173 protein-coding genes, 3 rRNA genes and 7 pseudogenes are annotated in these 225,166 nt (G+C 55.4%); 72 read left to right on the forward strand and 111 right to left on the reverse strand.

Features of this window, described 5'->3' with window-relative positions; genetic code table 11:
* The 7 genes and pseudogenes from BPSY_RS12050 to BPSY_RS12060 form a co-directional block, all read right to left on the reverse strand.
* Positions 1-648, reverse strand: a pseudogene (locus BPSY_RS12050) (bifunctional acetaldehyde-CoA/alcohol dehydrogenase); the annotation flags it as partial.
* Between the two features lie 3 nt (positions 649-651).
* Positions 652-1,551, reverse strand: coding sequence for an aldehyde dehydrogenase family protein (locus BPSY_RS12055; protein ID WP_394854693.1), 900 nt, complete (start codon positions 1,549-1,551; stop codon positions 652-654).
* Positions 1,552-2,761: 1,210 nt separating this feature from the next.
* Positions 2,762-2,992, reverse strand: a complete 231-nt coding sequence (locus tag BPSY_RS01570; protein WP_152596786.1) for a hypothetical protein — start codon at positions 2,990-2,992, stop codon at positions 2,762-2,764.
* A 248-nt stretch (positions 2,993-3,240) separates the two neighbouring features.
* Positions 3,241-3,486 carry a hypothetical protein gene (locus BPSY_RS01575; protein WP_152596787.1) on the reverse strand — a complete coding sequence of 82 codons (246 nt, stop codon included), beginning with the start codon at positions 3,484-3,486 and terminating at the stop codon, positions 3,241-3,243.
* A complete protein-coding gene (locus BPSY_RS11545) occupies positions 3,483-4,082 on the reverse strand; it encodes a hypothetical protein (protein ID WP_152596788.1) in 600 nt (199 codons plus the stop codon). The genes BPSY_RS01575 and BPSY_RS11545 overlap by 4 nt, the downstream gene beginning before the upstream one ends.
* Positions 4,083-4,363: 281 nt before the next feature.
* A complete protein-coding gene (locus tag BPSY_RS11550; protein ID WP_152596789.1) occupies positions 4,364-4,774 on the reverse strand; it encodes a hypothetical protein in 411 nt (136 codons plus the stop codon).
* Positions 4,775-4,819: 45 nt separating this feature from the next.
* Positions 4,820-5,101, reverse strand: a complete 282-nt coding sequence (locus BPSY_RS12060; RefSeq protein WP_369342896.1) for a P-loop NTPase fold protein — start codon at positions 5,099-5,101, stop codon at positions 4,820-4,822.
* 1,124 nt (positions 5,102-6,225) lie between these two features.
* On the opposite strand from BPSY_RS12060, the gene BPSY_RS11555 reads away from it, so the two are divergent.
* Positions 6,226-6,462, forward strand: coding sequence for a hypothetical protein (locus tag BPSY_RS11555; RefSeq protein WP_152596790.1), 237 nt, complete (start codon positions 6,226-6,228; stop codon positions 6,460-6,462).
* A 556-nt stretch (positions 6,463-7,018) separates the two neighbouring features.
* Here BPSY_RS11555 and BPSY_RS11680 read toward each other — a convergent pair.
* The gene (locus BPSY_RS11680) at positions 7,019-7,264 is read right to left on the reverse strand and encodes a hypothetical protein (RefSeq protein WP_033495546.1); all 246 of its coding nucleotides are present in this window, start codon (positions 7,262-7,264) and stop codon (positions 7,019-7,021) included.
* A 16-nt stretch (positions 7,265-7,280) separates the two neighbouring features.
* Here BPSY_RS11680 and BPSY_RS11880 point away from each other — a divergent pair.
* Together BPSY_RS11880 and BPSY_RS11280 are read left to right on the forward strand one after the other, a co-directional pair.
* A pseudogene (locus tag BPSY_RS11880) lies at positions 7,281-7,484 on the forward strand (PLP-dependent transferase); the annotation flags it as partial.
* Between the two features lie 361 nt (positions 7,485-7,845).
* Positions 7,846-8,121: a substrate-binding domain-containing protein gene (locus BPSY_RS11280; protein ID WP_081884078.1), complete on the forward strand. Its 276-nt coding sequence runs from the start codon at positions 7,846-7,848 to the stop codon at positions 8,119-8,121.
* A 309-nt stretch (positions 8,122-8,430) separates the two neighbouring features.
* Here BPSY_RS11280 and BPSY_RS11990 read toward each other — a convergent pair whose 3' ends face one another.
* From BPSY_RS11990 to BPSY_RS11560, 12 genes and pseudogenes are all read right to left on the reverse strand, one after another.
* Positions 8,431-9,102 carry a M20 metallopeptidase family protein gene (locus BPSY_RS11990; protein ID WP_274518454.1) on the reverse strand — a complete coding sequence of 224 codons (672 nt, stop codon included), beginning with the start codon at positions 9,100-9,102 and terminating at the stop codon, positions 8,431-8,433.
* Positions 9,038-9,664 (reverse strand): amidohydrolase, encoded by a 627-nt coding sequence (locus tag BPSY_RS11995; RefSeq protein ID WP_274518455.1) that lies wholly within the window; start codon positions 9,662-9,664, stop codon positions 9,038-9,040. Before BPSY_RS11995 ends, BPSY_RS11990 begins: the two co-directional genes overlap by 65 nt.
* Before the next feature lie 182 nt (positions 9,665-9,846).
* On the reverse strand, positions 9,847-11,163 hold the full coding sequence (locus BPSY_RS01625) for a type II restriction endonuclease (protein ID WP_274518456.1): 1,317 nt from the start codon (positions 11,161-11,163) through the stop codon (positions 9,847-9,849).
* A gap of 102 nt (positions 11,164-11,265) precedes the next feature.
* A complete protein-coding gene (locus tag BPSY_RS11285; protein ID WP_081884079.1) occupies positions 11,266-12,717 on the reverse strand; it encodes a GNAT family N-acetyltransferase in 1,452 nt (483 codons plus the stop codon).
* 254 nt (positions 12,718-12,971) lie between these two features.
* Positions 12,972-14,003, reverse strand: coding sequence for a glutathione S-transferase family protein (locus BPSY_RS01640; protein ID WP_202961756.1), 1,032 nt, complete (start codon positions 14,001-14,003; stop codon positions 12,972-12,974).
* A gap of 102 nt (positions 14,004-14,105) precedes the next feature.
* Positions 14,106-15,401: an amidohydrolase family protein gene (locus BPSY_RS01645; RefSeq protein ID WP_081884080.1), complete on the reverse strand. Its 1,296-nt coding sequence runs from the start codon at positions 15,399-15,401 to the stop codon at positions 14,106-14,108.
* Between the two features lie 4 nt (positions 15,402-15,405).
* Positions 15,406-17,067, reverse strand: a pseudogene (locus BPSY_RS12065) (ABC transporter substrate-binding protein).
* Between the two features lie 13 nt (positions 17,068-17,080).
* Positions 17,081-18,043: an ABC transporter ATP-binding protein gene (locus BPSY_RS12000; RefSeq protein WP_274518457.1), complete on the reverse strand. Its 963-nt coding sequence runs from the start codon at positions 18,041-18,043 to the stop codon at positions 17,081-17,083.
* Between the two features lie 39 nt (positions 18,044-18,082).
* A pseudogene (locus tag BPSY_RS11895) lies at positions 18,083-18,817 on the reverse strand (ATP-binding cassette domain-containing protein); the annotation flags it as partial.
* A complete protein-coding gene (locus tag BPSY_RS11290; protein WP_100841066.1) occupies positions 18,814-19,851 on the reverse strand; it encodes an ABC transporter permease in 1,038 nt (345 codons plus the stop codon). The pseudogene BPSY_RS11895 and the gene BPSY_RS11290, both read right to left, overlap by 4 nt.
* Positions 19,851-20,912 carry an ABC transporter permease gene (locus tag BPSY_RS01665; protein ID WP_157809763.1) on the reverse strand — a complete coding sequence of 354 codons (1,062 nt, stop codon included), beginning with the start codon at positions 20,910-20,912 and terminating at the stop codon, positions 19,851-19,853. The genes BPSY_RS11290 and BPSY_RS01665 overlap by 1 nt, the downstream gene beginning before the upstream one ends.
* A gap of 457 nt (positions 20,913-21,369) precedes the next feature.
* Complete coding sequence (locus BPSY_RS11560; protein ID WP_033495734.1) at positions 21,370-22,893, reverse strand: S10 family peptidase; 1,524 nt, start codon at positions 22,891-22,893, stop codon at positions 21,370-21,372.
* 781 nt (positions 22,894-23,674) lie between these two features.
* Here BPSY_RS11560 and BPSY_RS01675 point away from each other — a divergent pair.
* A complete protein-coding gene (locus BPSY_RS01675; RefSeq protein WP_123645364.1) occupies positions 23,675-23,959 on the forward strand; it encodes a DUF2933 domain-containing protein in 285 nt (94 codons plus the stop codon).
* Between the two features lie 568 nt (positions 23,960-24,527).
* Here BPSY_RS01675 and BPSY_RS01680 read toward each other — a convergent pair.
* The 3 genes from BPSY_RS01680 to BPSY_RS11565 all read right to left on the reverse strand — a co-directional run bounded on the left by BPSY_RS01680 (position 24,528) and on the right by BPSY_RS11565 (position 26,585).
* Positions 24,528-25,067 carry a peroxiredoxin family protein gene (locus BPSY_RS01680; RefSeq protein ID WP_238556782.1) on the reverse strand — a complete coding sequence of 180 codons (540 nt, stop codon included), beginning with the start codon at positions 25,065-25,067 and terminating at the stop codon, positions 24,528-24,530.
* A 142-nt stretch (positions 25,068-25,209) separates the two neighbouring features.
* Positions 25,210-26,214: a cytochrome c biogenesis CcdA family protein gene (locus tag BPSY_RS01685; RefSeq protein ID WP_157809764.1), complete on the reverse strand. Its 1,005-nt coding sequence runs from the start codon at positions 26,212-26,214 to the stop codon at positions 25,210-25,212.
* A 29-nt stretch (positions 26,215-26,243) separates the two neighbouring features.
* Positions 26,244-26,585, reverse strand: a complete 342-nt coding sequence (locus BPSY_RS11565; RefSeq protein WP_152596792.1) for a thioredoxin domain-containing protein — start codon at positions 26,583-26,585, stop codon at positions 26,244-26,246.
* A 118-nt stretch (positions 26,586-26,703) separates the two neighbouring features.
* Between BPSY_RS11565 and BPSY_RS01695 the strand changes: the two genes are divergently transcribed.
* Positions 26,704-27,534, forward strand: a complete 831-nt coding sequence (locus tag BPSY_RS01695) for a response regulator transcription factor (RefSeq protein ID WP_238556772.1) — start codon at positions 26,704-26,706, stop codon at positions 27,532-27,534.
* A gap of 24 nt (positions 27,535-27,558) precedes the next feature.
* Positions 27,559-28,899: a sensor histidine kinase gene (locus BPSY_RS01700; RefSeq protein WP_152596793.1), complete on the forward strand. Its 1,341-nt coding sequence runs from the start codon at positions 27,559-27,561 to the stop codon at positions 28,897-28,899.
* Here BPSY_RS01700 and BPSY_RS11295 read toward each other — a convergent pair.
* Both BPSY_RS11295 and BPSY_RS12070 read right to left on the reverse strand, forming a co-directional pair.
* Complete coding sequence (locus tag BPSY_RS11295) at positions 28,855-29,241, reverse strand: hypothetical protein (RefSeq protein WP_152596794.1); 387 nt, start codon at positions 29,239-29,241, stop codon at positions 28,855-28,857. The two genes, BPSY_RS01700 and BPSY_RS11295, sit on opposite strands and share 45 nt — an antisense overlap.
* Positions 29,242-29,306: 65 nt before the next feature.
* Positions 29,307-29,405 carry a helix-turn-helix domain-containing protein gene (locus tag BPSY_RS12070; RefSeq protein ID WP_100841068.1) on the reverse strand — a complete coding sequence of 33 codons (99 nt, stop codon included), beginning with the start codon at positions 29,403-29,405 and terminating at the stop codon, positions 29,307-29,309.
* A 1,647-nt stretch (positions 29,406-31,052) separates the two neighbouring features.
* On the opposite strand from BPSY_RS12070, the pseudogene BPSY_RS11300 reads away from it, so the two are divergent.
* Positions 31,053-31,347, forward strand: a pseudogene (locus tag BPSY_RS11300) (IS30 family transposase); the annotation flags it as partial.
* Positions 31,348-31,351: 4 nt separating this feature from the next.
* On the opposite strand, the gene BPSY_RS11575 reads toward BPSY_RS11300, so the two are convergent.
* Together BPSY_RS11575 and BPSY_RS01720 are read right to left on the reverse strand one after the other, a co-directional pair.
* The gene (locus BPSY_RS11575) at positions 31,352-31,663 is read right to left on the reverse strand and encodes a hypothetical protein (protein ID WP_152596795.1); all 312 of its coding nucleotides are present in this window, start codon (positions 31,661-31,663) and stop codon (positions 31,352-31,354) included.
* 1,701 nt (positions 31,664-33,364) lie between these two features.
* Positions 33,365-34,408, reverse strand: a complete 1,044-nt coding sequence (locus BPSY_RS01720; protein WP_081884085.1) for a helix-turn-helix domain-containing protein — start codon at positions 34,406-34,408, stop codon at positions 33,365-33,367.
* 51 nt (positions 34,409-34,459) lie between these two features.
* Between BPSY_RS01720 and BPSY_RS01725 the strand changes: the two genes are divergently transcribed.
* From BPSY_RS01725 to BPSY_RS01735, 3 genes are read left to right on the forward strand one after another with little or no spacing between them, the layout of a single operon-like run.
* The gene (locus tag BPSY_RS01725; RefSeq protein ID WP_033495562.1) at positions 34,460-35,062 is read left to right on the forward strand and encodes a sugar O-acetyltransferase; all 603 of its coding nucleotides are present in this window, start codon (positions 34,460-34,462) and stop codon (positions 35,060-35,062) included.
* Positions 35,055-36,509, forward strand: a complete 1,455-nt coding sequence (locus BPSY_RS01730; RefSeq protein ID WP_081884086.1) for an MATE family efflux transporter — start codon at positions 35,055-35,057, stop codon at positions 36,507-36,509. Before BPSY_RS01725 ends, BPSY_RS01730 begins: the two co-directional genes overlap by 8 nt.
* Positions 36,510-36,547: 38 nt before the next feature.
* Complete coding sequence (locus tag BPSY_RS01735; RefSeq protein ID WP_033495564.1) at positions 36,548-37,207, forward strand: sugar O-acetyltransferase; 660 nt, start codon at positions 36,548-36,550, stop codon at positions 37,205-37,207.
* 838 nt (positions 37,208-38,045) lie between these two features.
* On the opposite strand, the gene BPSY_RS01740 is transcribed toward BPSY_RS01735, so the two are convergent.
* The 4 genes and pseudogenes from BPSY_RS01740 to BPSY_RS01755 all read right to left on the reverse strand — a co-directional run.
* Positions 38,046-38,348 carry a hypothetical protein gene (locus BPSY_RS01740; RefSeq protein ID WP_202961760.1) on the reverse strand — a complete coding sequence of 101 codons (303 nt, stop codon included), beginning with the start codon at positions 38,346-38,348 and terminating at the stop codon, positions 38,046-38,048.
* Between the two features lie 152 nt (positions 38,349-38,500).
* Positions 38,501-38,875 carry a hypothetical protein gene (locus BPSY_RS01745; RefSeq protein WP_033495566.1) on the reverse strand — a complete coding sequence of 125 codons (375 nt, stop codon included), beginning with the start codon at positions 38,873-38,875 and terminating at the stop codon, positions 38,501-38,503.
* A 307-nt stretch (positions 38,876-39,182) separates the two neighbouring features.
* Positions 39,183-39,608, reverse strand: a complete 426-nt coding sequence (locus tag BPSY_RS01750) for a hypothetical protein (protein ID WP_033495568.1) — start codon at positions 39,606-39,608, stop codon at positions 39,183-39,185.
* A 142-nt stretch (positions 39,609-39,750) separates the two neighbouring features.
* Positions 39,751-40,071: pseudogene (locus BPSY_RS01755) on the reverse strand (DUF6609 family protein); the annotation flags it as partial.
* Positions 40,072-40,214: 143 nt separating this feature from the next.
* On the opposite strand from BPSY_RS01755, the gene BPSY_RS01760 reads away from it, so the two are divergent.
* Complete coding sequence (locus tag BPSY_RS01760) at positions 40,215-41,066, forward strand: MBL fold metallo-hydrolase (RefSeq protein ID WP_033495570.1); 852 nt, start codon at positions 40,215-40,217, stop codon at positions 41,064-41,066.
* Positions 41,067-41,113: 47 nt separating this feature from the next.
* Here the strand turns inward: BPSY_RS01760 and BPSY_RS01765 are convergent, their stop codons facing one another.
* Positions 41,114-41,695 (reverse strand): GNAT family N-acetyltransferase, encoded by a 582-nt coding sequence (locus tag BPSY_RS01765; RefSeq protein ID WP_033495572.1) that lies wholly within the window; start codon positions 41,693-41,695, stop codon positions 41,114-41,116.
* Positions 41,696-42,073: 378 nt separating this feature from the next.
* On the opposite strand from BPSY_RS01765, the gene BPSY_RS01770 reads away from it, so the two are divergent.
* Positions 42,074-42,760, forward strand: coding sequence for a hypothetical protein (locus BPSY_RS01770; RefSeq protein WP_033495574.1), 687 nt, complete (start codon positions 42,074-42,076; stop codon positions 42,758-42,760).
* Between the two features lie 9 nt (positions 42,761-42,769).
* Here BPSY_RS01770 and BPSY_RS01775 read toward each other — a convergent pair whose 3' ends face one another.
* The gene (locus BPSY_RS01775; RefSeq protein WP_051921460.1) at positions 42,770-43,705 is read right to left on the reverse strand and encodes a glycosyltransferase family 2 protein; all 936 of its coding nucleotides are present in this window, start codon (positions 43,703-43,705) and stop codon (positions 42,770-42,772) included.
* 420 nt (positions 43,706-44,125) lie between these two features.
* Between BPSY_RS01775 and BPSY_RS01780 the strand changes: the two genes are divergently transcribed.
* The 3 genes from BPSY_RS01780 (at position 44,126) to BPSY_RS01785 (ending at position 47,099) form a co-directional block, all read left to right on the forward strand.
* Complete coding sequence (locus BPSY_RS01780; RefSeq protein ID WP_152596796.1) at positions 44,126-44,596, forward strand: hypothetical protein; 471 nt, start codon at positions 44,126-44,128, stop codon at positions 44,594-44,596.
* 182 nt (positions 44,597-44,778) lie between these two features.
* Positions 44,779-45,162 carry a Cd(II)/Pb(II)-sensing metalloregulatory transcriptional regulator CmtR gene (gene cmtR / locus BPSY_RS11305; protein ID WP_081884087.1) on the forward strand — a complete coding sequence of 128 codons (384 nt, stop codon included), beginning with the start codon at positions 44,779-44,781 and terminating at the stop codon, positions 45,160-45,162.
* Entirely contained in the window at positions 45,159-47,099 is a 1,941-nt protein-coding gene (locus BPSY_RS01785; protein ID WP_081884088.1) for a heavy metal translocating P-type ATPase, read from the forward strand. Before cmtR ends, BPSY_RS01785 begins: the two co-directional genes overlap by 4 nt.
* 290 nt (positions 47,100-47,389) lie before the next feature.
* Here the strand turns inward: BPSY_RS01785 and BPSY_RS01790 are convergent, their stop codons facing one another.
* Together BPSY_RS01790 and BPSY_RS01795 are read right to left on the reverse strand one after the other, a co-directional pair.
* Positions 47,390-48,772 carry a DHA2 family efflux MFS transporter permease subunit gene (locus BPSY_RS01790; RefSeq protein ID WP_051921462.1) on the reverse strand — a complete coding sequence of 461 codons (1,383 nt, stop codon included), beginning with the start codon at positions 48,770-48,772 and terminating at the stop codon, positions 47,390-47,392.
* Between the two features lie 85 nt (positions 48,773-48,857).
* Positions 48,858-49,151 (reverse strand): ArsR/SmtB family transcription factor, encoded by a 294-nt coding sequence (locus BPSY_RS01795; RefSeq protein WP_033495578.1) that lies wholly within the window; start codon positions 49,149-49,151, stop codon positions 48,858-48,860.
* 344 nt (positions 49,152-49,495) lie between these two features.
* Here BPSY_RS01795 and BPSY_RS01805 point away from each other — a divergent pair, with 344 nt between their 5' ends.
* Positions 49,496-49,693: a hypothetical protein gene (locus tag BPSY_RS01805; RefSeq protein ID WP_033495582.1), complete on the forward strand. Its 198-nt coding sequence runs from the start codon at positions 49,496-49,498 to the stop codon at positions 49,691-49,693.
* Between the two features lie 67 nt (positions 49,694-49,760).
* Here BPSY_RS01805 and BPSY_RS01810 read toward each other — a convergent pair whose 3' ends face one another.
* Both BPSY_RS01810 and BPSY_RS01815 read right to left on the reverse strand, forming a co-directional pair.
* Positions 49,761-50,723, reverse strand: a complete 963-nt coding sequence (locus BPSY_RS01810; protein ID WP_034886603.1) for an NAD-dependent epimerase/dehydratase family protein — start codon at positions 50,721-50,723, stop codon at positions 49,761-49,763.
* Between the two features lie 228 nt (positions 50,724-50,951).
* Positions 50,952-51,623 (reverse strand): DsbA family oxidoreductase, encoded by a 672-nt coding sequence (locus tag BPSY_RS01815; protein ID WP_033495587.1) that lies wholly within the window; start codon positions 51,621-51,623, stop codon positions 50,952-50,954.
* Positions 51,624-51,717: 94 nt separating this feature from the next.
* Here BPSY_RS01815 and BPSY_RS01820 point away from each other — a divergent pair, with 94 nt between their 5' ends.
* Positions 51,718-52,293: a TetR/AcrR family transcriptional regulator gene (locus BPSY_RS01820; protein ID WP_033495589.1), complete on the forward strand. Its 576-nt coding sequence runs from the start codon at positions 51,718-51,720 to the stop codon at positions 52,291-52,293.
* A 290-nt stretch (positions 52,294-52,583) separates the two neighbouring features.
* On the opposite strand, the gene BPSY_RS01825 is transcribed toward BPSY_RS01820, so the two are convergent.
* From BPSY_RS01825 to BPSY_RS01840, 4 genes are all read right to left on the reverse strand, one after another.
* Entirely contained in the window at positions 52,584-54,392 is a 1,809-nt protein-coding gene (locus tag BPSY_RS01825; protein WP_033495591.1) for an ABC transporter ATP-binding protein, read from the reverse strand.
* Positions 54,389-56,137 (reverse strand): ABC transporter ATP-binding protein, encoded by a 1,749-nt coding sequence (locus BPSY_RS01830; RefSeq protein WP_033495594.1) that lies wholly within the window; start codon positions 56,135-56,137, stop codon positions 54,389-54,391. The genes BPSY_RS01825 and BPSY_RS01830 overlap by 4 nt, the downstream gene beginning before the upstream one ends.
* A 19-nt stretch (positions 56,138-56,156) precedes the next feature.
* Positions 56,157-56,582: a MarR family winged helix-turn-helix transcriptional regulator gene (locus tag BPSY_RS01835; protein WP_051921464.1), complete on the reverse strand. Its 426-nt coding sequence runs from the start codon at positions 56,580-56,582 to the stop codon at positions 56,157-56,159.
* A gap of 307 nt (positions 56,583-56,889) precedes the next feature.
* Positions 56,890-57,462: a TetR/AcrR family transcriptional regulator gene (locus BPSY_RS01840; RefSeq protein ID WP_051921465.1), complete on the reverse strand. Its 573-nt coding sequence runs from the start codon at positions 57,460-57,462 to the stop codon at positions 56,890-56,892.
* A gap of 187 nt (positions 57,463-57,649) precedes the next feature.
* Between BPSY_RS01840 and BPSY_RS01845 the strand changes: the two genes are divergently transcribed.
* The 5 genes from BPSY_RS01845 to BPSY_RS01865 all read left to right on the forward strand — a co-directional run bounded on the left by BPSY_RS01845 (position 57,650) and on the right by BPSY_RS01865 (position 62,631).
* On the forward strand, positions 57,650-58,234 hold the full coding sequence (locus BPSY_RS01845; protein WP_033495763.1) for a DUF1349 domain-containing protein: 585 nt from the start codon (positions 57,650-57,652) through the stop codon (positions 58,232-58,234).
* Between the two features lie 433 nt (positions 58,235-58,667).
* Positions 58,668-59,435 (forward strand): ABC transporter ATP-binding protein, encoded by a 768-nt coding sequence (locus BPSY_RS01850; protein ID WP_033495765.1) that lies wholly within the window; start codon positions 58,668-58,670, stop codon positions 59,433-59,435.
* Positions 59,428-60,633, forward strand: a complete 1,206-nt coding sequence (locus tag BPSY_RS01855; RefSeq protein ID WP_202961761.1) for an ABC transporter permease — start codon at positions 59,428-59,430, stop codon at positions 60,631-60,633. Before BPSY_RS01850 ends, BPSY_RS01855 begins: the two co-directional genes overlap by 8 nt.
* Before the next feature lie 23 nt (positions 60,634-60,656).
* The gene (locus BPSY_RS01860; protein WP_033495596.1) at positions 60,657-61,328 is read left to right on the forward strand and encodes a TetR/AcrR family transcriptional regulator; all 672 of its coding nucleotides are present in this window, start codon (positions 60,657-60,659) and stop codon (positions 61,326-61,328) included.
* Positions 61,329-61,572: 244 nt separating this feature from the next.
* Positions 61,573-62,631, forward strand: coding sequence for a 2,3-butanediol dehydrogenase (locus tag BPSY_RS01865; protein WP_033495598.1), 1,059 nt, complete (start codon positions 61,573-61,575; stop codon positions 62,629-62,631).
* Positions 62,632-62,776: 145 nt separating this feature from the next.
* Here BPSY_RS01865 and BPSY_RS01870 read toward each other — a convergent pair whose 3' ends face one another.
* On the reverse strand, positions 62,777-63,208 hold the full coding sequence (locus BPSY_RS01870) for a hypothetical protein (RefSeq protein WP_152596797.1): 432 nt from the start codon (positions 63,206-63,208) through the stop codon (positions 62,777-62,779).
* A 184-nt stretch (positions 63,209-63,392) separates the two neighbouring features.
* Here BPSY_RS01870 and BPSY_RS01875 point away from each other — a divergent pair, with 184 nt between their 5' ends.
* Positions 63,393-63,815 carry a winged helix-turn-helix transcriptional regulator gene (locus BPSY_RS01875; RefSeq protein ID WP_081884089.1) on the forward strand — a complete coding sequence of 141 codons (423 nt, stop codon included), beginning with the start codon at positions 63,393-63,395 and terminating at the stop codon, positions 63,813-63,815.
* Between the two features lie 20 nt (positions 63,816-63,835).
* On the opposite strand, the gene BPSY_RS01880 is transcribed toward BPSY_RS01875, so the two are convergent.
* On the reverse strand, positions 63,836-64,774 hold the full coding sequence (locus BPSY_RS01880) for an NmrA family NAD(P)-binding protein (protein WP_033495602.1): 939 nt from the start codon (positions 64,772-64,774) through the stop codon (positions 63,836-63,838).
* 272 nt (positions 64,775-65,046) lie between these two features.
* Here BPSY_RS01880 and BPSY_RS01885 point away from each other — a divergent pair, with 272 nt between their 5' ends.
* Entirely contained in the window at positions 65,047-65,448 is a 402-nt protein-coding gene (locus tag BPSY_RS01885; protein ID WP_033495605.1) for a nuclear transport factor 2 family protein, read from the forward strand.
* 187 nt (positions 65,449-65,635) lie between these two features.
* Here BPSY_RS01885 and BPSY_RS01890 read toward each other — a convergent pair whose 3' ends face one another.
* Together BPSY_RS01890 and BPSY_RS01895 are read right to left on the reverse strand one after the other, a co-directional pair.
* A complete protein-coding gene (locus tag BPSY_RS01890) occupies positions 65,636-67,186 on the reverse strand; it encodes an alpha-L-arabinofuranosidase C-terminal domain-containing protein (RefSeq protein WP_033495607.1) in 1,551 nt (516 codons plus the stop codon).
* A 134-nt stretch (positions 67,187-67,320) separates the two neighbouring features.
* Positions 67,321-68,577 carry an MFS transporter gene (locus BPSY_RS01895; RefSeq protein ID WP_081884091.1) on the reverse strand — a complete coding sequence of 419 codons (1,257 nt, stop codon included), beginning with the start codon at positions 68,575-68,577 and terminating at the stop codon, positions 67,321-67,323.
* A 282-nt stretch (positions 68,578-68,859) separates the two neighbouring features.
* On the opposite strand from BPSY_RS01895, the gene BPSY_RS01900 reads away from it, so the two are divergent.
* The 6 genes from BPSY_RS01900 to BPSY_RS01925 all read left to right on the forward strand — a co-directional run bounded on the left by BPSY_RS01900 (position 68,860) and on the right by BPSY_RS01925 (position 77,062).
* On the forward strand, positions 68,860-69,510 hold the full coding sequence (locus tag BPSY_RS01900; RefSeq protein WP_100841070.1) for a TetR/AcrR family transcriptional regulator: 651 nt from the start codon (positions 68,860-68,862) through the stop codon (positions 69,508-69,510).
* A 240-nt stretch (positions 69,511-69,750) separates the two neighbouring features.
* On the forward strand, positions 69,751-70,398 hold the full coding sequence (locus BPSY_RS01905) for a TetR/AcrR family transcriptional regulator (protein ID WP_051921466.1): 648 nt from the start codon (positions 69,751-69,753) through the stop codon (positions 70,396-70,398).
* Between the two features lie 200 nt (positions 70,399-70,598).
* Entirely contained in the window at positions 70,599-72,800 is a 2,202-nt protein-coding gene (locus BPSY_RS01910; protein ID WP_051921467.1) for a glycoside hydrolase family 3 protein, read from the forward strand.
* Positions 72,797-74,074, forward strand: coding sequence for an MFS transporter (locus BPSY_RS01915; RefSeq protein ID WP_033495609.1), 1,278 nt, complete (start codon positions 72,797-72,799; stop codon positions 74,072-74,074). The genes BPSY_RS01910 and BPSY_RS01915 overlap by 4 nt, the downstream gene beginning before the upstream one ends.
* Positions 74,075-74,545: 471 nt before the next feature.
* A complete protein-coding gene (locus tag BPSY_RS01920) occupies positions 74,546-76,414 on the forward strand; it encodes a DUF4012 domain-containing protein (RefSeq protein WP_051921468.1) in 1,869 nt (622 codons plus the stop codon).
* 72 nt (positions 76,415-76,486) lie between these two features.
* The gene (locus BPSY_RS01925) at positions 76,487-77,062 is read left to right on the forward strand and encodes an arsenate reductase/protein-tyrosine-phosphatase family protein (RefSeq protein ID WP_033495611.1); all 576 of its coding nucleotides are present in this window, start codon (positions 76,487-76,489) and stop codon (positions 77,060-77,062) included.
* 24 nt (positions 77,063-77,086) lie between these two features.
* Here BPSY_RS01925 and BPSY_RS01930 read toward each other — a convergent pair whose 3' ends face one another.
* Both BPSY_RS01930 and BPSY_RS01935 read right to left on the reverse strand, forming a co-directional pair.
* Positions 77,087-77,710, reverse strand: coding sequence for a hypothetical protein (locus BPSY_RS01930; protein ID WP_033495613.1), 624 nt, complete (start codon positions 77,708-77,710; stop codon positions 77,087-77,089).
* A gap of 23 nt (positions 77,711-77,733) precedes the next feature.
* Positions 77,734-79,200: a tyrosine-protein kinase domain-containing protein gene (locus BPSY_RS01935; protein ID WP_051921469.1), complete on the reverse strand. Its 1,467-nt coding sequence runs from the start codon at positions 79,198-79,200 to the stop codon at positions 77,734-77,736.
* Positions 79,201-79,642: 442 nt separating this feature from the next.
* On the opposite strand from BPSY_RS01935, the gene BPSY_RS11310 reads away from it, so the two are divergent.
* The 7 genes from BPSY_RS11310 to BPSY_RS01970 all read left to right on the forward strand — a co-directional run bounded on the left by BPSY_RS11310 (position 79,643) and on the right by BPSY_RS01970 (position 86,830).
* Positions 79,643-80,548, forward strand: coding sequence for a glycosyltransferase (locus BPSY_RS11310; protein WP_157809766.1), 906 nt, complete (start codon positions 79,643-79,645; stop codon positions 80,546-80,548).
* Complete coding sequence (locus BPSY_RS01940) at positions 80,484-81,869, forward strand: O-antigen polymerase (protein ID WP_152596798.1); 1,386 nt, start codon at positions 80,484-80,486, stop codon at positions 81,867-81,869. The genes BPSY_RS11310 and BPSY_RS01940 overlap by 65 nt, the downstream gene beginning before the upstream one ends.
* Before the next feature lie 6 nt (positions 81,870-81,875).
* Positions 81,876-82,751: a glycosyltransferase gene (locus tag BPSY_RS01945; RefSeq protein WP_033495619.1), complete on the forward strand. Its 876-nt coding sequence runs from the start codon at positions 81,876-81,878 to the stop codon at positions 82,749-82,751.
* Between the two features lie 2 nt (positions 82,752-82,753).
* On the forward strand, positions 82,754-84,190 hold the full coding sequence (locus BPSY_RS01950) for a lipopolysaccharide biosynthesis protein (RefSeq protein ID WP_033495621.1): 1,437 nt from the start codon (positions 82,754-82,756) through the stop codon (positions 84,188-84,190).
* 84 nt (positions 84,191-84,274) lie between these two features.
* Complete coding sequence (locus BPSY_RS11315; RefSeq protein WP_081884097.1) at positions 84,275-85,504, forward strand: glycosyltransferase; 1,230 nt, start codon at positions 84,275-84,277, stop codon at positions 85,502-85,504.
* A 9-nt stretch (positions 85,505-85,513) separates the two neighbouring features.
* Complete coding sequence (locus BPSY_RS01965; RefSeq protein WP_033495625.1) at positions 85,514-86,395, forward strand: glycosyltransferase family 2 protein; 882 nt, start codon at positions 85,514-85,516, stop codon at positions 86,393-86,395.
* 75 nt (positions 86,396-86,470) lie between these two features.
* Positions 86,471-86,830, forward strand: coding sequence for an endonuclease/exonuclease/phosphatase family protein (locus BPSY_RS01970; RefSeq protein WP_338010508.1), 360 nt, complete (start codon positions 86,471-86,473; stop codon positions 86,828-86,830).
* A 25-nt stretch (positions 86,831-86,855) separates the two neighbouring features.
* Here BPSY_RS01970 and BPSY_RS01975 read toward each other — a convergent pair whose 3' ends face one another.
* Positions 86,856-88,514 (reverse strand): sugar transferase, encoded by a 1,659-nt coding sequence (locus BPSY_RS01975; protein WP_162178430.1) that lies wholly within the window; start codon positions 88,512-88,514, stop codon positions 86,856-86,858.
* Positions 88,515-88,755: 241 nt separating this feature from the next.
* On the opposite strand from BPSY_RS01975, the gene BPSY_RS01980 reads away from it, so the two are divergent.
* The 3 genes from BPSY_RS01980 to BPSY_RS01990 all read left to right on the forward strand — a co-directional run bounded on the left by BPSY_RS01980 (position 88,756) and on the right by BPSY_RS01990 (position 93,560).
* Positions 88,756-89,871 carry an ROK family protein gene (locus tag BPSY_RS01980; protein ID WP_033495631.1) on the forward strand — a complete coding sequence of 372 codons (1,116 nt, stop codon included), beginning with the start codon at positions 88,756-88,758 and terminating at the stop codon, positions 89,869-89,871.
* 267 nt (positions 89,872-90,138) lie between these two features.
* Positions 90,139-92,364, forward strand: coding sequence for an alpha-galactosidase (locus BPSY_RS01985; RefSeq protein ID WP_033495777.1), 2,226 nt, complete (start codon positions 90,139-90,141; stop codon positions 92,362-92,364).
* A gap of 8 nt (positions 92,365-92,372) precedes the next feature.
* A complete protein-coding gene (locus BPSY_RS01990) occupies positions 92,373-93,560 on the forward strand; it encodes an MFS transporter (RefSeq protein WP_051921470.1) in 1,188 nt (395 codons plus the stop codon).
* 128 nt (positions 93,561-93,688) lie between these two features.
* Here the strand turns inward: BPSY_RS01990 and BPSY_RS01995 are convergent, their stop codons facing one another.
* On the reverse strand, positions 93,689-95,119 hold the full coding sequence (locus tag BPSY_RS01995) for a glycoside-pentoside-hexuronide (GPH):cation symporter (RefSeq protein WP_034886615.1): 1,431 nt from the start codon (positions 95,117-95,119) through the stop codon (positions 93,689-93,691).
* A gap of 120 nt (positions 95,120-95,239) precedes the next feature.
* Positions 95,240-97,231, reverse strand: a complete 1,992-nt coding sequence (locus BPSY_RS02000; protein ID WP_033495632.1) for a glycoside hydrolase family 127 protein — start codon at positions 97,229-97,231, stop codon at positions 95,240-95,242.
* A 176-nt stretch (positions 97,232-97,407) separates the two neighbouring features.
* Between BPSY_RS02000 and BPSY_RS02005 the strand changes: the two genes are divergently transcribed.
* From BPSY_RS02005 to BPSY_RS12005, 7 genes are all read left to right on the forward strand, one after another.
* Positions 97,408-98,472: a LacI family DNA-binding transcriptional regulator gene (locus BPSY_RS02005; protein ID WP_051921471.1), complete on the forward strand. Its 1,065-nt coding sequence runs from the start codon at positions 97,408-97,410 to the stop codon at positions 98,470-98,472.
* 1,074 nt (positions 98,473-99,546) lie between these two features.
* Positions 99,547-101,220 carry an InlB B-repeat-containing protein gene (locus BPSY_RS02015; protein WP_162178431.1) on the forward strand — a complete coding sequence of 558 codons (1,674 nt, stop codon included), beginning with the start codon at positions 99,547-99,549 and terminating at the stop codon, positions 101,218-101,220.
* A 473-nt stretch (positions 101,221-101,693) separates the two neighbouring features.
* Complete coding sequence (locus BPSY_RS02020; RefSeq protein WP_033495639.1) at positions 101,694-103,844, forward strand: glucose PTS transporter subunit IIA; 2,151 nt, start codon at positions 101,694-101,696, stop codon at positions 103,842-103,844.
* Positions 103,845-103,897: 53 nt separating this feature from the next.
* Positions 103,898-104,761 carry a PRD domain-containing protein gene (locus BPSY_RS02025; protein ID WP_051921472.1) on the forward strand — a complete coding sequence of 288 codons (864 nt, stop codon included), beginning with the start codon at positions 103,898-103,900 and terminating at the stop codon, positions 104,759-104,761.
* A 144-nt stretch (positions 104,762-104,905) separates the two neighbouring features.
* Complete coding sequence (locus tag BPSY_RS02030; protein WP_033495640.1) at positions 104,906-105,172, forward strand: HPr family phosphocarrier protein; 267 nt, start codon at positions 104,906-104,908, stop codon at positions 105,170-105,172.
* Positions 105,162-106,868, forward strand: coding sequence for a phosphoenolpyruvate--protein phosphotransferase (gene ptsP, locus BPSY_RS02035; RefSeq protein WP_033495642.1), 1,707 nt, complete (start codon positions 105,162-105,164; stop codon positions 106,866-106,868). Before BPSY_RS02030 ends, ptsP begins: the two co-directional genes overlap by 11 nt.
* Positions 106,757-107,371, forward strand: coding sequence for an ABC transporter permease (locus BPSY_RS12005; RefSeq protein WP_081884102.1), 615 nt, complete (start codon positions 106,757-106,759; stop codon positions 107,369-107,371). The genes ptsP and BPSY_RS12005 overlap by 112 nt, the downstream gene beginning before the upstream one ends.
* 34 nt (positions 107,372-107,405) lie before the next feature.
* Here BPSY_RS12005 and BPSY_RS02045 read toward each other — a convergent pair whose 3' ends face one another.
* The 5 genes from BPSY_RS02045 to BPSY_RS02070 form a co-directional block, all read right to left on the reverse strand.
* Entirely contained in the window at positions 107,406-108,056 is a 651-nt protein-coding gene (locus tag BPSY_RS02045; protein WP_033495644.1) for a hypothetical protein, read from the reverse strand.
* Positions 108,057-108,287: 231 nt separating this feature from the next.
* Positions 108,288-109,175, reverse strand: coding sequence for an ABC transporter permease (locus tag BPSY_RS02055; RefSeq protein ID WP_033495648.1), 888 nt, complete (start codon positions 109,173-109,175; stop codon positions 108,288-108,290).
* 2 nt (positions 109,176-109,177) lie between these two features.
* A complete protein-coding gene (locus BPSY_RS02060) occupies positions 109,178-110,080 on the reverse strand; it encodes an ATP-binding cassette domain-containing protein (protein WP_033495649.1) in 903 nt (300 codons plus the stop codon).
* Positions 110,081-110,184: 104 nt separating this feature from the next.
* Entirely contained in the window at positions 110,185-110,853 is a 669-nt protein-coding gene (locus BPSY_RS02065) for a response regulator (protein WP_033495650.1), read from the reverse strand.
* 3 nt (positions 110,854-110,856) lie between these two features.
* Entirely contained in the window at positions 110,857-111,996 is a 1,140-nt protein-coding gene (locus tag BPSY_RS02070) for a sensor histidine kinase (protein ID WP_033495651.1), read from the reverse strand.
* Positions 111,997-112,216: 220 nt separating this feature from the next.
* Between BPSY_RS02070 and BPSY_RS02075 the strand changes: the two genes are divergently transcribed.
* From BPSY_RS02075 to BPSY_RS02090, 3 genes are all read left to right on the forward strand, one after another.
* Positions 112,217-112,783 (forward strand): hypothetical protein, encoded by a 567-nt coding sequence (locus BPSY_RS02075; protein WP_033495653.1) that lies wholly within the window; start codon positions 112,217-112,219, stop codon positions 112,781-112,783.
* 321 nt (positions 112,784-113,104) lie between these two features.
* The gene (locus BPSY_RS11730; protein WP_193346418.1) at positions 113,105-113,884 is read left to right on the forward strand and encodes a hypothetical protein; all 780 of its coding nucleotides are present in this window, start codon (positions 113,105-113,107) and stop codon (positions 113,882-113,884) included.
* Positions 113,881-115,299: a DHA2 family efflux MFS transporter permease subunit gene (locus BPSY_RS02090; protein WP_033495655.1), complete on the forward strand. Its 1,419-nt coding sequence runs from the start codon at positions 113,881-113,883 to the stop codon at positions 115,297-115,299. Before BPSY_RS11730 ends, BPSY_RS02090 begins: the two co-directional genes overlap by 4 nt.
* 96 nt (positions 115,300-115,395) lie before the next feature.
* Here the strand turns inward: BPSY_RS02090 and BPSY_RS02095 are convergent, their stop codons facing one another.
* The 9 genes from BPSY_RS02095 to BPSY_RS10925 all read right to left on the reverse strand — a co-directional run bounded on the left by BPSY_RS02095 (position 115,396) and on the right by BPSY_RS10925 (position 128,941).
* Positions 115,396-116,490 carry a LacI family DNA-binding transcriptional regulator gene (locus BPSY_RS02095; RefSeq protein ID WP_033495657.1) on the reverse strand — a complete coding sequence of 365 codons (1,095 nt, stop codon included), beginning with the start codon at positions 116,488-116,490 and terminating at the stop codon, positions 115,396-115,398.
* A gap of 220 nt (positions 116,491-116,710) precedes the next feature.
* Positions 116,711-119,179: an RICIN domain-containing protein gene (locus tag BPSY_RS02100; RefSeq protein WP_081884104.1), complete on the reverse strand. Its 2,469-nt coding sequence runs from the start codon at positions 119,177-119,179 to the stop codon at positions 116,711-116,713.
* Between the two features lie 83 nt (positions 119,180-119,262).
* Positions 119,263-121,341, reverse strand: a complete 2,079-nt coding sequence (locus tag BPSY_RS02105) for a beta-galactosidase (RefSeq protein WP_033495659.1) — start codon at positions 121,339-121,341, stop codon at positions 119,263-119,265.
* 130 nt (positions 121,342-121,471) lie between these two features.
* A complete protein-coding gene (locus BPSY_RS02110; protein WP_033495662.1) occupies positions 121,472-122,782 on the reverse strand; it encodes an ABC transporter substrate-binding protein in 1,311 nt (436 codons plus the stop codon).
* Between the two features lie 84 nt (positions 122,783-122,866).
* Positions 122,867-123,781, reverse strand: a complete 915-nt coding sequence (locus BPSY_RS02115; protein WP_100841115.1) for a carbohydrate ABC transporter permease — start codon at positions 123,779-123,781, stop codon at positions 122,867-122,869.
* A gap of 65 nt (positions 123,782-123,846) precedes the next feature.
* Positions 123,847-124,788 carry a carbohydrate ABC transporter permease gene (locus tag BPSY_RS02120; RefSeq protein WP_033495665.1) on the reverse strand — a complete coding sequence of 314 codons (942 nt, stop codon included), beginning with the start codon at positions 124,786-124,788 and terminating at the stop codon, positions 123,847-123,849.
* Positions 124,789-125,198: 410 nt separating this feature from the next.
* Positions 125,199-125,852, reverse strand: coding sequence for an NAD(P)-dependent oxidoreductase (locus BPSY_RS02125; protein ID WP_033495667.1), 654 nt, complete (start codon positions 125,850-125,852; stop codon positions 125,199-125,201).
* 22 nt (positions 125,853-125,874) lie between these two features.
* A complete protein-coding gene (locus tag BPSY_RS02130) occupies positions 125,875-128,442 on the reverse strand; it encodes a YhgE/Pip family protein (protein WP_033495669.1) in 2,568 nt (855 codons plus the stop codon).
* Positions 128,429-128,941, reverse strand: coding sequence for an RrF2 family transcriptional regulator (locus tag BPSY_RS10925; RefSeq protein ID WP_051921475.1), 513 nt, complete (start codon positions 128,939-128,941; stop codon positions 128,429-128,431). The genes BPSY_RS02130 and BPSY_RS10925 overlap by 14 nt, the downstream gene beginning before the upstream one ends.
* 287 nt (positions 128,942-129,228) lie before the next feature.
* On the opposite strand from BPSY_RS10925, the gene BPSY_RS02140 reads away from it, so the two are divergent.
* The 5 genes from BPSY_RS02140 to BPSY_RS02160 all read left to right on the forward strand — a co-directional run bounded on the left by BPSY_RS02140 (position 129,229) and on the right by BPSY_RS02160 (position 137,267).
* Positions 129,229-131,775 (forward strand): excinuclease ABC subunit UvrA, encoded by a 2,547-nt coding sequence (locus BPSY_RS02140; protein ID WP_033495795.1) that lies wholly within the window; start codon positions 129,229-129,231, stop codon positions 131,773-131,775.
* Positions 131,776-131,940: 165 nt separating this feature from the next.
* A complete protein-coding gene (locus BPSY_RS02145) occupies positions 131,941-132,201 on the forward strand; it encodes a hypothetical protein (RefSeq protein ID WP_156099237.1) in 261 nt (86 codons plus the stop codon).
* 229 nt (positions 132,202-132,430) lie between these two features.
* A complete protein-coding gene (locus tag BPSY_RS02150) occupies positions 132,431-133,714 on the forward strand; it encodes a hypothetical protein (protein ID WP_033495673.1) in 1,284 nt (427 codons plus the stop codon).
* Positions 133,715-133,932: 218 nt separating this feature from the next.
* Positions 133,933-134,922, forward strand: coding sequence for a dolichyl-phosphate beta-glucosyltransferase (locus BPSY_RS02155; RefSeq protein ID WP_051921477.1), 990 nt, complete (start codon positions 133,933-133,935; stop codon positions 134,920-134,922).
* Entirely contained in the window at positions 134,922-137,267 is a 2,346-nt protein-coding gene (locus BPSY_RS02160) for an ArnT family glycosyltransferase (RefSeq protein ID WP_081884105.1), read from the forward strand. The genes BPSY_RS02155 and BPSY_RS02160 overlap by 1 nt, the downstream gene beginning before the upstream one ends.
* Positions 137,268-137,409: 142 nt before the next feature.
* On the opposite strand, the gene BPSY_RS02165 is transcribed toward BPSY_RS02160, so the two are convergent.
* The 5 genes from BPSY_RS02165 to BPSY_RS02185 form a co-directional block, all read right to left on the reverse strand.
* Complete coding sequence (locus tag BPSY_RS02165) at positions 137,410-138,525, reverse strand: LacI family DNA-binding transcriptional regulator (protein WP_081884107.1); 1,116 nt, start codon at positions 138,523-138,525, stop codon at positions 137,410-137,412.
* 121 nt (positions 138,526-138,646) lie between these two features.
* The gene (locus BPSY_RS02170; RefSeq protein ID WP_238556775.1) at positions 138,647-140,767 is read right to left on the reverse strand and encodes a beta-galactosidase; all 2,121 of its coding nucleotides are present in this window, start codon (positions 140,765-140,767) and stop codon (positions 138,647-138,649) included.
* A gap of 43 nt (positions 140,768-140,810) precedes the next feature.
* The gene (locus tag BPSY_RS02175) at positions 140,811-141,797 is read right to left on the reverse strand and encodes a carbohydrate ABC transporter permease (RefSeq protein ID WP_051921480.1); all 987 of its coding nucleotides are present in this window, start codon (positions 141,795-141,797) and stop codon (positions 140,811-140,813) included.
* A gap of 5 nt (positions 141,798-141,802) precedes the next feature.
* The gene (locus BPSY_RS02180) at positions 141,803-142,750 is read right to left on the reverse strand and encodes a carbohydrate ABC transporter permease (protein ID WP_033495675.1); all 948 of its coding nucleotides are present in this window, start codon (positions 142,748-142,750) and stop codon (positions 141,803-141,805) included.
* Positions 142,751-142,877: 127 nt separating this feature from the next.
* Positions 142,878-144,227 carry an ABC transporter substrate-binding protein gene (locus tag BPSY_RS02185; RefSeq protein WP_033495677.1) on the reverse strand — a complete coding sequence of 450 codons (1,350 nt, stop codon included), beginning with the start codon at positions 144,225-144,227 and terminating at the stop codon, positions 142,878-142,880.
* Positions 144,228-144,742: 515 nt separating this feature from the next.
* Here BPSY_RS02185 and nhaA point away from each other — a divergent pair.
* Positions 144,743-145,951, forward strand: a complete 1,209-nt coding sequence (gene nhaA / locus BPSY_RS02190) for a Na+/H+ antiporter NhaA (RefSeq protein ID WP_157809769.1) — start codon at positions 144,743-144,745, stop codon at positions 145,949-145,951.
* On the opposite strand, the gene BPSY_RS02195 is transcribed toward nhaA, so the two are convergent.
* Both BPSY_RS02195 and BPSY_RS02200 read right to left on the reverse strand, forming a co-directional pair.
* The gene (locus BPSY_RS02195; protein WP_081884110.1) at positions 145,875-147,395 is read right to left on the reverse strand and encodes an APC family permease; all 1,521 of its coding nucleotides are present in this window, start codon (positions 147,393-147,395) and stop codon (positions 145,875-145,877) included. The two genes, nhaA and BPSY_RS02195, sit on opposite strands and share 77 nt — an antisense overlap.
* A gap of 20 nt (positions 147,396-147,415) precedes the next feature.
* Positions 147,416-148,075 (reverse strand): DNA-3-methyladenine glycosylase, encoded by a 660-nt coding sequence (locus BPSY_RS02200; RefSeq protein WP_081884136.1) that lies wholly within the window; start codon positions 148,073-148,075, stop codon positions 147,416-147,418.
* Between the two features lie 262 nt (positions 148,076-148,337).
* Here BPSY_RS02200 and BPSY_RS02205 point away from each other — a divergent pair, with 262 nt between their 5' ends.
* A complete protein-coding gene (locus BPSY_RS02205) occupies positions 148,338-149,633 on the forward strand; it encodes an MFS transporter (protein ID WP_051921484.1) in 1,296 nt (431 codons plus the stop codon).
* An 89-nt stretch (positions 149,634-149,722) separates the two neighbouring features.
* Here the strand turns inward: BPSY_RS02205 and BPSY_RS02210 are convergent, their stop codons facing one another.
* The 3 genes from BPSY_RS02210 to BPSY_RS02220 are packed head-to-tail and all read right to left on the reverse strand — an operon-like array spanning position 149,723 to position 153,102.
* Positions 149,723-151,801 (reverse strand): hypothetical protein, encoded by a 2,079-nt coding sequence (locus BPSY_RS02210; protein WP_033495679.1) that lies wholly within the window; start codon positions 151,799-151,801, stop codon positions 149,723-149,725.
* Positions 151,785-152,690, reverse strand: a complete 906-nt coding sequence (locus tag BPSY_RS02215) for an ABC transporter ATP-binding protein (protein WP_033495681.1) — start codon at positions 152,688-152,690, stop codon at positions 151,785-151,787. The genes BPSY_RS02210 and BPSY_RS02215 overlap by 17 nt, the downstream gene beginning before the upstream one ends.
* Positions 152,683-153,102, reverse strand: a complete 420-nt coding sequence (locus BPSY_RS02220) for a GntR family transcriptional regulator (RefSeq protein WP_033495683.1) — start codon at positions 153,100-153,102, stop codon at positions 152,683-152,685. Before BPSY_RS02220 ends, BPSY_RS02215 begins: the two co-directional genes overlap by 8 nt.
* A gap of 290 nt (positions 153,103-153,392) precedes the next feature.
* On the opposite strand from BPSY_RS02220, the gene BPSY_RS02225 reads away from it, so the two are divergent.
* Positions 153,393-154,133, forward strand: coding sequence for a VIT1/CCC1 transporter family protein (locus tag BPSY_RS02225; protein WP_051921486.1), 741 nt, complete (start codon positions 153,393-153,395; stop codon positions 154,131-154,133).
* A 98-nt stretch (positions 154,134-154,231) separates the two neighbouring features.
* Here the strand turns inward: BPSY_RS02225 and BPSY_RS02230 are convergent, their stop codons facing one another.
* Positions 154,232-155,542: an MFS transporter gene (locus BPSY_RS02230; protein ID WP_081884114.1), complete on the reverse strand. Its 1,311-nt coding sequence runs from the start codon at positions 155,540-155,542 to the stop codon at positions 154,232-154,234.
* A gap of 158 nt (positions 155,543-155,700) precedes the next feature.
* Here BPSY_RS02230 and BPSY_RS02235 point away from each other — a divergent pair, with 158 nt between their 5' ends.
* Positions 155,701-156,312, forward strand: a complete 612-nt coding sequence (locus BPSY_RS02235; RefSeq protein ID WP_033495687.1) for a DJ-1/PfpI family protein — start codon at positions 155,701-155,703, stop codon at positions 156,310-156,312.
* 25 nt (positions 156,313-156,337) lie between these two features.
* Here BPSY_RS02235 and BPSY_RS02240 read toward each other — a convergent pair whose 3' ends face one another.
* The 7 genes from BPSY_RS02240 to BPSY_RS02270 form a co-directional block, all read right to left on the reverse strand.
* Entirely contained in the window at positions 156,338-157,867 is a 1,530-nt protein-coding gene (locus BPSY_RS02240; RefSeq protein ID WP_051921488.1) for a glycoside hydrolase family 32 protein, read from the reverse strand.
* 29 nt (positions 157,868-157,896) lie between these two features.
* Positions 157,897-158,970, reverse strand: a complete 1,074-nt coding sequence (locus BPSY_RS02245; RefSeq protein WP_238556776.1) for a LacI family DNA-binding transcriptional regulator — start codon at positions 158,968-158,970, stop codon at positions 157,897-157,899.
* A 154-nt stretch (positions 158,971-159,124) separates the two neighbouring features.
* Positions 159,125-160,066 carry a carbohydrate ABC transporter permease gene (locus BPSY_RS02250; protein ID WP_081884116.1) on the reverse strand — a complete coding sequence of 314 codons (942 nt, stop codon included), beginning with the start codon at positions 160,064-160,066 and terminating at the stop codon, positions 159,125-159,127.
* Positions 160,067-160,097: 31 nt separating this feature from the next.
* Positions 160,098-161,084, reverse strand: a complete 987-nt coding sequence (locus BPSY_RS02255) for a carbohydrate ABC transporter permease (protein ID WP_238556777.1) — start codon at positions 161,082-161,084, stop codon at positions 160,098-160,100.
* Positions 161,081-162,439: a sugar ABC transporter substrate-binding protein gene (locus tag BPSY_RS02260; RefSeq protein ID WP_081884118.1), complete on the reverse strand. Its 1,359-nt coding sequence runs from the start codon at positions 162,437-162,439 to the stop codon at positions 161,081-161,083. The genes BPSY_RS02255 and BPSY_RS02260 overlap by 4 nt, the downstream gene beginning before the upstream one ends.
* A 70-nt stretch (positions 162,440-162,509) precedes the next feature.
* Positions 162,510-163,514 carry an ADP-ribosylglycohydrolase family protein gene (locus tag BPSY_RS02265; RefSeq protein WP_033495689.1) on the reverse strand — a complete coding sequence of 335 codons (1,005 nt, stop codon included), beginning with the start codon at positions 163,512-163,514 and terminating at the stop codon, positions 162,510-162,512.
* Positions 163,511-164,464, reverse strand: a complete 954-nt coding sequence (locus BPSY_RS02270; protein WP_033495692.1) for a carbohydrate kinase family protein — start codon at positions 164,462-164,464, stop codon at positions 163,511-163,513. The genes BPSY_RS02265 and BPSY_RS02270 overlap by 4 nt, the downstream gene beginning before the upstream one ends.
* 236 nt (positions 164,465-164,700) lie before the next feature.
* Between BPSY_RS02270 and BPSY_RS02275 the strand changes: the two genes are divergently transcribed.
* The 4 genes from BPSY_RS02275 to BPSY_RS02290 all read left to right on the forward strand — a co-directional run bounded on the left by BPSY_RS02275 (position 164,701) and on the right by BPSY_RS02290 (position 170,616).
* Entirely contained in the window at positions 164,701-166,098 is a 1,398-nt protein-coding gene (locus BPSY_RS02275; protein ID WP_033495694.1) for an MFS transporter, read from the forward strand.
* 9 nt (positions 166,099-166,107) lie between these two features.
* Positions 166,108-167,010, forward strand: coding sequence for an alpha/beta fold hydrolase (locus tag BPSY_RS02280; RefSeq protein WP_051921489.1), 903 nt, complete (start codon positions 166,108-166,110; stop codon positions 167,008-167,010).
* 67 nt (positions 167,011-167,077) lie between these two features.
* Entirely contained in the window at positions 167,078-168,307 is a 1,230-nt protein-coding gene (locus BPSY_RS02285; RefSeq protein ID WP_033495696.1) for a glycoside hydrolase family 1 protein, read from the forward strand.
* Between the two features lie 77 nt (positions 168,308-168,384).
* Entirely contained in the window at positions 168,385-170,616 is a 2,232-nt protein-coding gene (locus BPSY_RS02290) for a glycoside hydrolase family 3 C-terminal domain-containing protein (protein WP_033495829.1), read from the forward strand.
* 44 nt (positions 170,617-170,660) lie between these two features.
* On the opposite strand, the gene BPSY_RS10930 is transcribed toward BPSY_RS02290, so the two are convergent.
* A complete protein-coding gene (locus tag BPSY_RS10930) occupies positions 170,661-171,791 on the reverse strand; it encodes a GDSL-type esterase/lipase family protein (protein ID WP_157809772.1) in 1,131 nt (376 codons plus the stop codon).
* Between the two features lie 140 nt (positions 171,792-171,931).
* Between BPSY_RS10930 and BPSY_RS02300 the strand changes: the two genes are divergently transcribed.
* A complete protein-coding gene (locus BPSY_RS02300; RefSeq protein WP_033495698.1) occupies positions 171,932-173,494 on the forward strand; it encodes a family 20 glycosylhydrolase in 1,563 nt (520 codons plus the stop codon).
* Positions 173,495-173,562: 68 nt separating this feature from the next.
* On the opposite strand, the gene BPSY_RS02305 is transcribed toward BPSY_RS02300, so the two are convergent.
* The 7 genes from BPSY_RS02305 to BPSY_RS02335 form a co-directional block, all read right to left on the reverse strand.
* Positions 173,563-174,273 (reverse strand): TetR/AcrR family transcriptional regulator, encoded by a 711-nt coding sequence (locus BPSY_RS02305; protein ID WP_033495700.1) that lies wholly within the window; start codon positions 174,271-174,273, stop codon positions 173,563-173,565.
* Positions 174,274-174,442: 169 nt separating this feature from the next.
* Entirely contained in the window at positions 174,443-178,108 is a 3,666-nt protein-coding gene (locus BPSY_RS02310) for a DEAD/DEAH box helicase (protein ID WP_033495833.1), read from the reverse strand.
* A 159-nt stretch (positions 178,109-178,267) separates the two neighbouring features.
* Positions 178,268-179,452, reverse strand: coding sequence for a cation:proton antiporter (locus tag BPSY_RS02315; RefSeq protein ID WP_051921495.1), 1,185 nt, complete (start codon positions 179,450-179,452; stop codon positions 178,268-178,270).
* A complete protein-coding gene (locus BPSY_RS02320; RefSeq protein WP_202961763.1) occupies positions 179,449-179,853 on the reverse strand; it encodes a hypothetical protein in 405 nt (134 codons plus the stop codon). Before BPSY_RS02320 ends, BPSY_RS02315 begins: the two co-directional genes overlap by 4 nt.
* 136 nt (positions 179,854-179,989) lie before the next feature.
* Positions 179,990-185,581 carry a glycoside hydrolase domain-containing protein gene (locus BPSY_RS10935; protein WP_160247975.1) on the reverse strand — a complete coding sequence of 1,864 codons (5,592 nt, stop codon included), beginning with the start codon at positions 185,579-185,581 and terminating at the stop codon, positions 179,990-179,992.
* Between the two features lie 115 nt (positions 185,582-185,696).
* The gene (locus BPSY_RS10940) at positions 185,697-186,392 is read right to left on the reverse strand and encodes a class F sortase (RefSeq protein ID WP_051921499.1); all 696 of its coding nucleotides are present in this window, start codon (positions 186,390-186,392) and stop codon (positions 185,697-185,699) included.
* A gap of 19 nt (positions 186,393-186,411) precedes the next feature.
* Complete coding sequence (locus BPSY_RS02335; protein ID WP_033495702.1) at positions 186,412-189,090, reverse strand: acid phosphatase; 2,679 nt, start codon at positions 189,088-189,090, stop codon at positions 186,412-186,414.
* Positions 189,091-189,563: 473 nt separating this feature from the next.
* Between BPSY_RS02335 and BPSY_RS02340 the strand changes: the two genes are divergently transcribed.
* A complete protein-coding gene (locus tag BPSY_RS02340) occupies positions 189,564-190,160 on the forward strand; it encodes a DNA-3-methyladenine glycosylase I (protein ID WP_081884128.1) in 597 nt (198 codons plus the stop codon).
* A gap of 10 nt (positions 190,161-190,170) precedes the next feature.
* On the opposite strand, the gene BPSY_RS02345 is transcribed toward BPSY_RS02340, so the two are convergent.
* On the reverse strand, positions 190,171-190,716 hold the full coding sequence (locus BPSY_RS02345) for a pyrimidine dimer DNA glycosylase/endonuclease V (RefSeq protein WP_238556779.1): 546 nt from the start codon (positions 190,714-190,716) through the stop codon (positions 190,171-190,173).
* 326 nt (positions 190,717-191,042) lie between these two features.
* Between BPSY_RS02345 and BPSY_RS02350 the strand changes: the two genes are divergently transcribed.
* Both BPSY_RS02350 and BPSY_RS10945 read left to right on the forward strand, forming a co-directional pair.
* Positions 191,043-191,279, forward strand: coding sequence for a hypothetical protein (locus BPSY_RS02350; protein WP_033495704.1), 237 nt, complete (start codon positions 191,043-191,045; stop codon positions 191,277-191,279).
* Between the two features lie 259 nt (positions 191,280-191,538).
* On the forward strand, positions 191,539-194,109 hold the full coding sequence (locus BPSY_RS10945; RefSeq protein WP_051921501.1) for a bifunctional diguanylate cyclase/phosphodiesterase: 2,571 nt from the start codon (positions 191,539-191,541) through the stop codon (positions 194,107-194,109).
* On the opposite strand, the gene BPSY_RS02360 is transcribed toward BPSY_RS10945, so the two are convergent.
* The 10 genes and pseudogenes from BPSY_RS02360 to dnaK all read right to left on the reverse strand — a co-directional run bounded on the left by BPSY_RS02360 (position 194,049) and on the right by dnaK (position 207,251).
* Positions 194,049-195,947 (reverse strand): hypothetical protein, encoded by a 1,899-nt coding sequence (locus BPSY_RS02360; protein ID WP_033495706.1) that lies wholly within the window; start codon positions 195,945-195,947, stop codon positions 194,049-194,051. The two genes, BPSY_RS10945 and BPSY_RS02360, sit on opposite strands and share 61 nt — an antisense overlap.
* Positions 195,944-196,939, reverse strand: coding sequence for a PilZ domain-containing protein (locus tag BPSY_RS10950; RefSeq protein ID WP_051921503.1), 996 nt, complete (start codon positions 196,937-196,939; stop codon positions 195,944-195,946). The genes BPSY_RS02360 and BPSY_RS10950 overlap by 4 nt, the downstream gene beginning before the upstream one ends.
* Entirely contained in the window at positions 196,932-198,287 is a 1,356-nt protein-coding gene (locus BPSY_RS02365; protein WP_051921504.1) for a glycosyltransferase family 2 protein, read from the reverse strand. Before BPSY_RS02365 ends, BPSY_RS10950 begins: the two co-directional genes overlap by 8 nt.
* On the reverse strand, positions 198,284-199,387 hold the full coding sequence (locus BPSY_RS02370; RefSeq protein WP_052118882.1) for a bifunctional glycosyltransferase family 2/GtrA family protein: 1,104 nt from the start codon (positions 199,385-199,387) through the stop codon (positions 198,284-198,286). Before BPSY_RS02370 ends, BPSY_RS02365 begins: the two co-directional genes overlap by 4 nt.
* A 689-nt stretch (positions 199,388-200,076) precedes the next feature.
* Complete coding sequence (locus BPSY_RS02375) at positions 200,077-200,757, reverse strand: HAD family hydrolase (RefSeq protein WP_081884140.1); 681 nt, start codon at positions 200,755-200,757, stop codon at positions 200,077-200,079.
* Between the two features lie 279 nt (positions 200,758-201,036).
* A pseudogene (locus BPSY_RS02380) lies at positions 201,037-202,485 on the reverse strand (DEAD/DEAH box helicase); the annotation flags it as partial.
* 398 nt (positions 202,486-202,883) lie between these two features.
* Positions 202,884-203,492 (reverse strand): heat shock protein transcriptional repressor HspR, encoded by a 609-nt coding sequence (locus BPSY_RS02385; RefSeq protein ID WP_033495710.1) that lies wholly within the window; start codon positions 203,490-203,492, stop codon positions 202,884-202,886.
* A gap of 73 nt (positions 203,493-203,565) precedes the next feature.
* Positions 203,566-204,582, reverse strand: a complete 1,017-nt coding sequence (locus tag BPSY_RS02390; protein WP_033495712.1) for a DnaJ C-terminal domain-containing protein — start codon at positions 204,580-204,582, stop codon at positions 203,566-203,568.
* Between the two features lie 69 nt (positions 204,583-204,651).
* Positions 204,652-205,371, reverse strand: a complete 720-nt coding sequence (gene grpE / locus BPSY_RS02395) for a nucleotide exchange factor GrpE (RefSeq protein ID WP_033495714.1) — start codon at positions 205,369-205,371, stop codon at positions 204,652-204,654.
* Positions 205,371-207,251, reverse strand: a complete 1,881-nt coding sequence (gene dnaK / locus BPSY_RS02400; RefSeq protein WP_033495716.1) for a molecular chaperone DnaK — start codon at positions 207,249-207,251, stop codon at positions 205,371-205,373. Before dnaK ends, grpE begins: the two co-directional genes overlap by 1 nt.
* A gap of 239 nt (positions 207,252-207,490) precedes the next feature.
* Here dnaK and BPSY_RS02405 point away from each other — a divergent pair, with 239 nt between their 5' ends.
* The 3 genes from BPSY_RS02405 to BPSY_RS02415 all read left to right on the forward strand — a co-directional run bounded on the left by BPSY_RS02405 (position 207,491) and on the right by BPSY_RS02415 (position 211,881).
* Complete coding sequence (locus BPSY_RS02405) at positions 207,491-208,501, forward strand: LacI family DNA-binding transcriptional regulator (RefSeq protein ID WP_033495718.1); 1,011 nt, start codon at positions 207,491-207,493, stop codon at positions 208,499-208,501.
* A gap of 157 nt (positions 208,502-208,658) precedes the next feature.
* On the forward strand, positions 208,659-210,035 hold the full coding sequence (locus BPSY_RS02410; protein WP_051921510.1) for an ABC transporter substrate-binding protein: 1,377 nt from the start codon (positions 208,659-208,661) through the stop codon (positions 210,033-210,035).
* A gap of 103 nt (positions 210,036-210,138) precedes the next feature.
* On the forward strand, positions 210,139-211,881 hold the full coding sequence (locus tag BPSY_RS02415; protein ID WP_100841116.1) for a glycoside hydrolase family 13 protein: 1,743 nt from the start codon (positions 210,139-210,141) through the stop codon (positions 211,879-211,881).
* A gap of 114 nt (positions 211,882-211,995) precedes the next feature.
* Here the strand turns inward: BPSY_RS02415 and BPSY_RS02420 are convergent, their stop codons facing one another.
* The 4 genes from BPSY_RS02420 to BPSY_RS02435 all read right to left on the reverse strand — a co-directional run bounded on the left by BPSY_RS02420 (position 211,996) and on the right by BPSY_RS02435 (position 215,230).
* Positions 211,996-212,607, reverse strand: a complete 612-nt coding sequence (locus BPSY_RS02420) for a DUF624 domain-containing protein (protein WP_051921511.1) — start codon at positions 212,605-212,607, stop codon at positions 211,996-211,998.
* Between the two features lie 20 nt (positions 212,608-212,627).
* Complete coding sequence (locus BPSY_RS02425) at positions 212,628-213,464, reverse strand: carbohydrate ABC transporter permease (protein WP_033498357.1); 837 nt, start codon at positions 213,462-213,464, stop codon at positions 212,628-212,630.
* A complete protein-coding gene (locus BPSY_RS02430) occupies positions 213,461-214,315 on the reverse strand; it encodes a carbohydrate ABC transporter permease (RefSeq protein ID WP_033498355.1) in 855 nt (284 codons plus the stop codon). Before BPSY_RS02430 ends, BPSY_RS02425 begins: the two co-directional genes overlap by 4 nt.
* Positions 214,316-214,528: 213 nt before the next feature.
* Positions 214,529-215,230: a histidine phosphatase family protein gene (locus BPSY_RS02435; protein WP_033498353.1), complete on the reverse strand. Its 702-nt coding sequence runs from the start codon at positions 215,228-215,230 to the stop codon at positions 214,529-214,531.
* A gap of 155 nt (positions 215,231-215,385) precedes the next feature.
* On the opposite strand from BPSY_RS02435, the gene BPSY_RS02440 reads away from it, so the two are divergent.
* Both BPSY_RS02440 and BPSY_RS02445 read left to right on the forward strand, forming a co-directional pair.
* On the forward strand, positions 215,386-215,787 hold the full coding sequence (locus BPSY_RS02440) for a DUF4235 domain-containing protein (RefSeq protein WP_051921513.1): 402 nt from the start codon (positions 215,386-215,388) through the stop codon (positions 215,785-215,787).
* 89 nt (positions 215,788-215,876) lie between these two features.
* Complete coding sequence (locus tag BPSY_RS02445; protein WP_415926599.1) at positions 215,877-216,710, forward strand: nitroreductase family protein; 834 nt, start codon at positions 215,877-215,879, stop codon at positions 216,708-216,710.
* A 33-nt stretch (positions 216,711-216,743) separates the two neighbouring features.
* Here BPSY_RS02445 and BPSY_RS11685 read toward each other — a convergent pair whose 3' ends face one another.
* From BPSY_RS11685 to BPSY_RS02475, 6 genes are all read right to left on the reverse strand, one after another.
* Positions 216,744-216,992, reverse strand: a complete 249-nt coding sequence (locus BPSY_RS11685) for a hypothetical protein (RefSeq protein WP_033498351.1) — start codon at positions 216,990-216,992, stop codon at positions 216,744-216,746.
* Positions 216,993-217,007: 15 nt separating this feature from the next.
* Positions 217,008-217,946, reverse strand: coding sequence for an aldo/keto reductase (locus BPSY_RS02455; protein ID WP_033498361.1), 939 nt, complete (start codon positions 217,944-217,946; stop codon positions 217,008-217,010).
* A 246-nt stretch (positions 217,947-218,192) separates the two neighbouring features.
* Positions 218,193-219,707, reverse strand: a complete 1,515-nt coding sequence (locus tag BPSY_RS02460) for an MFS transporter (RefSeq protein WP_051921515.1) — start codon at positions 219,705-219,707, stop codon at positions 218,193-218,195.
* A 228-nt stretch (positions 219,708-219,935) separates the two neighbouring features.
* Positions 219,936-220,052: ribosomal RNA gene (gene rrf / locus BPSY_RS02465) — 5S ribosomal RNA — on the reverse strand.
* A 161-nt stretch (positions 220,053-220,213) separates the two neighbouring features.
* Positions 220,214-223,272, reverse strand: a 23S ribosomal RNA gene (locus BPSY_RS02470).
* 379 nt (positions 223,273-223,651) lie between these two features.
* Positions 223,652-225,166, reverse strand: a 16S ribosomal RNA gene (locus BPSY_RS02475); the annotation flags it as partial.

Below are 225,166 nucleotides of genomic sequence, written 5' to 3' on the forward strand. Positions count from 1 at the left end.
CTGGTCGATGACCTTGTCGACGATGCCGAGCTGCTCCATGACCTTGTCACACACAATCACGGCCTTACGAATACCGTACATATCACGCAAATACCTGACTGCATTCGCTTCGAAGTAGGTCTTCGAGGGAATCTTGAACCACTGCATATTATTATTCCTCCGAGCGATACGCTTCACGTTAATCAGGTTCACGGCCTGCACGTTGCCCGAGACCGAGTTGCCACCGTACGAGCCGCAACCCAAGGTCAGGGACGGGGCGATCGCGTTGTAGATGTCGCCAATGCCACCCAGCGAACTCGGCTGGTTCCAGATGATGCGGCAGGCATGCATACGCAGACCATACTCGCGCACCAGCTCCTCGTCGTCGGTGTGGATCGCGGCGGTGTGCCCTGCGCCGTGCACCAGCATTTCCTCGCACATGATGAAGGCGTGATCCTTGTCCTTGGCCTTGAGCACGGCCTGCACCGGAGCAAGCTTCTCCATTGTCAGCGGTTCCATCTCGCCGACTTCCTGGCATTCGGCCGCCAGGATCGTGGCATCCTCGGGAATCGTGAACCCGGCCTGCTTCGCGATGTACTGTGGGGACTTGCCCGGCACCACCGAGTTCAGCTTCGGCTTTTCCCCGGAATATGAGGTGCAGCCAAACATGTACTACTCAAGCTTCGCCTTCTCGTCGCTAGTCACAAAATAGGCCTTGCGACGCTTCATCTCGGCAATCAGACGATCATAAATATCCGTGTGCGCGATGATGGCCTGCTCGGTCGCGCAGATCATACCGTAATCAAAATGCTTCGACAGAATCAGATCATTGACCGCACGCTTCACGTTGACATTCTTGTCGACATACGCCGGAGCATTGCCCGCGCCCACACCCAAGGCCGGCTTGCCAGAGGAATACGCCGCCTTGACCATGCCCGGACCGCCCGTCGCGAGGATCGTGGCGATACCCGGGTGCTTCATCAACGCGCTCGTCGCGTCAATCGAGGGGTGCTCAATCCACTGGATGCAATCCTCAGGAGCCCCAGCCGCGATGGCTGCATCACGCACGATGCGCGCAGCCTCGACCGAACACTTCTGCACGAAGGGGTGGAAACCGAACACGATCGGGCAGCGCGTCTTCAACGCGATCAAGGACTTAAAAATCGCCGTGGACGTCGGGTTCGTCACCGGAGTCACACCCGCGACCACACCAACCGGCTCCGCGATCTCAACGATGCCGTTGATGTCGTCCTCACTGATCACACCCACCGTGCGCTGCTTGACCAGATGGTTCGTCACATGCTCACACACGAAAATGTTCTTCGTGGCCTTGTCCTCCACCAGACCACGGCCAGTCTCCTCGACCGCCAGCTTCGCCAGCACCAGATGCTGGTTCAACGCCGCAATCGAAGCCTTCGCCACAATGCGATCAACCTGCTCCTGATTCAAACGCTCGAACTTCTTCAACGCCACCAGACCCCTGGAAACCAGAGCATCAACCTCGTTCTCGGCATCGATACTGACTTCAGCCGTCGTTTTCTTCTGTGCCTGTTGTTTTTTTGTTTCCGTCACTGAGTTCCTCCTCATAATCAAAACTGGATACCTTGGGTATGGTGCCTTCAATGTTCAAGGGGTTAAGGACACTCCGTTGTATGTCTCCCCAAGCTTTGCGACTCTCCCTCTTCAGGGTTGTTGACATTTCAATTTTCGTTGAGGAAACGGGCGAATTATGTTGTTTCTTTGACGTAAAAACATACTTTTCTGATTTCGCCAAAGTGCCATTGGAGATGCACGGAATTCTAAGAAAAATACGCACTCCACAGCTCTGAATTGCAATGGCTCTTGTTCTGCTTTTAGGAGGACGGGATTATGCCACGTGCGTATCAGCCAAAGTTCCTGCACAGAGCTGTCCAGATGCTTGGTAAGGCCAGCCCGGCCTCTGAGACTGAATTTGAGGCAATTCGTCACGTCGCTTCGAATCCTGGCGTGAGTCAGAAGACGTTACGCACATGACAACGTCGTACCGAGATCGACGCTGGTAATCGTCCTGGCACGAGCGGTGAAGATCACGCCAACGTAAAACGATTTAAGCGCGAGAACGCTGAGCCACGCTAGGCGAACGAGATTCTGCGGGGCGCGTCGGCGTTTGCTGGCGCACAATTGACCGTCCCGCGCCGAAATGATCAGGTTCGTTGACATGAACTGGGATCATTTCGGGGTCGAGTCCATCTGTTGGGTGTTTGGCCAAACAGATTGCGGGTTCGTCACCAATGTCTGTTCGCGCAGAATTGTCGGCTGAAGCGTCTCGAACAGCTTAAAGACAGAGTTGATCTACAGACCGGGCCATGGCGAGGCTTCGAAACCGTTGAACTGACAACACTGGAACGGGTGTCCTGACGAAACACCCAGCGATTGCACACGGAACTCAGCTACGGCACCCCGATAGAAATCGAGACCGAACATCAATCAAACAACCAAGACCTCATGACAGCAACCGCCAACCACGAAACCTAACAGGAACAGAACCCAGAACAATTCAGTTCCAGAAAGTAAATACCACACTAGAGAACAAATCTGGTTCTGCGAACCGCAAAGATCCTTGCAGCGAAGCACAGACCGACTGTTACACAATTCTTCACCAAAAGCACCGATCTATCCATCCACCTCGAATAATAGCTTGATATCTTGGCAGAAAACCTACTTCCATCCGATTGCCACATCCGCAAATCAGCTCTCTTCAGTGAAGTGGTAAAGGTGTGGTAAATTGCACGAAATCAATAACCTACGCATTGTTTTCATTGATTTTCAGACACCCTATACGCTCTCCCCCTGGCTCTGCACCTGACTGCGCGAGATCAATTTTGCCAAGTCTTACGAGTAAACGAAAAATAAGAGAATTCAAATGAGCCCGGAAGATGGAACCCCAAGGCTCCCTCATGATTGAGTTACCGAATTCAACTGCAGCATCAGGAATTTCTTCAAACTGTTTCTGGGCATCTTCCTCATTCGACATTTGAACCTCCTGGCTAAAGTGAGCAATCTTTCTGCAGCCGTAGTACAAGTACAAAGGAAACAGGCAATCTGTGGTTTTCAACATAATAATGTAAAACTTAGGACCACAGTTACTCATCGTAGCCTGGCTCAAGGGGAAAAAACGAATCAAATCAGCCTTATTGAACTGGTTGAGTGTACTGACAACATCAATGTTCTTATGCCGAGTTGTTGTTTACCTTGAATATACATAATGGCCCGCCGACGAAATCAGTGGGATCCAAGTCTTCCGATTTCAATCAATCTTGCAAGAACCCCGTCACGGAAATCCCTATCAAAATCCAGCATTGTCCCACCTTGAAGTTTGACATTATGGTTTTCTTCATAAGAACGTATTCCGTAATAGTTCCAGAAACATTGAAATTCAGCATCTGACAGTTTCAGAATCCGGTCTTTGAGCTCTTGCAACTTGTCTTTGTCGAGTTCATCGTATTCAAACCCGAGTTTTGCAATCAATATTTGCTCCGGGAAGTGCTGCTCCGAGTACGAATCGTCTTTGAGCAGTCGTTCGACCTCCACTGATTTTCTCTTGATGATCTCTTGTTCATTAATTCTTGGGATTGATAGGGCCGCGATCCCTTGGGAGCTGTTGGCCACTCTACTGCAAATGTGTAAAACTCATGGTAGAAATAAATCTGTTGCGAAAGATCAATGCGCTGTTCGTTGAAGAGTTCATCCAGTTTACTGAATATGTATGGCGCTCCAAGTTCCTCCACATCAGTCCGTCCGCCAACTGGGCGCGAGGGGATATCTGCTCTTGGTTCGACGCCACGCGTTTTCGCAAAGTGGACAAAACCGTTGGCTTCGCCGAATCGCACATCGATATACCTTCTGCCATCATTAATATCCTGTTCAAGTAAATTCAATTTCTGTTGAAACACATATTTTGTCAATGAATTCGGATGACCTCTATACTCGAGTTGTTGAATGGCAAAAGATTCAATCCGATCAGCAGACCCTTGCCAAGCATCGAGCGGTATGCCCTCAATATAGTAGACGAACTCCTTATAGGCATCAATGCTCTCATCCGACAGCGCCAGCATCTTTTGCAACTCATCATCGTCCTCGAAAACGGCTGACAATTCACCAACGCTAAGGTTTGTGGCATGTTCAAAGAGTAAATATGCTTGTGGATTCGAACGAAAATCCTTGACCTTCCCATGATTTGTTGCCAGACCGCGTAAGAGAACTTCATGAATGTTCTCTGATTCACCATCAGATGTCCCATACCGGTTCCACCTTGAGAGTACTGCGTATCTCTGTCAGCCGCATCCACAACGGAATCTGGTCGCCATCCAGTCTCTATATAGTTATAGAAGTGAGGATGAAAGAGTTACAAGCAGATAATTAAGAGTTGCTGCTCATACTGCACTTGGCCAAATTTTTCGGCCAACTGCTCAGTTGCAATAGTAAGGAAATGTTCCAACTCCCTAATCACACGGTGCTCAGACTCGAACAGATCTTTGATTGATTGAGGTAAATCAACATTCTTGGCTATTTCCGAAGAATGGAGAACATAAGGCAAGACTACTTTCTGATCAATGATTTTCTGGAGATAATTATCTTCATTCCTCGCCAGCTTGTCATAATCACCAACAAACACAATTGGAAGAGACCGATTCGGGATATTGAAAACCTTGTATGCTTCCTCCTGTCTCTCCGGCTTTACCCTATCGAAATCATCGAAAACCAATATTCTGCCGCCCGTATGACGCTTAAGCAAGTGTTGATACAGGTCATCCAATTTGCGTCCTAGAAACTGAAACCACGCGACGGAAGCAGTAAGCGTCTAGATGAATATTCTCGCTATGATATCAAGAAGCTGATGGCCGAACGTCCAGCCCAGATTGACCTTGCCCGAACAAAGAATCGACAGAGCAATTAACAGGAAAATACCATACCTGATAAAGAAATAAGAGACCCTGTGCATCCGTGAAAAAGCGAGCTCAATCACCGACCTGTTATCTGTCATTCTCCACAAACCAACAGTGACTATTCTTTTATCCACAAACTGCTCTGCCTGTTTGATAAACTCAGTCTTTCCACTCCCCCATTTACATCCAAAAAGAATGTGTTATTCGATTGGATCAGCTTTGCAAATCTTTCTGCACTTTGTGCAGTGTCGATTCGGATGAGTTCGATCATTTCGAATTTTCCAGACATTTGTCGACCTAACTGTACCATCAGCTGTTTCATCACTTCGAACGGGACTTCTTAAGTTTTATCAGGTCCGACCTATTGTAGTTTAGCTTGAGGCTTCGTGGAAATCTCTTTACAAATATCAGAAGCTACAACAGGCAGTACACTGTTACGGCAGTCATCCTTTCCAAACCGACAAGACCCTGGAGGAAAATACGTAATCGACAGGTGCACGGATACGATGAATCCATTGGTAGTAGTCCTTCTCTACCCGCATCATCAGATATATGCATACAACAAAACTGGAGGGATTAAATTGGAATTATGACATAAAAAATATTTCCGATCAGGCGCAAAGCTTTTACTCAACGGACTGGTGATATATAAAATTGTCAGTTTCCAGAGTTGATAAGTTCACGTCAAGTTATGATTGCTCAGCATCATTTTTCGTTCAGGGCGATTGTAAAAACATGTGAACACTCAGCGTAAAGACAATTTGACAACACTTCACAGCTCAACTCACAACATATCATCAGCGGGATCGTTGATTTGGCCAACATATGTGCCCGATAAGTTTCATCAGAGCATTTTACCTGACTGTGTCTGCAACACTGAAATTTCTCGATTCACCAAGCTCCCTCTCCGAATCACGTGGTATTCATGCCGTTTTCAACGACCGAGAACCGTTACGTCAACGCACAATATCATCCATCAACACCGTGCCGAGAGCACGCGCAAAATAATCCAGCCATTGATCTCTTTCCCGTTATATGCATGGTTCTGCCTCGGTACAGTCAGCAACATCATGAACACTTTGTGTCCGTGACGCCGCTTCTACCCGCTACATTGCCTCTGGATTCTCCTACCACTGTTCACCAACTGAACATTACGATTGATTACCTCAGTTACAACTTCAGGCGAGCAGCAGCCAGGCGTTGTTCCCTTCGATACTGCCCATTTCCAAAACGATGCTTCGAGATCAAACCATGCGCCCCCTCACCAACATGCGCCGCTGAGTCTCCTTCACAAAACACCTGGTTATCAGAATATGGTCATTTGCCCAATGATCTAAGATTGCCGATAGCGCCTACAAGAAAGAATCAATACCTATACGCCTACGATGACGGTATCACCGTTCAAGAGATATGCCAGCAGTTTTACCAGCAAGACCCTGATGAGCTGCAGGAGGACGAGAATACCAACGATCAGCACCAGGATCCAAGGCTTTCCGTTTTGAAAGATGTTTTGTTTATTCAGGAGAACAATAAAGAAACCGATGGTAAGGATGATTGACAGAATTCCACATAGAATCCTGTACGGGGTATAAATCACCTTCACTATTGCGTACAGCAGGGTTTTCATACCGGACCTCTTATCTTCTCGAATTCAACTCATTGAATACAGTCCTTCGAGTCGAATATATCTCTTCATAAGTATTTACCAATTGTGCATGATCGACTGGGAAGACATCGCATATTATCTGAGACTACTCCAGTATTATTCAGAGACTTTTCAGTCACTGGTAGCGGCCCTGAAGATGTGATAACGGTATCGAACATAATCACGTCGGAACTAAGTGGTCTCAGTATTGGCCTCTTATACGTTCGATCATGTTTCATTGTCGTCTCATAGAGAATCAATGATGTTTGTACACAGTAATGCAGTCATCAGCCGTCTTAAAGCTGCCGACCGCTGAACCGTGGTGCTTCAGGTATTCCACAAGTTCAAGGTTTTCCTTGGACATCGGAATCTGTGGACGATCCGGTCCACGGCTTGTAAGCTGTCCGAAATTGTCTGGTAATTGGTTGAGTATCGAGTGAATAAACTCAATGCCCAGATCTTCAGCATTCTAACAGATCAGTTTTACGGTCGTGGACGACTGCATTCCCTCTTCAACCAGTATGAGGAAATCAAGCTGATCACACTTATATTCTTTGGAAATCGCATGTCTTGCCACTATTCCGGCAACTGCTGGGCCTGCATCTGCAATGTATGAACTCAGACCGTTCATCACGGCGTTTTTAACATCGTCTGACATCACCTTGCTCTTCATCAGATATTGCAAGTCTTCGGAGTGTATCAGTGTTTTGTCCATAAAGGCAGTAAATCGTTGTGGGATGACTCATTTTGAAATTCCTCGTGACAAACGCCTTGCAGTTGGGATCACCGATGAACTGGTGAGATTGTCCATCGGCATCGAAGATGTTCAGGACCTTCTCTCAGATTTGGAACAGGCTTTCGAAAAGGCAAGGAACATTGCCGTGGACCGTGGAAGAAGCGGGAAGGTGGAGAAGACCGCCAGAATCTCAAACTGACAGGGAGAAACAAATCGTCATAGCAAAGGACAGGCACGCGAACAAGCTAACGAACAGCGAGATGCAACGCGATAGGTTCATAGCGAGAAGATCGCTTTTATTATCTAATTTCAGCGCTAGGTAGGAACGGACTACTAGATATACTAGATATATGTTGAGCAATGGCCGCAAGCATTTAGCATACGTCTGCGAACCTGGCTGTTCCCCAAGTGCAATCCAATCGACTCAGTGGCTTTCGAAAGGGAATGGGGTTCTATTTCAACTCGAAACTATTGTTCTATGCCGATGACTGGGAGATTCCAAGCGACGGACTCGCCGTGCTGACATTCCAACCTTATTTCAATACTCTCGATGGAATTGTATGTGCGAACCACAGCATCGCTGCCGAATTCATGAATCAGCTCGTATGCATGGGCTATCGGGTACGCAAGACATTGCCGTCACCGGCTTTGATGATTCTCCTATTGCGATGATGGCAAGATGCAAACTCGCCACCGTACGTCAGAATTCCACCAAACACGGTACAGTCTTGGCAGAACCTCTTCGGCGGCAACTTGCAGGCGAAGCGATCGGCAAGGAGATCGTTCAGCTCCCCACAGAGGTGATCATTCGCGGATCTACAGAGTTTGTGCCCTGAGTTCCAGATGTTCCATCATTCAGCATCGAAGCGAGTTCAATTCGTTGTTGGATCGGGTGAACAGTTCATGAAATGACACTCATTCCACACCTTCTCACTCCCAATCGCAGGACGAAACCGTTCTTTGTGTCCTTCTTTTCAATTATCCCGATTGTCAACTACCCGAGTATGCCAATTTGGAATCCTTGAAATTACAAGGATTCCAAAAGGCGATACTCGGGGAAAACCGAAACAAGGACACAACAACCGTGCTACACCACAAAATAGTGATATAGCCATCAATGAACGTGATTGTGCACCTTGGAACGATCAGTCATGCAGCTCATCAAGCGCAGCAAGCGCAATCGATGTTAAAAATGCAACGCCATAATGAATGCCCGCTGGATCCGGTGCGAATTGCGGGCTGTGCCCAGCTCCAGCGTCGCCCGCTCCAATGTGAGCGAAAACTCCCGGAGCTTTCTGCAAATAATAGGAAAAATCTTCTCCTCCTATTCCGGGGTCAGGTTTGATGTGTTTCAGGCCAAGGTTTGAAACTACTTTTTCTGCGACTTGGGTCCAATGTTCATCATTGATGACTGCAGGAGATCCGAAGAACCAGTTGATCTCAGCGGTAGTTCCATATGCCGCTGCAATATCGTGTATCAGGCGTTCGGCAACGGTTTTTGCAAGGGTCCGGTCATCGGCCAACGCAGTTCGAACCGTTCCTTCAAAGAAAGCTGATTGCGGAATAGCGTTCCATGTGGTTCCGGCGTCGATATGTGTCACCGAAAGAACTCGGGGAAGGACAGGATCAAGATTTCTTCCAACAACGCTTTGAAGACTCTGGATAATTGCAGTGGTTGCCACTACCGGATCAGCACCATGTTGTGGACTTGCGGCATGCGTGCCCCGACCGTTGATCGTGACTTGAAATTTATCAACAGCGCCAGTGGTGCTTCCCTCGCGCAAGAGGATCGAACCTAGAGGCCCTTGAACCGTCATGCGTTCCAAAGAATGCTTGGACGTCATCCAGCACTCCGGTCTCAATAACCTGCACTCCCCCAGTCGGTTGGTCTTTTGTGGCTCTACCCTCTTCAGCAGGCTGGAATATAACCTTGATGGTTCCCGATATGATGTCACGATGCGCGTTGAGCAGTATCGCTGCGCCAAGAGCTACGCTGAGATTGAAGTCATGACCGCAGGCATGCATGACCCCAGCGTTTTGGGAAGCGTATTCAAGACCCGTCTGCTCTTGAATGGGCAAACCATCAATGTCTCCACGCAGCGCAATCACAGGACCGGACTCTTCACCTCTTATGACTGCAATAAGACCAGTGTTGAGTCCGGTATCGAGGATTTCAACGTTCTTGCTTTCCAAGATCTTTCGGATTCTTGCCGTAGTGCCCACTTCGTGATAGGAAAGTTCAGGGTGGATGTGAAACCATGTGTAATATCTGACAAGTTCGCTGTCTAATCCGTTATCCAGTTCCCTGGTGATATCCAATTGATGCCTACTATTTTCTGTCACAACGTTTAGCCCTTCATTGCCATTATCAGAATGCATCCCAACACATTCCTCGCGTTCCTACCCTCAAGTGACCGTATCAATGTTCTACAGGCGACACTCGGTCATGGCTATGCGCATTTCAAACAACAAGTGATAAATGCAGTCTATGGTCGACTTGCATCTGCATGCCCACACGCTGCTCGGCGTATGGCACGATGATGCTTTCGCTCCTTAGCTCATCATGACACTAACCGTCCATCTGGGAAATGGGAGATTGGTCCGAGAATGGAAAAGTCCTGTCCAAACCGTTTCAACGACTCGTAGTTATCACTCAAATCCTTGAACAGGATGTAACGTATGTGGTCATGAAGATCGTGCTGATGCATGTAATGGGGCCTATTGAATTGTGCCAGAACCTCCCTCTCACGATTGTCCGGAGCCACGATATAGAGCGTCATGTCCGTTTTCAGTGACTCATACAAGTCATCCATGCGATTCATGCCTGACATTATTGACGTTGACTTCTCCACCTCGAAGGCGCAAGCAGGACTCCCATCGGGATTAAACCACAGAACATCAATCAGACCTACGATCTTTCGATCATGCTCGCTGAGCGCCTCAATGGATGATGGCAGTCGCGGAATCGATATGTCACCAAGTCTCTTGCCCCCAGCAGTGCGATTGTGATCGTTGCCTGCAATCCACGACCGATAGCCAATGGCATTGCCCACGTCTGCCAGCAAATACTGGATCCTATAATGCAGATCCTTGTGAAGTTGCAATCTTCCCCGCTTTTCCAGTGCCTTTCTGGTAGTGTGCCGCTGCTCGGCGATGAGATATTGGTCTGAATTCTCCGGAACCACATAATTCAGAGCCCCGATATCAAACAAGAATGCACTGATAGCTCCCAAATCCTTCGAGAACAGGCTGCCCTTCTCGTTCAGGGCGATCATGCCGTCTCTCAATGTGAAATAGTCATCCCATCTGCCCAGCCGTATCTTCGCGTGGCTCAGCAGATTGTATCCCTCAACTATTTTCGTATTGAAAGGCGGGAAGACACTTGGCTCTAGAAAATACAGGATATTCGATACCGAAGGTCCGAGTCCCTTGATGTTCTTGCTGGCAAGAGCGTTCAGCGCCATGAGCTTCTTCACGCTACTACCCGTTTCGAGCACGCTCGCAAGCATGTCGGCAAAGGCCATCTGATTGCCGCGATTTTCATAAATGTCAGGAATGCGAAGCTTCGGCTTCCACATGAACGCATGCTTCGCGCCCTTGAATATTTCAGTCTGCGAAGCAATCACATCCATGACCTCTTCCAGTGCGGAACCGTGAAGATCACGCGGAAACGTTCCCTCCCGGATGGTTTTCACGACGTTCCTCGACCCCTTGCGCACCTGGGCGAAGGCATGAAGCCGGTCTTCACTGTGAATGAACCAAGTCTGATACAACAGACTCGACTTCTCCATATACTGATTGAAGATATCAGTAAGATAGGTCGAATCCATATGTGCCTCGATTGCCTGACGATTGAGAAAAGACGCCGCTTCCATCACAGTATTATAAGGCCACGGCAGTAAAGGCCGCGAATCCCTGAAATCCGATGGTCGTCTCCCTTTCGGCACCCCTACAATACTCTATTCACTCCATGCCTGACTCTATTCACTCCATGCTTGAGCGATATCTTCGACCGTCTCCGTGTAGGCCGGTTTGCCCCAAGGCAAAGTCACATTTCCGTCCGTATGAGACAAAAGACCGAGCGCTTGCTTCTCATCGTGAGTCACCAGCCCATCGATGGCATACAGGCTTCGCGCATAATCCCAAAGGTGAGGGTAATCCACGACTGCGGCATCTGCAGGGGGAAAAAGATTGCGATACCCAACATCGAATGTGAGCAACACGCCAAACAAGTGCCCGTCCGATTCGCTGATGGAGTTTCCCAACAGAAATTTTTTGTGTGAAAGAAGATAATCAAACCACCCAAGTCTGGCATAGAAAACTCGACGGTAGGCATCTCGCTGCAGATCGCTGTTCGCATTGATCACTGCGAACAATCCATCAATCAATTCATTATCGATGATCGCGTCAAGTTCATCGATCTCATTGCTGAGTGAGCGATTGTATAGACCACCATTGCCACCGTTGTTTTCAGAGAACGCAATATTCAAAGCTCTGCTTGCAAAACGCCAGTCTTCAACTAACTTCTTGCCATTGGCCGTGATAAGCCGCACAGGGTTTGCTTCATGTCCAGAAGGTACATGTTCCAGATCGGTCGAAAGCTGATCTATTGCTTCTGTGCGCAATTGCCCCAAACGCAGCGTGAACAGGGTTCCCCAGGCTCTAGGGTCGAGGGCAGAAAGGCTGATATTCACCGGCAACGACTGCGGGTTCCTGTGTGAAAGACAGGCAACAATATCGTCATACACGTGAGAGCTTGCCTTCGGTGTGAACTGGTCGGAATCGACCTCTTCGTGACTGCCTTCGTGACTGCCATGCATGACTTCTTCTTTCCGAACGTAGTGTTTCTTTTTCCACGACAAGTCGCGAGTCAACGCCAAAAGACGCTGCCCACTGTCAACTATCATGGTTTCCCAATCGATTCGGCGATGAAAGCCGAAGGAGTAATACAGTCGATGAGCGTGAACCATTTGAGGGCTGGAATGCAGCTCTATGCCCTCATACCCGTAGCTTCCAGCCAACTCGATGCTATGACTGACCAGCACGGAACCAAACCCGTGCCCTCTTCCCCACGGAGCGACTCCAAGAATATTGAAAGTATAATATTGCTCATCATACAAAGCAGGCTTAGGTGTCAGGACCGCCGCAACAATCCGATTGGAACCGTCAGAAATCACCCAAACGTCAGCGGTCTTCGCACGCTGCTCAATCGCGTGCAATCCAGCTTCGTATTGCGCAGTAATCCAGCATCCAACCTTGAAGGCTGCTGCCAGGGCATTACCAACCTCTTCATATTCGCTGACCTGAGCAAGGCGCAGTTTATAACCATCATCCAAATCCTTATGCTTCAAGGCTTGTGGAATCTCTGCGACTTTTCGACCATGCAAGTCATTACGAGCGCGTGTGGGAATTCTTGGCTGAAGAAAAGTCACACCTACACCATCCTCTCAAAGTTTGTGTTACTACAAAGGCAGAACGGCGGCTCATGTGTGATAAACCGCCGTTCTGCTGGAAATGAACTGTTCTATTTGAAATCTCATCCATGACAAGAAACTGTCGGAACAGCCATCAACGATCCTTACTCGTTGAAATCCCAAAGTTCAAAGGAACCGCCACCTCCGGGTCCAGAATACAAAGGCGAACCTCCTATGCTCTCACGGTGAGGATTCTCTTGCCAAGCCGCATATTATTCCTCGCGATGTCCGATATCTGCCTTGCCAAACGGATTGTCCTTGTCTGCAAAACCGTGTGAATATTCCCCTTCTTCATTCGGAACATATCCAAGCTCAAACAATTCAGCATCATCAATGAATCCAGGAGTCTGGAAGAGATCGCGCGCATATCCCCAGATATTGGGGAAGTCCCAGAGGTGCACGATGTCTTCTGTCCCCAGCTGCTTGATAATGCCGGGTCGATATCCGTTCTCATAAGATTCCAAGGTCTGGAACAGACGCACATCACTGTCACTGAGGTTGCTGCCAAATAGATAGCGCCGTGAAGCCAGTCTGAAATCATAATCTGCCAATCTGGCCTTGAAAATCGTATAGGCGGCCTGAGCAGCACCGCGAGTCGTGGCAAATATAACCTTGTAGGTGCCATTGTTGATATCATCGAAAATCTGCTGATTCAGCAGGTCGATTTCCTGACGCAGCTGCTCAGGATACAGATCTGGCGCCCCCTCTTTGTGGAAAGGCTTCCAGGCTGTTTCTAACTCATTGCTAATGGCATGATAGTTGTTGGTTACAACTTTCCCTGTTTTCAGATCGATGACCGTGGGGGACGTGCCTCGTCCCGTAAAGTGTGTCGTAGTTCTGCGATAGAAGTCGTTCAACCTGTCGTAACCGAACAAGTCGGCTACGCTCCCCTCGCCATGAGTAAGTTTCCACCCATCATCATCTCGGCCAAAGATGACCTCCGGCACAAAGACATCTTGCAAACCAAGCAGTCTGATGACGATGCGCTGACGGCGGTTCCATCCGCATCCAAGAGCGCCTAAGATATGATAGCGACCTGCCTCAACAGGCGCATCTCCCTCGTCGTTCCCAAAATGCTTAGTGAAGGCATTTCGCTGCCTTCTGAATGCTCCATCGGGAGTCTGCTCAATTGTCGTCTCTTCAAACGGGCCCCTCCTTTGTTGTTGCGCCGGTTCAGGCACAGCACAGGCATCGGCAGCCGTTGCGTGCAATGTTTGTGTTGATGATTCTTGTTCCAAACCCATCAGATTTCCTTTCATTCATTGTTTGTGTGTATACATAAGTTCAAATCCATAGTCCAACAATCAGGACATAACGAGCTGAATCTCAACTACCTGTGGGAAGCTCTACCATTGTTGCAATTGTTGTCTCCTCAACGCCTCGCTCCTCCTTCCGAGAACGCTCACTGGGCCTGCCTGTGAAGGTACCTTTCTTCCCTCATATGTGGGAAGTTTCTCTGGGATGAAGTTTTTTCCTCGGATTACGATGAGTTGCCTGTTATGCAACGCTTTCAAATCCTTAAGAGGATCTCCGTCAACCACCAGTAGATCGGCGGAATAATCACGTTCAATGACTCCAGCCACCCCCGCAAGACCGATGGCAGCAGCTGCCCTGGAGGTAGCGGCAATGAGAATTTCAGAACGTGGAATTCCAGCCAGTTCAAGCTGCTCAAGACCATAGAGATATCCATAAGGAGGTATAACCGCTCCAATATCATGACCGGTCACAATGCGCACACCGTGAGAAAAGAGATCGAAGGCGCGGGGCGCAATGGTTTCGTGAGCAACGGGAGGGTATGAAGGCGGTGATGCAACATCGACATAGATACCCGCATCTGCAATCCGATCTGCAAGTGAACCATCAAAACGAGTGATGCCGTCTTCATCGATGAATGTTGCGTGAGCTATGTAGTCCACTCCAGCATCTACCGCACGACGAATGCCTTGCGTACCATGTGCGTGGACAGCCAAATGTTTGCCTAATCGATGCGCCTCGTCAACAAACACTCGTAATTCTTCTGTGGTGAACTGCGCATTCCACTGCGCAGTTCCGGGTGTCATGAATCCGCCTGTAGCAGCGACTTTGATGACGGCTGCGCCCGCCTTGTGATGTTCGCGTACCGCATGCCGAATATCATCAAGAGAGTCAACTTCCGAACCATCTTTCCAATCGTGGCCTCCGGTCGTGGTAATCATAGGCTCAGCAGGAACTACTCGCGGCCCTTCAATCAATCCCTGTTCAACGGCCTGACTTACCGCAACATCGGTGTAGAATTTTGATCCCAGGGATTGAACTGAAGTGATTCCAATGGAAGCCAATTGGTGAAGAACTTTCGCAGAATATAAGGCATTCCAACCTTGAACATGCAGCTCGGGATTCGGCACGTTCGGTTGTGAACCGTTACGTGCACCAAAATGCGCATGAGTTTCAATGAGCCCGGGCAAAATCGTCGAGGACGGATATCGTTCTTGCGTAACGTCTGCATACTCAACTGGAATATCGTCTGTACTACCTACCCACTTGATATTCCCGTTGCCAATGACTACCGAAGCTCGTTCCTTTACCTCTCCTGGCTTGCCCGTTATGATTTTCCCAGCGCTTATTACTCTGGTTGAATCCCCATGTGGATGTTCATCGCTCATATTTTCACTTATCTTTCCAGACGGTAGCTGTATTGAACAAATGGCCTGCGGTCTTGCTTATTTGGATACCGTGGACGCTTGTCTTTGAAGCCCAGTTGTCACGAGGAACGTATAGAGGCAAGACATATGCCTTTTCATTGATTACGTAATCCTGCAACTGTGTATAATATTCCTTTCGTGCATCCTTGCTGGCCGCGGTTTTAGCTTTCGCTGCCAAATCAGTAACCTTTGTGTCATTCGACAAGAAAATCCGAGGCGGATCCCAAGGAACCAGAAGAAGATCAAGCGACCCAGACACATCCGCCGAACCCATCGAGTTATCGAACGCGTCGTTCTGATTCTCTTTCCACTTGGTGCTCACCGAACCTACATCCAAAGCTTTGAACTGGAAATCTACGCCCAGATTCTTTTTCAATTCCGCAGAAATTGCTTGGAACAGGACTTCACGCGAATCACGAATGTATGGTGCGTCGGAATACACATTGATTGTCAGACGTTTTCCTGAATCATTCGTTCGATATCCTTGTGAATCGCGTCTCGTCCAACCCGCAGAATCAAGCAGTTTTCCTGCAGCGCTCTTGTTATATTTGACGTTGCTTTTGAATGACTTATCGAAGAAGATACTGGCAGGTGTTATCCATTCCTTGGCAGTGGTACCAGTGCCGTAATACACGCTCTTCACAACCTCATTGAGGTCAAAGCCCTCTTGCACGGCTTTACGGACTCGAATGTCGTTGAATGGTGCCTTCGTAGTATTGAAATACAATGAATAGGCTGTTCCAGAATTAAGAACCTGATCATATTTGTATTTCGAATTCGAGGTAAATGTCGAGATATCTTGTGAGGGAACACCATACAGCACATCGGTTTGGTTGGATGTCAGCGCTCCTGTTCTTGTAGAAGCCTCGGGCAATATTCTGAACACTTGCTTTGCAGCGTATGGAGCGCCGGGATATTTCTTCACCAACTCGCTAGGTTCTCATTTGTCCCATCGATACGAATCATTCTTGACCAAGGTAAGTTCGCTTCCCTTAGTGTATTCACCAATTTTGTATGGGCCAATCAAGGATATTGCGCTGCCACCGGTTTCCAAATTCTTACTATCCTTCAGAGAGTTCGGTGAAATTGGCGATGTACCAGTTGATGACAGGGCCTCGATAAACTTGGGAGACATTGCTTTCAGCTTGAACTGGACCTGGTAGTCACCAGTCTTCTCAAAGCTCTTCAAAACTGACTTCCACACAGGAGGATTTGAATTGCTATCAGACAATTGGTTCTTGAAATTCGCAATAACGGCATCAGCATTGAAAGCTTCGCCATCACTGAATGTCACACCCTGACGCAAATCAAGTGTAATAGTAAGGCGATCCGCGCTCTCCATATACTTCTTAGCAAGCCAAGGCTGGTAATCGCCATTATTATCAAGATATAAGTAGCTGTCTGCAATATTGCGCAAAACAAACGTATACGCGTCCTGCGCATTGATTTGTGGATTGAGCGTGGTCAAATCCTTTTCAATACTCCACGTAATCGTCTGACCTTTGACAGGCATCGATGCAGATGATTGGGAAGAACTGCTTGAAGCGGTTCCTGAACAAGCAGCCAGAGAAATTCCCAATGCGGCAACCACGGCAAGAGCCGTGATACGTTTGGTTATTGAACCCATATTAATTCCTTTTCTAATTATTTGATCCCTGGAGTACAGAACTCCGAGGAAGCTTGGGAAGTGCGGCCAATAACGAGGCCGTATATTCGTGTTCAGGATGAACCAAAACCTTTTGCGGAGTTCCTTTTTCCACAATCCGACCGTCTTTCATAACAAGAACAAAATCGGAGATGTGATAGATGACCCCAAGATCATGCGATATAAAAAGAATCCCAATGTTTGTTTCAGCCTGAATATCGGCAAATAAATCCAGTATCTGAGCCTGAATGGAAACATCCAGAGAGGATACTGCCTCATCGGCAACCAGAACATGCGGTTGTGTGACGATTGCACGTGCAATTGCAATCCTCTGGCTTTGCCCTCCCGACAGTTGCCGAGGGGACAAGTCATAAACCGACTGTGGCAACCGAACGAGATCCAGGGCATGCTGAACACGTTTTCGGCGCTCGCGGCGAGACAACTCAGAAAGCAGTGGTTCCTCCACGATTCGGGAAACAGTGTAACGCGGATCAAATGATGCAAGAGGGTCTTGTGAGACAACCTGAATCAGATGACGGCGTTTTCTGCGCGCCACTTCTTTGATTCCCGACCATTTGTCCCCTTCCAGAAGCACTTCGCCGTCATCTGGATCGATCAGTGCGGCAGCGATTCTAGCTAAGGTACTTTTCCCCGACCCTGATTCTCCGACAATCCCCAAAGTCTGACCCGCCCGAAGTTCAAAATCGGCGTGATCAACCGCCCGAACAACTGAACCGTGACGTCCATCGAAGGTTTTGGAAATATCTTTCGCTTCGATAAGAAGCTTTCCAAACGTTTGTGGTCTCTCTGGGAGTTTTTCTCGTTTAATTGAAGAAAGCCGATATCCACGAGTTTCAACCGAAGGAACCGCAGCAATCAGGAGTTTCGTATATTCCGTTTGTGGATTGGAAAGAATTTCGGAGCTGAGACCCTCCTCCACGACCTTTCCCTGCTTCATCACCAGAATTCGATCGCAGACCGATCCCACGACTGCTAAATCATGAGAGACCAGAAGCAAAGCCGACCCTAATTTTTTCTTTTCGCGCAACAAATCGAGAATCTGGGATTGGACGGTAACGTCCAAAGCGGTTGTCGGTTCATCAGCTATCAGGAGATCAAGGGTTTTCGCAAGGGCACTCGCTATCAATGCTCTCTGACGAAGTCCTCCAGAAAGCTCATGAGGATACTGACGCAACCTCACCTCAGGTTCAGGAACACCAACATCCGACAGCAGCTGGATAAGTTCTTGCTGTTCTACATCATGATTCTCACGGTGTTTGCCACGAGCCTGTCTGAGCTGATATCCAACTGTCTGCAACGGATCCAAAGATTCTAGAGCATCTTGAAGAACGAAACCAATTCGAGTGCCACGAATCGAACGTCACTCGGCGTCAGAAAATCCCTGTACGTTGCGACCGAAAAGCGTGTATTCATCTGATGTGACTGACTCGTGAGAATCGCGCAAACCTAACAACGTCCTTACCGTCACCGACTTGCCAGATCCTGATTCCCCAACAATTCCAACACTTTCACCACGATGAATATGGAAGGAAAGATGGTCGACCACCGTCTTACTCACTCCAGATTCATCAAACGAAATACTCAAGCCTCGAACTGAAACAATCTGTTCACTGGCTGTAAGCTTGTCAGACGAGGGTTTCCGCTGCTCCAGGTACTGTCCCCGAGCACTAGCATTCGTTGACCTCAAATCAGAAGTCACAACATTGCTCATACGTCTCTTCTTTCAAATGAGGACTGCCAAGCCCGACCGATAACAGTAAAAGAAATAATCGTAAGCACGAGAACAATTCCAGGAATGACTCCAGTCCACCACGCCGTATTCAGATAATCTCGTGACTCTGAGAGAATCGACCCCCATTCTGGCGTTGGTGCCTGTGGCCCAATTCCGAGAAAACTCAGACCTGAAACTCCCATAATCGCTCCACCCACGCCAATGGTCGCCATATAGGGGACAACGCCAAGGGAGTTCGGAATTACATGGCGTATGAGCGTCGTTACCCGATTGACACCGAAAGTTCTGCTTTGTTCAACGTATTCGGAAATTATCACTCGTTTCGTCTCAGCTCGAACAATACGAGCAAACCCCGCAATACCGCCAATACCGAGAGCAGCGATAAGATTGGGAATACCCGACCCCGTTAACCCGACAATCACCAGTGCCAAAAGAATTGATGGGAATGATGAGAGTGCGTCAATTGCCCTCATAACAACTGCGTCAACTATTCTGCTGTGCGCGGCGCCCGCCAAGACACCAAGAAGAACACCGAATATCAACGAGATTGCAACCACTGCGAGTCCAATTCCGATTGAATACCGAGCTCCATAGATAATTCGAGTAAACACGTCCCGACCCAAATAATCAGTTCCAGCCCAATGTTGAGATGACGGGGGCCTATTCACGTTGAGCAAATCCGTTGCGATCGGGTCTCGACTCGTAAACCATCGTGGGAACACAACCGCTGTCAAAACCACCAGTAGATATAAAATGGGTGCAACGAGATAGAGCGGGATAACGGAAGTGAGTTTTGCCACCGAAGTTTGCACCAGATGGATGGGAGAATATTCTGGTACCCCCGTGCCATGCCCCTGTTCCGGTGCCGCTTTGCCAGGAATATCCGCTGCGGAAGTCTTACCACCATGAGAATGTTCGGACTCATCTGTCACGGAACGACGTTCTGCTGCACCTTCGGACCTCGAATCATGAGGTGTCGATGTTCCAATCGTGGGTTCTTGAATCGTTGTCATCAACGTGCCTCTTCCTTCACAAGACGAATGCGCGGATCAATAAGGTAATAGAGCACATCAATGACTGTCGATGCGACGACAAAAACTATTGACGTCACGAAAGCCACTGCAAGAATCACCGGAATATCTTTAGAAGTAATCGCATCAACTGCAATTTGCCCAAGACCGGGACGTCCAAAAACTTTTTCTGTTATGACCGCACCTCCCAGCAATTCGCCTACCATCATTGCTCCGACTGTAATGGCGGGAATGCTGGAATGCTTCAACAGATTTCTCCGCGTTATCTGAGGCCAGGACAAACCCCACGACCTTGCGGTAACCACAAAAGGCTGACTGGTATTTTTCGCTATTCCCTGCCTCAGTATCTGCGACAAGTACCCACCTTCAGGAATTCCGATTGCTACCGCTGGAAGGACTAAGGATCGCCAACTTTGCTCATCCCCCGCAACGGGGAACCATCCAAGCTTGAATGAGAAGAATGCCAAGAGCAAGATGCCAAACCAGAATGGCGGTGTTGAAAGAAGAGTCAGCTCGGCGCCTTCATAAAGGGTCTTCACAAAGCGATTCGAGCGCTGAGATATCGCTAAGGAACCTACCAGCGCAACCAATATTGCAATCACGATAGCGGTTGCCGTAAGAGAGAGCGTGTAAGGGAATTGTTCAGCAAAAATAGCATTAACACTCTTTTTCTGAACATACGATACACCTAAATCACCACGAAGCAGCCTACCGAAATAGCCTAAGTACTGAACAAAAACGGGCCTGTCCAATCCCCATTCCTTGATTGCCTGAAGTCTCAATTCTATATTTGAACGCTCAGTGTCTGTGAGCAACGAGTCGATGACGTCGCCGGGAGCCAAATGAACTGCAGCAAAGGTAAAAGTAACCACGAACCACACAACAAATGCAGCTTGGACAATGCGTGCCCCCAAAAACCGTAGGAAAGGAAACACTGCACGAAAATTGTCCTTAAGCCCTCTGGAATGGATATTTGCGCTCAGCCGATGAGGACCAAAGCTTTTATCAAATTGGCCAATGTTAGACACGCGTTGAATATTCAACAGACACCTTTCGCTACATTCTACTTATATTGTTTGCGCATCAATTAAGGTAATGAATCCCACTTCGCTTTCATTCTGGGAAACTTATCAAGATACAGCAGTCCAGCAAAATACTGATGCGATATTGGTGCGTAATCGAAAATGCTTGTTACAACCCTAAAAACGTTGCACGCACATTCGTATATTTAAGAGAGACTCAGCGAATGCCTTGAACGGTTTCCTGAAAATCCTTGCACTCAATGACATCGCTGCATTCCTCCTTTGCATCCCTGTTGAAATGAAACTCTATTGTGTGATACCCCTAACGCAACAAACAAAAGTATGCGTCACACCAAGCATTTCAAGCAAGCTGAGCGCCATAGCCTTTGCTTGTATGTCGCTATAATGGTGGCCTATGCCAACGAACGCTGGGGAATCAACATGCTAGGTCGTATGGAAGCATCAGCGTGCCGATGGCTCACAGGTGTTGACTTTCGTTGATGAATTGCCTGATATCTTCAGATTCTTTAATCCGGCTTGCTTCATCCACATAGATCATGTGTCCAGAATCAAATTCGCTGAGCCGAATGTTATGACGCAATTCCTGCGGAATTTCCAACAGCGCCACGTCGCTGATGGCGCCCCAGAACGGCGTGCATAGATCGTAATGCCCGACCTGGTAGAGAACCTTCAGAGTCCGATTAGTTCTTAATGCTTCGGACAGCGCAGGAAGGGCATTGAATGGGCTACGGTGAAAACCCTGAGGGATTCGCCACGGCAGCACTCTGTCAGTGTTAAGTTCATAGCTCAGATCGTTCTCATAACCCAGTTCCTCACGTAGATACGAATTAATACCCGCAGCGAATGCGCCATGAAGCACCTGCTCTGAGGGATCTACTTCGGGAACCGAGGCAAGTGGATCAGCATCCCAGCCTGTAAAACGCCCGTCGTTTCGTCCAAGCACGAGACCACGAGTTCTGAGTAATTCTGCGCGGAATTGGGGAGGGGTAATACGCAAGTTTGCACGATCGACGAATTCTTCGCGCAATCCGGTCAACTCGGCATAACGAGACACAACCTGCTTCCGCTTATCTCCGCGTAGGCGATTGCCTTGGTGCAATGCCTGCAACAGAACTGTATCTGTGAATTCTTCTGCCTCCGCGATCACATCTGCTAGGCTGCGACCCCTGTAATGACCGTGATAGTGGCTGACAGCAGCATATGTCGGGAAGAATGCCTGATAGCCAAGAATCGAGCCTGCTTCGAATCCCATCCTGCCCGTGGTGATCGGAGAAGAAATCAGAATCAATCCATTCAAATAGATTCCATGTCGAATGGCAAGACGTGCAGACACTGCGGAACCACGGAGCACGCCATATGATTCACCCGCAATGTACAAAGGCGAATTCCACCGCCGATGCTGTGTGATCCATAGGCGAATAATTTCGGCAGTAGCCTCAATGTCTGCGTCTGCATCATGATATTGATTTTCGCGTTCGTTTGGAACAACTCTTGAATATCCAGTAGATATGGCATCAATAACAACCAAATCCGCATATGCCAATGGCGAATTCGGGTTATCCCGCAGATGATAAGGAGGCGCAAGAGGCGTGGTGCCATCTTTTTCAACAGGATTAACGATTCTTGGGCCAAATAGGCCTAAATGCAACCACGCGGAGCTCGATCCTGGACCACCGTTGAAGAGAAAGATGACCGGTCGAGATGCTGAACCCTCGTCGCTCGATTCATGAGATGTATTCTGCGCGACATATGTTGTCAAGAAAACACGCGCTTTGACGGTTGCCTCCTGTGCTATCTCATGACCAATGTTCTCCTCGAATAAGTCAAGATACCCAGCCGTTGCCGTGTACGTCAGTTCTCCGTCATGAGTTTCCAACGTTTTCGTAACGGATGATGGAATAAGCCGTTTTTTAAGATTTGAATCAAAAATAGGCTCATCAGATCGTGACTTTTCACGATCTATGGAATTAATGTCAGTCATATTATTATCGGCCTTCTTGTTGGGGAGATACATGATGGAATCAGAAGAGCGCATTCGATTGTGAACTTAATTCAAATGCACTATAGCCTCGAATAGTAAGAGCGAAACATGTCTTTCTCAAATGCGACAGACGTATCAGATTATTCAAATTTTCTATAGCACCTTATTCAGCGATGCTCTTCGTCGCGCTTTCTCACGATTGCGCACTGTTCCCTGAAGTTAGGCTTTGTTCATTGAAGAACGGGCGGAGCAGACTATGAGTTTGCATTTCGAAATGTTTCACAATACTATCTTCGAGTCAAACCTAACGAAGTTTGCAATTGATATGTGACCTTCAATTGATGTGTGACTTTCAATTCAAGTGCTACATCAGACTGTTAAAATGAGCACGGCTCGTGTCCTTAATAACTCGTGTCCTTAATACAGTTTGTTCAGGTATTGCGCATCTCAATTAGTTACTGCAATTTTGACAGGAGTACTCAACAGACGACTAAGCTTTAATGTCAGCGGCATGATGAGCCTGGCTTCATCGAAAGACTCGGGGCGCTCTCCAACAATGGCGAATGCACGGCGTCTCACGGCACGTCCTAATCCAAGATCAGCCAAAACAGCTTCTGCGCCCCAACTTGATGCGTGCGTGTATCCGATCTGATTGCAGGTGATGAGCATATTGTTTATAGAGTTTTTATGATGTCGCCATTCATCGTTTATGGCAAAGGGGGACGATCATTGTATTCGGTTTATTTACTGATGCCGTATGACTCGAGAATAGGATACAACTATGAATCACATGAACCATGGATCAATGAAAAGCCATATCCTTTGGATGGTTGGCGCAACGATACTGGGACTCGTCATCCTCGTTGGTTTTCTTCGTTTTAATTTCATCGCGGCACTGCCTGTCGCTATATCGCTGGCATGTCCACTTGGAATGCTTGGCATGATGTTTGCCATGGGAAAGTCGATGAACCATAGCAACAAAAAAGAGGAAGATGGGGACAACTCTCACGAACTGCATGCCCCCATGTCAATCGATGATGCACAACATTCTCATATGCACCACTGAAAGGGCTTATCGATAGTCAAATCTGTGCAATTGTTGTTTTGACGTTATTCAAGGTCATTAATGGCAATACTGAATAACGTCAGGTTTTTCAAGTACCCTGCCACTGCCTGAGACGGTTTGAGTGGAACGTTTTCCGACCTCACAACATCATAGAATAAGTGAACCGAAAACCCTGCCAGAACTGTATACCGAAAGCGCGCAAAGCACCCGCTTCTACCGAATACTTACGAGCAGTGCATGAAAGCATTCATTATTGAATGACGTGTTGGCAACGATAGGCCGCCGTTTCCAAATCTTCGAGGCTGAGTGTCCTCTCTGTTGACAGTTCATGTTCATGAGGATGGATAATCTCTTGTAGAGTACATCGTCGCAGTCTTCATGATTTCGTTCCATCCGGCCACTGTATGTCTATCTGTCAGATCATCGTTCAGATTCACGCTGTTATTAGCGAACACGCCAAGAATCGCAACGAGAAGGAGAAAGCCTTTTACGATACGCGGTCTAACGAAAGGTGAGAAACCCCCGCCAGCAGAAAAACTTCCACGATCGAAATCTCTCTGCACATGAGTCAGTCATCGGATTTGAGTGCGGTGCGTAACTGTTTGAGTAGATCAGCGGGTTGTGCCCACATGTTTTGATAGTTTTTGTCCCATCGAATTACACCCTGTTTGTCTACTAGTATGAACTCGTGGCCCGGCAAGTCGCTATGCATCCCCTTCCCTAGCGTCTTGTAAGCACTCGAAACAGTGCCGTCGTCCAGCAGAAACGGTGTAACGACACCATATTGCTTCATGGCCTGCTTGATTGTCTCGCGTGAATCCATCACGATAGGAACAACCGTAATATTTGCCTGCTTGAACTGAGCGGCTTCCTGCTCGATGCTCGCCATTTGCACTATGCACGCCTGGCATCCGGCTCCTTCACTGAAGTAAAGCAGTACAGGCTTCTTGCCTTTGAAATCCTTCAGGGATACACGTTGACCGTCGGTAGATTTCAATGAAAAGCCAGGTGCCTGCGTTCCGATCAACGATGTTCCATCCTCTTTCGCTGAGGCATTGCGATGCGTGTTGAGAACGATGGCAAAGATAATACCGGCAATGATCACCACTGCCAATACTGTGACAATACCGATAAGCGTAGTGCCGGCGCTGCCACGGGCCGAGGCGGTATCCCGTGAAGAGGGCGACGGTTGCGGCCGGTTTGCCTTGGGGTGGTATGAACGCTGTGACACGGTCTTTTTCTCGTGTCTATCATGACTCATTTCGAATCTCTCCAGTCGAAGTTCTGAGATGGTGTTCTTCAGACATCTCATCGTGTTGTGCCGAATGCTGCGTAGAATGTTGCGTCGAAGCGGCGGCGCTATCCTGCTCATCCGCGAGCATGTGGGCAAGTGATGCATCAATGTCGTGCTTATGATCTGCGAGGCGAGGCAGCAGAACCGTTCCAACAACAATCACGACCACAGCAAGTGCAAGGAGGATCAGACCTTGAACGAGCGCTGGAATGAAAGCTAACAACTGTGCAACAGGCGCAAGTGTTGAACCGATCCAAGTGCCTACAACCCACAAAGGCTGCTGATGCGATGAAGGCATCTCGCCGGTGAAGGCTACGATGCCGATGAGTATGGCCATGATGAGAAATCCAAGCGCCACAAACACATTGATGATATTAGTATGCAAGCTTCTTCCAAATACTCGCAGCCTCAGGGGTTTCGGAGTGAATGACCGGCGTCCTAGGTCGAAGACATCCCAACACAGCGCGATAACCAATAGGGGAAATACCATGCCGAAGACGTAAGCCAATCCCATAGCTACTGCATGTATGGGGGATCGGGAAATCGCTGAAAGTGTGAGAATTCCCGCAAGAACTGGTGCGCAGCAGCTGGATGCGATGCCTGAAAAAATGCCGAACGCGAAGAATCCGGGGTAATTGGCCTTCGTTAAGTTGGGCGATCTCATGAATGACGGCATCGCCCACATATGCCCAGACACTGATAATGCTGCGAACACCAGCATTAACAACGCTCCAAGTGCGAAGAGAATCGTATGATTCGCAGCGATGAATGATGAAATCATGGTTACTCCGGCAGTGATTGGGACAACGACCAGCGCCAATCCGGCGGAGAACACCAAGGTGAGTGGAATCAGTCTCCACTTGCGGTTTTTCACCGCAGCGGCAAGATACCCAGGAAGAAGAAAGACAACGCAACATGGCGCAAACAAAGCTACAGCACCTGCAAAGAAGGCAGCGATCAACCCCCCAGTTGAAAGCAACGAGCCCACGTTCAGCTCATCTCATTACATGCATCGCAATGATGGTCTTGATCGTGCGGTCGCTTGCTCCGGTATTCGGGAGTCCTGTCATCAACAGCATGACCTGTTGACCCTATTCGTTCACGGAGCAATGATTCACTGATCGCACCTTGCGCCACATAATGGCCGTTGACAAGCACAACTGGCACTTCAACTGCTGAAAGTTCAGCGATAATCGTTCTGCCCAAAGGATCGGCTGCCTGCACATGTCGCACGGTCAAATCCCTACGTTCCTGTTGAATTCGTTCGAGGAGATCATTAGCATTGGCGCAATCCGAACAACCCTCACGTTCCACTATCACTACGCTTGTCATGAATTTTTCCTTCCGATATTGAGAATCCAGAGATGGCATACACCGAAGAACACCCCCTCCATAACCATAGGTGAATTTATATAACGTATATCGAGACTGCATGGCAGCCTCATAAAGTTTGTATGAAGATCAATGCCATGACTCTTCTAGCGGTTCGCACCTGTTGCTGTCGCTCATACAATGGGATTTGATTCGTGCTGATCGGAAGGGGGATTACATGCCTGGCAGCGATTCGGATATATCCTCGCCTCCAGGTGAGAGTGTTCTCATCGTTGAGGATGAGAGCAGTCTCGCCACTATAATCGCGGGATACTTTACGAAGGAAGGATTCACTGTCAAAGTCACTGGCAATGGACTTCATGCCGTACAGATGGCGAGAGCAATGCCGGTTTCGGTGATTGTGCTTGATCTCGGACTGCCGGGAATCGACGGAATCGAGGCATGTCGACGGATAAGAACCTTCAGTGACGCCTACATTCTGATGCTTACCGCGCGTGTTGAGGAAGTTGATGAGTTGATAGGCTTGTCCGTCGGTGCGGATGACTATCTGACCAAGCCCTTCAGCCCTCGAGTGCTGGTTGCACGAGTGAAGGCGCTGCTGCGACGTACACGTTCGGCGACGGAAACAACACAGGCAGGTAACGACCTACCCATTACCGTGGGGAAGATTACTATCGATCCTCGCTCCCGCACCACGATTCTTGGCAGTCATCAGATACCGCTGACCAAAATCGAATTCGATTTGCTGTGCCACCTTGCGAGTCAACCGGGCAGGGTTTTCACCAGAGAACAACTGGTACAGGCAGTATGGGGAGGTCCTCTCGTCGGCGATGACCAGCTCGTGGATGTACACGTCGGTCATCTTCGCAAGAAGCTCAAGGAGGGGAATGACTCCGTTGAAGAAATCATCCAGACGGTTCGAGGCGTGGGGTACGCCATGAAAGGATAAGCCGTGGTCAGCAAGCATGACAATATGAGCAGCATGAAGGAATCGCGCCGCACTGCGAACACTGAAAAGTCTCGAGCGAGCTTTCCGCGGTTCCAGCCACGATCATTCGGAGGCGTTTTTCTTCTATCGATGCTCATCGTGGTTGGTCTTACCGTATCCACCACCGTCATCGTCAACCTTGCGGTGAGCCCCTGGCTACTCGGCACACACATTCGTGATGCTCAATTGCCAGGCGTTCACCAGGCTGCCATAGATGCGCAGGTTATGAAGCACGTCGAGATCGCCGCGCGCACCGCCAACGCCATCGCACTCGGCATATCGCTGCTGATCGGACTCGGCGCGGCCATCGGCTCGTCGCTGTATCTCTCACATCAGATGAACGCGGGCGTATCTGGCATCGTCCGCGCTTCAAAAGAGATAGCCGGCGGCAACTATGACACGCATGTCGAGCAGGTTTCTTTAGGTGAAGAAATGGCTATAGTCGTCGATTCCTTCAACGCCATGGTCGAACGGCTCAAAACAACCGAGATGCACCGTCGGCGTTTATTCTCTGACCTTGCGCATGAGATACGCACCCCCGTGTCCGTCATCAGGGCACAGGCTGAAGCAATTGAAGACGGCATAGTCTCGATTCAGAACTCCAGTTCCATCTTTCAAGCACAAGCCGAGAGACTTGTGGCACTTTCGGACGATCTGAGTCTGCTTTCGCGAGCTGAAGAAGGAAGCCTGCCATACCACATGCACCGACTCGACTTGGTTGACATTGCACGCACCGCGGTCGATTCCATGACTGTGGCCTTTTCCACGCGCCATGTCTATCTGAAGCTGGACACGCCTTCAACTGCCATATCTGTTGTCGCTGACAGACAACGGCTGCTCCAAGTGCTTGCCAATCTGTTGAACAATGCGTTGCACGCTACCACCGAAGGCGATGACGTGCAGGTATGCGTCACGCAAAGTAAGGGATTTGCCTCACTATCAGTCACCGACACAGGCAAGGGCATGACCGCCGATCAGATTGCCCCAATCTTCGAACGTCTCTACCGGATTGAAGGCTCCCGCAGCAGGCAGGATGGCGGATCGGGAATAGGCCTTGCGATATCTCGGCAGATCATGGTGGCACACCGTGGAACACTGTCTGCCACCAGCAAAGGCTTGGGAAAAGGTTCGACATTCACGCTCACCATACCAACTACGCAAACGTGGAATCTCAACAAAACCCCAGGCCGGGAAGGAACGAAAGAACACACATTCCCATTCCATCGAATATATAACCGGCGATCGGGCAAAGATGACACGTACATGGAGCACGAACATGAATCACGACATATCCTGCCGTCCTCCAAACACTTCATCATCACCTAGGTTTGCTCCGTTGAGGTTGGACTCGCTGCCAGTGACAAGGTAATCGATGAGCGGATCGGCCGGATGCGGAGAGTCGAGAAGCGCGAGCGTCATTGCAAGCATTCCCTGTGCAACGAAGCTGCGGGTCTCCTTCAGGCCTATACCAAGTTCCTCGTGAACGACACGGCACACCTGCAGGAACCCTTCGCGACCGAGTTCGCCGAGATGCTCGTCATGCCCACATGCGAACACCTGGCTGAGTAGACGCATATCTTCGCCACCGAAGGCTATCTGACGAAAATGCTCTCCGAAATCGTTGTGCTGGTCTTTAGTGGCGGCGCTGCTGCTTTCGAATAAATCCACGACCCGATCCAACGACCGCGAACATACCGCCTCGATCAGTTCTGCCTTATCACCGAACGATCGGACTACAACGCCTGGCTCACCCCAGCCGAACGAGCGATTCGGTCAGTCGTGGTCTGATCGAAACCGTATCGGCTAAACAACGTCAACGCGGCATCAAGGATACGCTCACGCGCGGTGAATGAATGAGCTGCTCCGGGTTACAAATAAATAGAGATATAGCCATCATATGATTCTTATCAGTTGATAAGTAATCATTCGATGATAACTAAGGAAAATACATGACAACTCAACCACAGTATCCGCCAACTTATCCGCCTCTCCGACCACAGCCGTGCTTGCACCACCTCAGAGAAACAACCAACTTCGTTTCCTCACCTCGTTGGCCGCCAAGCGTTCTCAGCCCTCGTTATTGTCGGATTCTTCGCCGTCTTATTCGTCAGCATCTTCGGTACACCTGAGCCCAGGAACTTGTCTATCGCCGTCGTGGGAATAGATGCTGACACCGCGCAGACTACAGTAGGCGCCCGATACATGGTTTACGGTACCCGCAGCATCAACACGTCCATGCACGATTTCAAACACCGCACCGTATACGCAGTCATCCAGATCGACTCAGCACGAGGACTGATCAATCTCTCCTACGCAAGTGTGGAAGGATCTTCAGTCCTCGCTTACATCCAGTCGGTCGAATCGCTGATGTGCCCCATCTGCCACTGCGGCTGACGAACATCACCCCCCTAATGCCCCGGCAAGCGCGGCAGCTGGACGTAGCCCATTCTTCGCCGCATTTGGCGCCGCCCTGGTTGGCTTCATGTTTACCCAGGCACTTGCCTCAGTGACCAGGACGTTCGAGCTGTCATCGATATACATCAGGATCGTGATGATGCTTTCGTCTCGATATTCGCCGGGCTGATCGCCGCTCTTATCCTCGGACCATGGTACAAAGTAATCTCTCAACCGGTGGAGCAGACGTGGTCCACCTTGACCCTGCTGTGCTTGTCCAGTATCGCCGACAGTGCGGCTCTGATCGATCTTTTTGGCGAGATGGGAATATTCACTGCCGCGTTGCTGTTCACTGTTTTTGGAAATGCTACGAGTACCGAAATCCTGCCTACAGATAATGTCGTGCGCGGTCTGCTTGGACTGGCTGCCTTCTCAGGAAAGGATGTGGGAGCATCCTATCTTATCCCCGTTCTCTGGGTCATTGGAAGTATCCTCATCATCACGGCAATGGACAGCATTCGGCGGAATCGTCGAATCCGAGCGTGTCTTGCATCTTCGCAGGGAAGAAGTTAGTTCGTTCCTCGTGCATCGAGAGCATCAGAGACATGCTAATTCTCAACCACCGATGACTCGAACCGTCTTTAACCAAGCGCTGATCAATTGGTTGCTTTTCCGACTGATATTCCTGGCCTCGAGCTGGAAGGGAAAAACGACCTCCTGACCGACTACCTTGCAAAGATAGTTGCCCTCATTAGTGTTGAGTCTTCCTTAACCCAGAATTGGTGACGCCAACATAGTCATGAATCACATAAAACACATGCATGTTTTTTCTCAGACCCATCACGGAGGTTAAAGAAATGGCTGAACGAAACGGTAATTATGATGAACATGTCCCTCGCCTGTTTCAGCACAACAACACTGAGGGTCTTATTCATAGGCAGAAATCTAAAACTGCACTACCTGATTTCAAGCGTCTTCCCCCATCAATCGTATCCCGCCCTATGCAATTGCCTATTGCAGTATGGCGTCGTTGAAATCTTGCAACGGCCACTACAAGATTGTGCAAACAAAATCGACGGGTTCGTCAGTTCCTACCCAAACTCATGCGCGCCACCCAGACCTGGGATCAGGGCAGCGAACTCGCCCTGCACAAGAAGATCAGCGCTGCCCTGGACTGTTGGGTCTACTTCTCCCGACTCGCACAGTCCAGGGCAGCGCGGCACCAACGAAAACGCCAACGGACTGCTACGCCAATACTTTCCCAAAAGCACAGACCTGAGCATCTACCCCGAGGCTTACCTAGGCACCGTCGCTGAAGAACTCAACGACCGACTCAGAAAAACCCTCGATTACATGAAACCCCACGAAAAAATCATCTAACTCATCAACCAAGCAGCATAATTGAAACCACTAACACACCATCAACCGTTGCAACCACCACTAGAAACCACCCACAGGGCACCGTCTGTGGCCTGCTCCGCACCGATGTAGGCCATGATATATTCGTGCCATCCTTATGCATGCTATCCCAGTTCGGTACGTCATATCTCAGACTTGTCTCAATATCAAACACCACAAGCTTAAACTTGTATTTACCTGTCGGATTGCCGTCAGCAATAATGAACGACCACTTGCGATAGGATGCACGGATGAGACGATCAGATTTTTCCATACCCCATCTTTCTGCCTCTGGCATCCGACTCCACGTACTCCGTGTCAGTGTCCATATGAGTCACCGCTGCGGTTACCCACACCACATCGTCATATATGCCCTCAGCAAATGCAAGCCATTGCACACGAACCTTGATCGTCGAGGTTATCCGTCACATACTCAAAATCACCAGATATAAAAACCATAACAACCTCTTTATTAAGAAATAGTTTATTGTTTTATGTCTTTATTGCATCAGTGTTTAATCTTTGGTCTAAGAATCAATCTGTTCCTCGATAACTCTCGTCATGAACTTACCGATTCCACCTTGAATTTGCAGTACCTGCCTACATGCAGATAGAGGCTTCTTCTCTCCTCATACGCGAGTAGTCCAAAACTCTCGGCGATGCGCCGACGGAAGGAAAGAAACCACACCGTCGATGCTTTACTGCAAATCCTCCCAATCAATGCAACGGGTCAGTCGATACTCCGACATGAACGAAATAGGAAGACTCTGAATCGATGAATGTTTTCGATGCACAACGGCAACCTGAAGATAATTAGATCTCGTAGGGACGATACGAAAGACTCCTGTCCACCACGACGATCTGTCTGCCAACCAACTCCCCGTATGCAACATGGTAAGTGATGTGCAAACAAATGGTGGTCTAATCATTACATGCCTCCGAAGAATCTCTAATACTCTTGTCCACCACACTGTTAAGTATTCGTCGAACGCATCATCACTCTAGTATCAAATTGAGTAAAATAACTCTCCAGGCACTCAACTCACTCATTAAATAAGAGGTAAGCGATCGAGACCCAATTCGTTGAGATCATACTCCAGATATTGCGCATTTCACTCGAAATTGATTCGAACGTTTTCTAAATTATGTCCATCAGCATAGACATTCCTGCACTCATTATATTGCCGGAACCGTAAGTTGGTTCTCTTCAATGAAGTGGTAAATAGTGTGGTAAAAAATGTAGCATTACTTATGTCTTCAATGATCCCAGTAGTTCTCTGTCATCTTTTGCATTCTCCCTAGCTCCACCCGAGGGGGCACTGAACATAGAGTTCAGCGCCCCCATTTGTTTTGCCCCGGGGAGCTCGCCGGGGACGATCGCCTGTCCACCGTTGAAGTACCACGATGCGATCGTCAGTGTTTTGTTCCCCACGAAGATCTTGTCGACGGAGTATTCGAATGGTTCTCCGAAATAGCCCCAGAGTAAAGGTCTTCAACGGCGTGTCACTTCGTAACAGCGAACGTTGACAATCAGGTGTGCAGGCTATTGCTATCGCAACGGATACCGACGCAATTTTGGCAATGCGGAAATTCGGCGACATGTTTCACGTGGGACTGTCCCTGCATCGACAAGCCCGAGTCCTTGTTACACGATGTCATGCCCAATATCGGTACCAGGTCAAACAGTTACCACCGTTCTCTTCATATGCGGCCGACAGCATAACCGGCAGTTCTGGCAGACCCATGGCGAAACCATGGTCTGAGGCTTCAGAAACAGATTTGGAAGATTCAAAAGAGGCGTTGATCCAGATCATATACATTGCACTCAGACGGCCATAACTGCCACGGAAGTGGCGAGATCGTAGGGAAGATTCCATGCACCTTCCAGGAAGCGAATCTTCTTTCCCGGAGATTGTTGAGCGGTCATGAAACCACAAGGACCGTCACACTAATCAAGTGCCATTTCGGAACTTGCCCCTGCCGTAAAACAACCATCAGGTTAATCATGTGTGTTGCGGAACGCTTTCGGCGTGCATCCCATGACTTTATTAAAGGTTTTAGCAAAGTAACTAGCTGATGAGAAGCCTGTGTTCTTTGCCACTGACGCCATTGGGAGTTCGGTGTCCCTGAGCAGTCCGGCTGCTGCATGGACTCTCATGCTGACGGTATATTGCATCGGCGTCTGAGCGAGGTTGTGTCGGAAGATTGACCCACAGGTGCTGCGTCCCACGGCACCTGCACGCGCTATATCGCGGAGCGTGATGTTTTCCATGTAATGACCTTGGATATAATCCGTCATTGCCCGCATTGCCGAGAGCGTCGTATCTTGATGCGTAGATGCCGTGTTATTCTGCGCACGGGGTTCCTCTCGTTCGACCAGGTCCGCGATGATGGAGAAGAAGGCGCTGAGCGCCGTGATGGCTAACGTCCTGTCGTCGGATGCTTCGAATAATCGATCGAGTTGGTGAACGATGTCTCGTCCGGTCGAATCATCGGGCCTCAACAAAGCAAACGGAATGTCCTTGTCTTCTATAAAAGGCAGGATGAAGTGCCGATATACTTCAGGCGGGGCACCGACCCGTATCGGATGTATCAGTGCGCAATAGAAATCACATTCCTCACCGTCATCGGAGAAACCATAATGTAGCGCTCTGGAATTGATGAAGATGGCCTCGCCTTCATCGACGCGAACGATCTCCCCGTTCACGAAATACATCATGTGACCTTTGAGGACCCTGGTGAATTCCAGATCCATATGCCAGTGACAGATTGCCCTCATCCTTGGGTACAGACTGAGGCGACCTTGCTGAAGATACAGGAATGTGGTCGGATACCTGTACCGCACTGACTCGGACCCGTCAGGCCTCACCGTGATGGCACTGGGACAATTCAATGCCATCGCGGAATTGCGGCAAGCCTCTTCCATACTGCTTGCATGTGCATGTGCGTCCACAGAGTCTGAGAGTACATGAATTTGGTAAATATTACTATTTTCTGAGCAGCAATTGTCGATATTCCACGCTTTATTGGATGCTTCTACCATTACAGTGGTCGCGTGGATACAAAATCAACACCTGAAACAGAGAAAGAACGCATGCTCTCCGGCGAGTTGTACATCGCCCAGGATCCTGAGCTGACACGAGACAACAGGCGCAAACGACGATTGGTTTGGGCAATCAACACCTCCGCTTGGGATGCATCCGATGAACGCATGAAACTGTTCGATGAACTCTTCGGAGCTCTGGGCGAGAATGCCTGGCTGGAGCCGCCGTTCAACTGCGATTACGGTTCGAACATTGTTATCGGCAAGAACTTCTATGCCAACATGGATTGCATATTCCTTGATGTAGCACGCATCACCATAGGCGACAACGTTTTTTTCGGACCGCGAGTGGGCCTGTACACCCCCTATCATCCGATAGACGCGACGGTTCGCAACGCACAGATGGAAGGCGCGCTGCCGATCACCATCGGGGACGATGTCTGGTTTGGAGGCAATGTAGTGGTGGGACCAGGCATCACCATCGGTTCCGATGTCGTTATCGGAGCCGGTTCTGTGGTGGTCAAGGACATTCCCCCGCATTCAGTGGCAGTTGGTAATCCCTGCCGCGTGATCCGCCGGATCTCCGACGAAGACCGGAGATATTGGATGGACAAAGCCAAGGCATACCGACGCAGCAAAAGCGGCGATGAGTAAGAACCCGACGTCGCCGCCCCGAGACCGGACCGAACTCCGGGATCGTAACGGTAGGCAACCGACGCAATGGCACCTCTTTCTGAGCTCGGTGCTGCCTTTGGCTGGACCGATAGCATTTCAGCAATTCATGCTTGCGCTGTCCTCATCCGCGGATTCATTGATGCTGGCAAGGATAGGTCAGGAGGAGCTTGCTGCGGCCTCGCTTGCCGCGCAATACCAATTTTTCTTCAGCCTTTTCCTCGCCGCCCTGACGTTGGGCATGAGTATCCTCGTAGCCCAATACTGGGGTGCAGGTAATACGCATGCCATCGAGTCGATTCTGGCATGCGTCATGAGATACGCCGTGCTGTTGTCTCTCATATTCTGCGCAGTGCTCGTCACGATTCCCCGGACACTCATGCAGGTAATGACCAACGATCCCACGCTGATCACGCTCGGTGCGCAGTACCTTCGGGTGTCCGCGGTGTCATACGTGTTCCTGGGAATATCCCAGATCTATCTATGCCTGATGAAGAACACGGGATTCGTGGTCATGAGCACGGCGGTCAGCTCTGTTGGCGTGCTCATACACATCATTGTGAATGCAATGCTCATTTATGGTCACTTCGGATTCCCTGCTTTAGGCATCCTCGGCGCCGCCTTGTCATCAATTGTCTCTCGAGCGTTCGAATGTATCTGGCCTCTTTTGCATTCACTACGCAGAGGTCGAATCCGCGTGCAACCAACCCTGATGCTGCGCACGCAACGAGTGCTGGAACGTGATTACTGGAGATACTGCCTGCCGGTGCTCGGCAATGAAATCGTCTGGGGCGGCGGTTTCATGATGTACACCGTCATCATGGGGCACCTCAATACCGACGCGATTGCCGCGAACTCCATCGCGAACATCGTCAAGGATCTCTTGGTCTGTTTCTGTTTGGGCTTGGGCAACGGAGGAGGTATCTACATCGGAAACCTGCTCGGTCAAAACAGGCTGTCAAATGCCAAGGAGACTGCCCGAAGACTCTGCCATCTAGCAATAGCGGTCGGTGCGCTCACCGGTGGCATCATCCTGCTGTTACGCCCATTCATCCTGCACGCCACCAATCTCTCGCCGCGCGCCAAAGAGTACCTATCAGGGATGCTCATCATCTGCTCGTATTACGTGATCGGCAAATCCATCAACTCCACAACCGTCGCGGGCATCTTCCCCGCAGGAGGGGACGCACGCTTCGGACTGTTGTGCGACAGTGTGACCATGTGGATCATCGTGATCCCACTCGGCATCATGGCGGCCTTCACCTGGAAACTGCCGGTGCTATGGGTATATGCGCTGCTCAACGTCGACGAAATCATCAAACTGCCTGCAGTATTCGCCCACTACCGGCGATACCGTTGGCTGCGCAACGTCACTCGGGCGACAACCGACTCATCCATCCGATGCCCTGCCAGGCATCGGCCACAATAATTACAGACCACGAAAGCAATGCAAAGGAGCGGATTGACATGAGAACCATGCGCGAACGAATCAACGAAGGGCTACTGTTCACCGACAACTGCGAAGGCCTTCCCGAAGAGCGGACCGCCGCGAAGCGGCTGATGTACCTGTTCAACAACAGCGACCCTGCCGACATCAAGGGACGCACGACGCTTATCTCCCAAATGTTTGGCATCAGCGCGCAACAAGCTGCCACATTCTGGGTGGAACCACCGTTCTGCTTTGCGTACGGCACCCACATCAAGGTTGGCAGTGGCACATACATCAACGCGAGTTGCAATTTCATTGACGACGGAACACTGACCATCGGCGACCATGTCATGTTCGGACCAAATGTCAACATCGCAACCGTCAGCCACCCCATCAACCCAGCCATGCGAGGCTACATGTACGCCAGCCCCGTCACTATCGGCAACGACTGCTGGATAGGAGCCGGAGTGACGATCTGCCCAGGAGTGACCATAGGAGCCGGAACCACAATCGGTGCCGGAAGCGTAGTTACCAAAGACATCCCTGCAAACGTCGTAGCGGTCGGCAACCCATGCAGAGTACTCCGCGAGATCGGCCCTGACGACCTCAACAACTACAATCACGGGCACCCCTTCGACCCATCGGATCTGGACGAAGAACGACAGCTCAGGGATCAACCGTTCCAATCCGAGAGATAAGTGGTTTCCCAGCGGACATAACACCTCCAACAAAGCAAAACCGGAATCATCCCAAACGGTCCACTTTGCTGGAGGACCTTCCAACAGGGCTTGCACTACCAGATCAGTAACCAGCCATTATCCAAAACCCGAGCGAAGATCCGCAACCACAACGACCTTGTCTGAAAGTCCGACAAAGCGTAGGACCGGCCCTCACCACCGCTAATGCGATCTGAAGAAAAGTGATCGTAAAAAAGGCACCGAACCCAATTATGAGCATTCCGAAGCGATAGAGGATTGTCCGTGCGTTAACCAAAGCGATGCCGTCAAACCAAAAAGTCTCCAATCCCATACAACCACAACCAACCGTTCTTACAATTCTTAAGCCGCCCGAAACACCGTCACCATCAACAGGTGATCCCTGACCACGCAAAGTTCAACACGCGCCCAATCAGCTCCCCCAAAGGGGGCACTGAACATAGAGTTCAGCACCCTCATTTGTTTTATCTCACGGAGCTCGTCGGTGACGACATGCTCCGGACGCACTTGCATAAGAAGCAATCGATGATGAAAAGCAGACTGCGATTCGTATGGCGGAACGCATAAAGCGGTGGCAGCGAGACCGGCATATCGCCAATCTCGCTGCCACCGTTGCTTTGTGTTTGTGCTGGTTTTAGTGTCGTTTTTTGTAGATGACGATGCCCGCGATGATGATGACGGCAACGACGACGACTGCGATGATGACTCCGGTGATCATGATGTTCTGCTTTCCTGTTGATAATGCTGTGTATGGAGTATTTGCTGTGTAAGGGTGAATATGGGCGCCTTTGCCGCTATGTCGACAAAGCGCTCCAGGATCTTAGCGATGTGTATGGGGGTGATGTGGCATTTCCGGGACATGGGTGTGCTCGATGATGTCTTTCTGCCTTTCTTGTTGTTCCTCGAGTCTCTGTTTTGACTCCTCTTTGCGGGTCCTTTCTTCCTCTGAGAGGCGCTTCCTGGCCTCTTCGACGCTTTCGTCATCCTTCGTGAGGAATTCGTCGACGAACTTATCCGCGACGGAGTTGAATCCTGATACGACGGTATCGGCGACGGCGTGGTGTGCACCGTAGAGTTTCTCGGCGATCTTCTTGTTTGCTTTGATGAGTGGCGATTTTGCCATGATGTGCTCCTGTGTTCGATGATGGTGCTTGTGAATGTCTTTGTGGAGGTGTCGCTGTTCAGAGCCTGAGCCATCTGACCGCTCCGAGGAGCAGCATGGAGACTATGAGTGCGGTGCTTGTGACTGCGCGGATGAGCTTGGTCATGGTGTTCTCAATCCTTCAGGCCTTTGCACAATGGGATGAGCATGAGCAGGATGATGATGCCGAGCATCCCGACGATGATGCCCGGGACCAGATGACTCCACACCATAACCAGGTTCATGCCGACCCCCAGTGCCAAAGTCCCGACAATGGCCAGCAAGGTAATACCGACTGATTTGCCGCTGATCGGCACCAGCATCGGCTTACCTCCCATCTTGCGTCTGACGAGCACCGTGATCAGCAATACGACCAGCCCGACGGCCCCCACGGCCACACCTTGCTCGAAGGCCTGCCATTGGGGCAGCAGCCCCATACACATGCCCAGGGCGAACAGGATGCCACCGATGGTGCCCAGAATCATTGATACGAAGTTTTTCTTTGTCATGACGACAACCCTTCTTCCCTTCGAAACCGCTGTTGAAGTTGACGCTTCATAAGCTATGGGCACTTCTGGGGATAATTGTTAGCGTTTTGTTGGTGTTTCATTAAATGCCGGGAAGGTGTTGCACGACAGCGCTTTCGTCGGCTACGAGCACACGTCCGCGTACGTCGGGGCCGCATTCACCCTTGAAAGCGGTCTTCTGATACCGATGGTCGCTCTGCCGATACTCGGCTGCGATGCATGTGCTGATTGGGCAGGCGCATGCTGATTCATGGCCGTTGCATCGGCCCACCGGTACAACAGCTGCCCATCAATGATTACGGTTATGCTTCACAATCCACGCAAGAGCAGTAGCGCCAGTGAATAAGAGTATGTATATACCCAAGGTAATCACCACATCGCCGACAGGAGCTCTCCACAGGGATGGGACAATCTGCCGCGTCCCATTGCGCGCGTAGAAGCCGATGGTGCCATGCAGCAGCAGACCAAGCCCATTGATCCACTGGATACGATTGAGCCAGTCAGCGATGCCCATCCGATTGTCCGCGGGCTCGCCTGTGACATTGACATAAGCGAAACCACCCAGAGCAAAAAAGTTAAGGAATAATGGCACACGCCATATCGGGAATAGGACGTTGCCTCCAACGAGGGCAGCGAACACTCCCACGAGGATCATAAGCACCGCCCAGCCGCACAGACCTTCTATGAATCTGTGCCGCTGGAAAAAATCATACATAACAGACCATTCTGCCAGACAGACTACGTGAGCGACTCGGATTCGCGATCACATCGGCTGTCATCTTGTGAAGCATAGGAGCAACAACGATCGCTGCAAGCCACCCAACTCACGATCGTGGTTTGAAGTGGCATGAGTGGGGTCAGAAGTCGGTGGGGCTGATTCTTATCAGAATCGCTCCCACGACTATTTTGATGATCCCATCAAGAACGAAGACGACATCCAGCGGCATTGCGGGGAGCAGCAGCCCGGCACCAGCATTGACAAGAAGCACCACACCCAGAATGGCCATCATCTTGCCATGCACCGGTATGAACATGAAGAAATGCAATGCGACTGAGATGAGAATACCCAACCAAAGCGTTCTCACCGCCGGCAATGAAGCGATGTCGCCATACGCATGCTGCGTGACTGCGAATGAGAGGAATATCAGTACCGCCAGCACCGCCATGGACAGGTTCGAGAAGCGCCACTGGCGTCAGGCTTCTCAGTCAGTTTCGCGGCGTTTTGCAGGAAAGCTTTTGCATGGGGATTCACGACATACAATTCATTGGTACGAGCATCGAAAGAAGCGCCCACTGAGGCAGCAAACAGGATGGATATGGGATGAGAATTCAACACCTCGGGACGGCCGCCGCCGAACGGATCCCCGGCATATTCTGCAAATGCGACACATGCATCAATGCCAGAAAGATGGGAGGACGGGCCATACGGACCCAATCCCAGGCCGTTGTGGACAACACCGTGCTTCTGGATTTCCCCGGAGACACCTACCTGCACTATATCCGCGACAACTTCCCCCTGCCGGATATCCGCACACTGCTCATCACCCACTGGCATTCGGACCACTTCTATGGCGAGGATCTGGCCTACCGCATGGGCAAGGGCATGTACGCCGATTGCAACGACTCTCATATGGACGTCTATGGTTCCCAGACAGTCAGAGGATTCTACGACAGGGCCTTCTTCCTCGAACAGCATCATGATGATGACATGCTGTCCTTCCACACCGTCGCCCCCGGTCAATCCTTCGACGTCGAGGAGGGCAAATACACGATCCACGTTTTCGCGGCGGCGCACGGCCAATACAGCGGCGACTGCGTGTTCTATGCGATCAGCGACGGCACGAAGTCCCTGCTCTACGCCCACGACACGGGCTATTTTCCTGAAGCGACATGGGAGCAGATCCGGAAGGCCGGACTGAAATACGACTATGTCTCTTTGGACTGCACATTGGCGATGACCCCTCTACCCGAGGTCGGGGTGCCCCACATGAACTTCGACCAGAACCTCAAAGTGCGTGAAAGCATGTGCCGCATGGGACTGGCGGACAGCTCCACCATCTTCGTCGCGAACCATTTCTCGCACCACGGCTTCGAAGGATATGAAGACTTCTACTCCAGAGCCGAAAGCGAGCATTTCGTAGTCAGCTACGACGGCATGACCTGCTCCTTCTGACAGACGAGACAATGGGAGCGAATATCACGCTCGGCGGTCATCCCCTGTCACAGGCAGGCCAGTGACACCACGACACGATTGGGCGTGGGGTGGGCCACTATCGAGAAACCCTCATGCAGAAAGGTGGTGGCCGGCCCCACGAAGAGACTGGCACTTGAAGTCTTCGCCTCCCTGTTATCAACCGGGTAGGCTTCGATGGTTGCGGCATGGCCGTTCTTCGCATATTCGACGGCTGCTCGAATCAGCGTGGCGGTAAGCCCTGTTCGCCTGTACTCCCTGCGTATCGAAAAACACGTGATGGCCCAGACGCCCGCCTCCTCGAAAGGCTCTCTGGATCCGGCCTTCACGATCCGCGATTTCTCCAGACGCCGTTGATGCGGACGCGGCCCCACTCGCACCCATCCGGCGGGGACGCCGTCAACATACGCGATGATCCCCGGGGCTGGGCCCGATGCGACCTCATCATGCAAAGCGGATCTGCGTTCCTCGACGGAACATGTGCGCCACTGTGTCCCCTGCATCACCGGCCACATGCACTGGCAACTTTTCCCGTCGCCACCGCCGTTGAGCACGTCCTGAAGGTCGTGCCAACGATCGATCGTCGCCGGCCGCGTTGATATCTCTTCCATGAACACAAGCTAGCACTTCCAAGCGATGCCAACATGAACCCCGCGATACCCGTGCCCGTGCCTGCGCCTGCGCCTGCGCCTGCGCCTGCGCTATCAGAATGATCCATCGCCCTGCAAGCTTTCACCAGGGTGCCCACAACACTGAGAAAGGCCGATCATCAGCTCGTATTAAAGAGCGGGAGGCAAGAGATGGAAGGAGGTGGACGCTTGATTTCAAGGTTTCGCCCTTCCACAACAAGGAGCTTCCAAGGCATGCAAAGCGTACAATAACTGATGTCACACCGGATCGATCATCGGCCTGCAGCATCGTTCAGCTTCGAGGATCGACGTGAACAACAGCAGCCAAAGAAGGCAGCTTGACCGGAACAAGGACAGCACATGCATCGAAGAACGGCGAGATTCCTTCACCTGATCGCGGCAACAGGTACCGCAGCGCTGGCACTTGCCACCATGTCGGCATGCGCGAGCTCCGATTCAACAGCACAGCTGCCGACACCAACCTCCTCCGCATCGATAACGACCACCGGCAAGGCCGAGTCCTCTTCGCCTTCAGGCAATACATCATCAAACGCCAGCACGACGGGCCCCTCCAATGCACCGGACAACCTGGGAAGCTACCGCCAACTGTTCACAGACCCGACCCTTGCGCAATGCATGGCGGAAATCATGGATCAGCACGTCGACGACCAGCTCACCCGCACAACAGCCGAAGACCTCACCGGCATCGGCGGGATAGGCGTCGCGAACGGTTACGCACTGCCCGACACACAACACCCCTACTGCGGCATCGCCCTGAAGGATCTCACCAGCCTCTCAGGCATCGAACACTTCAGCAACATCCAGACACTCGACCTCGACGATCTCGAACATTTGCAGGATCTCACGCCAATCCGCGGACTCAACCGCCTCATGCTATTAAGGCTCAATGGCACCGCCGTCACCGACTATTCCCAACTCAACTCGCCCACGCGCATATTCAACCTCGACGTGTACATCAATTCAGACCAGCCCGCACCGACCATCGAGCAGCAAAGAGCCTGGCGCATCAACATCATCACCCAGTGAAACCCTGCTCTACACGACCTCGGGCTTTCCCTTTTCAGCCAGCGCCTCGATGCCGGAGCGTATACGAACCGCCGCAGCCATGCCGCCATCGCCGTAACTGGGTTCCTGCATGAAGAGCGCACTCGGAGAGTTTCCGCTGAGGAGCTCTGGATGATGCCGTACCGTGCGCTCCCAAAGTTCGAGCCGTTGCATCGAGACGGTCTCGATACCGAGGATCGCATCGCAGAGATGTGCCTGGTAGCTTTGCTGATGTTTGCGAATAATCAGCCGCATCAGTTCGAGTCGCTTGCCCATACTGGCGATATTCGAGGAAGTTGAACTCGTTCGATACTCGATGAGGGGTTCAGGGATGATGCCGATCCGGCCGTGTGTGGAATAGGCTTGTTCCATATGTTCCAGAATCGTCAGGTAGAAATCCCAGTCCTCGAATCCCGCTCGCATATCCTCATCGTATCCACCCGCAGACAGTGCGAGATCACGCCGAAACACACATGCTGCAGGACAGTTGTTACGGGCCAGAAAAGCGCCGATATCCCCGCCGAGGGGTTTCACAGTGGATTCGAGCACCCCGAAGGTGCTCATCCAAGAGGACGCAGCGACAAGGCCGTCATCGTGATGAAGCAGGTCTACTGCTGATTCAAGGAAGTGCGGTTTGAAACGGTCGTCGCCATCGAGCACGGCCACGAAGGTGCTCGATGCAGCCCTGATGCCTCTGTTCCGCGCGGAGGAAACCCCGGCATTCCGCTGATGAATGACCCGCACACCACTATCCGATAATTCGACCAGAACGCGGATTGTCCTCGGGTCGTCCGAACCGTCATCCACGACGATGATGCTTGGAGTCTGGAGCGTCTGCGCATGCACCGAATCGACCGCCTCGACTATGTAATCGGCCTGGTTACAACACGTAATCACTACTGTGACATCATTCGCATCATTGCTCATGGCATCATCCTAGCTGTATCACGAAACGGCAACACCAACAGCCGTTAAGACCATCCTCATACTTTCTGATAACAACACCACCGTCACGATCCATTGCGCCCAGTCACTGCAACACAACAGTGCAGACGCCTCGGACCGGATGTATCCACTCTCAGGATGTGTACCCTCTTTGGATGAAACAGGACGACCAGCCCGGGATCACCTTCGACGATTGCTAATCTGACTGTGACTTAAGAAGATGCGCACAGTCTTAGGCAGGACAGCACTGGTGGCATACGGGATTCCCGGATGATTGAACTCTGCGCAGGGGAGCTTCCGATAGGGTGCGATCAGCTGTATGGATCGGGGGATGGCGCTCATACCTCTCCCGCAGGGAGCCCGTACCGCTGAAACAATATGAACAATATGAGAGGATGGCCTGTGACTCACAACCGAAGATCTCATGGAGCGGTCTGGACCGTGGCCCTGGTCGTATTGCTCGTAGTGGCTTGCCTGGCAGGCGTGCTCTTCTGGCGATCCCAGGCTAGGCATACAGGCAACAGCTCTTCCACCGATGTCGGCGCTGCATCCTCGCAGCAGCAGACACCGGAACGCAAGCTGCGCGTACTCAACAGCAGAGGCTTGGGGTATCAAGGATGCTCCGTCGATTGGCACGACGCGCAGAAAACGAAGGACGGGTATGCGGACACCCTGATGCTTCACAACACAGACGGGCTCGGCGAGATAGGGATGGGCAATGAAACCGGCACATACCACCTGACCGTCTCCTGCCCCTTGGTGACGCCGGAGACTGGCGAGACTACCGTGAGCAAATCATTCAAGATCACCGTCGACAGAGGCACAGACACCGTCACCATCACCATGCCCTACGCATCATCATTCAAAGAATGAAGCTGCGCACTGCTGCTCCTGCCCCGAACCACACGAGCTTGCTCCCAGGAGATGCGCTCTCCTGAGTTGCTAGTCATGAATGCAACGATATAACAGTATCCTTCGATGAATACTGACAGGATCGGCATCTTTGGCGGTGTCTCAAATCATCAATAGGTCAGCATTCGATGTATAGTCATCATATGCTGACTATTGCTTCTCGTGTTGATGCTATGAACCGATTGGGCCGTGCGATGGCCGATGCGACCCGGTCACGGATTCTGCTGTCATTGTTGGACAATCCAGGATATCCGGCCCAGCTTTCTCGCGAACTCGGGATATCCCGCACCAATGTTTCCAATCATCTGGCGTGTCTCAGAGGTTGTGGCATCGTCGTCGCAGTACCCGAGGGTCGCAGAACCCGCTATGAGATTGCTGATGCACACCTGACACATGCACTGAAGGATTTAGTGGACGTTGTGCTCGCTGTCGACGATGGAGCGCCCTGCCTAGATTCGAATGCTGATGTGCCATTGTGCTGCGGCCCCGGGGTCAATCAGACACAGACAAACCAGGAGGCTCGATGAACCGGGCGGAGCCTGTATCCCCCCAAGAGCAGAAGAGCCCCTCTATCATTCATGACGATCTACCCGAAGAAGCAACCCCATGGTGGCGTGACCAAACATTGCTACTGCCTATTGCATCCGGCCTGTTGTGGGCTATTGGCCTCGCTCTGCGACTGCGCGGATTCATAGTCTCTTCATGGATTATGTTTTCTATTGGATTGCTCGCCGGCGCATCGACTTTCGTTCCGGGCACTTTCAAGCAACTGTTCGCCAATCGCGGGCGCGAGCGTCTGGGAGTGGGCCTGCTGATGACCATATCCGGTATCGGCGCAGTGCTTCTCGGTCATGTCGAAGAGGCCGCAGCCCTGGCCTTCCTGTTTTCAATTTCAGAAACGCTGGAAGACCGATCGATGGATCGAGCCAAACAAGGGTTGCGTGCATTGCTTTCACTAATACCTGAGACGGCACACATCTCCAGCGCGACAGGAGAGCGGGTCATCCCAGCGGCCCAAATTCGCCGAGATGACATTCTCATTGTGGGAGCAGGTGAACGCGTGTCCACTGATGGCGTGGTTTCCAGCGGCCACTCCTGGCTGGACACTTCAGCCGTTACGGGAGAGTCGATTCCAGTCGAAGCCACACCCAGTGACGAAATACTTGCAGGTTCAGTCAATGGGACAGGAACACTCTACGTCCGGGCCACCGCGGATGGTCGCGACAACTCCTTGACAAAGATTGTGCAGCTGGTAGAGCAAGCCCAGGCGAATAAAGGCACCCGTGCGCGCCTGGCCGATCGCATCGCAAGTCCCCTGGTACCGGCGGTGCTCATCACCGCTGTACTCGTCATCATCTTTGGCTTCATCATCGGCAACCCTGCCATGTGGGTCGAACGCGCCCTTGTCGTTCTGGTCGCTGCATCACCTTGCGCCCTAGCCATCGCAGTACCCGTAACGGTAATCTCAGCAATAGCTTCAGCATCCAAAGCCGGGGTGATCATCAAATCCGGCGTCGCATTTGAACAGCTGGGAACCATTCGCCGTGTGGCATTCGACAAGACAGGCACCCTCACCCGCAACCAACCACGGGTCATCACCACAGTCACAACGGCCGGACGCTCCCAAACCGAGATACTGGAGTGGGCTGCGGCACTCGAAGCTGCAAGCAGTCATCCATTGGCACATGCCGTCATCACCTCCGTAGAGAATGCACCAGGTGCTGCAGATACCGAGGAAATCCCGGGATGTGGCGTATCAGGACTTGTCAACGGCCACCAGATACGCGCCGGGAGTCCTCGTTGGATTGATCCGCGGGAACTCACCGAGGATGCCGGTAAGTTGTCGCTTCGAGGCATGAGCCTCATCATCGTAGAAGCAGACGGGCAAGTAGCGGGAATCATCGGCATCAGAGATGAGCCACGCACTGAGGCCCGCGAGGCGATCAGACGTCTGAACGACCTGGGTATCGAGACGGTGATGCTCACTGGCGACAACACCCGTACCGCCGAGGCAATCGCCAGCGAAACGGGCATTACCGAAGTTCATGCCGAACAACTTCCCGAGGATAAAGCCGAATACTTGCAGCGTTCATCATCCCAGGTACCAACAGTCATGCTGGGGGACGGCATCAACGACACACCGGCATTAGCTGCAGCCACCGTAGGCATCGCCATGGGCGCCACCGGCAGTGCCGCAGCCATCGAGTCAGCGGATGTCGCACTCACAGGCAACGACCTGCGTTTGCTACCAGCGGCGCTGGAACACGCTCGAAAGGCCCGTGCGATCATGACCGGGAACATCGTACTCGCCCTTGCTCTCATCGCAGCACTGTTCCCCTTGGCACTGTTTGGAATCCTTGGACTTGCCTCGGTGGTGCTGATACATGAGATCGCCGAAGTATTCGTCATCCTCAATGGTTTGCGGGCAGGGCGCACAGCTCTGCCTAACAGAACCGTAAGGTGACAGAGACAGACAATGTTTCATTCAGCATGAACGCATAACCTGCACACCCCTCCGCACAGACCACCAACCCGCTCTTGCCCGAGACAACATCTCATGATGCCAATACTCCTGGATTGACTGCTGTCGGCAAGTCACCGCGGGATGACGCAATGCATCTCACCAGACCCAGATTCACCTTGGCGCCGAAGCACTCCGTGGCATACGTCTGCATATTCAGGATCGTGAAGAAGATTCGCCTCCCGCATCCAATCGTTTCAGAATCGGTTCGAGACCAGCAACCGGTCGCGCCGTTAGGCATCGACGGTCAATGAAGTCAGCAAAGTGGCGGCAAGGCAGACGAGTGCAGAAACCGACATCACCGCGGTGAAGCCTTGCGTGAACCCGGTGCTTGAGACCATCGTTCCAAAGCGGTAGAACACCATGACGGATATGGCCGTTCCAACAGCGCCGCCGAGTTGTCTTGATATGTTGAACAGTCCTGACGCGTTGCCGATATATGTTGCTTCCACCGAGCCGAGCATGGCCTTCTGCAGAGCAGGACCTGCCATTGATATGCCAGCCCCGCATACTGCCAGCGCCACGGCCACCGGGAGATATGATGCGCCCCTCCATGCAGCGAAGGCAATCCACGCATAGCCGAACATCTGAAGGGCGAATCCAGCCAGCGCCACTCGTTTCTCGCCATGGATGTCGGCCATCTTCCCCGCGAAAGGCGATACCACGACGAGCGTCCCCGTCCACGGCAATATCTCCAACCCCGCCTTCAATGCAGTCGCGCCCTGCGCCACTTGAAGGAATTGGGGAAGGAAGAACACGGTTCCATACATGGCGGCGTACAGAAGAAACGTTCCGACGAAAGCGACATCGAATCTCCTCGACCTGAACATGTGCAAAGGCATCAGCGGATTCCTTCTCAATCGCTGCAGAGCAATGAACGCAAGCGCGCATGCCACACCGAGCACACCGACGAAACATGTCACCAGGCTGATTGACCCGACAGCGCTTTGCGAAAGCATATACATGAAGGCCGCAGGTGCAATGATGACAAGAATCGCGTCGAGTGGATGAGGCCTCTTACCCTTGCCCGCATCGGCTGGCAGCCGCTTCAGCACGAGATAGGCTGTGGCCAGTCCGATCGGGATGTTGATCCAGAATATCCACTGCCACGACAGCGTCGACACGATGAGACCACCCAGAGACGGTCCTGCTATCAGCGCCAATCCGCCGATGGCGCTCCAGATTCCCAAAGCCCTGCCTCGCCGTTCAGGCGGGATCGATGCACTGAGAATCGCCATCGACATAGGGGTCATCACCGATGCCCCGACACCTTGCAACACCCGAGACCCTACCAGCAAAGGGTAAGTGAGCGACAAGGCGCAACAGGCGGAGCCGATGGTGAACACCAGCAGGCCGATGACATACATCCTCCGATGACCTATGGATGCGCCATAAGCGACACCGACCAGCAGCAGCGCGGCGATCGTGATGTTATAGGCGTTCAGCACCCATTGCAACTGACCGACCGACACGGAGAAATCCTCCCGAATCGCGGTGGTGGCAGTGGACACGATCATCGAATCCATCATCGACATGAAGAAGCCAAGCGAAGTCAAGGCGAGCAGCCACCTCTCACCCGATTTGTTCGCAGTGGCTTCTGTTGAAATTCCGGACATCGCACATCTCCAAACTGTTCTATAGTTCTAAAACATTCAAACTATATCACGTCCGACAACCCGCTCTTCCAACACCAGCAATCAATCAGAGACTGTCGTAGAAGCCTGAGACGAAGGTGTCGAAGGCATCCTTGTTGATGGAGACGTACTTCTCACGCGCCACCTTGCGGGTGACAGTCAGCCCCGCCTCACGCAACAGTTTGAAATGATAAGAGCCGGTCGATTTGCTCATATCGATCACCGCACTGACCTCGCCGCAGGTGACGCCACGGCCCGCGTCTTTGAGATACCGAAGAATCGCGATCCGCGTCTGGTCCGAAAGGGCTTTGAACACCTTCACGAGTTGGTCGTCGGCAGCAGAGAACAATTCAACAGTCATATGACAATTGTACAAAGAAATCATGCACGGATCTTCTCGAAAAGCACACCCCCTGGGTGGTGCAGGCGCCCGCCGACGGCGTGCTTCGATCTTCCGGGCCGAACATCAATCTTGATAGAATCGAATGATCTGGAACTTCACATACAAGACGAGGGGGTTGGTATGGGTATGGTTCCACAAGCAAGCAGCGCCACGGTACGGACACGTAGCGGATTCCACACCTGTATCGCGGCATACGGTATCACAGCATACGGCGGAGAATCCTCGGGCCGAAGATTCCGCATTGACCTGCCGACCCACCGTTTCACCCGAGCGATCAACACCGACACACTTTGGTCGAAATCATGAATACACAACCGTGGAAGCACGCTCTCGTATCCATCATCTGCATATTGGTGATCGCAACGATCATGTCATTTCATTTCGCCAGTAATCTGCTGATTCGTGGCATAGGTCTCACCAGCGGCCTGGAGTTCGCGGGCAGTCTGGCAATCTTCATCTCGGCGATCTTCCTGCTCAAGGATTTCAGGAAAAAACAATAAGCGGCATTGAACCATGATCGAAAGGCCCATGCGATCACAACCGGGAATATCGCACGGGCCTTCGCATTCAGCGCACCGGCGTTACCGACACCAGACCTCTGTCAATATAGCTACGCACTGCCTGCTCGACGGTTTCGAGTGTGCCGTATTTCGGGGAGTACCCGATCAGGGTGCGCGCGTTCTCGATGCTGTACTGGCCGCTTCTCGCGATGTGGTAGTAAGTATGCTCGCTGAGTGACGCGTCGTCGATGTGTTCAACCCACTGTGGCCAGGGCATGAACTCTATGTCGGGCTCCTGTCCAAAGAAACGGTACATCGCCTTCGCATACCCATACAAGGTCATGGATTCAGCTGCGACGGCATGGAAGCTCTCCCCCAAGGCCTGGTTCCGGTGCGCAATTGCCTTGAAGAACATCTGCGCCACATCGTCCGCGTGCACATGGTGCAGCGTTTCCATCCCGAAATTCGGTAAGGCGATGGCCCGCCCGTCAGCGATGTCCTGGAAGACCCCGATATCCGTGTTGCCCTGAGGATTGATGATGGTCCACCCGGGTCCCGATATCTGTCCGGGCATAATTACTGTGGAGGGGAATCCTCTCTTCCTGAACTCCTCCTGCAAATACAGTTCACTCTTGTATTTATTGATGCCATAGTCATCGAGTGGAGCTTTCACCGCATTTGCTTCGACCGGCAGAGTTTCGGCCCGCCCATGCGCCCATATCGACGAACAGAAGAGGTAATGGGACAGTTCGGTGCCCTCCAGAGCCTCGACGATGCCTTTGGTATCGTCGAGGCTGAAGCTGATCAAGTCGACGACCACGTCAGCACCGAGTTCCGCTATTTTCCGGTTGAATTCGGGATCTTTGACCCTGTCAAGACTGAGTTGACCGACACGTCCCCATTCAGCGCCCTCCACATAGGGCTTGCTTCGACCACGGCTTACCGCGATTACTTCGTTTCCGCTCCTCACCAGTTTGGGAACGAGATACGACCCGATATGACCGTATGCCCCGATAACCACTATCTTCATTTATGCCCCTTTCCTCATCCACATCCATGAAACCCATATCACTACCGATATGGGCATTACATGCCCGCCTGCTGACGATCGCCAGTATCCCGGCCTTCGGCCGGGCCCTCATCCCCGGAAGCCGAAATACATGATCCCGTGACCGGATCGCACCATCCTGATGTGGGATAGTGACTCAGCATAATAATCTTGTCGGGCCGCGCTCTGTCGGTATGCCCCGCGCCTTCTTCACTCATGAGATGAATCCCTCCACGCTTCTTCGATGGCTTCTGAGTATTGCCGGGTGCCGACGGCACCCGGAATTCCGAATCTCCTATTCAACAGCGTAAAGGGAACGCCGGTGACACCCAGGTCTAGGGCCGACCGCCTGTCCTCACGCACCGCGTCGCCAAACTCGTCACCGGCGATTACGGCGGCAATCCGGTCCTTGGGCAAGCCCACAGCCATGCCGGTCCGCAGCAATACATCAGCCTCGAATGCCTGTGCATTGCCTCCGAACACTTCCGATTGCATTGCCTGCAGATATTCCCATCCAAGACCGAACTCATTCCCCAGTTGCACCAATCGCAGCATGTCGAAGGAGTTTTTCATCGGTCTGTCCACGTGATACACGAGTCCGTCCTGCCGGGCTTGGCGAGCAATCATCTCCTCATTGGGTCGCACCTGTTCCACAGACATACCGACCTTATGCGACAGGAACTCCAATGTGGAGATGGCCTTCTGCGGAGCATGTGGATCTATCTGGAAGGTATGCACATTGAGCTTGATGCGGTCACTGTGCGGTGAAGCTTCAATCGCCTTGGAGAGTCGATGCTCACCGATATAGCACCAAGGGCACAGTACATCCGCCCACACATCGATGACGAGCTGCTTACCTGCCTGGCCTTCGTTGTTGGTCATGGTTCCTGATGCCTTTCACATAAGTTGAGTACAACCTCAAGTTAAGGCTAGCATATCATCATGGAGTAAGCTCGGCTCCTGGACAGGAGAACACATGGCGCGCACTGCGAATTCACGGAAGGATGCCAGGGACAACACGGCCAAGTTGCATTCAGCAGCGCTGGCCGTATTCGCTCGTCTTGGCGTCAACGCACCTCTCGAAGTGATCGCGAAAGAAGCGGGCGTCAGCATCGGCACGTTATACAACCGTTATGCCACACGCGAAGAATTGCTGGAAGCGCTGATGCCCGATGCGATCGCACAGGCGACATCGACACTCACCGCGGCGGTCGAGAACTCCACCGACCCGAAGGAAGGTCTGGAGCTGTTCCTGAACACCATGATGGACCTTCAACGCACCGATTCCATGCTTAATGCCGCGTTGCACGCCCTCTCCGTAACGCCGGATTCCACGAACACCGAAGGATGCGACGAGTTATTGGCGATCGGCTACCAACTCCTTGATCAGTGCCACGCGACCGGGGTCCTCTCAGCAGATTTCCGTAGACAGGATCTGTTCAACATACTCTGGCTCTTCAGCAAGGGCATATGTGATCCCAACGCTCCAAGCGATTGGGAACGCACCGTTCAACTCATGATCACAAGCGCTTTGGCGCAACAACCCGCATAGGGGTACCGGCCTGCGGATAGGAGTTCCCGAATTCCTTCGCTCCGCAAGCGCAGCCCCAACGGCGTGCTACCGGCCGCCACATATGTCACGTCCGGCAGGGACGAACCCCACTTTGATGGCGGCCACGGTCGTGAGTGACTGGCCGCACAGGCAGAGACGCGATAGCCGACCGTCGAGATGCCGACGTCCAACCACAACGGTTTTCAGGAATGATTATGACACCATCAAACCCCCATCGGATGAAGGCGCCAACATCGAAATCGAATGCCGTCGGATCGCCTGGGCGGGTATTAGCTGAACTGGGTGCGATACAGACGGGCATAGAAGGAATCACGAGCCAACAACTCCGCATGACTCCCTTGTTCAATGATGTCACCATGGTCCATCACGAGTATGAGGTCGGCGTTCCGTATCGTTGATAGACGGTGGGCTATCACGAAGCTCGTCCGCCCTTTCATCACACCGGCTATGGCAGTCTGGATGTCCTTCTCGGTTTTGGTATCGATGCTCGAAGTGGCCTCGTCCAGGATCATGACCTTCGGATTCGTGAGTACCGCTCGTGCGATGGTCAGCAATTGCTGCTCACCTTGGGACAGGATCCCATCATCACTTGAGATTACGGTTTGATATCCCTGAGGTAGTTTCCTGATGAAGCTGTCGCATTGAGCCACCTTTGCGGCACCGATGATCTCATCCTTGGATGCGTCAGCTCTCCCATAGGCGATGTTGTCGGCAACGGTGCCCTTGAATAGCCAGGTGTCCTGCAGAACCATGCCGAATGCTTTACGCAGCTCCTCTCGTGGAATGGTATTGGTGGGTATTCCGTCGAATGCTATCGTTCCGGCATTGACCTCGTAGAAACGCATCAGCAGATTCACCAGCGTCGTTTTCCCCGCACCCGTCGGGCCGACGATAGCGACCGTCTGATGGGCTTTGGCTTCGAAAGTGACATCATGCATCAATAACGGCGCTGCGCCATATCCGAACGATACGTTGCGGAAGCTTATGCCGCCCTGTGTCTCGCTGGGGAGACTGCGTGCATGCACTGTGTTGTCATCTTCATCGAGTTGCAGAATCGCATGAATTCTCTCAATCGAGGCCAACGCACCCTGGAAGGAGTTGTAGATGTATGCAGCATTGCTGATGGGTTCGGAAATCTGCACCACATATTGCAGGAAAGCCTGAACCAACCCAATGGTGATTACACCCTGGATCGCATAGTGACCACCGAAAAAGGCGGCCAGGATGAACGCACATTGATTCACGAAACGGATACTTGGATAGATCGCGAAATTGACGAATTGCGATCTGCTGCCCGCCTCGAATTGCTCATCTATCAAGCCGTCTATCTTCTTTATGAAACGATCCTCCCTACCAAAGGATTTGATTACGAGATTCCCCGCAAGAGCTTCTTCGGTGGCATTGCTCAGGGAGCTTAAGGTTGACATGCTGTTGTGGAACAAACGCTGGTTCAGCACCGATACGTATCCGGTCAATATGCTTCCAAGCAACAGGATGGATACCACCATGAGTGCCATAGGCGTATTGATCACAAACAGCAGGATGATTCCGATACCGATCGTCAGCACGGAATAGACGAATTGGTTGAAGCCGGTGATCAGCACTTCGGATATCTTATCGATATCGGATGTCGCCTTGCTCAGTATCTCCCCCACCTGGGTGTTATCGAAGAAGCTCAGTGGAAGCTTGGTCATTTTGCTGCTCAGCCGCTCCCTGAGTCCCAGACTGACGCTCTCACCGATACGGGCCATCTGACGCTCCTGGTAATAGTTCAGCGCAAAATTCACCACGGCGATGAACAATATCGTCAGGATTGGCCACAGAATCACAGTCTGCATGCGATTCCACAGATCTCCTCCTTCCTGATGCGACATCACCTCTACGACGTCGTCGATGACCACTGCGGTGATCCATGGCACCATGGCAAAAAGAATCGTCGACAAGACGTTGGTGAGCACCGTCAGAATCATCGGCGTGCGCTCACGACCAAGCAGGGCAAGAAAATGAGTGATCGCCTGACGATACGACTGCGGCCTTTCGATCGTGGCCTGATCGCCCCGGTTCCTCTTCTTCCTCATTCCTTCTCTTCCTCCAATAGCCCTTGCGTGCGGGCGAGATCACGGTAATACCTGTTACCTTCGAGTAGTTCATCGTGCGTCCCCTGCCCGACGATGCCGCCGTCGTGGAGTACGAGGATATTGTCCGCCGCCGCTATGGTCGCCAAGCGTTGCGCGATGATGACGGTTATGGACTCCCGGAGGTATGTTTTCAGTTCCTTGCGCAGACGCGCATCGGTTGCGTAGTCGAGTGCGGAGAAACTGTCATCAAATACATAAACATCCGCAGGCTTCGCCAGCGCCCTGGCTATGGCCAATCTCTGTTTCTGTCCACCGGAGAGATTGCTGCCACCTTGAGCCACCTCGGATTCAAAGCCCTTCGGCCGGGAAGCGACGAACTCCTGTGCCTGAGCGATACACGACACCCTTTCCATCTCGGCTGCTGACATACCCTCATTGGCGAAGCGGAAATTATCCGCGATCGTCCCACTGAAGAGAAACGCCTTCTGCGGTACGTAACTGATCCGGCTGCGTAGATCCGATAAACTCATTCGCCTTATATCCACATCACCGATGCTTATTTCACCCGACTCGATATCGTTCAATCTCAACAAGGTTTTCGCGATGGAGCTTTTGCCCGCACCGGTTCCCCCAACAATCGCCAGAGTCTGCCCGGAGCTCACCGAGAAATTGATATCGTCAAGCACCTTTTTCTCCGCACCTTGGTAGCGGAAATCCACATGACGATAGCTGAGAGTGACCGGCAGTTCCCGCGCGCCACTCGTTTCATCGGGTAGAAGCTCGGCATGGCCATCACTGATATCGCTCACGGTATCCGTGACATCTTGCACACGTCTCAACGACGCCAATCCTCTCGGGAGTTGGAAGAGCACCAGTGCCGACATGATCAGAGTGCCTATCGTCGTCGTGCTGTATTCCACAATCGCCGTCACAGAGCCGATCTCCAGAGTGCTGTTGGCGACCAACGATGACCCCACCCAAATAATCACTATCATGGATATATCCATCAGGCAGTATGCGACCGGACTCAGTAGAGCGAAATTCCGGTTGATCCGGATATTGTTGTCTGCGTAGCTCTTAAAGGCTTTGTTGACCCGAGTCTCCTCCCGATGCGAATTATCGAAAGCACGAATGATTCTCACGCCGACGAAGGACTCCCTCAACACCAGGGTCATATGATCGACCTTCTGTTGAATCCTTTGAATGCTCGGAAGTGATCTGGTCAATACGACCATCGTCGCCGCACCGAAAACCACGATTGCCATCAACGGGACGATGGCAAGCAGGGGATAGATATGCAGGGTCAAGGCAATGGAGAAAACCGCCATAATCGGGCTCGGAAGAACCATCTGGAGAACAGTCAGCACAATCTGTTGAGCGTTCTGGTTGTCGTTGGTCATTCTGGTCACCAATGATGCGATACCGAATGCGTCACTCTGATCAACCGTGATGTCTTCCACGGTACGGATGATCCTTTTTCTGTTATCGCGCGCGAATGCCGCTGCGAAACGGGCCGATGAATAACTGCCCATTATCCCCGCGACCGTTCCTATGAAGAGCACCAGCACCATCCAGCCGACGACGGCATTGACGGCCCCTCCGTCCTTCCTCAGGATGCCCTGATTGATGAGTTCGGCCACAAAAAACGGGATAGCCAGCATCGCGAAGGTGTTGATGGCAATGAATACGACGCTGAGTCCAAGTAATGTTTTGTTGCGTGCTGCGAATTGTTGCAGTAGATGCATACGTTTCCTTGATTGAGATTTAGTCGAGATGAAGTAGGTCCAGAAGTTTTTGATTGATTCTTGTGAATTCGTCGCGTTCCTCAGGACTGAGCTGCGAATATGCCCCAGATTCCATTTCGTATAGCTGCGCCAGAACACTGTCCGAGATTCCCTGACCATAGTCGGTAAGTCGTATGACCTTTTCCCGCCCGCTATGTGGACTCGTTTCGCGCGTGATATAGCCCTTGCCTTCCATCACATTCAATGTCGATGTAACGGTCTGTTTGGGCAGGTGGAGCTTATCAATAATCATTCTTGGTGTGACATCCGGCCCGATACTTGAAATCACGTAGAAGATCATCAGGGTATTGTCGGTCATCCCGTGCGATTTCGCCCATTCCTCATAGAAGTGATTCATGCCGAACCAGACATCATAACTGCGGTCGATCACTTCTTTCACATCCATCTGCCCACTCTCTTCCTTGCGGTGTCCCCGTTATGGCAACAAACGGGATGTGCCCCGGCAGCCAAACCTAAACTTTGTAATATAGTCCTATTTAGGACTTTTCAATATAGCATACATGCTCCTGCAAACCCAGGAGCATAAATCTTCCTTGCCCATTTCCAGCACCCGCCATCGAATATCGCCGGATACGCAGAAGAAAACCTTCCATTTCGCTTCGTCAACAGCCAAGGAGGGCATACCCCGTAACCACCTGGCAATTCCACCAGCCCTATCCAAACCCGTCGCGCCCCCACACCGATCGGAACGCTCACAGCCGGACGATACGCCTTATCGCCCGTTCCACCAGATCCGCATCAGGCTCGGAGACGCCCAGCAGTCCGTGGATGGTGAGTCCCTCTATCAGCGGATCGAGCATACGAACGGTATCCTCATCAAACAAACGTCCCAGGGCAGCACGGTTGGCATGCATCCACTGCTGGGTGATGCCTCTGAACCGTTCCTCCCTGGCAGCCAGGGTGTACAGCTCATGGGTGATCACGGATTCGGCATTCCCTCGTTTCTGGCCCGCGAGAATGAATGCGACAAGCACCGTAACGGCATCCTCCGGGGAAGCGGCCGCTCTCAGATCGTCGGCGAAAGACGCGCTGCCGTCGGACGCGAATTCGGCGAAAGCCGCATAGAGCAGATCGTCCAAGCGGGCGAAGTAATACGTGGTCAGCCCCAGAGGAACCCCCGCAGCGGCCGCTATTTTACGATGAGTGGTCGCAGCGACGCCGTATTGCGCGACGACGGAAAGACAGGCCACAACAATCCGCCGGCGTCTGTCCGGCTGTCTGGATCCCTGATTGCCTTGCGCGGCGGAAGAGGTCCGATTCCCCATGTTTCGACCACCTTAGCGAAGGACACACAGCCGTGTTGTCATTGACTTGTACATATGTACAATACTCGGTATACGGTACTGCGATGACTTCACCGCCCGGGAAGCAACGGCGCGAGATTCCGTATCAGCAGAGCCCACGGCGCGCGTCAAGCCAAGCCCTCACAAATCCTCAGAAGGGATGCAGACCATGCAAGAAGAGATTCACTGGGACGAAGGTCGCTGGACGCACGATCCCGAGCGCGTCGAGGAACATGACGGCACACTGCGGGTAACCGCCTCAAAGGGCTCGGACGCCTGGCGCATCACTTCGTACGGCTTCATACACGATTCCGAACACGCCCTTATCAGGCCTTTCAACAGCGGTAGCGCCATGGAAGTCACGTTCAGAACGGACATGTCCCAGCAGTTCGATCAGGCGGGGCTGTTCATCCGAGCCGACGGGGAGCACTGGGTCAAAGCAGGATTGGAGCAATCCGACGGCATACTCCAATTAGGAGCAGTGGTCACCGACGGCCGCTCGGACTGGTCGGTCTCACGCACCCCGGAATGGAACCATCGCATCATCACACTCCGCGCCAGCTGGTCCCACGATGCCATCACTCTCCGCGCGAAAGCGGATGACGAGGAATACCGACTGGTCAGGGTCCTCCCCTTTGACGACAGGAAGGGAGTCGAGGCAGGACCTTATATTTGCGCGCCCACACGCGCCGCTTTCACCATAGACTTCCTCTCATGGAAGATCACTGATGCCGACGCCTCACTCCACGACTGAACAGAAGCGATAGCGAACAATCCCCAAACCGTGCACACGCATACACGGCACGCCGAAATGAGAACCCGGACGTGCACCGATGCAACCAATCCCCCGGCCCTGAAGATTCTCATCACCGCAGCACCGCTCAACGGTGCAGGCACGTTGTTGAATCGCAGCCTTGCGATATCCCGCTTCAATCACCGGCGGCCCACTGAAAACAACTGCCCGCAGGCGATAGCCGCCGCAGAAGCATCAGCGGTACCAGCAGGACCGTATGAGCTCGGGAAGATCCAACACCCCCCATTCCGTCATTTGACGGAGCACACCAGATAAGCAATAATGAGTGAGCAGTCACTCACTTAATCGTTTCCTTTGAGACTGACTTAGGAACGATGGACGCGAAACACGGCGTCCGCCATCAGCTGGCTGCGGTGAGAGCAAGGGGGAGCAGATGGAAGACACCACAGGCACAGACCGCGGTTCCGCCACGGTTCAGGTGTCGCGATTGTTCCAGGGATATGGCAGAACCATGGTGCTGCGGGACGTCGATTTCGAAATGCAGGGAGGAGAGATCCTCGCCCTGATCGGCCCAAGCGGCTCCGGAAAGACCACGCTGATCAGCACCATCATGGGTATGATGCCTCCCAAATCGGGAAGTGTACATGTACTCGGGGTACGCATGCCGAATCGCGAACAACTTGGCAACATCGGATTCATGGCGCAGACGGATGCCCTGTACACCAATCTCAGCGGCATGGAGAACCTCAAGTTCTTCGCCTCTCTGCAAAACGTCGACAAACGACGTTTTGCAGAATCAGCGATGCATGCGGCGAAGATCGTCCATCTCGAGAACGCGCTGAACCGCAGGGTCGCGGGTTACTCAGGAGGAATGAAGCGACGCTTATCGTTGGCCATAGCGCTCATCGGCGACCCCGAGATTCTTATCCTCGACGAGCCCACGGTGGGCATTGATCCCGAACTGCGCAGGGAGATTTGGAGCGAATTGCATCGCATCGCCGATCAAGGGCACACCATCATGCTGACCACCCACGTCATGGCGGACGCCGCACAGGCGGACACGCTGCTGATGATCCGACAGGGCGAAGCCATCGCCAAAGGCTCACCGGAAGAGGTCAAGGAACAGTATCGGGCGACGAGCATCGAGGATGCTTTCGTCCAGGCAGGAAGGGATCAAGATGCGCACCTGGGCAATGACTAGAAGAGTGCTGACGGAACTGCTGAGGGACAAACGAACGCTGGCCCTGATGTTCGCAGCCCCGCTGCTGATCCTCACGCTGATGTACTTCCTGTTCCAAGGAGCCAACAACACCAACGCCGATCTGGCGGTCCGCTCGGTCGATGCCGATCTGGTGTCCGCGATGCAGATCGATGGGATGCATATCCATGACGTCACCGCCTCCAAGGGATCAGATGCCGACGGCGGCACAGCCCGGCAAGTGATACGAGACCAGGACTATGACGGCTATCTGGAGCAGAGCGGTGACTCGCTCACTCTGACCCTCGCCGGTACTGACCAGACGAAAAGCGGGCTGATTCTGCAAAGCCTGAAATCCGCGCAGACCACACTCTCGGCGAAGGCCGCATCCGCCACCATCGCCTCGCAGGCCGCATCCCTCAAGCAACTTGAGCAGAAGGTCACGGAACTCTCGGCACAACTCCTCGCCCTAAACGCCGGGAAACAGACGGCATCCTCCTCGCAGTCGGCTTCCCCGTCCACCTCGTCCTCGGGCCAGCAATCGCAACGCAACCCTTCCACCACGGTGACGGTCACATATCTTTATGGGGATGCCGATTCCACATTCTTCGACACTCTTGTTCCGATCATGATGGGTTTCGTCATCTTCTTCTTCGTCTTCCTGATCTCGGGCATAGCGCTGCTGCATGAACGCACAACCGGCACCCTCGCCCGCCTGCTGGCCACGCCGATCCGCAGAAGGGAGATCGTCAACGGATACCTCTTCGGGTACGGCATCGTGGCAATCATCCAAACAGTCGTGGTGGTGTCCTACACCCTTCTCGTATTCAAGACGGAAATCCTCGGCAGTCTTTGGACCGTGATGCTCATCAATCTCATGGTGGCGGCCTGCGCCCTCACCCTTGGCCTGTTGATATCGACCTTCGCAAGGACCGAATTCCAGATGATGCAGTTCATTCCCATCATTGTCATTCCGCAGATCTTCTTCTCCGGAATCATCTCAGTGGATTCGATGCCCCGATGGCTCCAGGCGGTGGCTCACGCCATGCCGCTGTTCTGGGGATCGCACGCCATGAGTGACGTCGTCGAAAAGGGTGCGGGGCTCAGCCAGATCGCTCCCGATCTTGGTGTGCTCGCAGCCTTCATTGTGGTGTTCCTGGTACTGAATGTACTGGTCATGCGCAAATATCGTCGGGTATAGCAGGCAGGAAGGCAGGAGCATTCATGGATGCAGGCAGCTCAGTCGAGGATCTGTTCGCCCAGACCCTGGAGTCGTCCGAACTCTCGCAAAAGCAGAAGGTGGTGTTGCAGGCCAGCCTCACGCTTTTCTCACGGCAGGGATACGATCGCACGAGCACGCAGGAGATAGCCGAATTGGCGCATGTCTCGCAGGGCACCGTATACAAGAGATACGCCACGAAGCACGATATTCTCGAGGCCCTGATCACACCTTTCATCAACGAGATCATCCCTCGCCTCGCCATTGAATTCACCGAGACGATCCACGCCACACGTCTTCGTGATTTCGGCGATTACCTGACCTTCGTGGTACGAGACCGCCTTGAATTGGTCATCACCAATCGCAAGTTGGTGCGTATTCTGCTCGCGGGGGTGTTCAACAACCAGGATGAGGCAGAATCCTTGCTGTCCAGGATCACACAGGCCGCGCAGGGAGCCGAGAAGAAACTGTCGGAGACCTTCTCTTATTTCCAAGAGACCGGGCAGTTGGTGGATTGGCCGGCTCTGCGTATCGTGCGGTACACGGCCGCCGCGATCATCAGCCATGCCTTGCCCGCCGTCCTGATGGGTGATGATGACCAGATTCCGATCGATATGGAACAGGCCACGGAGGATATCGTGACCTTCCTGCAGCGCGGCCTGTCCCAGAACAAGTGACCGGCCTGTGTGCGGCTCATGCCGCTCCGTTGACTCGCGGCAGAAGGAAAACTATCATTATCAATAAGAGGACTTTCGTTGAGAATCACCGCGCCGATGACGACATTCATGGCCGAATGGGGCATCGTCCGCGCATAGCGATTCGATGAGGCAGGCATGGGCGGCGTTCGCAAGCTGAAGCATCCACCCACTGGCCGCATGGTTCTCTTCCAGATATTCAATGTCGAATGGGGGAATAAGCAACATGAAGGCTTTGCGATACCACGGAACGCAGGATGTACGAATCGACGAGATACCTCAACCGGAGCTCCGACCCGGTACGGTCAAAATCAAACTCGCATGGAACGGCATCTGCGGATCCGATCTCCATCTCTTTTTCGAAGGACCCATCCCTCCCATGCCGGGACCTGGGCAGGTCCACCCACTCACCCATGAGGGGCTTCCTGTGGTTTTCGGTCACGAATTCTCAGGAACGGTCGTCGAGGTCGGCACGGGTGTGGACGGCCTCGCCGTCGGCGACAACGTCGCGGTTGAACCGATGATCGTGGACGATAGCTGTGAGGCATGCAAACAGGGCGAGTACAACTGCTGCGCCCAAATGGGCTTCATCGGCATCTCAGGAGGCGGCGGGGGCCTTGGTGAATACATCGTAGTGGAATCCCGATGGGCGCACCCCGTAGGGGATATACCGCTGGATCAGGCGGCGATGATCGAACCTCTTTCCGTCTCATACCATGCGGTGAAATATGCCGGAGTGAAGCAGGGCGACACTGTGCTGATCGGCGGGGCGGGGCCGATCGGCCTATTCGCCGCAGCGGTGGCGAGCGCATTCGGCGCCACGGTGATCATCTCGGAACTCAGCGCGGCCCGAAGGCAGAAAGCCTTGGATACGGGGGTTGCGGACCATGTACTTGACCCCGCGTATGACGATGCCGTCGCCAAGGTCATGGAACTCACAGGCGGGAAAGGCGTGGACGTCGCCATAGATGCCGCAGGGGTCCAAGCGGTGTTGGACACCCTGTGCAAGGCCCTGAAGGTTCGCGGGACCCTACAGCTTGTTGCCCTGTACGGCTCGGCTCCCGTCTACGACATCAACACCATCCTTTTCAAGGAGCTCCGCATCCAAGGCAGTATCGGCTACGCCCACGACCATGCGCCGGCGATCAAACTGGTGCAGGAGGGCAAAGTCAATCTGGCTCCTTTGATCACAGGAAAGATTGATGCCCGGGATATCGTCGCGAAAGGATACGAGGAATTGCGTGACCATGCCGACAGACAGGTGAAGATCCTCGTCCACCTATAAGCCGCACTCATGGGCTGGGACAACTCGCGCCCATTCTGGGACTCGTCTCAGCCCATACTCCTGTGGCGCTACCAGCCCAGGCTCATCCGCATTGGGCAGCCGACAGGGTTGCGGCCTTTACCGCCTCAAAGCTTCTGCTGCCTGCCTATGGACGCATCGCATCGTCGATCGGCACTTGCGCAGGCCTGTCGTCTTTGTGAAAGATGCGTCGCATTCTTTCGAACAGACCCTTCGACGAAGGCTTCTGCAAGGATCTGGTAATGTCCTCCCACTGGTCCACAGCAGGCAGCTCGCCGCGCTGCCAGTATCCGAGGAACATTGACAGGACTTCGTCCGCGTCATCGGTCTCATAGGAGTATTGCATGAAGCCCCCGCCCTCAACCAGCAGTCGGGTTTCCACCATGAAGGCCCCGAGCACCTGCAGATAGGCACTCCCCCGTATCGGCTCATCGGGCTGCAGAACCATGAAGTCGACGTCATTGCGGCTCAGCCGCCCCACCAGGTCATGAAACAACGCAAGCGTTATCTCGTGATTCGCATAGGTGCCCTTATCAGTCTCCACCACAAACTCAGTCATTCATCGACCCGCTCTCCCCCGTCACGAACAATCCGCGCAGGATCGCCTGTTGCATATTCTAGGGCGTACCCTGGTATGCCGGCACGACGCATCATCCGGGGATTCATGCAATCCCGCTTCCCACCTGCCCAAACATCATGAAGCGGCTTTCGAAGAAGAGCATGCTGTCGGATAATAGGGATGTATGGGAGCAAACGATATAAACGGGAATCCTGGTGGCGCCACCAGTGGCGAAGAAGAGCGGTCCGCGCGCTTTCCGTCTCGTGATGTGTTGAACCGCATAGGCGATCGGTGGTCCATTCGTATCATGCGCATTCTTCAGGAGCGCGGAAGCGTGCGGTACACGGAGTTGGAACGCGCGATACCCGGGATATCCCGCAAGATGCTGACGCAGACCCTGCGCGCCATCGAACGCGACGGCATGATCGTGCGCACCACGCATGCGGAGATCCCGCCGCGCGTCGATTACACGGCCACAGAGCTCGGCATCGCGTCCCTCGGTCCGATTGACGTCCTCTGCGAATGGTCAGAAGCCTACATGGACGAGGTACGCGAGGCCCGCCGGGCTTACGACGAGCGGCATCACGGCAGCTCCGGCACTCGGTGACGCAGACCCACGATCATCGTTCAGGCCTTGTTCAGATTCCAGCTACGCGCGGCCCCCTCGATCAGATCGGCCGCGGTGCGCGCGACCCGTCCGGTCAGCAACTCCACGTCATCTGATTTGTTGTCGAGAAAAGCATCACGGATGGCGGCCTCGTTCGTGACGATGTCATCGCTGCACCAGAGGTACGGCGATTGGGAGAAGTCGCCGGTCGCCTGGCGCGGCACATGCAGGGAGTCATAATACGAGTACAGTTCCTCTTCGGTCATGGAATCATAGACGATGTCGATACCGGCATGTTTCGAGACCAGCTCGCATAGTTGCCTGACACTCACCGCCTCACTGCCGGTGATGTTGTATCCCCGGTTCCGTTCGCCGTGGCCGAGCAACAGCTGCGCACCGGCGGCCGCGCAATCGTCCTTCGCCACGAGGTAGGCCGGCGTATCCCCCGCACAAGTCCGCCATGTACCCTCGTCAAGCGCGATCTGGGCAAAGGCGTAGAGGTAGTTCTCCAGATAGAGATTGTCGCGGAATACATTCCACGAAAGACCGGACTGCTTGATGTAGAGCTCGGTGGCATGATGATCGACGATCACCACGGAGGCAGGCACCTCCTCATCGGCCTTGAAACCGGATGAATAGACGATGCGCCCAACTCCCGCGTTCTTGAATGCGTCAACGGCGTTGCGGTGCTGCTGCTGCCGAACCTCACCAACCGTCATGGCCGAAACCATGAACCCGGCATCGGCCCCCTGCAGGGCTTTGGCGAGCTCATCGGGATTCGAGTAGTCGGCTTTCCTCACCACGGCGCCGGCGGATTCCCATGCCGCGATGTTCTCCTTCGGTATACGTTCAGGAAATGGAGTGATAAGAATCAGCTGGTCAGCGTCGACCTCATCGAACATGAGGGCGGTGATTTTTCCGGACAATTGCCCGTCAACACCGGTTATGGCATACTTCATTGTCGCCTGTTCCTTTCGTGGGATCATCTACCTGTAACCCAGGTCACCCACAGTATAAAGAACTCTTGAAGCGGGGATAAAAGGCACTTCGCAGTGCCTGGGTAACCGTGCGGTGCCTATTGAGGAGCAGGGCGATCGCCGTGATTTCGGCTTGGCCGGGTCACTAAGCATACTCAAACAATCCACGAACACAGCTCATACAAGATTTCGATACCTTGGCCGTGTTGTCCACAACACAGAGGCCGGAATGGTCCGACGAAAGGAATATCGCAATGAGCAGCGAACTGGAACAAGCCATCAAGAACAGACTCGAAACAGGCTTCAAGAACTGGAACGGCGGTTACGACCAATGGCTGGAATGGTGCAACACCCTCTATGAACCCGATGCGCACTACAACGTGTACGGCAAACGTCTCACCCTCGAAGAGTACAAGCATATGATGGGCGAATTCTTCGAGAAATACGATATCCGCATGGGTGAGTTCTTCAACATGCTGGTTGAGGACGATTGGTGCGCCATCAGGTACCGCACCTACATTCTCGACAAGGCGACAGGCACCGAATTCGAGCAGATGTCCTTCGAATTCGTCCATTTCAAGGACAATGCACAACCCATCGGCGCACGTGTGATCGAAGGATGGGCCACGTCGACGAATCCTCTTTCGAGCGACTGATATCGAGTCCGCGCACCCTGTGCAGACATTCGGTGCACCCAAAAGATTTCGCGCCACACAGTCCTGACGACTGAAGCCACTGCCTGAAGTGAGCCGTGACGGATTGCTCCCACCCAAGGGTATGGGGTGATCCGTCACGGGGGCGGTGACGATTGTGGCGCGATCCCACTTCAGTCACCCGTCCGGACTACTCCAACCGTATGCTCAGCACATTCACGGAAGCCGGTGCGACGGCGATGTTCAACTCGGTTCCATCCGCGTAGCTGCCTTCCGTCACAGCCAGATCTACGTCCACCGGATGAGCGCGTAAGGTGTTCGGATTGTCGACGGTATTGCACAGATGCGGATCGGCACCGGCGAGTTCGCTGATGGACTCCACATGTGCGGGCTGCGTCAGGCGCAGGCATACATTGGCGCAGTCGCTCATATGCGCATTGGTCAGGTTCACGGTGAGCGTCTTCCCATCCGCTGACTTCGAGGCGAAGGCGAAGATATCATCGTCCTGCGAATCCTGGCGTTTCACGTCCAGGGCCGTGGCGCCTCTATGGGCTTGATACATCATGAACACATCGAAGTTCGGGGTGAGCGTCATGCTGTCGCCCTCGGTGAGGATCAAGGAGTTCAGGACATTGATGGTCTGCGCGTTGCAGGCCATGGTCACCTTGTCACAGTTGCGCTGCAGCAGGTCAAGGGTCAGGGCCGTCGTGATCGCATCACGCATGGTGACTTGCTGCTTGAGTGCGGGACGTGCGAAGAAGGCTTGCTTATGCCAGTTGCCCCACTCACCGACGATGAGGTCGACGTGTGTGAGCTTCGAATCCAACGGTCCTTCCGGTTCCGGGATTCCGGCGAGACCCTCCTTCATCAGGGCCCATTGCTCACCGATGATATCCTCAAGTTCCAAACAACCATCGATGACCTGATCCCAGCCCTGCTCGTCGAAGTTCGTCGGGGTATCCGCATCGTTGTCGATGTTCCAATTGTAGAAATGCAGATCATAACCGTTGATTTTGGGCTGGCGGTACTCGGCGAGACCAGCGAAGAAATCCCGCGTCCACTTCACCCGTTCCATCGCTTTGTTCCCGTCCGGGCCCGAGGCGATGGCGTAAATATCCGACTGCGCGAAGACATCGGTCGTAAAGGAAGGAATCGAAGAGCTGTACCGTCTGTATTCATCCAGATACATGCCCGGCGTCATTGTGCCGCCCCCGGCCCAGACCTCATTGCCCAAACCCCATTTCCTCACACCGTATGGAGCCGGATGGCCGTTGGCGGCGCGCTCTTTAGCCACATCGGTAGGCTGGGAGCGATTGCAGTATTCCATCCAGTCGCGCATCTCGTGGACGCTTCCCGACATCATATTGACATTGATCCAAGGCTCCGCCCCCACCATTTCGCTGAGGCGCAGGAATTCATCGGTACCGAAACCATGATGGTCAAGCTCGTAGGTTGCGAAATTCTCATTGAATGTCGTGGGGCGATCGGCGCGTGGACCGATGCCGTCGCGCCAGTGATAGGTGTCGGCGTAGCACCCTCCTGGCCAGCGCAGCAGCGGCGGCTTCAACATACGCAATGCGCGCAAGGTGTCCGACCTGTATCCACCCTCGTTCTCAATCGGTGAATCCTCTCCCACCCACAGGCCCTCGTCGATGCATTCACCAAGGAATTCTATGAACTGGCCGTGGAGCTTCGGATCAATACGGCCTATGCTCCGCTTCGGATCAATCAGAATAGACATAGGTGTTCCTTTCGTTATCCGTACTTACGATATGTGGTGCGGGAAAGCGAAGTGCCCGGTGACATCACCGAAAACAAGGCTTCGATCCCCCGCACCGGAGGACGGCGGCAATATCCGCATCCCAGATCGCGGTTTTATTTGACTTTTTTGATCAGCATGATGAAAATGCAGGCGAGAATCACCATCACTATTGCGGTCGGGAACACCAGCCCATAGGAACCGGTCATTGCCACCAGAACCGAGGTGACGATGGGCCCGACCATCTGACCCAAGGTGGTGGCGATATTGAGTATGCCCAGATCCTTGCCCGCTTCCTCGGCATTCGGCAACACGTCGACGTTCAGAGCCTGGTCAACCGAACCGTACATGCCATAGCCGAAACCACCCACAGCCGCAAAGAGGATCATGCCCATCGGGCTGTGCAACAGCCAGGGCAGCGCATAGCCGATCGCCAAAAGCAGGCTTGCGATGACGACCGGAATCTTACGGCGACCTATTTTATCCGAGATCGGCCCTGCCGACAGTGAGGAGATCAGCGAGACCACCATCAGAACAACACTCATCGTGGAGATGGTGACGGCGGAGTCCTTCGTGCTCTGGCCGATGTAGTCCTGAAGGATGTACAGCTGGTAATTGAGGATCATGTAATAGCTGAACAACAGCAATGAGCGACCGACGAAAGCCAGCCAGAAATCGCGTGCACCTTTGATCGGCGGACGGTAACTCATGATGATGCCCTTGAAATCAGCCTTGACCGCAGGCAGATCCTTACTCGATTTCTCCTTCGGCCACAGGATGATGGTGATCACACCGGAGATACCCATAACCACACCGGAGATGATGAATCCCGGCAGCTCGAAGCTGATGAATTGCGCTCCGATGATCTGCCCGAGTGCCGACCCCAGCAGTGTGCCGCCTGACATGAAGGCGGACATCGTTCCTCGCATGCTTTCGGGGATGCGATCAGACAGCGATGCGATCAGCGGAGCGATCATCATATTGAGTCCGACCATGGAGAAGCAGTAGCTGATGCCTATGGTGAGACCGTTGGGGAGGATACCGATCAGGAACAGCGAGATGCCTGCGATGATGCCACCGGCTGCGATCCAGGGTGTTCGACGTCCGAATATGGAACGCGTTCGATCCGACAGATTCCCCACCAGCAGATTGGAGACCAGCGAGGCAAGCGCCGTCGCGGAATTGAGCACCGCGAAAATCGCTTCCTTGGAATCCGGTGCGATTTCCGTAAGCCGCTGCGGCAACAGCACGGCGGCGACGACCTGCAGAGCGAGCATCCAACACAGGGAGAAGATAAAGAAGGCCGCTCCGAATCTTATTGTTTGCGATTTTGAGAGCGACTGCTGGCCCCCAACTGATTGTGTCTGAGACATGGAAGATCTCCTTTGATTCTTTCCAACAGGTGTTCATTAACCCGAGCCGAACATTCCCAGCGACCCGATACGAACTCACAGGGCCACCGCAATCCGGCATTCGCGAAGACTCGTGTGCAAGTCTTCAGGGTCTTATCTTACACCTTAAAGATATAAGATAAAGACAAATCACCGCTGTTTCTTTAACATTCGCCACAGCGATCTCCAATGCACGCAGCCATCGCTGAAACCGTCGAATACGGGGATGATAGGCTCTGTAATGGTAGAAGAACAGGGGAAGACATGGCATCCGAGACGAGTGATTTTCATCCGATAAACCGTCGCGAGCGGCATTCACCGCAGGAGCGACGTGCCCAGATCGCCAGCGAGGCCTCGACGCTCATCGCCAAATACGGCTCCTATGGATTCTCCATGCAGACACTGGCCGACGCCGTCAGATTGACGCTGCCCGGCCTGCGGCATTATGTGAAGAACCGCGAAGAACTCCTGGCGCTGGTGATACAGACTTTTTACGATGATTCGGTAGATTCCATCTATGTGCGGATACCAGGGCAAGATGATGCCAACGACAAGGGGATGCTGAGCCTGCCGAGGTCCTTACGACTGATCGTGGAGCGCAACACCGCACGGCCGCAACTGGTTACGGTTTTTATGCGTCTCGCCATCGAAGCCGAGGATCCCAATCATCCCGCCCACGAATTCTATGCAAAACGCCACCACACCGTCATCACCAATCTGATGGCCCATTCATGGCGGGTACCTGAGCCATACCAGGACCCCCAGCGACTGCGAGACCTCATCGTCACAGCATTCTTCGCCATGGATGGCGTTCAGATACAAGCGATGACCAACCCCGATGAAAGCCTGATGCAATTGTGGAACAGGGCCGATGGCATTCTCTTCCCTTCCCCGATGTGGGACGGATATCGTTGAGCAAGCCTGCGGACACCCCAATCACACCAGGCAGAAGGCAGTCCGAAAAACTGGCCCAATATCCGGATCGGTGATTACGGCCGGCCTCTCGGGAAACAAAGCGATTCAATACCGTAATACTCGGCAACATGCCGTGTCGCTCACCGCCATCTTCCGCTTCGGGATACATCGATCTGGATGCCGAGGAAGCGAACATTCCATACCATGTAACGTTGTACGCGTATTGCCTAATGGAACATCATGGAAAGCAGGCAGCAAGTGAGGGGAAAGACAGCCGGGGAGAAATCCGGTCCGGGCACAAGGAAGGCAGCCGCCGCCGCAAGGCGTGAGCAGATCATTGCCGTATCAACCCGTCTCATCTCATGCCACGGTTTCTGGGGCCTCTCCATGCGCCGCGTTGCGGAGGAGTGCAACCTCACCGAGCCTGCCGTCATCTATCACTTCACGAGCAAGGCAGGACTGTTAATCGCCGTATTGGAACATCGCGACAGATTAGATATGCAGAATTTCGCATCGACTTTAGGCTGCTCCGTTGAGGATGTGTGGGGAGGACGGGCGCGATTCGGGTTACGGGATGTCTGCGCCGCATTGGTACAGCATAATGCCTTACAGCCTGAGATCGTTCGTCTATATACGGTCCTTCAAGGCGAAGCCTTGAATGCCAACCACCCCGCCCACGATTACTACATGGCCCGGGAGCAGCGCGTGCTTCGGCAATTCACAGCGGCTGCGGCACATGACGGCATAGAGAATCCGAAGGAGGAGGCACTGTTTGTACTCTCCGTCATGGATGGGCTGCAAGTACGATGGCTGCTGAATCCGGATTCCGTTGATCTCTGCAGCGAGTGGGAAAGATTCGCCAACGAACGTTGGGGCGCCAAATCGTAAGCCCTTCCCACACATCTTTCGCACTTCGCGGAAGTTCCCGATCCCTTAGGTCATCAATCAACACCGCATAACACACTGCACGGAGATGCAATGTGCCATATTATTCCCCCTCTGCTTTGACAGTCCTGGTTTTTGATATATAGTTAAATTGTTTAATTAACTAGGTGGTTAATCAAATTCGACTCTCGAAGGTGAGACGCATGCATCAATCGGACAATGACGTGAACCCTAATCTGTTTGACGCTGCCACGCAGGCGGTGAATGAAGGCGACACAGCCGAAAACCAAGCAGAATATCTGTATGACCAGCTCACCGAGGATGAGCAATTGCAGTTGCTGGATGGCGATATTCCCTTTTGGATAGGTCGACTGTCCATAATTGAGCATGGGTACAATCGCGTGCCTTTTGTGATGGGGCAGATCGAACGCGTGGGCATCCCCGGTATTCGTTTTGTTGACGGGCCACGCGGATGCGTGAGCGGGAACGGCACCGCATTCCCGGTTGCCATGGCACGCGGCGCCACATGGGATGCCGATCTCGAAGAACGCGTCGGCGAAGCCATCGGAGCTGAAATTCGCGCGGAAGGCGGGAATCTCTTCGGTGGTGTCTGCATCAACCTCCCGAGAAACCCACAATGGGGAAGGATACAGGAGACATATTCGGACCAGTCACTTGTGCTTGGATCTATGGGTGCAGCCCTGGTGACCGGCGTTCGACACCATGTCATGGCTTGCGTTAAACACTTCGCCTGCAACTCGATGGAGAACGCTCGATTCAAAGTCGACGTATCCGTATCGGATCAAGATTTCCATGATTTCTATGCCCCTCACTTCAAACAAGCCATCGACGCGGGAGCCGATGCTGTCATGACGGCATACAACTCGGTAAACGGCGAATTCTGCGGACAGAATCCCCACCTCATCAAGGATGTGCTCCGTAAGGAGTGGGGTTTCACCGGCATTGTCGTGTCTGATTTCGTCTGGGGAATCAGAGACGTCGCCAAATCGATCAGGGCCGGTCTCGACATTGAAGAACCGTTCATGCAGCAAAGGCACTCAACACTCAGACAGTTGCTCGATAAGGGAGATCTTTCAAGAAACGATATCCGACCTTTGGGAATGAGGATCATAGAGACGCAGCTACGATTCTATGCTCAACGCGCCGTCAAGCAACGGAAAAACACGATCTCGCGCATCGAACACATTCAGCTCGCCAGAGAGGTTGCAGGCAGGTCGATGGTACTGCTGAAAAATCGCCGCTCAGACACCTCGACCGTATTGCCTTTGATCCCTCAACAGACAAAGCGTGTGCTGGTCACCGGAAAACTTGCGTTGTCCGAGAACACCGGGGATGAAGGCTCCTCGAAAGTGAGATATCCCTACGCAGTAACTCCACTTCAGGGAATTGAGGACAGCTTCGAGAATTCGCAGGTTCGTTATGTTGATGAGGATCGGTTATGCGAAAACCCATTGCTGGCGGAGAGTGCCGATGCTGTAATCGTCGTAGTCGGATATACGGCAAATGATGAAGGCGAGTACCTCAAAAGTGTGATCGCTCCTGATATGCTGCCGCTCCTGCCGGAACCGGCAAGCGAAGAGGAACAGAGTGCGAAAGACGACTGTTTCAGACACATGGGCGAGGGGAAAAGCACCTTTGGAGGGAATGCCGTCGGTGGAGACAGACGCAGCACCCGTCTGAATGATAACGATGTGGCGCTCATCCAACAGGTTTCGCAGCATCATGACAACACGATCGTCGTCATGATGAACGCGGGCGCCGTCCTGATGGATGACTGGGTCGACGACCCTGCAGCCATTCTCATGTCTTGGTATCCGGGGATGGAGGGAGGGCATGCTCTCGGCGATATCCTTTCCGGCAGACGCGACCCATCCGGCCGCCTTCCCTATGCCATACCGTTCAGTGAGGAAGACCTTCCCGATTTCGACCGAGATGCCACACAAGTCCGCTACGACGGTTGGTATGGGCAGCGCCTGATTGAGAAACGCGGCTCCGAAGCATTGTTCCCATTAGGGTTCGGCCTGTCTTACAACAGCTACCATATCGAGGACGCTACGCTCGAAGACCTCGATCAGGATCGACAGACAGCGACAATCAGCGTTGCGGCCAGCAATCATGGTGAATTTGACGGTCACCTGGTGGTTCAGATATATGGTCGTTGCGATCAGGCGGATGCACGCGAAACGCGTGAATTGCTTGGGTTCTCAGTAGCTTCGATCCCCGCAGACGGATCAAACCGTATCCATATCCCAATCGACTTCACACCGCTTTCGACATGGGATGCCCAACAACAAAGCAAGCGTCATATTCAAGGAAAAATCCGCATCGAGGTCTCTTCGTATTGGGGTGACCCCGATGCCAAAACAATGGAGGTAACACTGTGAACAGTAGTCCTGAAGTCGGCAACGGTGCCGACTCGTGGTCCGGAACGGAGAATGACACCAGTCAGAAGAAGGCGCCCTGGATTGTAGGGGTTGCCCTCGTTCTCGGCACATTCCTATGGATGGGACCCTATATGGGTGTCAATGTGGTGCTGCTGCCCGCCAAGGCAGCAGTGATAGACCCTGATTCGAAGGCTGCGATAGTTGCGGTTCTTTCCACCAGCGCAATGATCGTCGCAGCGATTGCGAACATCATTTTCGGAGCTCTGTCTGACCTCACCCGTTCACGATGGGGACGACGCACTCCATGGATCGTCTGCGGATCGGTACTGGCCGCGGCATCGTTGGTTTTGGTCAGCATGGCGCCAAACACCATGATGCTCATCATCTCCTGGTGCGTGTACCAATGTTTTCTCAATGCCATAGTCGCACCCTTGATCGCCGTGCTCGCAGATAGAACCGCACCGAAGTTCAGAGGCACCATCACGTCCATGTACGCTCTGGGATATTCGGTCGGCATCTATGGAGGGCAAATGATCGGAGCTAGATTCCTCGGGAACATCTCGACAGGTTATTATGTGCTCGCCGCTTTGACACTTCTCGCAGGTCCTCTTGCGGCAGTTCTGATGCGCGAGCAATCAAGCCTGGGCATGCCCCGGAAAAGCTTTACCTGGCGAACGTTCATCGATCACTTCTCATTCCCGACCAAAGGAGCCAAGGATTACTATCTTGCCCTTTTCGGTAAGTTCCTGATTGTTGCAGCAAAATTCTCCATCTCAGGATTCATGCTGTACATCCTTACCGACTACATGAAGCAGAACCAAAGTGGCGCGGCCTATTACGTCTCACTGATCTCCCTGTGCATGATGGTAACCGCCATCGTGATGACGGTTATAGCGGGACCGATATCAGACAAAATCAAGAGCAGGAAGATCCCGGTAATCGTGTCATCACTACTGGTGGCAATCGGATCCGCGATCCCCTTCTTCTGGAATGATCCAAGAATGATGATTGTATATGCCTTGATAGCCGGCACCGGCATGGGGGCATACAACTCCGTTGATCAAGCGCTGAATATCGAAGTCCTGCCTAACAAGGATACTGCGGCCAAGGATCTCGGAATCCTCAACTTATCCAATACCGGAGGACAGGTTTTCGGTCCCGTACTTGCAGCGTCGCTCATTACCTGGGTCGGATATCATGCGCTCTTCCCCTTGGCGGCGGTTTGCTCGCTGATAGGTGCGGTGCTCATCGTCTTCATCAAGAAAGTGAGATGATAACTAGTATATGAGTCACCCTCTCACCAAAACAGAACCTTGCTATTGCACTGGTAAATAGATCACATTCTTCAGATCAAACATCCTGGATTGACGGTTCTCAATAGATACGTGGGTGGAGCCAGAGAGAAATCTGGCCTCACCCACATACCTATTTCCATACTTGAGAAAAAACCCACACGATAATGGCCGATAAAAAGTGAAGCCCGGCGGGGTTGTCCGCCGGGCGAGGAAGAGAGAAAAGAGAGAAGGGTTCAGTTATCGGGAACTTGTGTTCCTGGTCTCCTGCATGTGCTGAGCTCCGTCGACAACATTCATTAGACCAATCGAATCTTAATGATTCACTGAGATTTTCTGATAATTTTCTGTGAAATCCAACGCAGATTGTGTGGAGAAAGCCAACAAAGGCAACCACACCTTGTTCCTATGCCCAGAATTAAGATGTTGGATACGAAGCTGAGGAGACCAGATATGAGCGATGCCGCATATGATGTCGATTCGGGTGCACACAATAGGCGCACCAGGCGGAACTCTGGTCAGCACGGAAGGGGTGGGAAGCCCCGGCACCTGCTACGCAATATCGTAATCTCTGTGGTGCTGGTTCTGCTGGTGTTGGCCGGGGTATCAGCCATACTCGGTTACAAGCTATATAGAGAGGCGCAGCAGGTCAAGGAGCATGAACAGCAGGCCATGACTCTGCTGTCCAGTGTGCAGAGCGTAGATCAACTCAAGGATTCGAACGCTATCAGCACGATTCTGCCCAAGCTGCAATCTGAGACCTCAGCAGCCAGAACGATCACGGACGGTACACTCTGGAGGGTCGCTTCCGTGGTACCGGTATACGGCAACGACATCACCACGGTTCGGGGTATGACCACTGCGGTTGATTCGCTCGCCAATACCGCTCTTCCGAAGCTTTCCACGACAGTGCAGACCATGCTTTCCTCCTCTCTCAGCGCAGGGAACGGGAAGGTGAACCTGCAGCCCATCGTCGAGGCACAGAGCGGGTTCAAATCCGCCAACGCTTCTTTGCAATCGGAACTCAAGACCTTGAAAGCACTCCCGGATCCGCACCTGAACCAGGTTAAGGAACCGTACGATCTGGCGGTCGAGCAATTCACTTCAGTTGCCGGAAAAATCGACCAGGTCAATGATCTCATTCAGATGATGCCAAAGTTCCTCGGCGCAGACGGTGCTCGGAACTATCTGATCGTGGCGCAGACGACCTCAGAGGCCCGTTCAAGCGGAGGTCTGATCGGATCATTGGGTACCTTCTCCACCAATAACGGAGTGATATCCGTCGGTGACTTCCATCCCAATACTGAGTTCATCTCATTAGGAGGGTCTCAAGCCAACGCCGAAGAAGAATCCGTCTTCAAAAGCCCCCTGGACCTCGCCTTCGATATCCGAGATCTGGCAGCTTTCCCGGACTCTTCAAGAACAACCACCACAGTGAATGCCATATGGCAGAAGTCCCCATATGCCAGCACCATTGATGGCGTGATGATGATCGATCCTGTTTTCGTGCAGGAGATGATCAAGCTCGGTGGCAACGTGACCTTACCCAACGGACAGCAGCTCACAGGCGAGAATACTGCCGAGTTCCTGCTGAACGGCATCTACAAAACCGTGCCGGTCGCGCAACAGGATGCCTACTTCGAATATGCAGCGTCGACCGCGATGAACAACCTCTTCTCGAATCTCACAGCCGAGAAAATGATCAGCATGACGCAATCATTCACTACGCTTGCCAATCAAAGGCACCTTTACCTTTACTCCTTCCACGAGGATGACGCGAAATACTTCCAGGGCGCAGGCCTGTCCAAAGGAACGCCGGAAAGCGAAGCCGAACCAGAGATCGGCATCTATCTCAATCAGAACAACCCATCCAAACTGGATTGGTATCTGCATCGCAAAACCGTTATCACAAGGAAGAGTTGCAATGCCGATGGTTCGCAGAGCTATCACGTGGAGTTCACCGCGACCAACACGTTGACACAAAGCGAGATGGCCAGCGGCAATGCTTACATTCTCGGCGGGGTGAACGGTATCGGAGCATCGGGAACTCCGGTGGAGAAGATTCTGTTCTACTCACCGAAGGGCGGCGCGATTTCGAATTTCACCGTGACCGGCGAAGCTGACAAGCCAGGACAAGCCAGCATGGACGGTAAGAAACTATGGACCAGCATCGCAACCATTGCACCCGGCAAGTCAGTCACCTACGCATATGACGTGAGCACGTCATCCAAGGCCACATCGGATCTGAAACTCGATCAGACACCGATGGGGTGGACGGATGAGGGCGTCACCTACAACACCCAGGCCTGCGTCATCAAATAAGACCGCAGGCGCCAACAAACACCTGTGCGTATCCGCACGGCCAAAAGGGCACACCACACTTCGAGGAGCATAATGCTGATTCTGTTCGTATGCACAGGCAATATCTGCCGTTCCCCCCTTGGCGAACTGCTAACGAAACGGTATCTGGCATCATCTTCGATCCAGATATCCAGCGCCGGCACACATGGTCTGCCCAGCCATCCGATTGATCCTTCAAGCGAGCGGTTGTTGGCTCGTGCAGGTATTGATTCCCACACATTCCGCTCCAAACGTTTAACAGCAGAAATGGCACTGTCAGCTGATCTGATCTTTTGCTTCGAAAAAGTTCAACGTCAGGAGATCGCTCTGCTTGCCCCCTCGATGTCCAAACGAATCTTTTTGCTTGGGGACTTTGCGAATATCGCCGCATACTGCGCCCGGAGCAATACGGTTCGTGGGCTTACGGTCGCGGACCGTTTGGAATCGGTGATTGCCACCGCACCATTGGTCCAGGGTCTGCTGCCACCGGCCCACGACATCGAGGACCCTCATCGCAAGTCCTTCGAGGTCTTCGAGCACGCTGCAGAGCAAACCAATGATGCACTGCGCACCATTTTTCTCAGCTTGAAAAAGCATCCGGCAAATGTGCCTGAGCTGCAGATCCCATAGGCCCGCATCCGGATTCGAACACCGTTATAGCTGCATACCTGCGATAACGATCACACCGACAACGATCACCATCAGGACGGCACATGCCACGTAATAGGTCCTGCGTCGCCCACCTGCCCGTTCGTATGAGCCACGCATATGAAGTCCTCGCTGGTGAGGAAGATTCACTTCTCCTGAAGCTGCACCACTAAGAATATCCATGAATTCACTGTCTTGAGTGAAAGTAATGGCCGACCTGCGCCGACTCACATTGTCCTCTTGCCGTCGGATTTCACGAGGACCTATATTTTGCTCGGCGAACAGCGGCACAATGGCCTTGGGCTCCTCGTCCTGTACAGGCTCGAGATCGAGTCCGGTATCCCACACGGCATCTTTCTCGGGCACCTGTCGCTTATATTCAGTCAATTCCGGCGGGAATGCCGGGGGCAGCGGCACATCGCTCTGTGCAGATGGCCAATCCTCAGAAAACTCAATCTTGGGAATATCCCAGTTGGTATCGACTACGTCGCCCGAGACCATGGCCCGACCGTCAGAGAATGCACTGTGATCGATGAGCTCAGGATTGTCGGCTCCACGCCCGTCCGCTCCGACAACCGGAAACATCAGACTCGGCTGCCCTTCTTGGTTCACCTGTGGATCGCTGCTCATCCTGTTGACGATCTCCTCTACGATTACGATGTATGGCGCTGTTGGCGCTTGCCCTCTGTATCGTAATAATAGTAGTTGCCGTGGTGCTTCTTGGATTGTTCGGCATAATTGAGGATCGTACCAATCACAGGCACTTCAACGTTCTTCAATTGGGACAAGGTACTGCTCAGATCTTTTTTGTCACATACACCGCGGCCTACCACCATGACGACCCCGTTCCCCATTCGCCCGAACATAGCGGCATCGGCAGCAATGGTCATTGGGGTGGTATCGATAATGACATAGTCATATTGTTTCAACGCCTGGGCAACCATGGCTTCCATGGTCGTAGAGTTCAGGAGTATGGAAGCATTCGGCGGCTTCGGGCCTGCCGGCATAACGTGCAGGTTGGCTTTCCAATACCGCTGCACCACATCTGCAACATTCGCCTGACCGGAAAGGACATGGGAGAGTCCGACAGCCCCTTCCAAACCGACTTTGTCCGCAACGGATGGATGACGCAGATCGGCGTCAATCAGCAGCACCCTACTACCGTTCTCCGCAAAAGCCGCGGCGATATTGACCGACGTGGTCGTCTTGCCCTCGCCCGGTTCGGTGGAGGTGACCACGATCAGCCGGGAATTCAAACCCTCCACCGGTGCAATGAAGGAGAGGTTCGAACGAACACGCCTATACTCCTCAGCCACAAGCGAGCTCGGCGCCGAAGCTATTACGGACGAGGTCTTCTTCACGGCATCATTCGATGGGATCGAGCCGAGCAGAGGAGCATTGGTGATGCTCTGCAAATCCCGCAATGAGCCCAGACGAGTGTCCATCATATTGCGGACGAGTGCCGCGAGAACCCCGACGATGAGGCCAAGTAGCGCACCAATAATCAGGTTGAGTTTGATATTTGGAGAGCTCGGGCTTTCCGGCAGAGTCGCTTTCTGCACCACAGCAAGCTTCACAGGTGAATTGGATGAAGAATACAGGGATGATTTGACGGTATTGCTCAGTGACTCGGCAACCGCGTTGGCAATCTTCTGTGATTGCGCCGGGTTATCCGTCTCGACTGAGATGTCTATGAGCATCGTATTGGATGGGTTGGTGACCGTGATGGATTTGCCCAGATCCACAACCGATGTGTCTAGATTCAGATCACTAATGACTGGCTCGAGGACAGCGGCTGTTGATGCGAGCTTCGGGTAGGTTTGTATCTGTGTAGCAATATATGCACCAGCAGTATTAATCGACGCAATATCTTGCGAAGCTGTCGAGGAAACATCATAACTCACAAAAAGCTCTGATGCTGCAATATAGCGGGGAGTGGCAGTCAGCGAATACACAGCAACAACAAATATGATTGATGCAAATCCAGCAGCTACGATTGATAAGTGTTTTCTAATAACGGATACAAGCTCCACGACTGTGAATCCGCTCCTCGGAGATTCATGTGTATCGACTTTTCTGGCCTTATTGTCAGAGTCCGCCTCATTACCTAAAGAAGACACGCATCTCTCCTTCGCGCTAAGTTGATGTTTCCCATCATACCAAGTACATCACAATTTGGAGTTTGCCCGTTGTCAATGAGGCTGAGCGCAGCGGGTCGTCTGTTGGTCTCTGCCACGAGATGTACGTGTCAATGACACAGGGAGCATGCCAAAGGACTCGAGCAGCGCTACGAGACCGACGAACTCGGTGCCGTTACTCACCCCCGATCTGAATGACCTGTCTTTACCTTCCACAGCATTACGTGATAGTTTGCGTTTAACGACAATAGGCTGAAGTTAACATCCAGGCAAATGATCTCAAATGTCCGCTTTATACTCCGGCGCTTCTACCGTCCTTACGAAACCCTAACCTTCCCAGTTCGAATCAGTTAGCTCAACTTCGTGCTTTGTATTAGGCTGTCGGAAGGTAGAGTTTAGTATCCGCTTCGAGGAGAGGGATAATGTGATACCCACAAAGATTTGCGCAGGTATTGTTTCTTATAACCCCGAGTTAGCGAGCTTTCAGGAAAACCTCAGAGCAGTCAGAGGACAAGTACCCCTTGTTATCCTAGTTGATAATAATTCGACCAACTCAAGCGAGGTTAAATCATTAGCAAATCAATTTCCTGATATCCAACTTATGCAAAACACCGAAAACGTGGGGCTCGCCGTAGCTTTAAATCAGATTGTCAGACGCTCTGTTGAACTCGGCTATACACATGTACTGCTCCTTGACCAAGATAGTCTCGTATCCCCTAACATCCTTGCGGAGTTCTCTCGGTATATTGACGAGATGTGTGCCATCTTGTCACCTCTTATAATCGACAGAAACAAGCTCGAACGAATTGTTCAACCTAAGACTCCTTCAGAATCAGTAACTAGACCGATAACATCAGGTTCACTTATCAATACGTCGATATGGATTGAACTAGGCGGCTTTGACAGTACGTTCTTCATTGAGTTTATTGATTACGAGTACGCGGAACGTTGTATTGAATCAGGCTATAAGGTTCTCAGGGTAAATACCACAACACTGCTTCAAGAAGGCGGTCACGCAGAACCTTGCAGGATCATCAGCGGTATAACAAGAAACTCATCAGGCAAATTATGTTTCAAACATCCATACCGATACAATTACCGTCCTGAACGTTACTATTATCGATTTCGGAATAATCTGTATTTTCTTCGTCGTTATGGCATTTCCAGAAATTCATTTCGCCACGAATGCCTGCTTTTCATGAAAAATCTCATCCACGATTCACTGCTTGAGCAAAACAGACTGGCTAACTGGAAGCATATCATTCGTGGTATCAGAGATGGTGCGACAGAATACCAAGAAAGAAGGGATTGGGCTCACTGGAATGAGTAGTTTTTATATATTGATTGCCTTACTCATCATCCCTGCAATTGTGACCTTTTCTTACACCAAGGATATTGGTAACCCGGGTGTCGTACTATCACTGAGCTTTTTGTTCGCATCTTTTTCTGCAACAGTTGGTTATGGAAGATGGCACAACAATACATTGTCGCCGTTGACCATTCTTGTGTTGTGCGTTGGCGTATATACTTTTTGCATAATTTCGATAATAATTTCACTCAGTCTACATAGAACACAAACTAATCATCAAGAAGATGCACATGTATTGTGGGCGCTCAATCCCACAATAAGTCTATGGAAACTCGCGATTGTAACCGTATTCATTCTTTTGATTTCCTTTATCTATTTAAAGCAGCTTATCTCACTGATGAACTCAATGGGATATACAGGTTATTCCGTCGCCGAAAAGTTAAATGCCTATCGTGGGACCGTCTTATTGACAAATGATGAAGGTAACACTGGTGGTATTAGCCTTATTGTTCAACAACTACGAAACATCATTGACGTATTGGTCCCCCTATTATTCTTCGAATTCTTCAGAGAGAGACTGTTTCTCGGTAAAACCAACATTGCTGTGCTACTAGCTTTGCTCGCGGGACTCACTTCAAGCTTCCTATCGACAGGGCGGGCACTCCTCCTATCATATTTGCTCGGAGGGATCATAATTTATTTCTATCTTGCCCGGGTAAAAAAGAAGAAATTCGATACCAGAGTAATCGTAAAGGTAATTTCATGTGGCGCCTTTCTGCTCTGTTTGTTATTCATACTCAATTCGGTCCTCGCTCGTAACGTGAACCTAGGTTTCGTTGATTATATTTCTTTCTACTTCGGGTCTTCTATAACAAATCTCAACACATTCCTTTCTGGCCCTATCACTTGGCCAGGGCAAACCCTCAACGGTTTAGCCAAGATCGCACATACTCTGGGTTTCGCCAATACATATTCAGAAATTCCAAACGTTTGGGTTCATTACCGAGGCGGAATTTCGAGTAACGTTTATACAGGCGTACAGCGATATTATGCGGATGCCGGACTTCTGGGCGTGCTACTAGGTATGTCAATCTTCAGCATTGTTATTACAATATTTTATTTCAAAGCCAGGGATGAAGGACAACCACTTTGGTGCGTGTTCTATGCCATGTGCTTCAGCACACTCATTGATCAAAGTCGCAGCGAGTCTTTCTTCACATACTTCTTGAGGATAAGTCTTCCACTCACCATAATCTGTCTAATTCTGCTCTTCAGATTCATCAACCAACACGCTCCGACCCGTTATCTGACGGCAGCAGATCCCCGTTACAAGCTGAACTGAGGAATCATGTCAATCGCAGGAATAACCACTTTCGAGCCAAATCTCAACAGGCTGAGAGAGAACCTCAATAGCATTGCCGCCCAAGTTGACAGAATCATCATTGTCGACAATGGTTCTTCCAATATTGATTCAATTTCAAGCCTTACGACCGAATATGGCGAAGTGGTATCAATGTGCATGAATTCCGCAAACTTAGGAGTGGCAAATGCATTAAACCGCATAGTGAACCTCGCTAGCGATACAGATGAAGATTGGGTTCTTTTACTAGATCAAGATAGTGTCGCCTCACCTGGGATGTTCGACACTTTAGCCCGCTACCGATCTCCCACAACTGCAATCCTCTCTCCCCTAGTCGTTGACATTAACCGACCTCACCCCCAAAAGACCAACACGAATGTAGAACACTGTATGTGGCCAATTACATCCGGTTCTTTACTCAATATCGGTATATGCAGGGAACTCGGTTATTTTAACGAGGATCTGTTTATTGATTTCGTAGATGATGAATATGCCATTAGGGCATTTCTAGCAGGTTATGAAAGTCTTCGAGTTAATACGGCAACCTTGTACCATGAAGTCGGGCATTTGAAAGCCGCAGGCATACCGTTCCCTCATTATGAAAAGGGGAGATGGATGCTCAGGCGCGCTTTTGATAGTGGACACACACCTCTTCGTCACTATTATCAGATTCGAAATTTGCTGTATTTGCGGAAGCAATACAATTCAGTCCTGCAACAGCACGGAGTACAGTTACCATCCGCGATTAAATATTATATTCACTCGGTTTTCTTTGAACCCCACAAATTCCAAAACATAACTGAAATGAATCGGGGAATTGTTGATTTCCGTGGTCTTTTTCATAGCAGCGGGAATCAACAATAATTATGCCGTTAAATTACCGTTCGATAGCCAGCAACGCATTTGTAGCGTTCTTTTCTCAAGGGATCAGTATGCTGCTAAGTGCCATGACGGCACTCCTTGTACCCAGGGTATTGGGAATTGACGAATTTGGTTACTGGCAACTCTTCATGTTCTACTCCAGCTACGTCGGCTTCTTCCATTTTGGGGTTAATGATGGAATTTATCTTATTAACGGAGGCACGCCTCGTTCCAAGCTCAATAAACGTGCGATCAACACCCAATTCATCATTGTGTCCGTATTTCAGACTTTCCTGGCCCTTATTCTGTTTTTCGCGGCAGGACAAGAATCATTCGTGCACGAACGCGTTTTCGTCCTTCAAGCGACTGCTGTTTTCTTTGTGCTCAATAATTTATCTAATTTTCTTGGTTTTCTGTTTCAAGCTATGAATGAGACAAAACTGTATTCATTTTCTGTTATTGTTGATCGTCTCAGTTTCTTGGTGCCACTGGTATACTTCCTGTTCTCAGCAGAGCAAAATTTTGAGTCATACATCGCGGCATATGTCATTTCGAAAACACTTTGTTTAGCCTATTGTTGCTACAATGCACGCGACATACTCACTGCAGGATTGAATTCGCCTAAGACTGGGGTACACGATACTGCCGTAAATATTCGTGCTGGTTTTAAACTTATGCTTGCAAATATATCAAGCATGCTGATATTGGGTATTACGCGTTTCCTTATTGATGCGAATTTTGGTATTCGAGTCTTTGGGAAAATCTCATTCGCTCTTTCGCTGGTAATATTCTTCCTCACTTTTATTTCACAGGGCAGTCTAGTTCTTTTCCCGGCTTTGCGGCAGAGCGGCAAGACAGAGTTGGAACGCTTTTTCTCAAACATCAGAGACCTTATGAGTTTGTTGCTGCCGTTGATCTATTTACTGTATTATCCGATGGTTTGGTTGATGGACTTATGGTTGCCGAATTATCAAGATGCACTCAATTATCTAGCACTGCTCCTTCCCATTTGCGTATTTGAGTGCCGAATGGATATCTGTTGTACGACATATCTCAAAGTGTTACGTCGTGAGAATTGGCTATTGTTGATTAACCTGCTCACCGTAGTCATTAGTTCGGGTGGAGCTTTACTTGGTGTGCATTACTTCCATTCCATTCACGTAATTCTTGCCTCAGCAGTTTTCGGCATAGTGCTGCGCAGCATAGTATCTGAATTATTGTTGTGCAGGATCATGGATGCGCCCTTTAAGGGAAGAATTATTCTTGGAGAGGTAGCCATCACTATTATTGTGATTCTACTGACCATTTGTGTCGGTCATGGTGTCGCCGGTTTCTTGGCTACAACTTTTACGCTTAGCATGTATTACATGTCGAATCGACGCACCTTTATTCACCTACTATCCACCGTGCACAACAGATTCTTATTGTATAAGAAGCGATAACAGCGATGCTGTATATTTATCTTTTTAAGGAGAAAATAATTTATACCAGGGCTCACAGCACAACCAGATCATGCGAGATATGATATGAAGATTCTCATCATTAATGACACGGCATCTGTTATCGGAGGAGCCGCATCTGTAGCTCTTGCCACGGCCCGGATACTTGCACATGCTGGGGTTGATGTTTGTTTTTTTGCAGCGAGTGGACCAATCGATTCATCCATCTCAAATAACCCACGCATCGATGTCGTAGTATCCAATCAACCATTATTCCTCGATGACTCTAACCGAATTCGCGGAGCCATTCGAGGACTGTACAACCGACAAGTAGCTCTTCAACTGCGAATATTGCTAAAACAAAACCCGGATATCAAAGTTGCACATGTCCATTCGTGGACAAAAGGATTGTCATCTTCCATCTTTGATGTGCTGCGCTCCTGTGGAATTCCTACCATAATCACGGCACATGATTATTTTCTTTCTTGCCCAAACGGGGGCTTTTACAATTATAAAACGAAGACCATATGCACGCTGCAACCGCTATCGGGCGCATGTATCAAATGTAATTGTGATAGAAGAAACGTGGCCCAGAAATACTATCGCGTTGTCAGATCCTTGATTCAGCGCCACGTGTTGACGAAATCGTATCCTACGGTCGTGCATGTTTCAGAGTTTTCCCGAAAAATTCTTTCTCAGACGATACCCGCTGCCAATGGGCCGGTAATTCATAATCCGATTAGTGTCTCCAAGCTAGCCAAAGTCGACTGTCCCAAGAACCGAGTTTATGCATATATCGGTCGCGTGGATCAAGAAAAAGGCGTGGAATTGTTCTGTAGAGCAGTAACAGATCTCCACCTTTCTGCAAGGGTTATAGGAACTGGAGACCAGATTGATGAGCTGTCTGATCGATATCCCAATATTCAGTTTCATGGCTGGGTGCCACAATCTGAGTTGCATTTGCACCTTCAAGATGTTCGCTGCTGCGTATTCCCGTCACTCTGGTATGAAAACGCTGGGCTTGTGCCATTAGAAATAATGCGCAGCTCGGCAATTCCATTTATCGTTTCTGACCGAACTGCAGCCAGTGAGTACATTCACCCCGGCAAAAATGGCCTATTCTTTCAAACTGGAAACCTCGAGTCGCTTATCGAAACGCTCAATACCTCACATAACGACAGCCTGATTGCCGAACTGCAAGAAAATATTTTGGTAGAAAGATGCCACAATCATTATCAAACCAAGGATTCATATTTGCAGCAGGTCATGCAGTTGTATAAACAAATCAGCGGTTCATTTCAAAAACACGAAGATTGACACGGAAAAATGGATGACTTTATCGTTTCAGTAATAATACCAACACTTGATGCCCAGGAGTGTATCCAGCAATTATTGCTCAGACTGCAACAACAAACTCAACGACCTGATGAAATCATTGTTGTCGATTCAAGCTCTTCGGATAACACAATTCATGAGGTGCGAAAAGTTCCCGGTATCACGCTGTTTCAAATCCCCCGTTCCCAGTTTAACCACGGCGGCACACGAGATTGGGCTTTGCGTCACAGCAAAGGAGATTTCGTCTTGTTTCTCACACAAGATGCCATGCCGAGCGACAATTACTATGTTGCCCGTCTTCTCCAACCCTTCTCAGATGGATTAGTCGCAATGACTTCCGGACGGCAACTACCGCGTGACGACGCAAGACCCTTCGAACGACTGATCCGACAACGCAATTACCCAAACAAACCGAGGGTTACTCATTTATCCGATGTCCCAATGCTTGGCATCAAAGCTTTCTTTGTTTCCGATGTCTGTGCCGCTTACAGGAGAGAGTTCTATTCTGCGGTCGGAGGCTTCGAACAATCAGTATTGACGAATGAGGACATGCTCATAGCCGCCAAGTTTTTACAATCAGATTATGCTATCGCATACCAGCCTTCTGCCACGGTGATTCACTCGCATAATCTCTCATTCCGCCAGCAATTCAGACGAAACTATCTAGAAGGTGTCGAAATTGCACGTCACTCTGAACTCTTGTCGAATGTCTCGCTCACATCAGAGGGCTTATCACTTGTCAAATATGTCGTGGCTGAACTATTTTCAACGAAACAATTTTTCGAATTGCCATGGTTCTTCTTGGACTGCTTTGCAAGGTTTGCAGGAAATAAACTTGGGTTGATACGCGGGAAGTTCATTTCAAAAAGATAAGAGGATATTAGAATTGTATTGACAGTGCAGTACTTTGCTAAATACCTGCCCGAGAATTCATGCCATTGAACAGTAATACTACCGAACACCTCACCCTCCACCCGAGGCAAACAGAGCGTCTGGAGCTCAGGACTCGACTCAATCAGTTCGCTCAAGAACTACGATCACACCTATGTACTGATGGGCGACTATAACTCCACATGGGATCATTCGATATTCCGATCGCTTCTCGGAAGCCGCTTCGTAGACTCCTCTGAACAGGCCGGCGAGGGTTTCCATATGACATACCCCGCCAATTCGGACCTCCCATCGGTTATCGAGATCGATCACATCGTGCATGACAAGGGCGTTGTAGTGGGAGATATGAAGACCGTCGAAATAGCGGGCAGCGACCACAAAGCGCTACTGGCGACTCTGGAAGCCACAGCAGACTGAGGGTGACTCGAGTTGGAGGCAAATCTCAGTATGACCCGACAGCGCGGAAAACCACAAGAACCGTTTTCAGCAGAATGACCAGATCACTGGTAAGTGACCAGTTCTCAATGTAGGTAACATCCAAGCGCTCAGCCTCCTCCTTGCTGAGATTTGAGCGACCGGATATCTGCCATGGCCCGGTAATGCCCGGTTTCACGAGCAGACGGGTGGAGTAGAGCATGTCATACTTCTCCACCTCGTATTTGCGTTGTGGACGAGGCCCTACCAGCGACATATCCCCCTTCAGCACATTGAAGAACTGGGGAAACTCATCAAGTGAGAATTTTCGAATGATCCGCCCCACTTTGGTAACGCGAGGGTCCTCTTTCAGCTTGAACAACGCTCCATATTCCTGACCGCTTTGAGCCGCGAGTTTCGCATCGAGTTGATCGGCGTTAAGCACCATAGACCTGAATTTGTAGCAGTCAAACGGAACTCCATTCTGGCCTATCCGTTCCTGCTTGTACAGCACGGGGCCGCCGTCCTCATGCTTGATGGCCAGAGCCACCGGAAGCATCACCAAAGGAACGCTGATCACAAGGGCAAAGAATGAACCTACGATATCGATAAGCCGTTTGACCAGTCTGATTGCCAGGGAATATTGGGGAAGACTCGCCGTCAGAACCTGCTGCTGGGCCGAATCCCTCAGATAAAGCTTGTGCCCGCTCAAATCCGCAACCGACACCGACACCGCCAGTTCGATGCCGAGGGATTCGATCGCCAACGAAAGAGCATGCAAAGTGACGGAGTCGCGTTCCAGTGTATCTGTGACCAGCACCGTCTGAACTCCCATATGCATGACGGTTCTTGGCAGATGGTTGGTGAATGGTATGACTTTCAGATCATCGGATCCGGCAACCGACGGATCAGCAATATACCGAGAGGCGACAATCTCCTCACGCCCGCGTTCCGTTTCGACGGTAATCGGGCATACAGCGACTGCTTCATAACCAAGCGCACTGCTGGCGACGAGACTGTGCAGTGTCTCATTGATCCCATCCGAGGAACCCAGTAGCACGGTGGAATATCTGCAGCGCCCCTTCGCCCTTTTCTGATGCAAAGACCTACGCATCAACCAGCGTGATATGCCCTCAAGCACGCCTGCCAGAGTTGGCGCGGCGATGATCGCTGTTCGGGGAAGATTGAGTTGCAGCATATATACCAGGCAGCTGGTCAGCACAACAGCTATTATGGTCGCATTGAATATCTTCGTGTACAACGCGTATCCATCGGCTACAACATGGCGCTGATAAGTACCGCAGAACAGCAGGCAGAGCAACCAGATACCACACTGAAGCGCAAGGAACACACCGACCGGCATCGAGTCTTCGAGTTTCATATAAGAATGCGGCCTGATCGACAGGCAGATGACCAGGGATAGCAGCATCGACACTAGATCCGTGGCGACAAGGGCAAGGACGAACCAGTAACGCCATACAGGTGTCTTATTGAAATACCGCCTGGTTTCAGAAGGTTTGAAGGAATCGGAGAAGACTGAGTTGCTGAACATCATTGTTCGCTGAGGTTTTGCCGGGTCATCAGGATGATCATCAGCCCCTGCCTGCGGTACATGGATCGCAGATGTCTCTTCTAGCACGAACGGCTCCTCTCCCCCGTGGTCAAAAAGTTCCTCTTCATGGGTCAATGTGCCACTGCCACGTGCTCTCATACACATCATTCCCTTATATCTTTCTGACCTTATTCAAGATACTCTAAGAAACCATCTTTACTGTAATAGTATGGTTGTCCCATTTGTTTGCCAACATCACTGACAGCATGGGCCGTCAGGATCAGTCTTCTCCGATCGTTCACGGCGAGAGCTCAGAGCGGTCTCGTCCAATTTTCCACGTTGTCGTTAAAGATCGCTCTGTGCCTAAAATGAGCCTGTGTCAAGATCGAACTCTTCCAAAACGCTGCATCGCCTGATCGCCCTGGGGCCGGCCACACGCGGCGTATTGGGTGCGGAGCTGGAGATCAGCGCCCCGACCGTGACCCGGGTGCTGCAACCGCTTCTGGAACGCGGCATGATCCGTCCGCTCGAACGGATCGGAGCGGAACCGCTCTCGGGGAAACCGGCCTATCAGGTGGGCATCGTGGAGTCCTACACCACATTCGTGGGTCTCAAGATAACTGATTCCTCGATATACGGCGCCGTGGTCGATATGGGTGGGTCCGTGCTGGCCCATGACGAAAGGGCTCTTTCCGATACGACGGTTCCGGCCGTGGTCGATACGGTTGTGGACCTGGTGTCCGCCCTTTCCGCTGATTTCACGATATCCGGTGTCGGCATAGGCATCGGAGGCCGGGTGAACTCCGGCAAGGTCATCTCCTCGGGTTTTCTGGGCTGGACGAATGTTGAACTCGAAAACATCCTGGAGCGCAGACTGGATGTCACCGTAACCGTCGCAAATGACGTTCAGGCATTCGCGCAGGCCGAGTCCTGGTGGGGATTCGCAGGCGGCCAACGCAGTTTCGTTCTGATCAGCGTTGGTTCCGGCATCGGCTGCTGCACGGTTATGGACGGGAATGTCTTCGAAGGGGAACATGGCTCCGCTGGAATGATCGGACATCTGCGGGTAGGCGACGGAGGGCCGACATGCGAGATGGGGCATGTGGGATGCGCGCGCGCATACGCTTCAAGCACCTGCATCCTCAGGTATCTGGAAAAGCAATATGGGATAAGCGAATCCTACGATAACTTCGTCACCCGAGCCACGGCGGGCTTCTCCCCCGAACGCGCGATCGGTGTCGCTGCGGTGGAGGCGGTGGCGCAATTGGTTTCCGGCGCCATCGGATTCCTCGACCCGAATACGGTTGTCGTTTCCGGGGATGGCATCAGCATGGTGATGGCATTCGAATCGGAATTCAGGAAAGCCATCTCCACATACCGTCACTGGGCGGGGGAAAAGGTCGACGTCCTGCTGCAGAAGATGGAATTCTCGGCCTGGGCGCGAGGGGGTGCCGCAGTCGCGATGGAGCGTTGGACCCAAGAGGCGCTGTAGACTCCGCAGATTCTGCGGCCCCGGCTCTGTGCCGATATCCGGTCTTCACGAATCACCGGCAGGCTTTCTGCAGCAATGCACGCATCGGTCGGATCAAGCCTGAAAAACAAAACAGGTATTTTCTTCGTGAAAATATGTGTTAGTATTTTTCATCAAGAAAAGATGTGGCAAACAGCAGCGTCAATCATTGCGAAATGCTTCGCCATCTCCTTTCTCGACGGCGTTGAAGCAGTCGCGGATCGCTCTCAAATCAAGGAGGATTGGGTTATGCCGGTTATCGTGCACGAGGAATCGCAGGAATTCCACCTGCAAACGAAGAATACGAGTTATCTGTTCCGGGTCATGGAGGACGGTACCTTGGGGCAGCTTTACTATGGAGCTCGCATTCCCGATAAGGTCTCGCACCAGTCACTGAGTAAATACGAATTCAGAATGATCCAACCCTGGCTGAGTGAGACCCATAAGGACTTCAGTCTGAACACCCTGAAACAGGAGTATCCGGGATTCGGGCACGGTGATTTCCGGATGCCCGCATTCCAGATCGCATATCCCGATGGGTCACGAATCACGGAATTCGTATATGAGGGATACGGCATAGAACAAGGCAAGCAACGGACAACCCCGATGCCCGCGTCATATGGCACCACCGGCGAATGCGATGTGCTGACCATCAGACTGGCAGAACAGCAGTCCGGTCTTCGTCTGCTCCTGGAGTATTCGGTCTTCCCCGCTGATGACGTGATCGTGCGAAGCGCCCATTTCGCGAACACCGGGCATGACACCCTCAATATCGAGAATGCCCTGAGCATGTCAATCGACCTTCCGGATTCCGAATACGAGATGTTGCAGATGTCCGGTTCCTGGGCGAGGGAGCGGCACCTGTTCACACGCAGGCTCAAGCCCGGAATCCAAAGCATCAGCAGTACGCGTGGCGCGAGCTCGGCGCAGCACAACCCCTTCCTCGCGCTGCTGCGCCCTGGCACCACCGAGGATACCGGCGACGTCTACGGCTTCAGCCTGGTGTATTCGGGAAGTTTCATCGCCCAAGTGGAAGTCGACGATTATGACGTGGCCAGGGTCGGGATGGGCATCAACCCCTTCGAATTCTCCTGGACCCTCGATCCGGGCGAACGATTCGATACACCGGAGTCGATACTGACCTTCAGCGAATCTGGACTCGGCGGTATGTCCGCCAACCTCCACCACTTCCTCTCGGAGCATCTGATCAACCCCGCTTGGCGAGGCACCGAACGTCCGATACTGATCAACAACTGGGAGGCCACGTATTTCAACTTCGATGAGAAGAAGCTCGTCACCCTCGCACGGCAGGCGAAACAACTCGGCATTGAAATGCTCGTACTGGATGACGGTTGGTTCGGACACCGCAACGACTCCACCACCTCGGTCGGCGATTGGCATGTCGACACATCAAAGCTCCCGGAAGGACTTGGACACCTCGCACAGGAGATCCACTCCGAAGGCATGAAATTCGGACTGTGGTTCGAACCCGAGATGGTCTCCGAAGAAAGCGAACTCTTCAAAGCCCACCCCGACTGGGCCATAGCCGTGCCCGGAAGGCGCAGGAGCCCGAGCAGATCGCAGTTCGTTCTGGATATGTCCCGTCAGGAGATCGTCGACTATCTCTTCGACCGTATCGCGGATGCCATCGATCAGACGAATCTGGACTACATCAAGTGGGATATGAACCGGCATATCACCGAATCGTTCTCAAACGCATTGCCTCCCGAGCGCCAGCTGGAGTTGGGGCACCGCTACATCATGGGTGTGTACCAGCTGTACGACCGTCTGACGAAGCAATATCCACATGTGCTGTTCGAATCCTGTTCAAGCGGTGGTGGACGCTTCGACCCGGGCATGCTCGCATACGCGCCCCAGGCCTGGACCAGTGATGATACCGACGCTGTCGAACGGTTGAAGATCCAGTGGGGCACCTCACTTGCCTACCCCTTGTGCACGATGGGCTCCCACGTGTCCGCCGTGCCGAACCACCAGGTCAATCGGATCACGCCACTCAAAACCCGTGGAGACACCGCCTTCTTCGGTCTGCTGGGATATGAGTTGGACATCACCAAGCTGGATGAGGAGGAGCGCGCGGCGATATCCGATCAAGTGACGTTCTACAAAAGCCACCGGGCCCTGTTCCAATACGGCGACTTCATCAGGATCACCTCACCATATGAAGGCGATGGGAACATCACATCCTGGGGCGTCGTCGATCCGCAGCGTGATATGGGTATCTTCGCGCTGTACCAGGTCCTCGCCAAACCGAATGACCGCTACCATCGCTTCATATTCAAAGGGCTCGACCCCGATAAGTCATACACCGTGAACGAATCGGACGAGCACTTCGCAGGTTCCGAACTGATGCATGCCGGAATCGTGCTGGATCAACTCTTCGGAGTGCGCAAACAACTTGATCGCACCTTCGATTTCACCTCACGCATGTTCATCGTCGAATCGGTAGAAAGGTAATAGACGTCATGAATTCCGCAAAATCAATATTCCAAAAATTCGCAGTACTGTCCATATCTCTGGTCCTCACCAGTTCCTATGTCATTTCGGTGAGTCTTCCGGACATGAAGAAGACCTTCACTGGGATGTCCACGAGTTCCGTCGAGCTGCTTTCGACCCTCCCGGCATTCACCGTGATGATCTTCGTGCTGATCAGTGGATGGATGACGGAGAAGATCGGCAACAAGAAAACCGTGGCCCTCGGCCTCATCATCGTGGGTCTGGCGGGTATCGTTCCGGTCTTCGCCACCAGCTACGGCGTGATTTTCGCCTCCCGTCTGGTACTTGGAGCCGGTCTCGGCCTGTTCAACTCGCTTGCCGTATCGATGATCGGCTTCCTCTATGAGGGCAAGACCAAGGCCTCCCTGATGGGTCTGCGCTCGGCCTTCGAGAATCTCGGACAATCCTTCCTGATCTTCGTGGCAGGATTCCTGCTCACCGTCAGCTGGCACGCCACATTCTGGGTGTATGCACTGGCCTTCGTCATCCTTCCGATCTTCTATTTCGGTGTTCCGGATACCCGTCGCGACGTTGAGGTGAAGGAAAAGGGCAAGGCGGATGTGCATCAGCACATCAACATCAAGGTTATCGGCCTTGCCGTGTTCTTCTTCTTCCTGGTGATGATCCATATCGCCATCATCGTCCATCTGCCCTTCGTCGTGACCGAGAACGGATTCGGCACCGCGGCCCAAGCCGGGGTGATCACCAGCTCCATGACGATTCTCGGCGTGATAGCCGCGATTTTCTACGGCCAGATCTATGACGTACTCAGGCAGTACATCATTCCGATAGGCATGGTCTGCCTGGCGATAGGCGTCCTGATCATGGGATTGGCAAACGGCTACGTCATGACCTTTGCGGGTGCCCTGGTCTTCGGCGTCGCTTACCCGCTCATCGCAGCGGATATGTTCAACAAAGTATCGACGGTCTCCTCACCGAACTCGGAGACGTTGACCGCATCCGTCATGCTGATCGGCACCAACTGCGGCGCGCTGCTGGCGCCGTACGGCGTTGCCGGGCTGAGCGCCCTGATCGGGGACAGCGTGGGCAACCGCATGTTCGTGCTCCTCGGTGCGATTCTGATTGCCGTCACCATCGGAGCATTCGTCATCGCGCTGCGCTCACGGAAGGCGGAGAAGAAGGCCGTCGAGCAATAGAGCGCCACCTGTTCATCGTCATTGTGCCCTGCCCGGCCAACATCATATTCGCCGAGCAGGGCTCAATCGCTATTGAGGAAGCATGCAAGAAGCATCATGGATGGAATCGTCCCGCACGAACGGCAGCCTTATTGCAGATCAGCCGACTGCAGCTCGGCCTCGCGCGCACGGCGTTCCGCCAGCTCGGCTTTGATCTGTGGTTCCATTTTTTCGAATCTCCGATAGAAGAGCATAAGGATGCCCACAACCACATAGACGATGATCGGAAGCCAGATGAAGCAGAAACTGATGGCATCGAGCGAGGCCTGGCTTTGCCTGGCGTTCGCCACATACCCCGCGCCGCTCATGATCCTCAGAGGCACGAAGGCGCCGAAGCCCGATCCCACTTGGATGCAGAAGGCCGACCCCACCGCTGTCAGGAACCCGGCCGCGTGAACGCCGGTCTTCCACTCGCCGTAATCGACCGTATCCGACAGCATCGCGAATGGCATGCCGACGGCGATGGCCGCACCGAAAACACCTATGGTCCAGAAAATGACGGCCAGCACCACATCCGAACCCGCCAAGGGCATGAGGGCCTGGCCGACGATGCCTATTCCCAAGCCGATGAGCATGGTGAGCGTTTTGTTGTTGGTCTTCTTCACCAGAACAGGCATGCAGAAGGTGGCCAGAAGTCCAAGCACCTGAACCCCGTTGAACCATGAGGTGAGGTTCTCATTACCCAGATTGTATTTGGCGTAATATACGGCCACACCGTTCCGAGTCGATTGCGCGACCCAGTAGATCATGAAAGAGACGACAAGGATGATCCACGGCCAGTTGCCCTTCGCCGCCTTCAGCGAATCCTTGAAAGGAATCGGTTTCTGCACCTCTGGATGATAGTTTCGTTCATTGAGGTTCCTGAAGGCGAATATCAGCAGGACAATCGCCACGACGCCGAACAAGGCGGTGACAATCATGAAGCCCGCTTTGTCATTGGCCGTTCCGCCACCCACCAAGGTGCCGAAGAAACCCACCAGAGGGATGCAGAACGCCGAGGTGATGAATGAACCGATGGAGCCACCTGCCATACGGAAGGTATTGGCGCTGATACGTTCCGTCGGATCGGAAGTGAGATTCGGCAGGATAGCGGTTATCGGGGTTTGGATTCCGGTGTACACCGCGCCGGCGGCCAGGATATAGGTGATCAGGGCGTAGATGAATTTCGGGGAGCCGTCGGGAAGATCCGGGGCGGTGAAGGCCAACCAGACGGTGACGGCGAAGGGGACGGCGAGCCACAGGAACCAGGGTTCGGCTCTGCCCCATTTGGTCTGCGTATGGTCAACGATCGACCCCCAGATCGGAGCGCTGATGGCATCCGCAAAACGGGCCACCAATAGAATCGTGCCTGCGCCAAGCGCCGATTCCGCCGGAAGTCCGAAGACATCCGTGTAAAAATACATGATGTATGACGAAATCGTCACGTATAGCAGATTGCCCGCCATATCAGTGAAAGAGTAGGCGATTTTCTCTTTTAACGGCAGTCTTACCGCTGAAGCGTCTTTGCTTGTTGCACTCATTATTCCTTCTTTGCCATCTTGTAAGAGGCGCACTTGGCAATACGCCAGCGTGAACGCTGCCGTTTCTGGGCGCCCTGTTGTGTCTGCCGCTGTTCCACGCAGCGGGTATATCGGTGAAAATCAGATGTCGGAGTCGAACCAGACCTGCATGCGGTCAACCGTGCGGTTCGCCCAGGCATAGTATGGGATCATCTTCAGCTCTTCCGCATTCTCAGCAGGTGCGTGCCTGCTCGCATTCATATACAGGGGAGCCTCAGTCCCGTCATCGTCAAGCCTGAACGCCGGGGCTTTGATCACGACCACGCCCTCAAGCTCATTGGCCGAGTACTCGACATGAGACTGCGGGGCCGTGCCACTCGGTACCCTGTAGTTCCAGAGCGGCGCCACGTTATCCGATTCCTCCGCGCAGAACACCACCGGGCCACGCATGATGGCGACTTTCCGCACATCATGACGTACGGCACTATTGGCTCGAACAGCCCTGACCGACATATCCAGACTCAATGCGATGCTCGTCGAGCCCGGACGGATGCCGATGGACGCAAACCCATCCCTCACCGCAGGCTGGGAGGATTCAGACCCGTTGATGGTGATGCCATAACCATCAGAGGACCACTCCGGGATACGGATCAGAAGTTTCGCAGGGGCGACGCCATCGGGAACGGTGACGGTGAAGTGGATGTGCCCATCCCACGGAAAATTCGATTCCTGCTTGATCCTGATACCGTCAAAGAACTCGGCGTCATTGGCGATGAACTGATGGGCCACGATTTCACGCCTGTCCTCGTGGACCGCGTAGATGTAGCGATCTATCGACGCTATGAGACGGGCTATATTCGCGGGGCAGCAGGCGCAGCCGAACCATTCGGCGCGACGCATCAGCACGTGTGCCCGGTCCGGATTGTTGCGCGAGGCCTGCGGGTCCGCCTCCAGGGGATTCACATAAAAGAAGTGCTGCCCGTCAAGCGCCATCCCTGAAATGGCACCGTTGAATATCTCCCGTTCCAGAATATCGCCGTATTCACCTCTGCTCTCGATCTCCAGCATCTGCCGGGCCGCGAAGCAGAGCCCCACCGAAGCGCAGGACTCGGCGTAAAGCGTGTCGTTCGGCAGATCGTAGTCGTAGGTGAAGGCCTCCCCCACATGAGTCGAGCCGATTCCTCCCGTCACATACATGCGCCGGCGAACGATATCCGCCCACAGACGCTCCGCCGTCGCCTTGAGTTTCTCATCATGCGTCAGTCGGGCCACATGGGCTATGCCGGTCAGCAGATAGACCGCTCGAACCGCATGCCCTTCGGCAGTGTTCTGTTCGTTGATCGGACGTGCCGTCTGGGTGTACTCGTGTGTCCAAGCGCGCATCTGCGGGAATATATCCGTTGAGCCGTCACCGATTTCCGCATTCTGTTTATCGTAGAAATCCGGATCCTGGCCACGCACCTTGATGAAGAACACCGCCAATTTCAGGTATCTGTCATCACGGGTCACCTCATACAGCCTCGCCAGAGCCAACTCGATCTCAGGATGCCCATCCGCACCGTGGATCTTGCCCTCTTCCTCGCCGAAATGCCGGTCCAGGCAGTCACCCATTCTTTTGGCGATCTCCAAGGCCTGTTCGTTTCCCGTCGCTTCGTAATAGGCGACACCCGCCTCGATGTAGTGACCCATCACGTACATCTCGTGGGACTGCTGAAGCTGGGTGAAAGGCCGGCGTCCGGCGAATGCACCGGATCCGATCAGGTATGGCGTATCCAGATAACCATCAGAGCGTTGGGCCCTTGCGATCAGATCAATCAGACGGTCGCACAGCTCTTGCAAGCCCTCGTCGGCTTTGTAGACAAGGGAGTAGGCAGCCTCCTCAAGCCATTTGTACACATCGGAGTCCTGAAAGACGAAACCTTTGAAATCGGACTGGATATCACCTGCCGCCACACGGAGGTTGCGCACGGCATGGCTCCATGTGCTGTCAATGTCCTGCACCGACCCTGAAGGGTCATCCGGAATCTCTATCTCCCTCTCGTCATTGATGACCTCCCACTGATAAGGGATAACTTTGTCCACGACTTTGCCACGGTAACGTTCCCAGAACGGGGAGGTCACGGTCACATGCATGCTCACGAGTAGCGTCCTTTCCACCTGTTACGAAGAACCGTCCCTGCTCTGCTTTGAGCCGGCAGGAAATCCGCGAAGATCGCCCGCCCCGGCCTTCTTGAACACATCGTAAGGAGCGGCCCATGCGGGCATGAAGAGGTTTCATGAATGCGAAAATTTTCACTAGTCTATGCATTATGGATTCAAAACCCACACTGAAGGATGTGGCTGCGCTTGCAAACGTGTCCGTCTCCACCGCCTCCAAAGCATTGCATCACACCGAACGCATATCCGCGAGGACGCAGCGGATCGTATTCGCCGCGGCGGAGAGCATCGGATACCGGAAATCCAACGAGGGAAGACCGACGCGAGCGCACTCCGGCCTGATCGGTCTGGTGACATCCGACTACAACGGACGCTTCGCGCTTCCGATGCTGAACGGGGCGGAATCCACCCTTGGGGCATCGAATCACGCCGCTCTGCTCATGAGCTCCAGAGGTAGCCCATCACTCGAAAAGAGCCATATCGACCAGCTTGCTGCCCAAGGCGTGGATGGGCTGATCATGATTCAGGACACCACCGGTCCCAGAGATGCCCTGAGCCTCTCCGAAACCAGGGGCTTGCCGGTCATCTATGCGTATGCCCCTTCCTCCGACGAGGATGATTGCAGCATCATCTGCGATAACGTCGGAGCCGGGTTCCAGGCGATTGAGTATTTGCTCAGTCTTGGCCGCAGACGCATAGCCGTCATCGCAGGCACCGAGAGCTTCCAGGCTTCGAAGGACCGCGTCGAGGGAGCCCTGCGAGCTTTCAGATACTACGACGAGCAAGCCGTTGACATCATGTATGACATCTGGAGTGAGGAATGGGGCGAACACGCGGCATTGTCGCTGCTCGATCGATTCGGGGATGTGGACGCCCTGTACTGTTTGAGCGATGAGATCGCCCGGGGCGCGATACATGGAATCATGCAGCGTGGCTTGTCGGTGCCGAAAGACGTCGCCGTGATCGGGCATGACAACTGGTTCGTCTTCAGTACGAATTCGCATCCCACACTCACCACCTTTGACAACAACATCGAGACCATAGGCAAGATCTCGGCGCAATACCTGATTGATGCCATACACGGGCATCCGCATCACGGCATCACCACGGTCGAGTGTCCGATGATCGTGCGCGAATCCACGGAAGCATCACGAAAGACGCCGCTGCAGGGCAGCGGGAAAATATTCTCTCATAACAGCAAACGGCGAGGCAGATGACGGAGGATATGCGAAGGACCCGGTCCTTTTGGCCTCACCCACATTCATGCCGTGTCGGAACAGCGGATACCCGAGGATGATGCACCGCCGAGGCGCCCACGGCAGTGATATTTCGTCGCCCCAGTGACAGTGAGTGGCCGATCACGGCACAAAAACCGAGTGTTACTTACACAGTCGAATATCCCTTATCGCACGGCACCCAGTGCAATCCATACCCCGGTTTTCACTCAACGACGATGAGGCTGATATCCGGGTATCGGGGGAGTCTTCTCACCAGACATCATGGCTTTCGTGTCGGAGTGTCGCGATCACAGGATGATCGCCAGGGATATTGTCGAGGACAAACGACGTCGACCTCATTCAGTGATCGAACTTGCACAATCCTGTCGACGGAAGACCCTCATCTGAGGATTGCGGGGATCACCATCAAGCGCACTTTCGAATCCGGTATTCGACACGTCATGCATCCCGATCACGGGATCGGGAGCGCCCATTGACGGCATCGCGCCGAACTCCCTCCGAATGTCGTTTCGCCCGCCACCGCCATGGATGCGAATGGCCGGAACCCTTCCGACAACAGGAATTGGACCGTGAATCGTATCCACGGAGCGATATCTTCGAAGACGACGGCATCGGAAAAAGCGCGTGTGCGGAACATTGTTTGAATCTGCGATGCGAAGCGCTCGACAGGCATGGCAGACGGCTGTCCGAAAACACCCCGTGCGCGATGTCTGTGAGCTGTCGCACCCGACTTGAGCCCTCATACCGCAGGAAACGTATCTCTTCGTTTTGACCGGAAAAATCGACGATTTCCAAACCAGATTCGTGCTTCAAGCGGGATTACCGCAGCATTCGATTCTGTTCGAGAAGCATTTTCGACTACCATTGTGTCTGGTGGCCATCCAGTTGGGCCGCTTTACGTCAGAGGGAGAGACTCTACAGTAGGGGAAAATTATAATGAAAAAAACCTTGCTCTCTAAGCTTTTTAGCTTAACCGTTGTTGGAACTTCGGTTTGTTTGCTTGCCGCACTGGTTCCACAGGCGAGCGCGGAAGCATCGGGCAGTTCGCCCATCTTGAATGCGAATTCGAATGACACTTTGATCGATTCCGATGGGATAAGTCATGGTGCGTGGATCGGCGTATCGGACGCTTCGGGCTCGGGCAATTATCAATCCCGAAAGACCGGCAGCGCTTATTCGATAATCGATATTGACAATTATTCAAACCTTTCCGAAACCTATACGGTGACGAACACGAGCAGCAGCGACAAGAGCCTGAATGCGGTCCTGACCTTGCCGCAATACAACAAGGCCTTGTTGAAGCCAGGTTCTCCCGTGGTCAAAGTCGATCCTTCCAGGGCGAAGCTTTCGGCAAGCGGCTTTGAATTTAACAGTGGATCAAACGCATCAAACATCACTATGATGTATTCCCCGGCCGCCGGCGCGTACAATTCGTATGCCTCCTACAAAAGCGCGAACAAGATCGATGATCTGATGGCCCTGCAGTTCCTGGGCACACTGAAGCCCGGAGAGGGTTTCACCCTGACGATTCCGCTGAGCTTGACGAATCCAAGCACGGTTGATGTTACCGAAACCGCGGGGCTTCCAGCAATATATGATTACCTGTATTCGCCGACCACCTCAAACACCGCTCTGAGCTTTGCATTCAGGCATAAGTCTCTGGACAAGTCGGGCAAACCGGCGTTGGCAAATACCGGAAGCTACTTCGGCGCGACTTACGACAAGAAAAGCAATACATATACCGCGGTTCCCGAATACGTGCAGGATGCCATCGCGAAACAGGATGTCTCTGACATCAAGGTCGATAATTTCGGTATTGGCCAGTGGACGAACGCATCTGTTGACCCGGTTTTGTACACTCTCGGCAGGTATGAGGTCAACCTCCAGAGGATCAAGGACAGCGTCAAAAACGTCGGATATTCCGTGGCCGTCAACCAAACTACACTGAAGGAGCTCGACAGCTACGTATACACCGCTGCGGGCACAACACAGATCGTCAATGCTGATGGCAGCCCCGCCAAGCTCGATCAGAACGGTATCGGCACCATCTATGTCCAGCTGCGCCCCGTCATCGTTCCCAGTGGTAAGGATGCCGTAATACAGCAGGGCGGTTCTGTGAAATCCGTCGAAACCGTGCCCGTGAAGGAAATCCTGAATCATTCGGAACAGAATGTCCTGCCTGCGCTCAACGACGTGACAATCGATACCTCCAAGGTCGACAACACCAAGCCGGGACGCTATCCGATTACCTATACGTACGTTCCGGACGGGGTGTCCTATACCGGGTATGTGAGGGTTGAAGCCGCACCGGTAAGTGTGTTCACCGTTGCTTTCGACTCCCAGGGTGGGTCTTCGGTCTCCCCTCAGCAGATCAAAGCCGGTGATTCAGCGAAGGCACCCGCCGCTCCCACACGAGACGGATACACGTTCAGCGGTTGGAGCACCAGCAAGGAGGGCGGTAGCAATGTTTTCAACTTTGATACTCCCATCGTCAAGGATCTGACGTTATACGCCCAGTGGAAATCCAAAGACGCCACCGACACCAAGACTCCACCAGTGACGCCGGGCGCATCGGGGACACCCGCCCAGTCAGCGACAGCCGGCAAGGCGCATCTCGCGAAGACGGGTGCAGCCGTCGGCACCTTGGCTGTAGCCGTGGCATCGCTTGCGGTTCTTAGTGCTGCACTGATCACGATTAAGCGCCGGAAGATGCATACCGAGCGATAGATCTCGCTTCCGTTGCGTTTGTGCCCCCATATGAGATGGTTCATATGGGGGCACAAATCGTTTTGTAAGGCATCTCCCGAACCCATGACAGCGCCGCAGGACGAAGAACACTGGACGCATCAACCCGCCATGGTCCACATCGATACCGCAAGGTCGCGCGGGGACCAATCCCCGCGTCTGTGCCCCCGGTAGCGCGGCATCCTCATCGACTTTCCGCCTCGGCACATCACCGACCCGATGCGGTGCCCACAGGCAGCACCCCATTCCGGCATGAGGGTCCGATTGGCGACAACAACGGAGGGCGACTCTCCGGCACCCATGTTGCACCTTGTCTTGTTCGGTGATACGGTTACCAGCAATCGCGGTACAAGCAGGGTTGCTACTCGTTGAATGAGGCAAGACCTGAGACAGAATACATCTGTCTCAGGTCTTTTTTTGTTCTTATCGCGGGTTTCGTGAAGAAGGAGACAACGATGTCAGATACACAGGAGTCCGCCGAGAGAATCATCTCCGGCGTTGGTGGTGTAGGGAATGTGCGCAGTATGACGCATTGCGCGACACGTCTGCGTTTTGAACTCAAAGACAATGGCAAGGTCGATCAGGCGGCGCTCGAAGCCACTCCGGAAGTGCTCGGGGCCGTCCCGCAGAGCGGCAACCGCTATCAGGTCGTGATCGGAGGTGGCGTCGAAGGTGTGTACAACGCCATCATCTCACTTCCCAGCATGTCGAATGTGGCCCACGGCGAGGATGACGATAACGACGGCACAGGCGCCGCGGACACTGCGGCCTCATCCAATGCGGAGGTCAAGGCGGCAGCGAGGAGCAAGGCCCGCGGGAAGATAGCCTGGTTGGACTCCTTCTTCGAGTATCTTTCCGATTCGTTCCGCCCGATTCTCGGCGTTCTGCTCGGCGCTTCGCTGATCATCGCCTTCGCATCCGTCATGGATGCGCTGGGCATCGTGGACTTCCGCTCCTCCACGAAAGCCGCCGGATGGGTGTTCATAGACGCGATGTGGCGTGGCGTGTTCTACTTCCTGCCCATCATGATCGCCTACAACGCCGCCAAGAAACTGAAGGTGGACCCCTGGCTGGGAGCCACGGTCATGGCGGCACTGATGACACCGAATTTCCTCAGTCTTTCCGATGCCAAGGCCTTTCCGAACGAGACCCTCTGCGTGGTCAACCAGACCTTGGGGTCGAGTTCCTGCACCACCAAGATCTTCGGTCTGACCATGCAGCTGAACGACTACGGCGGCAACGTGTTCGTACCCCTGATGATGGTAGCCATACTCGCGCTGATCTACCACGGGTTCAAAAAGGTCATCCCCAGCAGTGTGCAGATGGTGTTTCTGCCATTCCTGTCCATGATCATCGTCATCCCACTGACCGCATTCCTCATCGGCCCGCTGGGAATCTGGCTCGGCAACGGCATAGGCGCCGGACTCGCATGGCTGAATACCACGGCTCCGTTCATATTCGCGATCCTAATCCCGATGATCTACCCATTCCTGGTGCCTCTCGGTCTGCACTGGCCGTTGAATGCGCTCATGTTGGTCAACATCCAGACCCTGGGTTACGACTTCATCCAAGGTCCTATGGGTGCATGGAATTTCGCCTGCTTCGGCGCGACGGCGGGCGTGCTCGTTCTGGCCTGGCGCAATAAGGATAAACTCATGAGACAGACCGCTACCGGGGCTTTGGTCGCCGGACTGTTCGGAGGCGTTTCGGAACCTTCCCTGTATGGCATCCACCTGCGTTTCAAGAGAATCTACCCTCGTATGCTCGTCGGCTGCTTTGCCGGTGGACTCACCCTCGCCATTCTGAGTCTTCCTTACGGCGGCGTGACGACCAGGGCATTCGCATTCACTTCACTCCTGACCATCCCGGTATTCAGCCCGATGTGGGTATACGCCATTTCCGTCGCCGTCGCTTTCGTCGTGGCGATGGTACTGATCATCGTCAGTGACTACCGGACCCCCGAACAGAAGGCGGAGGCGGAAGCCGCTCTGGCCGCGGCACAGGCGAAGGAGGATGCCCAGGCTGGCGGATCCCCAACGCAGCATGGGGAAAGCGCAGACGCCCATACCTCACAGGCGGTGCCTGCCGATGCTTCAGGACCGGCGATGGCAGTGGACGCGACACCGGATTCGGCAGCAACGACGGCTCCACCCGTTTCGGTTGTGCATGCCCCCATAGCAGGGCATGTGATTGCTTTGGATGAGAGCGGAGACCCCGTCTTCGCCACCAAGGCTCTGGGCGAAGGCGTCGGCATCATTCCCGAGGGAGGCTCGGTGGTCGCCCCGGTCACGGGGACACTCCTCAGTGTCGCCAAAACCGGTCATGCTTTCGGTATCAAAACGGACGACGGCATCGAGGTGCTGGTCCACATCGGCATCGATACGGTGAAGATGAAAGGGGAAGGGTTCAGCGTGGATGTGACCAAGGGAAATCATGTGAACGCCGGCGACCTCCTGGCCACTGTCGACTTCGACGCCATCCGCGCGGCCGGTTACAGCACCACCACGCTCGTCACCGTCACCAACACCCTGCGTTTGCATGCCGTTGAACCGATAACGGATGTTACCGTGAAAGTAGGCGATCCCATCATTGCAGTGGAGCATTAGATTCGGGAACGGGCGCTGCGTGTGTCGGGACTTCGTCATGAAGGGAGGTCATCATGGAAATCCTTCGGGTATTCAACAACAATGTCGTATTGGCGAAGGATGAACATGCCGGGGAAGTGATTCTCACCGGTCGGGGACTTGGCTTCCAGGCGAGGCCAGGCGCACGGGTCGATCCCAAGAAAGTCGTCAGGACCTTTGTCCCCTCGGACGGGCGAGACCCCGATCATCTGGCGGAGATGCTGTCTTGCATATCGCCTGATGTGATCCAGGTCGTAAGCGATGCGATGCGCGCGGCGGGTCTTCTCGACCTTTCCGAGAATAAGCCGATGCTGGTCATGGCCCTGTCGGACCACGTCAGTTTCGCCCTGCAAAGAATCAAAACGGGAATAGCGGTCGAGTACCCGATCCAGGCGGAAGTCCAGCACCTCTATCCGGAGGAATATGCCAAAGGTCTGCAACTGCTCGAAGCCCTCAACGCCCGTTTGAACAATGTCCTGCCCGATGCCGAGGCGATCGCCCTCGCATTGCATCTGGTGAACGCAGGATTCTCAACCGGTGACCTGACGTATACCTACACGATGACCGGCATCATCCAACAGATGCTCGCGGTTGTTGAAAGCAGGTGCAAAGTCCGACTTGAGTCCAGTTCGATCAATGTGGGCAGGTTCATCACCCATCTGCGCTACCTCTTTGTGCGCATACACCAGCATAAACAGCTCGAAGGGGATGAACGCTCACCCATCGCCACCGCAATCATGCAGAGCTATCCCGATGCGATGGATTGCGCGGAGCAGTTGGCCACAATCGTTGAGCTGCGATTCGATGTGAATCTCACCGACGACGAGATCGCCTACCTCGCGCTCCATGTGTACCGGGTGGCCCAGCAACCCAAGGTGGGCAACACCAACACGGACTAGCTTCGCCGTGTCCACAACAGAAGGTGCATCCATCTCAGGCGATGGCGAAGGCAATCCATCACAAGCAGTACTTGCCTGTCACACGGTATGTGACGGCGATTGATCCGCAGCGATTGCTGTGTGATCGTTCAGAAAGGAACTCTCATGATTTCAAAAACAGCCATAGTCGGTGCGTCATCGGGTCTGCACGCTCGTCCGGCCGCCCGTTTCTCACAGGCGGTCGCCGATTCCGGCATTGATGTCGACATCACCTTCCAAGGCACCGGCGTCGATGCGTCGAGCGTACTGGAAGTCATGACGCTGGGTGTGGGAAGCGGCGATGAAGTGACCCTCAGCACCGCGAACGATGCCGATGCGTCGACCCTCGACGAGCTTGTGGCATTGCTTGCCAGTGATCTCGATGCGGAGTGAAGCACCAAGCACAAGCGGTCAGCATGTTCTTCATGGCATCGGTGTCAGTGCGGGAACCGTCCACGGACCGGTGTCCATCGTAGGCACGGCCATCGGCGTGGACAGCAGTGAAGCGCCATCGCATGATCCGGAAGGTGACAGCGCCACGGTGCAGCTGGCGATGCAACGAGTGGCCGAGCAACTCAGAGCGCGCGCGGAACGCAGCTCCGGAAATGCGAAGGATGTGCTGTCAGCAACCGCCCAGCTCGCTTCCGACCGGGGCCTGCTCAAAACCGTGACCGGACATCTGCGGAATGGCGAAGGCATCACGTCAGCTGTGCACAATGCGGTTGGCGAGTACGCGGAGAAACTGCAGCGGCTCGGCGGCTACATGGCCGAACGCGTCGCCGACCTCCACGATGTGCGGGATAGAGTGATCTGCGAGCTTCGTGGTGAGGACGCACCCGGCGTCCCCGAATTGAGCGAGCCCAGCATCCTGGTCGCCAAAGACCTGGCGCCTGCGGAAACCGCGACATTGGACCCGGCGATCGTGTTGGGCATCATCACCGAGGAGGGAGGGCCCACAAGCCATACCGCCATCCTGGCGGCGCAACTGGGAATCCCCGCCGCGGTGAAGGTCTCGGGAATCGTCCAAGCCGCGCATACCTCTGACGAACTGGCCTTGGATGGTGGTGCGGGAATGGTGCTCGTCGACCCTTCAGCAACGGAGATCACCGAACTCGGCGAGCGTTCAGCCCGCAGGACCGTCCTGCTGTCAGGCTCGCACGGGCAAGGCCTGACCAAGGATGGCAGGCATATCGCCCTGCTGGCCAACATCGGGAGCGCCGCGGATGCCACCAAGGCCGCCGCACTTGATCTTGAGGGATCGGGGCTCTTCCGCACCGAATTCATGTTCCTCGACAGGCAGGATGCTCCGAGCGTGGAGGAGCAGACCGACACCTACACACGTGTGATCGAGTCCTTCGGGAACCGCAGAGTCGTGGTACGCACCCTGGATGCCGGAGCTGACAAACCGCTGGCCTTCACGCAAATGCCCGAGGAGGAGAATCCGGCGTTGGGCATCCGCGGGCTGCGTCTGGGGATGCGCAAACAGGAGCTCCTCGACACTCAGCTCGAAGCGCTCTCACGTGCATATCGGGCCACGCACGGCGACCTGTGGGTGATGGCGCCGATGGTCGCTGATGTGGATGAGGCGCACTACTTCGCCCAGAAGGTCCGGGCCCTCGGACTTCCCAAGGTCGGCGTGATGATCGAAGTCCCAGCGGCCGCGTTACGGGCCTCCCGGGTACTGCGCGAAGTGGATTTCGCCTCGATAGGCACGAATGACCTCGCCCAATACACCATGGCGGCGGATCGTCTCAACGGGGAGCTTGCCGGACTGCTCAGCCCTTGGCAACCTGCGGTGCTGGAGATGATCTCCTTCGCCTGCAAAGGCGGAGCCACGACGCACAGTCATATCGGCGTATGCGGAGAAGCCGGCGGCGATCCTCTGCTCGCCTTGGTTCTGGTCGGTCTGGGCGTCACCTCACTGTCGATGGCACCGAAGAAAGTCGCCGCCGTCAGGGCATCCCTGGCGATGCATGATTGCTCACGCTGCCAAGAGATGGCACAAGCGGCCCTGGACTCCTCCACAGCCGCCCAAGCCCGCGACGCCGTGATTTCGATGGCCGATCCAGCCGTCAGGGATCTGCTCTAGGGAGCCCCGCACCCGAAGGTCAAACACCACTGCCGGACGAATCGTCTACGCACGCTATCGCCATTCGTCCGACGCCATGGTATTCGCCCCAGGTCCTCATCCCGATGGAGGGCATGATGCTCGGCAATCTGGTGGCGGCCTTGGCCGTTGCCATGAGCAGGTTCTTCTCTGATATGGAAGCCCGGCGCCATGAGATCGAGGCCTATCTGAGTCTTGGGGCGAGCCCTTTCGAAGCCGCCAAACCTTCGATTCTCGCGGCCATCAGACTGGGCCTCATCCCGACGATCGCCCAACTGGCGTCCAGTGGCGTCGTCCTTATTCCGGGTATGATGGCAGGCCAGATCATGACCGGCGGTGATCCGCTGGAAGCGGCGGAATACCAGTTTGTGGTGCTGGCCGCTTTGAGCGCCATCACCATGCTGGGTGATGCCCTCATCACCTTGCTGCTGTATCAAAGGTGCTTCACCGAACTCGGCCAGTACATCTCGCCAAGGGCCCGGTAACGCTATCGCTCACGGAACAGCGACGAAGGATCCGTCAGGATATCAATGAGGCCAGCGAGCCGATGTTACTGGTCAGGAACTTGGTGGCGTGGAACACTGCGGCATCGGGTTGTTGCGTCGTCCCATCGACCTTCTTGCTTTCGATCCAGCCGATGCACAGACCCGTCTCATCATCGACCGTCAGGGTATAGGTCACCCCTGTTGTGGATGTGCCGACTCGATTGCTGAATAATGCGGCGGCACGGCCAAGAACGGTCACCGAACCCTCCTGTTTGGTTCCTGGCATGTTCTTTTGCGAAGACGTCTTGGCGTAAGTGTCGAAGTCCTTGGTGATCGTGTTGATCTGATCCTCACCATACAACTCACCGCCGGTGGGTACGTAAGCGCCTTCCTTGTTGTGCTCATAACGCTCCCACTCCCCTTTTCCGGACGCGATGAACAACGCATCCGTATTTCCCGAGACATATCTGATGTTGCCTTGGGGATCCTGCGTTTTTGAAACCTCCGTTGTATCTCCCTCCGGATCCTGCACTGAATACGTTATGGAATATTCAGCCGGGAAGTCCGGGGTGTAATGCTCATCGAAAGCCCCGCCAGCACCCTCACCGATCGAAGCGCATGCCGATAAGGCCAGGGCCATGGACGCTGCCGCCGCCGCCAAGGCCAGCGCTGTTGCTCTTTTCATAGAAACTCCCTCATATTGCTTCTTTCCCCTGCGATTATGGACGTGGTATCAAGTGCTGGGTTGGCATGTCCCTTGAGAACAACGAGAGCGCCCGGCGGTGAAACGGCATCGCCCTCCGCGTTCCCGTGTATGACACCGTGTCGGCTCGTCTCCCGCAGCCCCTGAAACCGAGCGCCTTCCCGGATGGTCATTCATCCTGCTCATCGCACACTCTGGTTGGTCAACAAGCATTCACACATCTCTTCTTTTCGTCACCACTGAGGCGATGGCGGCGAACAGTGCGACGTATGCGACAAGCACCAGGAATGCGCCCCAAACCGGCAGGGAAAACGCACTCTGAGGCGTAATCGCGCTGAAAACCTGATCCCCCGCTCCAGAAGACAATCCGTACAATGCGGCTCCGGCTGTGGATGGGAGGAACGCGGCCACGATCCCCGATATGGACGGTGGAAGTATCACCATGGATCCCGGAAGCGCCCAGAACATCAGCAGTACGATGCTGACAGCACCCGCGCTTTTGCGCAGGATCGCCCCGACCATCAACGACAGCACGGCTATGAACGCCATATAAAGCGGCGCGCCGATAAGCATCCTGAGCCCCTCCGGGCTGAAGTACCCGAACGCCAGACCACGTCCGGAAAGCACATGCGCGATGATGAGCGAGACGACTATGGATGCGGCGGTGACGACAAAACTCGCGATGGCGGCAACGGCAGCCTTCGCGGCAAGACTTTGCAAGCGTTTCGGAACGGCATTGAAGGTGCTGCGGATCTGCCCTGTTCGGTATTCGTTCGTGATGGTGAACACTCCCAGAAGCATGGCGCAGAACTGCGCTCCGACGACACCTCCCGTCGCCATGACCATGACGGAGTCGGCGCTGACATCGCCGTTCGACCCCTGGATGGCTGATGCGATAGCCATGGCTATCATCATGATGACACCGATTCCACCAAGCCAGTATGTTGAGACCCGGGTCCTCATCTTGATCCACTCACTGCCCAACAGTCCCGACCACGTCAGCCTGGTCTTTCCTATCGGGGGCAGCACATGCGATATGCCGTTCTTCGAAGCCGTGCCCTGTGGTGTCATATCGTGCGAAGTGACTGCTGCGATGCTCATGGCTATTCTCCGGTCTTGTATTCGACCGCATCAGCGGTCAGGTTGAGATATGCGTCTTCGAGAGAGGACCCGACCGACGCGAGTTCGAACAGCGTGAAACGGCGTTCAGCGGCGATCTGCCCGATCTCCTCGATTGCGATTCCTGTGAGCACGGCTGTGTCGCCTTCACGCGATTTCGCCTCCACGCTTCTGCTCGCAAGCAGTTCAAGCAGTTGCGGCAGTTGCGGGCTGCGTACTCGAACGGATCCCTTCCCGGAGACGATGTCATCAACCGGAGCATCAGCAAGGATCTTCCCTTTGCCTATCACGATGATGTGATCGGCCGTCTGGGACATCTCCGCCATCAGGTGGCTCGAAATCAGAATCGTTCGACCTTCTGCGGCCAGGGATTTCAAGGTGTCGCGCACCCATCTCACCCCTTCGGGGTCCAGACCGTTGATCGGCTCGTCAAGGATGAGCACCTGAGGGTCCGCCAGAAGTGCGTTGGCGATACCCAAGCGTTGCCCCATCCCAAGCGAGAATCCGCCCATCTTCTTGTCGGCGACCTTGGCGAGCCCCGTCAGATGAAGGATCTCATCGACACGTTTGGCTCCCAGACCGTGCGTCGCGGCTTGGGCAAGCAGGTACTGGCTCGGGGTGTTGTGGGGGTTGAAAGCCTTCGCGTCGAGAAGGCTCCCGACGACCTGCAAGGGGTTTTCGAAGGAGGTCAGGGACCTGCCATCGAAAAGGACATCGCCGCTGTCCGGCCTGTGCAGCCCGAGCAGCATTCTCATCGTGGTGGATTTTCCCGCCCCGTTGGGTCCCAGGAATCCTGTCACCTTCCCGTCGTGAACCGTGAAGCTGGCGTTATCGACAACCAGCTTCCTGCCATAGTGTTTGCTGAGATTATTCGCTGTAATGTGCATGCCTTCATTGTGGAATGGTGAAGACAATCATGAATCGTGCACATGAATCGGCTTGACTACTCCACCCGCAGTAGGCGGCAAGCCGGGAACACCCACTATGGTGTTCAGTCGCTATCGGGCATCATTCCCGCCTGTATGGCGAAGGAGACGAGTTGGGCCCTGTCACGCGCATCGACTTTCATCATGGCTCGATTGGCATGCGTTTTCACGGTGAAGGGGGAGATGAAGATCTTTCGGCTGATCTGCAGATTGCTCAGACCATCCACGATGAGCTGCACGATTTCAAGCTCACGGGGTGTCAGCTGTTTGAACAAGGCGGCTTTGTCGGAATCAAGAACGACGGCTTTGGGGTCGCTGACGTTATCGACGAGAGCGTGCAAGGCGCGCTCCGACAAGGCATGCTCACCGGCGGCGCTGCGCAGGATCCCTTCGGTGAGTTCGCTCGGGCTCGCGCCCTTGCCCAGGAAACCGTCAGCGCCCGCTTTCAACGCGGCAAGAACATTGTCATCCGCATCAAAGGTCGTCAGCACCAGAATCCGTATATCCTCCGAAGCCGGAAGCTGCCGTATCCTTCTGGTGGTCTCGACCCCATCGATACCAGGCATATTCAGATCCATCAGCACCACGTCGACCCGGGTGTTCGACAGGATCTTCACCGCGCTGATGCCGTCCCCCGCCTCGGCGACGATTTCGATATCCTGATGGGCGTTGAGAATGACCCGGAGCCCTGCCCGGAGCATCTCCTGATCGTCAACAAGCATGACACGTACCATCGTTCACTTCCCTCCTGCCACCGGCAAGGTTGCCACCACCCAGAACAACGGGAACTCGGATTGTATTTCCAGCGATCCTCCGACCGATTCGGCACGCTCACGCATACCCACCAATCCGTTCCCACCTCCTGGTTCCGAAGAGTGCTTGCGCGAACCGTGCCTATTGACGATCTCTATCCTGAGCTCTTCGCCCCCGGTCCCTCGCTCCACGCTGATAGAGGCTACGCCATCCCCATAACGGTGAGCGTTGGTCAATCCCTCCTGGACGATTCGGTAGGCCGCGATGCTCACCTGCGGAGCGATGCCGCCACCCAGATCATTGATCGTGGCATCGATATGCATCCCTCCGGTCCGATACGACTCGATGAGATTCGTGATGAGCTCATGACCCGGAGTCGCCTCAAGTTCATTCTCGTCCCGCCCCGTATTCAGTATGGCGATAATCTGCTGCGTCTCCTTGAGCACTTCACGCACCGAGCCGCGCGCAGCCTGAAGGCTTTTACGCACACTGTCTTCATCCGACTGCAACGACACCTCGGCGGCACCCAGATGCATATTGATCATCGCTACCTGATGCCCGACGCTGTCATGCAGGTCGCGTGCGATACGCAGTCTCTCCTGGGCGATACCGCGGTCCACCGCCGCCCTCCGCGCCGTCTGCTCCTCGCGGATCCTCAACTGCACTTCCTGCCGGTATTGCCCATTGCCACGGGTGGCCCCGCCAAACACAGCTGCCACAATAACCGAAAACGCGAAGATCGAGGAGGTGGCATCAACGGAGATATCGATGGTGCCAATGGAAAGCGCCGACGATACGAAAACGCTGATTGCCAGAACCGGTGCGACCGCGATGGGTGTGAGCCCTCGCAGCGTCAGCAGGAATGCCGCGAAACAGACCATTGACCAGGTTCCGACAGCGGCGGTATCCGACAACAGCGTCAGTACAGGAGCGATCGCAATGACGACAAGCCCCGCCCAAGGAAAACGGTAGCTGAGCAGCACCCCCAGCAGTAAGACGCTCGGCGGCAGATACGCCTGCCATGCACTGCCCGAGGAGGCAACGGTGTAAAAGACGACCAGTGAGGCGAGCAGCACGATGGATACGAGAGCCACCTCAAGGATACGAGGCATAAGCAGCCACATCGGTGCATGTTCACCATGTTGTCCACTGCTGCGCCTTGCCACGAGATCTACCCTCTCACACGAATGGTGGATGACCTTCTACTGCATGTGCAGTAGTGCGGTCGGTCTGTCAGGAGGATTCACTTTCCCGAGTATCGGATGAAGATAGTCATACAAACCGCCGGTGGGTGAAACACCTTGGCGCATGACGGTTCAACCATAACAACACTAGGAGTACACCATGAACGCTGATACATCAACAACGGACGGGAAGACCGCCGACTATGCGGGGTATGAATACACCACGATCCGGGCCCCCCGGCAGCTTGAGAATCTTTATCGTGACGCGTACCGAAATTTCGGTTGGAATTTCGAACGTTCGGAAGTTCGCCCGCCAATCAGGCCACTCCCCCTGCTGCCTGCCATACGCTCGAATACCGCGACGCTGAGCTTCAAACGAGATCGGAACATCAAGCGTCAGCCGATGATGCAGGACCTGCAGCACAAGGTCAATGTCTCTCTGGCGTCAATAGCCCGCATGGAGCGTTCGAAGAAGAGTACGGCAGTACTCGTCGCAGCGGTTCTGGGCATCATCGGCGCGGGATTCCTCGCGGTATCGATGTTCATAGGAGCCGTGAGCACCGGGGCCATCATCCTCGGAGCCATTGGTCTGGTCGCCTGGGTCGGCGGTGCAATCGCGTACTTCGGCATCAAATCCGCCCGCACCGCGCGACTCGATCCGCTGATCGACCAGGAACAGACCGTGATCTTCGAAACCGGCGAACAAGCGGCGCGCCTCATCCACTAACCACCATAATTCAACCGAAGCACACAACAACCAGGAGGCAACATCATGAAAGTATTCATCGCTATCATCACAGTCATCTGCGCAGGAGCAGGATTCATCCTGTGGAAGGCCAGCAAAGAGGATTCACCGGCCTGAGGGCACAGGTCTCATGCATCTGAGGCAGGGTTCCTGGTCGCAATGCTGACTCAGGACCCCTGCCTCCGATCCCTCCGGACATTGCATGCCGACGGATACCGCAATGCGGCCAGACTGGCGGTACCGATTCGACGCACGTCCACGCCGGGATCACTTTCCTATCCGGAGCAGCAAGCAGAAAGGTCGATGATGGGTAATCGCATCCTTGCGACGTGGAAAAGCTATCGAGCAATGGCCGTGGTCGACAGGACGGTACTGGCCGCCGCCGGCTCGGTTGCGAGTGGCATCGGCATGGCAGTCGTCAAAATTGCCCTGGGCGTGATGACCCATTCCCTGCTGTTCATCGTCAATGCCGTCTACTACGTGGCCTTGTGCTTATCCCGTCTGGCCATCGTCCAACAACATCGACGTATCAGAGGCATCAGCGATTCGCTGAAAAGGCTCGAACGGGAAATGAACGTTTACCACCGAACCGGATTGCTTCTCTGCTTCATCGGAATCTCCTATGCCGTGTTCTCCGGCTTCATGTTCTTTGTGGCGACACCGACCCGTTACACGCAGATTGTCGCGATCACCGTCGCCACCATCACCGCGGTCAAAATCGGTGTTGCAATTCGCGGGCTGGTTGTTGCCAAAAGGGAACGCAACCCGATGGATTCCGCAATCAAATTCATCACCTTCACCGACGCCCTGCTCTCCCTGGTCGTCGTGCAGAACGTCATGCTGCAGTCCCAAAGGTCGGAGCATGCGAGTGAAAGTTCAGGCATGCTCGGCATGGGACTCGGAATCGCGGTAATCGTCGCTGGACTCATCATGTTCCTTCGTCGAAAAATCGGGGATGACTTCAAGCAGAAGGCGATCGAGGAAAGCGAAGAGTTCACGGACACGCACTCGGCAAACACCGGCGCACTGAAAACGACCGGGCACCCCGCCGATCTGACATTGGAAGCAACAAAGCGATCATGACCATCGAAAACAAGATACGGCGCAACCTCATCTTTGCCGTGATGCTGGCGGCTTCAATAGCCGGCGGTTTCGCGCAGACCTCATTGACGACGGCACTGCCCTCGGTAATGCACGATCTGAATATTAACGCCGTGGTCGGCAACTGGCTCACCAGCGGGTTCTCACTTGCCATGGCGATCATCGTGCCCGCGACCGCTTTTCTGATGAAGCGCTTCCGCACCAAGCCTCTGTTCATCGCCGGCATTGCGATTTTCGCGATAGGTCTGTTCATGGCTGCGATGGCCCCCACATTCAACATCCTGATGCTTGCCCGGGTCATACAGGCAATCGGGTGCGGCATCTCGCTGTCAATGACCCAGGTCATCATTCTGGCGATTTTCCCGATCTCCTCACAAGGCACCGCGATGGGTGTCTATGGTCTCGCCGTCGGTGCGGCACCCGTGATAGCCCCGACATTGACCGGATTGATTGTCGACTCGCTGGGATGGAGGCCCATTTTCTGGATCTCCGCGATCATAGCGGGCCTTGTGCTGCTTCTCACCTTCTTCGTCATGGACGACGTGCTCGAGAACGAAGCGATACATATGGATATCACATCCTTCCTCCTGTGCGGCTTCGGTTTCGCGGGCATGCAGCTTGGTTTGAGCAATCTTGGCACCAGCGCCTTCCTGAGCCCGGAAGTCCTGGGGACATTCATACTGGCAGCCATGTCGCTGCTCGCCTTCGTCATGCGACAACGGCGTGTGCAGGAGCCCTTCCTCAATCTCAGACTCTTCCGCAAGCGCTCATTCTCGATGGCCGTGGTGCTGATCTGCATACTGTATGCGATCATGATCGCCGGCTCGACCATCATCCCGATCTATCTGCAAGAGATGCGCGGATTCCCCGTCACCGAGTCCGCACTCATCATGCTGCCGGGATCCCTGGTGATGGCTGTAATCAACCCCTTCGCAGGCAGACTGTTCGATAAGGTCGGGCCCCGGCCACTGGCCATCGGCGGGATGGCGGCTCTGGTGATCAGCTCCGTCGGGTTCAGCCTGCTCACCGACTCGACCAATCCCTTGTATGTGATCATCATCTTCATGATTCGCCTGATCGCTGTGGGGTTGATGATGATGCCGATCACCACGTGGGGAATCGCCTCAGTCGAGCAGCGTTACACCTCCGATGCCAGCGCGCTGCTGACCTCGTTACGAACCTTGGCAGGAGCCTTCGGCTCAGCGATCTTCGTCGCGGCAATGGTGGGGGCAGCCGGCTCTCCCGCACTGCGGAGTCTGGACATACCCATTCCGCACGCCATCGCAGGCCTGGATATCTCCTTCGCGGCGATGACCGTACTGTCAGTGGTCGGCCTGATACTCGCCATAATCGCCTTCAGAAAGCCCCGTGTTGCAGAGACGCCCGCTGTCGGCTAAGGTCACTTCACCCCACCTCATTGGGTCCGGACACTTGGTAAGCGTTCTTCTGCATCTACCTATCGAGTTCTCTTGAAGATGCATCACCCGACATCTTCACCGTCCATTCGGCCCGGATCCCACAGGCCGAGTGGAGGATCTTTCCAGTAGCCTGAAACCCGAAGAGAATATGCTCGGTTTGGATTCTCCATCTTCGATTCTTCTAGTGAGCGCCTCTACGGCCAACTCGGCATATTGATCGACCCTCGGGTCGATCGTCGTTAATGGCGGAATCGAGAATTCGCCATCAGGAAGATTATCGACACCAGTTACTTGCACATCAAGCGGAACATCGATATTCGCCTTTGTCAGGACCGATATGACACCGACTGCCACTGCATCATTCGCGCAGACCAGTGCGTCAGGCAGTTTTCCCCGTCGTATGAGTTCGAATGCCGCTTTCGCCCCTTCACCTCCGGTGAGACGATCACAGGCAACCACATTCCGCCAGACAATGGTACGGTCCCGGTTACGGAGCGCTTGGATATACCCCTGAAGACGCAGGGATGAGTTACCCTCTGTCGCCTTCAACACTTCCTTTTCATATCCGTCGTCCCCGATATGGCAGTGGTCGCCGAGTTCCTGAGGAGCACCGATGAATCCCACCTGCTGCGCGCCTCCGGACAACAGCCAGTCGGTGACGTATCTCACGGCTTCCGCATTGGGCATCGTGACCATGTCGCACAGCCCATGCGCAGAATAATCACCGGTAATCACCAGTGGATAATCTTGGTCGAACAATGGGGAAGAAGATGAAACCGGAGCGTCTGCAAACATGATCCAACCATCTGCGTTGAGCCTACGCGCAGCCGTCGCGAATTCGTCAATACGACCTGTGAATTCCCCAAATGTGCTAATGATGATCGCATACCCATGTGCACGTGCGCTTTTGGTGAGCAAATCAACGAAGTAACCGAAAAAAGGCTGGTCAAAATTCGGGATGGCAAGACCAAGAATCCCCGTACGCCCCTTTTTGAGTGCCTGAGCGGAATGATTGATGCTGTAACCAAGTTTTTCTATCGCCTTGTTAACACGGCTTTTTGTCTGTGGACGCATCTGACTGTCATTGTTGTTAATGACGTTCGACACCGTTTTGATGGAGATGCCTGATTCCAGTGCCACATCCTTCATCGTCACCTTTCGCGTTTCCATCGTTTGGTCTCCTTACCACCGCATCGGCAACGCCCCTCATTATATACATTCGGGGCAATGCCACCATGCGGTTCAACATTACCGATTGCGTTATTCATACCTCCATCGCGTGCACACGAGACGCTGCGACGATGAGTCATGAAAGGGATGCGCCTGGATCGATGCAATCAATCCAGGCGCATCCCTCACCCATGCAACCTTGTCGATTTAGCTGCGTTGCCTAGGCATCACCGCGACGATGAAGTCTCACCAACGGTAAACCCCCAAGAACCGCGACGATGACAAGCAACAGGGCCATACTCACATAGCTCCCCGTATCGGCAAGCGACGAACGCGCCTGCATCTCCTGGTGTCGCATTGTCTGTTTTCCCGAATCGTTCTGTACAACGTTTTGCTGCACGGAATTCGCAACGACCACGGCCGTATACCTAACGTGGATCTGAGAGCTGTCCGCCAGGACATAGGTCACGACAAATGGATAGGTTCCCGGCGACGCATCCTGCGGATCGTAATGCACGGAGTTCAGACGCACTTTGCCCGCCTTTGGCGCCGAGGTGACGACCCGTGAAGTATAGGCGCTGACTTCGTCAGGCTCCGTAAATGTAATCTCACCGCCATTGGATGCAACCATGATCCGTCCACCATCGAGGTACCTGTCCTCGGCTATGCTCACCAAAGCCGATAATGCCTCGTCCAACGATTGCCGCGCGGAGTCAACAGCGCTTTGCAGGGCCGAAGGATCATCCAAAAGTTTCTGCGCATCATCCAAGCGAGCAGCGAACCGCGCCCATGAGAGAGGTGTGAACTTGTCTTTTTCCAGATCCAAGGCACGCGTAACCAAGGACCGCAACTCGGTCTTATCGACAGAGACGGAGGATGTTTCGACCTTCTCGAAGCTCCACAGCTGAGCATCATCCGAATCCGACAATGTGTTCAACCTCACGCTGTCGTCTCCGGAAGCCGTCAGATACAGCGCTTCGTTGGCGACACTTTGCAAACGGTAGTATCCATCACCGGCATCGATCCGTTTCCATTCATACTTACTGGACCCTTCATCGACCCATTGAGCCACTCGGACGTTGTTTCTCGCCGATCCCCACGGTACGATTGCGCGCCCTCCCGATCTATTCAGGAAGGTGATGGATGAGGATGATTTACTTTGCATATGCCACTGCTGCGTCTTCGCTGCATCGCCATCACCGGCAGACGGCTGTTCCATCGTGATGTCCGGTATGTCACCGGTATAGGCGGCGTCCTGAGTCTTCCCACCTGTCCCGATTACCAGCCCCTTCGACTTGTTGGTCACCGTGAAATAATCACCTGTGGTATTTCCGAAATCGACATCGGCATATTGAATTTGCGAACCGCTGAAACCCGTATGAAGGATGAGCACACGCCCTGATGACAGGTAGGTGAGATTCCTGCTGTACCCACCACCCAGCGTGGTCTTATACCTAGCCCACTCACCATCGGACTTTCCCGTTCTGTTGATCCAGACATCGCCGCTACCTGAGGCGTTGTACAGTATTGATCCGTCAGGAAGAGCCACCGTAACCGGGCTGCCGCCCTGCGCCAGGTTCCCCGACCCCGCGACCGGTAAATTATTGGTATTCGACCCTTGACCAGTGATCTTATAGAATTCCAGCGGATTGTCGGAGATTTTGTACTTGGTGCTCCCGTCCCCACCCCAATCCTCATAGGTCATCAGCCATTTACCATCAGTAGTAGGTACGACATTGGTCATGCCGGGTCTGCCATCTCCAATTTTCCCGTCACTGAAGCTCTTCCCCGACGCATCCAAAACCGCATCGCTCCAAGCGTCGCCCTCTTCCCCGCTCCACGTTCTGTGAGCAAGTATCTGACCTTTGTTATCTGCACCTGTTTCGTCATCATCGGCCAGTCTGACTACTCCCGTTTCAGGGTCATACCCTGAATAATCGCGCTCATCAGAGTAATAGCATATGAGTTTGCCGTCATACACCATAAGATACGGTTCCCAGACAGGATCGACCTGGCTATACGTGTTCTGGGTTGAAATGATGTTGCCTGCACTTCGTGCACTGCCCCCTTGCCAGCCACCTTGCGTGACGATGCCTTGGACTTCCCAGTGCACACCGCCATCGGTACTGGAGAAGAGAGCAATCGCCGTGTTCTTCCGGTCTCCATCGGAGCTGTTATACCAACTGTCTCCTTTCACGGCCTTCTGCTCTTTGTAATATTCGTCATCTCCTGTGACGACACTCGCCAGCAACAAGGTTCCCGCGGAAAGATCTCCAACCCGTTCAGGAAGGGTATAGAGATATGGATTGGTCCAATTGCTGACATAGTCGTCATAATCGGCATTACCGGGCTCAAGCTCATGAGGTGATTTGACCTCGGAGATTTTGCTCCATGTTGCTCCCTCATCGTCGCTGGCATACACAGGCAGCGTCTCCCCGACAGGGTCACCGACCGAACGTTCGAATGTCGCGACGATACGGCCATCGGTGAGCTGAGCAGCCTTGGGGTATACGATGCATCCGCTGTAATTCCCCCCTTTGTTGCACCGTTCGGTCGTGCCATCCATCTGGTACATCGTCTGTGCTGCCGGCGTATATGCTCTTGCATCGGGAACGACAAGCACCATCGCCACTAGCATCGCGACCAGTGACAGGACACCTGTCACTCGTTGTTGTATGTGTTTATTCATCAGGTGAAACCTCTTATCTCTTCGTTGCGGTAAGTAAGACGCGCATTATGCCGTCCTGCAGGTTTCCCGGAATCCCATGCCGATCAGGATTCCAGAATCTTAAGGCCCCATGGTGCAAGCGTGATCTCTTCTCCTTCCCGAATGGCTGCCGCCTCGGCATTCGGAGCTGACTCCAACAGATCAGTTCCCCCATACGGAGAGGCAAATGTCTGTTGACGGGATGAATAATTAAACAGGTACGTCACTGTGCGTCCCGAATCATTGCTTCCCCTCCTGATGGCGATGTCTGTATTCGACTTCATGCCACGAACATTCACACCGGATGCAAATGCCGCATCTCTGATGATCTCCCGGATGACCTCGGGGGAAGTCATGGTACCAATCCATTGCGCCCAACCTTTCCCAAACGCATTGCGCGTGATGGCCGCATACTCCTTCCACCCATCGTGCTGGTATTTCGCCAAGACATCGGCACCTTCATGCACACGGACGAGTTCCATGAATGTCTGCGCCTTACCCCTGAGATGCTCCAGACCCCGGCCGAACACCAACGGCACATCTTCGGGCAATGTAAACTCCCCGTAATCCATACCGAACACGTCTGTCAGCCCGTGTGGCTGCAAATCATTCCAAATGCTTACGTCCTCGTCCGTAAAGAAGGACTTGAAAGTGGCCAACAGATGGCCGCCATGTTCGACGTAGGTCTTCAAACCATCGATCAGCACTTGGGACGTGCAATACAATGCCGGAGCAACCAGCAATTCGTATCGTTCCAGAGTCGAAATAGAACAGTCCGCAGGCAGAAAGTCCACTTCTATGTTCAGATCGAAGAAGGCATCGTACATCCACCTGACCACATCGTTATAGGCCACCAGACCGGAACTATCGCCCTCCTCATATGGTGAGGGCTTGGGGAAACCTGTAGATATTGCGAATCGGTTGAGCGCGGATAAGGCTTCGTTGCTGATGATGATCGCAACCTTGTTCCTCTTGTGCAGATTCACCAGATGGTCACCGATCCTGCTTATTTCCTCACCGAAGTTTTTTGCCTCTTCGTATACCGGGTTCGCCTCGAAATCATGAGAAAGCACACCTTTCCAATAGCTCTCAAAGGAATGATGAATCGAGTGCCAATGCCAATACATAACCGAGTTGGATCCGGAGGCCAGATGGCTGTATGCCTGTAAACGCAACTGCCCAGGGTAGGGTAACCAACCATTCTGCCCCTGCGCCTGCGTTTCGAGCACCAGATAGTTCTTGCCGTGCTTGAGTGAACGGGTCAGATCACCGCCAAAGGCAATTTCCCTTCCAGTCAGATGGTCTTCGGTTGGATGATAGATATCGACACCTGCGTAATCCAGGGCTTGAGCATTCTTGAAATGATCGGCCCAGGGTTGCACTCCGTAGCTGTATCCACGCCACTCGAGATCGTGGTTATGCGTCACGAACTGATCATCACGAGCGTATTCGCGCACGATGTCGGATTGCCATGCGAGATAGTCACTGACGACAGAACGTCTGAAACGGTCGAAAGCTCCGGAGAGAGAGGCATTGATGGTTTCGGTCAGATCCGGGAACTCGTCCCAGTCGGTAATCCTATTCGACCAATATGCCAGACCGAAAGCATTGTTCATGGCTTCCAAGTCGCCATCGAAACGCTGCCTCAGCTGCTTGGCGAAGGCATGTTGCACATCTTCGTTGAGCGCATCGTAATATTTCGTCTCGTTATCTATCTGGAATCCAATCACGCACTTTCGATGTGCCACGTGCCCAATCAACTCACGTATGATGCGCTCTGCGCACACGCGGAAATCAGTGTTGAGAATATCGATGATCTGCCGGGGACCGTATCGGCGTTGGCCCGCATGCTGGCGCACAAGTATCTCAGGGCTACGATGTGCCAGCCAAACCGGAATCGCATAGGTAGGAGTGCCGATGATTACCGATATCCCTGCTTTTTCCATCGCATCGAGTACACGGTCAACATGAGAGAAATCAAATTCTCCAGACCTCGGCTCCATAGTGCTCCACGTCGATTCCGCAATGCGCACAGTGTTCATGTGAGCCGCTTTGAGCATTTTGACATCCTCGTCGAGCCGATCATACGGCATGTATTCGTCGTAATAGGCCGCTCCGAAAAGAATGGAATGCTGTTGTGTCATGGTGTCTCTCCAGTTGCTAGGCGGCTGGTCGTCTTCGCCGCTATGAAATCTGTACCTAGATTGTTGAAAGCCCGCCGCGCACTCCACATCGTCGTCACGGCGGACTTCGTCATAATCCGATGCGTGTCAGTTATTCATTGACTTTGTATCCCTGTTGTTTGCCGTATTCGACAAGCTGGTCCTGCCAGTTCTTCAACGCTTCTTTGAAGGTGATTTTGCCGAGTGTCGCTTGGCCCGCGGTATCGGAGAAAATGGACCGCGCATAGACGTCGTATGGGAGGAATTGCCATTTGGTATTGACATCGTCCGCCGCTTTTGACAACACCTCGTTGTACTTCTGATCGCCGAAATACGGGTCCGTCTTGGTCAGGAAGGAGGAATCGGAAAGCGAGGCCTTGTCAGCAGGGAATTGCCCCTTGTCGACTCGTATTTTCACACCCTTACCGTGCGCTGCAAAATCAATAAACTTCCATGCGGCTTCCGCTTTATCGGTGCTGGACATGATAGCCAGTGTCGATCCGCCATCCTCACCGTTTGTGGCCTTGGTATCGAATGTCGGCGTATTCGCCACACGCCATTTGCCACTGCCATCCGGAGCCTGGTCATCAAGCATGGACGCCATCCATGCACCGATGGTCAGTGAGGCTATGTTGCCTTCGTTGAGCTTACGTGACCAATCGTCACTCCACCTCTTAGTCTTAGTATCGATAAGACCTTCATCAACAAGTTTTTGCCACCACTTCGCAAATTCCTGCGTTCCCGCATCATCTGTCAGATTGATGGTCAGATTCTCACCATCGACCTTGAATGGCGTGCCTCCTGCAGCCCAAATCATCAACTCCTCGGGAGCCGGCTCACCTGAATCAGCGGTGATGTAATAATCACTGCCCAGCGCGTGGATCTTTTTCGCAGCCTCGTAGTACTCCTCCATCGTTGTCGGAGCACTCGTCACCCCTGCTTTATCGAAGATCTCCTTGTTGTAGAACATCGCCATAGGACCCGAATCCAGCGGAAGGCCGTAAATTTTATCGTTGATGTTGACGGAACTCCACGGGCCGGGTGTGTAGAAGTCGGAGTAGTCTTTTGCACCGAATTCCGAGAGGTCTTTGAGCGAATCACTCAACGCGTATTGCGCGGTTGCATAATATTCAACCTGCGCCACATCCGGAGCACCTGATCCGGCCGATATCGCATTGTTCAGAGCGGTATATTGATCGGTGGCGGTTCCCGCGTTGGTGATTTTGATGGTGATGTTTGGATTTTCCTTTTCGAAAGCATCGGCGACATCCTTGAGTAGAGGTTCCCACCCCCAAACGTTGAGTGTCACTTTCTGCCCCGAGGATCCATCGGCAGCTTCACCACTTGATCCGCCGCATGCAGCTGCGGAAAACAGCATGACAGCGCTTAGTCCTCCGGCAATCATTTTCGTGAGCGACTTCATTGTCTTATCTCCTTCATTGTTGGTGTGTTCTATGTTCTTGTGTCTATCGGATCGTCCTATACGCTATTTCGGTATTCAGCCCGGCTACTCCTTTACTGCCCCCGCTGCCAGACCCGACTGCCAGTAACGTTGCAGGAGCAAGAAAGCGAGGATAAGCGGAATGATGGTGATCAATGAGCCAGTCACCACGAGATTCTGAATGGCTTCGCCACCCGCGGTGCTTGCCTGTTTGTTCCACTGATTGAGTCCGATGGTCAGGGGATACCAATCCGAGTCCTTGAGCATTATGAGTGGGAGAAAGTAATTATTCCATGTAGCGACAATCGTGAACAGTGCTGTAGTGACGATCCCCGGAGCCAACAACGGCAGGCTTATAGTAAAAAACGTACGGAATTCAGATGCGCCGTCCATTCGTGCCGCTTCCAATAACTCGTCAGGAACAGCTTGATCGGAGAATATCCACATCAGGTATAACCCGAAGGGGGAGATGAGACTTGGGATGATCATACTCCAGGGTGTATTGGTCAGACCCAGTTTTGCGAACAGGAGGAACTGCGGCACGGCGAGGGCTATTCCAGGCACCGAAATGGCTCCGATAACGACCGCGAAGACGGCTTTCCGGCCCGGAAATCTGAATTTAGATAATCCGTATCCACCGAGGATGGCAAGTAAGGTCGCACCGCCTGCACCTGCGACGACATACAGGATGGTGTTCACGAACCATCTGAAGAAAATCCCATCCTGGTACTGAAAGACACGTGCGATATTATCGAATAGCGCAAACGTACTTCCGAACCCCAATCCGAAGGTCGTCACGAAATCGCCTTGCGTTTTAGTGACATTGATAAGCAGCCACACCAGGGGAAACAGGCAATATACAGCCATGAGTGCCGACAGCACAGTCAGCAGCACGCTTCTGCTTGGATTGGCGGGATTGCTGAATCCCATACGTCGATAACGCTTGCGCTCTCGAGCTTCATCGCGCGATACTTTTTTCATTCTGGACTTCTGCGCGCGTCTGCTTTGTCGTCGCTCGGCGTCACCTCTAATAATGGTTGAGATGCTCACTTCATCTGCTCCTTCATGCTATTGAGCTGAACGATGTATGCGATGGCCATGGTGATGATGGCCATAACGATGGCCAAAGCCGCGGCATAATTGCTCTGTCCTCCCATGAAACTGAGGTTGTAGGCGTACATGTTGGGCGTGAAATAGGTGGTTATGGCGTTGCCCGGAACAATGGACTGCAACACCGATGGCTCATTGAAGAGCTGAAAACTGCCGATGATGCTGAAGATAACGGTTATCGCCAGGGAACCCTTCATCTCAGGAAGTTTGATTTTCTTTACTATCTGCCACTCGGTGGCACCATCAATCGCAGCTGCTTCGTAAAGACTGTGTGGAATCGTCGATAACGAGCTGTAAAAGATCAACATGTTGTATCCGACGAATTCCCAGGTCACAATATTGCCTATGGCGGCGAGAAGGGTATCGGGACTCAGAACGTCAAAGGCAGTTCCCAACACGCTGTTGAGGCTACCGACCAAACCATATTTAGATCCATAGATGAACCCCCACATGAGAGTCGAGACGACAGCTGGAACAGCGTATGGAAGGAATGTCGCGATCCTGAAGAATTTTGTACCATGCAATTTCATAGAATCTATCGCCAACGCCATCAATGCCGCCAGTGCCAGCATGATCGGCACCTGTACACACGTGAAAATCGTCACGCGACCGACGGCGCTCCAAAACTGTTCATCCGCGAACAACCGGGAATAGTTATCAAAACCCACATACTGTTCACCACCAATCATCTTCTTCTGGAAGAAACTGATATATAGCGCATAACAGATGGGTACCACGAAGACAAAGGTAAACACCACAGCGAAGGGACCCACAAACTTCCAGCCTCGCCAGTTGCGCCTGTGCTTCCTGACGAAGGTATCCTCGGCGGTAAGAGCTTCACCACGCGGCCGAGGATTTTCCGGATGCTGTTCTGTCATAGCAACTCCTCAAAATTCATACATCGTTGTAGTACGAGAAATCAATAAAATATATAGATTATTGGTACTTCTTAAGGCATAAATACAAATATTAACTTCATCGTTGAAGTAATAATATCACAACATATGAATGCGCACGCACGCGAGCACCGGATAGCAGACATTCAAAGGGGTGTTTCCGTATTCGCCTGTGGTGCTCGGGCCAGCCGCCATAAAGCCGTTATGCTATCCGGCTACTTGCCGCATATTCTTGGAGCCGCCCAGCACCGCCGTATATGCGGTCGCCTGCGCCTCGTCACCTAGGTATTGCATCAAGATGATGCGAAGACAAGGCATAGCCCATCCGAGGGCTGATTCTCATTCCATGCAGAACGATACCCAGCCCTTCGGTCCACGCAAAAGAACATAAACTATTTGCGCTTTGCTTTCCAACCCTTCGCGGTGGTGAGCAGGATGCGTTGGCCGATGCTTGCAGGATCGGCCACGATCCGCACGAGTTCCTGCGCCACATTGGTGAATGGCAGCGTCGGCATGCCGGGGACCTTATCCACTTGCTCCAGTGGCTTCGCCACCGCATTGATGCTCGCCGGGGCATCCTTGAGATTGACGGGATACGCGATGGTGTAATCCAATCCTGATTGTTCAAGCAAGGCATCGCTGGCCGCTTTGTCACGGAAGAACTTACCCAACACCGTGCGATAGGCGAACTTCATGAACCATGCCGCCTTATCCGCGGTATCGCCCGCGCCGAATGCGGAGACCATGACGATGCGCCTCACATCAGCGGCCTTCGCGGCTGTGATGATGCTGGGAACCGTCCGTTGCATGAAGGTGCCATCACTCACCGCTCCGGTTATCGCGACGATGATGGCATCCGCAGCCTTCGCGGCGCGCGCAAGCGCTACCGGATCCTGTGCATCCCCTTTGATTACCTGAACCTTGTCTGCGTTGCTCACGGATTCGGGTCGACGAGCATAGGCGATGACCTGATGACCGGCTTCCAAAGCGTACTTCATGGTTCGTGAGCCGACATTGCCCGTTGCCCCTACGATGACGATGTTCATGCTGCTTCTCCTTGTTGTTTCGTTATGCCGGTACTGCTGGCGCTATCGTTGCCGTCGCCCCGGAAGCACCTGTCGGCGCATCGGCGGCATAGTCCCGTGATCCGACGGAGTCGGAGGGTTTCACGAGGATGCTGCGTCTGCGAAGACTGAAGGTCAGGAGCATGATGAGGTTGGTCACCAGGAACATCACGAGGAACAAGGCCAATTGGCCATTGATGCTGCCTCCGATGGAGATGGCTTTACGCAGTCCGTCAATGGCGTGGGTCATAGGGAGCCACGGATTGACGGCTTTGAAGAAGCTGTTCGACAACACCACCGGGTAGGTTCCTCCCGACCCCGCCAACTGGACCATCAGGAAGAGCAGCATCAGGAATGCGCCCACCTTGCCGAAGATGACATTGACCACCGTGATCAGCGACATATAACCCAGGGCTTCGAAGATCAACATCAGCAGTGTGAGGGCAGGGTTCAGAGGATGAAGCCCCAGAAGCGTGACCGCAGCGAAGACCAGGCTTGCCTGCGCGATCGACACCAGCAGGAACAACGGCATCTTCTGGCGCCACCAATGCCAGCCCGAACGTGGGCGGTACCTCGGCACACCGGCCTCGAACATCATATTGAAGGAAAGGGCACCGACGAATAATGCCACGGACATCATGTATGGGGCCATCGCCGTGCCGTTGTTGGGCACGGAGGCCTCCACCGTTTTATTCAGCTTCAGCGGTGCGGAAACCGCGGCAGCACCAGAGGGTGTGGTGTTAAGAGCGCGAATGGCACTTGTCGCCTTCCCGAATTTCGTAGACATCGTCGACAAACCAGAAGACACCTGGGTCAATGCGGTCCCGACCGTGTCCTCGCCGCTTTTCAACTGTGCCGAACCATCCGCGATGCTCGATGATGCGCTTGCAAGTTTCTGCGAGCCCACAATCAGCGCGTCGCTTTGGGATAACAGCTTCCCCGTTCCCTGTGCGAGTGTCGTGATGCCGGATCCCAGTGTGTTGATGCCCGATCCCAGGGTTCCGACCGCATCCACATAGGTACGCGAAGCACTGCCAAGCTTGGTGGCACCTCCTGAAACCGCATTGCCGTAGGTGCTGATACCACTGCTGAGTTGTTGCGTCCCTGGCAGGAGTTGGGAGTCAATGGCCTTCTTCGCACTGCTCAGTCCGGAATCGAGGGTGTTGATGGCCTGTGCCGCACCCGGTAGAGCTTGGGTGGATTGCGCGGCGATGGCGGCCGAAGCCTGCTTCAATGCGGCCGTATCCTCCACCGCCTTGCTGCTCGCCTCCGGGCTGCTGACCGCGGACAACTTCTGATACAGAGCAGTTGAGTAGGTTTTCAGCGTGACGATATGCGTCTTCAGACTCGTCACCTGCTTTGTCTGGCTGATGCCCGAATCGATAGCATCGAGAATCTGCTGCTGCTCCGCGCTTCCCAGCTGCTGGAAGGCAGCAGTGTTCTTGACGTTCTGGTCGGCTGAATCCTCCTGGGAGCTGAGTAGCGTATCGAATTCACTGCTCAGAGCCTGGGACTCCTCTTCAATCTTCTTGCTGGTGTTTGCCGCTTCGGCTAGGGCATTCATCTGACTGCTGGTATCGAGCTGCTGAATGGCGGCATTGAGCTGTTGTATGGCCGTATTGAGTTTTGGCAGGCCTGCGGTGAGTTGCTGGATCTGCGCGGTTTGCGCGTCACTCATCGTCATGGAGGACGACAATTGCTTCACCCCGGATGTCAGACTGTTGCTCGCCTGGGTGAGTTGCTGCGCTCCGCTCCGGCTGGAGGAAGACAGAGTGGATAATCCCGATACCAGCTCGTTGCCCTTCGCAACGAGCTGCGACGCTCCACTCGATAATGCCGCGCTGCCCGTGGAGAGTTTGCCCACACCGGTATTGACCGAGGAAACCCCACCGGTGTATGCCTTGATGCCTACGGTCAGCGTATTGGCACCATCCGAGAATTCCACAGCGCCCTTGGAGAGTTTGAGGAGATTGGCGGAAAGCTTATCGCTTCCCGCGGCGATCTGCACGGTGCCGTCCTGGAGCTTGGCCGTCCCCTGTTGCGCGGTCTGCAAAGCGCTTCCGGTATCGGAGAACTTGGCAAGAAGGGTTTTCACATAGATTTCGGTTATCTGCTGGGAGACGCTGTTTTTCAAGGAGGTGGCCGCACTGGTGACCATCTTTGAAGCGGTGTAGTTGCGACCCTCGGAAATGGTGTAGGTGATGGTCGGTACGGTCGGCGAATCTCCGAGCAGCGTCCCCGCCTGCTTCGAAAGCGTGCTGGGCAGCGTCACCTCCATGTAATAGGTACCGTCCGCGATACCGGCATCACCTTGCTCGGCGGAGACGAAATGGTAGTCAAGCCCATCCTGCTTCTTGAGGCTCGTGACTATCTGCTTGCCCAGTGACAGCGAATTGCCAGAAACGGTGGCGGGCTCATCCTCGTTGACCACGGCAACGGGAAGATTCTCCACATTCCCATACGGATCCCACATCGAACTGAGGAAGATCAGGTTGTATAAAGCCGGGATCAAGCTCACCGCGATGACGACCAGTATCAGGAATATGCGACCCGCATTCTTAGTGTTCTTCAACGACAGCCTCCTTGCGTGCTGGGCACTTGGGATCGTTCAGACCAAGCGAGGCCCAGTCGACGACCCCATCCGAGTAATCGATCCCTTCCAAGAAGTTCGAAAACGGATATCCGCCCAGCTCTTTGAGAAAGAGGTTCTCAGCCCGTGCGAGAACGTCCATGATCTCGTTTTCGCTCTGCAGCACGCGGTCACCGTGGTGGAAGATCTTCTGTGCGAAATGCGATATGGCATAGAAATGACCATGACCCTCTATCGCATAGAACGCATCCAACATCGTGATCTCACCGATCGGGCGGGCAAGCGTGTATCCACCACCTTTGCTGGCGTCCGATGCGACCAGGCCTTCGGCGACCAGACGAGGCATGATCTTCTTCAGATATGAGGAGGAGACATCGAGGCGCTTGCTGATGACAGCGCTCTTGACGGGTTTATGCTCCTTTTGCAAGGCCAGCATGAGCAACACACAGGCCGCCTGTTCAAGGCTTTTCTTGATCTTCATATCAACACACCAATCCAGTGACAAACTTTATCCACGGATAATCATGCATCCGGTGACATACGTTGTCAACGGATACCCGCGTGGCTTATGCCAGCAACGAACATTCGCACGCCGAGGGAAGCCCGGCGAAACAATCGACGGAACATAGCGCCCCAATGTATGGGCCACCATCACCGACGATTGCGGGCAGAGCGAAATGACAAGCCTCCCGAAGAGCGCTGCTAGTACCGTTATGAATCGTGAACTATGATGCCGGAACCACGAATATCGCAGCCGAACGGAACACCATGAGCACCGGGAACAGTGCCGAACCGGATCACATCAGTGTGCGCGGGGCACGGGTGAACAATCTGAAGAATGTCGATGTCGACATCCCCCTGCACCAGCTGGTCGGTATCGGCGGCGTATCAGGAAGCGGCAAATCCTCACTGGCACTCGGCGTGCTCTATGCCGAGGGATCACGTCGATACATCGAAGCCCTGTCGACATACACCCGCAGACGGATGTCGCTGGCTCCACGGGCCGACGTTGATGAGGTGCGACACGTACCGGCCGCGCTCGCACTGCGCCAACGCCCCGGGGTGCCCGGCATCCGGTCGACCTTCGGCACATCCAGCGAACTGCTCAACGTGTTGCGCCTGATGTTTTCACGTCTCTCCAGCCACGTCTGCCCGAACGGGCACCACGTGCCACCCACCATCAACGTCGCAGCGGAACGACCCATCATCTGCCCCACCTGTGGGGCAAGCGTCGACGCTCCAGGTGCCGAGGCCCTTGCCTTCAACTCCGTCGGCGCCTGTCCACGATGCCAAGGCACCGGACTCGTGCGCGATGTGGACGATCGCACGTTGGTGCCCGACCCGTCAAAGACCATTGACGAAGGCGCGGTGCTCCCCTGGCAGATGTTCGGATTCAACGTCCAACCCGATATCGTACGAGAATTCGGCGTGCGCACCGATGTCCCCTGGAACGAGCTGAGCGAGCACGAGCGCGATATCGTATTCTCCGGCCCCGAAGAGAAGAAACACATCACACTCACCAGCGTCAAAGGCGTGCACAAACTTGATTTCACCTTCCGCAACGCACGGCTCACCGTCACCAAGGAGCTCGAGCGTGCGGACAACGAACGCAGACTCAAACGCGTCGCACGATTCCTCAGCGAAGGCACCTGCCCCGAGTGCAAGGGCACACGGCTGAGCGAGGCCGCACGCGCCCCACGGATCAACGGACTCAACCTGGCCGATGTCAGTGCCATGACCCTTGATGATGTGCTTGCCTGGGCTCCGACCGTGGCGCCCACCCTGCCGGAGGATATGCGATCGATGGCCCTGGGACTGGTGGACACCCTGGAGTCCATGGCACGTCGCCTGGTGGAACTAGGACTGGGCTATCTGACCCTGGACAGGGCCGGTTCGACACTCTCCACGGGCGAGCGGCAACGGGTCCAGCTGGCGCGTGCGGTGCGCAATGAGACCACAGGCGTGCTGTATGTTCTTGACGAGCCATCGGTCGGTCTGCATCCGGCCAATGTCGAAGGCCTGATCGGGGTGATGCAGGACCTGCTGAGGGACGGCAATTCCGTGGTGTTCGTGGACCATGACGTCCAGGTGCTGCGTCAGGCCTCCTGGCTTATAGAAATCGGCCCCGATTCGGGCAGGCAGGGAGGCCGGGTCATCGCCGAGGGAAGGATTCACGATCTGATCGCGTCGCAACAGTCTGCCGAGGAGAAACGGCAAGGGGTGAAATCCCACCCGGACGGTTCTAAGCTGGCCGGATTCCTGGCGGGGACCGAGGACATCGTCATACGAGAGCGCATTCCATCCGCTCAGATGTTTGACGACGGACGCATCAGCATGTCCACCGATGCGATCCACACCGTGCACCCTCTGGACATCAGCATCCCCAAAGGCAGACTTACCGCCATAACGGGCGTATCCGGTTCAGGGAAAACCACCATGCTCCTCGAATCGCTTGTTCCCGCCATCAATGCCGGCAGGAACGGGCATCTGATGCCCGAACACCTTCGGAGCATCGATCCTGTCGGCATCACCACTGCCCACGAAGTGGACGCCACACCGATCGGCATCAATGTCCGCTCGACGGTGGCCACCTATTCAGGGGTTATGGATGAACTACGCAAGGCATATGCCCAGACACCCACGGCACAGGCCGATGGGCTGACGGCATCGGACTTCTCCTATAACACCGGATCCCTCGCCTGCACACGCTGCGAGGGAACGGGCGAAATCTCACTCGATGTGCAATTCCTGCCCGATGTGGTCATTCCCTGCCCCGACTGCCATGCTTCAAGATTCCAGGCGCAGGCGCGCCGCTATCTCCTTGATGGAATTTCTCTGCCTGAAGTACTCGGTCTGACCATTCATGAAGCCATCGACCGATTGTCCGGCCTGCCTCGCGTAGCTCGCAAGCTGCATGCCTTCGACCAGTTGGGGCTCGGGTATCTGACCCTGGGCGAAGCCACTCCCTCATTATCCGGTGGTGAAGCCCAACGGCTCAAACTCGTCAACCAGCTGCACCGCGATCAATCGGATGCGGTATTCGTACTCGATGAGCCGAGCGTCGGTCTGCACCCTCTGGATGTACGCATATTGCTCCATACCCTCGATCAATTGACCGAGCGAGGTGCCACGGTTCTGGTCATCGAGCATGACCTCGACATCATCGCCAACGCCGATTACATCATCGATATGGGACCCGGCGGAGGAGAGCAGGGCGGTCGCATCGTAGCCACCGGCACACCGTCGCAGGTCGCCGACAACCCCCATTCAATAACCGGCCGCTATTTGCGCCCAGTGCTGTCACCCCGACGCTAGACGCATCACCCCTGAGGTCATCCCAATGTTCGATGAGCGTCCCTTTTCCGGTTGAGCACCACCAGCACGAGTACACCCGCGGCAACCCAGATGAATGGGACCAGGTAGCCGGCCAACTGTCCGACACCCTCGAAATAGGATGCGGACAATACCGCTCTCACCACGTTGCCGGTCGGCAACATGCGGCTGCTCGCGCAGCTCTTCGCATGCGGTGGCGACGAGGAGATCGGGCCCCTCGCCCGTGAGGGATTCCTCAGGATGTGCCACCTGCTGCACGACGATCTGAAGCTGCCGATCGAAGAGGTCAGGCGCATACTCGCCACCGGCATGCTTTCGATCACACTGTCCGCACTGGACTATCCACGCCCATCCGACGACATCATCGAGTATCTGGTCAGCGGGCAATCCACGGGCGCCTCACAATAGATAGCCGCGCACCGCATCAGCAGCCTCTCGACATGCGTAGCCCGCGCGTTTCCAGTATGACGGGCGGCGATCCCGCATCCACTCGCATGTTCGCGCCGAAGCACCTTTAATGGAATCCCAACAAATCTCGAACCGTCGGCTAACGCCCGTTCCATACGCTCCTGAGTACCAGGCAAGGCCCAAGCGCATTCGGACCTTCGACATCACCCAGTGAGAGGTATGGCAATCCATGCAGAAGATCCAATCGGGACAATCATTCTTGTATCGCAATAACGGCTATAAAAGCACGGTTCTGGAAACACGCATGACGGAGCGGGTACGTGGGGACTGCATGGATGTCGCACTGTCGAAAACAGCACGACGTTTCCCGGACATGACCCAAAAGCTGGTGGAGCGCGATGGCAGCTACTACCTCCATCCCAACCCGCTGTCACTGCATGCGGCCAACACGGACAGATTCCGCACCTTGGGAGGCCTTGAGACCGGCTACCATCTGATCGACGTCACATATACCGGCAAACTCATCAGGGTCGCCTTCCACCACTCGTTGTGTGACGGCAGAGGCGTGAAGCCCTTTATGGAGACCTTGATCTACTACTACTGCTGCGAGCGCTACGAGCAGGACTTCGACCACAGTGGAATCCTCACGCTCGATACGGCGATCGATCCCCGAGAATTCGAGGAGCCGCTACCTGGCGCTCCGTATGAGGTGGATCAGGAGGCGCTGAAAGCAGTCGACAAGGATGGTTACGCGCTACCTGAAAGCACAGCCGGCGCGCGGCACAGCTATCGCACGTCAATCAGCGTGGAACAGCATGACTTCGTAACACTTGCCAAGCGCTACGGTGCGACACCCGGCATCCTGGCCGCAGCGTTATTCTCCGAGTCGGTGATGAAACTGCACCCCGATGCGGATAAGGCGGTGCTCTGCAATATGGCGGCGGATATGCGATTCGCAGTCGGCGGATCACCCACCCGCAGGAACTGTACGGGCTCCATCTATCTGCCCTATTCGACAGCGGAGCAAGACGCAGGGCTCAGCGAGGTGTCATCCGCCTACCGCGCACTCATCGCCGAACAGCGTTCCGAGGATGCGTCAAAGCAGTCGATCAATATGCAGGTATCGCTTTTCCAGAGGCTTGACGGTATGGAGACGCTTGAGGACAAGCGGGCGATGATGTCGATTTTCGAACACCTGCTGCTCAATACCTATGTGCTGAGCTATGTGGGACGGATGCAATTCAACGATTTCGCGCGATACGTGGAATCGGTGCATATGTACAGTGGCGGCATCAAAGGTCTCACCCTCAACATGGTCGCGGCGGGGAACGTCATCACCTTTGACGTGCTTCAAGGCTTTGAGGGCGATCAGTACGCGCAATCCTTCGCCAGGGAATTGAGGGAACTCGGTCTGGAGTGCTGCGTGGGTGAGACCCTGCTGTGCGAGACAGGCGCCGACCACAGCCACATCACGGCCTCGCAGCAGCCCGAACACTGGTGCGCAACCGCATAAAGCTCCCGGTTCGGCATATGCCGACCCTCATCCGCCCCTCTGTGGCACGCCCATGCGACACTGCACACATTCGATGCCGCACACATCGGTACAACACACATTGGGCATCATCCGCACAGAAGACGTTCAGCAGGCATCCAGACCTTTCCACCAGAGAACACACCTCACTGTGATGGCTGCTCAAGAAAAGGGCAAGATAGCTGCTGTTCGATTGAATCATGGACAGTATTACAACAGAGCAACACCGCACATCGCAGGACGATCAACCCACGTCATCGCATATCGGGATAGCTGAGCGCCTTGGGTATCCCAAACATGTGGACGCGGATATCGTAATTCCTGTTTACAACGAAGAACACACACTGGATGCATGCATACAGAAGCTCGGCGGGATGCTGGCAGGGCATCTGGAATCACCCAAGGCATTCACGTGGAATATCATCATCGCAGATAATGCGAGCACCGATGATACGTGGAAAGTGGCGGAGCGACTTTGCGCCATGCATCCCGCTTTTCTGCGGGCCGTACGCATCGACCGCAAAGGGCGTGGCGCCGCCCTGAAGGCGAGCTGGTCGGAATCCCTGGCTCGCGTGGTCGCCTATATGGATGTGGATCTTTCCACGGACATCAATTACACCGGCGCACTCATCGGCTCACTGCTTGCCGGTGGGGCTGACGTCGCGATAGGCTCACGCCTTCTCTCCGAATCGGATGTCACCCGTTCCACAAAACGCGAGTTCATCTCACGGACCTACAACCTTATGCTCCGCACCTATCTGGGGGTCACATTCCATGATGCCCAGTGCGGCTTCAAAGCCCTCACCGCACGCGCCGCCCATATTCTGCTGCCGAAGGTCGAGGACAACGAATGGTTCTTCGACACGGAGCTCCTGGTACTGGCGGAAATGCGGCATATGAACATCTATGAGATTCCGGTCACCTGGGTTGAGGACAGCGACAGCAGGGTGAACATTCCGGACACGGTAAGCAAGGACCTGACCGGGATGCGACGCATGCGACGGACACTCAGGATGGAGAGAAGCGGACTTGAGACAGGACATTCGAGACCACGCTCGACGGCTGACAAATATTCGCGGCAGCGCTATCAACTATCGAGCGCGTACTCATCCATCGGATGGGACGCCCAAGGTCAACACGAATTACGCGGCTCACTCATCGAGCTTGCGAATGTGAAAGTGGGTGCATAATGACCTCATCGAGCGAAGGCTTTGCCGGGGCGGAACCCCGGATCGGCAGATCACGCGGCCGTAGCACACACGGCACCAGGTCGCAGAGGATCAGATCACATGCCTCAAGCGACCACGACAGACAGCGTGAAGGCGTCACCATCTATCGGCTGCCCAAAAGGAAGTTGTCCGATTGGGTGCTGCTCGGGTTGCTGTTGGCCGCATCCTGCGCGATCTTCTTCATCAATCTCACCGCCTCCGGATACGCCAATGAATTCTATTCTGCGGCGGCCCAGGCCGGATCGGTCAATTGGGAATCCTTCCTATGGGGGTCACTGGATTCAGGGAACGCGATCACCGTGGATAAACCACCGGCATCCATCTGGCTGATGGCCCTTTCGATACGCATATTCGGCTTGAGTTCCTTCGCGATACTGCTTCCACAGGCGCTTATGGGTGTGGCCACCACCTATCTCCTGTATGCGACGGTACGTCGATATTGGGGGAATAGCGCCGGACTCGCGACTGGCGTCGTATTCGCGCTCACCCCTGTGGCCGCCCTGATGTTCCGCTTCAACAACCCTGATGCGCTGCTGATTCTGCTGATGGTGGGAGCCGCGCACGCCGTGCTCCGCTCCTTGGAATACTCAGCCACGGCACGGGGCAACCGACGTCGCAGCTGGTGGATGGTGCTGGCTGGAGTCCTCATCGGCTTCGGTTTTCTCACCAAACAGATGCAGGTCTTCCTGGTACTCCCCGGATTCGCCATCGCATTCCTCATCGCTTCGCCAACCGGCTTGCTGCGTCGTATCGGCGATGGTCTGGCTGCGATGGGGGCCATCGTGGTGTCCGCGGGATGGTGGGTTCTGCTCACCGTGGTCGTTCCAGCCGATTCAAGGCCCTACATCGGTGGTTCGCAAAACAACTCCTTCCTGGAACTGACTTTCGGTTACAACGGTTTCGGCAGACTGACCGGCAGCGAGGAGGGATCGGTCGTCCCGGGTGGCTCCTCCACCGGTGGCACCAGCGGCGGCATGTGGGGCGAAACCGGTTGGACACGTCTGTTCGCAGGTGAATACGGCACTCAGATCGCCTGGCTGGCCCCGCTCGCATTCGCCGGAATCATCATCGGGCTGGTTGCCGTCGGCAGGGCGGCACGCATTGATCTGCGCCGGGCGAGCATCGTGATATTCGGTGGATGGCTCGTTGTGACCTGGGTGACATTCAGTTTCATGGCCGGCATATTCCATCAGTACTATACGGTGGCATTGGCCCCCGCAATAGCGGTTCTTGCAGCCATCGCCGTCGTCAGCCTATGGGTCTCGCGCAAATCCATATGGTCGAGAATCGTGTCACCAGTGCTGGTCATCGCCTCGGCGTATTGGGCTTTCACTCTTATGGGACGCAGCAGCTGGCTTCCATGGCTGAAATGGTGCGTGTTGGCGGTTGGGATCGTGGGCGGCCTGACGCTGATAGTCGCGGGACTGGCGTCCTCCAAACGGATCGCCCTGGCCGGGATGGCGCTCTCGGCGGCCTCTCTGCTCACCGGCCCCTTCGCCTGGACCGCATACACGATCAGCACAGGCCACACCGGTTCCATCGTGCTGGCCGGCCCCAGTGTCACCTCCTCAACCGGAATGGGAGGAGGTGCGGGAGGCGGCCCCGGAGGCGGCATAGGCGGCGGTATGGGATCAAACAGTGAAACGAACAGCGGCAATGAAGGAAGCGGCAGCGAAGGCGGCACTTCCGGATCAGCAGAAGGATACGGTATGGGCGGCGGCCCGGGAGGCAGCGATGGCGAAGGCAATGCCGGAACCCCACCAGAGGGCATGAGCGGCATGGGCCAACCGCCGAGCGGCGAGGGCGGCTCGGCGCCTGCCGAAGGAGGCACACCTCCGCAATCGGATTCGGAACAGGGGTCAACTCCCCAGAACGGCTCATCCTCCACGGGCGAGTCAGGCTCGGACGGCGGGACGCCGGGACAAGGCGGTGGCATGGGCATGGGAGGCGGAAGCTCAACAAGTTCAAGTATCGTGGCCCTGCTGAAGCAGTCATCCAGCTCATATCGATGGGCCGCGGCAACCACCGGCTCCCAGAACGCCGCGAGTTACCAATTGGCATCCGAGAAGGCCGTTATGGCGATCGGCGGCTTCAACGGATCCGACCCCGCCCCCACGCTCAAACAGTTCAAGGCTTACGTCAAGCAGGGGCTCATCCACTATTACATCGCCGGGAGCTCGATGGGAGGGACCCAGATGGGTGGATCGGATACGGCTTCAGAGATATCGGCGTGGGTCGCGAAACACTACACGGCAAAAACAGTCGATGGTGTGACCATATATGATCTGTCCTCATCCGCATCGTAGATGATGACCTGACCGGCTCCCGAAGGTCTGCTTCCTGTCAGCGGCGCAGCGCGCTGACAGGAAGCAGACCTTCATCGGATGCGGACGTCGCGATGCTGACGCCCTTCGCATTCACTCCGCTCCGAACGCCCTCCCCCGCTCGTCACCGGGTGCTTTGCCTTTCGATAACCCTGGAACTGGTCATCAGCAGATCAGGATGCGTGATCTCTCCGCGTATGCGTCCCAATATCCTCTCAACAGCCGTAGGTGCAGTCCAATCCAGACGCGAATCCATGGTGGTGAGCGGAATCTGCATATATGCCGACTCCTCGATATTGTCGAAACCGATGACCTGCACATCCCGGGGAACGTTGATGCCGTTCGTCTGCAGGGCGAAGAGTGCGCCAATCGCCAACTGGTCGTTCAGCGCCACGATACCGTCAAAAGGAACGGCGGCATCAATGAGCTGCTGCGTGGTGCGTGCCCCCGAACCGATGGTCCAGTCCTTCCTGGTCACCCCGACGCAGTCCGCGTTGAGCAGCACTCCCCGGCGCATGCACTCCTCGACGATCCCACGCAGACGCAACTCGGCGTTGCCTTCGACGGTCCGAAGCAGTTTGTCCTGGTCGAAGACCTCACGAGCCCCGATAACCGCCAGGGAGCGGCTGCCGTGATCGAAGAGATAGGCCGCGGCCGTGGATGCCGCCTGGACGTCATCGGGGGTCACATGGTCGGCACGCCCCCAGGTCGTGCGCGCTCCGACGACCACAAGGGGGAAATCCACGGTCAGATCATCCGCGGTGATGTCCTCCACCTCGCTCATGGAAAGAATCATGCCATCGGAAACCGTTGAATTGAATGATTGCAGCAGATCACGGGCACCTTTGGCGGAACCTTCCGCATAGGTGGTGACGTAGACGGAGAAGCCCAGCTGCCGGGCCGCATCGATGGTGCGATTGGCGAGCTCCGCAAGATAGGGCGGGGTCAGCGAGGGAACAGCAAGGGTGATGAAACCCGTATGGTCACGGTTGAGGTTGCGCGCCGCAACGTTGACACGGTATCCGGTGCTCTTGATGACCGCTTCGACCCGTTCCCTGGTGAGCGCGGTCATGCGACCGGTGCCGTTGATGACATTGGAAGCGGTTTTCAACGACACACCGGCTTCCCTCGCCACATCACGCAAGGTCGATCGCCGCTTCACCGCAGTGGCATGTTCGATCCGAGGATCTGCGCCACTCTGGGCGGACACATCGCCATCCGCCGTTTCCGCTGTCGTCATTGAGTTCACCTCTCCATTAACCGGCCTCCTCAATCGTATCCTCTCTGGAATCGCTCAGCACCCAAGAGAGGATACCTTTGGCTGCCCGGAGCCGGCGGCTTCGGAGGTGGCCCTCAATGGTTCAACACGGCGACTTCATCACCAGGAAACCATCGCGGGAAAGCCGGTATGAAGCCGGCGTTTGAATCCTCTGGACACCTTTGCCCGCTATCGGGGAACCGGATATCTCCGAAAGCAGCACGGTCTCCCTCGAGCGGTTCAGATAGAAATCGAAACAGGAGTCGGCGGAACGCCGGCGCATGTGCACGACGCCAGGGTCTTCATCCGCAGACAGCTTCATTCCCTCCCGCAGGAAAGCGGCGATATCCTCCCTGCCCAGATCGCATCCCACATAATAGACCTCGCCTCTGCCGTAGCGGTTTCGCACAATGGCCGGAACCCCATCCAGATCCCATTCACGGGCATCCCCTCCGGAATACGTGGCCAGCACCTCGGCATGCTCACCGATCCCAGTGACCTCGTTCGCCCACAGGCGCGATACATAACCGTTCGAAAGAGCAATCGTCTCGGGTTCGCCGGGAAGCTCACCCAGAACATTGAACTCTTCGCTGCGAACGCCGGCGATGTCCCGGAGCATGCCGGGGTATCCACCCACAGCGATGTGATAGTTCTCATCGGCCAGACCCGTGGCATATCCGATGACCACCCGTCCGCCTTCCTCGGCGAAGGCTGCGATACGCTTCACCGCATGCTCACTCAGCACCAGCATGGTCGGCAGAACGATGGTGTCATAGCCGCTCCAATCGGATCTGAGCGATACGACATCCGCGCGCTGCGAGACATCAAGGAATGCACGGTACCATTCCCGCACATCATGCCAATGACTCAACTTCGTGGTGGGCAGGGTCCTGCATTGGGTGGCCCACTCGCAATCCGCATCGAAGAGAATCGCTGATCGCGAGCGCACCAGTTCGCTGCCCTGCACGCCACTCTCGGCGAGTCTGCCCAGGATACCGCCGAGCTCGCAGACCTCCCTGAACACCTTGGAATCCTCACCTGCATGCGGAAGCATCGATGAATGGAACGCCTCCGCGCCGAAACGTGATTGCCTCCATTGGAAGAAATTGATCGCATCGGCGCCCATAGCCACATGTGCGAGCGCATCACGCATCAGCTCTCCGGACCGTTTCCTGCTGTTCAGCGGTTTCCACTGCACTGCGGATGTCGAATGCTCCATCAGATACCAGGGCTTGCCCAAGGCCAGGGAGCCTACCAGCGAATCGGAACAGAGCAGTTCATCCACATGGGACTCGCCTGGTGTGAAGTAGTGGTCATTCGATACAAAATCAACCTCATCGCTCCAATCCGCATAATCCATCGCGCATTGATCGGTGGACACCATGAAATTGGTCGTGAAGGGCTTATCCGGACAGATGCGTTCCAGCTCGTCACGCTCAGCCTTGTAGAAGGCCTTCAACGCATCCGAGCAGAAACGTTCGAAATCGAGTTGCTGGCTGGGATTCGCCATCGCATCGTTACCCATGTGGCATGGCAGCAGCACCTCATCGAAGGATTGCACCTCCTGTGACCAGAATGAAGTTCCCCAGGCCTCGTTGAGCGCGGATACGGAACCGTAGCGCTGCCTGCACCATTGGCGGAAGGACTGCAGCGCATCCGCGGAGTAGTCGTGACGATTGTTCCAGCCATACTCGTTGTTCACATGCCAAGCGGTGACATAGGGGTTGTGCCCGTAGCGGCGTGCCAGACGACGGCATACCTCAAGGGCGTAGGACTTGAATATCCCGCTCGTGGGGCGCCAGGATTGACGTGAACCCGGATTCACCACATCACCGTTACGCTCAAGCGGGAGCACCTCGGGATGCTTCTCATACAGCCACAAAGGTGCTGATGCGGTGGCCGTCGCCAGATCCACGGCGATACCGGCCTCACCGAGCTTGGTGATGATCCGATCCAGCCAAGCGAAATCCCAGCGCTGCTCCTCCGGTTGGATTCTGTCCCAACTGAATATGGCGATGGCCACGGTGTTGACGCCGGCCTTGCGCATCAGCCTGATGTCATCATCCCAAACATCCTCAGGCCACTGGTCAGGATTGTAATCCCCACCATAAGCGATGCCACCGCCCGTGGGCGTCAGCAATGCGGGCCATCGGAAATCCCGTCGTCGGGAACCCTGTTGCCGACTCTGATCATGACCAAGCATGTCACCTTGCAGCGATGCCATTATGCATTCCCCTCTCGTTTCGAACGTGAAAACAGCTGCTTGGCTATTCCTTGACAGCACCTGCGGCGAGACCGGACTGCCAGTACTTCTGCAGGAGCAGGAAGGCGACCACGAGCGGGATGATGGTGACCAAAGAACCCGTGATCACCAGATTCTGTATGGCCTGGCCGCCTGCGGTGGATGCCTGGTCCTTCCACTGGTTCAGCCCGATGGTCAATGGGTACCAGTTGGAATCCTTGAGCATGATCAGAGGCAGAAAATAGTTGTTCCACGTTGCGACAATCGTGAACAAGGCGGTTGTGACGATTCCCGGGGCCAGCAAAGGCAGAGAGATCTGGAAGAAGGTGCGCATCTCACCCGCGCCATCCACCCTCGCGGCCTCCAGCAGTTCATCCGGTACGGCCTGATCCGAGAATATCCACATCAGATACAAGCCGAAGGTGCTCACCAGACTGGGGATGATCATGCTCCAAGGCGTGTTGGTCAGCCCTACCTTGGCGAAGAGCAGGAATTGCGGCACGGCCAAGGCGATTCCGGGAACCGAAATCGAGCCGATGATGATCGCGAAGCAGAGCCTACGGCCGGGGAAGCGGAACTTCGCGAGCGCGTACCCACCCATGATCGCCAGCAGCGTCGCACCTCCCGCACCCAGCACCACATAAAGGACGGTGTTCAGCAGCCAGCGTCCGAAGATGCCGTCCTGATAGGTGAAAACGGTGACCAGATTGTCCCACAGCGCAAAGCTCTTTCCGAAACCCAGACCGAATGTCGATGTGAAATCGGCCTGTGTTTTCGTCGAATTCACCAGGAGGTACAGGAAGGGGAAAAGGCAATAGATGACGAAGAGGGCGCAGACGAAGGTGAGGGCGATGCTCCGGCTCGGGTTCGCGGGGTTGCTGAAGCCGTTTTTCGCCGCGCGCCGTCGTTCGGCCTTCTCGTCGCTGATGGTTCTTCGCGCGCGATCGGCCTCGGCTTTCCTGGCTTTGCGCATCTCCTCTTTGAATTCGACAGATCGTTGGGCTTCCTGCATCCTCTTCACTTCATCTGCTCCTTCATGCTCTTCAGCTGCACCATATAGGCGATGGCCATCGTCATCACGGCCATCACAATGGCCAATGCCGCCGCATAATTCGATTGGCCGCCGGCGAAGCTGAGATTGTATGCATACATATTCGGCGTGTAATACGTCGTGATGGCATTGCCTGGAACCATGTTCTGCAGCACGGACGGTTCGTTGAACAGCTGGAAGCTGCCGATGATGCTGAAAATCACCGTTATCGCCAGAGAACCCCGCAACTCCGGTATTTTGATCCTTCTGATCGTCTGCCACTCGGATGCCCCGTCGATGCTGGCCGCCTCGTAGAGGGCATGGGGAATCGTGGAGAGGGAGCTGTAGAAGATCAGCATGTTGTACCCGGTGAATTCCCAGGTGTTGATGTTGCCGATCGCCGCAAGCAGCACAGAAGGTTTGAGCACATCGATATTCGTCCCGAACACATCGTTCAAGGAACCGACCAGACCGTATTTCGACCCGTATACGAAACCCCAGATCATGGTGGAGACGACGGCAGGCACCGCATACGGCAGGAAGGTCGAGATACGGAAGAACTTCGTTCCGTGAAGCTTCAGACTATCCAGGGCGAGTGCCATGACGCCCGCGAGGAACAACATGATCGGCACCTGCACCACGGTGAACAGGGCGACCCTCCCCACGCTGCTCCAGAACTGCGCATCAACAAACAGACGGGAATAGTTCTGCAGTCCGACAAAACTCGTGCCGCCTATCATCCTGTTCTGGAAGAAGGATATCCACACCGCGTAGACGATGGGGACAACGAATACGAATACAAACACCAGCGCGAAGGGCCACATGAATTTCCATCCACGCCAATCCGCTCGATGCCTATGCACATATCCGGCCTCCTTTCGAGGCGAGGCCGTCGTCGACGGCTGCTGTGCGGCGACAGCGGATCTGTCTACCATTTGTTCAGACATGATTGTTCCTTAGATACTGGCGCGTGCCAGGCGCGCCGGATATAACCTCATGAAGCGGCGAGGCAAGGGTCCGATGCGGACCCCGGCCTGCTGCGTGATATGCGTGTGCATGCGCCTACTTGAGCGTCACCGTGTAACCTTGCTGCTTGCCGTGCTCGGCAAGATTCTTGGCATAGTTCTGCATGGCCTGCTCAAGTGAGATCTCCTTCGTATAGGCTTTTGCGATCTCATCGCCATAGGCATTCTGGGCATACGGGTTATAGGGGAGATACTGGAATGCGGTTACCGGGCGCTGGGCGGCCTCGGAGAGCACTTTGTTCACGTTCTGCCCGCCAAAGTAGTCATTCGTCTTCTTGTTGGAGGCCGTGGTCGGATCGACGAATTCCTTCGAAGACAGAATCGACTTCAGACTCGGGAAGGTACCGGTATCCGCCATGATCTGCGCGCCATCACCATGCGTCAGATAATCTATGAATTTGTAGGCGGCAGCCTGGTTCTTGGACTGCGAGACGATCGACAGCGCAGAGCCGCCGTCTTCGGCGGAGACTTCCTCGCCCGATTTCCATTGGGGCAGCTGGGCCACACGCCAGTTGCCGGCCTGATCGGGAGCGCCGCTGATGAGGTTGACCGGCATCCATGCCCCTATGGTCAAGGACGCCAGCGTGCCGTCATTCAGCTCCCTATTCCAGTCATCCGACCAATTCGTGGTTTTGGTATCGATCAGATCCTCGTCGATCAGTTTCTGTTGGAAGGCGATGTACTTCTGCATTCCAGCATCCTTGGTCATATTGATGGTGATGTTATCGCCATTGACCTTCCACGGCTGGGCGCCCGCCTGCCATGCCTGTGCGGTGAAGGGCTGGTAGTCGTTCGCGCCACCCGAGACGTTGGTGATATACGAACCTGTGGCACGGATCTTCTTGGCCGCCGCATAATAGTCGTCCCATGTCTTGATCTGTGCGGCATCGACCCCCGCCTTGTCGAAGACGGCCTTGTTGTAGAAGAACATTTCCGGTCCGGAATCGATGGGAAGGGCGTATGGCTTGCTGTCGTACTGCACTTTGTTCCATGGGCCCTGCGCGAAATCGCTCTTGTACGAATCGGCCCCGAATTTGCTGAGGTCGACCAATCCTCCGGTGACCGCGAACTGCGTCACCGTGGGGTCTTCCAGCATCACCACGTCCGGGGCCCCGTTGCCCGCGGCGATCGCGTTCGACAAGGCCGTCGACGTGTCGTTGGCCGTTCCGGTGTTATTGAACTTAACGGTGATGCCCGGGTTCGCCTTTTCGAATTGTTTGATGATGTCCTTCATCGAATTGCCCGAGTCCCAACCCCAGAACACGATCTGACCCGTCGCGTTCTCGGTGCTGGCATCGGTGCTATCTGCCGAGCTGCCGCATGCGGCGAAGCCGACAAGCGATGCGGCTGCCACAATCGCCGCAAGCGTCTTTTTGGAATTACGCATGATGTCCTCTTTCCACCTTTCAGGAGTAACGATGCCCAACCGTCGTTGTTGTGCATTGCCGTCCGAATATGACCCTCAATCACTTGGATGTCCCGATGGTACTGCTGTGTACCAATACAAACGATACTCCGGTGTACCAAAATGTCAAATACCTGTTTTCTGCTTAGTGAGCTGATACGAATCATCATGGATCCGCCCCACTGGGAAGCACGACAACACGGGAAAAAGAATCCACACATCAGCACGCCGAAGACTCGGCATGTGCCCTATCCGCATACCCCTCCGACCGCCGCCACCTGCCCCGGACCGATCCGCCGCGACTGCCGATACGGCGGGGATCGATGATCCTCACGCCCTACGTCAATCCGCCATGTGCCCATAACCCCATACGGCCGCACGGTCAGGCACGCGGGAGGCGCCGCCCGATAGCCGTCGGGCGATGATAAGCTGGCCCTTCCCTGCACATCATCGAAAGACAGGCAAGCATGCGTTCAGTCCGTCAAACAGGTATGGGCATGATGAAACGCATGGGCAGCTTCGCAAGGAACGAGAGACAGACCGGCCTGCTCATGCTGGTCATGGCGCTGGCAGGGCTCCTCGCTTCGAATATCCCCGGGGCATCGCAGATCTACCGGCTCGTCTCTGACGCCACCACGAATCTTCCGCTGCCGCATCTCGATCTCTCCGTATCGCAATGGGTGCAGGACGGGCTGCTGACATTGTTCTTCCTGGTCATAGGCCTTGATCTGCGACAGGAGATGGCGAGCGGATTCCTCAAGAATCCACGCAACGCCGCCACCCCCATATTCGGTGCGATCGGCGGGGTCATCATCCCCTCCCTGCTGTTCCTCGCCATCAACCTATCCTCGCCATCAACCTCCCATGGGTGGACCATTCCCACAGCCACGGATATCGCGTTCTCCGTAACGGTGCTCTCCCTGGCTTCGAAGCACGTGCAACCGGCGGTCAGGGCCTTTCTGCTCACGCTGGCCACAGTCGACGACGTGATAGGCATCCTCCTGATCGCAGTCGTGTATTCGCATCCCTCATCGGCTTGGGCGCTGCTGGCATTGGCGATCTGTCTGTCGGCCTGGTTTCTGCTCATCCGGATGCGCAGACCCTTCTGGCCACTGCTTATCCTCGTCGGTGTCGGTGCATGGTACGCGATGATCGTGGCCGGCATCCACCCCACGCTCTCCGGGGTCGCCATCGGACTGCTCACGCCTGCGCTGCCCATCCACCAGGAAGACTCCCCACGGGCGGAGCGGTACAGACGAAAGCTTTCGCCCCTCTCCGCCCTGATCGCACTGCCGCTCTTCGCCTTCTTCGCCATGGGGATCCCCCTGAGTGAAATCAGCATCAATACCATCGCCAGCCCGGTCTTCCTGGGTGTGGTCACCGGGCTTGTCGTCGGCAAACCTCTTGGCATCATGATCGCAGTGAAATTGTGCGGGTTCGCAGGACTCAGAGTCGGCAATGCCACGCGCCCCATGCAGCTGTTCGGTGTCAGTCAGCTATGCGGCATCGGTTTCACCGTGTCGTTCCTGATGTCGGGGCTGGCGTTCAACGAACAATCCATCGTCGACACGGCTCGTTTCGCGGTGCTCGTCGGGTCATTGATCGCATGCCTTCTCGGCGTGCTGACCCTCAGGATCGATGAGCGTCGACGTCCCGGGTCTTCCCGCGACGGTAGAGGATCAGGCTCGGTGCGGCAAGTGCGATGACCACGACCGCAGCAATCACCGGATACAGCGAGGTCGGGATGCCGGACTGCCCTGCGGCGGGAATGAAGGTCATGACGAAGGCGCAGATGCATGCCACGATGCCCATACCCGCCATCAGGTAGAGCGCGGGGGCGCGATATCCGCTGTTTCCTGTTTTATGCAGACGACGCAGGTTGATGCTGGCGACGAACATCAGGATGTACATCATCACATACAAGGCGACGGCCATGCCGATCAGCAGCGAGAACACCATGGAGACGCTCTTGGGGAAGACGATGTACAGGCAGGCCAGAACCGTGACGATCACACCCATCAGCAGCAGAATCCCCGACTGGGCCCCGTTCCTGTTGGTCTTTCGGAAATAGTCAGGCAGGCAGCCATCCTCGGCGGCATTGAAAAGGCCGCGGGAAGGACCGGAAATCCAACTGATGATAGAGGCGATCGCACCGAAGACGATCGCCAGTCCGACGACACTGCCCATGAATCCGATGTGGAAGGTACTGAACATCGTTTGGAATGCCTTGACCGTGCCATCGGAAAGATTGACATCCTTGGGCAGCACCATCGAAAGGATCAGTGTGGGGACAATGAAAATCGCGAGCGCACTGACGAAAGCGATACCGACCACATGGGTGTAACGCTTGGGATGCTCCATATGCTGGGCGTGGACCGCGTTGACCTCCATGCCGCCGAAGGCCAGGACATTCTGCACGACCAACGCGATGCCCGCGATGTTGGTGAAGTCCGGCATCACGGAGCTCTCGGTGAGCGTTCCCGAGATATGCTGACCAGTCGCCAGCCAGGCCACACCCAGCACCAGCAGCAGGCAGGCGGGGATGATCGTGCCGATCAGCCCGGCACCCGACGCGACCTTGGCGAACAGATTCCCGCCCTTGAGCGTAAGCCATACGGCCCACCAGAAAACCACGATGATGACGATGGTGATATAGATGCCGGAATCAGGCAAGGAGTTGAGGCCGAAAGCAGAGGCGCCGGCAGCGGCGACGAATGCGAGCTGAGCTGGGTACCACACCACATTGTGTATCCATTGCATCCAGACGGCTATGAATCCGAAGCGTCTCCCCAGGCCTTCCTTGACCCATTCATACACACCGCCCTCGTAGGTCGCTCCGAGCTCGGCGGAAACCAGTGCAGTGGGCACGAAGAACATGACGGCAGGAATCAGATACAGGATGATGGACTGCCACCCCATAACCGCCATAGCGGGCAAACCACGCAGGCCTGCAATCGTGATGATCGTCATGATTGACATTTGCGATACTGTGATCAGGGTTTTCTGAGGTTTCACCGGCGATGTGCTTTCCGAGCCACGGGATTGACCGTTCGGCTTCTCGACTCCATGGACGTGGAAAACCTTACTCTTATTTTCCTCCACGGCTTTCCTGTGTCCGTATGCGGGCCGGAGAGATCGGTCCATGCCCATACCCGATGTCTCCCATCCGGTCAGCAGACCCGTGCATGGTCAGGCACCCCTTGGCCTCCGACACCACCTCTCGACTGCACAGGCTCCGCCTTGGATCGGATCGCGGGAGAGGCCTTGGAAACATAGAGATTGCCCTCGATCACGAAACGTCGTAGGCGATCAGCTGCTTTGGATATACCGATGCGAGGCGTGCGAAGGATGCGCTCCCCTGGCCGAAGCGGGGCATATTGCAGGATCAGGGGAGCCTCTTCCAAGTGGTGACCGTACAAACGCATATCGATACCGAGCGCCTGGCAGAGTTTGGCCGGCCCATTCGTCAGCTCGACCGACCGCTTGTCCCGCCTTGACCGCAATGCCTCGATCCCCTCGATCGGCTCGACGGCACGCAGCAGCGCACCAGCCCCGAAGCCCTCGGCACCGGCAGTGATGTTGCAGCAGTGGTATATACCGTGGGAGACATAGATGTATGTGCATCCGGCACGTCCGAACAACGCCCGGTTGCGATTACTGATGCCGTGGAAAGCATGGCTTGCCGGATCATCCTGGTCATAGGCCTCGGTCTCGACGATGCGCACGCTCACCCGGTCACCATGCAGACCACTCGACAACACGCATCCCAGGAGCCCGATGGCGGCATCATCAGCAGACCGCTCCAGGAAATCAAATTCAGAATTCAACATGCTGTCGTCTCCGCTCCGATCGGCCATCCGCATCCCACTGCACCTGTATATATCCGTTATAGGCCCTCGATGAGCCGTCCCATGCCTACACGGTGTTCCTTTCCTCACTGCAACGGCATGCATCAGACCAATTCCCAAGCCAAGCCCCTCGCAAGCGGGCAACCGACGCTATACTGCTAGGCAGCATGGAGAGTGGGGACATCGGCAGCAGCACTCAGGCCTGAGTCCCCCGAAGAGAGATGGCAGGAGGTCATCACCCGCAATGGTCGAAGGCACGGAGCAGACGGCGAAATCGGAACAGACGGATTTTCTGCATCATCTCTTCGTGCCGGTCTATATGCCGGCGATACTCTTCGCCACCGGTGAAGGCGCCCTTATCCCTGTGGTTCCCCTGACCGCCAGAGCGCTCGGTGCCGATCTGGCGACCTCCGGCATCATATCGGGCCTTCTGATGATCGGGGTCGTACTCGGCGACATCCCCAGCGGTTTCGCCGTCTCCCGATGGGGTGAGACCTTCGCGATGCGGGGTGCCGCCATCATCGCCATCATCTCCGCCATCGTGTGTTGGAAGGCGCCCAATCTCACGGTTCTTGCCGTGGGCGTGCTCATGATCGGCATCGCATCCGCCACCTTCAATCTTGCGCGCCACGCCTTTCTGACCACATGGACCCCACCGTGGTATCGGGCCAGGGCCATGTCGCTACTCGGAGGCACCTCCCGAATCGGATATTTCGTCGGCCCCTTCCTCGCATCCCCTGTGATCGCGTTCGCCGGCGCGCAAAGCGTGTATTGGATCCATGTGTTCGCATGCGTCACGGTTCTCATCGTGCTTCAGGTGATGCCGGACCCCGAGAAAGCACTCGCCCACAATCGCGCAAGCGCCGAATCACACAGGCCGCAGACCCTGCCAGGCGCATCTGCCCCTTCCCCAACCCCACTCGCCGCATCACTCAGCCCCACGACGAGGCACCGTCACCGCTTGCCTATCATCACCTACTTCCCCGTCCTCATCAGGATGGGTACGGCAGCTGGCATCCTGCAGATGATGAGGGCGTCGCGTCAGGTGATCCTCCCTCTTTGGGGCGTGCAACTCGGCATATCCTCACCTCATATCGCACTGATCATGGGCATCGCCGGGGCGGTGGACCTCTCGCTGTTCTATACCTCCGGACAGGTAATGGATCGCTTTGGACGACGCTGGGCTGCGGTGCCCGTTCTGGCGGGTATGAGCATAGGGCACTTGGCGATGCCCTTCGCAACCGCGGAATGGGGATATATCCTCGTCGCCATCGTCATATCGGTAGCCAACGGCCTTGGCAGCGGCATCGTGATGACACTGGGATCGGACCTTGCCTCACGTTACGCGCCGGATGACATGCCCAGCTTCCTGGGAGGATGGCGTACCTCCACAGACTCCGGGTCGGCGCTCGGACCGCTGGCCATATCCGCCATGACGGCAGTCGCGGGGCTGTCTTCGGCGGCATTGCTGATGGGCTGTTGCGGCCTCTTCGGGGCCTTCATGATGCAACGCTACATACCGCGGATCGTTGGCAAGTAGCGCTTTCTGCCTTCCGTACCGCACCGTTGCCGACCCTGTGGCCTTCTGCGCATCGGCTATGACGGCACGGTCCGCCGCCATAGCCGGCACTACTGATTCATCAGTTTCCGGGTATCGGAGACCATCGTGTCATACAGCCCTTTGTCCTTCAGCCACTGGATGGTGCGTGTGTACTCTTTGGTGATGCCGTAGAACACCGATCCGGAGGACAGGTCTCCCCCGCCGGACAGCTGGAAGGAGACCCCTATCAGCAGGCGCTCCCTGGCCGGGTTGGTGGTACTGGCATCCGGATCCGAACTCAGCATCGTAGAGGCGAAATCCGTGTCCGGCATCGATTCATAATCCTCGTCAAGCAACCTCGCAAAGGTCTGGGCATCGGACGCACCCATCGAGGTATCAGGACCATTCAGGTCTTCCAAGCCGTTCGGGAAGGCGGTGTTGCCATAGAGATCACTTAACGATGACGACTGTATGTTGCCATATCCCAGATGCTGCAGGCTGGTGGCTTTGCGGAATCCCGGATCATTGATCAGGCGCTGATATGCGGGACTGCTGCCGATGTACTTCTGATACAGGGTGTAGCTGCGATCCATCGAGGATCCCGAGCGCATCCGGTAATGGAAGTTCATGAACCAGGTATTATCCCCGTCCGAAGAGCACCCCGGGCAGTTCGCCGAGGATGCATTCTCCGTGGAATCCCCACTGGCACTCGAGGCACTGCCCGGAGTAAAGAGGGAATCATATTGCGGGTCCTTGGCCCTGTCGACTATCTCCGCATGCAACTCACGTACCGCGGCGAGCGATTTCGCGTCAGTGAGCTCCAGCTCGCCTCCATATGTACCGGCATACGGCAGAGTCATCAGATCCATGACGGGGAGCGTGGCCTCCGCTATGTCCTTCTCCTCCGGCAGACGACTCTCATACCCGGTGATGTCGGTGCATGTCAAGGAGAAGAACACCGCCGCCAAAACCAGGAAAGCTCCGAAACGCTTCAGGCTGCCCATCGTGAACACCTTGATGGTTCCGCATAGGATCATCGAAACCACGACGAAGATCACGGGTGCGCCAAGCGCGACGCCGAGGAAGAAGAACGCATGATGCGGCCTGACCGGCTCATATGTCGATGCGATGGATTCGATCAGCAATCCGATCAGACATGCGCCCACGAAAGTGGTCAACACGGTGGCTATCAGGTTGAATCCACTGAAGGTGACGTGGTTCCCCGCATGCTCCGACTGGAAACGACGATACAGCGCCATCGAAGCGTAGAGGATCAAAGCGCTCACCCCGATGAACACCACCATCGGCCATGGGGACAGACGGGCGCCGTTCCTTGCCAGGTCAAGCAGGGGGTGCATCCAGGCGATGCCATCGACCGTCCCGTATGAGAAGCCATACAGAAACATGCTGAGCACAAGCAGTGTCAGTGCATACAGTGCAGGGACTATGGCGTTGAGCAGAACGGACACCAGCGCCGCGATGCCTATGTTGCCGGTGAGGATCGCGGCGAGCACCGAGAGGGAGTAGACGAACAGCATGATGACCGAGGCGAGGATGAACCAACGCAGCAGGTCCCCCATATCGGGGATACGCTGTCGTGCGCTCGTCGACCCACCGGCCAGACCGACTTCCGCGGAAACAGGTGAGCTCCCGACCGGAACCACATTGCCGTATCCAGTGCCCGATCCCAGGAAACCTTTGAAACCACCGCGCACGAAAGGCAATAGCGTTATCGTCAACAGCAGCTGCGGGATGAAGAGCAATATGAAGCCTGCAATCACATTGCTGCGGAACAGGCTCCCGCGGGTCAGCGGCATGGAATGGACCACGGCGACCCGGCCCGTCGAATCAAGATAGGAGAAGACGGCGATGGCCATAAGCATCGGGGCGAGTATCTGATACGCCAGAAAGCCGATATTCTCGTCGTTCAGCATCGATTGGATGGCATACACTCTCGCATCCTGCGCAGTATTCGAGAGCATCGCCACAACCGGTCCCGATATCAGCAGAACGGCGCTTCCAACCACCGACATCGGCCACAGACGTTTGATATTGTGCCTCACCATGGGCCAAGAGACGAAACTTCCGGTGCTTCTGGTTCCGCTGCGCTTGCCCTTCGCCTGGATCACGATAGGGCCGCCCGTCGTCACCTCAGAGGATGCTGCCATGTTCATTGCCTTCGCCTCCCAGTTGATACATGAATACTTCCTCAAGGGTCAGTGGAATCCTGTCGAACAGAATCGGACGGGTACGCCGTACGAAGTCGTCAAGCTCTTCCGCGGAGTTGCGTACGACCAGGTAATCGACTGAACCGCTGTCGCGTCGATCCAAAACGTTCAGGGAATCATAGAGGTCAGGAGCCTGTTGCTTCCCTGGGCCATAAGAAACCTGGAGTTTATGGATGTCGGATTTGAGATCGTCCAGATCCTTCTCGATCACAACGCTTCCTGTGTTGATGGCGCAGATGCTGTCGCAGTAGCCTTCCAACTCGCGTAGATTATGCGAGGACACGACACTGGTCATACCCCTATCCGCCGCCGCATCAACGATCAGCTCCCATATGCTCCGACGCACGATGGGATCAAGACCATCCAACGGTTCGTCCAACAGCATGAAGGCGGGTTGACGCGCGAATGACAGGCAGAACACCGCCTGTTTGCGCATACCTTTGGACATGCGTGAAATCTGCATGGTCCTGTCAAGTTTGAAATGGGTAACCGAAACGTCAAACAGATCCTTGTTCCAGACACCGTCGTACAGGCCGCTGAACAATCTGCCTGCCTCCCGCAGCGTGAATCCGTTGAAGAAGGAGAGATCGTCCGGAATGAACGCCAAGTCTCTTTTGACGGCGGCGTTCTCATACACCTCTCGCCCATCGTATGCGATAGTGCCACCATCCGGTCTGAGCACACCTGCCAGCAGGTTCAGGATGGTGGTTTTACCCGAACCGTTAGTGCCGACAAGGCCATATATCGAACCCGACGGGATCGTCATATCAATATTCGACACCGCGGTATAAGACCCGAAAGTCTTGGTAACGGACCGTATTTCAATCATTGTTCCCCCTTCGATCCTCCCGTGGTGAGAGTTCCGAAACACCCATCTCCTCCAAAGCCTGTGCGACGACATCATTGAAGACCGCATCGTCCGGAATGAGAAGACGAAGTTCCCGCAGGTCGTCCCGAAGACGGGACTGGGCTTCAAGCAGGAGCCTGTGATCCGGACGTATATCCTGTGGCGCATGCGCGAAACTGCCCACGCCGGTGACACTGTATATATATCCCTGCTCTTCAAGCTTGTGGAAGGCCTTTTGTATCGTGTTCGGGTTGACGGTGAGCTCTTTGGACAGTTCACGTACGGATGGGAGCTTCGCTTCGGCGGCGATGAGCCCCGTAAGGATCTGTTCCTTGATACCCGCCACCACCTGCTCATAAATGGATTTGCGGCTTTTAAGATCTATTTCAATCATCTACCGCCTCCTGCATGTGTCGTTGCGCCAATGTATCGGAGCTCGCGGCAACGGCGAGACCCAATGACCGATGCCCAGCCACGGCGTTTGGCGACAACAGCCACAGCAACAAGCGAACTAACTGTACTATATCACATAGTACAGTTAGCGATTACTCCAGCTCCACTCTCGGAACATCAGGCCATTCCCCAGCCCACTGCCAGGCCGGCATGCAGGAGAAATCCCGCCCACCGTCGGAGCCTCAACAGGCCGAATTCGTTTTGGCGTATCTCATTACTAGATTGAACAGTATGGCGAATAGACTGCGGCAGACGGTAACACCCCATCCAGGCGAACAACATCAATTGGGAGGTGAACAATCAAAACTCAATTGGCTTCGCGCCGGGGTCCTCGGCGCGAATGACGGCATCGTCTCGGTGGCCGGCACCATCATCGGTGTCGCAGGCGCGGGGTCGGATGTGCGGGCGCTGCTTGTCGCCGGTTTCGCAGCGCTGGCAGCAGGCGCCTTCTCAATGGCAGGAGGCGAATACGTTTCCGTAAGCACGCAGCGGGACACGGAACGGGCGATGCTCGACAAGGAACGATGGGAACTCGAGAACTGCTGGGACGATGAGGTCGACGAACTCGCGCAGATCTACGAGACCAAGGGCATCTCGCCAACCACGGCAAGGACTGCCGCATTGGAGGCGATGCACACCGATGCCCTGTACGCACATGCCACTGATGAGCTGGGGCTCGACCCGAACGAACTCATCAACCCGTGGAGCGCGGCCTTCTCCTCCTTCGTTTCCTTCACCGCAGGCGGTTTGATTCCCCTGCTCTTCGCGCTGCTGCCGATCCCCACGGTCGGGAAAATCGTCGGCATTGTCTTCGCCGCAGCGATCGCACTCTGCCTCACCGGATTCATCTCGGCCAAACTCGGAGGGGCCGACTGGAGGAAAGCCGTCATCAGAAACGCCGGGATGGGCCTGGGTACCATGCTCTTCGCCTGGCTCGTCGGCCTGGCCTTCAACGTTTCCACCGGGGCGTAGCGTCGAGTCTCCACAGACCCCCTGCACCCTCACCAGCCCGATCGGCAAGCCGGGAGACACCACGGGCCATTGGCATCATGCCGAATCCGACCACCCGCTTACACGCCGATGTCACCGCCCCGATAACGACGGGGACGTGATGCCACCGCACCCAGGATGGCAAGAAGGGACAGGATGACGCCGGTCAGCCCGAAAGCCGCGGGCGTACCCAGCAGGCGAATCAATGATGCAAGAGCGATGATGGGAACGATCATGCCCACATAAGCCATCATGAAAAAGCCGGCTTGCGAAGCGGCGGCCGTATCCGGATGAGAGCTCGATGTGACCGATCGCAAGGCTTCGGCGAACAGTATCCCGGAACCAAGCCCCAGTACGATGCCACCGACTTCGAATTCAGGCAGAATCACCCGAATCACGGCGGCGGTGACAACGCCAAAACCACCAATGAACAGTGCGATGCCGATCCATTGCCTCCATCCGGTGCGGATATGCAGCACCGTCAATTGCCCGACCGCGCTGAAAGCCATAACCGCGCAATACAACGCAGGCCCCGCGATCGGTGTCCTGACGGAGAACACATCCGCCAGGACACCGGGCCCCAAAGAGGCGTAGACGGAGAATGCCGCGAAAGCGGCCAAAGCGGAAACACCGGCTCCGACGTATCTCATCAACCCACCGTCAGGAACCCGGGGCAGACGTACGGCGAATCCGGACCAGGCCCTGTCCTCGGCGGCACCTCTGCCACACGGCACCAAGGCGGTGCAGAGGAGCACCGCAATCGATATGTAGGGCGCGCTGAAGGGATGCCCCACCGTACGCACCACACCTGCCGAGAGCATGCTCCCCATGCCCAGACCTCCCAGATTCGCCAATGTTGACACTGCCGCGGCCAGTGCGGTGCGCGCTTCCCCACCCCGTGCGAGCCCCTCGCTTATCGCAGGAGGCACCGAGGATACGGTCAGGGCCACGGCGAAACCCTGCATCACTCTCGCGACAAGCAATGCCGCCACTCCCGGCAACAGCAGGATGCCGACAGCCAGCAGGGAGACGATGATGGCCAGGGTCATTACCTTGAACCTCCCCCACGAATCCGAAAGGCCACCGAACAGCGGCAGGGCCACGAAAACACCCAAGGCCATGGCACCGAAGGCAATGCTGACCCCGGTGCTTCCAAAGTCATATCTGACCTCGTAATACCCCCACAACGGCGTGGTGATGGTGACCGACGACATGACAACGAAAAAACACCAGGCCGCTGCCCAGGGATTCCTTGCAGATACGCCATGCTCACGCTGATGCACGACCACCCTCCTCTCTGACCACCCATATCGTCCCGACTGCCGTTCCGATCGTTTCGAATGCCGTCGCCACCCCAGCCATTGCGGACCGGCCGGGAACACCGGCGGCATCACTCCTCGGTTCTTTCACACGAATCAGTTCTTTCACACGAAGAAGATACGACCTGGAGCGCAGACCATGTCAAGCCGCAGGGGGATACACTGTTCCCAGATGTTTCCCGAAATGGTGTGTGCTGTTGACGCCATCAGAGGACACGGAGGGGGAAAGCATGAAGGACATTGCGATACTGCTGTTCGATGGATTCGAACCGCTGGATGTGTACGGCCCTGCCGAGGTGTTCGGCTGCATCGAGCGCCTGGACACCTCGGGCAAAGCCCCACATGTCATTTACTGCTCACTCGAGGGTGGCATCGTGCATGGTTCCTTCAACACCGATGTTCAGACCATCGCGCTGTCGGCGGTGCAGGACGGCGTGACGATGCTCATTCCCGGTGGGCCGGGCACCCGTGTGCTGGTAAAGGATCAGGAGTTCCTGCGCACCTTGAGGCAACAGCTTCCGCGCTTCTCACAATTGCTCACCGTATGCACCGGTTCAGCGGTGCTCGCGGCCACAGGCGCGATCGACGGCAGACGGGCCACGTCCAATAAGCGCTCCTTCACCTGGGTGACAAGCGTGCGCGAAGAGGTGCACTGGATCGGCCACGCGCGTTGGGTCATCGACGGTGATCTGGTGTCGTCTTCCGGCGTGAGCGCCGGAATCGACATGGCCCTGGATGTCACGGCCCGCAGCTATGGCAGGGCATTCGCCCAATCGCTCAGCACAGTCATCGAATATGTCTGGAACGACAAGTCCGAAGAGGATCCCTTCGCGGCCGTATAGTCGATCCCACCCATGACGACACCGGCTATACGGCTATGGTGCTGAAACTGATCGCGCCGAAGCATGCCTCGCCCGATTGCGCATGCACTGACACCCCGGTATCACCCTGCTGAAAATACACCTGATCGGAATGAACGCATTCGCCGTCATTGACGAAGACCTCCACCGATTGCGTATCCACCAGCACCGTCACCCGGACATCCACGGCATCCGGGGGCAAAGGCGAGCGGGTGACCAGATGCGGCGCGAAGAGGAAATGCTCAAGCTCCGCATGGGTGCGATCGAGATAGAAGCCCTGCGAATCCACACCAAACTCCGTGTATCTGCTCCCGTCGGCGGACTCACCGATTCGGATGCTCGCCCCTTGTGCGGATTTCATCGATATGCATGCATCCATGCGGTAGGACCGCGCACAGAAGGGCAGTCTGATGCCCTCATCGATCCCATCACCCGCCCGCACGAGAGCGTCCGGGATTTCGAGTCTGTCACTGGCATACCGTTCCAGGGCATCAACCGGTCGGGAACGCAGGGTGTACCGGCCATCATGAGCATGCAGCCGTATCTGGCGAACAAGCGACATCATGCCGTTGAAGCCGTCACTGGCATCGCTCGGCACGCTTCGGGCCGCGTAATCCCAATTGTTCATCCAGCCCATCCCGTAACGCTGCCCCGGATCATCGGGATCCTCCCACGTCACCGCCGCATACCAATCCCAGCCGTAATCCAGCCATTGTGGTTCAGGATCGTCGGCGAGGAACCGCCCACCCTGCCATGAACCCGTCCAGTACGCATAGGTATTCACTTTGCCCGCCAGCGTACCTTGCACACTGATGCCCAACACCCAGTGCGATGTGCCGTCGTCGGCCCGCATCTCGAACAGGTCAGGGCACTCCGCTCCGCCGATGTTCTGCCCCTCATAAGTAAATGGCGGCAACTCCCACCAATCCTTGAGATTATGGGATTCATAGAATGCGACTGCGTGCTTGCACCCTATGGCCGCGATCCAACGGCCCTCCTTCGCATCCCATGCGACCTTGGGATCCCTGAACCAATCCGAAGCCGTTGTATTCGGGATGACGGGCTTGCCGTATGGCTCGAAACTCGCACCCCCATCATGCGAGTACCAGAGATACTGCTCCTGTCGATGACCGTCCCCGTCGGTGGGCTGCGTCACCAGGGCGATAACCGTTCCGGCACCGAAGCCTGCGGTGTCGCCGGTGTCGACCACAGCCGAGCCGGACCACGCGGCGAAGTCACCATCCAGGGGGATGGCAATGCCTTTGTCCTCAAAGCTCACGCAGTCCTTGCTCTGCACCCGTCGCCATTCCCCCGGCAGGTAATACGTGGTGCTGTATAGGTAATACAGGCTGAATGACCCGTTGACGTATATTGCCCGTTGCGGATCGTTGAGCCATTGCTCGGGAACCGTCAGATGATAGGCAGGCCGCAGGGAGACGGCCGCCGGTCCAGCCGCTTTGCCTGCGTCATCCGAAACAACTGCGTGCCCTGGAATTCGGGCTCCGCTGAGTTCGGGATTGTTGGCGTCATTGCTCACTCGGTGACCTCCTCATCGTGTCAAGGAAATTACTTGTCCGTCTGCATGGATTCCGAACCGACCACCGATTCCTTCTCCACCAAGGCACAGGCGATTTTTACCTCAGAATCCTCCAAAGAGGGCAGAACCGCCCTCGTGGGTGGTGGCAGCACATCCGACACATCCCGATCCTCGATCAGCGATATCAGCTTGCGCGTCCCCCAGCAACCCATCTCATAGTGAGGCAATTCAACCGTCGTCAGATAGGGCGAAAGGGTCTCCGCGAGGACCTGGTGGTTATCCACCCCGATAACCGAGAGATCCTTGCCCACCGCCAGCTTGTGCCATGCGGCGGCCTGATACACGCCCCATGCCCGGGCATCGTTGAAACAGAAGAATCCGTCCGGATGCAGATCATCCATCAGACGTTCCGTCGATGCCATCGCTTCGGCACCGATCACGGGATTCGTAACCAAACGCTCGTCGAATGCAAGTCCGCGTTCCGCCAGCGCCTGACGATAGCCTTTGAAACGACCGACCTGAGCGGCGATATCGTCATCCAAACCGATGTATGCGATGCGTCGGCATCCTGCGTCGATCAGACGCTCGGTGATGTCTTTGCCGATCTTCACCTCATCCGGCACGATCGATGGCAGCTCGCCCTCCACATCCGTTGCGTCCACCAATACCAGGGGGTAATCACGCAGCGTGCCCGGTACGGATGTCCTTTGGTTGAACATCCGTGCATACAGGAAACCATCAACACCGTATTGCTTGAGCGTTTCGATCTCGCTGGATTCCAAGGCCTTCTCACCGTTGGTGTTGACGGTGAGCAAGGTGTACCCGAAGGCACGTGCGGCATCCTGGGCCCCGAGGATCAGGCGCCCGGCGAATGGCGTTGTGGCGATCTCATCACTGATGAAGCCGAGTATGCGGGTCCGGTTCGTCCGCATGCTGCTGGCGATACGGTTGGGCCTGTACCCCAGACGTTTGGCCTCCTCGCGGATCCGGCTGGCTATGTCAGGCTTGATCCGACCCATATCCCTGTTGTTGAGAACGAGCGAAACGGACGAAACGGAGACGCCTGTGCGCTCGGCTATCTCCTTCATCGTGACAGCTGCCATCCTGAACTTCCCCTCACTCTGCCCGTGCTCGCATTGGAATTCATCCGATATGGCGAGCAATCATACGTCAAACGTTACACTCGTTGCGACCCGGTCTCAGCCGCAACAGATGAACCTCACAAGGGTTTTCACCTGCTCCGGCCTCCGCGATGAGTCAGCCTTTGACTCCCGACGATGCCACCGAATTCACGAACTGCTTCTGGAAGATCACGAAAACGAGGATGATCGGCACCGTTATCAGTGAGGAGTATGCCATGATCTGCCCCCAGGATGTCGTCATCTGCTTGAAATACTGGACGCCGACCATAACCGGACGAAGATTCTCCGATTGGACCACCATCAGCGGCCAGACATATTGGTTCCACATCGGCAGGAAGCTCAGGATCACCACGGTCGCGGTCGCGGGGCCGGAAAGCGGCATTACAATGCGCGAATAGATGCGGAACCATCCGGCGCCGTCGACACGGGCCGCCTCATCCAGGTCACGGGGTATCGACTCGAAGTACTGCATATACAGGTATACCGAGAAGGCGTTCGCGATGAAGGGAACGATCTGCACATGCAGGGTATCCACCCACCCCTGGGTGAAGTAGATGCCGAACTGGTCGAATGCGACGTTAGGGAGCTGGTTCACCCACCACAGCAGCGGAATCGCGTAGGTCTCAAAAGGAACCATCAAGGTCGCCAGGATGAACATGAAGATGATCTGCTTGCCCCTCACCCGCAGGCGGCTTATCGCAAAGGCCGCCATCGAGTTGATGATGACGCCCAGGACGACGGTCACCACGGTGATGATTACCGAATTCATCAGGAAGGTGGCGGCCGGTACACGTTCGAATACCTGCTCGTAGTTGTAGAAGGACATCTGCCCGACGGGCAGGAAGGCCTTCCACGAGCCGATATCGGACATGATCTGGTCGTCCGGTTTGAACGATGACACCACCATGAACAGCAGGGGGAATGCGAAGAGGCATGCGAAGAGGATGCGCACGATCCATCCGCCCAAACCCACATGCCCGTTCCTGGCTTGGCGTTTTCCTCTGCTGCGCACATCATGCTTGGTCACATCGGCAATGGCATGAGTTGAATCCGTCATATCGATCTCTTTCTCAAAAGCTCAGGTACTGTTATTTCTCACGCGTCAGATAGCGCAGAATTCCAGTGATAACCATGATGATGATGAAGTACACCAAGGTGATCGCGGAGGCGTAGCCGGTTTCCTGCTGTTGGAATCCGGAGCGGATGGCTTCGTAGACGACCGTCGTCGTCGAATCCCTGGGACCGCCCGAAGTCATGACGTTCACCTGGGTGAACACGCTGGTCGCAGCGATGGTGATGGTGATCAGGATCATGTTGCGCGTGTTGATCAGGCATGGCCAGGTCACGTTCTTGAACTGCTCCCAAGGAGAGCAGCCGTCCAGCTCCGAAGCCTCGTACAACTCCTCCGGCACGGTCTGCAGACCCGACAACCAGATCAGCATATGGTTGCCGACAGCCTGCCAGATCGACATGAAGATGATCGCACCCAAGGCCGTTTTGGGATTGTTGAGCCAATCCACACCGTGGAAATGGCCGAAGGTGATCTTCTCGATCACCACATTGAGCATGCCGTCGTTCTGGTAGATGAACAGCCAGAGCAGCGAGACGACGACCATCGAGGTGACGACCGGCAGAAAGTACACGGTCCGGAAGAACACCGAACTTCTGACCTTCTTATTGACCAGTACGGCAAGCAGCAGGCCCAGACCCGCCTGAAGCGGCACCACCGCCACGGTGAAGATCGTCACATTCCTCAATGCGGCCCAGAAGGTCGGATCCGAGAACATCCTCGTGAAATTGTCGACTCCGATGAAGCGCATGGGCACAGGTGAGACCGAACGCGAATTCGTGAAGGCCAGCACGAAGGAGAGCACGACAGGAATCGCCACGAACAGCAGCAGGAGCAGCGATGCCGGGGCCAGCATGGCCCAACCGACACGGCTTTCGTTTCGTAGCTCACCGCTGCCATGTTTGGCGGTATGAGTCTTCCCCGTCCGCACGGTGTTCACACCGGCATGTCCACTGCCGCCGACGCTGCTGCTGCCACTTGCGATATTCATGCTTGAGGTGCTCATGATTGGTCCTTGTCCTCGGCGGTGGCATCGGTGCTCGCCTGGTATCCGTCGGCACCCTTGATGTTGCCGTCGATATGGTTGACCGCCTTATCGAGGGAGGCCTGGATGTCGGCGCCGTTGATGATGTCGTTCATGGTTTTGGCGAATTCCACGGAGATGAAACTGTACGCGGGCGTCTCGGGACGCATCTTCACATTACGTTTCGAGATCTCCACAAAGATCTCCATCACCCCGCCTGCGGAGAATTCTGGAACCATCTCGCGCGCGGCCTGGCTGGCGGGAATATTCATCCCGGCCTTGGAGATCGGAGCCATGTACTTGTCCTGCAGGGAGAAGCGAATGTAGTCCTGCGCGGCGGCTTTGTTGGCGCAGGTCTTGGAGAGGGCGATCTCCCATGACCCACCTGGGCTGATCGAGCCCTGCCCGAAATCAGTCATGGGCATGGCTACGATATCGTCGATATCCTTCGCGTACTTCTGGAATGTGGACCAGACCCACATGCCGCCATAGAGCAGTCCTGATTTGTTATTGGCGAAATCCAGTCCGGTATCCGAAGCGCCTTTGGTGGTGATGTAGCCCTGCTGCACCAGATTGCGCATCCACTGGGAGAATTCCACGGCTTTCTTGCCGTTGAGCTCGCCGTCCGCGCTCTGGTAACCATTCCGATTGATCAGATCGCCGCCGAAGGATTGCAGGATCGGGCCGAATCCATAGGCGTACCATTCGCTGGTGGTGTCCGCCGTCCCCATTTCGAAGGGATAGCGCCACTCGCCGCTGTCTTTGAGTTTGGCGAGCGCGTCCTCCATCTCGGATTTGCTCCAGGGCCGGTCGATGGTAGCCACGCGAATGCCGAGTTTCTTCAGAACCGAGCGTCTGGCGAATAGGCCCACCGTCGCATCGTAATTACTGAATCCATAGACCTTGCCGTTCCACTTTCCCGATGACGAGGGCAGCAGCTGATCGCCTCTGGCCAGTAGCTGTTTCTCGGTGAAGGGTGTGATGATGTTCGCCCAGGCCCAGTACGGGACGTTCGGCTGATCCACATCGACCACACAAGGCAATGAGCCCCCGGTGGCCGCAGAGATCACGGATGTGTTGTATGAGGCCTGCGGGAAGGTTTCCAGCTTGATGGTGGCCTTTTTGTCGGGGCTGGCGTTGTAGTCCTTGACGATCTGCTTGACGACCGCCAGTTCCCCATCGTTCCCGGCCAGATGGGACCATACGGTTATCTCATCCGCATTCGCGCTGGCCGCCGCGCGTGCGGCCTCCCCACAGCCCGACATCGCCACGATGCCGAGTATGACCAGGCCGGTTGCCGCTCGTACCAGCATCGGCCGTTTCCTTGATGATGACATGGCGCCTACCTTTCTCCCTCGTATCTCTGCTGTTTCATAAGCTCTGCTTCTCTTATCGCATATCCGTCGTTCAGTGACGCGCCTGATCGACCAGAGGTGCCATCTCCCTGGCGACCCTATCGAAATCGATGGTGTTGGCTTTGCGCAGCACCGCGATCTCATCCTCGCCGAGATTGCAGTCGTACCCTCCGCAGATTCCTCCGCAGATGGCGCCCAGGGTATCCGTATCACCGCCTATGCCTGCGCATGTGCGCACGCATTGCCGGGTGTTGCCCCGGTAGCGATAGACCATCGAGATCGCGGCAGGAACCGTTTGGATGGTGTCCAGGCCCGTTCCCAGGAAGTAATACAGTTCATTCCTGAACTCTTCTTCGTCAGGGATCCCGGCGATGCCGCGACCGTATTCGATTCGCTTGAGAATATCCGGCGTTGGGAGTTTGTTCCCATAGCGCGACGCGATCGAGGCGCTTCGCGCGATGACGTCGTAGTATTCATCCCAATCGACATCGTCATTGGCGAAGAGATAGCTGACCGCTGCGGCGACCACGGATGCCCCCTGAATCGCGATCTGCGTATTGTGCGTGGGCAGGCATATGGCGGATACATTGCTCACCAGTCGCTCCATATCGTCGCAGCTGGAGATCAGACCGATCGGGGCGATCTTCATGGCCGCGCCGTTCGTGGTTCCCCAGATCCCAGATTCGCTCAGCGGAGTGCCATTCTTGATCTCCTCCACCGCGCGTTTGGTGCTCGGCCCCGCGACGACGGCGCTTTTCTCGTCATGATCGAGCCAGTCAATCAGATATCTGACAAAGATCTCCGCTTCGACCTTCCCGCCGCTCTCGATGAGCATGTCGCACAGGAATACGGCGTTTTCCGTATCATCCGTGACGGTTCCCGCATCCAGATGGCGGATGAAGGTGCCCAGATCGTCAGGGCTCGGCTCGAAAGTCGTGATTTCGCCATATCGCTTTTCGATCTGCTCCTTCGTGAGGTTCTCGGTCGGCATCCCCATCGCATCACCGTAGGCGATGGACAGCAACGTATCGAGCACGCGATCTGCGGTTGTTTTCATATGCGATCTCCTTGCATGTGTTCGGAAAGGAAGGTCTCCGCTTCCTCCCTGGTTGGAGAAGACAGGGCTCCATATTCCATACAGGTCAACGCGGCGCATGCCGAGGCGAAACGCAATGATGATTCGAGGGGCTGATCGCGCAGCAGATGTTCGGTCATCAGTGCCCCGATGAAGGAATCGCCGGCTCCTGTGGTGTCCTTCGCTGCGATGCTGAAGGCGGGGATATCGTAGCGAGAACCGAGCTCATCCACGGCGGTAACCCCTCTGCCGCCTTTCGTCAGCACGATCAGGCCACTGAAGAATCCACGGATGAAATCGATCTGCTCATCAGTCTGGTAACTGCCCGAAAATGGTCCGATGCCCTCCTGGCAGGGGGCGAACACATCGACGTGATTCAAGAATTCAATGAGGAAATCCCTGTCCACGCCTTTGGAGAGCACCGTTGCGAAATCCTCCTGCATGTTGAACACCACAAGCTTGCCTTGTTCCTTCGCACGAATTGCGGCGGTAAGCGACAACCGCGCCGGGTTCAGATCCAGATACACAATAGATGCCTCATCGATCAGCTGAAGCGACGCCTCGGCTTCCTCGACGGCAGGAAGGCTTTTACCGCCGTCCGAATCGAGCACCAATGCCTTTTCGCCGTTTTCATCGACGTAGATCAGACAATGCGGGGCCTGATAACCTCCGCTTTGCCGGATGACCCCGCGGGTGTCCACACCAAGTTCCTGCAGGCTTGAGATGATGAGGTCGCTGTCGGCATCCTGGGCGACTTTCGAAATCGTCGCGCTTCGGGCACCGAGCCGTTGGGCCTGGACGAGGACGTTCGTCCCGCTGCCGCCCAGCATCCGCCGGGTTGAAAGCACTGTGCAAAAGCCATCGCGAATGGGCAGATGATCTACGACCTTGATGGTGTCGAGAGCGCTTCCTCCCAATCCGAGAATATCCATAGTTCCCCCTCATGGCACCGGTGCTTCCTTGCAGAACCGAATGCTTCTGATCTTCGCTGACCAACCTTTCGCAGTCGAGACTATCGTGTCAAGAACGTGATGTCAAACGATTGACGTTTCCCTAGACCGACAGTCTCCTCCCTCATGCGAAACGCGCGAATTCACGCATTTCCCCAAAAAAGAAACCATGTGGTAACTTAATTGCGTCACAACGTTGTGAAACAAGGAGGATTCTTATGTCCGAACAACACACGCCCACACCCATCCCCGATCCGGATGCCCTGGTCCATGCCATACCTGCCGACCAATCGCTGCCGGTGCAGGAGGAGACCGCCGAGGTGGCGGCGAGCAATTTCTCTGCGGATTCGTCGCCCTTCAACGACTTCGGCGAACGTCGCTTCGTCAACAAACTCAGCTGGTTCGGCCCGCTGAACCTCGTCACCATCCTCGCCTTCACCATTCCGACAGCAGCCGCCGCGTCACTGTTCTCATTCATGTATACGGTCGTGCTGCCGGAGTCCGCAGCGAACACCGCCATCGGGTTGACGAATGTTTCAGGCGCCATGACCGGGGCCGTCTTCGCAGTCCTCATCGGATTCCTCTCCGATAGGACGCGCAGCCGCCTGGGAAGGAGGAATCCCTGGATACTCACCGGCACGGCGCTGTCGGCCCTCGGTCTGCTTGGATTGGGCGCGGTCAGCTACTCCGCGGTCTGGGCCGTCATCATCTTCTTCTGCCTCTTCCAGGCGGGGCTCAACATGTTCTATGCCGCATACACCGCACTGCTGCCTGATCGCGTGCATTCATCACTGCTCGGCCGCGCATCCGCATATTCGGGTTTCGGCAGCCTGGCAGGCACGGCGCTCGGCTCGATACTCACGCAGCTGCTGGTCAGCGTCTTCGGCGCAGAGAACCTGAAAGACGGCTTCTATACACTGCCCTGGCTGATGATCATCATTTCGATCGTCATCGTCATCGTGCTACCCGGTGCTGATATGCGCAAGAAGAAAGCCGTTGAGGGACAGGGTGACATCGGTGAGGAGGCCAAGTCCAAGTTCCGCATCCCACGTGATCGCGATTTCTGGCTTGCGTATTTCGGCCGCTTCTCGATAGTCCTCGGCATCATGCTCATTCTGCAGACCGCGACCCAGATATTGCGCTACCACTACGGTCTCACGGTTGCACAGGCGGCCGGAGTCGGCGCTATTGCGGGTCTGCTGATGGCCGGTGCCGGTGCCGTCTCCTCACTGCTCGCCGGTTTCATCTCCGACAAGATCGGCAAGCGCAAGCCCCTGATCGCCGTCACCGTCGGACTGTTCATCATCGGCACCCTGCTGCTGATCTTCAGCAAAAACATCACCATGTACTATGCCTATACGGTTTTCGCGGCGCTCTCCTACGGCAGTTTCCAGGCCATCGACCAAGCGCTGATGGTTGAGGTGCTTCCCGACAAGGAACATGTCGCGCAGGATATGGGCATGCTCGGCACCACGAACACCCTGACCGGAGTCGTGGCCGGAGGCCTCGGCGCCCTGCTCATCGCGGTTCTCGGCTACGAGACGATGTTCCTGCTGGCGGCCGTCCTGGCATTCGTGGGAATCCTCATCTTCATCCCCATCCGTCGCGTCAAGTAGGGGATACCCTTGTCTTCCATCGACTCCAAGGGTGCACATGCGGCGCCCACGCTCAAGCCCATCCCGTTGTTCGGGCCGGATCTGAGTGCAGGCACCGCAAGAGGCGTCGCCATTCACTGTTCATGCGGCACCCTTACGGGGGCCGTAACAGAGCATTATGCCCATGCGGAACACCTCTCGGTATTCATCCCCGGGTTCACCGGTTCAAAAGAGGATTTCCTCGGGTTCTTTCCCGGTCTGCTGGGCTCAGGCTCCCAAGGCAGAGCCTATGCCGCTTACAGCCAGAGGGGACAGGCCGATTCAGCCGCCCCGCAGGAGACGGAATCATATGCGCTTGCAGACTTTGTGAGCGACGGAATCGAGGCGCTGCTCCAATTCGGAGCGGACGCACGCCCGGTGGATCTCGTCGGACACAGCTTCGGGGGCGTGGTCGCACGTCGAATCGCCATCGCCCGACCGGAGCTCATCCGCTCGCTGACGCTGATTTCAAGCGGCGCCAAATCCCTGCAGGAAAGGCCCGAGCAGAAGGCGGGAATCGAAGCCCTGCGGAGGTACGGCACCTCTCTCCTCTTCCAGGCCGCCTATCCGGATCTACCCGACGAGCGGCAAGCCGACCCCTATACCGAAATGTACCGCCTGCGCGCGCACGCCAGTTCCTTGGCCGGTATCCTCGGCATCTCGGCACTCCTCAAGGACTATCCGGATGCCAGCGACGCATTGTCCGCACTCGGCCTCCCCATCGCCATCATGTATGGCAGTGAGGATGACGTGTGGCCTCAGGAACTCTACCGTTGGGAGGCCGATCGGCTGGCAGTCACACCGCTGATCATCCCGGGTGCAGGCCACAGTGCCCAGCTGGACCGACCAATAGCCCTGAGCCGGGCCCTGCAGCGCTTTTGGGAGCTGGGGTAGACCCTGATCATCAGTACGGTTCACCGCCGTGGAATCGTCGTCAACATTGCAGAAAGGAACATCGACCATGAATGTCGGTATCAATGACACCCCTCACCGGGCCCTGCCGTCAGGATTCCTCTTCGGAGCGGCAACCTCGCCCCATCAGACCGAAGGCGGCAACATCCACAGCGATTGGTGGCAACTTGAGCACGCCGAAGACTCATCGATGCGCGAGCAGTCGGGCATGGCCTGCGACTCCTATCACCGCTGGCAGGAGGATATGGATCTGCTGGCGGCATCCGGCCTTAATGCCTACCGTTTCGGCATCGAATGGTCTCGCATAGAACCCGAGGAAGGCAAGTTCGACGAATCCGCGATACGCCATTACGCGGATATGGTCAGCACCGCGCACCGGCTCGGCATACGTCCTTTCGTCACGCTCCACCACTTCACCTCACCTGAATGGTTCAGCGACAAAGGCGGCTGGGCCTCGAAGGACTGCGTGCAGTCCTTCCTCTCCTATGTGGACGCGATCCTGCCGATACTCAGACTCGGGGTCTCGGGAATCGTCACCATCAACGAGCCGAATATGGTCGCGATCATGGGCCGTATCCGCGCCGGGGAGGTCAGCTTCTCCGATCTCGAACCGGGTGTGCTTCCGGAACCGGATGCGGGAATCACCGCCAATCTCATCGAATCGCATCTGAGGGCCGTGGCATTCCTGCACCAGGAGCTGCCCGGCACTCCCGTGGGCTGGAGCGTGGCCAACCAATGCGTTGAATATCTGGACGGCGGTGAGGCGAGGGCCGTCGAATACTCCCGAACCGTCGAGGAGCAGTTCATCCTCCCGGCCCGCAGCGATGATTTCATCGGCATCCAGTCCTATACCCGCACCGTTTTCGGCGAGGGAGGCAGAAAAGTCGAAGCCGACCCCGGCGATCTGACCTCGAATGGCTGGGAATATTATCCCCAGGCGGTGGCGGGTGCGCTCAGGCTCACGCACCAGATGGCTCCGCAGACACCACTCATCGTGACGGAGAACGGCATTTCGACCAAGGATGACGCTCTGCGTATCCGCTACACCGAAACAGCCTTGAGCTGCATCGCGGATCTGCTCGACGATGGCCTGCCTATTCGCGGCTACTTCCACTGGTCCCTGCTGGACAACTACGAGTGGGGTAGCTGGGAGCCGACCTTCGGCCTTATCGCGGTCGATAGGCATAGCGGGCATTACGAGCGGACACCCAAACCCTCGCTCGCCTGGCTGGGCGGCTGGGCGTCCAAGGGCTGCCTGCCGAAGGTCCGGAAGAACTGAGGCACACGGTCACGCATCGCACAGCCGGCAGGCAATAACACGACAACATGTATATGAATGCAGCAAGGAATGGAAGCATGCACGAACTTTCACTGGAACAACAAGCATCACTGAGCTCAGGTGCCAGCACCTGGACCAGCCAGCCCGCAGGAGACATCGAATCGATGCATATGAGCGACGGCCCTCATGGACTGCGGTACCAAGGGAGCGAAGGGGATTCGCTCGGACTGGGAAGCAGCACCCCGGCCACCTGCTTCCCCACCGCCTCGGGCATGGCATCCACATGGGATCGGAATATGATCTTCGCCGTCGGCAAGGCCCTTGGGGAAGAAGCCCGCATGCTCAACGTCAGCATGCTGCTTGGACCGGGGCTCAACATCAGACGCTCCGCGCTGGGGGGACGCAACTTCGAGTATGCCTCGGAGGACCCGTTCCTCTCGGGTTCGTACGGTTCCGCTTTCGTCAAAGGCGTCCAGTCCCAAGGGGTGAGCGCGGTACCGAAACACTTCGCCGTCAACAACCAGGAGACGGACAGATTCCGCATCAGCGCACAGGTCGATGAACGGAGCCTGCGGGAAATATATCTCACCGCCTTCGAGATGACGGTCAAACAGGCGCGACCGTGGGCACTGATGTGCTCCTACAACAAGGTGAACGGCGTATATGCCAGCGAGAATCGCGAACTCCTCACCGACATCCTCCGTGAGGAGTGGGGATTCGATGGCGTTGTCGTATCCGATTGGGGTGCTGTGGTGAACAGGGTCGCGGCGCTCAACGCCGGGCTGGATATAGAGATGCCGCCCTCCAACACCGACGATCAGATCGTGCACGCCGTCGAATCCGGCGACTGTTCGCGGGAGACGCTCGACACACTGGTGTCCCGCGTCGCCACCCTGGCCGAGCGAAGCAAACCGTCGCGATCAGGCGATATGCAGTCGCTGGAATCCTGCGCACAGGAGCATGACGCAATCGCGCGCGAAGCCGCTCAGGAGTCCGTGGTCATGTTGAAGAATGACGGCATCCTCCCCTTGGACCCGAGTGGAGAGGGAGTCATCGGCGTCATCGGCGAACTGGCCCGTACGCCACGGTATCAGGGAGGCGGATCATCGCATGTGACACCTATCCTGCTGCACAATCTCCTTGATGAGCTCGGCAAGGCGATGCCGCAGCGCAGGCTGGACTTCGCGCCCGCTTATTCCCTACAGGCCGGCGACCATAGCACCAGGGACGATCTCATCGCCGAGGCGGTGTCTGTCGCTGAACGGTCATCCGCGGTCATCGTCAATGTCGGCTATGCGCAGTCCGATGAATCCGAGGGCTCCGACAAACACGACATCGAATTGGGCGACGACCAGCAGGCGGTGCTCCGGGCCGTACAAGGCACCGGCACTCCGATCATCCTCGTGATCTATGGTGGCGGGGTGATCAGACTCGGTCAATGGGCACAATCCTCAAGCGCGATTGTGGAGGCCTGGCTCCCTGGTCAGGCCGGAGGTGCGGCCCTGGCCGACATCCTCACCGGCAAGGTGTCTCCCAGCGGAAAACTGACCGAGAGCATCCCCCTACGTCTGGAAGACACTCCCAGCTACCTGCATTTCCCCGGCTCCAACGGCGTGGTCTGCTACGGCGAAGGCCTCTACGTCGGATACCGTTACTACGACACGGCCAATGTCGACGTCGCCTATCCTTTCGGATTCGGACTGAGCTACACCACATTCGAATATTCGAATCTGAAGGTCGAGCCGCGCGGCGCCTGCGAAGCCGATGTGCATTTCACAGTGAGCAACACGGGCCGCCGCAAGGGGGCCGCCGTACCCCAGATATACGTCCGGAACGGTATGCCCGACCGCCCGAAGCATGAGCTCAAAGGTTTTGACCGCATCGACCTTGAAGCCGGCGAAAGCCATGACGTGACCATCCATCTGGATCAACGGGCATTCTCCGTCTGGGATACCCGCGACCATCGCTGGCGTGCGTACGAAGGAAACTACACCGTGGAGCTGGCCACCTCAAGCAGAACCATCGTGGACGAAAGCACCATCACCATCGCAGGGGACGGTTCCGTTCCCCCCTTGGAGGATATGTCGACCATCGAGGAGTGGATGGCGAGTCCGTACGGGGCGGCAGTGCTCTCCCCCCTGGTGAATCGAATCCACGATTCCGTCCCGGACCCGTCTCCTGAAATGACCGCGATGTTCAATCAGATGCCGCTGATCAAGCTCGCCTCATGGAATATCGGTCTGGATACGGCGGCAGTCGAGAGGATGGTCGCCAAGGCGAATGCGCTCAGATCGGCGCAGCAGGGCTGAGGGCCATGCGACACGGCAGGTCCCCAGCCACGGAGTGGCGTCGCTTAACCCTGGCGCTCGAGCTTTGCCAGCGCTTCCGGCAAGGCGACTGCGAATCGACGCGCGATGAGGTCGATCCCCTGCTGGTTCGGATGCAGATTATCATCCAGGTATCCGGTGTCTTCCTCACCCAGCAGGGATCTGCCGTCGATCAGGCCGATCTTCGGATCCGCACGCTTCGCGAGCGCCTCTTCGACCAGTACCCTAGTGCGGGAAAGCGTCAACGCCCCCTCGTCATAGTCGACGTGCCTGCCTACGACGTTGAAGACACCGTCCGCCCCACAGATCACCGGCCCCGGGGTATTCTCCTGCATCGGACACGAGCATGCCGTTATCATGATCAGCGGGGTATCCGGCTGGCCTTCGCGTATGGTGTCAAGGAAGCCATGCAGGGCCGGGACGAAGGCCCGTTCACGCATGGAATCGGCGTTGACGAGGTTGATTCCCACCGCGCAGCTGATGAAGTCGGCAGGCTCATTGGCGATGGCGCGCGCGAGACATTGGTCGAGTTGTGCGTTACCGGACAGGGAAAAGTCCCTGGTGCGCAGGTCAAGCTCTCGGGCGACCTGGGACATCCATCGGTCGGCAGGGTTGACGGACTGGCCGCTGTGGCTGATGGAGCTGCCGTAATGCGTCCATCGGCGTCTCGATTCAGGCCCATGCCAGGGCAGCACATCCTCATCGGAGTCGATGCCGATGATTTCCGCAAGGCATGTATGCGAAAGAGTGAGCGTGAAATTCCCGTCGTCGCTCTGGGCAGGGTCGAGATCGATCCGCATCGGCTTTCCCGGTCGCAGCTCCAGGGTGCGGGATACCAGATCCGGTACCGCCCTGCCCAGATCCTGCATGGCGATATCCCGTCTGACCTGCCTGCCATCGACGACGCTGTTCAGCGACATCCATTGGGGCGCATCATCGAGTGTGTATCCGGTCAGGTACACCGTGCATGGTGCCGTGATGGACACACCGACATGGGTGCCTACCGGGCAGAACTCATTCCAGACAAACCACGGATCCGGAATCTGCGTGCGCAGCCTTTCGGCGATACGATGCGGCATGACTCCCCCAAGGGGCCCCGGTACCGAGTCGGCAACATTGTCAAGAAACCCTATGGTCTCATTTCCCGTATATCGCATTGCGATCCTCCCCTGGCGGATGCAGCTCGTCATCGACCCCGCACCCGCATCATGTGGCATGACATACATTCGGCGTCCTCCATCAGGAAGCCGTCGAGGAACCAGACCCATACTAGACACACCAAGAGCAAGGACAAGCCATGAACAGTGAAATGACCGTGTTGAAGATGTCCGACGATTTTGGATCGGCGGCATATGAACGTTTTCTGGATCTGTGTGCCTCGCGGGGATGCGATTCCTCACCCTTGGGCGACGGACGGGAGTTGCGGATCAGACGTGTGGATCAGGAGACCCGAGGCTCTTCGCCGCATCTGGATGACGGCATCCACCCGCAGCATGCACACACCGATGAAAGTTACACAATCACCGGCGAGGAGGAAGCTCAGACACTCGAGATCCTCGCCAGCACCGAAAACGGCGTGTTCAGGGCATTATGCGCGATCGCCATGAATCCCGGCCCCGCTTCGGGACTGATCGGCACGCACATCCCCGTATACCCCTGGCGGGCGTTGTCGCTCGATGTCGCGCGATACCAGGCATCACCGTCCGAGATCGAAAGCGTAATCGATCTGGCGGCGTTGCAGGGTCTTTCCGCTCTGCACCTGCATCTGAGCGACCACCAATCCTGGCGGGTACCGGTCGAAGGCTTCGAAGCGCTGTCCGAAGGCGGTGCCTTCTCATGGGCCGATCTGGAAGAGCTTGGCGAATATGCCCGCCGCCGGTACATCACCATCATCCCCGAAATCGACATGCCGGGTCATTGCGCGTCACTGTTGCGGACATATCCCGAGCTGTCCGGGCGGAGCTCCTTTGCACACCCCTTCGTCTCATACATCGATGTGCATCAGCAACGCTCACGCCGCTTTCTTGAATCCTGCGTGGACAGCTTGGCGCGAATCGCCACAGGACCATACATCCACATCGGCGGTGATGAGGTGCTGGGCATGCCGGAGCAGGATTACGACAAAGCCATCACCATCATGGGGGATCATGCCCATCATCGTGGGTGCAAAGTCATGGCGTGGCAGGAAGCATGCAGAGCCACTTTCACCGCCGATGCCTATCAGTACTGGATGGCCGATGAGGACATTCCCAGTGAGGAGAGCCTGCTGAAGGAGTGGCCGGACGAATTCGCATCCGTCGCCCATCAGGCCGCGGTCATGTATGCACAGTGTCGTGATGATCTGGAGCGCATACGCAGCAAGGGTGCGGCGCTTATCGATTCACGCCAGTCCTACCTGTATCTGGATCGCAGATATGCGGAGAGAAGCGGCCGCGAAGGGCAGAACATCCGCCTGCGGTCACTGGGCTTCCCCGGCTATGAAGCGAAGGATTCGATGGAAGTGCTGCAATGGTCCCCTCTTGAACGGAGCGAAGTCGCGCAGGGAGGCATCGCCGGCCACACGGACGGTATCGAGGCGGCATTATGGACGGAGACCGTGCGCTCACTGAGTGATATGACCATGCTGCTGCTGCCCCGACTGTCTATGGTGTCGAGCCTGTCTTGGCGGACAACACCGCTGCGTCATTCGGATGCACCGGGGACGTCGAAGCGGGAGCAGGTACTCACCAGGATCCGCCGTCAACTCGCGAACAGCGCAGGCGCATGGGAACGTTTCGGATATGACGACTATTACCGCTCATCATCCGTGTTCGACGGCTCCGCAGCGCCGCGGACGGCAAGGCCAGCAGTGGATAAGTAGGGCACCCGCATGCTGATTGTGCGTCAGGGAGACAATAGACGCCCACAGCAGACGGAGAGGACGAAGTCTTACGCGCCGACCCCCGTGGCGGGGACCGGCGCGGCTGCGGCCTCCACCACGGCCCGATCGATTCCCATTCGGATCATCATATTCATCGCCAGATCAAGCATGTCGACGGATTCCGGCTTCAGGAGCCATTGCGTCTGTATGCCGTCCACGAAGGCCACGAACTCCTGCGCGCAGCGTCTGGACTCATCCATGTCCTTGGAGGTCAGATCATGGATGCTGTTGCACATCAGATCGACGACGACGCGGTACCTATGTTCGAAATAGTCATGGCCGGGATGGTGGGCATCAGTTGCTTCGGCGGCTATCTTCACATAGGTCGCGACCATGCCTTTGGCCTGCGTATTGCTGCGTATCGAATCGAGCATGACCCTGATCACGGCCTGCGAACTGGCCTTGCCGAGCTGTTCCAGAGCGAATCTCGAGGTTTCCGCCTTCATATCGCGTCGACGGATGGCGGCCATCACCAGATCGTCCTTGTTGGCGAAGTACCGAAGCACTCCGGGATGGGATATGCCCGCTTCGTTCGCGATCGCACGGATCGAAACCGCGTTGGACCCGCTTTGCGCGAAGAGACTGAGCGCCGCATCGAGAATATGGTCTTTGGTGCGAGCGCCTTTGGACCCCTCTTTGGGATGGATGACGCTGCGCCTGCGGCCTGGGCCGTCCGCGGCGTGCTGCGCGGAGGCATCCTTCGTGCCTGCGCCCTTCACAGCGCCGTCCTCTCGGAGATCCGCCCGTTGATGGCCAGCGCTTGCATTGGTGCCAAGCCGCTCGGCAAGGAACTGTTCATACCTTCCGTCTTCCCTCGATATTCGAATGCCTTACTGACCTTCCCAGCATAACGAAGTCATGCAATCTCTTCGGTGTCCGGCCTCGCATCTAGCCGAGCAATGCAAGCAGATCGTCCTTGGTAAGTGCGGAAAGCGAACTCCCGGTGGCCGTCGAGGCATCATCCACAAAGCGCGCGGCCAGATCGGTTTTGGAATGCTGCAGGTTCAGGATGCGTTCCTCTATGGTGTCTTTGGCCACGACCTGGTACACATTCACATCCTGCGTCTGACCGATGCGATGCGCGCGATCCGTCGCCTGATCCTGAGCCGCCGCGTTCCACCAGGGGTCGGCGTGGACCACGACGCATGCGCCCGTGAGGTTCAGTCCGGTATTGCCCGCCTTCAAGGAGATCAGGAAAACCGGGGTCTGGTCACGATTGAACTGCTCGACCAGATCGAGCCTGCGCTTCTTCGGTGTGGCTCCGGTGATGACGTCATACTGCACACCCTGGGTGCGCAGGCGTTCGGCTATCAGATCGAGGTAACTGGTGAACTGGGAGAAGATCAGCATCTTGCGACCCGCATCACGGCAGTTCGACACCAGTTCCTCGATGGCGTCAAGTTTCGCCGAGGTCCCGGCTTTGCCCTTGGGAGGCGTCGCATCGCTGTTCGCATAGATCAGGCGAGGATCGCAGCAGACCTGTCTCAGGCGCATCAATTGGGCGAGGATCTGGATCTTACCCTGCGCGAATTCGATATCCCGCTGCTTGTTCAGGCTGGCGCGGAGCTGTTGTTCAAGGGCCGCGTAGAGTTTGCGCTGTTCCCCTTCGAGCCTCACGGTGACCACATTCTCGATTTTGTCGGGAAGATCCTTCAGGACCTGTGACTTCAACCTTCTGAGCATGAAGGGACCGACGAAAGCCTGCAGTTTACGCTGCGCATGCTCATCCTCACTGAGGATGGGCATCTCGAAACGCTCGCGGAAATGCCTGTAGCTGCCGAGGATCCCGGGCATCAGCACATCGAAGATGCTCCAGAGTTCCGACAGGCGGTTCTCGATCGGCGTGCCCGTCAGGGCATAACGGTGGCGTGCGCTTATCGCCCGGACGGCACGGGATGACAGTGTCGCATGGTTCTTGATGTATTGGGCCTCGTCCAGCACCATGGAGAAGCATTCGATACCCGTATAATCCTCAACGTCACGGCGCAGCAGGTCATATGAAGTGATCAGCACATCCGCCTCCTGGGGGCTGCGCAGCATGGCCCTGCGTTCGGCTTTGCTCCCCGCCACCACCGAAACCCTGAGATCCGGGGCGAATTTCGAACATTCTGCGGCCCAGTTGTAGACCAGCGAAGCCGGGCATACGATCAGATTCGGTCCGACCTTTCGGGATTCCTCGATCCTCCCGCACAGGAAGGAAAGCAGCTGCACGGTTTTGCCCAGACCCATCTCATCCGCGAGGATCCCGCCGAAACCTTTGTCGCATAGTGCATTCAGCCAGCGGAAGCCCTCCGTCTGATACGGCCTGAGCACCCCCTCGAAGTTCTTGGGCAACTCATAGGTCCGAGGATCGACTGCCTTCACATCCTGCAGATATGCCAGGAAACTGTCGTCCTTGTCCTCATCCTCAACCTGGCTGTCCAGATAGTAGGCTTCGAAAGCCGGCACCTGCACCGAGCCCTTGTCCACGTCGGCGACTGAAAGCCCCAGATCGGCCGATACCTCGTCCAACGCCGAAACATCCAGATCACGCACATCGACGAATGCTCCGTTGCGCAGACGATGGTAACGCTTGCGTTTGCGGTAGCTGTTCAGCAGCTCCGGAACATCCTCGGGGGCGATCTCATCGGCTATCGGGGATATCTCGACCAGACCGGATCGCACCGAAAGCCCCAGCTTGATGACCGGATGACTCACTGCGCTAAGACCATCGAAGGCAGGGGTGGAGAACACCTCACCAAGCCCTCTCAGGACCGCGAGCCCCTCATTCAGCAGCTTGTAGATGGCATCGTCATCGGATTCAGGGATCCGGGCCACATATCCATCAGGACGTGGGAAGTAATGGCGGAGGGCTTCAACGGCCAAACGCTCGCTTTCCTTGTCCCGCAAAACACCCGAGTCGGGATCCATACCGTTGAAGACATGAAAATGGTCATCTCCGTATCTCGCCTGCAGATCGCAGGTGACACCGTCGCGGTCCCGGTCCAGGAAGCTTTCGATGACGCAGGGAAGTCTGCGCAGACGTAGCAACTCCTCCGGCAATGCCGCGGGTATCCCCGATGCCGCCGAAGCGTCATGCACCGGTGGGTCACCATGCGCCGCAGGGTCATCCGGGTCGCCGCCGACCTTGGCCGCCGTCGCCTGCAATGCCGGTAGAACCGTGCGCACGAAAGCGTCGACGTCCTGCTTGCCGAGATACAAGGATTCGCCCTCGCCGCTGCCGCAGAGCACTTCCAGGAGTTTGCGGTTGCGGATGAAGGCATCGGAACAACGATAGATACGCGGGTATTCCGATCCTTCGAGCGATTTCCCTCCCGCGGGCCGCACCATGACGAAGGAGGAACGGTGTCCTTTGACGAAACGCTCGACACAGGCATCCGCATGGATGGTGAAACCCTTCACCGCGCTGCCGCCATCCCCCGCCTCGCCGACGGTCGAATCATCGCCGGCATCCGTTCGTTTGGCTTCGATGGTCAGGCCCAGGTCCGGATTGCCATCAACGACCAACGCAGGCATCGAAGCCATGAAATACTGCTCAGGCGGAGCATAATCAACCGAGATGCCGGAATCGACGTACAGATCGAGCAACTCTGCGATCTCATCCTCGGAAAGGGGCATGGCGCTTGATGCCGCTTTCCTCGTACGCCTGTATGTATTGATGTTGCGGTCGCCGACGCTTTCACGAATCTCCAAGGCCCTGTCAAGGATGTCAAGCACACCTCTGGCCCGTTCATCGAAAGCGTCACGTGTATGCACGAAGCCAAGTTTCTTGCCATAGGCTGCGTACTGCTGCCATCTGACCGCACGCACGAGTTCCTGCACGTCCTTGACCACATAATTGATGCCATGTGCGGCAACTATGATGTGCAGACGTATCTGCCACCCCTGTGCCATGCACTCGACGCTCGGACGCAGCCCGACCGTGGCGATGCCCATGCGACGGTTCGGTTGGGAGGCCACACCGGCCCCGCCGGAATCGGCAAGGCTGCCCACCTCCTTAAGTAATTCCAGCTGGCGCGCTTTGGCCCGTTGCTGCTGATCGGCGTCCTCCTGCAGCATGAATGCCTGAAGCTGCCTCGATGTACGCCGCACAGGCTCCCGTGGGCCATCGCCCTCACGCTGGTGGAAATCCTCAGGAGAGTCGTTGTAATGCATCACCAAAGCGATCACATGCTTGCACAAGGCTCCGAATCTGCCAAAGGCCGGGCACGTACACGAGGCTTCCGTGATGTCCCCCGCACTCTGATCGATTCTTGCGGAGACCTGATAATCGGAGCTGATTCCCTCGACCCCATCCACGGAAGCCGACAGCAGCAGGGTGTCATCCATCGAAGCGACGCTCACATGGTGCAGGCGTCCGCTGCTGATGACCTGATAGGCGCGAAAATATGCCGACCCTCCGCGCTTCTTCAACGTGGCGTCCGGAACCGCCTGCCATTGGCCATAGGTCACCCCGTCACCGAAGCCCTGATCATCATCGTCAGCGAGACCCAAACGGGAGTTGCCGCCAAGTCGCCCTGTTCTCGATCCATATACCGGCGAGTGCCAATCCAATGCCAAACCCTACCTTGCCCTTGATCCGATAGCACCACACGACAATACTCGGCCGACGCTAATTCTTCGGTGGATGAAACACACCGCGGGGCGCCAGACACATCCGTACCGACCTTCGCTGGGCGCACCCGCCATCACACCATGCCCGGGCGCAGGCGCCTACTGGTCTTTCGGGGACGAAGCGGAATCCACGCGCGCAGTCTCACCCGCAGGGCCACCGGTCACCGCATCCAGCAGACGGCCGCTCAGCACCGTCACCACCAGGATGGTGATCAGGGCGCCGAGCAGCAGCGCCGTCGCCTCACCGCTGGAGAAAACACCGAGCGTCTTGCCCATGGCCACAGCCCCGACCGGAACACCGAGTTGGGCCGACGTGGCCAAGGCGATGGGCCAGGGCTGGTGGCTCACGGCGAGCAGGCCGTGAGCCACCAGCGATGCCACGGCAAGGCATATACCGAGCAGTATGGCCTGCGGATCGGCGATCAGACTGTGCAGATCCAGGGAACTGCCGACCCAGACGAAGAAGATCGGCTCGAAGAAGCCTTGTGTGATGGCGAAAGTCTGATTGGCGACCCTGTGGGGTTCATGTGCCGCGGCCATAGCAAGACCCATGGCGAATCCGGCCAGCATCACAGAAACGCCCATCGAGACGGCTATGGCCGCGAGCGCGAACAACATCGTGAGGGTCATCCTCAACTCGATTGCGAGCCCACGCTCCTCACTGAGGTGATGCACGCGATGCCAGTAGCCCGTTCTGCGCGCCCACATCAGCACCATGCTAAACACCGCTGCGACCAGCAGGACGGCGGCGGCACCCAACGCGGTCACACCCGCCCGCTGCGGTTCCAGAACCAAAGGCAGAATGATGATGGACGACGCATCCGCAACCGCGAGCTGCACCAGCATTTCGATACCCGCCGGGCTGCTCACCCGTACTCCCCCGAGAGCGGGCATCACGATACTTGCCGATGAGGATGCGATAACCACCGCATAGACGGCCCCATGCCCCGTACCGAACAGGGATGCGACGAGCAGGCCAAGGGGAATCGCGAGGACGGAGACAGCGATCGCCCGCAGTATGCCCCGTGCCAGTCCCCTCACCATCGACGCCTGGCGCAGCGGTACGTGGGTGCCTGCAACGAACATCACAAGCGCGAAGCCAATCTGCGCCAGGAAGGCGAGAATCGTGTTATTCGAGTCGATGACCTGGAATCCCGAACGTCCGAGCACCATGCCGACAAGCAGTTCGCCGATGACCACAGGGATATGCACCACGCGGTTCAGACTGAGCACGGGACCGAGCATCGCAACCGCGCATAACAGCGCCAGCAATGCAAAACTCATAGATCAACCAGCACGCACGGGATATCGGTATTCTCATCATTGTGATAGCAGGCGCAAACGCGATGATATCCATCGGCGATCTGCAAAGGCCTGGCCCCATGCAGATCGCCACGAAGCAGGAGAATCGGAGAGATCTCCTCACCGGATCGAATCTTCTTCAGATCAGAGAGCACATGCGGATTATCCTCCGTCAGCAGCGGCAATCTCGCCGCACGCAGAATATCCTTGGCCTTGAAACGCTCCAACTCATTCACTTCATGCATGGCCGTAATCACGCGATCGGCCTCATCCGCATCGTCCAATAAGGTCAGATACGACCGGGCCGCGGGATAGTCATGTTCCTGCGGCATCGACTTCCACAACACCTCGACGCCCTTGGATTCCTTCTCTTGTTTAGCCATCAGTGCCCCCGTTCCGAACTGCCTTGCGCACACATCATAGTCCCGTCAGCATTCCAGGGAATATCATGCCGGGTGTGCGGATGGGCGCAAGCGGCACCATCCTCACACCCGGCATTGTCCCCTTCGCTGGCGCACGCTACAGGCGTCGCTTCAGGAAACGGCTGATGGTCACCTTGGCACCGCCAAGCGCCAGCAGCATGACCAGCAGCGACAGAGCGGCGACCCCTGCCGTCATCCGGTGAGATTCGACCGCTCCACCCGTGCCCACACTCGCCCCTGCGGCTGAAGCTCCCTGATCGCCGCCGGTGGCCGAGGCTGCACCATGAGTGCTGCCCGCATTGTTTCCCGTCGCCGCAGGTGGCTTCGGCAGGTCAACGGTCCCCGATGCCGAGCCATCGCTTTTCGAAACCAGCACGCTTGTTGCTGCGGACGCCTTGGAATCACCGATCTGATTGCTGGCAATGACGGCAACCGTGTGCTTTCCGGCACCCGTCGCGCCCAGATCGATGGTGGCGGAGGTATCCGTGAAGACGCCTCTCGCCTTGCCATCGACGAGCACCTGGTAGGAGATGATCGGGCTTCCCCCGTTATCAGGCGCATCCCAACTGATGTGAAGCACCGTCTTATCGACGCTCACCTTAGGCATGCCCGGAGTCTCGGGCACCACTGCGCCAACCGTAACGCTGTTCACGCTCTTCGCGGCTTCTGAATTCCCCACACCGTTGCTTGCCGCAACGGTCGCCGAATAGCTGGTGCCGCGCTGCTTCGCTGTGAAGGTGTAGCTCAGCTTGTCGCTTTGCGCGGTGCTGCCATCCGAAAGCACCACGGTGTAGGCGGTGATGGATGATCCACCGTCACTCTCCGGAGCCGACCAGGAAACCGTCACATCCTGGCCTTCGGCACTCATCGTCACATTGGCGGGCGAGGAAGGAGCCGTTGCCTTCGGGGTGGTGACAAGCGCTTCAATCGCCGTATTGAGCGCTTTCGCGGCCGAATTCATCTGCTCGTCCGTCGATGATGCGTCCTCATCCACCTGCTTTCCGGCGCTGATCGCATCCCGTACCGCCGACCAGCTCTCGACGGTATATGCGCTCTCATCCAATGCCGCGGCATTCGCAAGTTGGTATTCCAATTGGAGCCGGGCATCAGAGACAAGCTGGTCCGCAGCCAATGCCAAGGATCTGGTCTGCTCGTCCACATCCGACTGGCTGTCCGGCTGCGATTCGAGCATGGCGTATGAGGATTGCATCTGAGCCGCAAAGGTGGAGTAATAGATGCTGTTGTATTGCCGGGCATCATTATTGATATCCGCATACTTCTTGTACGCGGCCGCCAGTTCGGTGGTATCGACACCTGACAGGAACGTCAGGGAATCAATGTTCGAGACGTAGGGATGCCCGTCATAGGCCTCGGTCAGCAGTTGCAGATACACCGTGTGCTTCCCGGTGATCGCCGTCGGCAGATGTACGGTGGTGTTTCCCGCCGAACTCCAATTGCTGCCCGTGAACGGCAAGGCGATCGTCGTGTATGGCGTTCCAAGATCCGAGGAGGAAGACGGATCGAGGTAGACGGCGATTCGTGAATTCAAACCGTCGCGGCTGCTGTTATTGACGTAATGCACGCTGATGTCGGTTCTGGCCACATCGGAGAAATCGATATCGTCGTAGCGAAGCCAATCGCCGTTCGAAGTCCCCTTGAGGTTACGAACACCCGTCCCATCGTTCCAGCTTGACTGCTCGTCCCCCAGGGAACCGCCGCTATCCGCATTCCGTGATGCCGCTTTGACGACCAGTGACGATGCGGTGGCGCTGAAGGAGATCGTCTTCACATTCGCCACATATGGCAGACTGCTGGTCTCGGTGGTGGATACGAAGCTCGCGAAAACGGTCTGGACGCCCTTGAACACCGTAGGATCCACACTCGCGGTCGCGGTCGCATAGCTTCCCCACGAGCTACCGGTATAGGCGAGTGGGATGCTGGCCACAACAGGACCGTCCTTCGAAGCAAGATGCAGTTCGATATGGGAATCCGAAGCAGCTCTGGAGGTCGGCTTGTCATACAGCACGCTGACCTTGTCCACGCCGCTGCCGAAATCCTGCGAGTCCCATTCGACCCATGCCCCCGTGGTGAGATTCTCGAACATGCCGTTGGAGGTATTGATCGCTTTGGCGCCATCCCCTTTCGCGCTCAGATTGCTTGCCTGAAGGGTTGGATAGCTCAGCTCGTCCGAACCGAATCTGAACCAGTCGAAGTTGCCGACCCACTGCCTTGACGAAGGCTTGTGGAACACGAAGGTAACTCCTGATGCGGCTTTCAGGGCCTTGACGGCGCTGGCGTCCAAGGAGACGGTCGACGTGGTGTAATTGCCGAAACCGCTGGTCCCGGAAAGATCCACCGTTGCGATAACGGTGCCGCTCGCATCACCGGCATGCACCTCGACGGTACTGGCCTCATCCGAAGCTCCGTAACTCGTGGCGTACCGTATGGTCAGGTTCTGCGGATCCGACGACGAGGAGAAGTCCATATCCTGATAGCTGACCCATGAGCCCTCCGATACGCCTCCCAGATCACCGGCGGACTGGTAGCTTTCGTTCTTCAGATCACCACCGGACCATGAGTCGCTCTGCTCCGCCTGAAGAGTCCGGTATGGGCCGGCGACGATGGCGAGGGCCGCAGTCGCCGCGGAGAGATCATCCTGCGCCGCCGAAATATCGTCGTCGTTCAATGTGCTTGCGGACAGCGCCTGCTTGGCCGAGGCCAGAGCCGTGCTCAGTCGCTGATACGATGCCGATGAGTAATGCTTCTGTTGCAGGATTTGAACCCCATCGACCAGCGAGCTCAACTTCGCCGCTTTGAGTTTCGTCACACTCACGGTAAGAGGCAATTGCTCGGACAACCCCTTTCCGCTTACCTTGGATGCGTCGACCGATACGCCATCCACCTTCTCGAAGAGAGCGTCACCCAGGCTGAGATATGGATGCGCGCTTTGCGTCGCGGTGCCCTCAATACTCACTTCGAGGGTGGACGCCCCGGTGACCCTCGCCGTGGCGGTGAGCGTGGATGGCAGATCGTTCATTCTGATCGCGCCCTCGGCAATCGGATCGCTGCCTGCGGCACCCTGTTTCAGGGTCGCCCCTTTGAAGGTGAAGGTGTAGGTGCCCCTGACCTTGCCCTCGCCATCGGCATCCACGCTGGCCCTGTCCAGTATGGCGGACCACTGGCTTTCCGTGGTGCCGCCGTGGCTGGCGGCGTTGCTCATGGAATAGGCCGCCGCCGAATGTTCACCCCAATCGGAGGCGGTGGACTGCATACCGAAGTCGAGTGTGCCTCCACTGGTCATATCCGAATAATCCACCCAGGTGTTCGCATAGCTCTTCCCGTTCAGAGAAGCCGAAGCTATGTAGTAATTCGTGGATGACGCACCGGAGGCGTTCACCGTGAAGTTGCGCCCACTGGGATAGCTGACGCTGACGGAGTCGAAGAAGGGCGAACCGACCTGGTACTGGCTGGATCCCATGGTCACCGGGAACAGCCCGACCGCTGCGGCAACATACATCGAGGACATCGTGCCCGCATCGTTATCCATGGTGGGCAGGAAACCCTTCGGATCCAGCTTGTACACCTTCGTCTTGATCGGAGGGGTGAATTCACCGTTCGAACTTGAGTACTCATCGGTGCTGCCGGTCGCGATGTAACGGTTCCAGGACTCCCCGGCGTATATCTGACGGACCCACTTCTGTGTTTGGCTCGGCATCCCCACATAATTGAAGAGATAAGGGGTTTGGAGCTCCACTTCGTTGGCGTTGGAGTGCAGCATACCGGTGCCGTCGTCGGCACCGTCCTCACCGAACATGTGCTGCAGCGCCAGCCTGGTGGCCGTTGTGCCTCCCATGGCCTTGATCATGGCTTCCATATCGTAGGTGTCGTACCAGTTGTACTGCCATAATGTGCCCTGGTACAGATTGGCAGCCTGGAATGATTCAAGGCTGTCATTGCCCCAATTCCCACTGCTGTCCCTGGAGGAGAGCACGCTGACCGCGGTGCCGTCCTTGGCCGTCCAAGCGGAGGGTTTGTATTGCGTGGCGAATGGGTATGCGGCCTGCTTCTCATAGGTGGCCGCATCCGTGCTGTTGCCGATTGATGTGGCGATTATGGACAGCGCCCAGTCGTCATAACCAAGCTGCACGCTGCTTCCCGGATTGTCCGGGATGTATCCCCTGGCATCATTTTCGCTCGAATACGAACCCACCAGCCGTTGCAGAGCCGGGTACGCCTTGCTCACGCGCTTGAGCGAGAATCCTTTGTTCAATGCATCCGCGATGATCTCCGCCGAACGCTCCCAACGAACATTCGGCACCGACTGCATCAGTGAGGACATACTGGCCGTCGTGCTGGCCGCCTGACTGTCGGCGAAGGTATCGACCAATGATTGCGCCATATCCTTGTACATATCGGGATAGAGCATCGCGATCACACCGAATTTATGCCAATCATCCCAGGTCGCCCAACCGTCATAATGGACGGCCCCATCCGTGCTGTGGACCACACCGTCGACTCCCCGGTAGGTGCCGGAAGTGCTCGTGGCATTGGTCGGAAGGGCCATCAGACGATACAGATGCGTGTAGAAGAGCTTCTTCATCGAACCGTCCGGATCGTTCTCGGCGGATGCCGTGACCTGCACTCGCCCGAGCACGTCGTTCCAGCTGTCATACGCCTGCTGCTGGATGTCGGCGAAACTCTTCGAGGCGATTTCGGCGCTCTGATCGATTTTCGCCTGCTCGGCGCTGATAGGGGAAACCGTTACGTCCAGTCCTATGGTCTGCCCCGCACTCGGATCGAATGTCAGCACGGCACCGGTATCGGTACCTGACTGGTTGAGCGCGGAGGACAATGTGCCCGCATCGCCCCACGTGCTGAGGGTCTTTACCGCACTGCTGGTTGTCGCGTAGTAGTACATCGTGTATTTGGCACCGTTGAACTGTCCCGCGAAACTCCCTGAGATCGCCTTACGCCCGTCTGAGAGATCGCTGACGCTCAGGCTCGAGGAGATGCGTTCGGTGAAGTTGTTCTTCATGTCGAACACCAGCGATTGCGCTTGGCCGCTGGGGAAGGTGAAACGATCCAAACCCGTTCGGACCGATGCCGTCATTTTCGCTTCGATACTGCCGGTACCTGTGCTGATCGATGAATCCTGACCTGTCGTTTGGCTCAGACCGACCTGATAGTAGCCCGGCTTGGCGCTTTCATCACTGTGCGAGAAGGTGTGCGCATATGAGGAGGTGTCCGGACGCTTCGAATAGTTGACGGAGGTGGGAACCACAAGGATGTCGCCGCCACCGCCCGAACCGCCGACACCATCAAGATTCGTATGCGTGAAACCGGAAATCTTCGTATCCGAATAGTTGTACCCGCTATGCGTGCGATTCTGACTGGTCATCGGATTGACTTTGACGATGCCATGCGGGGACTGCGCGCCCGGCAGATCCTGTCCATCGTCATCCGCCGTGGAAACGAAGGGATTGACGTATTGGGACACGTCGGTGTCGCTTTGCGTCGCGGCCTGAGCGGTGCCTGCCGCAGCGATGCCTATGCCAGACACCAAGACGACACTCGCCATGAAGGCGGCCGTCCGGACGAACATGCGACGTGCCGATCTGCCCGCGCGTGCGCCCTTTCCTGTGTTCGGAACCATGAACATGAACCTTCCTGCTGATTGTGCTTTCCTCATACTGATTTCCTCTGTACGGCACTCGCCCGTGCCGAATGCCCTCATGTGAAGCGCGATGGCCGTATAGGGCCGACTCTTCATCCCGTTGCCGCCATCCGTGACGGCCACATCGCATTCATGACTGCAATGTGGCGTATATGACGGCATTCTGCAGGGATCTGCCACTTACGCGCTCAAGGCAGGTGATGACCACCAGCCTGCCCGGAGTGTTCTGCCATACCCGGCTTTCATCCTGCAATGAACTCTTGGGAAGCAACTCGCCACCTGTTACCTGATAGCTGCGTTCACCCACCTGTATGCGTGCACCCTTGGCGAGCTTGATGCTCCCCTGCTCCACATTCGTCAGATAGTTACCTGGGGCCAGACCCCCCTGAACCGAATGCATAACCACAAACACCGTTCCGTCCTTGGCCTGGTCAAGACCCACCCCGAGGTTGCGGACCAGATAGGCATCCCGGAATCCGGGAGGCACGATGACCCCGTCGACAACGCTTAACGACTGCATGCCGACATCCAAACCCACGCTGGGAACCGTGAATCGCATCCCCGATTCCTGTTGGGGCTTCATGGCGGCGACCTGCTGTTTGGTGGGCTGCTGACCGTCGTCGAGGACGACGGTGTTGCCCGCAAGATCCTTGGCGCCACCGGCTGCCGACGACATCGACCCTTGTTGCAGCAGCGCCATCAGTAGGGAAGCCACCGCAAGCGCAGCCATGAGGACGAACACCACGGCCAGAACGATCAGCCCCAGTGGACGTTTGGTGTCTGCCCCGACACGAGGCCGTTGGCTGTGGGATGCCCGCCGTCGCATACCTCGCATCTCCTCACCCTTACTGTCGTCTGCGCCTGACCACAATGACACCCGCCACCGCCAGTGCGATCAGTGCCAGAACGCTCAACGCACAGAGAGCCCAGACCCATCGTGATCCCTGATTGGCCGTGACCACCGCACCGCCCGTTTTCACGCTGGCCCCGGAGCCCTTCGTGTCCGCGTCAGCGGCGGTGCCCTTTGTCGGAGACTTCGACGCATCGCTTGAGTTGCCGCCCGTGGAAGGCTTTGTGGCCTGCGAACCACTGCCCGGTGTCGAAGCGTTCGAGCCCGGGGTGCTGCCGTTGCCGGATCCGGAGCCCCCATCATTCCCGGAACCGTTGTCGTTTCCGGAACCGTTGTCGCCGCCGGCATCGGAGCCCGACCCGACGTGCAGGTCACCGTTGTTGTCGATGGTGTAGCTTGCGGTCAACGCGGCGCTCAGATTCACACGCTGCCAGTTGCTGGATTCCACATCCGCGTTATCAAGCGGATACCCGGCTGCCAGCGCCGTCTGCTCGATGAGTTGTTTGCGCTGATTATCGCTCAGATTCGGATACTTGGTCAGCAACAGGTCTTCCGCACCCGTCGGAACCGTGAATCCCTCGCTCGCAGTGGCTGCCTTGCTCTCGGTAAGTTGGGGCAAACCGTAGGTGAGCCTCTCGGTGTATGTGGAGACCGCCTCACTCGTGCTTGAAGCGCCCGAGGAGCATGCCTCCAGAGTGCTGCCCGCCCCGGATGAGATGCACTGTCCGAGGAGCACGGTTTCCAGCTCCTGATGGGCCTCGATCAACAGGCTCCTGAACTGTGCGTCACTCCATCGGTATCCGACCATCGACTGCCCGCCCATGCGTCCGCCGATCACATCAATCGGGTAATGGAATCCAAGCACGATCCTGTTGTTCCCATACTCCGAAGCACGTTCGAGAATCTGCGGTGCCAGTTGCGGGAGCAAGGTGGCCAGAGTGGTTCCGACCTCATATCCCGCGGTCGTGTGTCCGCTGGGGAAGGAGTCGTTATGAAAGCCGTAACCGATGTTTGCGGCCTTGATGTAACCGCCGCTGGTGGTGAATCCGAGCCTGTCATAAGGTCTGGTTTCGGTGTACACGCCTTTGGCCGCATCATGCCCATCGATGCCGTTGGTGATCATCGTGTTGACCAGGGCCGAGGTCTTCGGGAGCTTGCCCGCGTTGTAGGCGTTGATGTACAGCTCACCGAGTGTGGAACCGAGACTGTCGTACATCGTGACCGCAGGCGAATTGTTCGCATCGGTGATGGCTTTGCTGATCTGCGCGTCGCTCGCCGTATTGTTGATCTCGACGAGCTTCTTGTCATTCGCCGCCGTCAATGCGCTTCCTGAGGCAAGGGTTGAATTCCCTCCCCAGATCTCCGAGTGATCGCCGAGCGCGGTGTACCCGCTGAGCATATCCACGAAGTAGTTGTTGCCATCTGAGGTGGCGGGCCATGCGTTCGAAGCATAGGTGGCGGACTGCTGGCTGTCGGTGTAGGGCAGGGACAGGTATTCGGAGGTGTAATACAGCGCAGGCATATCGAAGTAGGCATCGGAACTGCTCGAGTTGCATTGGTGGACCTCGACGGCTATCACGTTCTGTCCGGCTTTCAGCAGACTGGCCGGAACGGAGAACAACATCGACTGAGGATCCGAATTCCCGCCGTAATTCAACGGCGTCGTATTCGAGGTGACCGTGGAATCGTCGAAACCTGTCACCTGGGTACCGTTGACGTAAACCGTGGCGGTATCGTCAACGCTTAAGGAAGCGATGAGGCCACCATAGGAGTTGAGCTGATCCTGCGTCAGCGTGAAGGCCTTCCTGAAGAAATATGCAGGGACGATGCCGTCAGTGCCAAGATTCCTTTTGAGGAGGGTGTTGGCCACGAAACCGTTCCCCAGATCCTTGCCATCAGTGGCTGCGGAGCCGGTTGACTTCACACCGAAACTGCCGCTTCCGGACTTCCAACCCGCGGTATTGCTGAGGGAGGCAAGCTGGGTCCATGATGTTCTGTCCTCGGATCCCCCTGTCGGATCGCTTGCGGCGTTCTTGGCATCGGTCGTATCCCAATACTGCCAGGTATCATCCGCATTGAGGTTTGCCGATTGCCCGGACAGCGTTCCGACCAGGGTCCAATCGGCGATCTGGAATTTGTTCGTGGCGCCTTTGTCCGCCGTCACGCGAAGCTGATAGTAACGGTAGGCTGTGGTGTCCGAAATCGTAAAGGTCTTTGACAGTTTGCGCGAGGCGAAGCTCACATCGCTGCGGCTGTCCAGCTTCGTCCAGGCAGAACCTTGCGGATCGCTGACCGCGGACTCGTCATTGCTCCCCAGAACCGTCCAGTTTTTCGGATCACGTTCCTGGGAATCATTGGCCGAGGTGATGATGTACCCGATCGAGGGCGCCGCCTGGGACAAGGTGTAGATTGCATACACCGGTGAATCCGTGCTGGGAACGGATCCGCTTCCTTCATACCATTTGGTCTGAGGATTCTGATCGGCAGCATAGTCCACCGCCTCGTTCGAAGCCGAATTCGGCTGATTCGACTGGACCGTGGTCACCAGGCTCTGAACGGCCGTGGGCGCGTTCTGCTGCACTGTTGTGGCTGCATGGGCCGTGTTCGTATTCGTCGACAATGTCAAGGCGCACAGACTCGCCGTCACAAGGAATGCCGCGGCGAAACGCCGCATATGTTGTTGTGACTTATGTGAATGCCATTGCCGTGTCAAAGGGGTGTTCCCTGACGTGTGCATTACTGTTGCCCTCTCAATAAGCACGGTTCGCCACAATCCCCCAATTAGGCAGGCAAAATCCTCTTTGCCGCATGGTTCACCGCATCTTGAAGCACTTAACAGCAGAAAGAATACGATTCGGCGATTGAACGGATGCTGAACAATCGCGCGTATGAGCATGAACAACGAAGGAACTTTTGGCCATGGAACATGCGGGTGCGCACAACGGAGACACCGCGGCGGGGTGTTGGGACCTTCTGCCACCCACATGAACCGACATATCCTGCCGATGAGAGGCCGCACCTCATCCACTGCCGCCGAGCCCGCCTCTGCTGGTGCTAGCTTGAAGGAAGCATGCAAGACCGTTGCACATACGGGAGCGCACAGGCTGCCGAAGCGCGCGTCCCTCTACGAATAAGGAGCATCATCTGATGGGAGAAACAGGGCGAACCTCCAGGCGCGATGCCGCGCTGCGCCGTTGCTCATGGGCGACAGGCCCCGATGAGGCAATGAGGCAATACCACGACACGGAGTGGGGCACACCCAACCACGACAGCCGCAGCCTCTTCGAACTGCTATCGCTGGAGCTCATGCAATCAGGTCTGAGTTGGCAAACGGTTCTGCACAAACGTCCCGCATTCATCAAGGCCTTTCATAACTTTGATGTGCATACCGTCATGGATATGGACTCACACATCGACCTGCTCCTGCTTGATGCCGGCATCATCAGGAACCGACGCAAGATCCAGGCGATCATCACCAACGCCAATGCGGTGGCGCATCTGGAAGACACCGGTACGTCATTCGCCACCTACGTCTGGCAATTCGTGGATGGGAAACCCATCACCAACCATTTCCCGGACCACTCCCAATCCCCCTGCAGAACGCCGCTGTCCGACAAGATGAGCAAACGCATGAAAGAGGACGGATTCAGTTTCGTGGGACCGGTAGTGGCATATTCCTTCATGGAGGCCGCAGGCCTGGTGAACGACCACGAAACCGCCTGCTTCCGTCACCAGGAGCTATGACGGGATCGGCTCACACATCGGGAAGCACCTTTTCCCAGGATGCGATAGGCCCCGGGACCACGTTGAAGAGCGGATGCGCCTCCTCCTGCAGACCACGCATCAGCTCATATCGCGCACTGTCCCTGTTCTCCAGTTTCTTCAACAGTAATCGCCACTCATAGGCGAGCTGCTGGTCGTTGACATCGATGCGCAGGCCTTCGTCGGCCGTGCGCAGAATCTTGCCACGATCGAAATGATATCCACGACGGTCGGCTTCATCGGCAAGCGGCCCCAGATATCCGGCGACCGCCACAAGCGGATCCTTGCAGGAACGAAAGCGGTCGAGCTGGGGATGGTGCGTATACCCTTTGGTCTGGCCGGCCAGCACGGCCTGCGCCAGCAGTGATTCCCTCCAGCAGGCGACGATGCCCTTTGCATCCAGCACCTTCGGACTCAGACTCCACATTCTCATGATTCCCCTATCGGATTGATCGCTATCCGTGGATGACGCATCCGTCTTCGGGCGTGCACGCCCGAAGACGTAAACGGAGCCCTGGCCGCCGCCAGGCACCTGCATACCGCCATCCCTAAGGCTCACCATCCTATGTCCACTCGGGGCATATCGCACCGCAACGGGGAGAGTCCGGAGATCCCACCGTCGGCTCACTGGATCATCATCGCGAGCGCACGGTATTGCCTGCTGGAAGATGAGCGATGGCAACATCTCCGGCTTCTGGGATATCTCATCTCAGCCGCGATGCCCTTCCCCGGGAAACCGTGTTGATACCCTGCAGCAGCAAAAGCTAGTGTGACTTAATTCACCCTTGTGCATATTGATTGGCTCCGGCGTAAGCGGTCGACTATAGTTGTTCCCAATGTTCCTACTACCGAAGGGGGTTCGTTATGGGATTATTTGACGATGCAAAGAAGGCCGCGAAGGATGCGGGCGATAAGGTCGCCGAGGCAGCGTCCGATGTGAAGGATGCCGTTTCCGAGAAGCTCTCAGAGGCTACCGATAAAGCGTCGGACAAGGCTTCAGACAAGCTGGATGAAGCCAAAGCCAGCGGCAAGGTCGCGGGTGCGGAAGCCGAGAAGGCTGCAACCGAGGCCAAGAACGCCGCGAAGGACAAGCTTCGCTGACCTGAATCCGAAATAGCGTGCCGCCCTTGCAGGCATCGATTTGATGTATGGTCCGGGCTCGCACGAATTTCGTTCTGGCATTTGGGAAGGGGTGTCTCCGTCTACGGAGGCGCCCCTTCCGCCATTTCACGCGTGCACCACTGATGACGGCCCGTATATAGTAAGTTTCAGTCGTCCGGTCTGAACACAGAGGCGGACGTCGGGGGAACCGCCGGGGGACGGAGGTCACACCCCACTTCGTGGAGGAATGGGGATTTGCATGATGCGTGTGTTCAAAGATTATTCGCCCCGTATGCGCGAGCCTGCCGTCGCGGTTCAGATACTCGCGGCCACGATGCTGTTGTCGATAATCTCCTTCGGAATCTATATGTCCTCCCCCGATCTGATCGCCCGCCCCCTGCTGTGGACCTTCTGGTTTGCCGGATTCATGATCGCGGCATGGTGGTGTCCCCACATCGCCGGAAGAAACCTGCTTATCGGATTCGGCCCTGATCTGATGCTGCTCAGCGCCACGCTGATACTTCCCGAACGCGGACTCCTCTGGCTGCTGATCATGTGCGCCCTGACCTTCCACTACTTCATCTGGTCCAAAAGCGTTCGCCGCGCCCTGCTGGGCATCACATCCACAATGGTCGCGGCCCTTCCCGGTTGGATCATCAGCGAAAGCATAGGGGGGATCACCGCCTTCGACGGGCAGAGGAACCAGCACGCCCTATCCTCCCTGTCACTGTTGCTGCTGCTCTGCCTCACCTTCACGGCGGTCCGTTTATGTCTGGCGACCCTGATCACCATGTACACCGAGCGCACCTTCCCGGGTACGCTGCGTCATCTGAATTGGACGCAGGTACTGGTGATGCCCCTCATCTATTGCGTTGTGCCGACGATACTGGTCACCATGCGTTCGTTGCCGCGTATCGTCGCCGATGCGCAATGGAACGAAGCCTTCAACGTGCTCACGGTGCTGGTGATGTCCTCGGGAACGTTCCGCATCATCGAGGAGCTCGTCTCCGGTCTCTCCAAACGCAACCGTCTGTTGCAACTGGAGAAGGCCACCGACTCCCTGTCACTCTCGACCCAGCGGATACTCAGCAGCGCCACGGTGCTGCTCTCCTCCATATACCCGCGCATGCGGGTCAGCCTCGCGGTCAAACCACCCAGAACAGGCCCGTATTCCAGCACCCTGCTATCCGGAACGATTTCAAGTACCGATGGCCCCTTGCGCATTATCGTGGTGCGGACGGTCTGGAACAAACCCTTCGATGAGGTCGACCGTCTGGCGGTGAATCTCATCGCTTCGATGCTGCGCATCATCTATCGCGTCCGTCTGGAAACGAGCCGTCTGACCGTGGCAGCCAACACCGATCCGCTCACCGGCGTATCCAATTTCCGAGGCTTCGAGACGGCTCTGGCGCAGCAGGATATTCTTGGCAACCCCGACGGCGCGGCAGCGATCTTCATCGATGTGGACCAGTTCAAATCGATCAACGATTCCTATGGGCATCAGGCAGGCAACGAGGTCCTGCAGGCCTTGGCGCGCCGACTGACCGAAGCCGTCGGGCAGGACAAGCTCATCGCCCGGCTTGGCGGTGACGAATTCGCCATCGTCATCAGCGGCGTCCACACACATAAGGAGGCCAAGCCCTATATCAAACGGGTGGAGGAATCAGTCAACCGTCCTGTCATGACAGGTGCCGGACCCATTCCTCTGCACATATCCCATGGGCTGTCCTTCACCAGGAGCGGCAAGGATTACCAGAGTCTGCTCGATGAGGCCGACGTGCGCATGTACGCCTCCCGAAGGAAGCAGGCCTCCTCCCAGAAGGTCAGCCCGCCTGTCTCGACGATAGATTTCTCGGCGCTCATGCCTCCTGCACCCCTGCTGCAACCCTCGGTATTCGGTCTTGAAGATGATTTCCCGCCAGAACCCCGCACATCGCATCAGCATTCACAGGACCGGGATGATGCCGTTGCTCTGGCGATTCAACGCGACGCGATAGAAATCTACTATCAACCGATCATCAATCTCAATACACGCCGGCTGTTGGCGCTGGAGGCCCTGGTCCGCTATCACGATCCGGAATTTGGAGACATCCCGGTTGCGGACATTCTGCGTGTGGCCAGCGAGCATGACCTCACAGGGGCCATATCGGAGTCGATGCTGATGCATGCGGTGGCGGATACCGCGATCTTTCATGAGATCGAGCCCGAACTCGTACTGGTGAACGTCAATGTGACGATGGCCGATCTGCTGAATCCGCAGTTCCGAGCCCATCTGCAGCAGACCGTCGAATCCAATCCGGATCTGCATATCATCATCGAGATCACCGAGGATTCGCTTTCCACAACGACTGAGGCGGAGCTGAAATCCGTCGAGCAATTCGTCAAGAAGCGTCATATCGATCTGGCCCTGGACGATGCCGGCACCCTGTATTCGGAACTGGCAGTACTTGTCCGGCTACCTGTCAGAGTCGTCAAGATAGATAAAAGCATCGTCGACCGTTTGCCCAGTGCCAGGGTTTCGGCTTTGATGATGGGCTTCGTATCGACCTGCGACAAGCTCAATATCGAGGTCGTGTTCGAGGGCATCGAAACCCCTGAGCAGGAAAAGGCCATCAGGGAATTCGGAGGCCGCCTGGTTCAGGGATTCCTGTATGGACGTCCGATCAACGCAATGGAGACGAGCATACGGCTGCAAACCTCCGGGCTGAGCATGCAAGCCGATCAGGAATGGCCCTTATCCCCGTCTTCCGCACAGAACGGGACGAGCGGTCATCGTGATGTCGCCGGCAGCAAAGCGATGCCGCCATCCGAGGATTTCACGACGCGGTAGAAACCCTCATCCCCGCTCACACCGTAGTGTTTGCTGAGTAGCGCCTGCTCACGGGCATCCGGCTCTATGACCACCAGATAATCATATGAAGAGATGAGATGATCCATATTGGCTTCATAGAAGCTCACGATGGCATCCACATGGGGCGCGTACAGATAGTATTTCGCCACATACTGCATGTAGTAATCAGTGACCTGCCCATTGGAGTCCTGGCCATACAACAGATAGCGGTGCGTGTCTTCCGTGCCATGCTTCGGCCAGTTGTCCCCCACCACCCTCTCTACCTGTGCCGGCATGCTACTGGGATATTCACGGATGATGGTATTCAGCCCGTTGAACTCGGAAAGCAGAATGGCCAGCGACAGCATCACGCAGGCGACGACGCTTTTCTGATAGATGTCCTTCGTGATGACGCTCTTGTACGACTGGTATGCCTTGGTGTCGCCGACGCGGTAGTGGAAGGTGCCCTGGATATCCGTCGTCGCGCACATCATCAGCGCACCGACGAACAGCACGACGATGCTGTTGGCGTAGCGATCGAATCCGGCGAGGCTGGATGCCTCTGATTCCGGCATCGAATACACATACATGCCGAGGATGCCGATATAGTACAGCACCACCACCAGGTCCAGTGCGATCAGCGCCTTCCACAGCTGCCACTTCCACTTGCTGAAGAAGGCTATCGCCAGACTCGTCACGATCACTGCGACGTTGCCTATCAGCAGTCCCCACACCGGGCGCGTGCCGAAATCAACAGCCGCCCGCACGAATGCGGAGACGATATGGGCGATCTGCTCCTGGCTCTTCGCGGAATCCGTCGTGGCCGCGCCCGACGTGCCGATATTGAATTTGTTGCTCAGCTCGGCGATACCGGTCACCGCCATATGCCACTGCCACAATGCGTAAGTGCCGAAGGATGCCACGGATATGCCGAATACGGCGAGGACATCGGGCCATCGCCGCCAACCATGTTGCGTGAACCAGACGTATATCAGATACAGCAGTCCTATCGCAGCGAATATGACACCGGTGAGTTTCACAGTCATCAGGAAAGCAGCCACCGGCAGGATCATGAATGACGCTGCGACGAGACGGTCACGGCAACCATAAGCGATGGCGATGATCGCCAAAGCGAATAGCGGCAGCAGAAAATCCACCAGTAGGTTGTTGATTCTGATGGTGAGGTTGAAGAAGGACAACACCGAGCATCCAAAAGCCAGAAAGGCGTAGAGCAAAAATCTTCCACGCTCTGAGATGATGCCGAACAAGGCGTATATGCAGGAGAAAATCAACAGGCTCTGCCCGATGATCATCATCGCCTGGCTGTGCCCCGCAAACAGGCATACGTAGTACAGGAAGGAGGTGGTACCAAGCGGGTAGTTCTTGAAACTGATCAGATCCGAACCCACCTGGGGGAACGAATCGGTCAGCAGCATCTGTTTGAGGGCCACGGCCCAATGGGAGTAGTTGTCGTAATGTTCGAGATGACTGAACGACAGCAAAGCGACGAATACAAGCACCCCGGCCAGGAACAGCACATCGAACAACTGGGGCTTCCATCGCCAAGGGCTGCGTTCATAATCAGCCTTGGAACGCTCGCGAAGGGTGTGGATCAGCCAGACCACACATCTGGCGAGCAGCAATGCGATGCCCAGCGACAGGACCACATACGCACCCGCTCGTAAAACGCCGAATATCCCGCATATGTAAATCACACAGCCAATGCTCGAGCACACCACCACAGGAATGAATTCCCTGCGCATCCCAATCCACAGGGCGGATGCGGCGTAACCCGCGAAGGACAATGCCAAAGCGAGGAATGTAAGCACCGCCATCATGCGAACACCTCCTCCGTCCGCTCGTCACGGGTGCTTCCCACCGCCGCGGACCGCTCGGCACGATGCGCTACGGTGGCTGCAACCTCCTCCAACAGCCCGCTCATATTGCCCTTCTCCGCCAATTCCTTGAGATTGCTCACCAACAGCACTTCCTTATCACCATCTATCTGCCCCGAGGAGCTTAACTGGATGCTCACGCCTGAATCCGTGGTGAACACCAGATTCCGTGCAAGCCGCACCCCATCCGCCGCCTGCGGTTCCAGACCGGCCACGGTCCACGTCCTGTACCCAACGGTGGCTTTCGTGCAGACACTGCCGTCGTCGAATACGACGTGTCGCGGAACCGGCATCTCGGAGAAGGCGCCGAAGGGACGTTTCGGCTTTTCCAGACGCCTTTTGACATTCCGGAGCAGATCATCGTAGACGGTATCCCACATATCCATCTGCAGTGGCAGGGGGTGGCCCCGGTCGTAGATGATCTGCATGAACTGCCTGCGGTCATCTTCACTGAAAGGCTCCACGGTGAAGGAGTATCGCCATCCCTGATCCGTTCTCCGGGCATAGATCATCTTCCCATGCAGCTTGGCACGATAACGGTCGTTGTGAATGGTCATCGACAGCCCGACCGACTCGTTGAAGTACCGGGAGATGTCGGAGACCACCGCCATGCCCTCCTCGGAGACATCAACCGTTCTCAGATCGTATTGCTCGCCGCCCACGCTGATCGAAACCGCCTCGTCAGCGGGAAAACGTTCGCTGCGGCGGTAGGCGGGCCGCCCCAGCATGAAGAAGAGCGCATAGATCAACGAAACCATGTTGTATGCGAGCCAGAAGATGATAATCGACCCGTAGAAGACCTCCCAGCCATACTTACCCCACATGAAGCGCACAAGGGCGGCTACGGTCAGCAGCAGCAGCGCGGCATTCGGCACGGCCAGCAGCAATGAGGAGCCACGTTTCGAAGAGGTGTTCTCCCTGCTCTTCTCAGTCACATGGAAGGTGCGCTGGTGGATGTGCAAGGGTTTCCAGCAGGACCGGGACGATGAGGTAGGGCATGAGGATCGTGTCGATGACCTGGCTCCAGCGTTGGTTGCGCATATCACCCGAAAGATAACGCATCGCACCGGCGTAGAAGGCGTATGCGGGAAGCCAGATGAGCAGCAGAGGCTCGATACCCGCGACCACGATGCGGAAATCGAATAATGCGAACAGAATCGGTGCGAGGATGAAAATGAGTCTGTTGGCGAAGGACCACCAATACAGGAAGGTTCCCAGATAGGATATCTTGCCGGTGACGGATAGTTTTCCCCTGCGGAAGGGGTGCGCGTTCTGCATGCTCTGGATGATGCCACGCGCCCATCTGGTCCGTTGCTTGATCATGGCGGGAATCGTCGTGGTGCTGAGCCCCGAGGAGACGACCTCATCGCTTGCATAGGTGGTGTATCCCAGCTGCTGCATGCGCAGGCTGGTCTCGAAGTCCTCGGTGATCGTGTTCAAGGGGAAGCCGCCGATATCCTCCATCGCTTTTCTGGAAAGCACGGCGTTGCTTCCGGTATATGCGACGCTATTGGAGGTGTTGCGCATCACGTTGACCTGGCGGGAGAAGAAATCCTGTTCATTGGGGACGATATGCTCCGCATACAGATTGAACTGGAACAGGTCCGGGTTGTAGAAGCTTTGCGGCGTCTGCACCAGGCCGATCGCGGTGTCGCCGTCCATCTCATCGGGTTCCCTCCTGCGCCATACGCCGCCCTCCTTCACGTACTCGGGCAGCAGGAAGTAAGGAACCGTTTTCATCAGGAAGTCATGCCGTGGAATCATATCCGTGTCAAATGTGGCGAAGATGGCGCTGCCGGTATGCTTCAAGGCATTGTTGTAGTTTCCCGACTTCGCCTCGGTGTTGTTTTCGAGTCCGATATAGCCCACCCCGAGTCCGGCCGCCATTTCGGCGACTTCAGGCCTGTTCCCATCGTCGCAAACGAAGATATGCACCTTGTGTTTGTCGGGGTAGTCCATGAAGGTGCACGCGGATACGGTTTTGTACAGCAGATCGATCTCCTCGTTATGCGTGGCGATCAGCACATCCACATCCGGGTAGTCCTCGGCGGCGATCTCGGGCAGTTCCAGATGAAAACGCTTCATGCGTATGCGTTGCAGGAAGAGATCGAAGGTCGTCGCTATGGTCACGGTCTCGGCGACGAGCAGGAGCACACCGGCGACCACATTCCATACCCCGTCATGCAAGGGCAGGGTGAAGAAGAGCCTCCAGAACAGATAGATCGTGGTGAGTATCATGGCCAGCACGAACACGACATTCTGCCGCACGACTTTGGATTTCATCGGGACCTCCTAGGCGAAGCGAACACCCAACTCTGTTGGACGCGATAACTGAGGAAGAACAACACACAGTCACAGATCGCCTTCCCCAATGCGACCGCGACACCCACGAGACTCAGCAGGTAGACCCCGGTCGAGGAAAGCACTATGAGTGTGGCGCTGAGCGCCAGATATTTCACCAGACTGGGCCAGACGGAAGCTTGGTGTCTGAAGATCAGCGTGCGGTTGATCAGAAAATTCAACGCTATGGAGATCACCCTGGCCAGACCGGTGGCAACCAGGATGTGCGTATATCCATGCATGGGCAGACCGACCAAAGGCACTGCGAACAGCGCCCAGGCAAGCCCCAGATCAACACCCGCGCATACCAACGAGGAGAGCGAAAACGAGAACAAGGTACCGACCAGCGCCTTGATGACGGAGATGCTGTCACGCACCGGGTGGAAGTGTGTTCCCCCGTTGTCGTTCTCGTATACGGTGCTGATCGCTACGGGCACCATCGGCACCTGCCTTTTCACGGCCATCACCAACATCTGGGTCTCATACTCGAAACCGTTGCCGGGAAGCGTCAGCATGTCATCGAGCAGCTCCTGCCCGAAGGCCCTCAGACCGGTCTGGGTATCCGCCAGGTGCACATGATGCAGCACGGCGAATGCGACCGTGGCCACCTTGTTGCCGAATGAGGATTTCCAGGGGGTTTCCGTCGAAGAGAAATCACGCTGCCCCAACACCAGGGCCTCGGGGTTTTCAGCGGCGGCCCGCGCCATATTGACGACATCCGGTACCGTGTGCTGCCCATCCGAATCCACGGTGATGATGCTGAAGGACTGTGGTGCGTGCTCCTTGATCCAGCGCAATCCCGTCTTGATGGCCGCACCCTTGCCCTGGTTGTGCTCGTGCACCAGGAGTGTGGCTCCGCCCTGTTCGAGGGCGGAGAAGATATGACGGTAATCATCACCCGATCCGTCGTCGATGATGATGATGTGTTCGAATCCCTGTTGCCTGAGTCGCTCCACATATGTGATGAGTGCCGTTTCAGGTTCCAATGAAGGGATCAACACAATCGGACATCGTCGCTCGGACGGATTCATGTTGAGGCTCATGGCACCCTTTCATAGTGCAAGGACCCGGTGACGGGGCATGACGGACGACATGGCTGGTAGACAGGATTTGTCGCAAGATCGCAGGCGAAAGCCTGCGTCTGCGCTATTCTGATGCTGAGCTGGAGCCGTGTGACGGCTCGACTTCACGGACCCCGCCGCGTATGCGATAAGTCGCAACAGCAACGTGCCCATGCCGATGGATATCTCCACTCATTGACCCAACCTGTTGTACTATACCGAAAAAACGGACATCACGTAACAATGGTGTTCCCCAGGTGCAGAACGGGCACCGCTGATTCGATCGGCTTCGGGGATGCTTCCGACATATCAACGATGCGCGATTCCGGAAGAATCGGCTTATGCCAAGATGTCCGCTTTGTAACATTCCGGCTTGCATTTATGGACACGCATCCATTTGGATTCCACTTTGGATATGCTGAGACCTGATTCAGGATTCTCATAGGAAGGACGGTGCGACGTGATCGGAGTTGTTTGCGGCGTACCGGAATGTGAGCACCACGCAACTGCCGAATGGGATACGGTGCGCGGCTGCGCCGCCGATGCCCATACCTACGTCCCGATTCCGGTATGCGACTTTCACTTCTGGATGCTGAACAATGGCGCGCACCTGACACTGAAATTCCGAGGCTGAGTGTATTTCCTCCGCCATGCAATCGGCAGGACGGGGATCAGAACGCTTGTCCGACCCTCTCCGTGGCATAGGTCGCCAAGGCCTCGGCATCGATGCCTTGATAATCACGGATTGAACGGAATTGGCCCTGCCCGGACACCTCGGCCCTGGTGAACCCCGTCACGGCTATCGTCGTGGCACCCGATGCCACCGCCGACCGCAATCCCGTGGGGGAATCCTCAAGTGCGATGCAGGAGGCGATATCCTTGCCCTCGATGCCGAGCAGCTGGGCAGCGTGCAGGTAAGGAGCGGGGTCGGGTTTGGATGCCAGACCATCATCTCCACATACGAATGCACTGAACGCCCCCGTAGGCGCTTGATCGACAACCACCTGGGCCATCGAACGGGGTGAAGCGGTCACCAGCACCGAGGGGATGCCTGCACCCACCAAAGAACGCAACACGTCAAGAACCCCTGGGGTCCAAGGCATGCTTTGGCGTTCGCGCTCGGCCACATAGCTGACCATGAGTTCGGCGATGCGCGCTTCGGGCAGCTGGGTACCCATTTCGCGCATTTTTTCGGCGCATAGCGCCAAGGCCTTACCGGACATCTGCCAGCCGAGATCCTCATTCCAGATCCCACCATGCCGACGGGCGATCTCCATCTCACCCTCATGCCAATAGGGTTCGGAATCAATAAGCGTGCCATCCATATCCCAGAACACTGCGCGCAACGTCATACCATCGCCTTCCATCCGCTTCCCCTGCTCATCTCAGGCTATCAAGCACCGAGGAGAGCAGGGTCTGCGCACAGATCCACCGAGGTGGTCACCGGAGAAAGCGACAGGATATCAGCGACCTGCCGTGCGGAACGGGGCCTTGCCGCCATGCCCGCGGGAGTGACGATACCCATGCTTGGATCCCGAAGCGTTCGCGGATGATTGCTTATCCGTACGCCGCCTTGAATCGGAGGCTTTGGAAGAACGTGTGCGCTCAGGGCGTGGACCGTCGAAACGAGCGTCACGTGAGCGGGAACCCTGCGTGCGTGAACCACGTGACCGCGATCCCTGTGAACCACGTGAACCGTGTCCGCCGCGTCCCTGACGCGCAGGACGTGATTCGGGCAAGGTCCATCCGCTGATCAACGGTGCATGGTTGCCGACGAGTTTCTCGACCGCGGGGGAATCGCTGGTGACCGAAACGGCTTTGGCCTCGATGCCCGCGATACGCAACAGACGACGCACATCACGACGCTGATCCGGGAGCACCAGAGTGACCACATCGCCCTCGTGTCCGGCTCGTGCGGTTCGGCCCGAACGATGGAGGAAGGACTTCGCGTCTGCCGGTGGGTCGACCTGCACCACAAGCTCGACACCGCTGACGTCGACACCGCGTGCGGCCACGTCGGTCGCGACGAGGACGCGCACATCACCTTCGCTGAATGCACTGAGGTTCCTGTCGCGCTGGTTCTGCGAAAGATTGCCGTGCAGCTCCGCTGCGGGAATACCGTTATCGGTCAGATTCTGGGCGAGTTTCTTCGCCTGGTGCTTGGTTCTGGTGAAGAGTATGCGCTTGCCTGAGCCGGAGGCCAGGACCCTGACCAACTGGTGCTTCTGTGCCAAGGTGGTTTCGAAGATGTGATGCGTCATCTGGGTCACATGCGCAGTGGCCGAGTCGACGGTGTGCACCTTGGGATCGTGGAGGAATCGGTTCACCAGGGCATCAACACCATGGTCAAGCGTCGCGGAGAAGAGCATACGCTGTCCATCGGCGGAAACCTGATCCAGCAGACGCTCAACGGCAGGCAAAAAGCCCATGTCGGCCATCTCATCCGCCTCATCGAGCACGGTGATCTCGACATTCTCCAAAGTCAGCAGTCGCTGCCTGAGCAGATCCTCAAGACGTCCCGGGCATGCGACGACGATATCCGCACCTGCACGCAGGGCGTCGACCTGCCGGTTCTGTCGCACGCCGCCGTAGATGGTGGTGGTGCTCAGCCTGCATGTGGCAGCCAATGGTTCAATGACCTCATTGATCTGGTTCGCCAGCTCGCGGGTGGGAGCGAGGACGAGGGCACGAGGGCTTGGCAGTGGGCCACGGGAACGCCCGCCACCCCGGTTGTTGCGGCCCTTGCCTCGTCTGGCGTCGTCTTTCCCGCCGTGTCTGATGAGTTCATGTTCGTAATCCTGGATTTCACGATCCATCGCGGCCGGGCTCTGAGTGCTCAGGCGTGTGATCAGCGGGATGGTGAATGCCAGGGTCTTTCCCGAACCGGTTTTCCCGCGTCCGAGAATATCCCGACCGGCAAGGGCGTCCGGGATCGTGTCCACCTGGATGGGGAAAGCGGTGCTTTTCCCATCGGCGGCGAGCGCCGCGACGAGGATATGGGGTACGCCCAACTCCGCGAAGGAGGTCGTTGGCTCAGTGGTTGAAGAAGCAATATGCGATACAGCAGTGGTGTCTGACACCGGTTACCTTTCATTAAGGAATGATTCCAGCGGCTGTGATGTGCACGCCGCGCGGCCGCAAGCAAGGCCAATGATTTCGTGGAAGAATTCCCGATAACCGAAGCGTTCAAGCGACATAGTGGGATTCGGACGAATCCCGAGCAAACATCGACTATAGCATGACGGTGTCCATAAGCGGCCGGGCAGCCGTCCGAATCCCATGCCTTCAAGGTCTGTATTCCTTGCGAATACAACGATCTGGAGCAGTATGAAGCCCTGAGCCTAGCCTGCTTCCATGCGTTTCGCGCGATGGATCAAGCGAAAAGGCCTCACACGATCATGCCAGGCGGCGAGGCCGAACGGTCACACACCGAAGGAACATGCTCTATGCCGATACTGCCGCCGATGATTCGCCACCGCTATCGCAGACCCCAGATGATGAGTGATTTCGACGGTGAGAAACGCTCGTCCGACTCATCATCCGTGTCATCACGCGCGTGGTCATTTGCGCGGGCATCGGCTTCCTGCAACTCCTGGGCCATTTCACGAAGATGCTGGTGAACGTCGCGACGCCACAACCGTGCACGCTCCGAACGCTGGACTTCGATGACCTCCCCATCCGTCGCCGCGGCAAAAATACTCGATCCCTCAGGGGTTCTCATCCGACGTAATTCACGTCTGAGCTGTCTGTTCTCTTCCGCCAATTCGAGGATCCTGGTGATGCCGGCAAGGTTGATCGACTCATGCTGACTCATATGCTGCGCCTGGCACAGACGATCCAGATCACGGACCGAGTACCTGCGGGCACCGCCCTCCGTACGTTTGGGGACGATGATGCGCAGACGGTCGTATTGCCTCAGCGTCTGGGGATGGATATCCGCCAGGGTCGCCACCTGCCCGACGGTGAGCACCGGAAGATCTATATCGAGACCGGCATCGTCCGCTCCGTCCAAATCGATTCGTCCCTCGACCAGGGAACGGGCGCAAATCAGGTACATCTGCCTGATCTCTCTGGCTATTGTGGCCATCGACGATCACCCCTATCCGTATTCGGCGTGCATCCGCCGGGCCCGAGACCACCGCCCGGCGGATCATTCCTGATTATGATTGCAGACGGTTCTCTCTGATCTGCGCGGAGAAGTCCTCGCTGTCATTGTCGAACTCGTGCAGCAGTTTCTTCTGCTTGAGCGTGAGCTTGTGCGGCAGCATGATCTGCACACGCGCCACCAGATCGCCTTTGCCTTTGGCTCCGTGGACTCCCTTTCCGGAGACGCGTATCCGCGTGCCGCTGCTGGTGCCTGCCGGTACTTTGATGGAGATGTTCTCCCCATCAATATCCAATGCCTCGACCTTGGCTCCCGCCCCAGCCTCCGCAACGGTAACAGGCAAATCCATGACCAGGTCCAAGCCGTCAAGCGTGAAGCGTTCGCTCTCCTTGACCTTCACGGAGAGATAGAGATCACCGTTCGCACCGCCGAAGCGTCCCTTATGGCCTTTGCCGGAGAGACGGATCTTCTGCCCGTCACGGACGCCCGCAGGAATATGCGTCTTGAACTTGGTGCCTCCGACGCTGAGCGATACGGTGGCGCCTTTCACCGCCTGCCGGAAGGTGAGTGTGATCGAGGAGCTTCGGTCCTCGCCCTTCATCGCCTTGGGCTGCTCCTGAGACCTCTGGAATCCCGCCCTCGAAGAGCCGTTTCCCGCTCCTGAGAAGGACGAGAAGATGTCGGAGAAGTCGGGCTGCCCACCCGATGAGGTCGAGAAGCGGACTCGTGAACCGCCCTGCCCCTCGGACGCACCACCGAACATCGAACCGAAGATGTCCTGGAAGCTGTTCGCGTCGAATCCGGATTGCCCCGAACCTCCCGCGAAACGGGCTCCGCCCATGCCGAACTGACGGATGGCATCGTATTTCTGGCGCTGCTCCTTGTTGCGAAGCACGTCGTACGCCTCGGAGATGTCTTTGAACTTCTCCTCGGCAGCGGCACCCTTGTTCAAATCAGGATGGTATTGACGTGCCAGTTTGCGGTATGCCTTGGTGATCTCCGCTTCACTGGCGTCCTTCGAGACACCGAGGACCTTGTAAAAGTCCTTGTTCAGCCATTCATTCTCAGCCATGTATGCCTCCCCGCTTGGCTTTGTACGTACGTGCTTCCCTTTCCATAGGCCTTATCCACCGCTCGCCGCTCAGCCCTGCGATGGCGTCCCCTGTGGAGATGCAACCACAACGCGTGCCGCACGAATCACACGATCGCCGATGCGATACCCCGATTCAACGACCGTATCAACGGTCTCCTTCTCGGCGGAGGCGTCGGGCTTGTGCAGGATTGCCTCGTGCTTGGTCGGATCGAATTCCTCACCGACCTCACCGAACTTCTCGACCCCGAATTTCTCGAAGGTCTTGTCGATTTTGGCGCTCACCGCTTGGAACGACTCACCCAGCTCGTCATGTTGACGGATTCTGTCGATATCATCCAAGGCGGGCAGCAGCGCGGTCAACACATCGATGATGCCGTGCTGCCGGAATCGATCCTGCTCCTTGACCGAACGGTTGCGGAAGTTGATGAACTCGGCCCGCTCGCGCTGCAATGCCTCCAGGTACCCTGCGGCCTCCTGCTTGGCTTTGCCCAAGGCTGTCAATCCTTCCTGCTGACCCTGGTCGGACTCATCTGAAGCATCACCCGACTGCTGTGACTGCCCAGTGACCGGGCTTTCGGAAGACGTGTCGGAGGTCTGCTCCTTGTCTTCGGATGGCTTGGGGGACGGCTTCCGCTTTGCAGAGGATGCGTCTGCTCCCTGCGACGGCTTCCGCTCCCCGGAGGGAGCCGAATCGTTGTCAGAGGATCCAGCCAACGACTCGGCATCGGACATACCACGCAGGTATTCATCCTTGTCGAAGTCGGACATCACTCGCCGTCCTTCTTCTTGTCGTCATCGTCCACGACCTCGGCGTCGACCACGTCGTCCTCGGAGGAAGGGGCGGCTCCCTGTGCACCCGGTGCACCGGCGGCACCAGCCGCGCCTTCGGCCTGCTGCTGTGAGTACAGGGCTTCGCCGATCTTCTGTGCGGAAGTGGTCAGCTCGGTCTGAGCGGACTTGATCTTCTCGATGTCATCACCCTTAAGGGCCTCCTTGAGGGCTTCGACCTTCTCGGTGACCTCCTTGGAGACATCGTCGGAGAGCTTGTCCTTGTTGTCGGTGACGAGCTTCTCCGTCTGGTACGCGAAGGACTCCGCCTGGTTCCGGGTCTCAGCGTCCTCACGACGCTGCTTGTCCTCGGACTCGTGGGCTTCGGCCTCTTTGACCATCTTGTCGATTTCGTCCTTCTGCAGGCCGGAACCACCGGTGATGGTCATCGACTGTTCCTTGCCGGTCCCCTTGTCCTTTGCGGACACATGCACGATGCCGTTGGCGTCGATGTCGAAGGTGACCTCGACCTGGGGGACGCCACGCGGTGCCGGCGCGATACCCGTCAGCTCGAAGGTGCCGAGCGGCTTGTTGTCGCGGGCGAACTCACGCTCACCTTGGTACACCTGGATCAGCACGCTGGGCTGGTTGTCCTCGGCGGTCGAGAACACCTCGGAGCGCTTCGTCGGGATCGCGGTGTTGCGGTCGATGAGCTTGGTCATGATGCCGCCCTTGGTCTCGATACCGAGGCTCAATGGCGTCACGTCGATCAGCAGCACGTCCTTGCGGTCGCCCTTGATGACGCCCGACTGCACGGCAGCGCCGACGGCCACGACCTCGTCGGGGTTGACCGACTTGTTCGCTTCCTTGCCTCCGGTCAGGTCCTTCACCAGTTCCTGCACGGCAGGCATACGGGTGGATCCACCGACCAGCACCACGTGGTCGATTTCGTTGACCGAGATGTTCGCATCGGAGAGCACGTTGTTGAACGGCGTGCGGCAGCGTCCGAGCAGGTCAGATGACATCTCCTCGAAGTGTGCACGGGTCAGGGTCTCATCCAGATGCACCGGCGTGCCGTCAGGTGTCATGGCCAGGTACTGCATGGAGATGTTGGTCGAGCTGGAGGAGCTGAGTTCCTTCTTGGCCTGCTCGGCGGCTTCCTTCAGACGCTGCAGCGCGATCTTGTCCTTGGCCAGATCCACACCATACTTGTTCTTGACTTCGCCCACGAGCCAGTCGATGATCTTCTGATCCCAATCATCGCCGCCCAGACGGTTGTCTCCATTGGTGGCCTGGACCTGAATGGTCGAGAAGCCATCATCATCCTTGCCGATTTCCAGCAGCGAGACATCGAAGGTGCCGCCACCGAGATCGAAGACCAGAATGCGTTCGTCTTCCTTGCCCTTTTCGAGTCCGTAGGCCAGCGCGGCTGCAGTTGGCTCGTTGATGATGCGCAGGACGTTCAGTCCGGCGATCTTTCCTGCATCTTTGGTCGCCTGACGCTGGGCATCGTTGAAGTAGGCGGGGCAGGTGATGACCGCATCGGTCACGGGACCACCGAGGTAGGCTTCCGCGTCCCTCTTGAGCTTCATCAGGATCTGTGCGGAAATCTCCTGGGGAGTCCATCCCTTGCCGTCGATGTCAACGGTCCAATCCGTTCCCATGTGACGCTTTACCGAGCTGATGGTGCGATCGACGTTGGTGACCGCCTGCCGCTTGGCGACCTCTCCTACGAGGATCTCCCCGGACTTGCTGAACGCCACCACGGATGGCGTCGTACGCATACCTTCCGCATTCACGATGACGGTTGGCTCGCCGCCCTCAAGCGTGGCAATGCATGAATTCGTGGTTCCCAAATCGATGCCGACTGCTCGTGCCATAACTGTTCCTCCTGGTTGATATGAATGCGGGGCTTTCGCAGACCTCGCACCTTTCACGGTTTCCCGCTCACGTTCTTTGGGCGGTGAAATACGACATGCACATCACCGCTCTCGAAACTTGAGCCTACATCACTCAACTTCTGAAGGCAAACCATTATTCCCGTTTGTTGGAAAAACTATGGCTTTTCTTGTCTAGTATGAATACAGGCTTTTGACGAAGGCTGACGACTGGAGACACAATGAAGGCGACCATACAACACGTGGCTGAAGAGGCGGGCGTATCGGTGTCTACCGTGTCCCGTGCATTCACCAAACCCGATCTCGTTGCACGAAAAACACGAGACCGCATACTTGCCATCGCCGACAATCTTGATTTTCGCATCTCTCGATCCGCTACGGCTCTAAAAACCGGTCAATCCCTGAGAGTTGCATTTCTCACCAGCGACCCCCTCGCCACTTGGTTCAATGCACATGTCTTTGAAGGAATGAATTCGGTGCTGCAACAGGCCGGATACGACATTTCTCTATATCAGATAGATACCCCCGAAAAACGTCATGATTTTTTCTCCATACTGCCGGTGCAACGCAATGCGGATGCCGTCATCGTCTCTTCTTTCGACATAGACCCCACAGAAACCGGTCGACTGAACACTGCAAAGGTCCCCATCATAGGCATCAACGTACCCACCACCACCTCGTATACGGCATCAATAAGCATCGATGACGCAGCAGGAATGCAGCTGCTCGCACAACATCTGATTACACTCGGGCATCGTCAAATCGCTTTTGTTGGAGTTCCCCAAGACTCGAAGATTCATTTCAGCGCACATAAAAGGGAACGTGCATTCGTTGATACCTGTTTGGCAACCTCCATCACCCCGTCCGTCATACACGTTGAAGATGACGACGAACTGGTGAGCAACGTCATGACGGCCTTGCTCAACCTCGCGCAGATGCCTACTGCAGTGTGCTTCCAACACGATTCAATGGCGATTCGCTTGTGGACATCGCTGCGTAAATATGGAATGGAATGCCCACATGACATTTCAATCTGCGGCTTCGATGACAGCACTTACGCAAAAGATATCTCGCTGACCACCATTCGGCAGGACCCCCAAAAAACCGGACAGGCGGCAGCGGAAAAGACCCTTCGCCTGATGGCCGGCGACTCGTCCTTTCAGACACACCAGCTGGTACCGGTCCACCTGATTGCGCGTGAAAGCACAGCCAAAGTGTCCGCTTCATCGTAATCGAAGCGTTGAAGACCCTCTCTCCAAGACCCTTGCAACAAGTTAACGATAATGACATCGTTTGCAATAATTATGCTACTATTTGTCTTGTGATATTGAAAACATTGATGCAAATGTTTGTTTACTCATACGGAACGCAAAGGAGCGATCAATGAGAATGAGCTCATCGGATATACGACGCAAAGCAACTGCGGCACTTGCACTAACCCTGCTAATCCCCACCTTGGCCTCATGCGGCGGCGAAAGCGCGGATTCATCCAAAGGACAGGTCTATTACATCAATTCCAAACCAGAGGTTGCCTCGATTTGGAAAAAGGTAGCCAGTGAATACACAAAGGAAACCGGCGTTGAAGTGACCGTGCAAACCGCCGCGGCAGGCACGTTGGATCAGACCATGGCCAGCGAACTTGCCAAGAGCGAGGCACCGACCATGTTCACCCTCAATGGTTACGATTCATATTCGAAATACAAACAATACCTAGCCGACGTGAGTGACTCCGCCGTATACAAGCTGCTGAACAACGAAGGAAAAGCCTACAGCTTCACGGAGGGAACCAAGGCATACTCCGTTCCCTTCGCTGCCGAGTGGTATGGCATGATTTACAACAAAGCGATTCTTGCCAAGTATATAAGCAAGGATTATGCCGTCATCAAGTCCGTCGACGAGATCAAGAATTTCGACGTGTTCAAGCAGGTATGCGATTCAATTCAAGCCCATAAGTCCGATCTGGGACTTGACGGAGCCATCTCGAACGCTGGCATGGACGCGTCGGACACCTATCGCTTCACATCCCATCTCGCACGTATTCCTTTGTTCTACGAATACAAGGATGCCAACACCACCTTTATGCCCAAAATCAAGGGTACTTATATGGAACAGTTCAAGAACATCTGGGATCTTTACCTCACGGATTCAACCACGCAACACAGTCTGCTCAGTAGCAAGACCTATGAAGACACCACCAGCGAGTTCGCAACCGGAAAAGTTGCTTTCTATCAGAACGGTACATGGTCCTATACACAGATCCAAGGTAATGCAGTCAAGGATAGCGACTTAGGAATGTTGCCGATTTACATCGGCGCGAAAGACGAATCTTCCTATGGGCCAGCATCCATTTACGATGCTTCCTGGGCCATCAACAAAAACTCGAGTGAGCAGGACCAGAAGGCCACACTTGACTTCATGAAATGGCTTGTCAGTTCAAAGGAAGGCAAGCAGGCACTCACTACGGATATGGGCTTTTCCGCACCGTTCACCAGTATGGACGTAAACGCCAAATCCGACAACCCACTTGTTACAGCAGCGCTTGAATACAAGAAGGATAAGATTCCCTTCGTGCAGTCCTTCGCATTGCCAAGCGGTCAGTGGCAGAGCGATCTGTCGAATGCACTACTGAACTACACGCAGAGCGGGGGCAGCTGGTCAGCCGTTAAGACTGCATACGTCAAGAACTGGGCTACCGAATGGAAGAGCGTGAAGGACACTTCGGGAGTCCTGCCGGAGGCCGGAACGTTCAAAGACACCACTGACTGACAACACAGATTGTTGTCGAGAAGGAGAGTTCCGCGCACAACTATTGGCTGTGTGCGGAACTCTCTTATGTCACCACCGAATAAGAGAGGGAACCATGTCCAGCATGCAGGACACATCATCACAACACGTACCACCACCAGCCAGAGAAAGCCTGATTATGACAACAGAGGGTGATGACACAACTCCATGGTGGAAGGGAGCCGTGGTATATCAGATATATCCACGCTCGTTCAAAGACACCACAGGTGACGGCATCGGAGATATTAACGGCATTACAGAGGAGATTCCATATCTGCATGACCTAGGTATTGATGCAATATGGATAAGCCCGTTCTATCCCTCGCCCCAAGAGGATGGGGGGTATGATGTCGCCGATTACAGGAATGTCGATCCGCTTCTCGGTACACTCACTGACTTCGACAACCTTATTCAAGTTGCTCATCACCATAGCATCAGAATTGTGGTTGATCTGGTGCCGAACCACACCTCATCCGCACACCCGTGGTTTATTGACGCCCTGAACGCACGTCCGGGATCCGCCGAGCGTGATCGATATATCTTCCGCGACGGTCGGGGCCCCAATGGGAATCAGCCGCCGACGGATTGGATTTGCGGTTTCGGTGGACCAGCCTGGGAGCGAGTTCCGGACGGGCAGTGGTACTTGCACATGTGGTCAGTAGGACAACCAGATCTGAATTGGAAAAATGAGGAAGTCAGAGAGGATTTCCTTCACACCATAAGGTTCTGGAGCGACAAAGGCGTAGATGGATTCAGAGTCGATGCCGCCCAAAGTCTTGTCAAAGACATGGATCGCGATGATCTAAATTCTTGGAGCATGCAATACGACGTGCTTCCTCAGGACGGTAGTCATCCTCTATACGATCGCAATGAACTCCATGACATATACCGCAGCTGGCGCAAAGTATTCAATGAGTACAACCCCCACAGATTCGCCATTGCCGAGGCTTGGGTTAATCCGAAGAGACAGTACCTGTACGCTTCGGCAGACGAGCTTGGTCAGGTGTTTAATTTTGAGTTCGCCAAGGCAAACTGGACGGCCGGTGAGATGCGCCGATCAATCGAGAAGGGGTTGGAATCGGCTAATCGCTCACACTCCACAACAACATGGGTAATGTCGAATCATGACGTACCCCGTCATGCAACCCGATATGCTCTGCCACAGGTCGCCGGACATTCCTATCACCAGCTTGCCCAAGACTGGATCCTCAGAGACGGCAAAACCTATATAGAGGACCGGGAATTAGGCACACGACGCTCTCGGGCTGCGATTCTCCTCGAGCTTGCCCTTCCAGGATCCGCATATGTCTACCAAGGTGAGGAACTGGGTTTGTTCGAGGTACCCGACATACCGTGGAACGCCCTCGAAGACCCAACAGCGGCTCATTCAGACGATTGCGGTAAAGAGAGTATCCGTAAGGGCCGTGACGGTTGCAGGGTCCCGATCCCATGGTCCCGCAACGCCAATGATGGCTTCGGTTTCAGCCCCTCGGGATCAGAAGCGAAACCTCACCTACCACAACCTCAGTGGTTCAAGGATTTCTCGGTCGAAGCTGAAGCGAACTCGAACGACTCGATGCTGAATCTGTATAAGGCTGCCTTGCATCTCCGCGCAGGACTCCAGAGTAACGACTTTGCCTTTTCCTGGCGGCGTGACTACAACGATGAGCATGTCCTAGCATTTGATCGTGCCTCAGGATGGTCGTGTATTACCAATTTTGGCGGGTCTGCGATTCAACTACCGCAAGGAGCGAAAGTCCTTCTTACTTCCACACCGTTAACCACTAATGGCATGCTGCCCACCGATGCCTCGGTCTGGATTTCCTAGAATCGCAATTACCTCGGCACACTAATCGGTAGAAGGCCCCGGACGGTGTATCCACACCGTCCGGGGCCTTCTACCGGGATGTATGACTCTCAGTATGTTCAAATACGACGAATATCAGTGGACAAGGTATGGCGCAAGAGCCCTTTGCAGTAGTTGAACTTTCACTACGAGTACGAGCCCAGGCCCGAAAAACATCACCAGAGGCAATCCTTGCGGCATATACCTGAATGAAATGTAGAGGAGGGCGCCCCAGGCAACATCGGTGGCCGCCATGATAAGAGTGACACCGGGTTTACCAATTCCAAAAATGAGTGCATTCCGCCAAGTACGTAGAATTGTATTGCTGAACATAGCTTGCAGAGGCCAGACCCATAGCATCAGAACACTCCAGACAACACCAAGACCGATCTTCGCCACCATCAGTGGCGTTGCCTGCACATAAAGCGACGCCAGAAGTAACACTCCCGAAAAGCCAAGGATCAGCCAGGAGATTGTTGACTGACGCAGTTGCGAGAAGAACGTTCGCACAAATCTACCGGTCAGATGCCCCTCACCACGCAATAGATGACGGGCCATATCCACACCCGCCACAAGCGCCGCCCCTACCGTAATCAGCGGAATGCATGCGACGACGACAAGCACGCTTAACCACAACACGTCAACAGCGAAGGACAGCGATCTCCACAAGAGAGAGTCCTGATCGAACAATGCGCCAAAACTCATCATCTACCTCCTGAGCCTGAAGATCAACCTTTTACGGCTCCGGCGGTGATCCCCTGAACGATGTATTTCTGGCAAAGTACATAAAACACGATTACCGGGATAATCGCCAATACAAGGCAACCCATCAAGGCACCCATATCCACTGAACCATACCCACCCTTGAGATACTGCACAGCGATACTCATGGTCTTGTACTTACGCAGGTCGAGGGTGAGGTAAGGCAACAAGAAGTCATTCCAAATCCACATCGTCTGCAGTATGGCCACCGAAACCAACGAAGGCTTCATCATAGGCAGTACGATACCAAAAAACGTGCGTGGAACCGAGGCACCATCAATCATGGCGGCCTCTTCGATCTCCTGCGGCAATGACTTGATGATACCGGTGAACATAAACACACTCAGCCCAGCACCGAAGCCAAGATAAATGACCCAAAGACCCCAAGGCGTATTGAGTCCAAGCGTATCGGCTATTTTGGAGAGTGGGAACATGACCATTTGGAATGGAACAATCATATTCAGCAAAAACATCAGATACATAGACTTGGCAACCACGTTGTTGACACGGACAATCCACCAGGCGCACATGGATGTACACAGCAAAATCAGAAATACAGCTCCCACGGTTACCACTACGGTCCAACCGAAACTGGAAATCATATCGGTCTGCTCTATACCACGCGCGTAGTTGTCAAAACCTACGAAAGCTCTTCCAATAGGCAGAGAGAAGGTCTCAAGCGAGATACTCGTCTTCTGCTTAAAGGAATTGATGACGACAAGAAAAATCGGGAACAACCACGCCAAGGAAACCGCAGCGAAAAGAGTGACCCACAGGCCCTCATGCTTCATTTTGTTGTTCATGCCGCCACCTCTTTACGCGTCGTCAGGCGGTTCTGCACAATTGCGATCGTCGCAACGATAAGGAAGAACACGACCGCCTTCGCCTGCCCCACTCCTTCGAAGCCTATCCTTCCATAGAAGGTCCGGTATATATTCAATGCCAACATCTCGCTGGTATTCGAGGGTGCACCATTCGTAAGCGCAAGGTTCTGATCGAACATCTTGAAGCCGCCAGTGATGGTCAGGAATGTACAAACGGTGATGCTCGGCATCATCAACGGGATGATGATGCTGAAGAGCGTTTGTCTCGAGGATGCACCGTCAACCTGTGCCGCTTCGAGAACATCGGAGGGCATGGTCTGAAGCCCCGCGATGTAGATGACCATCATGTAGCCGATTTGTTGCCAGCACACCAACATCACCATTCCCCAAAAACCATAGACACCGGAAAATGTGATGGACCGGTTCCAATGGGACAGAACCCCGTTGAGCAACAACTGCCAGATATAGCCCAGAACAATGCCACCTATCAGGTTTGGTAGGAAGAAAACGGATCTGAACAGATTCGCGCCATGCATGGCCCGTGTAAACATGTAAGCGATAAAGAATGCAGCGATATTCGTAAAAACCGTCGTCACAACAGTGAACAAAACGGTTAGCCATAAGGCATGCATGAACTCGGGATCAGTTATTGCCTGCTGAAAATTCTTCAGTCCCACCCACTGCGAATCCGTAACGGTTGTGAATGAGGTGAAGCTGAGGTAGACCCCGATGATGAATGGTGCTATGAATCCTATGAAAAAGGCAGCGCACGTCGGCAGGGTAAAAAGCACCCACCAACGTCGAATCGATTTTCCAGTCATGCTGATCATGCCAGCCCGTCCCTCTCTTCCTCGAGTGAGTCAATGTGCGGAAACTTCAGAAATCTATGTTCACCATTTGTTGCAAACATATGCCATCTATATCCCAGCACTATGGAGAACAATATAGCACAATATTGCTAACGTTGTCATTCGGGATCAGCATCAAATCCTCAAACAAACCCTATATGTCAGTACTGCTTCACCATCATCATATTATTGGGGCTAGCAGTTCCAATGCTGGATGACGTTATCGCCACGGTAGCGGGAAAGCATGGAGAAGTGGGCCGTGTCAAGACGGAACAACCTGGCCGTGTGCGGATCGAGACCGAGCCATCGTGTTGTCAGGATGCGCAGGATATGGGCGTGGGCCACGAGCAGAACCGTTTTCCCTTCATCCAGCAGAGGCGTCAGCTGCTCCAGTACATCCCCCGCACGGTTCGCGGCATCGTCCAGCATCTCACCGGGACCGTTATGCACCGTGATGGTTTCTCCGGAGGGGAGCGTGGTGTCCCAGTCTCCGGCGAGCCTCGGCGAAAGGGACTCCGGTCCGTCCCTCCACAGTGTCCAGTCATGGCCGTTCGCATCCGAGACCTCATCCCGGGTTCGACCTTCCGCCCTGCCATAGTCCCACTCCGCAAGCCCCTGCAGTAGCGTCGGCGCCGTGAATCCTGCGAGCTCAGCAGTGGACCTCGCCCGTTTCAACGGGCTGGAATAGACGGCATCCGGTGCAAAGCCCCCCGGGAAGGCCTGGTCAAGGCGCGATCTGGCCTGCACCGCCTGCTGCTCACCGGTACTGGTAAGCGGAATATCCGTTCGGCCTGTGTGCTGGCCTGAAACGCTCCAAGCGGTCTGTCCGTGCCTCAACAGCACGATGAGTCCTTGCCGCGAAGCGTCGTTGCTTGCGTTGCTATGAGAATGAACCATATCTACACTGTACTCACTGGCATTGGCATAACCGAATTCGCACCACGCCCCGGTGTATCGCGCCCGTTACCGCCAGAAAGCAATCAGGCCCCTATCTGGCCCGATCCGTCTACAGGCCGCTTCTTCGCTGAGCGCACCGATAGCAGTGCGTCATCATGTGGGATAATGGGCAGGTGACCCAAGAACGTGAAAGCGACCTAACCGATACCGCGGACCGGTTGACGGCCCAATTCGATTCCGTCAATGCAAAGGTGGACGACATGCGCTCCGATATCGAAAGCGATCCTGATTCATTCAGTGACAAAATCATCAAGCTGGCACTCCCGGCACTCACCGGAATGCTTGCCGGACAGATCTTCAAAATGATCTGGAACAAACAACGCGGCAAGGATGGCCTTGACGACGAAGAGCGACAGGAGGGCTTTTTCATGAGCCTCGTATTCGCCGCCCTGTCCGCAGCCGTCACCGCAGTCGTCTCCCAACTCTCCGATCGTGGGTCCAAAGCCTTCGTGGATCATCGTCATAACAAAGCGGCAAAGCGGCAACGACAGTCCTGAGGCATCGCCGTCGCACAGCGTGGTGCCGGCAGGAATCATCTCTACGTGCTGGGCATAAGATTCCATCATGCCCACGTACGGGCATGATAATAAGTGATATGTCAGATACATCCCACCAGGCACCGGCCGAAAGCTCATCGCATGACAGCGAACAGCATCCGACGATCGCCAGTCTGCTCAACAGGCGCTCCATCCGTCATTTCAAGCCCTCCCCGGTGCCACCCAAGGTCGTCGACACCTTGGAGACGGTCGCCCAACATGCGGCGACAAGCCAATACCTGAATTCATGGTCGATGCTCCGTGTCGAAGATGAGGATCTGAAGCAGGCTCTGGCGCGAATCGGCAGACAGCCGTATATTGCCGAAGCCCCCTTGCTCTATGTCTTCATCATCGATCAGCATCGAAACGCGCGACTGGCTGAGCGACAAGGCGTTGATACCGCATCCGAAGACTTCACGCTCAACAGCAGCTACATATTCGCTCAGTCACAGAACGATGCCGTGCTGGCGCTGCACGCGATGGAGACCGCCGCCTACGCCCTTGGCCTGGGATGCGTGATTCTCGGCTCCGTGCTTAACGACATCGATGGACTCATCGATCTGCTCAAGCTACCCGCGCTCACCTACCCCGTCCTCGGGCTGGCGATCGGCGAGCCCGACGAGCACCCGGCGCTCAAACCCCGTCTGTCCAAAACGATGCAGGTCTTCGAGAACACCTATCCCGACGATGCGACCCTCGACCTTCCGGATCAGGCTCTTGAAGACTTCGATTCAGCAGTGCATCACTACTATGATCTGCGTGATCCGAGCCGACCTCTGGCAACCTTCAGCGAACAGATCGCGGCAAAATCGCAGGCCTCGTCGCCTTTGGCCAAGCCTCTGGAACCCCCTGCGATCCGTCAGGGCTTCACCCCCGGCCGATAACGCCGGCCTTGCGCGCAGGCGGCCTGTGCGAGCTCAGCGTCTTCTGGGTTTGTACCCTCGCTTGCGCGAATGCGGCTTGGAGGCGCCGCCGAAGCGAGCCGTGACGCCCTCGCCCGGCTGTCTGCTGGTCAGATGCCATGAACCGCAGAGATCGCATCGGTATACCCACAGCTCAACGCCGCGTTGAATTCTGCTTTCCTCAGCAGCCCGTCTTGCAGCGCCCTGATCCTGATACATGATCTTTGAACTGGCGTTGCACCGACGAGGAACAAAATAATGCACTGTTCTCAGCCCCGGTTACGGCAAGTCGTTGCCGGCGGCGCAATACAGGCCGTACCACTGTGAAGCGCTGAGCTCCACCTCGGCACCTGCAGCCATATCCGAGATACGCGAAGGTGTCATCGAACCCAGCAATACCTGCATATGCGCAGGATGCCTGAGAATCCAAGCAACCGCGATCGCGCTCTTGGTCACGTGGTATTCCTCGGCCAAACGATCCAAAGCCTCATTGAGTTCCGGGAACTTGGGATTGTCCAGGAACACTCCCTCGAAGAAACCATATTGGAAGGGGCTCCATGCCTGTATCGTCATATGCTTCAGCCTGCTGTATGAAATCAGGCCACCGTCATGGTCGATACTCGGTTTGTCGATCATATTGACATGGAATTCCTGCTGGACCATGCCGGTATGTCCCAGGCCGAATTGCAATTGGTTCACTTCAAGTTTTTGGCTGACCGCGCTTTGCAGCAATTCGACCTGCATCGGATTCACATTACTGACGCCGAAGTGCCTGACCTTCCCGGAACTCTGCAGCTCGTTGAAGGCCTCGGCGAGCTGATCGAGCTCGACCAAGGTATCGGGGCGATGCAGCAAGACGAAATCGACGTAGTCGGTCTGCAAACGCTCCAGCTCGCCGTCAAGAGCGGCGATCAGGTGATCCTTGGAAAAGTCGTATCGGGTGATCTCCCCGCTTTCCTCATCACGATAGATGCCGAATTTCGTCTGGATGAATATGTTCTCGCGCTGTACGTGCAGATCCTTGAGTGCGGTTCCGAAGCGTCTGGAGCTTTCCCCTCCCGCATAGCCATCAGCGCTATCAAAGAAGTTTATTCCCGAGTCGAGGGCGGTTCTCACCACCTCCGCGGCCTCCTCACCGCTTTTATCGGCGATGCGCATCACCCCGAGCGCCACACGCGAAGCATTAACCCCAGATGTTCCCAGCCGTGCATATCTCATATTCGCAACTCCCCGCTCGATCTGTTCGTCGAATGCCAATGTGGCCGCATAGGCATGCCTTGACACCACTGTTCATCGTGATCGCATCAACAACGTCACTCTATGAATTCTAACGCGGCTGGCGCAGAGCAAGCAGGCGGTAGGCACTCAGCGAATATACGGGAGCCATCCTCGCGCTCCCGCCGGCCCGTGTGTGGATTCCTCTTATCCGCCGTATGAATGCCCCAGCGGAGGTATGCGATGCCATCAGCCTGGCAGTCGCTCGTGTGACGCCTCCGCGTGCCGCACGGCCAATGCCCTCAACATCGCCAGCGCGGAGATCAGGAGCACCACCGTGACGCAGACGAAGGCCGCACGGGAGCCCGAAATGGTGGCCTGGGCGTATTCGTCGCTGCCGGCGCTACCATGCCCCGCCTGCGCGACGGCGACGAACACCGACATCACCGTGGTCCCGACCGCCCCCATGAGCTGCTGCAAGGTGCTGAACAAGGCGTTACCATCAGCCTTCAACTCTCCGGGAAGCTCGTTGAGCGCATCGGTCATGATATTCGAATAGGCCGTCGAGAAACCCAGCATGTAGACGAAATAGAAACAGCTCAGCCCGATCAATCCTGCTCCAACACCGAATATGCTGAACATCAGCAGGCCCAGCAGCGCCACCACGAAACCGGCCAGGATAGGAGTCGCGGCCCCTATTCTGTCGAGCAGCATGCCTCCGAGCGGTGCCATGACCGCACCCAGAAGCGCACCCGGCAGCACCGCGATCCCTGCGACCAGTGAGCTCTTCCCCAATCCCAGCTGGATCAGATTAGGCAGCAGGAAGCCCAGGCCGATGGTGATGAAGGGGAAGAGCACATACGACAGGAGATGCCAGCGGAAGCTCACACTGGTGAGGACGCCCAGACGTATCAGGGGGGAGAACGACCTGCGTGATATCCGCGCGAAGGCGAATAGTGCGCCTATACCGACCACCAGCAGTACGGCGGCCAGGACCATCGTGGGGACTGCGGCATCATCACCTGTCGAAAGCGCCGATATCGCCGATCCGCCTTGTTCGATGGCGAAGAGGATGGACACGAAGGCAATCGCGATGCATAGGAGTTGCAGCACGCTCAGTCTGGCCTCGGTGGTGGGTTCGGACTGTTGAATGCATTTCAAGCCCAATACCAGGGCCACCAGCAGGAAGGGAATGACCAGGACGAAAACCCAACGCCAGGATGCCATCGATGCCACGACACCGCCGAAGGTCGGTCCCAATGCAGGCGCACAGGCACATACCAGATTGCCGACACCCATCAATTGGCCGATCTTGGAGCGCGGCGATTGCTCCAGAATGATGTTGAACATCAGCGGCAGCGCGATGCCTGTCCCCATCCCCTGCAGGATCCTGGCGATCAGCAGCATCGGGAAGTTCAACTCGCAGAGGGCGACGATCGCGCCCAGCAGACAGAGTGTGACGGCGACGATGAACTGGAGACGCAAGGTGTAGCGGCGTTTGAAATAGGATGAGAGCGTCACCGTGAGCGACACCACAAGCAGGTAACCGGTTGTCAGCCATTGCACGGTGGAGGTGCCAACCGAGAATTCCGACATCAGCTCGGGGAACAGCACATTCATCACTGTTTCCGTCAGGATGCCTATGAAGGTGAGGACGCCGGTCGCTATGACCGATCCGAGCAGCCTCCCCGGGATCCTCTCGGCTTGCCTGTGCTCTGCGGTGGCAGATATGGAATCATGTCTGGTGTCATCATTATGGGTCATGACAGTACAAGGCCGTCCCCGGCCGAACCTTTCTGGGGCTCGGGTTTCATCAGTACCAGATAATTGGTTGATAAGAGACGGCATGCAAGCCGCTGACTGACCCAAGCAGAAACAGCACTGAGCGTATCAAATACACCCAGACAAATCGTTGTTGGTGTGGTGGGTGTGGTGGGTGTGGATATGGTTGGACCCCGGGCAGGTGTTCCTGTCCGGGGTCCTTCACGTGTAAAGCGACGACGTGCTACTCTCCCACACCCTAACGAGTGCAGTACCATCGCCGTGCTAGGTCTTAGCTTCCAGGTTCGGAATGGAGCTGGGCGTTTCCCCTAGGCTATGGTCGCCGCAAATCTTGAGTTGTCACCCCCGGTGAGGGGAGTGGTATGTGACGGCATGGGAACCGGACAGTGGACGCGATATTCATATCGTTCATGACCAACAAGTGCTCCTTGTTGAAGTCATATTGCTAGAAGGACTTACGGTATCCACCCAACCCTGAGGTTGGATGAAGTATGATTGCCTTTCGACTGTTAGTACCGGTCAGCTCCACCCCTTACGGGGCTTCCACGTCCGGCCTATCAACCATGTGTTCTACATGGAGTCTTCAGAGGCTCGAGGCCTCACGGAATTCTTATCTCGAAGCAGGCTTCCCGCTTAGATGCTTTCAGCGGTTATCCCTTCCGAACGTAGCTAACCAGCGGTGCCGCTGGCGCGACAACTGGCATACCAGAGGTTCGTCCACCCAGGTCCTCTCGTACTATGGGCAGGTCTTCTCAAAATTCCAACGAGCGCAGAGGATAGAGACCAAACTGTCTCACGACGTTCTGAACCCAGCTCGCGTGCCGCTTTAATCGGCGAACAGCCGAACCCTTGGGACCTGCTACAGCCCCAGGATGCGACGAGCCGACATCGAGGTGCCAAACCATCCCGTCGATATGGACTCTTGGGAATGATCAGCCTGTTATCCCCGGGGTACCTTTTATCCGTTGAGCGATGCCGCGTCCGTACACCGGCACCGGATCACTATTTCCGACTTTCGTCCCTGCTCGACCTGTCAGTCTCACAGTCAAGCTCCCTTGTGCAATTACACTCAACACCCGATTGCCAACCGGGCTGAGGGAACCTTTGAGCGCCTCCGTTACTCTTTAGGAGGCAACCGCCCCAGTTAAACTACCCGCCAGGCACTGTCCCTGATGTGGATAACACATCGAGGTTAGATATCAAATGAGAACAGAGCGGTATTTCAATTGTTGACTCCACCTGAGTTGGCACCCAAGCTTCAAAGTCTCCCGCCTATGCTACACAGTTCGCACCTAATACCAATACCAAGGTATAGTAAAGGTCCCGGGGTCTTTTCGTCCTTCTGCGCTTAACGAGCATCTTTACTCGTACTGCAATTTCGCCGAGCTCCTGGTCGAGACAGTGGGGAAGTCGTTACGCCATTCGTGCAGGTCGGAACTTACCCGACAAGGAATTTCGCTACCTTAGGATGGTTATAGTTACCACCGCCGTTTACCGGGGCTTAAATTCACCGCTTCGCCGAAGCTGACGGATCCTCTTAACCTTCCGGCACCGGGCAGGCGTCAGTGCATATACAGCGACTTTCGTCTTCGCATGCACCTGTGTTTTTGGTAAACAGTCGCTACCCCCTGGTCTGTGCCACCCGCTGAAGCTCGCTCCGTGAAGAAGTCCACCCCGACGGGTCTCCCTTATACCGAAGGCACGGGAGTAATTTGCCGAGTTCCTTGACCAGGATTCGCTCGATCGCTTTGGTATTCTCTACCTGACCACCTGTGTTGGTTTAGGGTACGGGCGGCTAAAAACCTAACACCGAAGTTTTTCTTGACAGCCTGGATCGCCGAGTTCGGGCTAAAAAGCCCCCATCATCACACCTCGGGCTAACACCTGGCGGATTTGCCTACCAGGCACCCTGCGTGCTTAACCACGGAAAACCACCTCCGCAGCCGGTTACCATTCTGTGTCACTCCTGTGCTGTCCTACTGTAAGGAGAGGTCCCAACGTGAAGACGATCAACGACCCGAAGGCCGAATCACATCAACAAGGAGGTTAGTACTCCAAATCTCGGATTTTGCGGTTAGAAGCCGGTAGGAGAATATCAACTCCTTCATCCATTCGACTACGCCTGTCGGCCTCGCCTTAGGACCCGACTAACCCAGGGACGATGAACGTGGCCCTGGAACCCTTAGTCATCCAGCGTGGGAGATTGTCACTCCCATTTCGCTACTCATGTCTGCATTCTCACTTCTGTACAGTCCACGGCTGAGTTCCCTCGCCGCTTCGCCCCGTACAGAACGCTCTCCTACCCATCAGCCATAAGGCTAATGTCGCGTCTTCGGTGGTGTGCTTGAGCCCCGCTACATTGTCGGCGCGGAACCACTAGACCAGTGAGCTGTTACGCACTCTTTCAAGGGTGGCTGCTTCTGAGCCAACCTCCTGGCTGTCTATGCGACTCCACATCCTTTCCCACTTAGCACACGCTTAGGGACCTTAGACGACGATCTGGGCTGTTTCCCTTTTGACTACGAAGCTTATCCCCCGCAGACTCACTGCCGTTGTAAACTTCACAGGTATTCGGAGTTTGGCTGCTGTTGGTACCCGATATGGGCCCGCAAGCATCCAGTAGCTCTACCCCCTGGAAGCAATGAAACGACGCTGCACCTAAATGCATTTCGGAGAGAACCAGCTATCACGGAATTTGATTGGCCTTTCACCCCTAACCCCAAGTCATCCCCTCAGTTTTCAACCTAAGTGGGTTCGGTCCTCCACGCGGTCTTACCCGCGCTTCAACCTGCTCAGGGCTAGATCATCCCGCTTCGGGTCCAGGACATGCGACTAAAACGCCTTTTAAGACTCGCTTTCGCTACGGATCCCCCACCCGGGTTAACCTTGCCACATATCACTGACTCGCAGACTCATTTTTCGATAGGCACGCCGTCACCCCGAAAGGCTCCGACGGTTTGTAAGCACATGGTTTCAGAAACTATTTCACTCCCCTCCCGGGGTACTTTTCACCTTTCCCTCACGGTACTTGTACGCTATCGGTCAGATTGAAATATTTAGGCTTATCCAACGGTCTGGACGGATTCGCACGGGATTCCTCGAGTCCCGTACTACTTGGGAGAAGCGATCAACAGACAACGCGCGTTCGACTACGGGGCCATCACCCTCTTCGGCCAGGTTTTCAATCCTGTTCGTCTCACACATTGTTTTCTTACTGTTGCCGGCCTCATCAGCGACCGGACACACTTTCCCACGACACCGACTGCGCAACGCCTGACAGCTATCACACGCAACCGGTTTAGCCTGATCCGCTTTCGCTCGCCACTACTCACGGAATATCTTTTCCTGCAGGTACTGAGATGTTTCACTTCCCTGCGTACCCCCCGCATCAAGCGGTACCGCCCCATAACGGGCGGTGGGTTTCCCCATTCAGAAATCCTCGGATCGAAGCCCTGTTGGCGGCTCCCCGAGGCTTATCGCAGCCTCATACGTCTTTCATCGGTTCAATCTGCCAAGGCATCCACCATGTGCCCTTGCAAGCAACACATACCAACAAACAATATGTCCTGCCGCAAGCCTTTACTAGCAAATTCCTAGACAACAAATCATCACACTAATTGATCATAAACGATCGACACAAACTCTCATCAGAGAGTTCGGTCTGAAATTGAAGCAAGCAGTAAAACTGCTTGCTCGCGTCCACTATCCAGTTCTCAAGCCGCCACCGCACCAGGCGCGTCAACCAACCACGAAGGGAAGGCATCAACGACAGGGCGTCGAATCGCCGAGTGGCAATCCGGGAGCCCAAAAGCGTATCCGTACCGCAAAAGTCTGATTAACCGATCCACACCAGTACGCCACCACACACGACAACCTGCCGCGCTGATGACCTGTTCGCCACAAACCGTGGCTTAAATTCTCCGTAGAAAGGAGGTGATCCAGCCGCACCTTCCGGTACGGCTACCTTGTTACGACTTAGTCCCAATCACGAGTCTCACCTTAGACGGCTCCCTCCAAAAAGGTTAGGCCACCGGCTTCGGGTGCTACCCACTTTCATGACTTGACGGGCGGTGTGTACAAGGCCCGGGAACGCATTCACCGCGACGTTGCTGATTCGCGATTACTAGCGACTCCGCCTTCATGGAGCCGAGTTGCAGGCTCCAATCCGAACTGAGACCGGTTTTAAGAGATTCGCTTCATGTCGCCATGTCGCATCTCGTTGTACCGGCCATTGTAGCATGCGTGAAGCCCTAGACGTAAGGGGCATGATGATCTGACGTCATCCCCACCTTCCTCCGAGTTAACCCCGGCGGTCCCTTGTGAGTTCCCACCATAACGTGCTGGCAACACAAGGCGAGGGTTGCGCTCGTTGCGGGACTTAACCCAACATCTCACGACACGAGCTGACGACGACCATGCACCACCTGTGAATCGGCCCCGAAGGGAGACCCCATCTCTGGGGCTGTCCGAAACATGTCAAGCCTAGGTAAGGTTCTTCGCGTTGCATCGAATTAATCCGCATGCTCCGCCGCTTGTGCGGGCCCCCGTCAATTTCTTTGAGTTTTAGCCTTGCGGCCGTACTCCCCAGGCGGGATGCTTAACGCGTTAGCTCCGACACGGAGCCCGTGGAAGGGCCCCACATCCAGCATCCACCGTTTACGGCATGGACTACCAGGGTATCTAATCCTGTTCGCTCCCCATGCTTTCGCTCCTCAGCGTCAGTAACAGCCCAGAGATCTGCCTTCGCCATTGGTGTTCTTCCCGATATCTACACATTCCACCGTTACACCGGGAATTCCAATCTCCCCTACTGCACTCTAGCCTGCCCGTACCCGGCGCAGATCCACCGTTAAGCGATGGACTTTCACACCAGGCGTGACAAACCGCCTACGAGCTCTTTACGCCCAATAATTCCGGATAACGCTTGCACCCTACGTATTACCGCGGCTGCTGGCACGTAGTTAGCCGGTGCTTATTCAAAAGGTACACTCACTCTCGCTTGCTCCCAATTAAAAGCGGTTTACAACCCGAAGGCCTTCATCCCGCACGCGGCGTCGCTGCATCAGGCTTTCGCCCATTGTGCAATATTCCCCACTGCTGCCTCCCGTAGGAGTCTGGGCCGTATCTCAGTCCCAATGTGGCCGGTCGCCCTCTCAGGCCGGCTACCCGTCGAAGCCTTGGTGAGCCATTACCTCACCAACAAGCTGATAGGACGCGACCCCATCTCATACCGCTAACGCTTTCCCAACAAAACATGTGAAATGTTGGAGCATCCGGCATTACCACCCGTTTCCAGGAGCTATTCCGGTGTATGAGGCAGGTTAGTCACGTATTACTCACCCGTTCGCCACTCTCACCATCAAGCAAGCTTGATGGATCCCGTTCGACTTGCATGTGTTAAGCACGCCGCCAGCGTTCATCCTGAGCCAGAATCGAAACCC

Source organism: Bifidobacterium psychraerophilum (genome assembly GCF_000741705.1).
GTDB classification, from domain to species: Bacteria; Actinomycetota; Actinomycetes; order Actinomycetales; family Bifidobacteriaceae; genus Bombiscardovia; species Bombiscardovia psychraerophila.

What these genes read in the sequence shown, in the direction of transcription:
- BPSY_RS01570 (WP_152596786.1), bottom strand. Translation starts at nt 2,992, where the DNA reads ATGTCGAATGAGGAAGATGCCCAGAAACAGTTTGAAGAAATTCCTGAT.
- BPSY_RS11680 (WP_033495546.1), bottom strand. Translation starts at nt 7,264, where the DNA reads ATGGACAAAACACTGATACACTCCGAAGACTTGCAATATCTGATGAAG.
- BPSY_RS11280 (WP_081884078.1), top strand. Translation starts at nt 7,846, where the DNA reads ATGTGCGAACCACAGCATCGCTGCCGAATTCATGAATCAGCTCGTATG.
- BPSY_RS11990 (WP_274518454.1), bottom strand. Translation starts at nt 9,102, where the DNA reads ATGACGGTTCAAGGGCCTCTAGGTTCGATCCTCTTGCGCGAGGGAAGC.
- BPSY_RS11995 (WP_274518455.1), bottom strand. Translation starts at nt 9,664, where the DNA reads ATGCATTCTGATAATGGCAATGAAGGGCTAAACGTTGTGACAGAAAAT.
- BPSY_RS01640 (WP_202961756.1), bottom strand. Translation starts at nt 14,003, where the DNA reads ATGGGTTTGGAACAAGAATCATCAACACAAACATTGCACGCAACGGCT.
- BPSY_RS01645 (WP_081884080.1), bottom strand. Translation starts at nt 15,401, where the DNA reads ATGAGCGATGAACATCCACATGGGGATTCAACCAGAGTAATAAGCGCT.
- BPSY_RS12000 (WP_274518457.1), bottom strand. Translation starts at nt 18,043, where the DNA reads ATGAAGCAGGGAAAGGTCGTGGAGGAGGGTCTCAGCTCCGAAATTCTT.
- BPSY_RS11290 (WP_100841066.1), bottom strand. Translation starts at nt 19,851, where the DNA reads ATGACAACGATTCAAGAACCCACGATTGGAACATCGACACCTCATGAT.
- BPSY_RS11560 (WP_033495734.1), bottom strand. Translation starts at nt 22,893, where the DNA reads ATGACTGACATTAATTCCATAGATCGTGAAAAGTCACGATCTGATGAG.
- BPSY_RS01675 (WP_123645364.1), top strand. Translation starts at nt 23,675, where the DNA reads ATGAATCACATGAACCATGGATCAATGAAAAGCCATATCCTTTGGATG.
- BPSY_RS11565 (WP_152596792.1), bottom strand. Translation starts at nt 26,585, where the DNA reads ATGACAAGCGTAGTGATAGTGGAACGTGAGGGTTGTTCGGATTGCGCC.
- BPSY_RS01700 (WP_152596793.1), top strand. Translation starts at nt 27,559, where the DNA reads ATGAGCAGCATGAAGGAATCGCGCCGCACTGCGAACACTGAAAAGTCT.
- BPSY_RS11575 (WP_152596795.1), bottom strand. Translation starts at nt 31,663, where the DNA reads ATGCCAGAGGCAGAAAGATGGGGTATGGAAAAATCTGATCGTCTCATC.
- BPSY_RS01720 (WP_081884085.1), bottom strand. Translation starts at nt 34,408, where the DNA reads ATGGTAGAAGCATCCAATAAAGCGTGGAATATCGACAATTGCTGCTCA.
- BPSY_RS01725 (WP_033495562.1), top strand. Translation starts at nt 34,460, where the DNA reads ATGCTCTCCGGCGAGTTGTACATCGCCCAGGATCCTGAGCTGACACGA.
- BPSY_RS01730 (WP_081884086.1), top strand. Translation starts at nt 35,055, where the DNA reads ATGAGTAAGAACCCGACGTCGCCGCCCCGAGACCGGACCGAACTCCGG.
- BPSY_RS01735 (WP_033495564.1), top strand. Translation starts at nt 36,548, where the DNA reads ATGAGAACCATGCGCGAACGAATCAACGAAGGGCTACTGTTCACCGAC.
- BPSY_RS01740 (WP_202961760.1), bottom strand. Translation starts at nt 38,348, where the DNA reads ATGGCAAAATCGCCACTCATCAAAGCAAACAAGAAGATCGCCGAGAAA.
- BPSY_RS01745 (WP_033495566.1), bottom strand. Translation starts at nt 38,875, where the DNA reads ATGACAAAGAAAAACTTCGTATCAATGATTCTGGGCACCATCGGTGGC.
- BPSY_RS01750 (WP_033495568.1), bottom strand. Translation starts at nt 39,608, where the DNA reads ATGTATGATTTTTTCCAGCGGCACAGATTCATAGAAGGTCTGTGCGGC.
- BPSY_RS01760 (WP_033495570.1), top strand. Translation starts at nt 40,215, where the DNA reads ATGAGAATTCAACACCTCGGGACGGCCGCCGCCGAACGGATCCCCGGC.
- BPSY_RS01765 (WP_033495572.1), bottom strand. Translation starts at nt 41,695, where the DNA reads ATGGAAGAGATATCAACGCGGCCGGCGACGATCGATCGTTGGCACGAC.
- BPSY_RS01770 (WP_033495574.1), top strand. Translation starts at nt 42,074, where the DNA reads ATGCATCGAAGAACGGCGAGATTCCTTCACCTGATCGCGGCAACAGGT.
- BPSY_RS01775 (WP_051921460.1), bottom strand. Translation starts at nt 43,705, where the DNA reads ATGAGCAATGATGCGAATGATGTCACAGTAGTGATTACGTGTTGTAAC.
- cmtR (WP_081884087.1), top strand. Translation starts at nt 44,779, where the DNA reads ATGCTGACTATTGCTTCTCGTGTTGATGCTATGAACCGATTGGGCCGT.
- BPSY_RS01785 (WP_081884088.1), top strand. Translation starts at nt 45,159, where the DNA reads ATGAACCGGGCGGAGCCTGTATCCCCCCAAGAGCAGAAGAGCCCCTCT.
- BPSY_RS01790 (WP_051921462.1), bottom strand. Translation starts at nt 48,772, where the DNA reads ATGTCCGGAATTTCAACAGAAGCCACTGCGAACAAATCGGGTGAGAGG.
- BPSY_RS01795 (WP_033495578.1), bottom strand. Translation starts at nt 49,151, where the DNA reads ATGACTGTTGAATTGTTCTCTGCTGCCGACGACCAACTCGTGAAGGTG.
- BPSY_RS01805 (WP_033495582.1), top strand. Translation starts at nt 49,496, where the DNA reads ATGAATACACAACCGTGGAAGCACGCTCTCGTATCCATCATCTGCATA.
- BPSY_RS01810 (WP_034886603.1), bottom strand. Translation starts at nt 50,723, where the DNA reads ATGAAGATAGTGGTTATCGGGGCATACGGTCATATCGGGTCGTATCTC.
- BPSY_RS01815 (WP_033495587.1), bottom strand. Translation starts at nt 51,623, where the DNA reads ATGACCAACAACGAAGGCCAGGCAGGTAAGCAGCTCGTCATCGATGTG.
- BPSY_RS01820 (WP_033495589.1), top strand. Translation starts at nt 51,718, where the DNA reads ATGGCGCGCACTGCGAATTCACGGAAGGATGCCAGGGACAACACGGCC.
- BPSY_RS01825 (WP_033495591.1), bottom strand. Translation starts at nt 54,392, where the DNA reads ATGAGGAAGAAGAGGAACCGGGGCGATCAGGCCACGATCGAAAGGCCG.
- BPSY_RS01830 (WP_033495594.1), bottom strand. Translation starts at nt 56,137, where the DNA reads ATGCATCTACTGCAACAATTCGCAGCACGCAACAAAACATTACTTGGA.
- BPSY_RS01835 (WP_051921464.1), bottom strand. Translation starts at nt 56,582, where the DNA reads ATGGATGTGAAAGAAGTGATCGACCGCAGTTATGATGTCTGGTTCGGC.
- BPSY_RS01840 (WP_051921465.1), bottom strand. Translation starts at nt 57,462, where the DNA reads ATGGGGAATCGGACCTCTTCCGCCGCGCAAGGCAATCAGGGATCCAGA.
- BPSY_RS01845 (WP_033495763.1), top strand. Translation starts at nt 57,650, where the DNA reads ATGCAAGAAGAGATTCACTGGGACGAAGGTCGCTGGACGCACGATCCC.
- BPSY_RS01850 (WP_033495765.1), top strand. Translation starts at nt 58,668, where the DNA reads ATGGAAGACACCACAGGCACAGACCGCGGTTCCGCCACGGTTCAGGTG.
- BPSY_RS01855 (WP_202961761.1), top strand. Translation starts at nt 59,428, where the DNA reads ATGACTAGAAGAGTGCTGACGGAACTGCTGAGGGACAAACGAACGCTG.
- BPSY_RS01860 (WP_033495596.1), top strand. Translation starts at nt 60,657, where the DNA reads ATGGATGCAGGCAGCTCAGTCGAGGATCTGTTCGCCCAGACCCTGGAG.
- BPSY_RS01865 (WP_033495598.1), top strand. Translation starts at nt 61,573, where the DNA reads ATGAAGGCTTTGCGATACCACGGAACGCAGGATGTACGAATCGACGAG.
- BPSY_RS01870 (WP_152596797.1), bottom strand. Translation starts at nt 63,208, where the DNA reads ATGACTGAGTTTGTGGTGGAGACTGATAAGGGCACCTATGCGAATCAC.
- BPSY_RS01875 (WP_081884089.1), top strand. Translation starts at nt 63,393, where the DNA reads ATGGGAGCAAACGATATAAACGGGAATCCTGGTGGCGCCACCAGTGGC.
- BPSY_RS01880 (WP_033495602.1), bottom strand. Translation starts at nt 64,774, where the DNA reads ATGAAGTATGCCATAACCGGTGTTGACGGGCAATTGTCCGGAAAAATC.
- BPSY_RS01885 (WP_033495605.1), top strand. Translation starts at nt 65,047, where the DNA reads ATGAGCAGCGAACTGGAACAAGCCATCAAGAACAGACTCGAAACAGGC.
- BPSY_RS01890 (WP_033495607.1), bottom strand. Translation starts at nt 67,186, where the DNA reads ATGTCTATTCTGATTGATCCGAAGCGGAGCATAGGCCGTATTGATCCG.
- BPSY_RS01895 (WP_081884091.1), bottom strand. Translation starts at nt 68,577, where the DNA reads ATGTCTCAGACACAATCAGTTGGGGGCCAGCAGTCGCTCTCAAAATCG.
- BPSY_RS01900 (WP_100841070.1), top strand. Translation starts at nt 68,860, where the DNA reads ATGGCATCCGAGACGAGTGATTTTCATCCGATAAACCGTCGCGAGCGG.
- BPSY_RS01905 (WP_051921466.1), top strand. Translation starts at nt 69,751, where the DNA reads ATGGAAAGCAGGCAGCAAGTGAGGGGAAAGACAGCCGGGGAGAAATCC.
- BPSY_RS01910 (WP_051921467.1), top strand. Translation starts at nt 70,599, where the DNA reads ATGCATCAATCGGACAATGACGTGAACCCTAATCTGTTTGACGCTGCC.
- BPSY_RS01920 (WP_051921468.1), top strand. Translation starts at nt 74,546, where the DNA reads ATGAGCGATGCCGCATATGATGTCGATTCGGGTGCACACAATAGGCGC.
- BPSY_RS01925 (WP_033495611.1), top strand. Translation starts at nt 76,487, where the DNA reads ATGCTGATTCTGTTCGTATGCACAGGCAATATCTGCCGTTCCCCCCTT.
- BPSY_RS01930 (WP_033495613.1), bottom strand. Translation starts at nt 77,710, where the DNA reads ATGAGCAGCGATCCACAGGTGAACCAAGAAGGGCAGCCGAGTCTGATG.
- BPSY_RS01945 (WP_033495619.1), top strand. Translation starts at nt 81,876, where the DNA reads ATGTCAATCGCAGGAATAACCACTTTCGAGCCAAATCTCAACAGGCTG.
- BPSY_RS01950 (WP_033495621.1), top strand. Translation starts at nt 82,754, where the DNA reads ATGCCGTTAAATTACCGTTCGATAGCCAGCAACGCATTTGTAGCGTTC.
- BPSY_RS11315 (WP_081884097.1), top strand. Translation starts at nt 84,275, where the DNA reads ATGAAGATTCTCATCATTAATGACACGGCATCTGTTATCGGAGGAGCC.
- BPSY_RS01965 (WP_033495625.1), top strand. Translation starts at nt 85,514, where the DNA reads ATGGATGACTTTATCGTTTCAGTAATAATACCAACACTTGATGCCCAG.
- BPSY_RS01985 (WP_033495777.1), top strand. Translation starts at nt 90,139, where the DNA reads ATGCCGGTTATCGTGCACGAGGAATCGCAGGAATTCCACCTGCAAACG.
- BPSY_RS01990 (WP_051921470.1), top strand. Translation starts at nt 92,373, where the DNA reads ATGAATTCCGCAAAATCAATATTCCAAAAATTCGCAGTACTGTCCATA.
- BPSY_RS01995 (WP_034886615.1), bottom strand. Translation starts at nt 95,119, where the DNA reads ATGAGTGCAACAAGCAAAGACGCTTCAGCGGTAAGACTGCCGTTAAAA.
- BPSY_RS02000 (WP_033495632.1), bottom strand. Translation starts at nt 97,231, where the DNA reads ATGCATGTGACCGTGACCTCCCCGTTCTGGGAACGTTACCGTGGCAAA.
- BPSY_RS02005 (WP_051921471.1), top strand. Translation starts at nt 97,408, where the DNA reads ATGGATTCAAAACCCACACTGAAGGATGTGGCTGCGCTTGCAAACGTG.
- BPSY_RS02020 (WP_033495639.1), top strand. Translation starts at nt 101,694, where the DNA reads ATGTCAGATACACAGGAGTCCGCCGAGAGAATCATCTCCGGCGTTGGT.
- BPSY_RS02025 (WP_051921472.1), top strand. Translation starts at nt 103,898, where the DNA reads ATGGAAATCCTTCGGGTATTCAACAACAATGTCGTATTGGCGAAGGAT.
- BPSY_RS02030 (WP_033495640.1), top strand. Translation starts at nt 104,906, where the DNA reads ATGATTTCAAAAACAGCCATAGTCGGTGCGTCATCGGGTCTGCACGCT.
- ptsP (WP_033495642.1), top strand. Translation starts at nt 105,162, where the DNA reads ATGCGGAGTGAAGCACCAAGCACAAGCGGTCAGCATGTTCTTCATGGC.
- BPSY_RS02045 (WP_033495644.1), bottom strand. Translation starts at nt 108,056, where the DNA reads ATGAAAAGAGCAACAGCGCTGGCCTTGGCGGCGGCGGCAGCGTCCATG.
- BPSY_RS02055 (WP_033495648.1), bottom strand. Translation starts at nt 109,175, where the DNA reads ATGAGCATCGCAGCAGTCACTTCGCACGATATGACACCACAGGGCACG.
- BPSY_RS02060 (WP_033495649.1), bottom strand. Translation starts at nt 110,080, where the DNA reads ATGCACATTACAGCGAATAATCTCAGCAAACACTATGGCAGGAAGCTG.
- BPSY_RS02065 (WP_033495650.1), bottom strand. Translation starts at nt 110,853, where the DNA reads ATGGTACGTGTCATGCTTGTTGACGATCAGGAGATGCTCCGGGCAGGG.
- BPSY_RS02070 (WP_033495651.1), bottom strand. Translation starts at nt 111,996, where the DNA reads ATGTGGCTGCTTATGCCTCGTATCCTTGAGGTGGCTCTCGTATCCATC.
- BPSY_RS02075 (WP_033495653.1), top strand. Translation starts at nt 112,217, where the DNA reads ATGAACGCTGATACATCAACAACGGACGGGAAGACCGCCGACTATGCG.
- BPSY_RS11730 (WP_193346418.1), top strand. Translation starts at nt 113,105, where the DNA reads ATGATGGGTAATCGCATCCTTGCGACGTGGAAAAGCTATCGAGCAATG.
- BPSY_RS02090 (WP_033495655.1), top strand. Translation starts at nt 113,881, where the DNA reads ATGACCATCGAAAACAAGATACGGCGCAACCTCATCTTTGCCGTGATG.
- BPSY_RS02095 (WP_033495657.1), bottom strand. Translation starts at nt 116,490, where the DNA reads ATGGAAACGCGAAAGGTGACGATGAAGGATGTGGCACTGGAATCAGGC.
- BPSY_RS02100 (WP_081884104.1), bottom strand. Translation starts at nt 119,179, where the DNA reads ATGAATAAACACATACAACAACGAGTGACAGGTGTCCTGTCACTGGTC.
- BPSY_RS02105 (WP_033495659.1), bottom strand. Translation starts at nt 121,341, where the DNA reads ATGACACAACAGCATTCCATTCTTTTCGGAGCGGCCTATTACGACGAA.
- BPSY_RS02110 (WP_033495662.1), bottom strand. Translation starts at nt 122,782, where the DNA reads ATGAAGTCGCTCACGAAAATGATTGCCGGAGGACTAAGCGCTGTCATG.
- BPSY_RS02115 (WP_100841115.1), bottom strand. Translation starts at nt 123,781, where the DNA reads ATGAAAAAAGTATCGCGCGATGAAGCTCGAGAGCGCAAGCGTTATCGA.
- BPSY_RS02120 (WP_033495665.1), bottom strand. Translation starts at nt 124,788, where the DNA reads ATGACAGAACAGCATCCGGAAAATCCTCGGCCGCGTGGTGAAGCTCTT.
- BPSY_RS02125 (WP_033495667.1), bottom strand. Translation starts at nt 125,852, where the DNA reads ATGAACATCGTCATCGTAGGGGCAACGGGCAATGTCGGCTCACGAACC.
- BPSY_RS10925 (WP_051921475.1), bottom strand. Translation starts at nt 128,941, where the DNA reads ATGAAGATCAAGAAAAGCCTTGAACAGGCGGCCTGTGTGTTGCTCATG.
- BPSY_RS02140 (WP_033495795.1), top strand. Translation starts at nt 129,229, where the DNA reads ATGAGCACCGGGAACAGTGCCGAACCGGATCACATCAGTGTGCGCGGG.
- BPSY_RS02150 (WP_033495673.1), top strand. Translation starts at nt 132,431, where the DNA reads ATGCAGAAGATCCAATCGGGACAATCATTCTTGTATCGCAATAACGGC.
- BPSY_RS02155 (WP_051921477.1), top strand. Translation starts at nt 133,933, where the DNA reads ATGGACAGTATTACAACAGAGCAACACCGCACATCGCAGGACGATCAA.
- BPSY_RS02160 (WP_081884105.1), top strand. Translation starts at nt 134,922, where the DNA reads ATGACCTCATCGAGCGAAGGCTTTGCCGGGGCGGAACCCCGGATCGGC.
- BPSY_RS02165 (WP_081884107.1), bottom strand. Translation starts at nt 138,525, where the DNA reads ATGACGACAGCGGAAACGGCGGATGGCGATGTGTCCGCCCAGAGTGGC.
- BPSY_RS02170 (WP_238556775.1), bottom strand. Translation starts at nt 140,767, where the DNA reads ATGGCATCGCTGCAAGGTGACATGCTTGGTCATGATCAGAGTCGGCAA.
- BPSY_RS02175 (WP_051921480.1), bottom strand. Translation starts at nt 141,797, where the DNA reads ATGCAGGAAGCCCAACGATCTGTCGAATTCAAAGAGGAGATGCGCAAA.
- BPSY_RS02180 (WP_033495675.1), bottom strand. Translation starts at nt 142,750, where the DNA reads ATGGTAGACAGATCCGCTGTCGCCGCACAGCAGCCGTCGACGACGGCC.
- BPSY_RS02185 (WP_033495677.1), bottom strand. Translation starts at nt 144,227, where the DNA reads ATGCGTAATTCCAAAAAGACGCTTGCGGCGATTGTGGCAGCCGCATCG.
- nhaA (WP_157809769.1), top strand. Translation starts at nt 144,743, where the DNA reads ATGATGAAACGCATGGGCAGCTTCGCAAGGAACGAGAGACAGACCGGC.
- BPSY_RS02195 (WP_081884110.1), bottom strand. Translation starts at nt 147,395, where the DNA reads ATGGGCATGGACCGATCTCTCCGGCCCGCATACGGACACAGGAAAGCC.
- BPSY_RS02200 (WP_081884136.1), bottom strand. Translation starts at nt 148,075, where the DNA reads ATGTTGAATTCTGAATTTGATTTCCTGGAGCGGTCTGCTGATGATGCC.
- BPSY_RS02205 (WP_051921484.1), top strand. Translation starts at nt 148,338, where the DNA reads ATGGTCGAAGGCACGGAGCAGACGGCGAAATCGGAACAGACGGATTTT.
- BPSY_RS02210 (WP_033495679.1), bottom strand. Translation starts at nt 151,801, where the DNA reads ATGGCAGCATCCTCTGAGGTGACGACGGGCGGCCCTATCGTGATCCAG.
- BPSY_RS02215 (WP_033495681.1), bottom strand. Translation starts at nt 152,690, where the DNA reads ATGATTGAAATACGGTCCGTTACCAAGACTTTCGGGTCTTATACCGCG.
- BPSY_RS02220 (WP_033495683.1), bottom strand. Translation starts at nt 153,102, where the DNA reads ATGATTGAAATAGATCTTAAAAGCCGCAAATCCATTTATGAGCAGGTG.
- BPSY_RS02225 (WP_051921486.1), top strand. Translation starts at nt 153,393, where the DNA reads ATGGCGAATAGACTGCGGCAGACGGTAACACCCCATCCAGGCGAACAA.
- BPSY_RS02230 (WP_081884114.1), bottom strand. Translation starts at nt 155,542, where the DNA reads ATGCCGCCGGTGTTCCCGGCCGGTCCGCAATGGCTGGGGTGGCGACGG.
- BPSY_RS02235 (WP_033495687.1), top strand. Translation starts at nt 155,701, where the DNA reads ATGAAGGACATTGCGATACTGCTGTTCGATGGATTCGAACCGCTGGAT.
- BPSY_RS02245 (WP_238556776.1), bottom strand. Translation starts at nt 158,970, where the DNA reads ATGGCAGCTGTCACGATGAAGGAGATAGCCGAGCGCACAGGCGTCTCC.
- BPSY_RS02250 (WP_081884116.1), bottom strand. Translation starts at nt 160,066, where the DNA reads ATGACGGATTCAACTCATGCCATTGCCGATGTGACCAAGCATGATGTG.
- BPSY_RS02255 (WP_238556777.1), bottom strand. Translation starts at nt 161,084, where the DNA reads ATGAGCACCTCAAGCATGAATATCGCAAGTGGCAGCAGCAGCGTCGGC.
- BPSY_RS02260 (WP_081884118.1), bottom strand. Translation starts at nt 162,439, where the DNA reads ATGTCATCATCAAGGAAACGGCCGATGCTGGTACGAGCGGCAACCGGC.
- BPSY_RS02265 (WP_033495689.1), bottom strand. Translation starts at nt 163,514, where the DNA reads ATGAAAACAACCGCAGATCGCGTGCTCGATACGTTGCTGTCCATCGCC.
- BPSY_RS02270 (WP_033495692.1), bottom strand. Translation starts at nt 164,464, where the DNA reads ATGGATATTCTCGGATTGGGAGGAAGCGCTCTCGACACCATCAAGGTC.
- BPSY_RS02275 (WP_033495694.1), top strand. Translation starts at nt 164,701, where the DNA reads ATGTCCGAACAACACACGCCCACACCCATCCCCGATCCGGATGCCCTG.
- BPSY_RS02285 (WP_033495696.1), top strand. Translation starts at nt 167,078, where the DNA reads ATGAATGTCGGTATCAATGACACCCCTCACCGGGCCCTGCCGTCAGGA.
- BPSY_RS02290 (WP_033495829.1), top strand. Translation starts at nt 168,385, where the DNA reads ATGCACGAACTTTCACTGGAACAACAAGCATCACTGAGCTCAGGTGCC.
- BPSY_RS10930 (WP_157809772.1), bottom strand. Translation starts at nt 171,791, where the DNA reads ATGCGATATACGGGAAATGAGACCATAGGGTTTCTTGACAATGTTGCC.
- BPSY_RS02300 (WP_033495698.1), top strand. Translation starts at nt 171,932, where the DNA reads ATGAACAGTGAAATGACCGTGTTGAAGATGTCCGACGATTTTGGATCG.
- BPSY_RS02315 (WP_051921495.1), bottom strand. Translation starts at nt 179,452, where the DNA reads ATGAGTTTTGCATTGCTGGCGCTGTTATGCGCGGTTGCGATGCTCGGT.
- BPSY_RS02320 (WP_202961763.1), bottom strand. Translation starts at nt 179,853, where the DNA reads ATGGCTAAACAAGAGAAGGAATCCAAGGGCGTCGAGGTGTTGTGGAAG.
- BPSY_RS10935 (WP_160247975.1), bottom strand. Translation starts at nt 185,581, where the DNA reads ATGAGGAAAGCACAATCAGCAGGAAGGTTCATGTTCATGGTTCCGAAC.
- BPSY_RS10940 (WP_051921499.1), bottom strand. Translation starts at nt 186,392, where the DNA reads ATGCGACGGCGGGCATCCCACAGCCAACGGCCTCGTGTCGGGGCAGAC.
- BPSY_RS02335 (WP_033495702.1), bottom strand. Translation starts at nt 189,090, where the DNA reads ATGCGGCGTTTCGCCGCGGCATTCCTTGTGACGGCGAGTCTGTGCGCC.
- BPSY_RS02340 (WP_081884128.1), top strand. Translation starts at nt 189,564, where the DNA reads ATGGGAGAAACAGGGCGAACCTCCAGGCGCGATGCCGCGCTGCGCCGT.
- BPSY_RS02345 (WP_238556779.1), bottom strand. Translation starts at nt 190,716, where the DNA reads ATGCAGGTGCCTGGCGGCGGCCAGGGCTCCGTTTACGTCTTCGGGCGT.
- BPSY_RS02350 (WP_033495704.1), top strand. Translation starts at nt 191,043, where the DNA reads ATGGGATTATTTGACGATGCAAAGAAGGCCGCGAAGGATGCGGGCGAT.
- BPSY_RS10945 (WP_051921501.1), top strand. Translation starts at nt 191,539, where the DNA reads ATGATGCGTGTGTTCAAAGATTATTCGCCCCGTATGCGCGAGCCTGCC.
- BPSY_RS02360 (WP_033495706.1), bottom strand. Translation starts at nt 195,947, where the DNA reads ATGATGGCGGTGCTTACATTCCTCGCTTTGGCATTGTCCTTCGCGGGT.
- BPSY_RS02365 (WP_051921504.1), bottom strand. Translation starts at nt 198,287, where the DNA reads ATGAAATCCAAAGTCGTGCGGCAGAATGTCGTGTTCGTGCTGGCCATG.
- BPSY_RS02370 (WP_052118882.1), bottom strand. Translation starts at nt 199,387, where the DNA reads ATGAGCCTCAACATGAATCCGTCCGAGCGACGATGTCCGATTGTGTTG.
- BPSY_RS02375 (WP_081884140.1), bottom strand. Translation starts at nt 200,757, where the DNA reads ATGACGTTGCGCGCAGTGTTCTGGGATATGGATGGCACGCTTATTGAT.
- BPSY_RS02385 (WP_033495710.1), bottom strand. Translation starts at nt 203,492, where the DNA reads ATGGCCACAATAGCCAGAGAGATCAGGCAGATGTACCTGATTTGCGCC.
- BPSY_RS02390 (WP_033495712.1), bottom strand. Translation starts at nt 204,582, where the DNA reads ATGGCTGAGAATGAATGGCTGAACAAGGACTTTTACAAGGTCCTCGGT.
- grpE (WP_033495714.1), bottom strand. Translation starts at nt 205,371, where the DNA reads ATGTCCGACTTCGACAAGGATGAATACCTGCGTGGTATGTCCGATGCC.
- dnaK (WP_033495716.1), bottom strand. Translation starts at nt 207,251, where the DNA reads ATGGCACGAGCAGTCGGCATCGATTTGGGAACCACGAATTCATGCATT.
- BPSY_RS02405 (WP_033495718.1), top strand. Translation starts at nt 207,491, where the DNA reads ATGAAGGCGACCATACAACACGTGGCTGAAGAGGCGGGCGTATCGGTG.
- BPSY_RS02410 (WP_051921510.1), top strand. Translation starts at nt 208,659, where the DNA reads ATGAGCTCATCGGATATACGACGCAAAGCAACTGCGGCACTTGCACTA.
- BPSY_RS02415 (WP_100841116.1), top strand. Translation starts at nt 210,139, where the DNA reads ATGCAGGACACATCATCACAACACGTACCACCACCAGCCAGAGAAAGC.
- BPSY_RS02420 (WP_051921511.1), bottom strand. Translation starts at nt 212,607, where the DNA reads ATGATGAGTTTTGGCGCATTGTTCGATCAGGACTCTCTCTTGTGGAGA.
- BPSY_RS02425 (WP_033498357.1), bottom strand. Translation starts at nt 213,464, where the DNA reads ATGAACAACAAAATGAAGCATGAGGGCCTGTGGGTCACTCTTTTCGCT.
- BPSY_RS02430 (WP_033498355.1), bottom strand. Translation starts at nt 214,315, where the DNA reads ATGATCAGCATGACTGGAAAATCGATTCGACGTTGGTGGGTGCTTTTT.
- BPSY_RS02435 (WP_033498353.1), bottom strand. Translation starts at nt 215,230, where the DNA reads ATGGTTCATTCTCATAGCAACGCAAGCAACGACGCTTCGCGGCAAGGA.
- BPSY_RS02440 (WP_051921513.1), top strand. Translation starts at nt 215,386, where the DNA reads ATGTGGGATAATGGGCAGGTGACCCAAGAACGTGAAAGCGACCTAACC.
- BPSY_RS02455 (WP_033498361.1), bottom strand. Translation starts at nt 217,946, where the DNA reads ATGAGATATGCACGGCTGGGAACATCTGGGGTTAATGCTTCGCGTGTG.
- BPSY_RS02460 (WP_051921515.1), bottom strand. Translation starts at nt 219,707, where the DNA reads ATGACCCATAATGATGACACCAGACATGATTCCATATCTGCCACCGCA.